At 71.1% G+C, this 228,986-nt stretch carries 208 protein-coding genes and 1 tRNA gene (2 of these 209 only partly in view); 142 read left to right on the plus strand and 67 right to left on the minus strand.

The features are described 5' to 3' along the window. Together QU602_RS07615 and QU602_RS07620 are read right to left on the minus strand one after the other, a co-directional pair. Positions 1-142: the beginning of a DUF4129 domain-containing protein gene (locus QU602_RS07615; protein WP_308799656.1), read on the minus strand. 530 nt of this gene lie to the left of the window's left edge; only the first 142 of its 672 coding nucleotides appear in the window; the start codon lies at positions 140-142; its stop codon lies beyond the left edge, outside the window. Beyond that, the gene (locus QU602_RS07620; protein ID WP_308799657.1) at positions 129-1,343 is read right to left on the minus strand and encodes a hypothetical protein; all 1,215 of its coding nucleotides are present in this window, start codon (positions 1,341-1,343) and stop codon (positions 129-131) included. Before QU602_RS07620 ends, QU602_RS07615 begins: the two co-directional genes overlap by 14 nt. Positions 1,344-1,533: 190 nt before the next feature. Between QU602_RS07620 and mtrA the strand changes: the two genes are divergently transcribed. The 6 genes from mtrA to secA all read left to right on the plus strand — a co-directional run bounded on the left by mtrA (position 1,534) and on the right by secA (position 10,240). After that, the gene (mtrA, locus tag QU602_RS07625) at positions 1,534-2,214 is read left to right on the plus strand and encodes an MtrAB system response regulator MtrA (RefSeq protein ID WP_308799658.1); all 681 of its coding nucleotides are present in this window, start codon (positions 1,534-1,536) and stop codon (positions 2,212-2,214) included. A gap of 8 nt (positions 2,215-2,222) precedes the next feature. Beyond that, the gene (gene mtrB, locus QU602_RS07630; RefSeq protein ID WP_308799659.1) at positions 2,223-3,899 is read left to right on the plus strand and encodes an MtrAB system histidine kinase MtrB; all 1,677 of its coding nucleotides are present in this window, start codon (positions 2,223-2,225) and stop codon (positions 3,897-3,899) included. Further along, the gene (locus tag QU602_RS07635) at positions 3,892-5,568 is read left to right on the plus strand and encodes a GerMN domain-containing protein (protein WP_308799661.1); all 1,677 of its coding nucleotides are present in this window, start codon (positions 3,892-3,894) and stop codon (positions 5,566-5,568) included. The genes mtrB and QU602_RS07635 overlap by 8 nt, the downstream gene beginning before the upstream one ends. Before the next feature lie 168 nt (positions 5,569-5,736). Continuing rightward, the gene (locus tag QU602_RS07640) at positions 5,737-6,441 is read left to right on the plus strand and encodes a ComF family protein (RefSeq protein WP_308799662.1); all 705 of its coding nucleotides are present in this window, start codon (positions 5,737-5,739) and stop codon (positions 6,439-6,441) included. Positions 6,442-6,534: 93 nt separating this feature from the next. Beyond that, complete coding sequence (gene hpf / locus QU602_RS07645; protein ID WP_308799663.1) at positions 6,535-7,242, plus strand: ribosome hibernation-promoting factor, HPF/YfiA family; 708 nt, start codon at positions 6,535-6,537, stop codon at positions 7,240-7,242. Positions 7,243-7,453: 211 nt separating this feature from the next. Continuing rightward, on the plus strand, positions 7,454-10,240 hold the full coding sequence (gene secA, locus QU602_RS07650; protein ID WP_308799664.1) for a preprotein translocase subunit SecA: 2,787 nt from the start codon (positions 7,454-7,456) through the stop codon (positions 10,238-10,240). Positions 10,241-10,455: 215 nt separating this feature from the next. On the opposite strand, the gene QU602_RS07655 is transcribed toward secA, so the two are convergent. After that, the gene (locus QU602_RS07655) at positions 10,456-10,905 is read right to left on the minus strand and encodes an Rv3235 family protein (RefSeq protein WP_308799666.1); all 450 of its coding nucleotides are present in this window, start codon (positions 10,903-10,905) and stop codon (positions 10,456-10,458) included. Positions 10,906-11,099: 194 nt separating this feature from the next. Between QU602_RS07655 and QU602_RS07660 the strand changes: the two genes are divergently transcribed. Continuing rightward, positions 11,100-11,693, plus strand: coding sequence for a hypothetical protein (locus QU602_RS07660; RefSeq protein WP_308799667.1), 594 nt, complete (start codon positions 11,100-11,102; stop codon positions 11,691-11,693). Between the two features lie 26 nt (positions 11,694-11,719). On the opposite strand, the gene QU602_RS07665 is transcribed toward QU602_RS07660, so the two are convergent. Continuing rightward, positions 11,720-12,028, minus strand: coding sequence for a helix-turn-helix domain-containing protein (locus tag QU602_RS07665; RefSeq protein WP_308799668.1), 309 nt, complete (start codon positions 12,026-12,028; stop codon positions 11,720-11,722). A gap of 119 nt (positions 12,029-12,147) precedes the next feature. On the opposite strand from QU602_RS07665, the gene QU602_RS07670 reads away from it, so the two are divergent. The 3 genes from QU602_RS07670 to QU602_RS07680 are packed head-to-tail and all read left to right on the plus strand — an operon-like array spanning position 12,148 to position 15,583. Further along, positions 12,148-12,777 carry a hypothetical protein gene (locus tag QU602_RS07670; protein ID WP_308799669.1) on the plus strand — a complete coding sequence of 210 codons (630 nt, stop codon included), beginning with the start codon at positions 12,148-12,150 and terminating at the stop codon, positions 12,775-12,777. Then, the gene (locus QU602_RS07675) at positions 12,777-14,069 is read left to right on the plus strand and encodes an AAA family ATPase (RefSeq protein WP_308799670.1); all 1,293 of its coding nucleotides are present in this window, start codon (positions 12,777-12,779) and stop codon (positions 14,067-14,069) included. The genes QU602_RS07670 and QU602_RS07675 overlap by 1 nt, the downstream gene beginning before the upstream one ends. Positions 14,070-14,092: 23 nt before the next feature. Beyond that, on the plus strand, positions 14,093-15,583 hold the full coding sequence (locus QU602_RS07680) for a sensor histidine kinase (protein WP_308799671.1): 1,491 nt from the start codon (positions 14,093-14,095) through the stop codon (positions 15,581-15,583). A 60-nt stretch (positions 15,584-15,643) separates the two neighbouring features. Here QU602_RS07680 and QU602_RS07685 read toward each other — a convergent pair whose 3' ends face one another. Next, the gene (locus tag QU602_RS07685) at positions 15,644-15,892 is read right to left on the minus strand and encodes a WhiB family transcriptional regulator (RefSeq protein ID WP_056730333.1); all 249 of its coding nucleotides are present in this window, start codon (positions 15,890-15,892) and stop codon (positions 15,644-15,646) included. Between the two features lie 206 nt (positions 15,893-16,098). Here QU602_RS07685 and QU602_RS07690 point away from each other — a divergent pair, with 206 nt between their 5' ends. Continuing rightward, complete coding sequence (locus tag QU602_RS07690) at positions 16,099-16,539, plus strand: hypothetical protein (protein ID WP_308799672.1); 441 nt, start codon at positions 16,099-16,101, stop codon at positions 16,537-16,539. 129 nt (positions 16,540-16,668) lie between these two features. Here QU602_RS07690 and bcp read toward each other — a convergent pair whose 3' ends face one another. From bcp to aroA, 3 genes are read right to left on the minus strand one after another with little or no spacing between them, the layout of a single operon-like run. After that, on the minus strand, positions 16,669-17,142 hold the full coding sequence (bcp, locus tag QU602_RS07695) for a thioredoxin-dependent thiol peroxidase (protein WP_308799673.1): 474 nt from the start codon (positions 17,140-17,142) through the stop codon (positions 16,669-16,671). Positions 17,143-17,171: 29 nt separating this feature from the next. Then, entirely contained in the window at positions 17,172-18,221 is a 1,050-nt protein-coding gene (gene rsgA, locus QU602_RS07700) for a ribosome small subunit-dependent GTPase A (protein WP_308799674.1), read from the minus strand. Then, complete coding sequence (gene aroA, locus QU602_RS07705; RefSeq protein WP_308799675.1) at positions 18,218-19,585, minus strand: 3-phosphoshikimate 1-carboxyvinyltransferase; 1,368 nt, start codon at positions 19,583-19,585, stop codon at positions 18,218-18,220. Before aroA ends, rsgA begins: the two co-directional genes overlap by 4 nt. A 134-nt stretch (positions 19,586-19,719) precedes the next feature. Between aroA and QU602_RS07710 the strand changes: the two genes are divergently transcribed. The 3 genes from QU602_RS07710 to QU602_RS07720 all read left to right on the plus strand — a co-directional run bounded on the left by QU602_RS07710 (position 19,720) and on the right by QU602_RS07720 (position 22,910). Continuing rightward, positions 19,720-20,343 carry a sigma-70 family RNA polymerase sigma factor gene (locus tag QU602_RS07710; RefSeq protein WP_308799676.1) on the plus strand — a complete coding sequence of 208 codons (624 nt, stop codon included), beginning with the start codon at positions 19,720-19,722 and terminating at the stop codon, positions 20,341-20,343. Continuing rightward, positions 20,340-20,597 (plus strand): mycothiol system anti-sigma-R factor, encoded by a 258-nt coding sequence (gene rsrA, locus QU602_RS07715; protein ID WP_308799677.1) that lies wholly within the window; start codon positions 20,340-20,342, stop codon positions 20,595-20,597. The genes QU602_RS07710 and rsrA overlap by 4 nt, the downstream gene beginning before the upstream one ends. 72 nt (positions 20,598-20,669) lie before the next feature. Next, positions 20,670-22,910 carry an MMPL family transporter gene (locus QU602_RS07720; protein ID WP_308799678.1) on the plus strand — a complete coding sequence of 747 codons (2,241 nt, stop codon included), beginning with the start codon at positions 20,670-20,672 and terminating at the stop codon, positions 22,908-22,910. A 198-nt stretch (positions 22,911-23,108) separates the two neighbouring features. On the opposite strand, the gene QU602_RS07725 is transcribed toward QU602_RS07720, so the two are convergent. Continuing rightward, entirely contained in the window at positions 23,109-26,954 is a 3,846-nt protein-coding gene (locus QU602_RS07725; protein WP_308799680.1) for a multifunctional oxoglutarate decarboxylase/oxoglutarate dehydrogenase thiamine pyrophosphate-binding subunit/dihydrolipoyllysine-residue succinyltransferase subunit, read from the minus strand. A gap of 169 nt (positions 26,955-27,123) precedes the next feature. On the opposite strand from QU602_RS07725, the gene guaB1 reads away from it, so the two are divergent. The 5 genes from guaB1 to QU602_RS07750 all read left to right on the plus strand — a co-directional run bounded on the left by guaB1 (position 27,124) and on the right by QU602_RS07750 (position 32,398). Then, entirely contained in the window at positions 27,124-28,563 is a 1,440-nt protein-coding gene (guaB1, locus tag QU602_RS07730; protein WP_308799681.1) for a GMP reductase, read from the plus strand. Between the two features lie 116 nt (positions 28,564-28,679). Then, positions 28,680-30,017 (plus strand): hemolysin family protein, encoded by a 1,338-nt coding sequence (locus QU602_RS07735; RefSeq protein ID WP_308799682.1) that lies wholly within the window; start codon positions 28,680-28,682, stop codon positions 30,015-30,017. Further along, on the plus strand, positions 30,014-31,051 hold the full coding sequence (locus tag QU602_RS07740) for a hemolysin family protein (RefSeq protein ID WP_308799683.1): 1,038 nt from the start codon (positions 30,014-30,016) through the stop codon (positions 31,049-31,051). The genes QU602_RS07735 and QU602_RS07740 overlap by 4 nt, the downstream gene beginning before the upstream one ends. A 59-nt stretch (positions 31,052-31,110) precedes the next feature. Continuing rightward, positions 31,111-31,494 (plus strand): VOC family protein, encoded by a 384-nt coding sequence (locus QU602_RS07745; protein WP_308799684.1) that lies wholly within the window; start codon positions 31,111-31,113, stop codon positions 31,492-31,494. A 46-nt stretch (positions 31,495-31,540) separates the two neighbouring features. Further along, on the plus strand, positions 31,541-32,398 hold the full coding sequence (locus QU602_RS07750; protein ID WP_308799685.1) for an ADP-dependent NAD(P)H-hydrate dehydratase: 858 nt from the start codon (positions 31,541-31,543) through the stop codon (positions 32,396-32,398). Between the two features lie 83 nt (positions 32,399-32,481). Here QU602_RS07750 and QU602_RS07755 read toward each other — a convergent pair whose 3' ends face one another. From QU602_RS07755 to QU602_RS07765, 3 genes are read right to left on the minus strand one after another with little or no spacing between them, the layout of a single operon-like run. Then, a complete protein-coding gene (locus tag QU602_RS07755; protein ID WP_308799686.1) occupies positions 32,482-33,231 on the minus strand; it encodes an amino acid ABC transporter ATP-binding protein in 750 nt (249 codons plus the stop codon). Then, positions 33,228-34,082, minus strand: a complete 855-nt coding sequence (locus QU602_RS07760) for an amino acid ABC transporter permease (protein WP_308799687.1) — start codon at positions 34,080-34,082, stop codon at positions 33,228-33,230. The genes QU602_RS07755 and QU602_RS07760 overlap by 4 nt, the downstream gene beginning before the upstream one ends. Before the next feature lie 38 nt (positions 34,083-34,120). Continuing rightward, on the minus strand, positions 34,121-34,966 hold the full coding sequence (locus tag QU602_RS07765) for an ABC transporter substrate-binding protein (RefSeq protein WP_308799688.1): 846 nt from the start codon (positions 34,964-34,966) through the stop codon (positions 34,121-34,123). Between the two features lie 131 nt (positions 34,967-35,097). On the opposite strand from QU602_RS07765, the gene QU602_RS07770 reads away from it, so the two are divergent. The 4 genes from QU602_RS07770 to QU602_RS07785 all read left to right on the plus strand — a co-directional run bounded on the left by QU602_RS07770 (position 35,098) and on the right by QU602_RS07785 (position 41,505). Further along, positions 35,098-36,402 (plus strand): glycosyltransferase 87 family protein, encoded by a 1,305-nt coding sequence (locus QU602_RS07770; RefSeq protein WP_308799689.1) that lies wholly within the window; start codon positions 35,098-35,100, stop codon positions 36,400-36,402. After that, complete coding sequence (locus QU602_RS07775; protein WP_308799690.1) at positions 36,402-36,713, plus strand: thiamine-binding protein; 312 nt, start codon at positions 36,402-36,404, stop codon at positions 36,711-36,713. Before QU602_RS07770 ends, QU602_RS07775 begins: the two co-directional genes overlap by 1 nt. A gap of 91 nt (positions 36,714-36,804) precedes the next feature. After that, positions 36,805-38,079, plus strand: a complete 1,275-nt coding sequence (locus QU602_RS07780) for an MFS transporter (RefSeq protein ID WP_308799691.1) — start codon at positions 36,805-36,807, stop codon at positions 38,077-38,079. A gap of 186 nt (positions 38,080-38,265) precedes the next feature. After that, positions 38,266-41,505 (plus strand): hypothetical protein, encoded by a 3,240-nt coding sequence (locus QU602_RS07785; RefSeq protein WP_308799692.1) that lies wholly within the window; start codon positions 38,266-38,268, stop codon positions 41,503-41,505. Between the two features lie 64 nt (positions 41,506-41,569). Here the strand turns inward: QU602_RS07785 and QU602_RS07790 are convergent, their stop codons facing one another. From QU602_RS07790 to QU602_RS07815, 6 genes are all read right to left on the minus strand, one after another. Then, a complete protein-coding gene (locus QU602_RS07790) occupies positions 41,570-42,220 on the minus strand; it encodes a response regulator transcription factor (protein WP_308799693.1) in 651 nt (216 codons plus the stop codon). Further along, positions 42,221-43,525 carry a hypothetical protein gene (locus QU602_RS07795; RefSeq protein ID WP_308799695.1) on the minus strand — a complete coding sequence of 435 codons (1,305 nt, stop codon included), beginning with the start codon at positions 43,523-43,525 and terminating at the stop codon, positions 42,221-42,223. Then, positions 43,522-44,679 (minus strand): sensor histidine kinase, encoded by a 1,158-nt coding sequence (locus QU602_RS07800; RefSeq protein WP_308799696.1) that lies wholly within the window; start codon positions 44,677-44,679, stop codon positions 43,522-43,524. Before QU602_RS07800 ends, QU602_RS07795 begins: the two co-directional genes overlap by 4 nt. Before the next feature lie 100 nt (positions 44,680-44,779). Next, positions 44,780-45,985 (minus strand): homoserine O-acetyltransferase MetX, encoded by a 1,206-nt coding sequence (gene metX, locus QU602_RS07805; protein WP_373692903.1) that lies wholly within the window; start codon positions 45,983-45,985, stop codon positions 44,780-44,782. Positions 45,986-46,153: 168 nt separating this feature from the next. Next, positions 46,154-47,479 carry a bifunctional o-acetylhomoserine/o-acetylserine sulfhydrylase gene (locus QU602_RS07810; RefSeq protein ID WP_308799697.1) on the minus strand — a complete coding sequence of 442 codons (1,326 nt, stop codon included), beginning with the start codon at positions 47,477-47,479 and terminating at the stop codon, positions 46,154-46,156. Between the two features lie 121 nt (positions 47,480-47,600). Continuing rightward, entirely contained in the window at positions 47,601-48,752 is a 1,152-nt protein-coding gene (locus tag QU602_RS07815; RefSeq protein WP_308799698.1) for an acyltransferase family protein, read from the minus strand. A 79-nt stretch (positions 48,753-48,831) separates the two neighbouring features. Between QU602_RS07815 and QU602_RS07820 the strand changes: the two genes are divergently transcribed. From QU602_RS07820 to QU602_RS07870, 11 genes are all read left to right on the plus strand, one after another. Continuing rightward, positions 48,832-49,620 carry an SDR family oxidoreductase gene (locus QU602_RS07820; RefSeq protein ID WP_308799699.1) on the plus strand — a complete coding sequence of 263 codons (789 nt, stop codon included), beginning with the start codon at positions 48,832-48,834 and terminating at the stop codon, positions 49,618-49,620. Between the two features lie 56 nt (positions 49,621-49,676). Beyond that, entirely contained in the window at positions 49,677-50,408 is a 732-nt protein-coding gene (locus tag QU602_RS07825; RefSeq protein ID WP_308799700.1) for a potassium channel family protein, read from the plus strand. 75 nt (positions 50,409-50,483) lie between these two features. Then, the gene (locus QU602_RS07830; protein WP_308799701.1) at positions 50,484-51,224 is read left to right on the plus strand and encodes a Type 1 glutamine amidotransferase-like domain-containing protein; all 741 of its coding nucleotides are present in this window, start codon (positions 50,484-50,486) and stop codon (positions 51,222-51,224) included. Between the two features lie 5 nt (positions 51,225-51,229). Continuing rightward, positions 51,230-51,934, plus strand: coding sequence for a uracil-DNA glycosylase (locus tag QU602_RS07835; RefSeq protein WP_308800117.1), 705 nt, complete (start codon positions 51,230-51,232; stop codon positions 51,932-51,934). 47 nt (positions 51,935-51,981) lie between these two features. Continuing rightward, positions 51,982-52,563, plus strand: coding sequence for a GNAT family N-acetyltransferase (locus tag QU602_RS07840; RefSeq protein WP_308799702.1), 582 nt, complete (start codon positions 51,982-51,984; stop codon positions 52,561-52,563). Positions 52,564-52,627: 64 nt separating this feature from the next. Then, a complete protein-coding gene (locus QU602_RS07845) occupies positions 52,628-54,067 on the plus strand; it encodes an amidase (RefSeq protein ID WP_308799704.1) in 1,440 nt (479 codons plus the stop codon). A 73-nt stretch (positions 54,068-54,140) separates the two neighbouring features. Next, a complete protein-coding gene (locus tag QU602_RS07850; protein WP_308799705.1) occupies positions 54,141-55,100 on the plus strand; it encodes a siderophore-interacting protein in 960 nt (319 codons plus the stop codon). 10 nt (positions 55,101-55,110) lie between these two features. After that, positions 55,111-56,175 carry a FecCD family ABC transporter permease gene (locus QU602_RS07855; protein WP_308799706.1) on the plus strand — a complete coding sequence of 355 codons (1,065 nt, stop codon included), beginning with the start codon at positions 55,111-55,113 and terminating at the stop codon, positions 56,173-56,175. Continuing rightward, positions 56,175-57,251, plus strand: coding sequence for a FecCD family ABC transporter permease (locus tag QU602_RS07860; RefSeq protein ID WP_308799707.1), 1,077 nt, complete (start codon positions 56,175-56,177; stop codon positions 57,249-57,251). Before QU602_RS07855 ends, QU602_RS07860 begins: the two co-directional genes overlap by 1 nt. After that, positions 57,248-58,096, plus strand: a complete 849-nt coding sequence (locus tag QU602_RS07865; RefSeq protein WP_308799708.1) for an ABC transporter ATP-binding protein — start codon at positions 57,248-57,250, stop codon at positions 58,094-58,096. The genes QU602_RS07860 and QU602_RS07865 overlap by 4 nt, the downstream gene beginning before the upstream one ends. A gap of 107 nt (positions 58,097-58,203) precedes the next feature. Next, the gene (locus QU602_RS07870; RefSeq protein ID WP_308799709.1) at positions 58,204-59,232 is read left to right on the plus strand and encodes an iron-siderophore ABC transporter substrate-binding protein; all 1,029 of its coding nucleotides are present in this window, start codon (positions 58,204-58,206) and stop codon (positions 59,230-59,232) included. 446 nt (positions 59,233-59,678) lie between these two features. Here QU602_RS07870 and QU602_RS07875 read toward each other — a convergent pair whose 3' ends face one another. The 7 genes from QU602_RS07875 to QU602_RS07905 all read right to left on the minus strand — a co-directional run bounded on the left by QU602_RS07875 (position 59,679) and on the right by QU602_RS07905 (position 67,006). Further along, positions 59,679-60,062 (minus strand): Fe-S oxidoreductase, encoded by a 384-nt coding sequence (locus QU602_RS07875; RefSeq protein ID WP_308800118.1) that lies wholly within the window; start codon positions 60,060-60,062, stop codon positions 59,679-59,681. 65 nt (positions 60,063-60,127) lie between these two features. Further along, complete coding sequence (locus QU602_RS07880) at positions 60,128-61,570, minus strand: dihydrolipoyl dehydrogenase family protein (RefSeq protein ID WP_308799710.1); 1,443 nt, start codon at positions 61,568-61,570, stop codon at positions 60,128-60,130. A 195-nt stretch (positions 61,571-61,765) separates the two neighbouring features. Next, on the minus strand, positions 61,766-62,611 hold the full coding sequence (locus tag QU602_RS07885) for an arginase family protein (RefSeq protein ID WP_308799711.1): 846 nt from the start codon (positions 62,609-62,611) through the stop codon (positions 61,766-61,768). A gap of 77 nt (positions 62,612-62,688) precedes the next feature. Next, positions 62,689-63,429, minus strand: a complete 741-nt coding sequence (locus tag QU602_RS07890; RefSeq protein ID WP_308799712.1) for a PspA/IM30 family protein — start codon at positions 63,427-63,429, stop codon at positions 62,689-62,691. A gap of 85 nt (positions 63,430-63,514) precedes the next feature. Beyond that, positions 63,515-65,557: a TPM domain-containing protein gene (locus QU602_RS07895; protein WP_308799713.1), complete on the minus strand. Its 2,043-nt coding sequence runs from the start codon at positions 65,555-65,557 to the stop codon at positions 63,515-63,517. 110 nt (positions 65,558-65,667) lie between these two features. Next, positions 65,668-66,486, minus strand: a complete 819-nt coding sequence (locus tag QU602_RS07900) for a hypothetical protein (protein ID WP_308799714.1) — start codon at positions 66,484-66,486, stop codon at positions 65,668-65,670. After that, a complete protein-coding gene (locus QU602_RS07905; RefSeq protein ID WP_308799715.1) occupies positions 66,473-67,006 on the minus strand; it encodes a sigma-70 family RNA polymerase sigma factor in 534 nt (177 codons plus the stop codon). The genes QU602_RS07900 and QU602_RS07905 overlap by 14 nt, the downstream gene beginning before the upstream one ends. 198 nt (positions 67,007-67,204) lie before the next feature. On the opposite strand from QU602_RS07905, the gene QU602_RS07910 reads away from it, so the two are divergent. The 3 genes from QU602_RS07910 (at position 67,205) to QU602_RS07920 (ending at position 71,299) form a co-directional block, all read left to right on the plus strand. After that, positions 67,205-68,407 (plus strand): serine hydrolase domain-containing protein, encoded by a 1,203-nt coding sequence (locus tag QU602_RS07910; protein WP_308799717.1) that lies wholly within the window; start codon positions 67,205-67,207, stop codon positions 68,405-68,407. Then, entirely contained in the window at positions 68,404-69,993 is a 1,590-nt protein-coding gene (gene dacB, locus QU602_RS07915; protein WP_308799718.1) for a D-alanyl-D-alanine carboxypeptidase/D-alanyl-D-alanine endopeptidase, read from the plus strand. Before QU602_RS07910 ends, dacB begins: the two co-directional genes overlap by 4 nt. A 70-nt stretch (positions 69,994-70,063) precedes the next feature. Next, a complete protein-coding gene (locus QU602_RS07920) occupies positions 70,064-71,299 on the plus strand; it encodes a serine hydrolase domain-containing protein (RefSeq protein WP_308799719.1) in 1,236 nt (411 codons plus the stop codon). 30 nt (positions 71,300-71,329) lie between these two features. Here QU602_RS07920 and QU602_RS07925 read toward each other — a convergent pair whose 3' ends face one another. The 4 genes from QU602_RS07925 to QU602_RS07940 all read right to left on the minus strand — a co-directional run bounded on the left by QU602_RS07925 (position 71,330) and on the right by QU602_RS07940 (position 74,732). Continuing rightward, the gene (locus QU602_RS07925) at positions 71,330-72,004 is read right to left on the minus strand and encodes a response regulator transcription factor (RefSeq protein ID WP_308799720.1); all 675 of its coding nucleotides are present in this window, start codon (positions 72,002-72,004) and stop codon (positions 71,330-71,332) included. Beyond that, entirely contained in the window at positions 71,992-73,689 is a 1,698-nt protein-coding gene (locus tag QU602_RS07930) for a sensor histidine kinase (RefSeq protein WP_308799721.1), read from the minus strand. Before QU602_RS07930 ends, QU602_RS07925 begins: the two co-directional genes overlap by 13 nt. 284 nt (positions 73,690-73,973) lie before the next feature. Further along, positions 73,974-74,046 (minus strand) — tRNA-Arg (locus QU602_RS07935). A 68-nt stretch (positions 74,047-74,114) separates the two neighbouring features. After that, positions 74,115-74,732: an iron ABC transporter ATP-binding protein gene (locus QU602_RS07940; protein WP_308799722.1), complete on the minus strand. Its 618-nt coding sequence runs from the start codon at positions 74,730-74,732 to the stop codon at positions 74,115-74,117. Positions 74,733-74,771: 39 nt separating this feature from the next. Between QU602_RS07940 and QU602_RS07945 the strand changes: the two genes are divergently transcribed. The 9 genes from QU602_RS07945 (at position 74,772) to QU602_RS07985 (ending at position 86,873) form a co-directional block, all read left to right on the plus strand. Next, on the plus strand, positions 74,772-76,445 hold the full coding sequence (locus QU602_RS07945; RefSeq protein ID WP_308799724.1) for an arginine--tRNA ligase: 1,674 nt from the start codon (positions 74,772-74,774) through the stop codon (positions 76,443-76,445). A gap of 16 nt (positions 76,446-76,461) precedes the next feature. After that, positions 76,462-77,262, plus strand: coding sequence for an LmeA family phospholipid-binding protein (locus QU602_RS07950; RefSeq protein WP_308799725.1), 801 nt, complete (start codon positions 76,462-76,464; stop codon positions 77,260-77,262). 170 nt (positions 77,263-77,432) lie between these two features. Further along, positions 77,433-78,869, plus strand: coding sequence for a diaminopimelate decarboxylase (lysA, locus tag QU602_RS07955; protein WP_308799726.1), 1,437 nt, complete (start codon positions 77,433-77,435; stop codon positions 78,867-78,869). Continuing rightward, on the plus strand, positions 78,866-80,173 hold the full coding sequence (locus QU602_RS07960) for a homoserine dehydrogenase (RefSeq protein ID WP_308799727.1): 1,308 nt from the start codon (positions 78,866-78,868) through the stop codon (positions 80,171-80,173). The genes lysA and QU602_RS07960 overlap by 4 nt, the downstream gene beginning before the upstream one ends. Beyond that, positions 80,170-81,267: a threonine synthase gene (thrC, locus tag QU602_RS07965; protein WP_308799728.1), complete on the plus strand. Its 1,098-nt coding sequence runs from the start codon at positions 80,170-80,172 to the stop codon at positions 81,265-81,267. Before QU602_RS07960 ends, thrC begins: the two co-directional genes overlap by 4 nt. Next, positions 81,264-82,190, plus strand: a complete 927-nt coding sequence (thrB, locus tag QU602_RS07970; RefSeq protein WP_308799729.1) for a homoserine kinase — start codon at positions 81,264-81,266, stop codon at positions 82,188-82,190. Before thrC ends, thrB begins: the two co-directional genes overlap by 4 nt. 277 nt (positions 82,191-82,467) lie before the next feature. Then, positions 82,468-84,663 carry a transcription termination factor Rho gene (gene rho / locus QU602_RS07975; protein WP_373692920.1) on the plus strand — a complete coding sequence of 732 codons (2,196 nt, stop codon included), beginning with the start codon at positions 82,468-82,470 and terminating at the stop codon, positions 84,661-84,663. An 8-nt stretch (positions 84,664-84,671) separates the two neighbouring features. Beyond that, positions 84,672-85,742, plus strand: a complete 1,071-nt coding sequence (prfA, locus tag QU602_RS07980) for a peptide chain release factor 1 (protein WP_308799732.1) — start codon at positions 84,672-84,674, stop codon at positions 85,740-85,742. 186 nt (positions 85,743-85,928) lie between these two features. Beyond that, the gene (locus tag QU602_RS07985) at positions 85,929-86,873 is read left to right on the plus strand and encodes a hypothetical protein (protein ID WP_308799733.1); all 945 of its coding nucleotides are present in this window, start codon (positions 85,929-85,931) and stop codon (positions 86,871-86,873) included. A 114-nt stretch (positions 86,874-86,987) separates the two neighbouring features. Here QU602_RS07985 and epsC read toward each other — a convergent pair whose 3' ends face one another. Next, positions 86,988-87,572, minus strand: a complete 585-nt coding sequence (epsC, locus tag QU602_RS07990; RefSeq protein WP_308799734.1) for a serine O-acetyltransferase EpsC — start codon at positions 87,570-87,572, stop codon at positions 86,988-86,990. A 36-nt stretch (positions 87,573-87,608) separates the two neighbouring features. Beyond that, positions 87,609-88,544, minus strand: coding sequence for a cysteine synthase A (gene cysK / locus QU602_RS07995; RefSeq protein WP_308799735.1), 936 nt, complete (start codon positions 88,542-88,544; stop codon positions 87,609-87,611). Positions 88,545-88,625: 81 nt separating this feature from the next. Here cysK and prmC point away from each other — a divergent pair, with 81 nt between their 5' ends. Further along, positions 88,626-89,507: a peptide chain release factor N(5)-glutamine methyltransferase gene (gene prmC / locus QU602_RS08000; RefSeq protein WP_308800119.1), complete on the plus strand. Its 882-nt coding sequence runs from the start codon at positions 88,626-88,628 to the stop codon at positions 89,505-89,507. Positions 89,508-89,542: 35 nt separating this feature from the next. Here the strand turns inward: prmC and QU602_RS08005 are convergent, their stop codons facing one another. Continuing rightward, positions 89,543-90,484: a TetR/AcrR family transcriptional regulator gene (locus QU602_RS08005; RefSeq protein WP_308799737.1), complete on the minus strand. Its 942-nt coding sequence runs from the start codon at positions 90,482-90,484 to the stop codon at positions 89,543-89,545. Positions 90,485-90,592: 108 nt separating this feature from the next. Here QU602_RS08005 and QU602_RS08010 point away from each other — a divergent pair, with 108 nt between their 5' ends. Continuing rightward, positions 90,593-91,528 (plus strand): ATP-binding cassette domain-containing protein, encoded by a 936-nt coding sequence (locus tag QU602_RS08010; protein WP_308799738.1) that lies wholly within the window; start codon positions 90,593-90,595, stop codon positions 91,526-91,528. After that, on the plus strand, positions 91,525-92,346 hold the full coding sequence (locus tag QU602_RS08015) for an ABC transporter permease (RefSeq protein WP_308799739.1): 822 nt from the start codon (positions 91,525-91,527) through the stop codon (positions 92,344-92,346). The genes QU602_RS08010 and QU602_RS08015 overlap by 4 nt, the downstream gene beginning before the upstream one ends. A gap of 58 nt (positions 92,347-92,404) precedes the next feature. Here QU602_RS08015 and QU602_RS08020 read toward each other — a convergent pair whose 3' ends face one another. Beyond that, positions 92,405-93,061 carry an HAD-IA family hydrolase gene (locus QU602_RS08020; protein ID WP_308799740.1) on the minus strand — a complete coding sequence of 219 codons (657 nt, stop codon included), beginning with the start codon at positions 93,059-93,061 and terminating at the stop codon, positions 92,405-92,407. Between the two features lie 53 nt (positions 93,062-93,114). Here QU602_RS08020 and QU602_RS08025 point away from each other — a divergent pair, with 53 nt between their 5' ends. The 14 genes from QU602_RS08025 (at position 93,115) to QU602_RS08090 (ending at position 104,869) form a co-directional block, all read left to right on the plus strand. Further along, positions 93,115-93,888, plus strand: a complete 774-nt coding sequence (locus QU602_RS08025; protein ID WP_308799742.1) for an L-threonylcarbamoyladenylate synthase — start codon at positions 93,115-93,117, stop codon at positions 93,886-93,888. Then, positions 93,885-95,186, plus strand: coding sequence for an MraY family glycosyltransferase (locus QU602_RS08030; protein ID WP_308799743.1), 1,302 nt, complete (start codon positions 93,885-93,887; stop codon positions 95,184-95,186). Before QU602_RS08025 ends, QU602_RS08030 begins: the two co-directional genes overlap by 4 nt. Next, positions 95,183-95,656: a hypothetical protein gene (locus tag QU602_RS08035; RefSeq protein ID WP_308799744.1), complete on the plus strand. Its 474-nt coding sequence runs from the start codon at positions 95,183-95,185 to the stop codon at positions 95,654-95,656. Before QU602_RS08030 ends, QU602_RS08035 begins: the two co-directional genes overlap by 4 nt. 173 nt (positions 95,657-95,829) lie before the next feature. Continuing rightward, positions 95,830-96,627, plus strand: a complete 798-nt coding sequence (gene atpB, locus QU602_RS08040; RefSeq protein WP_308799745.1) for a F0F1 ATP synthase subunit A — start codon at positions 95,830-95,832, stop codon at positions 96,625-96,627. A gap of 42 nt (positions 96,628-96,669) precedes the next feature. Beyond that, positions 96,670-96,903: an ATP synthase F0 subunit C gene (gene atpE / locus QU602_RS08045; RefSeq protein ID WP_022888426.1), complete on the plus strand. Its 234-nt coding sequence runs from the start codon at positions 96,670-96,672 to the stop codon at positions 96,901-96,903. A gap of 29 nt (positions 96,904-96,932) precedes the next feature. Next, positions 96,933-97,496 carry a F0F1 ATP synthase subunit B gene (locus tag QU602_RS08050; protein ID WP_308799747.1) on the plus strand — a complete coding sequence of 188 codons (564 nt, stop codon included), beginning with the start codon at positions 96,933-96,935 and terminating at the stop codon, positions 97,494-97,496. Between the two features lie 3 nt (positions 97,497-97,499). Beyond that, on the plus strand, positions 97,500-98,294 hold the full coding sequence (locus tag QU602_RS08055; RefSeq protein ID WP_308799748.1) for a F0F1 ATP synthase subunit delta: 795 nt from the start codon (positions 97,500-97,502) through the stop codon (positions 98,292-98,294). A 74-nt stretch (positions 98,295-98,368) separates the two neighbouring features. Then, complete coding sequence (gene atpA, locus QU602_RS08060) at positions 98,369-100,009, plus strand: F0F1 ATP synthase subunit alpha (RefSeq protein ID WP_308799749.1); 1,641 nt, start codon at positions 98,369-98,371, stop codon at positions 100,007-100,009. Positions 100,010-100,055: 46 nt separating this feature from the next. Beyond that, positions 100,056-100,955 carry a F0F1 ATP synthase subunit gamma gene (locus QU602_RS08065; protein WP_308799750.1) on the plus strand — a complete coding sequence of 300 codons (900 nt, stop codon included), beginning with the start codon at positions 100,056-100,058 and terminating at the stop codon, positions 100,953-100,955. A gap of 20 nt (positions 100,956-100,975) precedes the next feature. After that, positions 100,976-102,436: a F0F1 ATP synthase subunit beta gene (gene atpD, locus QU602_RS08070; protein ID WP_308799751.1), complete on the plus strand. Its 1,461-nt coding sequence runs from the start codon at positions 100,976-100,978 to the stop codon at positions 102,434-102,436. 2 nt (positions 102,437-102,438) lie between these two features. Further along, a complete protein-coding gene (locus QU602_RS08075) occupies positions 102,439-102,699 on the plus strand; it encodes a F0F1 ATP synthase subunit epsilon (RefSeq protein WP_308799752.1) in 261 nt (86 codons plus the stop codon). A gap of 10 nt (positions 102,700-102,709) precedes the next feature. Beyond that, complete coding sequence (locus QU602_RS08080) at positions 102,710-103,282, plus strand: AAA family ATPase (RefSeq protein WP_308799754.1); 573 nt, start codon at positions 102,710-102,712, stop codon at positions 103,280-103,282. A gap of 14 nt (positions 103,283-103,296) precedes the next feature. After that, positions 103,297-104,055 carry a YaaA family protein gene (locus QU602_RS08085; RefSeq protein ID WP_308799755.1) on the plus strand — a complete coding sequence of 253 codons (759 nt, stop codon included), beginning with the start codon at positions 103,297-103,299 and terminating at the stop codon, positions 104,053-104,055. A 109-nt stretch (positions 104,056-104,164) separates the two neighbouring features. After that, positions 104,165-104,869 (plus strand): DedA family protein, encoded by a 705-nt coding sequence (locus QU602_RS08090; protein WP_308799756.1) that lies wholly within the window; start codon positions 104,165-104,167, stop codon positions 104,867-104,869. Here QU602_RS08090 and QU602_RS08095 read toward each other — a convergent pair. Together QU602_RS08095 and QU602_RS08100 are read right to left on the minus strand one after the other, a co-directional pair. Beyond that, positions 104,821-105,414: a DNA-3-methyladenine glycosylase I gene (locus QU602_RS08095; protein WP_308800121.1), complete on the minus strand. Its 594-nt coding sequence runs from the start codon at positions 105,412-105,414 to the stop codon at positions 104,821-104,823. The two genes, QU602_RS08090 and QU602_RS08095, sit on opposite strands and share 49 nt — an antisense overlap. 5 nt (positions 105,415-105,419) lie before the next feature. Beyond that, positions 105,420-105,914: a methylated-DNA--[protein]-cysteine S-methyltransferase gene (locus tag QU602_RS08100; RefSeq protein WP_308799757.1), complete on the minus strand. Its 495-nt coding sequence runs from the start codon at positions 105,912-105,914 to the stop codon at positions 105,420-105,422. A gap of 114 nt (positions 105,915-106,028) precedes the next feature. Here QU602_RS08100 and QU602_RS08105 point away from each other — a divergent pair, with 114 nt between their 5' ends. Both QU602_RS08105 and QU602_RS08110 read left to right on the plus strand, forming a co-directional pair. Beyond that, positions 106,029-106,997, plus strand: a complete 969-nt coding sequence (locus QU602_RS08105; protein WP_308799758.1) for an aldo/keto reductase — start codon at positions 106,029-106,031, stop codon at positions 106,995-106,997. A gap of 142 nt (positions 106,998-107,139) precedes the next feature. Further along, on the plus strand, positions 107,140-108,405 hold the full coding sequence (locus QU602_RS08110) for a DUF4192 family protein (RefSeq protein ID WP_308799759.1): 1,266 nt from the start codon (positions 107,140-107,142) through the stop codon (positions 108,403-108,405). On the opposite strand, the gene QU602_RS08115 is transcribed toward QU602_RS08110, so the two are convergent. The 3 genes from QU602_RS08115 to QU602_RS08125 are packed head-to-tail and all read right to left on the minus strand — an operon-like array spanning position 108,375 to position 111,721. Then, positions 108,375-109,802 carry an NAD(P)/FAD-dependent oxidoreductase gene (locus tag QU602_RS08115; RefSeq protein ID WP_308799760.1) on the minus strand — a complete coding sequence of 476 codons (1,428 nt, stop codon included), beginning with the start codon at positions 109,800-109,802 and terminating at the stop codon, positions 108,375-108,377. The two genes, QU602_RS08110 and QU602_RS08115, sit on opposite strands and share 31 nt — an antisense overlap. Before the next feature lie 22 nt (positions 109,803-109,824). Next, positions 109,825-111,216 carry an aspartate aminotransferase family protein gene (locus tag QU602_RS08120; protein WP_308799761.1) on the minus strand — a complete coding sequence of 464 codons (1,392 nt, stop codon included), beginning with the start codon at positions 111,214-111,216 and terminating at the stop codon, positions 109,825-109,827. A 25-nt stretch (positions 111,217-111,241) separates the two neighbouring features. Then, the gene (locus QU602_RS08125; RefSeq protein ID WP_308799762.1) at positions 111,242-111,721 is read right to left on the minus strand and encodes an Lrp/AsnC family transcriptional regulator; all 480 of its coding nucleotides are present in this window, start codon (positions 111,719-111,721) and stop codon (positions 111,242-111,244) included. Between the two features lie 189 nt (positions 111,722-111,910). Here QU602_RS08125 and QU602_RS08130 point away from each other — a divergent pair, with 189 nt between their 5' ends. The 14 genes from QU602_RS08130 (at position 111,911) to QU602_RS08195 (ending at position 134,864) form a co-directional block, all read left to right on the plus strand. Beyond that, the gene (locus QU602_RS08130; protein ID WP_308799763.1) at positions 111,911-113,347 is read left to right on the plus strand and encodes an aminobutyraldehyde dehydrogenase; all 1,437 of its coding nucleotides are present in this window, start codon (positions 111,911-111,913) and stop codon (positions 113,345-113,347) included. Between the two features lie 36 nt (positions 113,348-113,383). After that, positions 113,384-114,313, plus strand: a complete 930-nt coding sequence (locus QU602_RS08135) for an FHA domain-containing protein (protein ID WP_308799764.1) — start codon at positions 113,384-113,386, stop codon at positions 114,311-114,313. Continuing rightward, the gene (locus tag QU602_RS08140; RefSeq protein ID WP_308799765.1) at positions 114,310-115,119 is read left to right on the plus strand and encodes a PP2C family protein-serine/threonine phosphatase; all 810 of its coding nucleotides are present in this window, start codon (positions 114,310-114,312) and stop codon (positions 115,117-115,119) included. Before QU602_RS08135 ends, QU602_RS08140 begins: the two co-directional genes overlap by 4 nt. Positions 115,120-115,271: 152 nt before the next feature. Continuing rightward, entirely contained in the window at positions 115,272-116,675 is a 1,404-nt protein-coding gene (locus tag QU602_RS08145; protein ID WP_308799766.1) for a serine/threonine-protein kinase, read from the plus strand. Beyond that, on the plus strand, positions 116,672-122,200 hold the full coding sequence (locus QU602_RS08150; RefSeq protein WP_308799767.1) for an Ig-like domain-containing protein: 5,529 nt from the start codon (positions 116,672-116,674) through the stop codon (positions 122,198-122,200). Before QU602_RS08145 ends, QU602_RS08150 begins: the two co-directional genes overlap by 4 nt. 35 nt (positions 122,201-122,235) lie before the next feature. Continuing rightward, positions 122,236-123,207 carry an AAA family ATPase gene (locus QU602_RS08155; protein WP_308799768.1) on the plus strand — a complete coding sequence of 324 codons (972 nt, stop codon included), beginning with the start codon at positions 122,236-122,238 and terminating at the stop codon, positions 123,205-123,207. Between the two features lie 4 nt (positions 123,208-123,211). Continuing rightward, positions 123,212-124,519 (plus strand): DUF58 domain-containing protein, encoded by a 1,308-nt coding sequence (locus QU602_RS08160; protein ID WP_308799770.1) that lies wholly within the window; start codon positions 123,212-123,214, stop codon positions 124,517-124,519. Further along, a complete protein-coding gene (locus QU602_RS08165; protein WP_308799771.1) occupies positions 124,516-126,864 on the plus strand; it encodes a transglutaminase family protein in 2,349 nt (782 codons plus the stop codon). The genes QU602_RS08160 and QU602_RS08165 overlap by 4 nt, the downstream gene beginning before the upstream one ends. Continuing rightward, the gene (locus QU602_RS08170) at positions 126,861-127,427 is read left to right on the plus strand and encodes a zinc-ribbon domain-containing protein (RefSeq protein ID WP_308799772.1); all 567 of its coding nucleotides are present in this window, start codon (positions 126,861-126,863) and stop codon (positions 127,425-127,427) included. Before QU602_RS08165 ends, QU602_RS08170 begins: the two co-directional genes overlap by 4 nt. Before the next feature lie 272 nt (positions 127,428-127,699). Next, a complete protein-coding gene (locus QU602_RS08175; RefSeq protein WP_308799773.1) occupies positions 127,700-130,519 on the plus strand; it encodes an FtsK/SpoIIIE domain-containing protein in 2,820 nt (939 codons plus the stop codon). Between the two features lie 102 nt (positions 130,520-130,621). Continuing rightward, entirely contained in the window at positions 130,622-131,839 is a 1,218-nt protein-coding gene (locus tag QU602_RS08180; protein WP_308799774.1) for an ABC transporter substrate-binding protein, read from the plus strand. A gap of 13 nt (positions 131,840-131,852) precedes the next feature. Further along, positions 131,853-133,055, plus strand: a complete 1,203-nt coding sequence (locus QU602_RS08185) for an ABC transporter ATP-binding protein (RefSeq protein WP_308800122.1) — start codon at positions 131,853-131,855, stop codon at positions 133,053-133,055. Between the two features lies 1 nt (position 133,056). Beyond that, positions 133,057-133,968, plus strand: a complete 912-nt coding sequence (locus QU602_RS08190) for an ABC transporter permease (RefSeq protein ID WP_308799775.1) — start codon at positions 133,057-133,059, stop codon at positions 133,966-133,968. A gap of 134 nt (positions 133,969-134,102) precedes the next feature. Continuing rightward, positions 134,103-134,864 (plus strand): ABC transporter permease, encoded by a 762-nt coding sequence (locus tag QU602_RS08195; protein WP_308800124.1) that lies wholly within the window; start codon positions 134,103-134,105, stop codon positions 134,862-134,864. 47 nt (positions 134,865-134,911) lie between these two features. On the opposite strand, the gene QU602_RS08200 is transcribed toward QU602_RS08195, so the two are convergent. Further along, positions 134,912-135,901, minus strand: a complete 990-nt coding sequence (locus tag QU602_RS08200) for an asparaginase (RefSeq protein WP_308799776.1) — start codon at positions 135,899-135,901, stop codon at positions 134,912-134,914. Between the two features lie 3 nt (positions 135,902-135,904). Beyond that, the gene (gene gabT, locus QU602_RS08205) at positions 135,905-137,284 is read right to left on the minus strand and encodes a 4-aminobutyrate--2-oxoglutarate transaminase (RefSeq protein ID WP_308799777.1); all 1,380 of its coding nucleotides are present in this window, start codon (positions 137,282-137,284) and stop codon (positions 135,905-135,907) included. Between the two features lie 103 nt (positions 137,285-137,387). Here gabT and QU602_RS08210 point away from each other — a divergent pair, with 103 nt between their 5' ends. Continuing rightward, positions 137,388-137,867 carry an OsmC family protein gene (locus tag QU602_RS08210; RefSeq protein WP_308799778.1) on the plus strand — a complete coding sequence of 160 codons (480 nt, stop codon included), beginning with the start codon at positions 137,388-137,390 and terminating at the stop codon, positions 137,865-137,867. Between the two features lie 22 nt (positions 137,868-137,889). Here QU602_RS08210 and QU602_RS08215 read toward each other — a convergent pair whose 3' ends face one another. Next, the gene (locus QU602_RS08215; protein ID WP_308799779.1) at positions 137,890-138,804 is read right to left on the minus strand and encodes a hypothetical protein; all 915 of its coding nucleotides are present in this window, start codon (positions 138,802-138,804) and stop codon (positions 137,890-137,892) included. Between the two features lie 83 nt (positions 138,805-138,887). Continuing rightward, complete coding sequence (locus QU602_RS08220) at positions 138,888-139,649, minus strand: lysophospholipid acyltransferase family protein (protein ID WP_373692906.1); 762 nt, start codon at positions 139,647-139,649, stop codon at positions 138,888-138,890. 79 nt (positions 139,650-139,728) lie between these two features. Here QU602_RS08220 and QU602_RS08225 point away from each other — a divergent pair, with 79 nt between their 5' ends. The 5 genes from QU602_RS08225 to QU602_RS08245 all read left to right on the plus strand — a co-directional run bounded on the left by QU602_RS08225 (position 139,729) and on the right by QU602_RS08245 (position 144,701). Continuing rightward, entirely contained in the window at positions 139,729-140,364 is a 636-nt protein-coding gene (locus tag QU602_RS08225; protein ID WP_308799780.1) for a hypothetical protein, read from the plus strand. Between the two features lie 17 nt (positions 140,365-140,381). Beyond that, positions 140,382-141,470 carry a 1-deoxy-D-xylulose-5-phosphate reductoisomerase gene (locus QU602_RS08230; RefSeq protein WP_308799781.1) on the plus strand — a complete coding sequence of 363 codons (1,089 nt, stop codon included), beginning with the start codon at positions 140,382-140,384 and terminating at the stop codon, positions 141,468-141,470. 80 nt (positions 141,471-141,550) lie between these two features. Continuing rightward, positions 141,551-142,876: a M50 family metallopeptidase gene (locus QU602_RS08235; protein ID WP_308799782.1), complete on the plus strand. Its 1,326-nt coding sequence runs from the start codon at positions 141,551-141,553 to the stop codon at positions 142,874-142,876. Then, on the plus strand, positions 142,876-144,024 hold the full coding sequence (locus QU602_RS08240) for a sensor histidine kinase (RefSeq protein WP_308799783.1): 1,149 nt from the start codon (positions 142,876-142,878) through the stop codon (positions 144,022-144,024). The genes QU602_RS08235 and QU602_RS08240 overlap by 1 nt, the downstream gene beginning before the upstream one ends. Positions 144,025-144,038: 14 nt before the next feature. After that, positions 144,039-144,701, plus strand: a complete 663-nt coding sequence (locus QU602_RS08245; RefSeq protein WP_308800126.1) for a response regulator transcription factor — start codon at positions 144,039-144,041, stop codon at positions 144,699-144,701. Between the two features lie 43 nt (positions 144,702-144,744). Here QU602_RS08245 and QU602_RS08250 read toward each other — a convergent pair whose 3' ends face one another. Further along, positions 144,745-145,170 carry a hypothetical protein gene (locus tag QU602_RS08250; protein ID WP_308799784.1) on the minus strand — a complete coding sequence of 142 codons (426 nt, stop codon included), beginning with the start codon at positions 145,168-145,170 and terminating at the stop codon, positions 144,745-144,747. A gap of 154 nt (positions 145,171-145,324) precedes the next feature. On the opposite strand from QU602_RS08250, the gene QU602_RS08255 reads away from it, so the two are divergent. Then, on the plus strand, positions 145,325-145,660 hold the full coding sequence (locus QU602_RS08255) for an SHOCT domain-containing protein (protein ID WP_308799786.1): 336 nt from the start codon (positions 145,325-145,327) through the stop codon (positions 145,658-145,660). Between the two features lie 9 nt (positions 145,661-145,669). Here the strand turns inward: QU602_RS08255 and QU602_RS08260 are convergent, their stop codons facing one another. Genes QU602_RS08260 through QU602_RS08270 form a run of 3 tightly spaced genes read right to left on the minus strand, consistent with a single transcriptional unit; the run spans position 145,670 to position 148,582 of the window. After that, the gene (locus QU602_RS08260) at positions 145,670-146,086 is read right to left on the minus strand and encodes a hypothetical protein (RefSeq protein ID WP_308799787.1); all 417 of its coding nucleotides are present in this window, start codon (positions 146,084-146,086) and stop codon (positions 145,670-145,672) included. 39 nt (positions 146,087-146,125) lie between these two features. Further along, positions 146,126-147,370: a low temperature requirement protein A gene (locus tag QU602_RS08265; protein WP_308799789.1), complete on the minus strand. Its 1,245-nt coding sequence runs from the start codon at positions 147,368-147,370 to the stop codon at positions 146,126-146,128. 27 nt (positions 147,371-147,397) lie between these two features. After that, on the minus strand, positions 147,398-148,582 hold the full coding sequence (locus tag QU602_RS08270) for an acetyl-CoA C-acetyltransferase (RefSeq protein WP_308799790.1): 1,185 nt from the start codon (positions 148,580-148,582) through the stop codon (positions 147,398-147,400). A gap of 209 nt (positions 148,583-148,791) precedes the next feature. On the opposite strand from QU602_RS08270, the gene QU602_RS08275 reads away from it, so the two are divergent. From QU602_RS08275 to rbfA, 8 genes are all read left to right on the plus strand, one after another. Further along, positions 148,792-149,901: a YihY/virulence factor BrkB family protein gene (locus QU602_RS08275; protein ID WP_308799791.1), complete on the plus strand. Its 1,110-nt coding sequence runs from the start codon at positions 148,792-148,794 to the stop codon at positions 149,899-149,901. A 225-nt stretch (positions 149,902-150,126) separates the two neighbouring features. Further along, positions 150,127-151,257 carry a flavodoxin-dependent (E)-4-hydroxy-3-methylbut-2-enyl-diphosphate synthase gene (gene ispG / locus QU602_RS08280; protein WP_308800127.1) on the plus strand — a complete coding sequence of 377 codons (1,131 nt, stop codon included), beginning with the start codon at positions 150,127-150,129 and terminating at the stop codon, positions 151,255-151,257. Positions 151,258-151,306: 49 nt separating this feature from the next. Next, positions 151,307-151,501, plus strand: a complete 195-nt coding sequence (locus QU602_RS08285) for a hypothetical protein (protein WP_308799792.1) — start codon at positions 151,307-151,309, stop codon at positions 151,499-151,501. Positions 151,502-151,564: 63 nt separating this feature from the next. Next, the gene (locus QU602_RS08290) at positions 151,565-153,331 is read left to right on the plus strand and encodes a proline--tRNA ligase (protein ID WP_308799793.1); all 1,767 of its coding nucleotides are present in this window, start codon (positions 151,565-151,567) and stop codon (positions 153,329-153,331) included. A gap of 66 nt (positions 153,332-153,397) precedes the next feature. Then, positions 153,398-154,396 carry a transcription termination factor NusA gene (nusA, locus tag QU602_RS08295; protein ID WP_308799794.1) on the plus strand — a complete coding sequence of 333 codons (999 nt, stop codon included), beginning with the start codon at positions 153,398-153,400 and terminating at the stop codon, positions 154,394-154,396. 99 nt (positions 154,397-154,495) lie between these two features. Continuing rightward, positions 154,496-154,741, plus strand: coding sequence for a YlxR family protein (locus QU602_RS08300; protein ID WP_308799795.1), 246 nt, complete (start codon positions 154,496-154,498; stop codon positions 154,739-154,741). An 84-nt stretch (positions 154,742-154,825) separates the two neighbouring features. Then, positions 154,826-157,657 carry a translation initiation factor IF-2 gene (infB, locus tag QU602_RS08305; RefSeq protein WP_308799796.1) on the plus strand — a complete coding sequence of 944 codons (2,832 nt, stop codon included), beginning with the start codon at positions 154,826-154,828 and terminating at the stop codon, positions 157,655-157,657. Between the two features lie 62 nt (positions 157,658-157,719). After that, positions 157,720-158,229 carry a 30S ribosome-binding factor RbfA gene (rbfA, locus tag QU602_RS08310; protein WP_308799797.1) on the plus strand — a complete coding sequence of 170 codons (510 nt, stop codon included), beginning with the start codon at positions 157,720-157,722 and terminating at the stop codon, positions 158,227-158,229. Positions 158,230-158,269: 40 nt separating this feature from the next. On the opposite strand, the gene QU602_RS08315 is transcribed toward rbfA, so the two are convergent. Continuing rightward, on the minus strand, positions 158,270-159,163 hold the full coding sequence (locus QU602_RS08315; RefSeq protein ID WP_308799798.1) for an HhH-GPD family protein: 894 nt from the start codon (positions 159,161-159,163) through the stop codon (positions 158,270-158,272). A gap of 133 nt (positions 159,164-159,296) precedes the next feature. On the opposite strand from QU602_RS08315, the gene QU602_RS08320 reads away from it, so the two are divergent. Continuing rightward, positions 159,297-159,884, plus strand: coding sequence for a nucleoside/nucleotide kinase family protein (locus QU602_RS08320; protein ID WP_308799799.1), 588 nt, complete (start codon positions 159,297-159,299; stop codon positions 159,882-159,884). Positions 159,885-159,887: 3 nt separating this feature from the next. On the opposite strand, the gene QU602_RS08325 is transcribed toward QU602_RS08320, so the two are convergent. Further along, a complete protein-coding gene (locus QU602_RS08325; protein ID WP_308799800.1) occupies positions 159,888-160,889 on the minus strand; it encodes a ketopantoate reductase family protein in 1,002 nt (333 codons plus the stop codon). Between the two features lie 98 nt (positions 160,890-160,987). On the opposite strand from QU602_RS08325, the gene truB reads away from it, so the two are divergent. The 5 genes from truB (at position 160,988) to QU602_RS08350 (ending at position 164,907) form a co-directional block, all read left to right on the plus strand. Then, on the plus strand, positions 160,988-161,842 hold the full coding sequence (truB, locus tag QU602_RS08330; protein WP_373692921.1) for a tRNA pseudouridine(55) synthase TruB: 855 nt from the start codon (positions 160,988-160,990) through the stop codon (positions 161,840-161,842). Next, positions 161,839-162,207: a hypothetical protein gene (locus tag QU602_RS08335; protein ID WP_308799802.1), complete on the plus strand. Its 369-nt coding sequence runs from the start codon at positions 161,839-161,841 to the stop codon at positions 162,205-162,207. Before truB ends, QU602_RS08335 begins: the two co-directional genes overlap by 4 nt. An 89-nt stretch (positions 162,208-162,296) precedes the next feature. Beyond that, positions 162,297-162,752, plus strand: a complete 456-nt coding sequence (locus QU602_RS08340; RefSeq protein ID WP_308799803.1) for a hypothetical protein — start codon at positions 162,297-162,299, stop codon at positions 162,750-162,752. Further along, positions 162,749-163,678, plus strand: coding sequence for a bifunctional riboflavin kinase/FAD synthetase (locus QU602_RS08345; RefSeq protein WP_308799804.1), 930 nt, complete (start codon positions 162,749-162,751; stop codon positions 163,676-163,678). Before QU602_RS08340 ends, QU602_RS08345 begins: the two co-directional genes overlap by 4 nt. Then, positions 163,675-164,907, plus strand: coding sequence for an MFS transporter (locus tag QU602_RS08350; RefSeq protein WP_308799805.1), 1,233 nt, complete (start codon positions 163,675-163,677; stop codon positions 164,905-164,907). The genes QU602_RS08345 and QU602_RS08350 overlap by 4 nt, the downstream gene beginning before the upstream one ends. 51 nt (positions 164,908-164,958) lie before the next feature. Here QU602_RS08350 and QU602_RS08355 read toward each other — a convergent pair whose 3' ends face one another. Then, positions 164,959-165,891 carry an ROK family protein gene (locus QU602_RS08355; protein WP_308799806.1) on the minus strand — a complete coding sequence of 311 codons (933 nt, stop codon included), beginning with the start codon at positions 165,889-165,891 and terminating at the stop codon, positions 164,959-164,961. Between the two features lie 117 nt (positions 165,892-166,008). Between QU602_RS08355 and QU602_RS08360 the strand changes: the two genes are divergently transcribed. The 6 genes from QU602_RS08360 to QU602_RS08385 all read left to right on the plus strand — a co-directional run bounded on the left by QU602_RS08360 (position 166,009) and on the right by QU602_RS08385 (position 173,069). Continuing rightward, on the plus strand, positions 166,009-166,953 hold the full coding sequence (locus tag QU602_RS08360; protein WP_308799807.1) for a sugar-binding transcriptional regulator: 945 nt from the start codon (positions 166,009-166,011) through the stop codon (positions 166,951-166,953). A 43-nt stretch (positions 166,954-166,996) separates the two neighbouring features. Beyond that, positions 166,997-168,004 (plus strand): deoxyribose-phosphate aldolase, encoded by a 1,008-nt coding sequence (gene deoC, locus QU602_RS08365; protein ID WP_308799809.1) that lies wholly within the window; start codon positions 166,997-166,999, stop codon positions 168,002-168,004. 20 nt (positions 168,005-168,024) lie between these two features. Then, a complete protein-coding gene (locus QU602_RS08370; protein WP_308799810.1) occupies positions 168,025-169,650 on the plus strand; it encodes an aldehyde dehydrogenase family protein in 1,626 nt (541 codons plus the stop codon). Beyond that, complete coding sequence (locus tag QU602_RS08375) at positions 169,647-170,522, plus strand: aldehyde dehydrogenase family protein (RefSeq protein WP_308799811.1); 876 nt, start codon at positions 169,647-169,649, stop codon at positions 170,520-170,522. Before QU602_RS08370 ends, QU602_RS08375 begins: the two co-directional genes overlap by 4 nt. A 94-nt stretch (positions 170,523-170,616) precedes the next feature. Next, positions 170,617-172,107, plus strand: coding sequence for an SDR family oxidoreductase (locus QU602_RS08380; protein WP_308799812.1), 1,491 nt, complete (start codon positions 170,617-170,619; stop codon positions 172,105-172,107). Positions 172,108-172,184: 77 nt separating this feature from the next. Further along, positions 172,185-173,069, plus strand: a complete 885-nt coding sequence (locus tag QU602_RS08385) for a glycerophosphodiester phosphodiesterase (protein WP_308799813.1) — start codon at positions 172,185-172,187, stop codon at positions 173,067-173,069. A 35-nt stretch (positions 173,070-173,104) separates the two neighbouring features. Here QU602_RS08385 and QU602_RS08390 read toward each other — a convergent pair whose 3' ends face one another. Continuing rightward, the gene (locus tag QU602_RS08390; RefSeq protein WP_308799814.1) at positions 173,105-173,383 is read right to left on the minus strand and encodes a metal-sensitive transcriptional regulator; all 279 of its coding nucleotides are present in this window, start codon (positions 173,381-173,383) and stop codon (positions 173,105-173,107) included. Between the two features lie 42 nt (positions 173,384-173,425). Between QU602_RS08390 and QU602_RS08395 the strand changes: the two genes are divergently transcribed. Next, positions 173,426-175,240 carry a DUF2207 domain-containing protein gene (locus QU602_RS08395; RefSeq protein ID WP_308799815.1) on the plus strand — a complete coding sequence of 605 codons (1,815 nt, stop codon included), beginning with the start codon at positions 173,426-173,428 and terminating at the stop codon, positions 175,238-175,240. Positions 175,241-175,278: 38 nt separating this feature from the next. Here the strand turns inward: QU602_RS08395 and QU602_RS08400 are convergent, their stop codons facing one another. Beyond that, complete coding sequence (locus QU602_RS08400; RefSeq protein ID WP_308799816.1) at positions 175,279-175,497, minus strand: hypothetical protein; 219 nt, start codon at positions 175,495-175,497, stop codon at positions 175,279-175,281. Between the two features lie 279 nt (positions 175,498-175,776). Here QU602_RS08400 and QU602_RS08405 point away from each other — a divergent pair, with 279 nt between their 5' ends. The 5 genes from QU602_RS08405 to QU602_RS08425 all read left to right on the plus strand — a co-directional run bounded on the left by QU602_RS08405 (position 175,777) and on the right by QU602_RS08425 (position 182,171). Then, a complete protein-coding gene (locus QU602_RS08405) occupies positions 175,777-177,900 on the plus strand; it encodes a DEAD/DEAH box helicase (RefSeq protein ID WP_308799817.1) in 2,124 nt (707 codons plus the stop codon). A gap of 102 nt (positions 177,901-178,002) precedes the next feature. Further along, complete coding sequence (locus QU602_RS08410) at positions 178,003-179,034, plus strand: 6-phosphofructokinase (RefSeq protein WP_308799818.1); 1,032 nt, start codon at positions 178,003-178,005, stop codon at positions 179,032-179,034. A gap of 131 nt (positions 179,035-179,165) precedes the next feature. Further along, positions 179,166-180,344 (plus strand): inorganic phosphate transporter, encoded by a 1,179-nt coding sequence (locus QU602_RS08415; RefSeq protein WP_308799819.1) that lies wholly within the window; start codon positions 179,166-179,168, stop codon positions 180,342-180,344. Continuing rightward, positions 180,341-180,676, plus strand: a complete 336-nt coding sequence (locus tag QU602_RS08420; RefSeq protein ID WP_308799820.1) for a peptidase — start codon at positions 180,341-180,343, stop codon at positions 180,674-180,676. Before QU602_RS08415 ends, QU602_RS08420 begins: the two co-directional genes overlap by 4 nt. 46 nt (positions 180,677-180,722) lie before the next feature. Continuing rightward, positions 180,723-182,171, plus strand: coding sequence for an NCS2 family permease (locus QU602_RS08425; RefSeq protein WP_308799821.1), 1,449 nt, complete (start codon positions 180,723-180,725; stop codon positions 182,169-182,171). Between the two features lie 78 nt (positions 182,172-182,249). Here the strand turns inward: QU602_RS08425 and QU602_RS08430 are convergent, their stop codons facing one another. Continuing rightward, positions 182,250-183,545, minus strand: coding sequence for a uracil-xanthine permease family protein (locus tag QU602_RS08430; RefSeq protein ID WP_308799822.1), 1,296 nt, complete (start codon positions 183,543-183,545; stop codon positions 182,250-182,252). Positions 183,546-183,743: 198 nt separating this feature from the next. Between QU602_RS08430 and QU602_RS08435 the strand changes: the two genes are divergently transcribed. Then, entirely contained in the window at positions 183,744-184,028 is a 285-nt protein-coding gene (locus QU602_RS08435; RefSeq protein ID WP_308799823.1) for a hypothetical protein, read from the plus strand. 251 nt (positions 184,029-184,279) lie between these two features. Then, on the plus strand, positions 184,280-185,743 hold the full coding sequence (locus tag QU602_RS08440) for an aspartate ammonia-lyase (protein ID WP_308800128.1): 1,464 nt from the start codon (positions 184,280-184,282) through the stop codon (positions 185,741-185,743). Between the two features lie 105 nt (positions 185,744-185,848). On the opposite strand, the gene QU602_RS08445 is transcribed toward QU602_RS08440, so the two are convergent. Beyond that, the gene (locus tag QU602_RS08445; protein ID WP_308799825.1) at positions 185,849-186,721 is read right to left on the minus strand and encodes a fumarylacetoacetate hydrolase family protein; all 873 of its coding nucleotides are present in this window, start codon (positions 186,719-186,721) and stop codon (positions 185,849-185,851) included. A 106-nt stretch (positions 186,722-186,827) separates the two neighbouring features. After that, positions 186,828-188,342: an AlkA N-terminal domain-containing protein gene (locus QU602_RS08450; protein ID WP_308799826.1), complete on the minus strand. Its 1,515-nt coding sequence runs from the start codon at positions 188,340-188,342 to the stop codon at positions 186,828-186,830. A gap of 74 nt (positions 188,343-188,416) precedes the next feature. Here QU602_RS08450 and QU602_RS08455 point away from each other — a divergent pair, with 74 nt between their 5' ends. The 3 genes from QU602_RS08455 to QU602_RS08465 all read left to right on the plus strand — a co-directional run bounded on the left by QU602_RS08455 (position 188,417) and on the right by QU602_RS08465 (position 191,573). After that, a complete protein-coding gene (locus tag QU602_RS08455) occupies positions 188,417-189,883 on the plus strand; it encodes an FAD-binding oxidoreductase (RefSeq protein WP_308799827.1) in 1,467 nt (488 codons plus the stop codon). Next, positions 189,880-190,977, plus strand: a complete 1,098-nt coding sequence (locus tag QU602_RS08460; RefSeq protein ID WP_308799828.1) for a PrsW family intramembrane metalloprotease — start codon at positions 189,880-189,882, stop codon at positions 190,975-190,977. Before QU602_RS08455 ends, QU602_RS08460 begins: the two co-directional genes overlap by 4 nt. A 224-nt stretch (positions 190,978-191,201) precedes the next feature. Then, a complete protein-coding gene (locus tag QU602_RS08465; protein WP_308799829.1) occupies positions 191,202-191,573 on the plus strand; it encodes an FKBP-type peptidyl-prolyl cis-trans isomerase in 372 nt (123 codons plus the stop codon). Between the two features lie 122 nt (positions 191,574-191,695). Here the strand turns inward: QU602_RS08465 and QU602_RS08470 are convergent, their stop codons facing one another. Together QU602_RS08470 and QU602_RS08475 are read right to left on the minus strand one after the other, a co-directional pair. Further along, entirely contained in the window at positions 191,696-191,989 is a 294-nt protein-coding gene (locus QU602_RS08470) for a protealysin inhibitor emfourin (RefSeq protein ID WP_308799830.1), read from the minus strand. Between the two features lie 37 nt (positions 191,990-192,026). Then, entirely contained in the window at positions 192,027-193,121 is a 1,095-nt protein-coding gene (locus QU602_RS08475; protein WP_308799831.1) for a M4 family metallopeptidase, read from the minus strand. Between the two features lie 89 nt (positions 193,122-193,210). Here QU602_RS08475 and QU602_RS08480 point away from each other — a divergent pair, with 89 nt between their 5' ends. Beyond that, on the plus strand, positions 193,211-194,053 hold the full coding sequence (locus tag QU602_RS08480) for a CPBP family glutamic-type intramembrane protease (protein ID WP_308799832.1): 843 nt from the start codon (positions 193,211-193,213) through the stop codon (positions 194,051-194,053). A gap of 80 nt (positions 194,054-194,133) precedes the next feature. Here the strand turns inward: QU602_RS08480 and QU602_RS08485 are convergent, their stop codons facing one another. Continuing rightward, positions 194,134-195,543 (minus strand): HNH endonuclease signature motif containing protein, encoded by a 1,410-nt coding sequence (locus tag QU602_RS08485; RefSeq protein WP_308799833.1) that lies wholly within the window; start codon positions 195,541-195,543, stop codon positions 194,134-194,136. A gap of 47 nt (positions 195,544-195,590) precedes the next feature. Between QU602_RS08485 and QU602_RS08490 the strand changes: the two genes are divergently transcribed. Further along, complete coding sequence (locus tag QU602_RS08490) at positions 195,591-195,761, plus strand: hypothetical protein (RefSeq protein ID WP_308799834.1); 171 nt, start codon at positions 195,591-195,593, stop codon at positions 195,759-195,761. A gap of 35 nt (positions 195,762-195,796) precedes the next feature. On the opposite strand, the gene QU602_RS08495 is transcribed toward QU602_RS08490, so the two are convergent. Continuing rightward, positions 195,797-196,177: a DUF488 domain-containing protein gene (locus QU602_RS08495; protein WP_308799836.1), complete on the minus strand. Its 381-nt coding sequence runs from the start codon at positions 196,175-196,177 to the stop codon at positions 195,797-195,799. Between the two features lie 126 nt (positions 196,178-196,303). On the opposite strand from QU602_RS08495, the gene QU602_RS08500 reads away from it, so the two are divergent. From QU602_RS08500 to QU602_RS08515, 4 genes are all read left to right on the plus strand, one after another. After that, positions 196,304-197,398, plus strand: coding sequence for a CPBP family intramembrane glutamic endopeptidase (locus QU602_RS08500; protein WP_308799837.1), 1,095 nt, complete (start codon positions 196,304-196,306; stop codon positions 197,396-197,398). A gap of 44 nt (positions 197,399-197,442) precedes the next feature. After that, positions 197,443-198,417, plus strand: a complete 975-nt coding sequence (locus QU602_RS08505; protein ID WP_308799838.1) for an NAD(P)-dependent alcohol dehydrogenase — start codon at positions 197,443-197,445, stop codon at positions 198,415-198,417. Between the two features lie 132 nt (positions 198,418-198,549). Then, positions 198,550-198,819 carry a 30S ribosomal protein S15 gene (gene rpsO / locus QU602_RS08510; RefSeq protein ID WP_308799839.1) on the plus strand — a complete coding sequence of 90 codons (270 nt, stop codon included), beginning with the start codon at positions 198,550-198,552 and terminating at the stop codon, positions 198,817-198,819. A 192-nt stretch (positions 198,820-199,011) separates the two neighbouring features. Next, positions 199,012-199,575 carry a type 1 glutamine amidotransferase domain-containing protein gene (locus tag QU602_RS08515; RefSeq protein WP_308799840.1) on the plus strand — a complete coding sequence of 188 codons (564 nt, stop codon included), beginning with the start codon at positions 199,012-199,014 and terminating at the stop codon, positions 199,573-199,575. 217 nt (positions 199,576-199,792) lie between these two features. On the opposite strand, the gene QU602_RS08520 is transcribed toward QU602_RS08515, so the two are convergent. Then, complete coding sequence (locus tag QU602_RS08520; RefSeq protein WP_308799841.1) at positions 199,793-200,341, minus strand: CGNR zinc finger domain-containing protein; 549 nt, start codon at positions 200,339-200,341, stop codon at positions 199,793-199,795. 142 nt (positions 200,342-200,483) lie between these two features. On the opposite strand from QU602_RS08520, the gene QU602_RS08525 reads away from it, so the two are divergent. From QU602_RS08525 to QU602_RS08560, 8 genes are all read left to right on the plus strand, one after another. Further along, positions 200,484-201,440 carry an EamA family transporter gene (locus tag QU602_RS08525; protein ID WP_308799843.1) on the plus strand — a complete coding sequence of 319 codons (957 nt, stop codon included), beginning with the start codon at positions 200,484-200,486 and terminating at the stop codon, positions 201,438-201,440. Positions 201,441-201,679: 239 nt separating this feature from the next. Then, a complete protein-coding gene (locus tag QU602_RS08530) occupies positions 201,680-202,924 on the plus strand; it encodes a hypothetical protein (protein WP_308799844.1) in 1,245 nt (414 codons plus the stop codon). Further along, positions 202,917-203,966: an aldose 1-epimerase family protein gene (locus QU602_RS08535; RefSeq protein ID WP_308799845.1), complete on the plus strand. Its 1,050-nt coding sequence runs from the start codon at positions 202,917-202,919 to the stop codon at positions 203,964-203,966. Before QU602_RS08530 ends, QU602_RS08535 begins: the two co-directional genes overlap by 8 nt. Then, entirely contained in the window at positions 203,963-205,501 is a 1,539-nt protein-coding gene (locus QU602_RS08540; protein WP_308799846.1) for a sugar ABC transporter ATP-binding protein, read from the plus strand. The genes QU602_RS08535 and QU602_RS08540 overlap by 4 nt, the downstream gene beginning before the upstream one ends. After that, the gene (locus QU602_RS08545) at positions 205,498-206,475 is read left to right on the plus strand and encodes an ABC transporter permease (protein ID WP_308799847.1); all 978 of its coding nucleotides are present in this window, start codon (positions 205,498-205,500) and stop codon (positions 206,473-206,475) included. Before QU602_RS08540 ends, QU602_RS08545 begins: the two co-directional genes overlap by 4 nt. Further along, positions 206,472-207,482, plus strand: a complete 1,011-nt coding sequence (locus QU602_RS08550; RefSeq protein WP_308799848.1) for an ABC transporter permease — start codon at positions 206,472-206,474, stop codon at positions 207,480-207,482. Before QU602_RS08545 ends, QU602_RS08550 begins: the two co-directional genes overlap by 4 nt. Before the next feature lie 9 nt (positions 207,483-207,491). Further along, on the plus strand, positions 207,492-208,481 hold the full coding sequence (locus tag QU602_RS08555; protein ID WP_308799849.1) for a sugar ABC transporter substrate-binding protein: 990 nt from the start codon (positions 207,492-207,494) through the stop codon (positions 208,479-208,481). Positions 208,482-208,591: 110 nt separating this feature from the next. Beyond that, positions 208,592-209,719 carry a Gfo/Idh/MocA family protein gene (locus QU602_RS08560; protein WP_308799851.1) on the plus strand — a complete coding sequence of 376 codons (1,128 nt, stop codon included), beginning with the start codon at positions 208,592-208,594 and terminating at the stop codon, positions 209,717-209,719. Between the two features lie 24 nt (positions 209,720-209,743). Here QU602_RS08560 and QU602_RS08565 read toward each other — a convergent pair whose 3' ends face one another. Further along, positions 209,744-210,763 (minus strand): LacI family DNA-binding transcriptional regulator, encoded by a 1,020-nt coding sequence (locus QU602_RS08565; protein WP_308799852.1) that lies wholly within the window; start codon positions 210,761-210,763, stop codon positions 209,744-209,746. 79 nt (positions 210,764-210,842) lie between these two features. On the opposite strand from QU602_RS08565, the gene QU602_RS08570 reads away from it, so the two are divergent. The 3 genes from QU602_RS08570 (at position 210,843) to QU602_RS08580 (ending at position 214,164) form a co-directional block, all read left to right on the plus strand. Beyond that, positions 210,843-211,757: an LLM class flavin-dependent oxidoreductase gene (locus QU602_RS08570; RefSeq protein WP_308799853.1), complete on the plus strand. Its 915-nt coding sequence runs from the start codon at positions 210,843-210,845 to the stop codon at positions 211,755-211,757. Positions 211,758-211,785: 28 nt separating this feature from the next. After that, positions 211,786-212,394 carry a hypothetical protein gene (locus QU602_RS08575; protein ID WP_308799855.1) on the plus strand — a complete coding sequence of 203 codons (609 nt, stop codon included), beginning with the start codon at positions 211,786-211,788 and terminating at the stop codon, positions 212,392-212,394. Positions 212,395-212,544: 150 nt separating this feature from the next. Beyond that, positions 212,545-214,164: a M28 family metallopeptidase gene (locus QU602_RS08580; RefSeq protein ID WP_308799856.1), complete on the plus strand. Its 1,620-nt coding sequence runs from the start codon at positions 212,545-212,547 to the stop codon at positions 214,162-214,164. 77 nt (positions 214,165-214,241) lie between these two features. Here QU602_RS08580 and QU602_RS08585 read toward each other — a convergent pair whose 3' ends face one another. Then, positions 214,242-214,667, minus strand: coding sequence for a thioredoxin family protein (locus QU602_RS08585; protein ID WP_308799857.1), 426 nt, complete (start codon positions 214,665-214,667; stop codon positions 214,242-214,244). Positions 214,668-214,891: 224 nt separating this feature from the next. Here QU602_RS08585 and QU602_RS08590 point away from each other — a divergent pair, with 224 nt between their 5' ends. Further along, a complete protein-coding gene (locus QU602_RS08590; RefSeq protein ID WP_373692922.1) occupies positions 214,892-215,815 on the plus strand; it encodes an alpha/beta fold hydrolase in 924 nt (307 codons plus the stop codon). 22 nt (positions 215,816-215,837) lie between these two features. On the opposite strand, the gene QU602_RS08595 is transcribed toward QU602_RS08590, so the two are convergent. Then, positions 215,838-216,620, minus strand: coding sequence for a glycosyltransferase family 2 protein (locus tag QU602_RS08595; protein WP_308799860.1), 783 nt, complete (start codon positions 216,618-216,620; stop codon positions 215,838-215,840). Positions 216,621-216,751: 131 nt separating this feature from the next. Here QU602_RS08595 and QU602_RS08600 point away from each other — a divergent pair, with 131 nt between their 5' ends. Further along, the gene (locus QU602_RS08600) at positions 216,752-217,975 is read left to right on the plus strand and encodes an LLM class flavin-dependent oxidoreductase (RefSeq protein ID WP_308799861.1); all 1,224 of its coding nucleotides are present in this window, start codon (positions 216,752-216,754) and stop codon (positions 217,973-217,975) included. Continuing rightward, positions 217,972-218,616: a CE1759 family FMN reductase gene (locus tag QU602_RS08605; protein ID WP_308799862.1), complete on the plus strand. Its 645-nt coding sequence runs from the start codon at positions 217,972-217,974 to the stop codon at positions 218,614-218,616. Before QU602_RS08600 ends, QU602_RS08605 begins: the two co-directional genes overlap by 4 nt. Positions 218,617-218,632: 16 nt before the next feature. Here QU602_RS08605 and QU602_RS08610 read toward each other — a convergent pair whose 3' ends face one another. Beyond that, a complete protein-coding gene (locus QU602_RS08610; protein ID WP_308799863.1) occupies positions 218,633-218,836 on the minus strand; it encodes a dodecin family protein in 204 nt (67 codons plus the stop codon). 175 nt (positions 218,837-219,011) lie between these two features. On the opposite strand from QU602_RS08610, the gene QU602_RS08615 reads away from it, so the two are divergent. Together QU602_RS08615 and QU602_RS08620 are read left to right on the plus strand one after the other, a co-directional pair. After that, positions 219,012-221,093 carry a glycosyltransferase gene (locus QU602_RS08615; protein WP_308799864.1) on the plus strand — a complete coding sequence of 694 codons (2,082 nt, stop codon included), beginning with the start codon at positions 219,012-219,014 and terminating at the stop codon, positions 221,091-221,093. A 269-nt stretch (positions 221,094-221,362) separates the two neighbouring features. Next, positions 221,363-223,645 (plus strand): polyribonucleotide nucleotidyltransferase, encoded by a 2,283-nt coding sequence (locus tag QU602_RS08620; RefSeq protein WP_308799865.1) that lies wholly within the window; start codon positions 221,363-221,365, stop codon positions 223,643-223,645. A gap of 227 nt (positions 223,646-223,872) precedes the next feature. Here QU602_RS08620 and QU602_RS08625 read toward each other — a convergent pair whose 3' ends face one another. The 4 genes from QU602_RS08625 to QU602_RS08640 are packed head-to-tail and all read right to left on the minus strand — an operon-like array spanning position 223,873 to position 226,203. Then, complete coding sequence (locus QU602_RS08625; RefSeq protein WP_308799866.1) at positions 223,873-224,109, minus strand: hypothetical protein; 237 nt, start codon at positions 224,107-224,109, stop codon at positions 223,873-223,875. A 2-nt stretch (positions 224,110-224,111) separates the two neighbouring features. Continuing rightward, positions 224,112-224,786, minus strand: a complete 675-nt coding sequence (locus QU602_RS08630; RefSeq protein ID WP_308799867.1) for an ArsR/SmtB family transcription factor — start codon at positions 224,784-224,786, stop codon at positions 224,112-224,114. A gap of 57 nt (positions 224,787-224,843) precedes the next feature. Beyond that, positions 224,844-225,731 carry an ATP-grasp domain-containing protein gene (locus tag QU602_RS08635; RefSeq protein WP_308799868.1) on the minus strand — a complete coding sequence of 296 codons (888 nt, stop codon included), beginning with the start codon at positions 225,729-225,731 and terminating at the stop codon, positions 224,844-224,846. Between the two features lie 7 nt (positions 225,732-225,738). Continuing rightward, positions 225,739-226,203 (minus strand): Lrp/AsnC family transcriptional regulator, encoded by a 465-nt coding sequence (locus QU602_RS08640; RefSeq protein WP_308799869.1) that lies wholly within the window; start codon positions 226,201-226,203, stop codon positions 225,739-225,741. 162 nt (positions 226,204-226,365) lie between these two features. On the opposite strand from QU602_RS08640, the gene pdhA reads away from it, so the two are divergent. The 3 genes in view from pdhA to QU602_RS08655 are tightly spaced (at most 5 nt apart) and all read left to right on the plus strand, a layout consistent with a single transcriptional unit that may run on beyond the window. Then, on the plus strand, positions 226,366-227,490 hold the full coding sequence (pdhA, locus tag QU602_RS08645; RefSeq protein WP_308799870.1) for a pyruvate dehydrogenase (acetyl-transferring) E1 component subunit alpha: 1,125 nt from the start codon (positions 226,366-226,368) through the stop codon (positions 227,488-227,490). Continuing rightward, positions 227,487-228,497, plus strand: a complete 1,011-nt coding sequence (locus tag QU602_RS08650; protein ID WP_308799871.1) for an alpha-ketoacid dehydrogenase subunit beta — start codon at positions 227,487-227,489, stop codon at positions 228,495-228,497. Before pdhA ends, QU602_RS08650 begins: the two co-directional genes overlap by 4 nt. A 5-nt stretch (positions 228,498-228,502) precedes the next feature. After that, on the plus strand, positions 228,503-228,986 hold the 5' portion of the coding sequence (locus tag QU602_RS08655; RefSeq protein WP_308799872.1) for a dihydrolipoamide acetyltransferase family protein. It continues 1,019 nt past the right edge of the window; the window shows 484 of its 1,503 coding nt (coding positions 1-484); the start codon lies at positions 228,503-228,505; its stop codon lies beyond the right edge, outside the window.

Raw genomic sequence — 228,986 nt, forward strand, 5'->3', positions numbered from 1 at the left:
TCAGCCAGTCCCGCACGGCCTGCGCTGCGAGGTCGAACGCGGTGGGTTCGGCCTCGCGGTATTCGGGGCGCGACAGTTCTTCGAGCAGCCACCGCCGCGCCTCGGGCGCGTCGGGGGCGACGGGGATGTCAGCCGGCTGCACGATGTTCCGGCTGCGCGGTCTGCTGCGGTGCCCGCGGCGGCGTGGTCAGGTACGGGTCCTCGACCGGGCCCCCGGCATCGCGGGTCTCGACGTGGCGCTGCAGCTCGAGGTCCAGCCCTTCTTTCCGCATGCGCAGGTCGATCGTGATCACCGCGACGAGCGCGGCCTGCACGACCGACGTGATGGCGCCGATCACGAGCGAGAGCAGGAAGGTGATGGCGGTCGTCACGATCGTGATCGTGAGGGCCGCGCCCGTCCCGGTCGGGTCGATGACGACCGCGAGCAGCGATCCCACGAGCGAGACCGGCTGCACGACCACCTGTGCGGCGACGTTCAGCATCAGCCCGACGAGCAGCAGTGTGCCGAGCGTGCGCCAGAAGTACCCGTCGGTGAGCCGCCAGGAGCGCCGGATCGCGGTGCCGATGCCTGCGTGCTCGAGCACGATCACGCTCGGGACCAGCGCGAGCTTCGTGCCGAGCCACGCCCAGAGGACCGCCACGCCGAGTGCCGCGAGGATGACCAGCAGCACCGTGATCAGCACACTCATCGGGTCGCCGATGACGGCCGCGACGATGATCGCCGTGAACGCGAGGATGGCGAACAGCATCACGGCGACGGCGATCAGGGCGGTCCAGCCGATCAGCGGCCAGATGCGCGTGGCGGCCCGCCGCCAGAGTGCGCCGAAGCCGAGTCGCTCACCGAGCGTCCCGGTCGCGACCTCGACGACCATGACGCCCTGCAGGAACGCGCCCGCGACGATCGAGACGGCGATCGGAATGAGCATCGTGAGCAGCAGGATCGAGATCGAGCCCGTGAGGACCGCATCCTGTTCGTCGATGGGGGCCTGGGTGACGCGGGTCGCGACGAACAGGAAGACCGGCACGAGCACCGCCGCGGCGATGAGCGCCGACGCCAGCTGCACCACCAGCCCGCTGCCGAACGTCGCCGCCGGGTTCCGCCGCAGCGTGCGGAACGGCGCCCAGAGCAGGGTGCCGAAGCTGAGCGGGCGGAGCGGGATGAGGCCGGGCTTCGGCGGAGGTGCCCAGCCTCCCGAACCGCCTGGGGCCGGGGCACCGGGAGGCGGAACGTTCGGTGGCGGGGGAGGCGGTGCACCCCAGCCAGGGGGCGGGGGCGCGCCGGGCGCGGTCCAACCGGGGTCGTCGCCGGCGCCGTTCTGAGCTTGCCAACCTCGATCGGACACGCGCCGCAACTCCTTCCACCGGTGCTGCCATGCTTTCACATCCCGGCGACACGGGGCGGCCGATTCCCACACCGGCGCACTCGAGGCCTTCTGCCGGGGAATCCCGGGTGTGAACGGCTACGCTGGGACGAATGGCACCGGCCGCACGCACGCGGTGCGGGCAACCGGCACCACGAGCGGGAACGAACCGATGACCTCACGCGTACTCGTCGTCGACGACGACACGGCCCTCGCCGAGATGATCGGCATCGTGCTGCGCACGGAAGGTTTCGAGCCCGCGTTCTGCGCCGACGGTGCCGCAGCGCTCCAGGCGTTCCGCGACAGCAAGCCCGACCTCGTGCTCCTCGACCTCATGCTCCCGGGAATCGACGGCATCGAGGTCTGCAGCCGGATCCGTGCCGAGTCCGGCACGCCGATCATCATGCTCACGGCGAAGACCGACACCGCCGACGTGGTGCGCGGGCTCGAGTCGGGTGCCGACGACTACATGGTCAAGCCGTTCAACCCGAAGGAGCTGATCGCCCGGATCCGTACGCGACTCCGGCCGGCCCCCGAGCCGGTCGTCGAGACGATCGCGATCGGCGACCTCGTGATCGACGCGGCGGGCCACGAGGTGCGCCGCGGGTCCGACCGCATCAATCTCACACCGCTCGAATTCGATCTCCTGCTCGCGCTCGCGTCCAAACCGCAGCAGGTGTTCACCCGCGAGATGCTGCTCGAGCAGGTCTGGGGTTACCACTACAAGGCCGACACCCGGCTGGTGAACGTGCATGTGCAGCGCCTCCGCGCAAAGGTCGAGCACGACCCCGACAACCCCCGCATCGTGCAGACCGTCCGAGGCGTCGGCTATCGGGCGGGCACGACCACGTAGGTGCGCGCATGACCGATGAGGCCCCTCCGTTGCCCGCAGGCGGAGCCTGGCGGGAGATCCGGCGGCGCAGCAGCGCGGCGGCCGGCCGGATCGGTTCACTGTGGCGGCACTCGCTGCAGTTCCGCACCGTGTTGATCACCATCGGGCTGTCGGGCCTCGCGATCCTCGTGATCGGCCTGTACATCACGTTCAGCATCGCGTCGAACCTGTTCGAGTCGCAACGCGACCGGGCACTCGACGCGTCGAACAGCGCGGCTGCGGCGGCGCAGACCCTGCTCGAGTCGTCGGCGGCCGCCGACCGCGGTGCCCTGCAATCCGTCCTCGACCAGGCGGTGCGGACGGTGCAGACGGTGTCGGGCAGCTCGGCCATCGCCGTGCTCCGCTCACCCGACCAGGAGACCAGCAGCATCGCCCCGCAGGACCGCATCACGCCGGCGCTCACGGGTCTGATCAGCGACGAGCTGCGTGCGAGCGTGCAGGAGAATCCCGACAACCAGTTCTGGCAGTCGGTCTCGCTCGGCGACGAGGCCGGGGAGGACCCCGGCGTCGTCGTGGGCACCGACCTGGCGGTGCCCGGTGCAGGCCTCTACGAGCTGTACATCGGGTACAGCTTCGCCAGCGCCGAGCAGACGCTCGCGTTCATGGAGGCGACCGGCATCATCGGCGCCATCGCGCTCCTCGTGCTGCTCGGCGCGATCACACTGCTGGTCGTGCGCTGGGTCATCGAGCCGGTGCGCACCGTCGCGGCGACGAGCCGGCGACTGGCCGCCGGCGACCTGGGCGTCCGTATGCCCGAGAAGGGCGAGGACGAGCTCGCGACGCTCGCCGCGTCGTTCAACGGCATGGCGGACACACTGCAGGCGCGCATCCGCGAACTCGCCGAGCTCTCGGTCATGCAACAGCGATTCGTGTCGGATGTCTCGCACGAGCTCCGCACTCCGCTCACCACGATCCGGCTCGCGGGCGACGTCCTGTACGGGCAGCGCTCGGAGTTCCCAGCGCCCACGTCGCGGACGGTCGAGCTCCTGCACACGCAGACCGAACGGTTCGAGCGTCTGCTCGCGGACCTCCTCGAGATCAGCCGGTACGACGCGGGATCGGTCGAGCTCGCGACCGAGCCGACGAACCTCGTGCATCTCGCGGGCGACGCCATCGAGTCGATGCACGACCTCGCGCTCGAGCACGGCAGCGAACTCAGGCTGGTGGCACCCGGGGGCCATCTCGACGCCGATGTCGATCCCCGGAGGGTCAATCGCATCGTGCGCAACCTGCTCGGCAATGCGATCGAGCACGGCGAAGGCCGTCCGATCGTCGTCGCGGTCGACAGCGACCAGAACGCGGTCGCGCTGAGTGTCCGGGACTACGGGCTCGGGATGACCGGGGAGGACGCCGCCCGGGTGTTCGACCGATTCTGGCGGGCCGACCCCAGTCGTATGCGCACGATCGGTGGCACGGGCCTCGGACTCGCCATCTCGCTGGAGGACGCGGTCGCGCACGGCGGCCGTCTCGACGTCTGGTCGAAACCTGATGCCGGGACGGTGTTCCGACTGACCCTCCCGCGCTCACCGGGCGCGCCCGTCGCCGACTCGCCGCTGCCCCTCGAACCCGACGACCCCGACGCGAGCGGACCCGCCGACCCGACGGGACCCGTCGACACCCACACGCTGGAGGTCCGTGATGCGTAGAGCGTTCACCGTGGCATCCGTCGCCCTCGTGGCCGCCCTGCTCGCCGGCTGCGCCGGCATCCCGAGCTCGGGGTCGGTGCATGCCGGGCGCCAACAGGCGCCGGCCGACTCGCTCGAGCTCGAGCTGCTCGCCTCCGGACCGCAGACGGGAGCTGATCAGGCGGCCATCCTGCGCGGGTTCATCGATGCCGCGACCGATGCGCGCAACAACTATCAGGTGGCCAGGGAGTTCCTCACTCCGGAGTTCGCCGACGAGTGGCGGCCGGACGCCGGCGCGACCATCGACGTGCTCGCCGAACGCGACTTCCGGGCCGTAGACGCGGACACCATGCGCGTCGACGTCGTGCCCACGGCTTCGCTCGGTGCCAATGGCGAGTACCAGCTCGCGGCGTCACAGACACCGATCCCGCTCGACTATCAGTTCGAGCAGGTCGACGACCAGTGGCGCATCTCCGAGGCGCCGACCGGCATCCTCATCGAGTCGTCGAACTTCACGAGGGTCTTCCGGTCGCACACCCTCGTCTTCCTCGACCCGACCGAGCAGTACGCGGTGCCCGACGTGCGCTGGTTCGCCGGGCGCGAGGTCGTGCAGACCAAGGTCGTCCGCGCCCTGCTCGAGGGGCCGGCGGAATGGCTCCGTCCCGGGGTCGTGTCCGCGTTCCCCGAGGAGGCGCGGCTCGAGGCGGACGCCGTGCCGGTGTCGGGTGGCGTCGCGACGGTCGAGCTCGCCGGTGTCTCCGCCGAAGGCACGCGCGATGTGCAGCTGATGGACTACCAATTGCGCACGAGCCTGCAGGGGGTTCGCAGCGTCACCTCGGTGGAGCTCTCCCTGAACGACGCCGTCCAGAACGTGCCCGACCTCGCCGCCGAACCGGTGCAGAACCCGCGGGTCTCATCGCGGCCGGTGGTGTTCGACGGCACGGCGCTCGGTCATCTGCAGGCCGGCGGCGGCCAGGTCGTCCCGCTCGCCGGCATCTCGCCGCAGGCCGTCGCGCTGGCCCCGACCGGGGCCGCGGTCGGGCCCGCCGGCGACGAGGTGGCCGTGCGGAACGCCGACGGCGTCTACCGCGTGCGCGAAGGGGAGGATCCGGTGCCGCTCGACCCCAGGGAGGGACTGATCGTCCCGGCCATGGACCTCTACGGCGCGGTCTGGTCGATACCCGGCTCGCGGCCCGACGAACTCATCGCCGTCGCGGCCGACGGAAGCACCGTACAGCTCGCCGTCCCCTGGACCGGCACGTCGATCGCCGCGCTCGAGGTGTCCCGCGACGGCACACGTCTGATCGCGATGCTCGCCGAGGGCGCGCGTACACGGTTCGTGGTCACCGCGGTCGAACGCGATGAGGCCGGCACGCCGGTCGCGGTGGGTCCCGAGATGCTCGAGCTCGCTCACGTCGACGGCACGCCCCTCGACGTGACGTGGCTGGACGATCACACCGTGGCCTCGCTGACGGCGACCGCGCAGGGCTCGCAGGTGATCACGCAGACCGTCGGCGGGCTCGACACGCCGCGAGCCGGGCCGGAGGGCGGGGTACAGATCCTGGGCGGCAACAGCATGCGCGATCTGCGGGTGCGTACCGAGGACGGCAATCTCGACACCCAGAGCGGACTCGGGTGGCAGGTGCAGGCGCAGGGCATCAGGTTCGTCTCCGTCCAACAGCCGGGATGAATGACCTGAGCTCGGTGGCAAGCGGGTCAGGGCCACGATGCACTGCACGAGCGGCCCGCAGCACGCCTGGCGGGGCTGACTGTCTTCTGAGGCATCGTCGGCACCACATCCATCCACCGATTCGCCCGCGGCCCGTCGGCGCGGTTCGCGGATTGGGATCATGTCCGGATGCCGCTTCGTTCGTCGCACCTCACTGCCGCGCTGTGCGCGACGCGAGCAGCCGTCGGCGACGCACTCGCCGTGCTCGTGCCGGTCACCTGCGCGGGGTGCGGGGCAGCCGACCGAGTCGTGTGCCCGGCCTGCAGATGCGATCTCACACCGGCCGTCCGCCGACTCGAGCGGGCCGGCGAGGAGGTCTGGGCGAGCCACGAGTACGGGGCCACCGTCGCCCGGCTGATCGGCGCGTTCAAAGACGGCGGGCGCACTGACGCGGGCGCTGCGCTCGCCGAGTCCCTGCTCGCGGCGACGCGGGCTGCGCTCGGCGCGGCCGAGCCCGGGCCGCCGGTCGAGATCTGCGCCATTCCCGGCACGTTCGCGGCGCGACGCGCCCGCGGCTACGATCCCGTGCCCAGGCTGCTCGCGGCCGCCGGTCTGCGGCCCGCACGCGCGCTCAGGATCGTCCGCCGACGAGACGATCAGGCGGCGCTGGGCGCCGAGGCGCGGCGAGCCAATGCGCACGGAACGCTCGCGGCGAAGGCCGGCGTGCTCGGGCGACGCTTCCTCGTCGTCGACGACGTCCTCACCACGGGAGCGACCATCGCCGAGGCGGTTCGGGCGCTGCGAGCCGGGGGAGCGGAGGTCGTCGGTGCGGCGGTCATAGCGGAAACCCCACGTCGTTCGCCACCCCCGGGTCACGTTGCCCGGCTCTCGTGACTTCTCGGGGGCGGCGGCGTACGGTGTCAGGACAGGCGTGGTCCGAGCCACCCTTCTTCAGACGGGTGACACGCCTGGCGGATGGAGGTCGTCATGGAACTGAACATCGTCGGACGCAGCCTGGGAATCACTGACCGATTCCGTGCCTACATCGAAGAGAAGGCGGAGAAGGTCACTCATCTCGCGGAGCGCGCGATCTCGTTGGATGTGCGCCTCACCAGGAACAGCGAGAAGAACGGCAACCCGGGTCCCGACCGCGTCGAGCTCACGCTCATCGGGCGCGGTCCCGTCGTACGTGCCGAGGCCGAAGGCTCCGACAAGTACGCCGCGTTCGATGTCGCGCTCGGTCGATTGCTGGAGCGCATACGACGGGCCAAGGACCGGCGCAAGGTTCACCGCGGCGGGCAGCGTCGTCCGACCTCCCTGCGCGAGGCGGCCGACGACGGGTTCGCCGGCGTGGGCGTGCAGGCCGCGGGTGCCGACGTGCTCGAGGCGGTGCGAACCGGCAGCATCCCGGTCGTGTCGGAGGATGCAGAGGCCGCGTCCGCAGACGAGGAGGCGTACAGCCCGGTCGTCATCCGCCGGAAGGTCTTCGCATCGACGCCGATGAGCGTGGACGATGCGCTGTATTACATGGAGCTCGTGGGCCATGACTTCTATCTGTTCGTCGACGCCGAGAGCGGACGCCCCAGCGTGGTATATCGGCGGAAGGGCTGGGATTACGGCCTGATCGGACTGGACGACGACGCTGACGCCGAGCAGACGGACGGCCTGCGGGATCGTCAGGCCGTCGCGGTCTAGCTCAATCGACGCCGTTCGGGGTACGTCGAGTCGCCCGATCGCCGTCCGTGACGACCGACCGGCGCGTCTTCCGAGGCGCGCCGGTCGGCCTATCTGGAGGTTCCTGTCAGGCCGCGGACCAGTAGCATGGCTACGATGACCGTCTGCCGACGGCATCCAGGCCTGCCCGGCCGCCCGAGCCGGCACGCCCGACGACGACAGGAGAGCATTCGTGGCTTCGATTCTGGAAAAGGTCCTCCGCGTCGGTGAGGGCCGAACCCTGAAACGGCTCGAGAACTACGCCAAGGCCATCAACGCCCTCGAGGACGACTTCCGCGACCTCAGCGACGATGAGCTGAAGCACGAGACCGTCGAGCTGCGCGAGCGGTACGCGAATGGCGAGTCCCTCGACGACCTGCTGCCCGAGGCCTTCGCGGCGGTCCGCGAGGCGTCGCGCCGCACGCTCGGCCTCCGGCACTTCGACGTCCAGCTGATGGGCGGGGCCGCCCTGCACCTCGGCAACATCGCCGAGATGAAGACCGGTGAGGGCAAGACGCTCGTCGCGACCACGGCCGCGTACCTCAACGCGCTCACGAGCCGCGGCGTGCACGTGATCACCGTCAACGACTTCCTCGCCAGCTACCAGTCCGAGCTGATGGGGCGTGTGTTCCGTGCGCTCGGCATGACCACCGGTTGCATCGTCGCGGGGCAGACCCCCGCGCAGCGCCGCGAACAGTACGCCGCGGACATCACGTACGGCACCAACAACGAATTCGGCTTCGACTACCTGCGCGACAACATGGCGTGGCAGTCGGCGGACATGGTGCAGCGTGGCCACTACTTCGCGATCGTCGACGAGGTCGACTCGATCCTCATCGACGAGGCGCGGACCCCGCTCATCATCTCGGGCCCTGCCTCGGGCGAAGCCAACCGCTGGTTCGCGGAGTTCGCGCGAATCGCGCAGCGGCTCGTCCCGGGCGAGGACTACGAGCTCGACGAGAAGAAGCGGACCGTCGGCGTGCTCGAGCCCGGTATCGAGAAGGTCGAGGACTATCTCGGCATCGAGAACCTCTACGAGTCGGCGAACACGCCGCTCATCTCGTTCCTCAACAACTCGATCAAGGCCCGCGCGCTGTTCAAGCGCGACAAGGACTACGTCGTCATGAACGGCGAGGTGCTCATCGTCGACGAGCACACCGGCCGTATCCTCGTCGGCCGGCGCTACAACGAGGGCATCCACCAGGCGATCGAGGCCAAAGAGGGGGTCCAGGTCAAGGCTGAGAACCAGACCTTGGCGACCGTCACGCTGCAGAACTACTTCCGGCTGTACGACAAGCTCTCGGGCATGACCGGCACCGCGGAGACCGAGGCGGCCGAGTTCATGTCGACATACAAGCTCGGCGTCGTGCCCATCCCGACCAATCGGCCCATGGTGCGCATCGACCAGCCCGACCTCGTCTACAAGAACGAGGAGTCGAAGTTCGCCCAGGTCGTCGAAGACATCGTCGAGCGGCACCAGAAGGGCCAGCCCGTCCTCGTCGGCACCACGAGCGTCGAGAAGAGCGAGTACCTCTCGCGGCTGCTCGCGAAGAAGGGCGTGCGGCACGAGGTGCTGAACGCGAAGAACCACGCTCGGGAGGCCGCGATCGTGGCCCAGGCCGGCCGCCTCGGCGCGGTGACGGTGGCGACGAACATGGCCGGGCGAGGCACGGACGTCATGTTGGGCGGCAACGCCGAGTTCATGGCGGTGCAGCGCATGCACGAGAAGGGGTTGTCGCCGGTCGACACCCCCGACCAGTACGAGGCCGAATGGGACGGCGTCTTCGACGCGCTCAAGGCCGAGGTCGCCCAGGAGGCCGAGAAGGTCCTCGAAGCCGGAGGGCTCTACGTGCTCGGCACCGAGCGTCACGAGTCGCGCCGCATCGACAACCAGCTCCGCGGTCGCTCGGGCCGTCAGGGCGACCCGGGTGAGAGCCGGTTCTACCTGTCGCTGACCGACGACCTCATGCGCCTGTTCAACGCGGGTGCCGCCGAGAGCCTGATGGCCCGAGGCGTGCCCGACGATGTCGCCATCGAATCGAAGGTCGTCACCCGGGCCATCCGCTCAGCGCAGTCGCAGGTCGAGGCGCGCAATGCCGAGATCCGCAAGAACGTGCTCAAGTACGACGACGTGCTGAATCGCCAGCGTGAGGCGATCTACTCGGATCGTCGCCACATCCTCGAGGGCGACGACCTGCACGAGCGCACGCAGCGCTTCCTCGACGACGTCATCGACGAGGTGCTCGATCAGCACACGGCTGAGGGCAACCCCGACGAGTGGGACTTCGACGCGCTCTGGACCGAGCTGAAGACCCTGTACCCGATCGGCATCACGATCGACGAGGTGCTCGCCGAGGCGGGTGACAAAGGCAAGGTCGACCGGGAGTTCATCAGGCGCGAGATCATCTCCGACGCTCACCTCGCCTACGAACGGCGCGAGGAGCAGCTCGGCAGCCCTGCGATGCGCGAGCTCGAGCGTCGCGTCGTGCTCTCGGTGATCGACCGCCGCTGGCGCGACCATCTGTACGAGATGGACTACCTGAAGGACGGCATCGGGCTCCGCGCGATGGCGCAACGCGATCCGCTGGTCGAGTACCAGCGCGAGGGTTACGCCATGTTCCAGCAGATGATGGGCTCCATTCGCGAAGAGACCGTCGGCTTCCTCTTCAATCTCGAGGTCGAGGTCGCGGCGCAGGGTGCCGACGGCGCGAAGATCGAGGCGAAGGGTCTCGGCCAGCCGGAGACGCCGGCGGCCAAGCTCAGTTACACCGCGCCCAGCGACTCGGGCGGCGTCGAGGTGCGCAACCAGCGCGGCCAGGTCCAGCAGGCCGCGACTGATCGTGCACGGCGCGCAGTCGCGGAGTCGCAGAGTCAGCCGGCTGCGCCGGCACCGCGAGGTGCGTTCGGGCAGGCGACGGGTGCCCCGGCTGAGGAGCCGCAGAACCGCGCTCAGCGGCGGGCACAGGGCCGCGGGCGCTGAGTCGGTCGCTGGGTTGGTGCCGCTGAAGTCGGTACCGCTGGGCCGGTGCCCGCTGGGTCAGTGCCCGCTGGGTCGGTGCCCGCTGGGTCGGTGCCCGCTGGGTCGGTGCCCGCTGGGTCGGTGTCGCTCGGCCGGTGCCGCTGAATCAGGCCGCAGAGTTGTCCGCGGGTCGACTCGTCGCCGAACCGGTGCGACGGCCGTCTGACCGAGTACAGCTAGAGGACGGCGATGACGCTGGCGCGCCAGCGCGTGTCGAAGCCCTCGAGTCGGATCGCGACGGATCGGACCCGGTGCCGCTGCTGCACGATCAGGACCGCCTCGACGACGCCGTCGGCCGGTTCACAGGAGTGGATGCGGCCGACCGAGAAGACGGGGCGTTGCGCGCTCACGCCGCGGGCGCGGCGTGAGCGTGCGGCCAGGATGACGCGCTTCTGCAGACGGCGGTAGACGTCGTCGGTGACCCATCGCGCCAGTTGTTCGAGGTCACGCGCACCCGCGAGCGCTTCGATCGCGCAGTGGGTGAGGTTCCGCAACAGGGGCTCGGGGTCGGGCAGCTCGCTCGTCTTCAAGCGCTGCGGTGCGAAGAAGTCGTCGTCTTCGTCGTCGCGGAATCGGGCGGAACGCGTGGTGGGATGCGTCGAAGTCGCGGCCGCTGAGCCGGTCATGGGCGTGCTCCTGTCGCCGTCGAGGGGATGGGAACGGGCCGCAAAGCCCGCAAGACCACCCCCGGAACGGGGGGAACGCCCGGGTGTCTCGAGAGGGTACGCTACGGGCGTCCGCCGCGGAGTGTCAAGGGAATTCGGTGAGCCTGTGGACAATACACAGGATGTCAGTGTGCGGTGACGCTAGCGTCGCAGCTATGCGGTGGGATCTGCTCTTCGACGATCTCGCCTCGCAGCTCGACCTCGAGCAGCGAGCCGAGGAGCGCGCGCTCGCGCTCGAAGAGGAGCGCCTCCGACTCAGCCGGCTCGGCCTTCGCGAACGACTCCAGGCCCTCAGTGGAACACTCGGCGAGGGTGGCGGTATCCGGGTGCATCTGCGGGGCGGTGCGGTGCTGAGCGTACGGCCGGCGGCGTTCGGTCGCGACTGGCTGAGCGCCGACCTCGTGGAACGTACGCCGGCGCGGAGCTGCATTCTGCCGTTGGCCGCCGTGGCGGCGATCGTCCCCGAACGTGCGCAGCTCGCCGCGCGCGGTGACGCGGATGCGGGACCGGCGGCGCCCGGACTCGTGGACCGTATCTCGCTGTCGTTCGTGCTGCGGGACCTGTGCCGTCGTCGCACGCCGATCGCGCTGACCACCGAGGACGGCGACCTGCACGGCACGCTCGACGGCGTCGCGCGCGACCACGTCGATCTCGCGTTGCACGAGCCCGGTCTGCCACGACGTGAGCACGATCTGCAGGGCTACCGGATCGTGCCGCTCGATCGCGTGAGATTGATCACCTTCCGATGACGTCCCGCCCGCCGGGTCGACACGGTTCAGTCGATGCGGCGCCCGTCCACGGGATGGAGCCGCGCCGGTGTCCCGGCCTGGGAGAGGTCGACGACCGCCGCGTACTCGCCCTGCTGCCACTGCGCGTGCCGGCGCGTGTCTTCGTACCGATCTTGGATCCAGAGGTGCAGCTGGGTCAGCTCGACCCGCCACGGACCGGTGTCGCCGACTCGGATGGCGGGCAGCTCGCCGGAGCGGATCAGTTCGTCGATGGTGGGGATATCGACCGAGAGTAGTTCGGCGGCATCGGCGACGGTGAGGAAACGCCCGATCTCGCCCGAACCGTGATTGGTCATGCGTCGATTATCGTCCCTGCCCTCTCGCTGACGTCCCGGTGTGGATAACTTGCGACGCGCGAGTTCGTCAGCCGTCACGATGGGGTCACCGATCGCTTGTCAGAACGGAGACCGCTGCCATGGCACGACCATCGAGAGGTGAGCGCGGCCGCCGCAGACTCGATCCGAGGCTCGCGATCGGGCTCGTCCTCGTGCTCGGGTCGACCGCGGGGGTCTGGGCGCTGGTGGACGGGCTCGACTCGGCCGCCGAGGTCTATGCGGTCCGGGCGACCGTCACCCCGGGGCACCGCCTCGACCCGTCCGACCTCGTACGGAGATCGGTGCAGCTGGGTGGTGCCCTCGATCGGTATGTGAGGCCGGGAACGGTGCCGGGCGACGGGGTCGTCGTGACCCGGACGATCGAGGCGGGCGAGCTCGTGCCCTGGTCGGCTGTGACCTCCGACGACACCGCGGAGGTCACGACCGTGGTTGTCACGACGCGCGGCGCGCTGCCGCGCGGACTCGGGCCCGGCTCGCTCGTCGACGTCTGGAGCGCCCCATCGACCGAGGAGGCGGAGCAGGGCGCGCCCGGCGTCCTGGTCGCCGGTGCCGAGATCGTCGCCGTCGTCGCGGCCGAGGGGTTGCTGGCCCGCGAGCAGTCCGCCGTCGAGCTCCGCGTCGGGCACGACGAGGTGGGGCTCGTGCTCACAGCGCTCGCTGCGGGCGACGCACTCGACCTGGTCGCCGCGCGGCTCGACGAGGAGGGCTGATGGCTCGGCTGATCTTCGCGCTGGATGCGAACACGGAGGATCGCCTGCTCGCCGATCTGGTCGAGGCCGGCCACCACGTGCTCGCCCGCGTCGTCGGCTGGCGCGATGTGCTCGAGCGGCTCGACGAGGGAGCACCAGACGTGGTCGTCGTCGGGGCGGGGCGGGGCACGCTCAGTGCCGAGCTGCTCGAGGGTTGCGATCGGCGCGGCATCAGGATCGTCGCCCTCGCCGCAGACGATCGAGAGCGAGCGCTCGCCGCTCAGGTCGGGTTGCACGAGGTGCTCGACGCGGAGGCCGACTGGCGCGACGTCGAGCGGCTCGTGCGGGGCGGGCTGCCCGCGCCCCCTGCCCGCGGCGCCGGAGCCAGCGCCGACGTCGGTCCATTCGCGGCGAGCTCGGGTGCCGGCGGGCCCGGGCGTTCACGGGCCGCGCGCGTGGTGGCCGTCTGGGGGCCGGCCGGCGCACCCGGCCGGACGACACTCGCCGTGAACCTCGCGGCCGAGCTCGCCGCCGCGGGCCATCAGGTCGCCCTGGTCGATGCCGACCCCTATGGCGGCGCGGTCGCGACCGCGCTCGGGTTGCTCGACGAGGCGCCCGGCTTCGCCGCCGCGTGCCGATTGGCCGGCGCGGGCGCGTTGGACCGCGCGGAGCTCGAACGCGTCGCGCGCCGGTACTCGTCCCCGCGTGGATCGTTCGACGTGTTCACCGGTCTCGTCGGGCCTGGCCGATGGCCGGAGCTCGCCGCCGATCGGGTGACGAGCGCGCTCACCGAGATGCGGGCGCGGTTCGATGTGGTCGTGGCCGACACGGGGTTCAGCCTCGAGCGCGATGAGGCGCTCACCAGCGATCAGTTCGCCCCGCGTCGCAATGCCGCGACGTTCAGTGCGCTCGGCGTCGCCGACCGTGTGGTCGCCGTCGGGCTCGCGGACCCGATCGGGCTCTCACGTCTGGTGCGCGGTCATGCCGAACTCGCCGAGCACCTCGAGACGGAGCGCGTCGAGGTCGTCGTGAACCGGGTCCGCAGCGCCACCCTCGGCATCGATGCGCACGTCCAGATCCGACATACGCTTCGCCGCTTCGCCGGCATCGCCGAGGTCACCCTGCTTCCGCACGACGGCCGGGCCGCCGACGCGGCGATCCTCGCCGCGAAGACCTTGCGCGATGTGGCACCGCGCTCCACCCTCCGGACGTCGATCCGGGAGTTCGCAGCGACACGACTCGCGGCGCCCGAGTCCGCGTCGCGACGCGCGGTGCCGCGCCGTGCGCGGTCGCCGCGACGTCCGACTCGGTGATCCGGCGGCACTACGCTGGATCCGTGTCGACCCTCAGTGAACTCGTCCTCGCCCAGGGCCGCAGCAGTCAGGCCGACGTCGACTGGCTGCACATGCTCGTCGGCGACCTGCAGCTGCTCGCCGACCTCGCGTTCGCCGATGTCGTGCTGTGGGTCCCGTCGGCAGACGACGACTTCGTCGCCGTCGCACACGCACGACCGTCGAGTGCGGCCACGCTGTTCTACCGCGACTTCGTCGGTCAGGCGATCAAGCCGCAGTGGCGCGACCTCGTCGTCGAAGCGTACGACACCGCCCGCATCGTGGACTCGTCCTCGCCCGACTGGTACGAGGAGATGCCGACCCGCATGCGCGCGGTGCCGGTCATGCGGCGCCTGACGACCACCGGCACCCAGCTCGCCCCGGAGCCGGTCGCGGTGATCACGCGGCACACGAATCTCGGAGCCACGCGCACGCCGAGCCGCCAGGAGCTCACCTTCAACGACTGCGCCACCGAGCTGTTCCAGATGATCGCGTCCGGTGACTTCCCCGACCTGGGTGCGCCGACCGGCCCACGTCGGGGCGCTCCGCGGGCGTCCGACGGCCTGATCCGCCTCGATGTCGACGGGGTCACGACGTTCGCGAGTCCGAACGCGCTGTCGGCGTTCAACCGCATGGGGTTCGACGACGAGCTCGAGGGGCAGACCCTCGCCGGGGTCACGACGCGGATTCTCAGCGGCAAGCTCGTCGTGGACGAGTCGTTGCCGCTCGTGGTGACCGGGCGCGCACCCTGGCGGACGGATGTGGAGTCGCGCGGGGTCACCGTATCGCTCCGGGCGATCCCGATCCGGCATCGAGGCGAGCGCATCGGCGCGATCGTGCTCACGCGTGACGTCACGGAGCTGCGGCACCAGGAGCAGGAGCTGATCACCAAGGACGCCACGATCCGCGAGATCCACCATCGGGTGAAGAACAACCTGCAGACGGTCGCCTCACTGCTGCGGATCCAGGCGCGCCGCACGCATTCCGACGAGGCGCGCGAGGCGCTCACACAGGCGATGCGACGCGTGGGCGCGATCGCGGTCGTGCACGACACGCTCTCCGAAGGTCTCACGCAGAACGTGGACTTCGACGAGGTCTTCGATCGTGCGCTGCTCCTCGTCGCCGAGGTGGCGGCCGCGCACAACACGACCGCCCACCCGAAGAAGTCGGGGACGTTCGGCGTGCTGCCCAGCGAGTACGCGACGCCGCTGGCGCTCGCGCTCACCGAGCTCGTGACGAACGCGGTCGAGCACGGGCTGGCCGGCCAAGAGGGTCACGTGATGGTGAACGCATCACGCTCGGAGACCATGCTCACGGTCCAGGTCCGTGACACCGGCTCCGGGTTGCCAGAGGGCAAGGTGGGCGAAGGACTCGGCACGCAGATCGTGCGCACCCTCATTCAGGGCGAGCTGGGCGGGACGATCGACTGGCACACGCTCGTCGGGAGCGGTACCGAGGTGACGATCGAGATCCCGCTGAGGTGGATCGCCGGTTGACCGGTGACATCCCGAGGCGGACTCGGGGGAGTGCCGGGGTGCCCCGGCACTCAGGCCGTGTCAGGACGCGCGACGGGCGCGAGCGGCGCGGCGCTTGAGTGCGCGTCGCTCGTCTTCGCTGAGCCCACCCCAGACGCCCGAGTCCTGGCCGGTCTCGAGGGCGTACTGCAGGCAGATCTCGGTGACGGTGCAACGAGCGCAGACGGCCTTCGCCTTCTCGATCTGGTCGACCGCCGGACCCGTGTTCCCGACCGGGAAGAAGAGTTCGGGGTCGGCCGTGAGGCAGGCGGCCTTGTCGCGCCAATCCATGCAGATGCTCCTTGCTTACTTCGGTTCGCAACCCCGGGCACGCATGCACGTGCCGCCCGGATTCCGGGGGTGCTGCGGGGGAAAGCCGAACCTCGGGAAGTAGGATCAGAGACTGATCGGCTCACGTCCCTGTGAGCATCGATTCGGCCTCATAAATGTTGGCATAGCGCGGAAGGCGAATCAATAGTCGTGCATGGGATATCGCTGTGAATGCGGCTGCGGACGACGCATCCGAGCGGACGACGGCGCGCGCCCGCGGGGCGCTCGCGGTCGTGCGCATACTCTTGTTCCTCGAGGCGGCGGCCGTCGTCGCGGTGGTCGGCTGGCTGGTGATCGACCTCTTCGCGTTGCGACCGTCGTCGTACGCGACGGCGATCGCGCTCATCGTGGTCGCGGCGCTCGGGGCCGTCTGGACCGTCGCGAACGCGGTGGGTGCGGTCCGCCTCGCCGGGTGGTCGAGGGCGTCGGCCATCGTCTGGCAGTTCCTGCAGCTGTCCGTGGCGATCGGGGCGTTCCAGGGGCTGTTCGCTCGCGCTGACATCGGCTGGCTGCTGCTCATTCCGGCCGTGGTGGTCGTGGGGCTGCTGCTCTGGCCGCCGGTGCGCCTCGCCTACTCGAACGAGGAGCGCGGCACGGCGGCGTCCTGACGGACGCACGCCGCCCCGCGCGGCCCGGCCCGAGCTCAGTCCGGCCGAGCTCAGTCCGGCCGAGCTCAGTCCGGCCCGAGCTCAGTCCGGCCCGAGCTCAGTCCGGCCGAGCTCAGTCCGGGCCCGAGCTCAGTCCAGCCCGAGCTCGCGGCGCAGCCGCGCGACGTGCCCGGTCGCCTTGACGTTGTACATGGCCTTCTCGACCCGGCCGTCCTCGTCGAGGATGAACGTCGAACGGATCGAGCCGACGACGGTCTTGCCGTAGAGCGACTTCTCGCCCCAGACGCCGTACGCCTGCTGCACGGCGAGGTCGGGGTCGGAGAGCAGCGTGAACGTCAGCCGGTCACGCTCGGCGAAACGCCGAAGCTTGTCGACGTCGTCCTTGGACACGCCGAGCACCGTGACGCCCGCTGCGGCGAACGAGTTCAGGTTGTCGCGGAAGTCGCACGCCTCGGTCGTGCACCCGGGCGTCATCGCCTCGGGGTAGAAATACAGGACGACTTTGGACCCACGCAGATCCGACAGCGTCACGGGCGAGCCCTGCTGGTCGGTGAGGGTGAAGTCGGGGGCGAGGTCGCCGGCGGCGAGTCGAGCTTCGGTCATGCCTCCATCGTAGGCACCGCAGGGCCCGGTCAGCGTCCCGGCGCGAAGGTGCCGAGCAGCCGCTGCAACGAATCCAGACGCGCGGCGCCCGTCTCGCCGAGCTCGCCGGCGTCGACCGCTTCCACGATCGCGCAGTCGGGCGCGTCGGGAAGGTGCGTGCAGCCACGGGGGCACTGCTCGGCGATCCGGGCGAGGTCGGTGAACGCGGCGAGGATGCTCGATAGGTCGACGTGTCCCAAGCCGAACGAACGGACCCCGGGGGTGTCGATCACCCAACCGTGCCGCTCGCCGGCCTCGACCCGCAGCGAGACGGTCGACGATGAGGTGTGACGTCCGCGCCCCGTGACGACGTTCACGCCGCCGGTGGCCCGGTGCGCGCTCGGGACGAGCGCGTTCACGAGCGTCGACTTGCCGACTCCCGAATGGCCTACGAACACCGTGCGATGTCCCATGAGGCGTTCAGCGATCGCCTCGAGCGGCATCCGCTCGCTCCCACTCAAAAACACGGGGATGTCGAGTCCGGCGAAGTTCTCGAGGAAGGTGGCGGGGTCGGCGAGATCGGTCTTCGTCACGCAGAGCAGCGGGGCGATGCCCGCGTCGTACGCGGCGACGAGATAGCGGTCGACGAGCCGGACTCTCGGCTCGGGATCGGCGGCGGCGATGACGATGAGCATCTGGTCGGCGTTGGCGACGATGATGCGCTCGACCTCGTCGGTGTCGTCGGCGCTCCGGCGCAGCAGCGTGCTGCGCTCGCCGATCCGCACGATGCGGGCCAGCGTTCCCGGTTCGCCCGTGGTGTCACCCACGAGGTCGACGAAGTCGCCTGTGACGACCGATTTCCGGCGCAGCTCGCTGGCCCGGGCCGCCGTCAGCTCGCGCTCGGTCGGACCGGCTTCGTCGACGAGCACCGAGTACCGGCCGCGATCGACGCCGAGCACGACGCCGCGTACCGCGTCGGCGTGCTCCGGACGCACCTTGCTGCGCGGCCTGCTGCCGCGCCGGTTGGGCCGTACGCGGACATCGGACTCGTCGAACTCGGGTTCGTCGTCCTCGTCGTCGTCCGCGTCCCACCAGCTCATGCCCGCAGTCGCTCCCACAGCTCGGTGAATTGGGGCAGCGTCTTCGACGTGGTGCCGATGTCGTCGACGACGAGACCGGGAACGGCCAGACCGACGATCGCGCCGGTGGTCGCCATGCGGTGGTCGGCGTACGCGCGCCACGGCCCGCCGGTGAGCGGGGCCGGCTCGATGTGCAGACCGTCGTCGAGCTCGGTCACGCGGCCGCCGAGCCCGTTGAGCTCGGTCGCGAGCGCGGCGAGGCGGTCGGTCTCGTGGTGCCGGATGTGCCCGATGCCGGTGAACGTGCTCGGCGTCTCGGCCAGTGCCGCGAGCGCGACGAGGTTCGGGACGAGCTCGCCGGCCTCCGACAGGTCGAGGCCGACCCCGAGGATGCCGCGACGCCCGTCGTCCCCTGCGGGCGCGTGCACCGTGAGGCGGTCGCCGTCGCGCTCGACGCGCGCGCCGAATCGCGGCAGCAGGTCGATGAGCTGGGCGCCGACCTGCGTCGTCTCGGCGGGCCAGCCCGTGATGGTCACGGAGCCGCCCGCGACGAGCGCGGCGATGAGGAACGGCGCGGCGTTCGACAGGTCGGGTTCGATCGCGACGTCGGCGGCACGGATCGGACCGGGTTCCACGACCCAGCGACCCGGCTCAGGGGTCGCGACGGCGACACCATGCCTCGCGAGGGTCGCGATGGTCATCTCGATGTGCGGCAGGCTCGGCACCCGCTCGCCGCGATGACGCAGATCGAGGCCGCGCTCGAACCGGGCGGCCGAGAGCAGCAGCGCGGACACGAACTGGCTCGATGCCGAGGCGTCGATCTCGAGCTCGCCGCCGCCGACGCTCCCGGTGCCGTGGACGGTGAACGGGAGTGTGCCGCGACGGTCGTCGGCGAGGTCGACGCCGAGCGACTGCAACCCGTCGATCACCCCGCTCATGGGGCGGCGTCTCGCGTATTCGTCGCCGTCGAACGTGGTCGGGCCGAGGGCGAGCGCGGCGACCGGCGGGAGGAAGCGCATGACGGTGCCCGCGAGCCCGCAGTCGATCGTGGTCGAGCCCGTGAGCTCGTCGGCGGGGGTGACGACGAGGTCGTCGCCGAACTCGCCAGCACCGGCGATCCGCTCGATGCGGGTCCCGAGCGCGCGCAGGCCCTCGATCATCAGCTCGCTGTCACGCGACCACAGCGGGGCGTGCAGCGTCGACGGCCCGTCGGACAGTGCGGCGAGCACGAGCTCGCGATTCGTCAGCGACTTCGACCCCGGTAGCGAGATGACGGCCTCGAGCGGCCCGGTGGCGACCGGCGCGAGCCATCCGTCATCGGACTCGGTCTGCCGGGCGTCGCCGTACGGATCGAACTCTGGTTCGGAATACCTCGAAATCTGCATCGGTTATCAACAGTAGCGCGAGGCGTACGAAGGGAACGGTGCCAGTGACGATCAGTGTGCTCGAGCGGCCGGCGGTCCCGCAGGTCACGTCGGTCAAGGGTGTTCTCCCGCCGGACGATCTAGGATGGCCGGTGATGACTGCCGACCAGATGGACGCCGCGGCGACCGAAGCGGAACGCCCCTTGGGGGAGCTCTTCGAGGAGCAGGCGCTGCCCTACCTCGATCAGCTCTACGCGGCGGCGCTGCGCATGACGAAGAACCCCGCCGACGCGCAAGACCTCGTGCAGGAGACGTTCGTCAAGGCGTATGCCGCGTTCGCCCAGTTCACGCAGGGGACGAATCTCAAAGCGTGGCTGTACCGGATCCTCACCAACACCTTCATCAATACGTACCGCAAGAAGCAGCGTGAGCCGTATCAGGGCACGATCGACGAGCTCGAGGACTGGCAGCTCGGTGGCGCCGAGTCGACGACCGCGACGTCCAGCCGCTCGGCGGAGGCCGAGGCGATCGACCACCTGCCCGACAGCGCGGTCAAAGATGCCCTGCAGGCGTTGCCGGAGGACTTCCGCCTCGCCGTGTACTTCGCCGACGTCGAAGGCTTCTCCTACCAGGAGATCGCCGATCTGATGAACACCCCCATCGGGACCGTGATGAGCCGCCTGCACCGTGGCCGGCGTCTGCTTCGCGAGTCCCTCGCCGACTACGCCCGCGGACAGGGCTTCGCCGTAGCCGACCGACCCACCAGGAGTGCGAAATGACCGACTGCGGTTGCGAGAAGGCCCGAGCCGAGCTCGAGGAGTATCTGCACAACGAGCTGCGTCGTGAGGACGCCGCGGATATCCGCGAGCACATGGAGAACTGCCCGGACTGCTCGGCCGAGCTGAAGGTGGGCATCACCATCACCGAGGTCGTGCAGCGCGCCTGCCGTGAGAGCGCACCCGACGAGCTGCGCACCGTCGTCCTCACCCGGATCCGTGAGATCCAGGCGCACGGTGTCCTCGTCGTCGACTGACGCGCCGAACCCCGCCGGATCAACCCTTCGGTGGAAGCGCCGACGTGATGGCGCCGCGTAGCGTCGTCCCCGATGGACACGACTGAGCACCACCCGCACCACGAGCACCACCCGCACCACCGTCATCGAGCGGGCCGCGTGCCCGTGTGGCTTCGCGTCACCATCCCGACGGTGCTCATCCTCGTCTGGTTGGCGCTGTTCGGCGCCGGCGGCGCCTCGTTCGGCTCACTGTCCGACGTCGTCGTGAACGACCAGGCGCAGTTCCTGCCCGCCTCGGCCGAGGCCACCGAGGTGAACGAGCTGCAGGAGGCGTTCCGCGACTCCGACGCGATCCCCGCGATCGTCGTGGTCGCGTCCGACGACGATCTCGACGAGGCGCAGCTCGACGCGGTCGCCGACCTGCGGGACGAGGTGCTCGAGCTCGAGGGCGTGGTGGCGGACGAGACGTCACCGGTCATCGTGAGCGATGACGGGCAGGCGGCGCAGTTCGTCGCCTCGATCGACTCCGGCGACGGGGAAGGCGGCCCGCGCGACGTCGTCGAGGAGATGCGCGGCCTGCTGGAGGCGTCGCCGATCCCGGGCGCCGACGCCGCCGTGACCGGTCCGGCGGGCTTCACCGCCGATCTCGCGGGAGCGTTCAGCGGCATCGACGGCCTGCTTCTGGCGGTCGCGCTCGCCGCGGTGTTCGTCATCCTGGTGGTCGTCTACCGGTCGCCGTTGCTGCCGATCATCGTGCTCCTCACCAGCCTCACCGCGCTCTGCGCGTCGGTGCTGGTCGTCGTCTCCCTCGCGGCGGCCGACGTGCTGCCCATCTCCGGGCAGACGCAGGGGATCCTGTTCATCCTCGTCATCGGCGCCGCGACCGACTACGCACTGCTTTACATCGCGCGGTATCGCGAGGCATTGGGCCAGTACGAGCGGAAGTGGGATGCCACCTGGGCGGCGCTCAAGGGCGCCTGGGAACCCATCGTCGCCTCCGGCGGCACGGTCATCGTCGGTCTGCTGATCCTGCTCGCGAGTGAGCTGAACTCGAACAAGATCCTCGGTCCGGTCGCCGCCATCGGCATCGTCTTCGCGTTGCTCGCCGCGCTCACGCTGCTCCCGGCGCTGCTGCTCTGGGCGGGTCGGGTCGCGTTCTGGCCGCGGAAGGTCAGGCGAGCGGATGCCTCGGCCGAGGCATCCGCGTCGGCCGGAGCGCCTGCACCGGCCCTCGGGCGCGAGCGCGGCCTGTGGGCCGCGATCGGGCGTCTCGTCTCCCGGCGGCCGCGCACGGTGTGGATCGCGTCCGTGGTCGTGCTGGCCGCGATGTGCCTCGGCCTGCCGCAGCTCAAGGCCGACGGGGTGGCGTCGAGCGAGTTCGTGCTCGGACAGTCGCAGGCGCGCGACGGTCAGCAGCTGCTCGGCGAGCACTTCCCGGCCGGGTCCGGCACGCCCGCGGTGGTCATCGGCCCTGAGGCTGAGCTTCAGGCGATCACCGACCTGGCGCTCGCCACCGACGGTGTCGAGTCGGTCGCGGTGCTCGCCTCGGACTCGCCGGCCGGTCAGGCACCGGTCACGGCGGACGGCGTGCAGGCGTTCGGGCCGCCAGGGACGCCGGCGCCAGCGCCGACCGTGGTCGACGGCGAGGTGCTGCTGCAGGTCACACTCGCCGACCCGGCCGATTCGCTCGAGGCCGAGGCGACGATCGCCGATCTGCGTCAGCGACTGGATGAGGTCGGCGACGACGTGCTGGTCGGCGGGCCGACCGCGGTCGCGCTCGACACGGTCGAGGCGTCGATCGCGGACCGGACGCTGATCATCCCGCTCGTGCTCGCCGCGATCCTGCTGATCCTCATGCTGCTGCTGCGCGCGATCGTCGCACCGGTGCTGCTCATCGCGAGCGTGGTGTTGTCGTACGCGGCGGCGCTCGGCATCTCGGCACTCGTGTTCAACGGGATCTTCGGGTTCCCGGGGGCCGACCCCTCGGTGCCGTTGTTCGCGTTCGTGTTCCTGGTCGCGCTGGGCGTGGACTACAACATCTTCCTGATGACCCGGGTCCGCGAGGAGTCGGCGCTCGTCGGGACGCGTCCCGGCATCGTGCGGGGCCTCCGCCTGACGGGTGGCGTGATCACGTCGGCCGGACTCGTGCTCGCGGCGACCTTCGCCGCGCTCGGGGTGCTGCCGATCCTGTTCCTCGCGCAGATCTCGTTCATCGTCGCGTTCGGCGTGCTGCTCGACACCTTCCTCGTGCGCACCCTGCTCGTGCCCGCCCTCTCCTACGACCTGGGCCGGGTCATCTGGTGGCCGTCGAAGCTGAGCCGCAGCGCGAAGTAACGCCTCACCCGGAACCCGGAACCCGGAACCCGGAACCCAGAACCCGGAACCGCCGAGCGGTCGCTGATGGTGTGTGTCTCGCGCTCATACCCGCCATCCGCGACCGCTCGATGAGGGAGACGCGGCGGCGAACGCGAAGAGCGGATGCCACGAGGCATCCGCTCTTCGCATGGTGGCCGGCGCCGCCGACGCTCGCGCTTACAGCGTGAGCGCGCGGCGCACGATGTCCTGCTGTTCGAGGGCGTGTCGCTTGGCCGACCCGGTGGCGGGCGACGCAGCGGCCGCGCGCGCCACGACCCGCACCTCGCGGGGCCCCAGCTTGTTCGTCTCGATGATGAAGTACGGCCACGCCCCCTGGTTCTCGGGCTCGTCCTGTGCCCACATCAGCTCGGCGTTCGGGTAGGAGTCGGCGATCGCCTTCAGCTCGGTCGCCGCGAGCGGATACAGCTGCTCGAGCCGGACCAGCGCGATCTCGGGGTTCGGATTCTTCTCGAGCTCCGCGAGCAGGTCGTAGTAGAGCTTGCCCGACAGGAACACGACCCGCTTCACGGCCGCCTTGTCGGTGATCCGTGCGTCGTCGATCACCGGTTCGAACTTGCCGCTCGTGAAGTCCGCGACCTCGCTCGTCGCTCCGCGCAGGCGCAGCATCGCCTTCGGCGTGAACACCACGAGGGGCCGCCGCGGCCGGGCGTACGCCTGGCGACGGAGCAGGTGGAAGTACGATGCGGGGGTCGACGGGCGCGCGACGGTCATGTTGTTCTCGGCGCACAGCTGCAGGTACCGCTCGATGCGCGCGCTGGAGTGGTCGGGGCCTTGCCCTTCGTAGCCGTGGGGGAGCAGCAGCACGACGCTCGAGCGCTGACCCCACTTCTGCTCGGCCGACGAGATGAACTCGTCGATGATGATCTGCGCGCCGTTCGCGAAGTCGCCGAACTGGGCCTCCCAGAGCACGAGCGCATCGGCTCGCTCGACCGAGTAGCCGTATTCGAAGCCCATCGCGGCGTACTCGCTGAGCAGCGAGTCGTAGATCCAGAACTTCGCCTGGTTCTCCGAGAGGTTCTGCAGGGGCAGCCACTCCTGGCCGTTCGCACGGTCGTGGAGCACCGCGTGCCGCTGCACGAACGTGCCGCGCCGGGCGTCCTGCCCGGCGAACCGCACGGGCGTGCCCTCGAGCAGCAGGGACCCGAGCCCGAGCAGCTCGCCGAAGCCCCAGTCGATCTTGCCGGTGCGGCTCATCTCGTAGCGCTTCGTCAGCAACTGCTGGATCTTCGGGTGGACCGTGAATCCGGCCGGCTTGTTGTTGAACGCATCGCCGATGGCGTGCACGACCTCGAGCGAGACACCGGTGGTCTCGAGCTCGCCCGCGGCGGGTTCGGCGCCGCCGTCGGTGTCCGTGCCCGACCCGCCGACGATCGGGATCGCCCCGGTCTGCGCCGCGTGCGTCTCGGCGAACGCGCGCTCCATGCGGTCCTGGAAGTCGCGGTGCGCCTCTTCGTACTCGTCCTCGGTGATGTCGCCGCGGCCGACGAGCGCCTCGGTGTAGAGCTTGCGCACCGAGCGCTTGGCCTCGATGAGGTTGTACATGAGCGGCTGGGTCATCGAGGGGTCGTCGCCCTCGTTGTGGCCCCGGCGACGGTAGCACACGAGGTCGATGACCACGTCGCGCTTGAACTCCTGCCGGTACCGGAAGGCGAGCTCGGCGACCCGCACGACGGCCTCGGGGTCGTCGCCGTTCACGTGGAAGATCGGCGCCTGGATCGTCTTCGCCACGTCCGTCGAGTAGATCGAGGAGCGCGCGTCGCCGGGGACGGTCGTGAAGCCGACCTGATTGTTGATGTTGACGTGGATCGTGCCGCCCGTGCGGTACCCGCGCAGCTGCGACATCTGCATCGTCTCGAGCACGACGCCCTGGCCGGCCATGGCGGCGTCGCCGTGCACGAGGATCGGCAGCGTCGAGAAGGTGCCGATGGGCTTGCGGTCCTGCTTGGCGCGGACGATGCCCTCGAGCACCCCGTCGACCGCCTCCAGATGCGACGGGTTCGCGGCGAGGGTGACGGTGATCTGCTCGCCCTCGTCCGCGGTGAAGGTGCCCTCGGTGCCGAGGTGGTACTTCACGTCGCCTGAGCCGTGCGCACTGGCGGTGCCCTCGAACTCTTGGAAGACCTGACCGTAGGTCTTGCCGGCGATGTTCGTCAGGACGTTCAGCCGGCCGCGGTGCGCCATGCCGATCGCGACCTCGTCGAGGCCTTCCTTCGCCGCGCCCTGGAGGATCTCGTCGAGCAGTGCGATGACGGACTCGCCGCCCTCGAGGCTGAAGCGCTTCTGCCCGACGTACTTCGTCTGCAGGAACGTCTCGAACGCCTCGGCCTCGTTCAGCTTGCGGAGGATCCGCATCTGCTCGTTGTGGTTGGGCTTCTCGTACTTGCGCTCGACCTGGTGCTGGATCCACTTTCGCTGCACGGGGTCTTGGATGTGCATGTACTCGATGCCGATCGTGCGGCAGTACGAGTCGCGGAGGATGCCGAGGATGTCGCGGAGCAGCGCGGTGCGGGTGTCGCCGAAGCCGCCCGTCACGAACTCGCGGTCGAGGTCCCAGAACGTGAGGCCGTGACTGTCGAGGTCGAGGTCGGGGTGCGAGCGCTGCACGTACTCGAGCGGGTCGATGTCGGCCATGAGGTGGCCCCGCACGCGGAACGCGTTGATGAGCTCTTGCACGCGCGAGGTCTTGTCGATCGCGCTGGCCAGATCGACGTTGATGTCGGGCGCCCACCGGATGGGCTCGTACGGCAGGCGGAGCGCGGCGAAGATGTCCTCGTAGAAGCCGCGCTGCCCGATGAGCAGCTCATGCACCTTCTTCAAGAACTCGCCGGAGCCCGCACCCTGGATCACGCGGTGGTCGTAGGTCGAGGTGAGCGTGATCGTCTTGCCGACGGCGAGGTTCGCCAGGGTCTTCTCGCTGGAGCCCTGGAACTCGGCGGGGTATTCGAGCGCACCTGCGCCGATGATGCACCCCTGCCCCTTCATGAGGCGCGGGACCGAGTGCACGGTGCCGATGCCGCCGGGGTTGGTCAGCGAGATGGTGGCGCCCTGGAAGTCGTCGGCCTTGAGCTTGTTCTGCCTGGCGCGGGACACGAGGTCCTCGTACGCGGCGAGGAACTCGTTGAAGGTCATCGTCTCGGCGCGCTTGATCGCGGGGACGAGCAGGGCGCGGGTGCCGTCGGGCTTGGGCAGATCGATGGCGATGCCGAGACCGATGTGCGCCGGGCGGACGAGCGACGGCTTGCCGTCGGGCTCGGAGTAGTAGACGTTCTGGCTCGGGAACTCCTTGAGTGCCTGGATGAGCGCCCAGCCGATGAGATGCGTGAACGAGATCTTGCCGCCGCGGGAGCGACGGAGGTGATTGTTGATCACGATGCGGTTGTCGATCATGAGCTTCGCCGGCACGGTGCGCACGCTCGTCGCCGTCGGCACGGTGAGCGAGGCGTCCATGTTCGCCGCGAGGGCCTTCGGCATGCCCTTCAGCGTCACGACCTCGTCGTGACGCTCCTCATCGGCCACGACCGGCTGCGGACTGGTGACGGGCACGTCGGCGGGCACCGGCTCGGGCCGCGGCGCCTGCGACGTGGTGCGTGCGGCGGGCGCCTGGCCGAGCACCGGCGCGGGCGCCGTGATGGGCGCCGGCTCCGCGGCGGCCGCCTCGCCGGGTGCCGAGGCTGCGGGCGCAGCCGCCTGGTCGGATGCCTCGGCGGGGGCGGATGCCTCGGTGGGGACGGATGCCTCGGTGGCGGCGGATGCCTCGGCGGGGGCGGATGCCTCGGTGGCGGCCGCATCGCCGGCCGGAGCTGCCGGCCCGTCGGTGTTCCCGTCGGGCGAGCCCTGCGTCTTGGACTGGTGGTACTGCTCGAGGACCGGCCACCAGCTTCGGTCCACCGTCGACGGATCAGCGACGTACTTCTCGTACATCTCGTCGACGAGCCATTCATTGGCTCCGAACTCCGCCGCCGTATGCTCCTCAGAACCCGACCCGGTCAATTGGCTCGACACAGCCTCTCGCCCACTCTCTCCGTTGACGCTGGTTGCCTTCACGGCGATGAGCCACGACACGCCATCGCGCTGGACCCGATCACCCAATGAACAAGCCTAACCCCCGGCCGGGCCGGGCCGGCACACCGGCCGGGCCGCGTCGCCTCCGCTGCGAGGTAGCGTGGAAGCCATGGAGTTCTATCGGACGGCGCCCACTCACGACCTGACGTACTCCGATGTGTTCCTCGTGCCGTCGCGATCCGGGGTGACCAGCCGGCTCGACGTCTCGCTGGCGACCGACGACGGCTCGGGCGCGAGCGTGCCGATCGTGTCCGCCAACATGAACTCGGTGACGGGCCCGCGACTCGCCGCGACGCTCGCCCGCCGGGGCGGCCTCAGCGTGCTCCCGCAGGACCTGCATCTCCAGGAGCTCGACCAGGCGATCCGCTGGGTGAAGTCCCAGCCGGTCGCCTACGACACCCCGCACGTGTTCTCGCCGGACGCCACGGCCGCCGATGCGCTGCTCGTCCCGCCCGCCGCGGCCGGCCACGGCGTGGTGCTCGAGGATGCCGACGGCGGCTTCGCCGGGTGCATCCCGGCCGAGCGGCTCGGCACCGCGCTGCCCGATGCCCGTCTCGGCGACCTGGTGCACGGCGACCTCGCGTCGATCGACGCGGACGAGGTGGACTCGCCGCGCCGCGCGTTCGACCTGATGGTCGACGCCGGGCTGGAGTTCGCGCCGGTGCTGCGCCACGGCCGGATCGTGGGCACGTTGAGTCGGCGCAGCGCGCTCCGCGGCACGATCTACGCGCCGAACGTCGACCGTGACGGCCGGCTTCGGGTCGCCGCGGCGGTGGGCATCAACGGCGACGTCGCCGCCAAGGCGAAGGCCCTCGCCGATGCGGGGGTGGACCTGCTGGTCGTGGACACCGCGCACGGCCACCAGGAGGGCATGCTCCGCGCGATCCGCGCGGTGCGTGAGCTCGGTCTCGACCTGCCGATCGCGGCCGGGAACATCGTCACCGCCGACGGCGTGGCCGACCTGGTCGACGCGGGCGCGAGCGTGCTCAAGGTCGGTGTGGGGCCTGGCGCGATGTGCACGACGCGGATGATGACGGCCGTCGGCCGGCCCCAGTTCTCGGCGGTGCTCGAGACCGCCGAAGCGGCGCGTGAGCACGGCGCGCACGTGTGGGCGGACGGCGGCGTGCGCTACCCGCGCGACGTCGCGCTCGCGCTGGCCGCCGGGGCGTCGGCGGTGATGATCGGCTCGTGGTTCGCGGGCACGATCGAGGCGCCTGGCACGCTCCGCGTCGACGACGCCGGCCGAGCGTTCAAAGAGAGCTGGGGGATGGCCTCGACCAAGGCGGTGCGCGAACGCTTCGACCGGCTCTCGCCCTACGAGCTCGCACGCCGCGAGCTGTTCGCCGAGGGCATCTCGTCGTCCTCGATCTACCTCGATCCGCTGCGGCCGTCCGTCGAAGACCTGCTGGACATGATCACCTCGGGCGTGCGCAGCTCGTTCACGTACGCCGGGGCGCGCAGTCTCGCCGAGTTCCGCGACCGGGCGAGGGTCGGCATCCAGTCGGCGGCCGGCTACGAGGAGGGGAAGGCGCTGCCCGTCAGCTGGTGATCGTCAGCGGCCACATTCCGCGCGATCTCGGTAGACTGAGGCGATCATGGACGAACCCCCTTCATCGACCTCACCCGGTCATAGACCCTCGCCCGTGACGTATCGGGCAGCGGCCGATGTCTGAGTGGATCCTCCTCGCCATCGGTCTCCTGCTCACGATCGGCACGGGCTTGTTCGTTGCGAGCGAGTTCGCGCTCGTGAACCTCGACCGTGCCGACCTCGAGGCACGCCGTGCGAAGGGTGAGACCAAGCTCGGTCTCACGATCGCCGCCCTGAAGATCACGTCCACGCACCTGTCGAGTGCGCAGCTCGGCATCACGCTGACCACGTTGCTGACCGGGTACACCATGGAGCCAGCGATCTCGTCGCTGCTCGCCGGCCCGCTCGCGGCGATCGGTGTCGCCGAGGCGCTCGTGCGGCCGCTCGGGGCGATCACGGCGATGGTCGTCGCCACGCTGCTGTCCATGCTGATCGGCGAGCTCGTGCCCAAGAACTTCGCGCTCGCGTTGCCGCGTGCCACGGCGAAGGTCGTCATCCCGTTCCAGACCGCCTTCACCTGGTTCTTCCGGCCCGCGATCGTGGTGCTCAACGGTTCCGCGAACGCACTGCTCCGTGCGATGGGCATCGAGCCTAAAGAGGAGCTCTCCGGCGCCCGCTCGGCCGAGGAGCTGTCGTCGTTGGTCCGGCGTTCGGCCAGCGCCGGCCTGCTCGAGCAGGACACGGCCACGCTGCTCGGCCGCACGCTGCGGTTCTCCGAGCACGACGCGTCGGACGTGATGACGCCGCGGCCTCGGGTGGCGGCCGTGCAGCGATCCGAGTCGACCGAGACGGTGCTGGACCTGGCGCGCCAGACGGGATACTCGCGCTTTCCGGTCTACGAGGAGGACCTCGACGACATCGTGGGCGTCGTGCACGTGAAGCAGGCCGTGTCGGTACCCCGCGAGCGCCGTCCCGACGTCCCCGCATCGGCGCTGCAGACCGAGGTGGTCCGCGTTCCCGAGACGATGACGCTCGACACGCTGCTCGGCGAGTTGCGCGGGCGCGGCTACCAGATGGCGGTCGTCGTCGACGAGTACGGTGGGACGGCCGGCGTCGTGACCCTCGAAGACCTCGTCGAAGAGCTCGTGGGCGAGGTCGCCGACGAGCACGATCGCGCGCGTGCCGGCATCGTTCGCCGGGGCGACGAGGTGAGCTTCCCCGGGAGCCTGCGGCCCGACGAGCTGCTCGATCGGACGCGGATCCGGGTGCCGGAAGACGGCGACTACGAGACCGTGGCCGGCTTCGTCGTGAGCCTGCTGGGGCGGCTGCCGGTCGTCGGTGACGAGGTGCCCGTCGAGGGCGGGCGATTGGTCGTCCAGCGGGTGGAGGGCCGCCGGATCGACCGACTCAGGTTCATCCCCGATCCGGATCCGGATCCGGACGACGAGGGCGCACGGCCGGAGGGGTCGCGATGAACGACTGGATCGGTCTCGCGTGGCTGGTCGTGCTGCTCGCGGGCAACGCGTTCTTCGTCGGCGCCGAGTTCGCCGTGATCTCGGCTCGCCGATCGCAGATCGAGCCGCTCGCCGAGCGCGGCAGCCGCAGGGCGAAGACGGCACTGTGGGCGATGGAGCATGCGACGCTCATGCTCGCGATGAGCCAGCTCGGCATCACCATCTGCTCGCTCCTCATCCTGAACGTGTCGGAGCCGGCGATCCACCACCTCCTCGAGATCCCGCTGCACCTGACGGGCTGGCCCGAGGAGGTCATCGGCACGATCGCGTTCGTGATCGCGCTCGTGCTCGTGTCGTACCTGCACGTGGTCTTCGGCGAGATGGTGCCGAAGAACCTGTCCTTCTCGCTGCCCGACAAGGCGGTCCTGCTGCTCGCACCGCCGCTCGTGTGGATCGCGCGCGTGTTCCGGCCGGCGATCGTGGCCCTGAACGCGACGGCGAACGGCGTGCTGCGACTCTTCGGCGTCGAGCCGAAGAGCGAGGCGAACTCGACGTTCACGCTCGAGGAGGTGCAGACCATCGTCGACCGCTCGCGCCGCGAAGGCGTGCTCGACGATGCCAGCGGCACGCTGACCGCGGCGTTCGAGTTCACGACGAAGCGCGTGAGCGACGTCGCGGTGCCGATGGCGCAGCTCGTGAGCCTGCCCCCGACGGCGACACCCGCCGACGTCGAGCGCGCGGTCGCGCGGCACGGCTTCTCGCGGTACGTGTTGCTCGGCGAGGACGGCGAGCCGGCCGGGTACGTGCACCTCAAGGATGTGATCGATCTCGAGAACGGCGAGTTCGACGACCCGCTGCCCGCCAAACGCGTGCGGCGCCTGGTCTCGATCTTCGACGAGACCGACCTCGAAGACGCGCTCGCGACCATGCGGCGCCTCGGCACCCACGTCGCGCGTGCGTTCGACCGGGAGGGTGCGACGACGGGTGTGATCTTCCTCGAGGACATCATCGAGGAGCTCGTCGGCGAGGTGCAGGACGCGACCAGACGTCACTGACACGGCCGGCGCGCAGGCGGCGTAGACTCCGGACCGACCCGAAGAATCGAGGGTTGATCATGTTCGAGTCTGCGTCCGCCTACGCCGTGCTGCCGGCGTCCGATCTCGACCGAGCGCGCCGCTACTGGACGGGTGTGCTGGAGAGCGAGCCCGAGATGAGCCTCGAGGACGAGGCCTTCTTCATCATGATCGGCGGGATCCGCGTGCTCGTGTACCGTACGCAGTTCGCGGGCACCGCGCAGAACACCGCGCTCGGCATCGAGAGCGACGACCTCGACCGCGATATGGAGCGGTTGCGGGAGCGCGGCGTCGAGTTCAACCAGTACGACCTGCCCGGGCTCACGACGGTCGACGGCGTGGCCGAGATCGACGGGTTGCGCACGGCCTGGTTCACCGACAGCGAGGGGAACATCGTCGCGATCGGCGATCGGGTGCAGGTCTGACCGCACGTCCGCGCACGCGTGAGTGTCTGGCCCGTAGGGTTGGGCCATGGACGAGGGTGCCTGGTCGGAGTGGGCGGCCGTCGACGCGGCGGCGTGGGTGCGGCGGCCTGCGGCCGGCGACGACAAGTACCGGCGCGGGGTGCTGGGCGTCATCACCGGCTCGACGGAGTTCCCGGGGGCCGCAGTACTCGGCGTCGAGGCGGCCCATCGCGCGGGCCTCGGCATGGTCCGCTACATCGGTCCGAGGCCGGTCCGGGCGGCCGTGCTGTCGCGTCGGCCCGAGACGGTGACGCAGTCGGGTCGCGTGCAGGCGTGGCTGCTGGGCTCCGGCATGGATGCCTCGCATCGCACCTTCGTCCTCTCAGGCGACCTGCAGCACGCGCTCGCCTCGGGCGTGCCGGTCGTGCTCGACGCCGGCGGACTCGATCTCGTCGGCACCCACAACGGCCCGACGGTGATCACGCCGCACGCGCGCGAGCTCGCGACCCTGCTGGTGTCGCGCGAGATCCGCACGACGCGCGACGCGGTGCTCGACAACCCCGCCGGGTGGGCGGCGCGCGCGGCCCACGAGCTCGGCGTGGTGGTGCTGTTGAAGGGCGCGGTGACCCACGTCGCGGATCCCTCGGGCCGGCGGCTGCGCGTGGCCGCGTCCACGCACTGGCTCGCCACGGCCGGCACCGGCGACGTCCTGGGCGGGGTGCTGGGTGCCCTCGTGGCGGGTCACCACGACGAGATCATGACGGATGCCACGGTGCTGACCTCGCTCGCGGCGTCGGCCGCGTTCGTGCACGCCGAGGCGGGCCGGCTCGCGAGCGAGCGGTTCGGCGGCGGTCCGATCGCGGCGCTCGACGTGGCCGAGGCGGTTCCGCACATCATCGGCCGGCTGCTCACGCTGGTCGAGTAGCACGCGACGGAGGAGCACGCGCATCGAGACCTGGCGCCGGGTCTCGAGACGCTGACGCCCGCTACCCGACCAGCGTGCGGGGCCTACAGGAACCGGGCCAGGAATTCCCTCGTGCGCGGCTCACGCGGGGCGCTGAGCAGCTCGGCCGCTGGCCCCTCCTCGAGGATGCGCCCGTGCTCCAGGAACACGACACGGTCGGCGACCTCGCGCGCGAACGCCATCTCATGCGTGGCCATCAGGATCGTCGTCCCGCGTTCGGCGAGCGAGCGCACGAGCGCGAGCACCTCGCCGACGAGCTCCGGGTCGAGCGCGCTCGTGATCTCATCGAGGAGGAGCAGCTCGGGCTCGGTCAGGATCGCGCGGACGATCGCGACGCGCTGCTGCTGACCGCCCGAGAGGCGGTCGGGGAACGACCGGGCGAAGTCTTCGAGTCCGATCGTCGCGAGCAACTCGGTGGCCCGGCGCTCGGCCTCGGCGCGAGGCATCCGGTGCACGAGGCGCGCCGCGAGCGTGACGTTGTCGAGCACGCTGAGATGCGGGAACAGGTTGTAGTGCTGGAAGACCGCGCCGATGCGGCCGCGCACGCGGTCCGCGTTCACCCGCGGATCGCTGATGTCGTCGCCCGTCAAGCGGATGACGCCGTCGTCGACGGGCTCGAGCAGGTTCACGGTGCGCAGCAGCGTGGACTTGCCGGACCCCGAGGCGCCGATCAGTGCGACGACCTCGTGCGCGGAGACGTCGAGGTCGATGCCCTGCAGCACGTGATGGTCGCCGTACGATCTGCGGATGCCTCGGAGGGAGAGCACCGGGCCGTCCGTGCGCGCTTCGGTCATACGATGCTCCCGGCCTGTTCGCGGGCGCGCATGCGCGCCGTGAGCCAATCGGTGAGCCGGATCGTCGGCCACGCGAGCAGCACGAAGAGCAGGCCCGCGACGACGTACGGCGTGAAGTTGAAGAAGTGCGCGGTCTCGATCTGTGCGGCACGCACGGCGTCGACCGCGCCGAGCACGGAGATCAGCCCGACGTCCTTCTGCATCGCCACGACGTCGTTCATGAGCGCCGGGGTGACTTTGCGCACGGCCTGGGGGAGGACGACGCGGCGCATCGTCTGACCGTGACTCAAGCCGAGCGCGCGGGCCGCGAGCCGCTGCGACGGGTGCACCGCCTCGATGCCCGCCCGGATCACCTCGGAGACGTAGGCGGAGTAGACGAGGATCAGTGCGATCGTGCCCCAGAACGCCGCGGGCATGCGGTCGAAGAACTGCAGGCCGGGCACCCCGTAGCCCACGAGGTAGAGCACGATGATCAGCGGCATGCCGCGGAACAGGTCGGTGTACCCGGCCGCGAGGGCGCGCACGGGGAAGAACACCGGTCCGCGGAGGGTGCGCAGGCTCGCCAGGAGCAGCCCGAGCAGCGCCACTCCGACGATCGCGAAGACGAGCACCTGCAGGTTCAGCAGCAGCCCCTCGAGCACCCTCGGCAGCGAGGCGATCGCGACCTCGGGATTGAAGAAGGACTCCTGCACCCGTGCCCATCCGGGCGAGCCGGCGACCGCCCACACGAGCAGTCCGGCGAACACGATCGTGCTGAGCACGCTGATCAGCACGGACCGTCGCGTCTGACGCGTGCGGAACGCGCGCCGATCGAGCTCGAGCGCGCTCGGCTGCCAGGCGGTGTCGGTCACAGGCACACGGTACTGGACACGGATGCTCCGGCGTGCGGCTACTGCAGGACCGGCGCGGTGTCGTCGCCGCCCAGCCACTCGGCGGCGAGCGCGTCGAGCGTGCCGTCCTCGCGGAGTGCGTCGACCGCGGCCGTCACGTCGGCCGTGAGCGCCGAGTCCTTCTCCAGCACCAGGCCGAACTGGTCGGCGCCCTCGGTGCCCGGGATCTGTCCGACGATGAGCCCGCCGTCGAGTTCGACGCCCGTGAGGTAGAACGCCGTGGGCAGGTCGACGACGATCGCGTCGACCTGGCCGTTCTGCAGCGCGAACTTCGCGTCGTCGTTGGTGTTGAAGACCTGTGCGCCCTGATCGGGCTGGATGACGTCCTCGATCGCGTCGAGGCTCGTCGTGCCGGTCTGTGCGCCGACGAGGAGCGGCTTGAGGTCGGCGAGGCTCGAGGCGTCGGCGGCAGGCGAGCCCTCGACGGTGATGACGACCTGCGTGGTCTCGTAGTACGGCGAGGAGAAGTCGACGGCCTCTTCGCGCTCGGGCGTGATCGAGAACTGCTGCAGGTTGATGTCGAAGTCCTTCGGACCCGGTGCGATCGCCTGGTCGAAGGTGGTCCGGACCCAGACGACGTCCTCGGCGTCGAAGCCGAGCTGCTCGGCGACGGCGTACGCCACCGCCGCTTCGAAGCCCTCGCCCGACTCGGGCGCGTCGTCGATCACCCAGGGGTAGTAGGCGGGCTCGCCGGTGCCGACCGTGAACACGCCCTCGGTGACATAGCCGCTTCCCGAGCCGGCCGTCTCGGTCGGGTCGCCCGCGTCCGATCCCGAAGCGCATCCGGCGAGGCCGAGTGCCGCGGCAGCGGCGAGGGCGGTTGCGGCGAACAGGCGGGTCTTCATGGCGGCCTCCGGACGGGTTCGGGCAGGGTGGGGTGCAGGTCCAGCATCGCCCATCCACCCGGTCGCCGTCCCTTGCGTGGCGATATATGACAGCGCGATCTCCGCAGGAGCGCTCGGTTAGGATCGCTGCCATGACGGCACGGGGCGGGCGCGAGGCATCCGTCGCTCCGAACCGGGGCGCGGTGCGCCGCGCGCTCGCCGGGCGCGCTGCGCTCTGGACCGCGTTCGCGGCCGTGCACGCGGCGCTCGCGTGGCTGAACCTGTTCGCGCCCGGCTGGCCGCTCGGCGACGTCGAGAGCGTCTACCTGATGTGGACGCAACAGGCGGCGAACGGATGGCTGCGGATCGGCATCGATGCGCCATGGGTGTATCCCATCCTCGCCTTCGCGCCGATGACGGCCTCGCTCGCGTTCGGCGCAGCCTGGTACCCGGTGACGTGGCTCGGGCTCATGACCGTGCTCGACGGGATCGCGTTCGCGATACTGATCGGGCAACGGCGGCTGTCGCGGACCCGCCGCGTCGCCGCGTGGTGGTGGCTCGCCTTCCTCGCCGCGCTCGGGCCGATCGCGCTCGGCCGCATCGACGCGGTCACCGTGCCGCTCGCGCTCGTCGGTCTGCTCCTCGCGGCCGGCCGGCCGCGCGTCGCGGCGGCGCTGCTCACCATCGCGACCTGGGTCAAGGTCTGGCCCGCCGCGCTGCTCGCCGCGCTCGTCATCGTGCACCGGCGGCGGGTCGAGGTGGTGACCGTGGCGGCCGCGCTCAGCGTCGGCATCGTCGGCGTCTGCCTGCTCGCCGGGTCGGGCCTGAACGTCTTCGGCTTCATCGGCCAGCAGGCCGGTCGCGGGCTGCAGGTCGAGGCGCCGATCGGCGTGCCGTGGCTCTGGCAGATCGTCTCCGGCGCGCCCGATGTCGCGGTCGAGTACGACCGCGACATCCTCACGTACCAGATCATCGGGCCGGGCGTCGAGACCGCCGCGTCGCTCACCACGCCCGCGATGGCGCTCGGCATCCTCGCGGTCGGCCTCGTGGGGGTTCGCGCCGCGCGGCGCGGAGCGCCCGTCGGACGCATCCTCGCGCCGCTCGCGCTCGCGCTGGTCGTCGTGCTCATGCTCGCCAACAAGGTCGGCTCGCCGCAGTTCGCGACGTGGCTCGCGGCGCCCGTGGTGCTCGGCCTCGCGACGGCGCCACGGCGGTTCACGGTGCCCGCCGTGCTCGCCGGGCTCGTCGCGGTGTTCACCCAGCTCATCTATCCGTACTGGTACGGCTGGCTGCTCGCGGCCAGCCCCGGCTCGGTCCTGCTCCTCACCGCCAAATCGGCGCTGCTCGTCGCGCTGCTCGTCTGGGGCATCCGCTCGCTGTGGCAGGCTGGAAGCGAGCGGGTCGATCGAGCCGCGCGCGGGCTACGCGCCGGCACGACCCGAATCCAGGAGGCATGATGCTGGTCGCATTCTCCGTCGCGCCGAGCGGCGCCGAGGGGCCCGAGGGGTCGGTGCACGACGCGGTCGCCGCGGCCGTGCGCATCGTCCGCGAGTCGGGCCTGCCGAATCGGACCACGTCGATGTTCACCGAGCTCGAGGGTGAGTGGGACGAGGTGTTCGACGTGATCAAGCGCGCGACCGAGGCGGTCGCCGAGTACGGCCCGCGGGTCTCGCTCGTGCTGAAGGCGGACATCCGGGCCGGGCGCACCGGCGAGCTCGACGGCAAGGTCGAGCGGCTGGAACAGGCGATCCGCGACCAGAACGCCTGAGCGGAGCGGTTCCCGACGTCGCGCGGTGTCATCGCCGAACGGGTGACGGTTCGACGCCTCGAATCGATTCGAATCGTGAGATGATCGACCGGTGACCCTCGCTGCAGACGGGCCGACGACCAGCTGGTCGCCGGCCCGCGTTCGTTTCGCCCTGCTCGCGCTCGCCCTCGGTGGCTTCGGCATCGGCGCGACCGAGTTCGTCGCGATGGGGCTGCTGCCGAACATCGCGGCCGACCTCATGCCGTCGCTGTACGCAGCCTCGCCGGAGGAGGCCAACGCGCGTGCAGGGTGGATCATCTCGGCCTATGCGGCCGGGGTCGTCGTCGGCGCACCGACCATTGCGGCGGCCGCCGCCAGGTGGCCGCGGAAGCGGCTGCTGCTGTGGTTGCTCACCGCGTTCACGCTCGGCACGGTCGCCTCGGCCGTGCTGCCGAGCTTCGAGCTGGTGCTCGTCGCCCGCTTCGTGTCGGCGCTCCCGCACGGGGCCTACTTCGGCATCGCCTCGCTGGTCGCGGCGAGCCTCATGGGGCCCGGCAAGCGGGCGCGCGGCGTCGCACTCGTGCTGTCGGGACTCACGATCGCCAATGTGATCGGGGTGCCGGCGATCACGTGGCTCGGGCAGGCCGCCGGGTGGCGCGTCGCCTATCTCGCGGTCGCGGCGATCTTCGCGCTCACGTTCGTCGCGGTGCTTGCGGCCGTGCCCTGGCAGCCCGGCGATGCGCGCGCGACCATGCGGCGCGAGCTCGCGGCGTTCGGGCGGGCGCAGGTCTGGTTCGCGGTCGGCATCGGCGCCGTGGGCTTCGGCGGGCTCTTCGCGGTGTACAGCTATGTCGCGCCGCTCGCGACCGAGGTCACCGGGCTCCGCGAAGCGCTCGTGCCGTTCGCGCTCGTCGCGATCGGTCTCGGTATGACGGTCGGGAACCTCGTCGGCGGCCGGCTCGCGGACTGGAGCGTGCGCCGCGCGATGTACCTGTTCTTCGTCGTGCTCGCGTTCGCGCTCGTGCTGCTCGCGCTCACGGCCGCGAACCCGGTCGGGCTGTTCACGGGGCTGTTCCTCGTCGGCGGCGCTTCCGCGGCGCTCTCGCCCACGATCCAGGCGCGGCTCATGGATGTCGCGCGCGACAGCCAGTCGCTCGCGGCCGCGCTCAATCATTCGGCGCTGAACATCGGCAACAGTCTGGGTGCATTCCTCGGCGGGCTCGCGATCGCGGGTGGACTCGGATACGTCGCGCCGGTGTGGATCGGCGTGCTGCTGACGCTCGTCGGGAGTGCGCTCGCCGTCGCGAGTTTCGGCCTTGACCGGTCGCGCCGCCGGCGAGGGGTCGTCGTTGCGGTGACGACCGCGGCGACACCCGCGCTCGACTGAGTTCGCCGGCGCGGCCCATGAATGCGCATCGGAGCTTTCGCCGTCCGGGGACACTGGATATATTAACATCCACTCATTGAGGGATGTGGTCGTATGCGGTGGTCGTCGGTGCGCCGGGGCAGGCGCGGAGATGGGTCGGGTCGTGGGGCCGGGCTCGGTCGGGGGGCCGTGACGGTGGGAGCGCTGGTGTGTGCGGCGCTGGTCGGCGGGCTGGTGTCGCCGGTGTGGGCTGCGTCGGCGGACGACGACGGTGATGCCCGAGGCGGGGTGGAGCTGGGGTCGTTCGCGTCGGGGGACGGGCTCGAGGGCGCGATCGGCGAGTTGGACGGGTCGCTCGGGTTCGGCTTGTCGGCCGGCGGGGTGAGCCTGGAGTGGGACTCACGTGGGGTGGGTGCCGATGCGGTGGGGCTCGGTGCGGGCTGGTCGTTCGGGTTGGCGACGGTGCGCGTGACGGGTGGCGTGTGGGTGTACCCCGCGTCGGGTGGTGCGTACGAGATGAACCTGTCCGCGCCGTCGGGATTGGCGGGGTATCCGGGTACGGATGTGCGGTTCGAGGCGGCCGTCCCCGGTGCAGTGGTTCCAGGGCGTGCGGATGGTTCGGTGCGGGAGACGGCGTACGCGTACGCGTTGCACGAGCTGGGCGGGGTGTCGACGTACTTCGACGCGGCCGGGCATCCCGTCGCGCGCGTGGTGCTCGGTGGCGAGCGGCTCGACTGGACGTGGGCGGGCGGCGGGGCGGGGCGCCTGACGTCGGTCGTGTCGCCTGATGGCTCGGTGACCGCATTGGACTGGTCGGACCCCGGCCGAGTGATGATCGTTCCCGGCAGCATGGTCACGGATCCGGTCGAAGGGGCGGGAGCCGGCGGTCGGTGGCTGGTGGAGCTGGACGGAGGCCGCGTGTCGGCGCTCATCGATCCGGTGGGCGGGCGCACGCAGGTGACGTACGACCGTCAGGGCATGGTCGAGCGGGTGACCGATCCGGCGGGAGCCATGACGGTGGTGCAGTGGCAGGCCTCGTCCGACGGCGTGCCGCGCGTCGAACGGGTGCGGGTGCTCGACGCGGCGACAGGTGCCGAGCTGAGTGCGCGGGAGTGGAGTGTGCAGGGCGACGTCTCACCGTCGGGGTGGCCGCTGAGCGCCGAGCCACACGTGCCGGGCGTCGCGCTGGGCCCGGGGTTCGAGACCTCGGTGTCGGACGGGAAGACCCGCGTGCGGTCGGGGGTGGATGCGCACGGCCGGTTGACCGAGCGGGCCGTAGTGGCCGGCTCGTCCTCGGGCGAGTGGGTCGTGCAGGAGCAGGAGATGGAGTATCCGGAGGTCGGCGGTCCGATGGGGCGGCCCGGCGAGGGCATGCAGCCCACGTCGGCGTCGACGACGCACCATGATCTGCGCGGTGGGACACGGGTGGCGACGGAGTCGTATGAGCGCGACGAGTTCGGGCGGATGGTCTCGCGAGTCGCCATCGATGGCTCGATCGTGCGATGGGTGTACGACGATGTGGTGCCGCGCGGGCGGGCGTTGCCGGTCGGGTTGGTGGTCGAGGAGACCACGACGGCGGCCGACGGGCTCGTGCGTTCGACGCGCTCGGCGCTGAGCGAGGATCGCGGCGCGGTGGTCGCTACGGAGCAGTGGTCGGAGCATGCGGGCGGCGAGCTGGTGCGGGTCGGGCGGGTCGAAGCCGACGTCGCGGACGGGTTCGTGACCGAGGAGCGTGTGTTCCCGGCCGGGGATCCGGCTGCGACGCCGGCGATCACGCGGTGGACGAAGCAGGTCGATGTGGCGCGTGGGACGAGGTCTGTCGTGGAGACGGTCGCGGCCGGGACCTCGATCGAGGCAGCCACGGTGTCGGTGTCGTCGTTGGTGCACGGGGGTGTGCTGTCGGAGACCGACGAGGTCGGCGCGGTCACGTCCGCCATGTACGACCAGGCGGGTCGACCGACGGCGGTCGAAGACACCGCGGGGAGGACCGTGGCGTACGCCTATCGTTCGCGGCAGGCCGACGGGATCAATGCGGTCATGACGACCGACACGATCGGCGTCACGGAGACCGAGGAGCGTGACGTGCTCGGTCGGGTCGTCGAGAAGACGCTGCGGTCGGACACCGAGACCGCGCCCGGGCAGCGGCGCGAGCTCGATGCTCTCGGGCGGGTGGTGTCGCAGACCGATCAGCGCGGGGTCGCCGAGCGCACCTCGTACACGCCGGACGGGTTGGTCGCCGAGATCGTGTCCGATACCGGCCGGGTCCTCACGAACGAGTACGACCCGGTCACGCGGGACCTGGTCACGACGCGGGTGCGCTCGGCGGACGGTGCCGAGGTCGTCTCCTCGTTCGAGAACGACCGGGCCGGCCGGGTGGTCGCGGTGTACGATCCGGCGGATGAGGCGGGCACGCGTATCTCGTACGAGCACGACGACTTCGGGAATGTGACGCGGACGGTCTACCCGGACGGTGCCGAGATCAGGCACGAGTACGACCAGAACGGCCGGAAGCGGGCCACGATCGACATCGACGGCAACCGAACCGAGTACACCTACGACGCGAAGGACGGCGCGATGGTGGCCGCGGTCCAGGTCGACCGCGACGGACAGCACGTGAGCGGGGTGCGGTACGGGTACGACGAGTACCGGCGGATGAACGTGCTCGAGCGCGACAATGGCGTACGGACCGAGGTGACGTTCACGAGCACCGCCGAGGTGGCATCCGAGATCACGACCGGCCCGGACGGCGTGCGGTCAGAACGCGCGTACGAGTACACGCCGGTTGGGGACCTCACCTCGCGGATCGACCGGGTCCGCGACGAGACGGGGCAGCTCGAGGTCACACGGACCGACTACGAGTACGACGGGTTCGACCGGCTGATGGGCGCACTGGCGAAACGCGGGATTGGCAAGTTCTCGAAGACGTGCATGGAGCTCATGGATCTCGCCTGTATTCCCAGCTATACAGCGGTCGGTCAGGACGCTCTTGGCAATCTGAGGGGTCGCGTGTCCGGAGACGATCTCCTCGCGAGACAGAAGGCTGTGTACGGATGGCGCGTGTCGTTGGAGAAGGCCGAGCCCGAGCGCCTTCCTCAGCTCGTTGGCGATTTCATGGATCCATATCTGACCGTGAACATGGATACGGCGATGGTGAGTCTTCAGAAAGCGCGACGCACAGCCACCGATGCATTGGATTCGAACCTGCAGGCGGTCAATGCGCTTGAGGCTCACGACCTGCTTGTCGCCGCCGAGAGCAGGATCAAGACCTTGGTCGAGACGGCAGATGAGCAGCTCGCCCTCGCGGAATCCCATATTGCGTCGTTCATCAAATCAGATTTCCCGGGCACGGGTGGACTGACATCCGTGCAGACGCAGATCACCCAGCTTCGGAACGACCTCGGGGTTCTCCTCGACCGGAAACCACCGGTCATCGTGGATCGATACTGACGCCCGACGCCGACGCCGACGCCGACGCACCGGACCGACTGGCATGCATCGCCGGTCGCGCCGCTCAGTCGCTCTGCAGCAGGATCCCATCGGCGATGGCCCGCTTGCGCAGCGCGACCTTGGTGCCCACGTCGTACCCCGCCACGCGATACTTCTCACGAATGCGCTTGAGGTAGCTCTTCGCGGTCTCCTCGGAGATGCCGAGCTGGAACGCCACGGCCTTGACCGGCTGCCCGGCGCCGTACAGTGCCATGACCCGGCGCTCCTGCGCCGAGAGCTTCGGCGACAGGCCGTCCTCGAGCAGGGTCGCCTGCAGCTCGGGCGTGAGATACGACTCGCCGAGCTTGGCGGCACGGATCGCCTCGACGATCGTCTCCACCGGCTCCGACTTCGGCAGGTAGCCGAGCGCGCCGGCGCTCAGCGCCTCGCGAACCACCGCGGGCTCCGAGTAGGTGCTGATCAGCATGGTCTGCACGCCCGCCGACTTCAGCATCGAGAGCTTGAGCGAGACCGGGATGTTGTCCTTCAGGTCCAGGTCGAGCAGCACGACGTCCACGGGGAACGCCGGGTGTGCGAGCAGCTCAGACCACGACGGGACCGCGGCCACGACCTCGATGTCGGGCGCGGCACCGCGCAGCCACTCGCTGAGTGCGCCGAGCAGCATGCGATGGTCGTCGACGATCGCCAGACGGATGGGGGTGATGGAATCGGGCATTCAGGTTTCCCTCGTTCGCGCGCCACGCTCCCGCGTGGAGGTCATGGGCCGCGGCGGCTGGTCGGTTCGACAGAGGATATCGACGCGGAGGTGCTCCGCGTTGCTGGTCGTGCGGTGGGTCCCGACACTCTCGACCGCATCCCACATCGCCGCGTCGAGATGACGCAGCGCGAGCCCCGAGATGGCGATGGCGATGGCGAGGTCCGCATACGGGTCGTCGCTCCCGGTGACGGTGTCGGCGAAGCCCGCTCCGGACCCGACGAGGCCGTCGACCTGGCCGACCAGCACGGTCGCGCGCGCCGAGTCCCGTCGCGACCGTTCGCCCACGATGAGCCAGAGCGCGAAGAGCAGACCCTCGCGCTGTGACGGCGCGAGCTTGCCGGCGAGCCCGTTCGGATCGGTGACCTCGACGCGACCCGACAGGTACGCCGATTCGGCGACCGCGTGCCGCAGCCAGGTGTCGGTCCGGCCCTCGATGAGCCGGACACGCAGCCGCGCGGCGAGCTGCCCGGCGAGCTCGGCCTTCTCGGGCGGCAGCGGGATCGCGACGCGCCCGGCCCCCACGTCCTCGAGCAGCGACTCGGCGTCGAAGTCGAGCTGTGCCAATTCCTCCGACGCGCGCATGCCGACGGCCGAGCGGGGCGTGGCCACGGTGGACTGCACGAGCGACAGGTCGACCTCGCGGCGAGCGAGCCGGCGGAAACCGCGCACGGTGATGACGGTGAGCGCCACGGGCAGCAGCGCAACGCCCGCGACTGCGAGGCCGAGCACGACGTTCCGGCCCGCGGTGGGCAGCTGCAGAAGCGCCTCGGCCGCGAGCACGGCCGCGAGCACCGAGGACGCGGCGAGCGGTGCGATGGTGCCGCGGAGCGCCGCGACCGGCATCAGGACCATGGCGGCTGCGGCCGCCGCCGTCGGCGTCACGCCCACGTGCAGCAGGCCGGCCGTGGCCGCCACATCGAGCGCGACCGGAACCGCGAGTGCGACGACGAGTGCCGCGAAGAGCCAGTCGGGCACGCGCTGCGAGAGCGCGGCCACCGCGGACACGCCGGCAACGAGGACCGCCGCGAGCCCGATCCAGGCCGGCCAAGGTCCGGGACCCGGCGGGAAGTACGGGGCGATCGAGATGGCGTGCACGAGTTGCGCCGCGATGAGGATTCCCGCGGCGACGGCGGCCCCGAGCGCGAGCCGGGTGCCGCCGTGGCTGCCGTACGCGTCGACCGCTGCGCGCGCCGAGCGCGCCGGACGCCGGAAGCTCTGCTCCCGGCCGGCCGTCACCGTGGCCTCGTCGAACCCACCCGTCATGGCTTCGGCACCTCGAGCATGACGGTGGTGCCGGCTCCTGGCGAGGAGAACACCCGCGCGCGGCCGCCGACCGCGCTGAGCCGGCCGACGACCGACTCGGCGAAGCCCAGACGGCCGGCGTCGATGAGTGCCGGCTCGAATCCGGTGCCCGCGTCCGACACCATCGCTCGGACCATGTGTTCGTCGTCGGTGACGGTGACGTCGGCCTCGTTCACCCCGGAGTGCCTGCGCACGTTCTCGAGACACTCGCCCAGCGCGCCGAGCAGGGCGTCGAGTGTGTCGCGGGGCAGGACGAGCTGACCGGCCCCGTGCCAGTTGACATCGAGCCCCATGCGGGCGAACCGCTGACGCACCGACTCGAACGTGGTTCCGAGCGCATCGTCGTCGCGGTCGGGGGAGAACATCGAGCTGGTGCCGCTGTCGAGCGGGGCGCCGAGCCGCAGCAGACGCAGGAGACGCGCGTCGTCGCCGGCCTGCTGACGGAGCGCGGCCGGCCCGACGCCGACGCCGGAGTGGGCGAGCAGGCTGAGCGTGGCGAGGACGGTGTCGTGCAGCACGCGCGCGTCCTGGCGCTGCTGCGACTCGAGCTCGCTCGCAAGCCGTTCGGCCTCGTGCGCCCGGCCGACCTCGGCGATGCGCTCAGCGGTGCGCGCGATGGCACGGTCGATCCAGACCCCCAGGGCGCCACTGGCCAACCAGCCGGCGATCGCGGTCAGGATGGGGGCCGCGACGGGTTCGCCCAGCAGCGCGAGCACCCACAGGGTCACGAGGACCGACGCGGCGAAGGTGATGGCGAGCGCGATGCCGTGCCGCTGCACGATGACCGGGATCGCGGCCGAGGGCGCGGCGACTCCGGCGATCGACGCGATGGCGGCGAGCGCCACCGGGTCGGCGCCGGCATCGGTGCCGATGATCGCGATCGCCGCGACCGAGGCGGCGACTGTGGCGCCGGACAGCAGCCGCGAACCGCGCTGCGTGGCGAGGAACACGAAGGTGCCGACGGCCGCGACGGCGGCGGCCGCCGCGAGCAGCAGCACCCCCGAGAGCGTTCCGGGCACGAGCAGGCAGGCGAGCGCGACCACGGCGCCGGTGAGCCCGGCGACCCTGGAGACGCGCCGGAGCAGGCGGTCGCGTTCCTTGTGGATGCGCTTCATACACCCCCCAGCATGGCGCTCGATCGTGACACCGGCGAGTGCCGTCTCTGGACTGAGCGTACAACCTCGCCGTCGGCAAGCGGAGAAGTACGTCCGCCCGTCACGCGGCGAGGAGAGCGGCGAGAGCGCGGCCGACGGCGGCGTCCTCGATGAGGAACGCATCGTGGCCGAAGTCCGACGTGATCACCACGGGGGAGTCGCCGTGCACGCTCCGCGGCAGCTGCGCCGCGATCTCGCGCTGACCTGCGAGCGGGAAGTACCGGTCACTGTCGATGCCGAGCACGAGGCTCTTCGCCTGGACCCGGGCCAGCGCACTCGCGACGCCGCCCCGGCCGCGACCGACGTCGTGCGAGTTCATCGCCTCGGTGAGAACCAGGTAGCTGTTCGCGTCGAAGCGCCGGGTGAAGCGGTTGCCGTGGAAGTCGAGATACGACTCGACGGCGAACCGCCCGCCGCCGCCCAGCGGATCGATGCTCGACTGCCAGCTCCTCGCGAAGCGCTCATCGAGCTCGCCGGCCGTGCGGTAGTTCAGCATCGCGAGCCGCCGGGCGAGCGCGAGGCCGCGGTTCGGGCCGTCGCCGTCGGCCGCGTCGTAGAACTCGCCGCCCCGGAACGCGGGGTCGACCCTGATCGCCTCGAGCTGCATGGCGTTGTGCGCGATCTGGTCGGCCGTGGTCGCGGCGGGGGCGGCGAGCACGGCGACGCGCTCGACCTGGTCGGGCGCCATGATGGCCCACTCGAGCACATGCATCGCGCCCATCGAGCCGCCCACCACCGCCGCGAAGCGATCGATGCCCAGCTCGGCCGCGAAGCGCTGCTGCGCCAGGACCTGGTCGCGGATCGTGAGGAACGGGAACCTCGGTCCCCACTCGACACCGTCGGGGGCCACAGAAGCCGGTCCGGTCGTGCCCTGGCAACCGCCGAGCACGTTGGGTGCGACCACGAACCAGCGGTCGGTGTCGATCGCGAGCCCGGGGCCCACGATGCCCGGCCACCAGCCGGCGGTCGGATGCCCGGGACCGGAGGGACCGCTGACGTGCGCGTCGCCGGTGAGCGCGTGCAACACCAGCACGGCATTGTCGCGTGCCGGCGACAACTCGCCCCAGGTCTCGTACGCCATCCGGACGTCGGGCAGCACCCCACCCGATTCGAGGGCGACGTCGCCGATGCGCACGAACCGGCGGTGGCCGACCGGGTCGCCCTCACGCCACGCGCCCGTCGCCGGGGCGCGCCCCGGCGCGACGGGTGTCGGCAGCACGGGCACGGGCCGGGCGGGCTCCGCTTCCGCCATCCGCTGCCAGTCCATGTGTTCGATTCTCCCCGACGCTGGAGGATCGGCCCGCTTTGTTACAGCACAGACGGGGTGTCACAGCGCAGGCCGGTTGTCACAGCGCAGACCGGTTGTCACAGCACAGACGAGCGGATGCCTCGGAGCGACGTGGCTCCGAGGCATCCGCTCATGGCGTGGCGACCGTCAGACGCGCGACGCCTCGACCGCGGCGCGCGCCGCCGCGAGTCCCGCGGCCAGGTCCGCCTTGAGGTCGTCGACGTGCTCGATGCCGACCGACAGCCGCACGAGGCCGGGCGTGACACCCGTCGTGAGCTGCTGCTCGGGCGTGAGCTGCGAGTGCGTCGTCGACGCCGGGTGGATGACCAGCGAACGCACGTCGCCGATGTTCGCGAGGTGGCTGAACAGCGTGAGGTTGTCCACCAGTGCACGGCCGGCGTCGACGCCGCCCTTGAGCTCGAACGACAGCACCGCGCCGACGCCCTTGGGCGCGTAGGTGTTCGCCGCGGCATACCAGGGGCTGGACGGCAGGCCCGAATAATTGACGCTCGCGATGTCGGGGTGGTTGTCGAGCCACTCGGCGATCTCCTGTGCGTTCTGCACGTGCCGTTCGATGCGCAGCGACAGCGTCTCGATGCCCTGCAGCAGCTGCCAGGCGTTGTTCGGGGAGATCGCGGAGCCGAGGTCGCGCAGCAGCTGCACGCGCGCCTTGATGATGTAGGCGAGGCCGTCGCCGACCGCGGCGGTGTAGCTCGCGCCGTGGTACGACGGGTCGGGCTCGGTGAGGCCGGGGAACTTCTCGACGTGCTTCGACCACTCGAACGTGCCACCGTCGACGATGACGCCGCCCACGACCGTGCCGTGACCGCCGAGGAACTTCGTCGCCGAGTGCAGCACGATGTCCGCGCCGTGCTGGAACGGCTTGATGAGGTACGGCGTCGCGATGGTGTTGTCGACGATGAGCGGGATGCCGTTGTCGTGCGCGATGTCCGCGACGAGGCGGATGTCGAGCACGTTGATCTTCGGATTGCCGATCGTCTCGGCGAAGAAGAGCTTGGTGTTCGGCCGCACGGCGCGGCGCCACTCGTCGGCGTCGTCCTGGTTCTCGACGAACGTGGTCTCGATGCCGAGCCGCGCGAGCGTGTACTTGAAGAGGTTGTAGGTGCCGCCGTAGATCGACGAGCTCGACACGATGTGGTCGCCGGCCTGCGCGAGGTTCAGGACCGCGAAGGTCTCGGCCGCCTGGCCCGAGGCCACGAGCAGGGCGCCGGTGCCCCCCTCGAGCGCGGCGAGGCGCTCTTCGACGACCGCCTGCGTCGGGTTCTGGATGCGGGTGTAGATGTTGCCGAACTCGGCCAGTGCGAAGAGGTTCTTCGCGTGGTCGGCATTGTCGAAGACGTAGGAGGTCGTCTGGTAGATCGGGGTCGCGCGGGCCTTGGTCACCGGGTCGGGTGCTGCGCCCGAGTGCACCTGCTTCGTCTCGAAGCGCCACTCGTCGGTGTGCTCGGTCATGGGTGTCTCCTTCATGGGGTCGTGCGGCATGGGTCCTGCGGGCCTGCCGCATCATGCGCACCACGGTATGAGCGGCCGGCCGACAGGGCAATGGCGGCCGACACATGCCGACACACGCCGGTTAGCCGCGGTCGGCACCACCCGGGTCGCGCGGCGGCCGCTCGGACCCGCGGTCGGCGGGCGGGATCGCGTCGGGCGGCAGCACGATCGTGCCCGTCGGGGTGGCGGGATCGGGCCGGAACAGCCACCGGGCGCGTGGCTCGACGAGCGGCCGGAACAGCCGGCGCACGGGCTTCAGCGAGAGCACGACCGAGACGCCGATGCAGAAGAGGATCATCGCGGGCAGCACCCAGAACGGCTGCGCCCCGCCGAGCACGCCGGACTCCCGCAAGGGGAACAGCACGAAGCTGTGCAGCAGATAGATGTACATCGTGGCCGCGCCGAAGGGCGTGAACCAGTGCCGGCCGCGCGGCATCAGGATGAGGAACGCGACCGCGAGCAGCATCGCGAGCACGAGCAGCACGAGCCTGATGGCGCCCGACCACGGCTCGTCGTAGCCGATCGCCACGTACGACTCGTCGTAGAGCATGAAGCGGCGCAGTCGCAGGTCGCGCCACGTCTCGATCGCGAGCGGCATGAGCACGAGCAGCGCGGCGAAGACGGCGATGGCGCCGGCCCGCCAGCGCCAGACGACGACGGGCGGCAGGGCGAGCCAGCGATCGGTGAGTCGCATCTGCCGCAGCTTCCATCCGAAGACGAAGAACGGGAACATGCCGAACGTGCGGGTCAGCGCGAACGTCGAATCGATCGCCTCGGTGTAGCCCGCCGCGATCGAGATGATCACGGCGATGGTCAGCGGGTACCGCAGCAGCACGAGGTAGGGCAGCGCGATGCGCCACGCCGCGAGCGCGATGAGGAACCAGAGCGTCCAGGACGCGGTCGAGTAGTCGAGGTTGAACTCGCCGCCGAGGGCGAACCTGATGACCGTCCAGATCGTCTCGAAGATGACGTACGGGAAGACGATGTCGGTCAGCACCTGCCTGAGCGACCGCGGCGTCGGCGGGCCCGACTTGGCGAAGTACCCCGACACGGTCACGAAGACCGCAACGTGGAACGAGTAGATGAAGAGGTACACGCTGTAGGCGGCATCGTCCTCGGCGATGAGCGGCAGGATGCCGTGCCCGATGACGACGAGCGTGATCGCGATCCAGCGCGCGTTGTCCCACAGTGGGACGCGCTTGCGCGAACGGGGCGCCGGGGGAGCCGTGTGCATCGGCCCATTCTCCCGTACGAGCCGGATCCGCCGCGGTGGTTGCGCTCGGCGGCGGCGGTGGTTCGGCAGAATGGTGCCCATGGTTCGGTTGCGTGCAGTGGTGACGGGTGCGAGTTCGGGGATCGGTGCGGCGACGGTCCGCGCGCTCCGCGAGGCGGGCTGGGACGTCGTGGGCGTGGCCCGCCGCGAGGATCGGCTTCGCGCGCTCGCCGAGGAGACCGGGGCATCCGTCTTCGTCGCGGATGTCTCGGACGAGGCCGACGTCGCCGCACTCGCCGACCATCTCGCGGAGACCGGACCGCTGCACGCGCTCGTGAACAACGCCGGCGGCGCGAAGGGGCTCGCCTCGGTCGAGGAGTCGGTCGCGGCCGACTGGGAGTGGATGTTCCGCGTCAACGTGCTCGGCACCAAGCTCGTCACCAGCGCGCTGCTGCCGCTCCTGCGCTCGGGTGCCGCGGAGCGCGGCGTCGCCGATCTCGTCAACCTGACGTCCATCGCGGGCCACATCGCGTACGTCGGCGGCGGTGGCTACAACGCCGCCAAGTTCGCCCAGCACGCGATGACCGAGGTGCTGCGGCTCGAGCTGTCCGGCGAGCCGATCCGCGTGATCGAGGTCGCGCCGGGCATGGTGCAGACCGAGGAGTTCTCGCTCGTCCGGTTCGACGGCGACCGGGAGAAGGCCGACCAGGTCTATGCGGACGTGCCTGAGCCGCTGGTCGCCGACGACGTCGCCGCCGTCATCGTCGACGCGGTCACGAAACCGCGGCACGTCGATCTGGACCTCATCGTCGTCAAGCCGGTCGCGCAGTCCGCACCGCACCTGGTCGCGAAGGGCCCGCTCGAGCTGCGCGGGAAGCGCCGGCCGTGAGCGACCGCCCGGTACCGCCGGCGCCCCGCCGCGACGCGTGGGAGCGTGTCACAGCGATGCCGCTCGCCGTACTGGGCCTCGCCTTCATCGTCGCCTACTCGGTCTACGTGCTGGCCATCGACGTCGATTCGTTCTGGCACCGGCCGCTGCTCATCGTCCTCGGGCTGAGCTGGGTCGTGTTCCTCGTCGACGTCATCGTGCGGATCGTGCTCACGCCGCGCGGCGGGCGCTGGCGTTTCATCGTGACCCACCCGATCGACGTGCTCTCGGGGCTGATCCCGCTGTTCCGCGCGCTCCGCGTCCTCGAGTTGTTCAACCAGATCCCGTACTTGCGCAGGCGCACCAGCGGCGCGGTGCGCGCCCAGTTCATCGTCTTCGCGGTCTCGTACGCGCTGGCCTTCATCTATTTCGTCTCGCTCGCCACGCTGCAGGTCGAACGCGATGCTCCGGGGGCGAACATCCTGACCTTCGGCGATGCGATCTGGTGGGCGTTCGTGACCATCGCGACCGTCGGCTACGGCGACGAGTACCCGGTCACCGCGGCAGGCCGGTTCTACGCCGTGCTGCTCATGATCGGCGGGGTCGCGATCGTCGGCACGGCGTCGGCGACGATCATCTCGGTGCTGAACGAGCGGATCGCGAAGCTGCGGCACCACGGCGGCCATGAGCCGGAGGCCTCCGCACCCGGCGATGAGCGCGAGCGGCCGCACGGGCTCGATCCGAGCCTGTTCGTCGAACGCCATCCACAGAAGCCGGCCGAGCCGCCCGGTGACGAGCGCGACGGCTAACCTTGCCTGCATGACTCTCGACGCCACGGCCTCGGCCAGACAGACAGCGGCAGCGGCACGCGAGGCGATCGCAGCATGAGCGTGCACCTGGCGGGCGGCGCCGAGCACGAGGGCGCGAGTCCCGAGTTCACAGGCTTCGTGGCCGAGGCCGCCGCACGCGCACGGTCGGTCGGCCGCGCCCGGCCTCGCGTCGCGATCGTGGCGATCGGCGACGATGCCGCCGGGCATGCGCACCGGCTCGCCGGCCAGCTCAGCCGCGAACTCGATGCGGATGGCTCGGCGGACGAGCCGGCACTCGACGCCCATGTGACCGCGGTCGGCGAATCCGGCGAGGTGCCCGCGACGGCCTTCGTCGACATCGACGGCATCGTGATCGGTGGCGGTCGGACCCCCGCCTATCGCGAGTTGCTCGAACCGCGGTTCGGCGAGCTTCGCCGCCAGGTCGCGGCGGGCGTGCCGTACCTCGGCTGTTCGGCCGGGGCGGCGATCGCGGCCGAGCGTGCGATCGTCGGCGGCTGGCGCATCGGCGGCGTCGCCGTCACCCCCGAGGCCACGTCAGAGGGGCTCGACGAGGTGACGGTCGCGCCGGGCATCGGGCTCGTCGACGTGGCGATCGACGCACACGCCGCGCAATGGGGCACCGTGTCCCGGCTCGTCGCAGCCGTCGAGGCCGGGCTGGTCGAGGGCGGGCTCGCGATCGACGAGCGGACCGCGCTCGTGGTCGGCGAAGGCGGGCTCGGCGTCGCGGGCGACGGCAGTGTGTGGCGGGTCCTGCCCGGCGAGACCGGTGTCGTGGTCTCGACGATGGGCGCGTGACCGCCATGGCGAAGCGACTCGACGAGCTCGCCGCCGAGGGGCTGATCGATCCGTCCTGGGCCGAGGCGCTCGAGCCCGTTGCGGCCGACATCGCCCGCATGGGCGACTTCCTGCGCGCCGAGGCGGCCGCCGGTCAGGGGTACCTGCCCGCCGGCGACCGGGTGCTTCGCGCGTTCTCCGCTCCACTCGATGAGGTGCGCGTGCTCATCGTCGGCCAAGATCCGTACCCCACACCGGGGCACCCGATCGGGTTGTCGTTCGCCGTCGAGGCGCATGTGCGGCCCCTGCCCAGGAGTCTGCAGAACATCTACCGCGAGCTGCGCGACGATCTCGGTGTCGAGCCGCCCGCGCACGGCGACCTCGGTGCCTGGAGCCGCAACGGCGTGATGCTGCTGAATCGCGTGCTCACCGTGCGCCCCGGCGCCCCGGCCTCGCACCGCGGCAAGGGGTGGGAGCGCGTGACCGACCACGCGATCCGCGTGCTCGTCGAGCGTGACGCACCGCTCGTGGCGATCCTGTGGGGGCGCGACGCGCAGTCGTTGCGCCCGATGCTCGGCGCGACCCCGGCGATCGAGTCGGTGCACCCGAGCCCGTTGTCGGCGTCGCGCGGCTTCTTCGGCTCCAAGCCGTTCAGCCGGGCGAACGTGCTGCTCGAACAGCAGGGTGGGGCCCCCGTCGACTGGCGCCTGGCACCGGCGGGCGGCGCCTGAGCCCGGTCCGACATCCGGCCGACACACGTGCGGGGTATCGTGACGGCATGCTCGAGGAGGAATACCAGCCGCGCCGGGTGCTGCCCCAGCACCTGAGGAAGCAGGCGGAGCCCGAACCCGCCTTCGACTTCACCATCCGCGAGGCCCGGGCCGCCGACCTCCCGGCCGTCCGCGAGATCTACAACCACTACGTGGCGAACTCAACCGTCACGTTCGACGAGGACGCGATGACGCTCCGCGAGTGGAAGCAGAAGTTCGCCTATCTCGAGAAGCAGGGCATGCCCTTCCTCGTCGCCGAGGCGCCGAGCGGCCAGCTGCTGGGCTACGCCCTGGTCAGCCCGTGGAAGCAGAAGCGCGCGTACCGGTTCACGGTCGAGAGCTCGATCTATCTCGGGCCGGCGGCCTCGGGCAAGGGGCTCGGCCGCGCGCTCCTCGGCGAGCTGATCGAGCGCTCGAAGGCGGCGGGGCTCAAAGAGATGATCGCGGTGATCGCCGACCAGGGCGCCGAGGCGTCGCTCGCGCTGCACGAGAAGTTCGGCTTCACCGAGATCGGCCGGATGGGCCGGGTCGGGTTCAAGTTCGACCGGTGGCTCGGCACGGTGCTCCTGCAACGCTCGCTGAAGAAGTGACGAGCTCGCCCGATCGGGGAGCGGCCGCCTGAACCGTGGCGCGGGGTGTGCCAGGCTCGGAGGTGTGACCGACGTCGACGACCTCCACGAGTACACCGCCCTCGAGTTGCATCAGCGCCTGCAGCGCGGCGAGGTCTCGCCGGTACAGGCCGCTGAGCACTTCCTCGCGCGGATCGACCGGATCGGTCCCGAGGTCGGCGCGTTCGCGCATGTCGACGCCGAACGCGCGATCGAGCGGGCCAGATTCGTCGAACGTCGCGTGCCGAAGGCGGCGCCGCTCTGGGGAATGCCGCTCGCCGACAAGGACCTGGACCGGCGGGCGGGCATGCCCGCCCGGTTCGGCTCCCGCGCCTTCGACGGGTTCGTGCCCGACGAGTCCGACGACCTGGTGCATGCCGTGGATGCGGCGGGCGCGGTGAGCCTCGGCAAGACCGCGACCCCCGAGTTCGGGCTGCCCTCGTACACCGAGGGCCTCGGCGTTCCGGCGGCCCGGGATCCTTGGGACCTGTCGAGAGGAGCCGGGGGATCGAGCGGCGGAGCCGCGGCCGCGGTCGCCGCCGGCCTGCTGCCGTTCGCGCCCGGGTCAGACGGTGGGGGTTCGGTGCGCATCCCGGCCGCCTCGTGCGGACTCGTCGGCGTGAAGCCGTCGCGAGGTCGCGTGCCCGCCGGTTCGGGTCTCGCCGGCCTCGCCGGGCTGGGGGTGGCCGGGCCGATCGCGCACACGGTCGCGGATGCCGCACTGCTGCTCGACGGCATGATCGCACCGAGCGGCTACCCGCCGGAGCATCCGTTCGCGGTCCGGGCGCCGGGCGACGATGGCCCCTATCTCGGCGCCGCCATCCGCGGCGAGGGACGATTCCAGCTGGGCGTGCTCAGCGACACCCCCTGGGACGAGTTCACGGAGATCTCCCTCGAGCCCGAAGCTCAACTGGCGCTCGACCGGGCCATCGAGCTGTTCGACCGTGCGGGGTACGGTCTCGACGCCGTGGCGCCCTCGCCCGAGCCCGGCTATCCGGGGGCGTTCCGTACGATCTGGCAGGCGGGCGCCGCGTCGATCCCGGTCGAGGGGGAGCGCGAGTCGCTCCTCGAACCGCTCACACGCTGGCTGGTCGAACGCGGCCGGTCTCTGCCCGCGCGCGCCCTCGTCGAGGCCCTCGCGTGGCTGTCCGACTACGAGCGGCGGACCATCCGCCGCTTCGCGACGTTCGACGCCGTGCTCACGCCCGCGCTCGCCATGACGCCGCGCCCGGTCGGCTGGTACGACCCGGAGGACGGCGAGCGCAACTTCGCGCAGCAGGTGGCGTTCACGCCCTATACGTCGTTCGTCAACGTCGTGGGGCTGCCGGCGATCACCGTGCCGACGGTGTTCACGGACGCCGGCCAGCCGATGGGCGTGCAGCTCATCGGCCGGCCCGGGGGTGAGGCGACGCTGTTCGCGATCGCGGCCCGCCTCGAGCGCGCCGCTCGACTCACCGCCGCGCGCCGTCGCCCGCCCGTCTGGTGAGGCTCGTCGCGACGGATCCTGCCTGATCGCGTCCGAGTTCGACGGATGCGGTCGGCTATGCGATGCTTAGGTAATGCTTACCTCACTCGTCGAAGCGGCGCCGCGCCCGCGGCCGGCCTACCGGAGCTTCCGGACGAGCGTGTCGCGCGTGGTCCGGATGTCACCGCACTTCACGCGGGTGACCTTCTCGGGCGATGAGCTCGCCGAGTTCGGCACCGCGGGGCTCGACCAGCGCGTGAAGGTCGTGCTGCCGATCGCCGGCCGCGGCTTCGTCGACTTCCCCGAGGGCGAGGAGTGGTACCAGGCCTGGCGTGAGCTGCCCGCCGAGCGGCGCAACGTCTTCCGCACGTACACGGTGCGCGCCGTCCGGCCCGCCGACCGCGAGGTCGACATCGACTTCGCGTTGCACGGCGACCTCGGCCCGGCCTCGGCGTGGGCGATGCAGGCGGCGCCCGGCGACGAGATTATCCTGATCGGCCCCGACGAGCTGAGCCCGGGTCGCGCACTCGGCATCGACTTCCGCCCCGGCACGGTCGACACCGTGTTGCTCGCCGGGGACGAGACCGCGGCGCCCGCGATCTGCGCCATCCTCGAACAGCTTCCGGCTGACGCCTCGGGCGTCGCCATGATCGAGGTGCCCACGGCCGAGGACGTGCTGTCCGTCCGCTCACCCGCCGGCGTCGAGGTGCGCTGGCTGGCCCGCGGCGGCGGGGTGCACGGTGAGCGCCTCGTGCCCGCGGTGCGCGACTGGGTCGTCCGCACGTGCTGCGCCCAGGGCTGCATCCCCGGCGCGCCGACCTCGTCGGCGGCCGTGCGCGACCTCGTCGCCGCCGAGAACGCCGACCTCGAGGATGCCCCGCTCTGGGACGTGCCCGAGGGGTCGAGCCTCGACGGCGACTGCTATGCCTGGCTCGCGGGCGAGGCATCCGTCATCAAGACCCTGCGACGCTTCCTCGTACGCGAGGCCGGCATGGACCGCCGTCAGGTGGCCTTCATGGGGTACTGGCGCCGGGGTCGCGCCGAACTCGACTGACCCGACCGTCATGTCCAGCACGAAGCCGGTGGGTCGCGCCGCCGTCTCGGCGACCGCCGCGCTGACGCCCGCGGACGCGCGCCGGCGGCCACCCGCCTGGCGCAAGCTCCTCGTCCTCGCCGTCTGCGCCCTCGCGCTCCTCGCCGCGGTCGCCGCGAGCCTCGCGCTCGGCGTCCGAGGTATGGACCCAGGGGCCGTATGGCAGGCGCTCGTCGCCCCCGACCTCACCGATCCCGACCAGGCGGTCGTGCTCCAACTGCGTGTGCCGAGGACGGTGATCGGCCTCGCCGCGGGCATCGCACTCGCGCTCGCCGGGACGCTCATCCAGGGCGTCACCCGCAACCCGATCGCCGACCCCGGGCTGCTCGGCGTCAACTCGGGCGCGTCGCTGGCGGTCGTGCTGTGCATCTCGATCCTCGGCGTGACGTCGCCGCTCGGCTACATCTGGTTCGCGTTCGCCGGCGCGGCCGCCGCCGCCCTGCTGGTGTTCGCGATCGGCGGCGCGCAGCCGGTGCGGCTGGCCCTCGTCGGAGCCGCATTGACCGCGCTGCTCACACCCCTCATCGCGCTCGTGCTGATCCGCGACACCGAGGCGTTCAACCAGTACCGGTTCTGGGCGGTCGGTTCGCTCACGGGTCGTGACCTCGACACCGTCGGCATGCTGTGGCCGTTCCTGCTCGTCGGCGCGATCCTCGCCGCGGCTCTCGCACACCGCCTCAACCTGCTCGCGCTCGGCGACGACGTCGCGAGTGCGCTCGGCCAGCGCGTCGGCGCGACGCGTGCGGTCGCCGGCGTCGCGATCGTGCTGCTGTGCGGCACGGCCACGGCGCTCGCCGGGCCCATCGCGCTCGTCGGACTCGTGGTGCCGCACGCGGCACGAAGGCTCGTCGGCAGCGACTACCGGTGGATCACCGCAGCCGCCTTCCTCCTCGGCCCCGTCATGCTGCTCGCGGCCGACGTGATCGGGAGGCTCATCGTGCCGAACTCCGAGCTCGAGGCCGGCGTGGTCGCGGCGTTCCTCGGCGCGCCCGTGCTCATCGCGATCGCCCGCAGCCGACGGGTGGCCGGGCTCTGATGACCGTCACGACGCACCACGCTCCGCAGCCGGCCGCCCCCGCCGCGCGTGCGGCCCTGGCGTCGATCGCCGCGGGCCGCGCACAGCGCCGGCGCCGGTACCTGCTCGTCGTCTCGGTCGCGCTCGTGCTGGCGATCGGGCTCGCGCTGACGGCGCTCTCGCTCGGCGCGGCCTCGGTCACCCCCGACCGGGTCCTCGGCGTGCTGTTCGGCGGCGGCGAGCGGGTCGACCGGTTCGTCGTGCTCAACCTGCGGCTGCCGCGCATCCTCGCCGCGCTGCTCGTCGGCGCCGCGTTCGCGCTCGCGGGCGCCGTGTTCCAGTCGACGCTGCGGAATCCGCTCGCGAGCCCCGACATCCTCGGCATCGCGCAGGGCGCGAGCCTCGGCGCGGTCTGGGCGATCCTCGGACTCGCGCTCGGGGGCGCCGCGGTCGCCGGGCTCGCGTTCGGTGGCGCACTGCTCGTCGCGATCGTGATCTGGCTCGCGGCATGGCGGCAGGGCCTGCACGGCATCAGGTTCGTGCTCGTCGGCGTCGGCATGAGCTACGTGTGCGGTTCGACGGTCGCCTGGCTCCTCGCGAGCTCCGACGTCCGCCAGGCGCAGACGGCCCTGCACTGGACCGTCGGCAGCGTCGCGGACGTGCGCGGGCCCGAGCTCGCGGTGCTCGCCGTCGGCGTCGCCGCAGGCGCAGGCGCCGTCGCGATCGCGTCGCGCGTGCTGCGGCCGCTCGCACTCGGCGACGACCACGCGGCCGCGCTCGGCGTGCGCGTGAACGCCGGGCGGGTGGTGCTCCTCCTCCTCGCGGTGGCGCTCGTCGCGACGGCGACCTCGGTGGCCGGACCGATCGCGTTCGTGGCGCTCATCGCCCCGGCGGTCGCGCGGAGTCTCGTCGGCGGGGGCGGCGCAGCACTCGTGGCGTCGACCTTCGTGGGCGCCCTGCTGGTGCTCGCCGCCGACGTCATCGGCCAGTTCGCGTTCCCCGGCTTCAGCGCGCCGGTGGGTATCGTCACCGGCGTGATCGGCGCTCCGTACCTGCTGTGGCTGCTCGCCCGCACCGAGAGGACCTCCCGCGCATGACCGCCGCCTCCGCGACCCCCGCCCCGGATGCCGCTCCCGGCGCATCGCCCGGACTGCGTGCCGAGGCGGTGAGCCTCGGCTACGACGGCCGCCGGGTGATCGACGGCCTCGATCTCGTGCTTCCGCAGGGCCGGATCACGGCCATCGTCGGGCCCAACGCCTGCGGAAAGTCGACGCTGCTCCGGGGCCTCGCACGGCTGCATCCGCTCGAGGCCGGACGAGTCACGCTCGAGGGCGAGGACCTCACGCGGATGCCGCGGCGGGACGTCGCGCGCCGGGTCGGCGTGCTGCCCCAATCCTCGATCGCGCCCGACGGCGTGCGGGTCGCCGACCTGGTCGGCCGCGGCCGCTATCCGCACCAGGGCTGGTTCGGCCGGCACTCGAGCGACGACGACGAGGTGGTCGCCGAGGCGCTGGCGGCGACGGGTGTCGCCGACCTCGCGGACCGGCCGATCGACGAGCTCTCGGGCGGCCAGCGCCAGCGTGTGTGGATCGCCATGGTGCTCGCGCAGAAGACCGATCTGGTGCTGCTCGACGAGCCCACGACGTTCCTCGACGTCACGCACCAGCTCGAGCTGCTCGACCTGCTGACCTCGCTCAACCGCGAGCGCGGGACCACGGTCGTCATGGTGCTGCACGAGCTCAACCTCGCGGCGCGGTACGCGGACCACCTGGTGGTGATGTCGGCCGGCCGCGTCGTGGCCGAGGGTGCGCCCGGCCAGGTGCTCACGAGCGAGATCGTGCAGCGGGCGTTCGGGCTCTCGGCCCGGGTCATCCCCGACCCCGTCTCGGGCAGTCCGATGATCGTGCCGATCGGCCGGTTCCATTCGGGCGAGCGGGGCTGAGCCGCCAACTGTCTCGGCATCGAGACGGATGGCCGCCGCCGTGATGCATCCGTATGCGTTTTAGGTTAGCCTTGCCTTCGTTCCCGCCCTCTCTTCAAGGAGTTCCCGTGCGTCTACGACGTTCCCTGCTCGCCGTGGCCGGCCTTGCCGTCACCACAATCGCCCTCAGCGCGTGCGCCTCCGGCAGCACCGACGAGTCGGGCGCCGAGCCCGCGACCGAGGCGAGCGGCAGCTTCCCCGTGACCATCGAGCACGCCTTCGGCGAGACCGTCATCGAATCCGACCCGCAGCGCGTGGCGACCTGGGGCTGGGGTTCCACCGAGGCGGCCGTGGCCGTGGGCGTCTACCCGGTGGCCATCGCCGAGCAGGTCTGGACCGTCGGCGAGGGCAACTACCTGCCCTGGGTCGAAGAGGCCTACGAGGCGGAGGGCGTCGAACTGCCCGCGCTGCTCAGCGACCCCGAGGGCGGCGCATCGGTGCCCTACGAGGAGTTCATCGAGGCCGAGCCCGACCTGATCCTCGCCCCGTACTCGGGGATGACCGAAGAGCAGTACGAGACGCTCTCCGAGATCGCGCCGGTCGTCGCATACCCCGAGGCCGCATGGACCACGCCGTGGGATGAGACGATCCGCATCACCGCCGAGGCACTCGGCCGTGACTCCGAGGGCGAAGCGGTGCTCGCCACGATCGACGAGCAGCTCGCCGCCGCGGCCGAGGCACACCCCGAGTTCGCGGGCAAGACCTTCGCCGGCATCTGGGACGCCGACGGGTCCATGTCGATCTACACGGGCGCCGACCCGCGCATCGCGATCCTCACCGAGCTCGGCCTCGAGGTCGCGCCGAGCGTCGCGGAGCTCGACACCTCCGACGGCGGCTTCTACTACGACCTGAGCTATGAGAAGCTCGACCAGCTCACGGCCGACTTCATCCTGAGCTACGCGAGCACCAAGGCCGACGCCGACGCGGTGCTCACGAAGCCCGCGCTGCAGGCGGTGCCCGCCATCGCGGCCGGCAAGGTCGCCTCGGTCTACGACCCCGTGACGGTGTCGTCGGTGTCGCCCCCGACCGCGCTCAGCTTCGACTGGGAGGGCGGCATGCCCGCGCTCATCGACACCATCGCCGCGGTCGTGCAGTAACCAGCGCCCGAGCCCCGTCTCGACGGCCCGGATGTCTCGCCCGAGGCATCCGGGCCGTCGGCGTCCGCGCTTCGTGCTGACCGCGCTGCTCGCGCTGTCCGCGCTTCGCGCTGTCGGCGCTCCGCGCTGTCCGCGCGCTCCGCGCCGTCCGCGCTCCGCGCCACTTCTGCAGGTGCGCGCCAGCACTGCTGGCGCGGCGGCGCAAAGGTGGCGCGGCGGTGGGGTGGTTGCGGGATCGTGTGCGGTGGCGCAGAGGCGTCGCCGCCTGCACGCCGGCTGCTTCGCCGTGGCCCGATGCTCGCGCTCCGCGCCACTTCTGCAGGTGTGCGCCAGCACTGCTGGCGCGGGCGGCGCAAAGGTGGCGCGGCGGTGCTGGGGTGGTGCGGCGGCGCAGGAGTGGTACGGCGGTGCTGCGTCGTTGCGCCGCCGTGGCCCGGGGCCCGCGGTCAGCGCGCGGCGCGGCGCCGCCGCGGCAGGTAGCCGCCGGCCTCGAGCCCGGCCTCGATCTCGAACCGGTTGCGCAGCGGATCGCGGCCGGCGATGAGGTACAGCAGCGGGAAGAGCATGCCGTATCTGCGCCACTGCCGCCGATGGATCGCCTCGTGGCCGAGCACCCGGTCGTGCACGTTCCGGTCGGTCAGGTAACAGCCGCCGACGCAGGCGCCGCCGCGGCCGAACGCCCACTTCGGCATGCCGCGGAAGACGATCAGCCCGCGGCGCCGCTCGACCGGGCCGGTGCTCAGCAGGAAGCCCCAGGTCGCGCCGACGGCCGTGGCGAACCAGTACCCGGCGAGGCTGACGGGGGAGTCGGTCAGGCGGATCCGGATGATTCGTGACGGCGGCTCAGTCGGGAAGCCCCTGCCGCCCGGGCGTTCCGCTCCTGGGTCGACGCCGGTCACGCCGCGGCCTCCGGCCGGCCGAGCGTCTCGAGCAGCCGCAGCCAGATCTCGCTCACCGACGGGAACGCGGGCACCGCGTGCCACAGCCGGCGCACCGGCACCTCGCCGACGACGGCGATCGTCGCGGCCTGCAGCAGCTCGCCCACATCCTGACCGACGAACGTCGCGCCGACGACGAGGTCGCGATCGGTGTCGATCACGAGCTTCGCGCGGCCCGCCTGCCCCTCGGAGTGGATGCCGGTGCCGCTCACCGCGTCGAGGCCGACCTCGACCGTGCGCACCGCCAGTCCGGCCTCACGCGCCGCGGCCTCGGTGCGGCCGATGCTCGCGACCTCGGGCTCGGCGTAGATGATGGCCGGCACCGCCGCATGGTCGGCGGTCGCGACGTGCACTCCCCACGGTGCGTCGTCGACGGCACCGCCGAGCGCGCGGGCCGCGATGACGTCGCCCGCGGCACGCGCCTGATACTTGCCCTGATGCGTGAGCAGCGCGCGGTGGGTGACGTCGCCGACCGCGTACAGCCAGTCGCCTTCGCCGTCGGCGCCCGGTACGAGCAGCGTGTCGTCGACCTCGATCCAGGAGCCCGGCTCGAGTCCGACGGTCTCGAGGCCGAGATCGCCCGTTCGCGGCGTCCGGCCGGTCGCGACGAGCACCTCGTCGGCGACGATGGTCTCGCCGCCGGGCAGCGTGATCACGACCTCGCCGTCGGCGTTCCGTTCGACGCGGTCGGGCGAGGTGTGCAGGCGCACCGTGGCGCCGAGCTCGCGGAGTCCGTCGGCGACGGCCTCGCCCGCGAACGGCTCCTGCGCGGAGAGCAGCCCGCTCCGGGCGAGCACCGTGACCTCGGAGCCGAACCCGGCGTACGCGGTCGCCATCTCGACCGCGACCGTGCCGCCGCCGATGACCGCCAGTCGCGCGGGCGCCTCCTGCGCCGAGGTGGCCTCACGGCTGGTCCAGGGCCGGGCCTCGGCGAGCCCGTCGATGGCCGGCATCGCCGCGTCGGATCCGGTGGCGACGGCGACCGCGTGCCGGGCGACGAGCGTGACGCTCGAACCGTCGGGGTGTTCGATCACGACGCGACGTGGCCCGTCGAGTCGGCCGTGGCCGCGCTCGAGGTCGATGCCGACGCTCGCCAGCCAGGTCGCACCGCCCTCGTCGGACCAGTCGGACACGAATGCGTTGCGCCGACGGAACACGGCGCCGACGTCGAGCCCGCCGGTCACGGCCTCGGCGGCGCCCGGCACGCGCTGCGCGGCGCGCAGCGCCGCCGCACTCCTGAGCAACGTCTTGGAAGGGACGCACGCCCAGTACGAGCACTCGCCGCCCACGAGCTCGCGTTCGACGATCACCACCTCGAGCCCGGCAGCACGTGCCCGGTCGGCGACGTTCTCACCGACGGGTCCGGCGCCGATCACCACGACATCGACTTCGAGCTGCATACTCGTCCCTTCCTCGTGCCCCTCGTGGGGACACAGTCCGTTCGTCAGCCTATGCAGCGCGCGCGCTCCAGGGAACGGCTTGCATCGGCGTGCGCGATGCAGCACGCACGCGAGCGCCTGCGGGCGTGTGACCGCACTCGGGCCGCGCCGCCTGCCCACGCCGCGGCGCCGCCAGCTCAGGCCGAGCCCCGCTGCTCAGGCCGAGGGCGACGACGCGAGCGCCCCCACCAGCCGGAGGATGGTCGGCAGGTCGTCGTTCGCGGCCTCGGGCGTGCCCGGGGCGAACCCGGCGATCGCGGCGCCCGCGAGTGGGAACCGGGCGGTGACCTCGCGCACGAGCGCGACGAGGGTCGTCGCATCGACCCCGAACGGCATCGGGTACGAGAGCCCCGCAAGCGCCGAAGGATCGAGCACGTCGAGATCGACATGCACGAACACCCGGCTCGCGCCGGTGGCCTCGAGGGCTGCGATCACCAGCGTCGGGTCGGAGAGGTCCTCGACCGTCAGCGTCTGGACGCCGTGCTCGTCGATGAAACGCCGCTCCTCGTCGTCGAACGCCCGCGCACCGCCGATGACGAGCCGCCCCGGTGCGACGCGCAGGTCGTCGACGAGCGTGAGCCCCTCGGCGCCGTCGCCGGCGATCGCACGCAGGGTCATGCCGCCGAAGCCGCCCGACGGCGACGATTCGGGCGTATTGAGATCCGGGTGCGCATCGAGCCAGAGCACGGCGAGGTCACCGCCCGTGCGGCGGGAGGCGTCGGCGACCGCGGCGACGCTCGCCCCGCAGTCGCCGCCGATCGTGATCGGCAGGCCCGAGACGGACGCGAGGGCCTGTTCCGTCCGCTCACGGACGCGGAGAATGGCGCTGTACCGCTGCACCCCGGTGCCGAGCGCGTCACCGGCCTCGACGGGGACGTCGACGACGATCGTGGCGGCCGATGGAAGGTCGCCCTGGATGGCGGCCGCCCCGTCGGCGTGGCTCATCGCGCGGGCCGAGACCGAACCTTGCCAGACGGGCACGACGACGAACGTGGCCGGCATGCGCGATCTCCTTCCGTGGGTTGGAGCGACCGGCTTCGGATGCCCCGGGCGATCGCCCGAGGCATCCGCCCGGATGGTCAGCTGCCGATGGCGCCCTGCGACGAGCCGCCCGCTTTGAGCGCCGCGAGACGCGCGTCGACCTCGGTGAGCTCACCGAGGTCGTCGAGCTCGGCGAACTGCGCGTCGAGGGTCGAGGCCGTGAGCTCGGCCTGGCCGCGGACGACGGCCTCTTCGCGCCGGATCTTCTGTTCGAAGCGTCCGAGCTCGCTCGTCGGGTCGAGGATGTCGATCGACTTGACCGCGTCGTGCACCTGGCGCTGCGCGGCGGCCGTCTTCGACCGCGCGACCAGCTCGTTGCGCTTGTTCTGCAGCTGGACGAGCTTCTCTTTCATGCCGTTCAAGCCGGTCTTCAGCTTGTTCACGACGTCGGTCTGCGCGGCGATCTGCGGCTCGGCGGCGCGCGCCTCGTTCTCGGACGAGATCTGGCGGCTGAGCGCGACCTTCGCGAGGTTGTCGAACTTGTCGGCACCGCTCGCATCGCCCGCCGTGCGGAGCTCGTCGCCCTTCCGGCTCGCCGCGACGGCCTTCTCGCCCCACTCGCGCGCCGCGTTGACGTCTTCGCGGTGGTCGTCTTCGAGCAGGCGCAGGTTGCCGATGGTCTCAGCGATCGCGGCCTCGGCGTCGGCGATGGAGCTGGTGTAGTCCCGCACCATCTGATCGAGCATCTTCTCGGGGTCTTCCGCCTCATCGAGGAGTGAGTTGATGTTCGCGCGGACCAGCTGCGAGATTCGGCCGAAGATGGACTGCTTGTTGCTCATGGGAGTTCCTTCCGTTCTGGTCGAGGTGCGGCGGGTGCCGCGTGAGGAGTGTGGGCCGGGTCGGGTGCCTCGGGGTGGCCTGGCGTCAGAATCGGCCTCCGCTTCCGCGGCGGCCGCGCGTGCCGCCGCCGCCGAAGCTGCCCGCGGAACGGCCGCCACCGAAGCTTCCGCCGAAGCCACCGGAGCGCCGCCCACCGCCGCCGCCACCGAAGCCACCGAAGCCCCCGCCGCCACCGCCGAACCCACCGCCCCGGCTCCGGCCGCCGCCGAGCACCTGGTCGATGAGGATGCCGCCGAGGACCGCGCCGAAGAGATCTCCGCCACTCGCACCGCGGCCGGTGCCGGGCATCATGCCGCCGGCAGGCGCTCCGCCACCCCAGCCGCCGTCGAACCCGCCGACATCCTGCTGCGCGAGCCGCATGGCTTCGGCCGCCAGGCGCTCGGCCTGCTGGGCATTGCCGAGGGCCGCGGCCGGGTCGCCCGCGCGGCCCTGCTCGGCGAGGGCGAGGACTCGGCCGGCTTCGGCGAGCCGGGTGCGCGCCTCGGCGCCCACCGCACCGCGACGTGCGACGAGGTAGTCTTCGGCGGCCTGCAGCTGCGCCCGCGCGGCGAGCAGGGACCGGTCGAGCTGGGCCGCGGCACGGATCGCGCGCTCTGCCGCCTCTCGCGCCGCTCCGATTGCGCCGTCGATGCCGGCGTTGGCCTGCTCGACCCGGGCCTGGAGCGCCAGCGGGTCGGGCCGCGGTTCGGCGAGTGCCGCCCGGAGGGACGCCGCCTCAGCGGCCGTGGTCTGCGCGATCTGCGCGAGCGAAGCGTCGGCCTGCGCGGTGCGTACGTCGCTCTCGAGGTCGGCCACCCCCGCGGCGACGGCCTGCTCGGCGGCCGCGAGGTCGGCGGCGAGCCGCTCGATCGCGCCCGTGAGCACGACCGCCTGGTCGGCCGCCTCCTCGGCGGCCCGGATCTCGACGGCGGCCTCACCCGGCCGGTTCTCGTCGAGTGCCGTGCCCGCACCGTCGGCGGCCTCACGCGCGAAGGCCAGCCGGGACTCGGCCTGCGCGACGTTGTCGGCGACGGGCGCCGTCGCGGTCTCGGCATACCGCTCGCGGAGCGCCGTGAGCCGGTCGCGCGCGGGAGCCACGCGCGCCGCGGCCTCGTCGATCTCGCGCCTGACGCGTTCGAGCTCGGCCGGTGCGTTCCGTTCGAGCGCGCGCAACTCGTCGAACCGCTCGGCCTGTGCGTCGAGCTCGGCATCGGCCTCGCCCGTGAGCCTGAGGATGCCGCCGTACCACTCGCGGCGCTGCGCCTCGGTGTCGGGCTCGGCGTCGTCGAGCCTTTGCTGGAGGGCGAACGCCTCGGCGATCTTCGCCTCCGCGGCCTGCACCGCCGCACGGAACGGCTGGGTCGCCTCGTCGCCGTAGGAGGCGATGGCGAAGCCGAGCTCCTCCTTGCTCGTTCGGATGGCGTCGTCGGCCGCGACGAGCGCGCCGCCCGCCTGGCGGCGCAGCTCCTCGAGCGGGACCTGCGGCACCTCGGGCGCCGCACCTGGACCGCCGCCCCGCCGCTTGCGGCGGGCGACCACGAGGACCACGACGACGACGATCGCGCCGGCGATCACGAGGAACCAGATCAGTCCCCACACCCAACCGGAGCCGCCAGTGTCGCCCGCGAGTGCCTCGGCCGCGGCGATCGCCGCGCCCGCCCAGTCCTCGGCACGGAGTCGCGGTTCGACGACCTCCTGCGCGATGCGCCGGACCTCGTCATCGGAGAGGGATGCCTGGTCGGCGACGGAGAAGTCGTAGGTGCGCCCGTCGACCGCGACGGCGAGCAGATAGTCCTCGTCGCCGAGCCCGTTCGCGATCGCGGTGTCGGCGGCCCACGCGTCAGCCGCCTCGGGGTTCGTGAACTCGTCGACGTACGCGACGAAGAGCTGCCGGCCGCTGCGGTCGGCCGCCTCGCCGATCGCCCGTTCGACCTCGGCGGTCTGCCCACCCAGCGCGCCGACCGTGTCGACGATGGGGGATTGACCGAAGGAGACGGGATCTTCCGCGAACGCTGGAGCGCCGATCGTGAGTCCTCCGGCGACCGCGGCTCCGGCGAGGGCGATCAACCAGCGTCGAGACGTGTGCACCTGCGCGATCCCCCATTCCAACGGACGATCCCGAGTCTAGGACCGGCCACCGACGGGCGTCCACGGACTCCAGGCGTTCTCCCGGGTGTGCTATCGGGCGCCGATGCCGGTCACTCCACCGTCAGCGGCGCGAGCGGGGAGAGCACCACGATGTCGGGCTGCTGCGGGTCGTCGGGCACCACGACGACGGACGCGGCCAGCGTGTATCCGCCTGGTGGCAGTGCCGTCGGGACGCGTGCGGTGAGGCAGCGCACCGCCTCGATCGCCGCTGGCAGCTCGACCGACTCACCGGGGGAGAGGTCGACCGGCTCGCTCGCACGCAACGGGTCCGCGTCCGGACGCATCGCCACGACCGTCCCGTCCGCATCGGCGATGGCGATGGCCGGGGCCATGCGGAGCGACCCCTCGATCCGGTCGGTGCCGGTGTTGGTGAGGGTGACGGTCGCCTCGCCCGTGCTCCCGCCGGTCACGGCGGCGTCAGGCCGCACCGTGGCGGTCAGCGCGCCGACCGACGCATCCGACGCATCCGACGCATCCGACCCCTCCGATGTGCCCGGCGCAGCGAGGATCGGGGCGCCGCACTGGTTCATCGCCGAGAGCCGGCCGAGCGCGACGTCGCCATGACTCGCCTCGTCGCGCGGCGCGACGGCCATCTCCTGCCCCTCGGTCGCCGGGACGAGACCGTTCGCGGCGACCGGTGCGTCCGCGGTCGTCGACGGGCCGACGACCCCGGCGAGGCCGCCGATCAGCCCGGCGGTGGCGACCAGCGCGGCGACCGCGGTCGTGCCGCCCAGGACGGCGTTGCGCCGGCGACGGCGCGATCGCCGGCTCGCCTCGATCACGGCGTCGGCATCGAGCTCACGCGTGCCCGAGGCATCCGCCGCCCGTCGCAGCGCCTCGCGCAGCCGGTCCTGCTCAGGTGCGGACATCCGCGCCCCCTCTCTCGGTCCGGCCCTCGCCGGACGCCTCGAGTGCGGAGGAGAGCGCCCGCAGCGCATCGGACAGGTACCGCTTGACCGCACCCGAGCTGATGCCGAGCGTCGTCGCGATCTGGTCGACGGTCAGGTCCTCGTAATAGCGCAGCACGATGCACGCCGACTGTCGCGGCGACAACGCGCGCACGCGGGTCGCGAGGTCGAGCCGGGCATCCGCGGCCTCGGTCGGCGCGTCGACCGCCGCGGGTGCGTCCACGAGGTGACGGATGCCTCGCCAGGTGCGCTCGCGCCGCGAACGGTCGATCACCGCGTTGAGGATCGCCCGCCGCACGTACGCCTCGGCCTTGGCCAGGGTGAGGGCCATGCGCGGTCGCCCGAACGTGCGCACGAGCGCATCCTGGACGAGGTCCGCCGCGTCCGCGTCGTTGCCCGTGAGCAGGTACGCGTACCGCACGAGCGCATCGCCGCGCTCGGCGACGAGTCTCGTCGCCACGGCATCCCATGCGCCGCTCACCGTGTCTCCTCCCGACGACGATGGACCCGCCGTCACCCACTAGAACGACTCAGCGTACGGAAACGTTGTGGCAGACCTCGCCGGTCGCGTTCCGCACCGTACTGGACTCAGGTCTATTGTCGCGCGCGGCGGCGTCCGCCAGCCTGTCGAACGAGGTGCGGGCCGCGGAGTTCCGATCGTCCGCAGGGGAGAGGAACCATGACGACCCATGATGCAGCCGTGCGCGCATCCCGGCGCGCCGGAGTGGCCGTGATCGCCGTAGCCGGCCTGCTGGTCAGCGGATGCGCCACCGGCGGAAGCGGCACTCCTGCCGCCACGCGCACCCCCGACGCGACGACCACCGTGACCCGGCCCGCGGCACCGGAGGGCGAGCTCCCCGCCGAGCTTCAGGAGCAGCTGCAGCGTGCGGTCGAGCAGGTCATGACCGAGTACGACGTGCCAGGTGCCGCTGCCGGCGTCTGGATCCCCGGTGAGGGCTCGTGGACGACCGCGGCCGGTCTTGCCGACGTCGAGGACGGGGTCGCCGCCACCACCGACATGGTCTGGCCGATCCGGAGCATCACCAAGTCGTACACGGTGACCATGCTCCTGCAGCTCGCCGACGAGGGAGCGCTGCGTCTCGACGACACCATCGACCAGTACGTCGACGGGATCACCGACGGCGACCGGATCACGCTGCTCCAGCTCGCGAACATGTCCAGCGGCAACGCCGACTACGTCACCCAGGAGTTCTTCGACGAGTGGCAGGCCGACCCCGCGAAGATCTGGACCCTGGACGAGCTCAACAGCTTCGTGATCGACCAGCCGGCGCAGTTCGCGCCCGGAACCGAGTACCTGTACACCAACGCCAACACGAACCTGCTCGGTGCCGTGATCGAGGAGGTCACCGGGCAGTCCTACGCCGAGGCGCTGGACGAACGCATCCTCGAGCCGCTCGGGCAGACCGGCACCGCCTACCTGACCGATGTCGACGACTGGGCCGCGCCGCACCCCGTCGGCTACTTCGTGGTCGACGGCACGCCCCTCGCCCAGAACGAGAACCCCTCCATCCTCGCCGCAGCGGGGTCGCTGTTCTCGACGCTCGACGACGGCCGGGTCTGGGCCGAGATCCTCGGCACCGGTGCGCTGCTGAAGCCTGAGACCCAGGAGCTGCGGCAGATCGGGCACCAGATCCCCAAGCCGCCGTACGACCGGTACGCCGTGGGCATGGGTGAGACCGACGGCTGGTGGGGGCACAACGGTGAGGGGATCGGCTTCACCGCCGCGACCTTCCACCACCCCGACACGGGCGCGAGCATCGTCGTCTACATGAACGAATCGGACACCCCCGACAAGACGCATCCGGCGGATACGACGTTCCGCGCGCTCGCCGAGGTCCTCGCGAACGGAGCGGCCGGGTGACCCGGCGGTTCCCGCGCGCCGCCGGCCTGCTCGCCGTCGTCGCTGCGGTCGCGCTCACCTCGGGATGCGTCGCGGATGCTCCGACCGGATCCGGAAGCGACCTCACCTCGGTCCCCGGCCTTCCGGACGAGGCGCTCGAGGTGATGAACCAGCCCCAGTTCGAGAGTGGCCGGTGGCTCATCTCCGTCGAGGACCTCGAGACCGGGGAGACCGTGATCGACCTCGACGGCGACAAGCTCGCCGAGCCCGGATCCTTCGTGAAGACCTACAGCGCGGGTGCCGCCTGGGTGAAATGGGGCCCTGATCACACCATCAGCACGCCGGTGAAGCAGTCGGGCACGGTCACCGACGGGACGCTCACGGGCAACCTCGTGCTCGTCGGCCAAGGCGATCTCACGATGGGCGGCCGCACGAAGGCCGACGGCACCGTCGACTTCACGAACCTCGACCACAACGACGCCAACCCGCTGCCGGGCGCGACGCTCACACCCGAGGATCCGCTCACGGGACTCGACGAGCTCGCCGAGCAGGTGCGGGCGTCGGGCATCACCGCGGTGCGCGGCGACGTCATCGTCGACGACCGGCTGTTCGTCGGAACGCTCGAGCGGAAACCGGTCACGCCCATCGTGATCAACCAGAACCTCCTCGACATCCTGATCACCCCCGGCGCCGAAGGTGAGCCGGCCACGGCGGCGCTCACCCCCGCCGTCGCCCCGTGGAAGCTCGACCTCCGCGTCGAGACCGTCGCTCCCGGCGCGAAGGCCGGGATCGAGCCCCCGAAGCTCTCGCCCGACGACCCGAACACGATCGTCGTCACCGGCACCATCGCCGCCGACAGCGATCCGTCGCTGAAGGTCTACGAGTTCGAGGATCCCGCGACCTTCGCGCGCACGGCGTTCATCGAGGCACTCGCCAGGGCCGGGGTCAGCGTCTCGGCCGACCCGGTGAAGCGCAACCCTGAGGAGTCGCTCGAAGACGCCGCCACGATCGCGGGCCTGCCCACCGTCGCCGAGCTGGAATCACTCCCGCTCGGCGAGGAGATCACCTACGTCATGAAGATCAGCTACAACCGCGGCGCACAGACCTTGATCTGCCGGCTCGCGGCCGATGCCGGGCAGACCGACTGCGACGCGGGTATGGCGGTGGCGCAGCAGATCTGGGCGGACGCCGGGCTCGACACCCTCGGCGCATCCCTCATCGACGGCTCGGGCCTCGACGGCAACCTCATCACCCCGGAGAACGCGGTGCAGATCCAGACGCTGATGGCCGAGCGGCCCGACGCCGAGGCCTGGCGCGCCACCATGCCGATCCTGGGCGTCGACGGATCGCTCGCCGACGTGCAGGCCGACAGCCCCGCAGCCGGCAAAGTGTTCGCGAAGACCGGAACGCTCGTCGGCGGTGACGCGTTCAACGGCCGGATCCGGCTCGCCACCAAGACCCTCGGCGGCGTCATGGAGACCGAGGACGGCCGCCATCTGGCGTTCACGATCATCGTGAACGACGGCTTCTACGACGGGATCGCAGGCGTCTTCGAGGCCAACGACGACGTCGGCAAGGTCGCCGCACTGATCCAGCAGGCCTACTGAGCCTGAGCTGGCCCCCCCGGATTGCCCCCGGATTGCCGTACTGAGGAGACGACGGATGCATACACGCGCGATGAGGACGACGGCGGGGGCGGCCGCCGTGGTCATCGCACTGACCTTCGCCGCCTGCACGGGGCCGGCCCCGTCGAGCCCGTCGGCGAGCCCCACGCCGACCGGCGACGCTGAGGCCGGCCCCACTCCGACCCTGAAGCCGTTCGACGAGGCCGCCATCACGGCGCTCTTCGAGGAGACGGCGGAGGAGCTCGGCCAGCCCGGAGCCGCCATGCTCATCCGCACACCGGACGGCGAGTTCACGATGACCTATGGCACCACGAGCCCGGGCGGGAGCACACCCGTCTCGCTCGACGACCACATCCGCGTCGGCTCGAACACGAAGACCTGGACCGGCACGGTCATCCTGCAGCTCGTGGAGGAGGGCAAGATCGCCCTCGACGACCCGGTCTCGACGTACCGCCCCGACGTCCCGAACGGGGAGAACATCACCATCGAGCAGATGCTCATGATGCGCAGCGGACTCGCCAACTACACCGAGACCCTCGAACTGAACGCCGCCCTCGACGCCGATCCGCAGCGGGTGTGGCAGCCCGAGGAACTCGTCGCGATGGCCCTGCCGCTTCCGGTCGACTTCGAACCGGGCACCGGCTATCACTACTCGAACACCAACACGATCCTGCTCGGCCTCATCGCCGAACAGCTCGACGGCAAGCCGCTCGCGCAGATCTACGCGGATCGCCTCTTCACACCCCTGGGGCTCAGTGAGACGTCGTTCCCCGCGATCGAGGACAGCAGTCTGCCCACACCGCACTCCGACGGCTACTACTGGTGGACCAATGTGAACACCATCGGCTCGTCGAAGCTCCCTCCCGACCTGATGGGCCAGGCGAACGCCGGCACCTTCCTGCCGAACGACGGCACCCTCGACAACCCGTCGTGGGCGTGGTCGGCCGGCTCCGGCATCTCCACCATCGGCGACCTGGCCGACTGGGTGGAGGCGCTGAACGGCAAGGGCGGCGATCTGCTCTCACCGGAGATGCAGGAGGCGCGCATGAACAGCCTCACGCCGACGTCGCCTGCGCCCAACGCCCCGAGGTACGGCTGGAACATCGGCCAGTTCGGCCAGTTCTACGGCCACAGCGGCGAGCTCCCCGGATTCAACTCGTTCATGGGCTACGACCCGGTGGCCGACGTCACCCTGGTGGTCTGGGCGAACCTCGCTCCGGCCGCGAACGGGACCGGGCCCGCCGCCTCGATCGCCCAGCTCGTGATCAAGGAGATGTACACCGAGTAGCTCGGCGCCGTCATCCGTGCGTGACGCGCGTCACAGCGACTCCCCGTCACCGCCACCTGACGCGGCCAGGTACTGGATGACCGCGAGCACCCGGCGGTGGTCGTCGGCCGCGACCGGCAGGCCGAAGGTGTCGTAGATCTTCGACGTGTGCTGCACCACAGCCTTCTCCGACGTGCCGAGTCGCGCGGCGATGTGTGCGTTGCTTCGACCCTCCGCCATCATGCCGAGGACCTCGCGCTGCCGAGGCGTGAGGTCGCCGACCGGGCCGTTCGTCTTGCTCGCGCGCGAGACCAGCACCGCCACCACGTCGGGGTCGAGCGCGGTGCCGCCGGCCTGCACCCGTCTCACGTCGGCCATGAAGGTGCGCACGTCGGCGATGCGCTGCTTGAGCAAGTACCCGACGCCGCCCTCGCCCCGGTCGAGGAGTTCGGTCGCGTAGCGGCGCTGGACGTACTGCGAGAGCACCATCACCGACATGCCCGGATAGGCCTCACGGATGCGGAGCGCCGCGATCAGGCCTTCATCGGTGTGCGTGGGCGGCATCCGGATGTCGGTGATCACCAGGTCGGGTTCGAGGCGCGCCACGGCGATCTCGAGTTCCACCGCCGTGCCGACCGCCGCCACCACTTCGATCCCGTCGTTCTGGAGCACGTGGCCGAGTCCCTCCCGCAGCAGCACCTCGTCCTCGCCGATCACGACCCGCATGGCAACTCCACGCGCACGGTGGTTCCCGCACCCTCGGGCGAGACCAGCTCGAACGAGCCGCCGAGCGCGTCGACCCGGTCGGCCATGCCTTTCAGCCCGGAGCTGTGCTCGACCAGGGCGCCCCCGCGTCCGTCGTCGCTCACGCGCATCCGCAGGATGTCGCCGGATCGGGTGAGCTCGACCGCCACGGCGCGGGCGCCCGAGTGCTTCACCGCGTTGGTGAGCGCCTCGGCCACGATGAGGTAGGCGGACTGCGCCGTGGCCGGGGCGAGCGTCCGGTCGTCGATGTCGCTGCGCAGCGTGGCCGGGATGTCGAGCCGGTCGACGAGGTCTTCGGCCGCGACGGTCAGCCCGCGCTCGACCAGGGAGGACGGCTGCACGGCGTGGACGAGCCGCCGCAGGTCAGCGGCCGCGGCGTCGATCCGTTCCCGGAGCGCGGTCGCCGCCGACGCGGTCGCCGGGTCGGCGGCGTCGGCGTTCGCGATCTGCTGCGCCTCGAGCGCGAGCAGCACCAGCTGGACCTGCAGCCCGTCGTGCAGGTCGCGTGCGATCCGGCTTCGCTCGGCGTCGGCGGCCTCGACGATGCGGAGCCGGGAGTGCAGCAACGCCTCGTTGCTCGCCACGAGTGCGGCGGTGAGCCGCTCGCGGTCGAGAGCGATAGCGAACACCCGGCCCGCGCGGCGCACCGATTCGGGATCCGCGATCATACGGCCGTCGTAGCTGATGGCGCCGACGAGCCGCGACTCCACGCGCACCTCCTGCCAGAGCCTCGGGGCGACCTGCTCGCGCACGCTCACCTCGAGCCCCTGCTCGTCGATGAACGCCTGCCGTTCCTCCGACCAGTACGCCACCCGCAGCGACTCGTCGCCGAGCGACCGGGCGAGAGCCTGCTCGACCGCGGTCCTCGTGGAGCCGGCGATGCTCAACCAGGCGCTCAACGCATCCGCTTCGGCCGTCCGCCCGAATCCGCCGAGCAGCACGCCGAGCAGGAAGGCGACCGGGATCCCGGCGAGGATCGCCAGCTGCACGCCGCCGATCAGGACGCCATCAGCGCCGACCAGCATCAGCACGTTCGCCGAGACCGGGATGAGCAGCACCGCCAGGATGCCGTACACGTAGAGCGGCAGCAGCACGCGGAGGTTCTTCGGCTCAGCCGAGCGGAGACGTCCGATCAGCACGACCACGGTGGCCACCATCACGCCGATGCCGACGACGCTCTGCACCCAGAGCGCGACGAGCCGAAGATCGGGCTGATCGGGCGGCAGGAGATACAGCGGCATCTGCAGGACGAACGCCACACCGTACCCCACCACGACGGTCACGACCGACAGCCGTCCCTGCAGCCGGCCCGAAGGGAAGGCGTGCAGCAGATGCACGGTGACGGCGAGGATGGCCGTGGCGGAGACGGTGCTCACCTCGACGAGCACCGGCAGGCCGAGGTTGCCGGCGCCGCCGAGGAACATCGCGACGGCGCCGACGAGGAGCAGGCCACCGGTGCCGCTCAGCGGACGCCGCCACCAGGCGATGATGCCGGCGGCGGTCCACACGAAGAACACCAGGGTGAACGCGGCCGGGATCCAGAACGGAACGGGTGCGCTCACCGCCACCGCGAGCTGCATGCCGCCGAGGGCGAGGGCGAACACCCCGACCAGGAGCAGCGCGGGCCGGAGCGCGTCGGCGCGCACGCGCCGCAAGCCTGCGGGAATCGGTGTGGAATCTGGGGGTCGGATCACGGCGTGGGGTCACCTCAGCGTGAGCCTAGACGTGAGTGGGGTTCGGGTTCAAGAGAAACGGGGTCACCACTCCGTGTGAGCCGCGTGGTGCCCGAGGCATCCGCCGCCGACACCGTCGACCCAGACCGGGGCGCCTGGCGCACCATGCAGAAAACCCCCGGCCGATGGCCGAGGGCTTCCAAAACGTGACCCATGTCGCGACTCAGATGTGACCTCGGTCGCGACTCATCACAACGTGCCCCCGGAGGGATTCGAACCCCCGACCTACGGTACCGGAAACCGGCGCTCTATCCCCTGAGCTACGGAGGCGCACAGCTAGCAAGACTAGCACCCCGGCGGGAGCGCGCTGAACCGCACGCACCCCGCGGAGCGTCGAGTCAGGCCGCCGGGAGGTTGCCGCGGACGTCGGTCACGAGCTGCTCGGCATCGCCCGGCTCGTACAGCAGCGACGACTCGATGACGACCCAGTACGGTCCGCTGAACACCTGGACCTGGCCCTCGTTCCCGGACTGCGCGAAGTACCCCTCGACCTCGGGCGGGGTGCCGTAGGTCGGGACGGGGGTGCTCTGCGAGGCCGCCGCTCCCGCCAGCGACTCGATCGCCGCCGGCGTCGGCGTCGCGACCGCGATCTGCAGGTGGTCGCCGCTCGTCTGGTTGAGGTAGCCGCACGCGGTGCCGCCCTGCGCGACGACCTCGCTGATGGTCGCGCTGTCGGGCTCGTACGACGGGTCGACCCCGAAGTTCGGGTTGAACACGTACAACTGGTCGAGCGTCAGCAGGGCGTCGCAGTCGATCGTGAACGGCGTGGCGTTCTCGTCGGGCTCCGTCGTCTCGGTGGGCTCCGGCGTCGGGGCACTGGTCGCGCTCGAGGTGGGCGACGGCGACGCAGTCGGTTCGGCCTCGCCGGGCGCGCAGCCGGCGAGCAGCGCGGCGGTGGATGCGCCCAGCGCGATCCAGATCAGGGCAGCACGTGAGGAGCGATCGGAGCGCAGCATGTGACGAACCCTATCAATCGGCGCGGGTAGGATTTCGGGGTGACTCCAGCCGATCTCTCGCACGCTCTGTTCGACCTCGTCGCCGCCGCCGTCGAGCGACGTCGGGCGGCCGGCGATGAGATCGCGTTCGACCTCTCGCCCGACCAGGTGACGCTCGAACGGCCCAAGCAGCGCGAGCACGGCGACTGGGCGTCGAACATCGCGATGCGGATCGCGAAGCCGCTCGGCCTGAACCCGCGCGAGCTCGCGACCGAGCTCGCCGCGGGCCTCTCCGGAGTCGACGGCGTGGCCAGCGCCGAGGTCGCCGGCCCGGGGTTCATCAACATCCGGCTCGACGCCGCCGCCGCCGGCGAGCTCGCGCGCACGATCGTCGAGGCCGGCGAGGCGTTCGGCCACACCACGACCCTCGCCGGGCGCCGCATCAACCTCGAGTTCGTGTCGGCGAACCCGACCGGCCCGTTGCACATCGGGCACACCCGGTGGGCGGCGCTCGGCGATGCGATCGGCCGCGTGCTCCGCGCTGCGGGCGCCCACGTCGCGAACGAGTACTACATCAATGACGCGGGCAACCAGATGGACACGTTCGGGGAGTCCGTGCTCGCGGCCGCCAAGGGCGAGCCGACACCCGAGAACGGCTACCCGGGCCGGTACATCGCCGACCTCGCGGTCCGTGTGCTCGAGCGGGAGCCCAACCTGCTCGCGCTCGACGACGAGGTGGCACTGCACACGGCGCGCGAGATCGCGTACGACCTCCAGCTCGCCGAGATCCGGGCGTCGCTCGAGCGCTTCAACGTGCACTTCGACGTGTGGACGAGCGAGCGGCTGCTGCACGCGAAGGACGATGAGGGCGTCTCGGCCGTCGACGCGGCCGTCGAGCGCCTGCGCGCCCAGGGGCACGTCTACGACCACGACGATGCGATCTGGGTGCGCACGACCGACTTCGGCGACGACAAGGACCGGGTGATCCGCCGCGGCAACGGCGTCTACACCTACTTCGCCGCCGACGCCGCCTACTATCTCGACAAGGGCGACCGCGGGTTCGAGCACAAGATCTACCTGCTCGGTGCCGACCACCACGGCTACGTGCACCGGCTGAAGGCGCTCGCGGGCGCCGCGGGCGACGACCCGCAGCGTGACATCGAGGTGCTCATCGGGCAGCTCGTGTCGATCAACGGCGCGAAGCTCAGTAAGCGAGCGGGCAACATCGTCGAGCTGGACGACCTGCAGGCCTGGCTCGGCACGGACGCGCTCAGGTACACGCTCGCGCGGTACCCGGCGGACTCCCCGCTCGCGATCGATCCCGAGCAGCTGCGCAAGCGCACCAACGACAACCCGGTGTTCTATGTGCAGTACGCGCATGCGCGCACCTCGGCGGTCGCGCGCAATGCGCTCGCATCGGGGGTCGACCGTTCCGAGTTCGCGCCCGGACTGCTCGACCACGAGACCGAGTCGGCCCTGCTCGGCGCGCTGCAGGAGTTCCCGAGGATCGTGGCGCAGGCCGCGGAGCTGCGCGAGCCGCACCGCGTCGCCCGCTACATCGAGGAGCTCGCGGGTCTCTACCACCGCTGGTACGACAGCTGCCGGGTCATCCCGCTCGGTGACGACCCCGTCACCGACCTGCACCGCACTCGCCTCTGGCTCAACGACGCGACCGGTCAGGTCCTGCGGAACGGGCTCGACCTGCTCGGCGTGTCGGCGCCCGAGCGCATGTGAGCGGGCGGGCCGAGGCATGACGGATCCGTTCGCGCAGACGCAGGCATTCGAGCAGACGGATGCCTCGGGGCGGCGCCGCGGCCTCAGCCGCGCCGCAAGGGGCTGGATCGTCGCGGGCGTCATCGTCGTGGTGCTCGCCCTGATCGTGATCGTGGCCGACCTCGTCGTGCGGTCGCTCGCGCAGACGGCGATCGAGCAGGGCGTCGAGCAGTCGCTGCCCGAGCAGGTGTCGGGCGACGTGACGGCGAGCATCGGCGGGTTCTCGGTGCTGGGTCAACTGCTCGCCGGCCGGGCCGATCAGGTCGAGCTGACCGCGCCCGAACTCGTCGTCGACGGCACCCCGATCGCCGCGCACGTGACCGCGACCGACGTCCCGCTCGATCTCAGCCAGCCGGTCGGCCGCGTCGAAGGCGAGCTGCGGCTCGACCAGCAGGCGCTCGACACGCTGACGCTCGCCCAGAGCGTCGTCGGCGACCTCACGCTCGGCGACGGGGTCGTCGGGTACACGGGCACCGTCGACGTGCTCGGGATCTCCGTCGGCTACTCGGCGACCGCCGAGCCCGAGGCCGCCGGCGACCGGGTGCTGCTCCGTCCGGTCGGTGCCGAGGTCACCGCGGGCGGGTTCGCGCTCGACGTCTCCGGCGTGGTGGACGCCGTGCTCGGCCGTGGGCCGGTCGAGATCTGCGTCGCCGACCGGCTGCCGGCGGGTGTGCAGGTCGAGGGCATCGACGTGTCGCAGGGGGAGGCCGTCGTGCGCCTCGGCGGCACGGGGCTCGTGCTCGACCAGGCGCATCTCACGCAGACTGGCACCTGCTGACCGGTCCGCGCCGCGTCGTGTCATCGATTCGGCTCATCCGGTTCGCCGTCGATAGACTCGGCGCGTCCCGCCGGATCGGCGGTTCGCGAAGGCTTCAGGAACCAATCCGGGTTCGCTCGCCGTACTCCAGCGAACGGTACCGGCAGCACCCGCACCCGTGAGGTTCTCAAGTGGCATCCACCGCATCCGCCGTGATCCCGGCTGCGCCCGACGACGCCAACGCGCTCGCGCCGACCGTGTGGCCCGCGGGCGCCGTCCGTGACGATGCGGGTCGCATCGTGGTCGGCGGCGTCGACGCGACGACCCTCGCCGAACGATACGGCACCCCCCTCTACGTACTCGACGAGCAGGTCGTGCGCGATCGCGCCGAGCGCACGCGCGTCGCATTCGAGACCGCGGCACGATCGATCGGCAGCGACGCGACCGTGTACTACGCCGGCAAGGCGTTCCTGTCGGGGGCGATCGTCAGGTGGGTCACCGAGGCCGGCCTCCGCGTCGACGTGTGCACGGGCGGCGAGCTCGCCGTCGCACTCGCGGCCGGCGCGCCGCCTGAGCGCATCGGCTTCCACGGCAACAACAAGTCGATCGCCGAGATCGAGCGCGCCGTCGAGGTGGGCCTCGGGTCGATCGTGCTCGACAGCGAGGCCGAGATCGAGCGGGTCGCCGAAGCGGCCGCGCGCGCGGGGCGCGTGCAGGCCGTCCGCCTGCGCGTCAACAGCGGCGTGCACGCCTCGACCCACGAGTTCCTCGCCACGGCTCACGAAGATCAGAAGTTCGGCGTCACGCTCGACCGCGCCGTCGAGCTCGGCGCCCGGATCCGCGCGCATGCGTCGCTCGAGTTCCTCGGCCTGCACTGCCACATCGGCTCGCAGATCTTCGACTCCGCCGGCTTCGCCGAATCCGCCGAGCGGCTGCTCGCCGCCCACGCCGCGCTGTCGGCGGTCGCGCCCGTCCCCGAGCTGAACCTCGGTGGTGGGTTCGGCATCGCCTACACCGAATCCGACGACCCCACGCCGATCGAGCGGATCGCCGACGGCATCGCGACCGCGATCGAGGCCGCCTGCCACGCGCACGGCGTCCCCGTGCCCCGCCTCGCGTTCGAGCCCGGCCGCACGATCGTCGGCCCCGCGGGAATCACGCTGTACACCGTCGGCACGATCAAGCCGGTGCCGATCGAGGGCGCCTGGCGGCACTACGTCTCGGTCGACGGCGGCATGAGCGACAACCTGCGCACCGCGCTCTACGGCGCGGACTACACCGTGCGCATCGCGTCGCGCGTCTCGACCGCCGAGCCGGCACTCGTGCGCGTCGTCGGCAAGCACTGCGAATCGGGCGACGTCGTCGTCGACACCGGCTACCTGCCGCACGACGTGCAGCCCGGCGATCTCGTGGCCGTCGCCGCGACCGGTGCGTACTGCCAGCCGCTGTCGAACAACTACAACCACGTGCCCCGGCCCCCGGTCGTCGCCGTCCGCGACGGCGAGGCGAGGGTCATCGTCCGCGGCGAGACGATCGAGGACCTGCTCGCGCGCGACGCCGGCCTCGAGGCATCCGCCCGCCCCGCTCCGACGACCGCCAAGTCCGCATCCGAAGGGACCACCGAATGATCGAGTACCGCTCCATCCGCGTCGCACTGCTGGGCGCGGGATCGGTCGGGTCCCAAGTCGCGCGGCTCCTGCTGGAGCACGGCGACGAGCTCGCCGCGCGCATCGGTGCGCGCATCGAGCTCGTCGGCATCGCCGTGCGCAACCTCGACGCCCGCCGCGATGCGGACCTGCCGAGGGAGCTGTACACGACCGACGCCGAGGAGCTCATCCTCGGCGCCGACATCGTGATCGAGCTCATGGGCGGCATCGAGCCGGCCAAGACCCTCGTGCTGCAGGCCATCGCCTCGGGCGCCGACGTCGTGACCGGCAACAAGGCGCTCCTCGCCGCACACGGTACCGAGCTGTTCGCGGCCGCCGAGCAGGTGGGCGCGCAGCTCTCGTACGAGGCGGCCGTCGCTGGAGCGATCCCCATCATCCGGCCGCTGCGGGAGAGTCTCGCGGGCGACCGCGTCGAGCGCATCCTCGGCATCGTCAACGGCACGACGAACTTCATCCTCGACCGGATGGACGCCACGGGCGCGAGCCTCGAGGACGCGCTCGCCACGGCGACCGAGCTCGGCTACGCCGAGGCCGATCCGACGGCCGACATCGGCGGATACGATGCGGCTCAGAAGGCGACCATCCTCGCGAGCCTCGCCTTTCACACGCGCGTGCCCGTCGAGGCGGTGCACCGCGAGGGCATCACGGGCGTCACGGCCGCCCAGGTCGAGTCGGCGCGTCGCGCGGGCTTCGTGGTGAAGCTGCTCGCGATCGCCGAACGGCTGACCGACCACGAGACGGGGGAGGAGGGCGTGTCGGTCCGGGTCTACCCGGCGCTCGTGCCGCGCGAGCATCCGCTCGCCGCCGTGCACGGCGCCAACAACGCCGTCTTCGTCGAGGCGTCGGCGGCCGGTCCGCTCATGTTCTACGGCGCGGGCGCCGGCGGCGTGCAGACCGCGTCGGCCGTGCTGGGCGACCTCGTCGCGATCGCGCGCCGTCACGTCATCGGCGGGCCGGGCACCAGCGAATCCACGCACTCCGACATCGATGTGCTGCCGATCGGGCAGATCATGACGAGGTACTCGATCATGCTCGAGGTCACCGACGAACCGGGTGTGCTCGCGGCGATCGCCCACGTGTTCGCCGACCACGGCGTCTCCGTCGAACAGCTCCAGCAGACGGTCGACGACTCGGGCAAGGCTACGCTGGTCATCGGCACCCATGAGGCGAAGGAGCAGGCGCTGGCCGACACCGTCGCCGCGCTCGCCGACAGCCCCCTCGTCGCATCCGTCGCGTCCGTCCTCCGAGTCGAAGGAGCAGTGTGAACCAGCCCACCCCCAAGCCAGGCTCGCGTCAGTGGCGCGGAGTCATCCGCGAGTACGCCGACCGGCTCGACGTCACGGATGCGACGCCCATCGTCACCCTCGGCGAGGGCGGTACTCCGCTCATCCCCGCTGCGGCGCTCTCGCGACGCACCGGTGCCGACGTCTGGGTCAAGTTCGAGGGCATGAACCCGACGGGCTCGTTCAAGGACCGCGGCATGACCATGGCCGTCACGAAGGCGGTCGAGGGCGGCGCGAAGGTCGTCATCTGCGCGTCGACCGGCAACACCTCGGCCTCGGCCGCCGCGTACGCGACCCACGCCGGCATCAAGGCCGCCGTGCTGGTGCCCGAGGGCAAGATCGCGATGGGCAAGCTGAGCCAGGCGATCGCGCACAACGGCGAGCTGCTGCAGGTGCAGGGCAACTTCGACGACTGTCTCGACATCGCCCGCGACCTCGCGGCGAACTACCCGGTGCACCTCGTGAACTCGGTCAACAACGACCGCATCGAGGGGCAGAAGACGGCGGCCTTCGAGGTCGTCGAGGTGCTCGGCGACGCACCCGACTTCCACTTCATCCCCGTCGGCAACGCCGGCAACTACACCGCGTACACGCGCGGCTACCGCGAAGACGTCGCGGTGGGCAACGCGACGCGGATGCCTCGCATGTTCGGGTTCCAGGCTGCCGGGTCCGCCCCGATCGTCCGCGGCGAGCCCGTCGTGAACCCCGACACCATCGCCAGCGCCATCCGCATCGGCAACCCGGCCTCGTGGGAGCAGGCGCTCGCCGCCCGCGACGAGACCGACGGCTACTTCGGCGCGATCGCCGACGAGCAGATCCTCGAGGCGCAGCGGATCCTCTCGGCCGAGGTCGGCATCTTCGTCGAGCCGGCCTCCGCCATCTCGGTCGCCGGGCTCCTCGAGCGTGCAGAGGCCGGCGCCGTGCCGGCGGGCGCACGCGTGGTGCTGACCGTGACCGGACACGGGCTGAAGGACCCGCAGTGGGCGCTGCGCACCGCCGACGGCGGCGAGGTGCAGCCGACCGTCGTGCCGGTCGACGTCGCCGAGGTGGCGTCGGTGCTCGGACTCCGGTCATGACGCAGCTCTCGGGCCGGCGCGTGCACGTGAAGGTCCCGGCGACGAGCGCGAACCTCGGTCCGGGGTTCGACACGCTCGGGCTCGCGCTCGCGCTCTACGACGAGCTCGACGTCGAGGTGCGGGATGCGCCCGGTCTCGAGATCGAGGTGCGGGGTGTCGGCGCCGGCGAGGTCCCGCTCGACGCATCGCACCTGGTCGTGCGGGCCATGGCGCACACGTTCGCCGACCGCGGACTCGAGCTGCCGCCGCTGCGTCTCGTCGCCGAGAACCGGATCCCGCACGGACGCGGCCTCGGCTCGTCCGGTGCGGCGATCGTGGCCGGGGTCATGGCCGCGAAGGGGCTCCTCGACGGCGTCGAGGAGTTCACCGCCGACGACCTGCTGGCACTCGCGACCGAGCTGGAGGGGCATCCCGACAATGTGGCGCCGGCGCTGTTCGGCGGGCTCACCATCGCGTGGACCACGTCCGAGGGACCGCGGCACAAGAAGCTCATCGTGCACCGCGGCGTCTCGCCGCTCGTGCTGGTGCCCGAGCACGAGATGTCCACGGCGCTCGCGCGGTCGCTGCAACCCGCGTCGGTGCCGCACGCGGACGCCGTGTTCAACGTCTCGCGGTCGGCGCTGCTGGTCGCCGCGCTGATCCAGAGCCCCGAGCTCCTGCTGCAGGCGACCGAGGACAAGCTGCACCAGGCATACCGCGCCGAGGCGATGCCCGAGACCGACCGACTCATCAAGGCGCTGCGCGACGCCGGGCACCCCGCAGTGGTCTCCGGTGCCGGCCCCTCGATCCTCGTGCTCGCGAGCGATCCGAGCGAGCGTGCCGACGCGGGTCGGGTCGTCGAGGCCACGGCCGAGACGGTCTGGCAGGCGCTCCCGCTGGCCGTGGACTTCAAGGGCGCGACGGTGACGCCCGCCGCGAGCTGACGCGCGGGCGACGATTCCGGAGGATCGCACACCGGGTGGTACGCTGGTTGCGCACCCGGCATCCGACGCAGTGAACGCGTCAGTGCCGCATCGTGCGATTCCCAGCAATTTTGCTCTCGCCACGCGCGGGTCCACGTCCTCGTGTATGTGCCCGTTCCGCATGGCGACCAGGTCTCCCGTCATGCGAATCCAGCAGCCGGGGGAAAGGATCACAGTCGAAGTGACGAACGTACCCGAACAGGTCGACGGCGCCGTGGACCGCGCCCGACTGAGCGCGATGAAGGTCGCCGAACTCGTCGAGCTCGCCGGCTCCCTCGGTATCACCGGAGCCACGAAGCGCCGCAAGGGCGAGCTCGTCGAGCTCATCGCCACGGCGCAGGGCGAGGTCGCGCCGGCCTCCGAAGCGCCGACCGTTGAGGCGCCCGCCGCCGAGGCGCCTGCCGTTGAGGCGTCTGCCGCCGAGGCGTCTGCCGTTGAGGCGTCTGCCGCCGAGGCGCCCGCTGCCGCGGCGGTCGCCGAGGCCCCTGCTGCCGAGGCTCCTCCCGCCGAGGCTGCGGTCGAGGCCCCCGCCGTCGAGGCTGCTACTGCCGAGGCTCCGGCTGCGGCTGACGAACCGGCGGCCGTCGAGGCATCCGCCGCCGCGCAGCCGCGCCGAGGCCGCCAGCCCCGCCGCGCGACCACCGCGACCGCCGCCGCCCTGCACGTCAACGGTGGCGGTGCCGGCGCGACGCTCGTGCCGCAGACCGAAGACGATGACGCGGCTCGCGAGGCCGCCCGCGCGGCGGTCCGCGAAGAGCTCGCCGCCGCGACCGGCGGCGCGAGCCGCGAGGGCAACGGCACCGAGCCGGCCGAGGGCGAGACGCCTGCCGAGCAGCCGCGCCAGGGCCGTGGCCGCAATCGCGGCCGTCGTGGCGGCGACCGTGAGCGTGGCGGCGAGCGCGACGGCCAGAAGGCCGGCGACGAGGGTCAGCGTCAGCAGAACGGTGACGGCGGCCGGAAGGCCGACGAGGCGCGCGGCGACCGCCAGGCCGACGCGGAGCGCGGTCAGCAGGACCGCCGCAACGGCGAGCGCGGCGACAAGTCGCAGGGCGACAAGGGTCAGGGCGACAAAGGTCAGGGCGACCGCGGCCAGGGCGAGCAGAGCCAGGGCGACAAGGGCCAGGGCGGCCGGCAGCAGCAGGGCCAGCAGGCTCAGCAGGGCGACGGCGAAGGCGGTCGTCGCAACCGCTACCGCGACCGCAAGCGCCGCGGACAGGGCGCCGGCGACGACGTCGAGCCCGAGATCCTCGACGACGACGTGCTGATCCCGATCGCGGGCATCCTCGACGTCCTCGACAACTACGCCTTCGTGCGCACCACGGGGTACCTGCCCGGTCCGAGCGACGTCTACGTCTCGCTCGGCCAGGTGAAGAAGTACCACCTGCGCAAGGGCGACGCCGTGGTGGGCGCCATCAAGCAGCCGCGCGAGGGCGACTCGAACAGCCGCCAGAAGTACAACGCGCTCGTGAAGGTCGACTCCGTCAACGGGCAGAACGCGGAAGAAGCGGCCGCACGCGTCGACTTCCAGAAGCTCACGCCGCTGTACCCTCAGGACCGCCTGCGCCTCGAGACCGAGCCGACGAAGCTCACGCAGCGCATCATCGACCTCGTGGCACCGATCGGCAAGGGCCAGCGCGGCCTCATCGTCGCGCCGCCGAAGGCGGGCAAGACGATCGTGCTGCAGCAGATCGCGAACGCGATCGCGACGAACAACCCCGAGGTCCACCTCATGGTCGTGCTCGTCGACGAGCGGCCCGAAGAGGTCACCGACATGGAGCGCACGGTGAAGGGCGAGGTCATCGCCTCGACGTTCGACCGTCCGGCCGAAGACCACACGACCGTCGCCGAGCTCGCCATCGAGCGGGCGAAGCGCCTGGTCGAGCTCGGCCACGACGTCGTCGTGCTGCTCGACTCGATCACCCGCCTCGGCCGCGCGTACAACCTCGCGGCGCCCGCCTCGGGCCGCATCCTGTCGGGCGGCGTGGACGCGTCGGCGCTGTACCCGCCGAAGCGCTTCTTCGGCGCCGCGCGGAACATCGAGAACGGCGGCTCGCTGACCATCCTCGCCACCGCGCTCGTGGAGACCGGTTCGAAGATGGACGAGGTGATCTTCGAGGAGTTCAAGGGCACCGGCAACTCCGAGCTCCGGCTCTCGCGTCAGCTCGCCGACAAGCGGATCTTCCCGGCGGTCGACGTGAACGCGTCGTCGACGCGTCGCGAAGAGATGCTGCTCTCGCCCGACGAGGTGAAGATCACGTGGAAGCTGCGCCGGGCGCTCGCGGGTCTCGAACCGCAGCAGGCGCTCGAGGCCGTGCTCGGCCGGCTCCGTGAGACGCAGTCCAACACCGAGTTCCTGCTGCTCATGCAGAAGTCGGCGCCGGTCGGTGGCAACGGGCACGGCACGTCGCACGGCCACGAGCCCGACCACCGCTGAGTCGAACGGTGTTCGAGTCGGTCCAGGCGCTCCTCACGGAGCACGGCGAGCTCCAGGAGGAGCTCGCCGACCCCGCCCTGCACGCCGATGCCGCGCGCGCGAAGCGTGTGAACCGGCGATACGCCGAGCTCTCACGCATCGTCGCCGCGCACACCGCGTGGCTGCAGGCGCAGGACGACCTCACTGCGGCGCGCGAGCTCGCGAAGGAGGACGAGGCGTTCGCCGAGGAGGTGCCCGCGCTCGAGGAGTCGGTAGCCTCGGCGCAGGAGAAGCTCCGGCGGCTGCTCATCCCGCGCGACCCCGACGACGGGCGTGACGTGATCATGGAGATCAAAGGTGGCGAGGGGGGCGCTGAGAGCGCCCTCTTCGCCGCGGATCTCCTGCGCATGTACATCCAGTACGCGCAGTCGAAGGGCTGGAAGACCGAGCTGCTCGAGCGCGACGAGTCCGACCTCGGCGGCTACAAGAACGTGCAGGTCGCGATCAAGTCGAACGCGACCGATCCGTCGCAGGGCGTGTGGGCGCATCTCAAGTACGAGGGTGGGGTGCACCGCGTGCAGCGCGTGCCCGTGACTGAGACGCAGGGGCGCATCCACACGTCGACCACCGGCGTGCTCGTCTTCCCCGAGGTCGACGCGCCCGAAGAGGTCGACATCAATCAGAACGATCTCAAGATCGACGTCTACCGGTCGAGCGGTCCTGGCGGTCAGTCGGTGAACACCACCGACTCGGCGGTGCGCATCACGCACCTGCCGACGGGCATCGTCGTGTCGATGCAGAACGAGAAGAGCCAGCTGCAGAACCGCGAGGCGGCGATGCGCGTGCTGCGGGCGCGCCTGCTCGCGCGTCAGCAGGAGGAGCTCGCGGCTGCCGCATCGGACGCGCGCAAGACGCAGATCCGGTCGATGGACCGGTCGGAACGCATCCGCACCTACAACTTCCCCGAGAACCGCATCGCCGACCACCGCACCGGCTACAAGGCGTACAACCTCGATGCCGTGATGGACGGCGCACTCGACCCGGTCATCGAGTCGGCGATCGCGGCCGATGAGGAGGCCCGCCTGGCCGACCTCGGCTAGCGCTCCGCGCCACCGCGGCGCTTCGCGCCAGTTCGCCGCGCGGCGCGCCAGGCCAGCTGGCGCGGAGGCGAACGAAGTGGCGCGGAGCGCGGTCGACGCGTCCTGCACAGCCGCCGGCCCGGGCTCGTTCTCCCGAGAACGCATGGGGCCGCGGGTGGCCGCGGCAGGTGCCGGGATCATGGGCGGATGTCTCTACACCCGCTGCCCATGGACGGCGATGGACTCATCGCGGCTGGAACCGCCAAAATCATGGGGGAGGGACGTGCGCTGCTCTCCGCTCACCGGTCGGGCGAGATCATCAGGCTGCGGCGAGGGGTCTATGTCGACGCCGAACGCCATGCCGCTCAGCGCGCGCTCGATCGGTACCGTTCTTCTGTGCTCGCGGCCGGCCGCCAGCGCCGGCGGCCGGTGTTCGCGGGGCAGACCGCGGCCCTGCTGCACGGCCTCCCGATCATCGGCGTCCCCGACGAAATCGTACTTCTGTCTCCGAGTGCATCCGGGCGACGCCGCAATGGCGTGATCGAGCTCGCCAGCCGAGGCGACGAGTCGATCGTGGAGCGTAACGGGCGGAGGCTGACGTCGATCGCCGAAACCGTGATCGATGTCGCTCGGACGACGACGCTGCTCGGAGCACTGGTCGTCGCAGACGCCGCCCTGCACACGCCGAGGTTCGGAGCGCGTGAGCCGAGATGCTCGGCGGCCGACCTGCACGAGGCGTATGTGCGCCGACGACCGTTTCCTCGGAGCCGACGCGTGGCCGCAGTGCTCGAACGCGCGAGTTCCGACGCCGACACCCCGCTCGAAACCCTCAGCCGGCTCCGGATCGAGGAGCTCGGCTTCCCGCCGCCCGAGCTCCAGTTCGCCGTGCTCCGGCCCGGCCGCGCAGCGCCGTCGTATCTCGACTTCGCGTGGCCGGAGCACGGCGTCTGGGGCGAGGCCGATGGGGCGATGAAGTACACCGGAACGGTCGGCGAAGGCTCGGGTGCACAGCGACTGTTCGCGGAGAAGCGGCGCGAGGACGAGCTCCGGGCGGTCACCGGATGGCGTTGTGCGCGGTGGACCTGGCAGGATGCCTGGGCCGGTCGGCCGCTCCGCGACATTCTCCGTCGCGCCGGCCTGCCCACACGATGAGCGCCTACTCCGCGCGCTTTCGCGCCACTTCACTCTCCGCTGCGCCAATCGAAGTGGCGCGAGAGCACGCGAAGTGGCGCGGAGGCTGCGGCAGACGGCCGGGCCGCGTACGCGCTAAATGTGCCAGTGCCAGTCGTGGACGCCGCGGGCGGCGTCGGCGGCGGCGTGCGTGAGCGGCTTCACGGTCGCCGGCACGCCGACCACGAGCGAGTGCGCCGGCGCGGGCTTCGTGACCACCGCGTTGGCGCCGACCGCGCTCCACGCGCCGACCGTGATGTCGCCGAGAATCTTCGCCCCGGCGCCGACCGTCACCCCGTCCTCGAGGGTCGGGTGCCGCTTGGTGCCCGGCGGCGTGTTGCGCGGCGCCTTTCCGCCGAGCGTCACGCCGTGGTAGAGCATGACGTCGTCGCCCACGATCGCAGTCTCGCCGATCACCACGCCCATGCCGTGGTCGATGAAGAACCGCCGCCCGATGCGCGCCCCGGGGTGGATCTCGATCCCGGTCAGGAACCGCACGAGCTGTGAGAGCAACCGGGCCGGCAACCGCAACCCCGCCTCCCAGAGGCGGTGGGTCAGGCGATACGTCCAGATGGCGTGCAGGCCCGAGTAGGCGAGAAAGACCTCGAGATCGCCTCGTGCGGCAGGGTCGTGCGCACGCGCGGTCGCGAGGTCTTCCTTCAGGGTACGGAGAATCGGCACCCGTTCAGTCAAGCAGACTCAGCCGGCCGGCACGCCTCAGCCGAGCAGTCCCTCGTAGAGCACCGTCGACAGATACCGCTCGCCGTAGCTCGCGACGATCACGACGATGGTCTTGCCGGCGTTCTCGGGGCGCTTCGCGAGCTCGAGCGCGGCGAACACGGTGGCACCGGAGGAGATGCCGCCGAGAATGCCCTCGTCCTGGCCGAGCCGGCGCGCTGTGGCGACCGCCTGGTCGATGTTCACGTCGATGATCTCGTCGTAGACGTCGCGGTCGAGGATGGCGGGAACGAAGTTCGCCCCGATGCCCTGGATCTTGTGCGGGCCGGGTGCGCCGCCGTTGAGGATCGGCGACTCCGCGGGCTCGACGCCCACGATCTTCACGTCCGGCTTGCGCGCCTTGAGGACCTGGCCGACGCCGGTGAGCGTGCCTCCGGTGCCGATGCCCGAGACGAAGATGTCGACGCCGCCGTCGGTGTCGTTCCAGACCTCCTCGGCCGTGGTGCGGCGGTGGATCTCGACGTTCGCCTCGTTCTCGAACTGCCGGGCGAGGATCGCGCCGGGCGTCCCAGCGGCGATCTGCTCGGCGCGGCCGACGGCACCCTTCATGCCTTCCGAGCCGGGCGTGAGCACGAGCTCGGCGCCGTACGCCTTGAGCAGCGACTTCCGCTCCTGCGACATGGTCTCGGGCATCGCGAGGATGACCCGGTAGCCGCGCGCGGCGCCGATCATCGCGAGCGCGATACCGGTGTTGCCGCTCGTCCCCTCGACGATGGTGCCCCCGGGCTGGAGCGCGCCGGACGCCTCGGCGGCGTCGACGATGCCGACCCCGAGCCGGTCCTTCACGCTCGCCGAGGGGTTGTAGAACTCGAGCTTGGCGAGCACGGTCGCCTCTGCCCCGTCGGTGATGCGGTTCAGGCGCACGAGGGGCGTGCCCCCGAAAGCCTGGGTGATGTCGTCGTAGACCTTCGCCATGCGGGAATCTCCTGTTCGGGTGGACTCGAGTGCCGTCCCAGCCTAGAACCGTGACGTGGGTGGGTTACATTCCATTGCGTGATGACGAGCGAGACGGATGCCCCGGGCCCGACCCTGCGCGAGGCGCGCGATGCGACGGTGGCCGCGCTGACGGCCGCGGGGATCCCTGATCCGGAGGTGGACGCCGAGCTGCTGCTCGCCCACGTGACCGGGGAGTCGCGCGGGGCCGTGCAGGCCCGGCTCATCGTCGGTGGTTCGCTGAGCGAGGCGGATGCCTCGGCGCTCGCCGAGCTCGTGCGGCGCCGTGCGGCGCGCGAGCCGCTGCAGCACATCACCGGCCGTGCCCCGTTCCGGTCGCTCGAGCTGGAGGTCGGGCCCGGCGTCTTCGTGCCGAGGCCGGAGACCGAGACGGTCGCTCAGCTCGCGATCGACGCGTTGCGTGCGGCGGCCGAGCCCGAGCCGGTCGGCGTCGACCTCGGCACGGGGAGCGGCGCCATCGCGCTCGCCCTCGCGACCGAGGTGCCGCATGCGCGGGTCTGGGCGGTCGAGAAGTCGCCCGATGCCCTCCCGTGGACCCGGCGGAACGTCGAGGCATCCGGCGCCGGGAATCTGACCCTCGTGGAGGGGGATCTGACCGACGCGCTCGCAGAGCTCGAGGGGCGGGTCGCGGTGCTGGTGTCGAACCCGCCGTACGTGCCGGCGGCGGAGGTCCCACGGGATCCCGAGGTGCACCTGCACGATCCTGCGATGGCGCTCTACGGCGGCGGTGACGGTCTTGACGTGATCCGTGTGATCTTGCACCGCGGTCTCGCGCTGCTGCGCCCCGGTGGCGCGCTCGTGATCGAGCACGCCGAGCACCAGTCGGCAGCGATCGCCGAGCTGCTCGCGACCGACGGCTGGCGCGCGATCGCGCACCACCGGGACCTCACGGGACGCGATCGGGCCACCACCGCCGTCCGCTGAGCCCGCCGCCGCCGTGCTTCGCCGGCTGCGGCGCGTCAGGAGCGGGCGAGCCTGGTGCGCGCCTCCTTGAGGGCGACACGTTCGAGCTTGCGAGCGTCGCGCAACCGCTTCTCGGCCTCGCGGCGGGCCTTGTGCGCCTCGCGGACCTTCTTGTCGGCGAGCACCGCGGGATCCTCGTGGATCGTGGGGGGCACGGCGACCGCCGGCTCGCCCGCGGCGCGCGCCTCGACGTAGACCTCGATGCTGTCCAGCACACGTTCGAGCCCGAACGCGAGGGGGTCGTCGTCGGCGCGGAAGACCCCGGCGTCGACGGCGCGGCGGAGCGCCGGGAACTCCTCAGCGGTGACGAGCGAGTCGAGCATCGCGTCGCGGGCGTCGTCGATCGTCTGCGGATCGACGCCGGCAGCGCTCGCCGACTCCACGTACGACCGTTCGACGATCGCCTGCCATCTCGTCTGGCCCGTGATGAGCAGCATCATTGCGACGCGTTCGTCTTCGGAGAGCGGGAGGTCGCCGAGGATCGCGAGTGCGGAGTCCATCCACGCGAGATTGTTGGGCGTGACGGGTGTTCCCTCGATGGGGATGTCGAGCATCCACGGGTGCTCACGGTAGCGCGAGAGCACGCCCGCGGCGTGGGCGCGGAGGCGCTCGCGCCAGGGCAGCTCCTCGTCGCCGGGCTCGGGCTCGGGCGGCACGCCCGTGCCGAACTCCTGCATGAGGGTCAGCAGGTCGTCCTTCGCGCTCACGTACCGGTAGAGCGACATGGTCGTGAATCCGAGGGCTTGTGCGACCCGGCTCATGGAGACCGCGGCGAGCCCCTCGGCGTCGGCGATCGCGGCGGCGACCTCGACGATCCGCTCGATGCTGAGCTCGCGCTTGGGTCCGCGCTGCGGGTTGGCCGCGACGCCCCACGCGAGCGCGACGCCGCGCGGCAGCTCGGGTTCGCTGGACGCGCGGGCGGGGGAGTCGGGACTCATCCGGATCCTTTCGGCGGTGGTGTTGCAATCCATCTTAGAACTGTGTAGTACTTAAACCGTGTGTTGATGCCATACACAGTTTACAACCTACACAGAAGGGCATGACCCATGACTCTCGCGATCGACGCTCGCGGGCTCGGCAAGCGGTTCGGACGGACGAGCGTGCTCGACGGCCTCGACCTCGCCGTGCCGCAGGGGACCGTGTTCGCCCTGCTCGGACCGAACGGGGCAGGCAAGACGACCACCATCAACATCCTCACCACGCTGGTGCGGCCCGATGCCGGAACCGCGATCGTGGCCGGGCACGACGTCGTCCGCGACCCCGACGCCGTTCGGGCCAGGATCAGCCTCACGGGCCAGCAGGCCGCGGTCGACGAGGTGCTCACCGGCCGCGAGAACCTGGTGATGGTCGGCCGGCTCTCGGGGCTCGCTCCGCGGGCGGCGAAGGCGCGCGCCGACGAACTCCTGCTCCGGTTCGACCTCGTGCAGGCCGCCGGGCGTGGCGTGAAGACCTACTCGGGCGGCATGCGACGCAGGCTCGACCTCGCCTGCAGCCTCGTGGTGCCGACGCCGGTGATCTTCCTCGACGAGCCGACCACCGGCCTCGACACCAGGAGCCGGCAGGAGCTGTGGCGGGTGATCTCCGAGATCGCCGAGGCGGGAGCCACGGTCTTCCTCACCACCCAGTACCTCGAGGAAGCCGATCGTCTCGCCGAGCGCATCGCCGTCCTCGACGGCGGGCGCGTCGTCGCCGAGGGCAGTGCGAGCCAGCTCAAGTCCCGGATCGGCGGCGACGTCGTCGAACTCCGCGGGTCGGACGACGAACTCCTCGCCGAGCTGCCGGCCGATGGCTCGGTGCACGGACTGCGCGCGGCGATCGACGAGCTCGACCGCCACGACGCGTCCACGCGCCCCGGCGTCCACGTCACCGTGCGGCGACCGAGCCTCGACGACGTGTTCCTCGCCATCACGGGCGGCCCGGCCGCCACCTCGGAGGATGCCGCCGAGGCATCCGCTCAGCTCATCACGGAAGGCCGATCATGACCACCGTCGCAGCATCGCGCCCGGCGCCGACGCCACCCGCGCTCGGCACCAGGAGGGCGCTCGGGCCGCTCACCGCCGAGGCGGTGTTCATCCGCCGCAGCCTCACGCACTCGCTCCGCGACGGCGAGGCGCTGCTCATGGCGATCCTGCTCCCCGTCATGCTCATGCTCTTGTTCACCTTCGTCTTCGGCGGCGCGCTCGACCCGTCCGGCGGCTACGTGGACTACGTGGTTCCCGGCATCATCCTGCTCTGCGCGGGCTTCGGCGCGAGCTCGACGGCGACGTATGTGGCCCGCGACATGTCGACCGGGGTCATCGACCGGTTCCGCACCATGCCCCTGCACGCGGGGGCGGTGCTCGCCGGGCACGTCGTGGCGAGCGTCGCCAGGAACCTGCTCGCGACCGCGGTGGTGGTCGGAGTGGCGCTCGCGGTGGGCTTCCGGCCGACCGCCGGCATCGTCGAGTGGCTCGGCGCGATCGGCATGATCACGCTGTACATCCTCGCGATCACGTGGCTGTTCGCGGCGATCGGCCTCGCGGCCGGCAGCCCGGACGCCGCCAACGGCTACGGGTTCATCCTGTTGTTCCTGCCCTACCTGTCGAGCGCCTTCGTGCCCGTCGACACCCTGCCCGGCTGGCTGCAATGGGTCGCCGAGAACCAGCCGATCACGCCGATCATCGAAACCATCCGCAGCCTGCTCATGGGGACGCCGATGGGCGACTCGGGCTGGTGGGCGCTCGGCTGGTGTGCAGCGATCATCCTGTTCGCAGCCTGGTGGGGCGCCTGGCTCTTCCGTCGCAAGGCGGGCCGGCGCTGACGTTCCGTGCACCAGGCGAGACGGATGCCACGGGCGCACGCCCGTGGCATCCGCCGCGTCAGCCGGGGATGCCGTGACGCGACCCGACCTGCGCGGCGAAGTCGCGGATGGCGCCCGCGAGGTCATGACTGTTCGCGTCGGGGCCGTGCAGCCGGAACTCGAACGCCGCGAGACCCGCATCGCGTGCGCCCGCGACGTTGGCGGGTGCGTCGTCGATGAGCATCGCGTCCGCGGCGTCGACGCCGAACCGGGCGAGGACGCGCGCGAAGATCAGCGCACCCGGCTTCCTGGCGCCCAGCTGAGCCGAGACCAGTCCGTCCCCGCCGAGGATCGACGCGGCCTCCGGCGCGAGCTCGGCGAAACAGTCGTGGAAGACGATCGGGTTGTTCGACAGCAGCGAGGCCGTGCCGAGCGAGGCCGCGAGCCGCAGCGCGTCGAGCGCGACCGGCACGGGTGTCATCGCCGCCAGCCGGGCCCGCAGCCACTGCTCACGCGTGAGCGGGGCGCCCGTGACCTCGCGGAACGCCGCGAGGTAGGCCTCGGTCGTCGCATACTCGCCGGCCTCGGCCGCGCGCTCGTGCCCACCGGCCCACCATCTCGAGGCCAGGTGGTACTGGCTCATGCCCGTCGCCGCCGCGAGCGCGGGCAGCCGCTTGCGGAAGTCGAACGCGGAGAGCGTCTGATCGAAGTCGAAGAGGAAGAGGGGAGAGCCCACACCCCGAGTATGGCAAGGTTGCGCGAAGGAGCCGGGACTAGAATCGACCGGTCATGACATCGATCTACGACTGCTCGGCCGAGGCCGACCTGCTCACCGGCATGCGTCTCGCCCGGGCGGCGATCGGGCGCGGCGAGCTCGTCGTCGTTCCGACCGACACGGTGTACGGGCTGGCAGCCGATGCCTTCTCGCCGAAGGCCGTGCAGCGACTCCTCGAGGCGAAGGGCCGTGGCCGCACGTCGCCGCCGCCGGTGCTGATCCCGGGGGTGCCGACGCTCGACGCGCTCGCGCGCGACGTTCCCGAGCCCGTCCGCAAGCTCGTCGAGGCGTTCTGGCCGGGCGGGTTGACGATCGTGCTGCACGCCCAGCCGTCGTTGCAGTGGGATCTCGGCGAGACGCGGGGGACGGTCGCGCTCCGGATGCCACGGCACCGGATCGCGCTCGAGCTGCTCTCGGAGACCGGCCCGCTCGCGGTGTCCTCGGCGAACCTCTCGGGCCGGCCTGCGGCCGGCACCGCGCAGGCGGCGGCGGACATGCTCGGCGACTCGGTCGCGGTGTATCTCGACGGCGGGGCCGCCGGCGACGAGTACGAGGCGGTGGGGGAGCGCCCGGGCGATCTCTCGTCAACGATCGTCGATGCGACCGGCGACGGGCTGCGCCTCGTCCGTGCCGGCGTCATCACCCGCGCCGAGCTGGTCGAGGTCGTCGGCGAGGAGGCGTTCGCCGCCGAGACATCCGATCGGCCCACGCCGGCCGACGAGGCATCCGGCGCCGGCGAGGCATCCGGAGCCGGCGAAACGTCCACCGACGAGGCATCCGCCCCATGACCCTGTTCGTCGCCCTCGCCGTGTTCGCGGCGCTCGTGTCCTTCGTCGGATCCCTCGTGGTCTGGAAGCTCGGGCTGAAGTACCGGCTGTACCCGAAGATCCGCGACCGCGACGTGCACACGACGCCCACTCCGCGGCTCGGCGGCATCGCGATCTTCATCGCGGTGCTCGCGGCGTTCGCCGCGGCGGGGGTCGTCTCAGCACTCGGCGGCAGCCGGTTCTCGCTCGTCGCGATCATCTTCGAGGACCCGGTCCAGGTGCTCTCGATCCTGGGTGCCGCGCTGCTCATCGTGCTGCTCGGCGTGGCCGACGATCTGTGGGACCTGGACTGGATGACCAAGCTCGCCGGGCAGTTCATCGCGGCCGGGCTCATCGCCTGGCAGGGCGTCTCGATCGTCTCGCTGCCCATCGGAGGCATCTCGGTCGGCTCCTCGTGGATGAGTGCCGTGATCACCGTCTTCGCGATCGTGCTCGTGATGAACGCGGTCAACTTCATCGACGGGCTCGACGGGCTGGTCGCGGGCGTCGCGCTCATCGCCAACGGCGTCTTCTTCATCTACAGCTACCTGCTGGTGCAGGAGACGTCGCCCTTCAACTACTTCAACCTGGCCTCGCTCATCGCCATCGTGCTGGTCGGAGCGCTCGCCGGATTCCTGCCGCTCAACTGGCATCGGGCGAAACTGTTCATGGGCGACGCCGGAGCCCTGCTCGTCGGGCTGCTGATGGCCACCTCGGCGATCGCGGTGACGGGGCAGATCAACCCCGGCGCGGTCGGCCTCGAAGAGCTCTTCGCCGCGTTCATCCCGATCATCCTGCCGTTCGCGGTGCTCGTGATCCCGCTGCTCGACTTCGGGCTGGCGGTCGTCAGGCGGCTCAGGGCGGGCAAATCGCCGTTCGCCGCAGACCGCAAGCACCTGCATCACCGGCTGCTCGACATGGGGCACTCGCACCTGCACGCGGTGCTCATCTTCTACGCCTGGACCGCGGTCATCGCGATCGGATGCCTCATGACCTATGTCTTCCCGGTCTACCTCGGCATCGACGCGAACTGGGCCTTCGTGCTGCTCGGCGTGGGCTTCGTGCTGTGCGCCGTGTTCACGCTCGCGCCGCTCGGTCGCCGCAAGCGGCTGACGGTCGCCGCCGAGGAGACGCCCGTCGCCGATCTGCCGGGGCTCGACGAGCTCGCCGGGCCCGCGACGCCCGGCCCGGCGCCGGTCGCCGCGGCGGGAGCCGCCGCACCGCCGACCGACGGCGCCTCGAACCACGCTCCCGAACCAGGAAACGGAACCCAACGATGACCGACGCGACAGATGCCGGCCGCACACCCACATCCAACCCCGTCCTGAAGCGAGCCCTCGTGTGGGGCGGTCTGCTCGCCGCCGTGATCCTCGTCGTCGCCGGGGTGCTCGGGCTCGTGTTCGCGGGCGTCGAAGGGCTCGTGAGCGCCGTCATCGGCACCGTCATGGCCGTGGTGTTCATGGCGATCACGGCCGCGAGCATCCTGCTCGCCAACCGGTTCGCCGGCAGCGACGTGTTCGTCGGGGCGTTCTTCGGCATCGTGCTCGGCGGATGGCTGCTGAAGTTCATCCTGTTCATCGTGCTGGTCGTGGTGCTGCGCGACGCCCCGTGGCTGAACACGACGGTGCTGTTCCTGAGCATCGTCGCGGGAGTCATCGCGTCGCTCGTCGTCGACGTGCTCGTGGTCGCGAAGTCGCGGCTGCCGTATGCGAGCGACGTCACGTTGCCGCGCCCGCCGAGCGAGGACTGAGCGTGCCCGGGTGGCCGAATTCGTCCTCGCGTAGAACTTGTTGCTAGAGTGATGTCGATCCCCACGGTTTCACTTCCCGCCTCCGGCGTGTGCGGAAACCGATCCGATGTTCGACGTCGCGAGAGCTTGCGCTCCACGCCCCGACACAGGAGATAGCGCTGCTAGCGAACGCTGTGAACCTGCTGGTTCCAACTGCAACCGACGATGGTGAGTTCCACGGGCCGTCGATCACCGAGTTCTTCCCTGGAGCGCTGCTCTTCGAGGGCACGATCTTCGAGATCAACCGCATCACGATCGTACGAATCGTGGCAGTCGTCGCACTGCTGCTCGTCTTCTGGCTGGGCACGCGCCGCATGCGGGTCGTGCCGGGCCGCTTCCAGAGCCTCATCGAGATGGGCCTCGACGTCGTCCGCGTGAACATCGCCGACGACCTGCTCGGCAAGAAGGACGGCAAGCGGTTCCTGCCGATCCTCACCACGATCTTCTTCATGGTGCTGTTCATGAACTTGACGGGTGTGATCCCGTTCTTGAACATCGCCGGCACCTCGGTCATCGGCGTGCCGCTGGTCCTCGCGATCGTCGCGTACATCACGTTCATCTACGCGGGCGTCAAGAAGAGCCCGAAGAACTTCTTCAAGAACTCGCTGTTCCCCTCCGGCGTGCCGTGGCCCGTGTACATCATCGTCACGCCGATCGAGCTCATCTCGACGTTCATCATCCGGCCGGTCACGCTGACCCTCCGACTCATGATGAACATGATCGTCGGGCACCTGCTGCTCGTGCTCTTCTTCGGAGCGACCTCGTTCTTCGTCACGCAGCTCGGCGGCTGGTACAGCCTGATCGGCGTCGGAACGCTGGCCTTCGGCCTCGCGTTCACGCTGTTCGAGATCCTCGTCGCCGTCCTGCAGGCCTACGTCTTCGCCCTCCTCACCGCGGTCTACATCCAGCTCGCGGTGGCGGAAGAGCACTGAGCCGGGCGCCCGCCCGAACATCCCTAAGAAAGGAAACCCAACGTGGACGCAACTACCGTTCTCGCTGAGATCAACGGCAACATCGCGACGGTCGGCTACGGCCTCGCAGCGATCGGCCCGGCCATCGGCGTCGGCATCGTCGTCGGTAAGACGATCGAGGGCGTCGCCCGCCAGCCCGAGCTCGCCGGCCGTCTTCAGGTCCTGATGTGGATCGGCATCGCCTTCACCGAGGCGCTCGCCTTCATCGGCATCGCGACGTACTTCATCTTCGTCTGATCCGCTTCGCCGCTAACTAGGAGGCCAATGTGCTCCACGCAGTTCTGAGCGCTGCGACCGAGGCTGAGGGGAACACGAGCCCGGTCATCCCCGAGTGGTATGACATCATCGGGTCGGCGATCTGCTTCGTCATCATCCTCGCCTTCTTCTGGAAGTACGTGCTCCCGCGCGTGCAGAAGCTGCTCGACGAGCGCGCCGAGGCCATCGAAGGCAACATCGCGAAGGCCGACGAGGCACAGCGCAAGGCCGAGGCGGCGCTCGAGGAATACACTGCTCAGCTCGCCGACGCGCGTGCCGAAGCCGGTCGTATCCGCGAGGTGGCTCGTGAAGACGGCAAGAAGATCGTCACCGAGGCCAAGGACCAGGCAGTGATCGAGGCCGCACGCGTGACCTCGAGCGCGCAGGCGCAGATCGAGGCCGAGCGTCAGCAGGCTCTCGTCTCGCTCCGCACCGAGGTCGGCACCATCGCGATCGACCTCGCGTCGGGAGTCGTCGGCGAGACGCTCTCCGACGATGCGAAGGCCAAGGCCGTCGTCGACCGGTTCCTCGCCGACCTCGAGGCCGAGCAGGCCTCCGCCGGAGGGAAGAAGTAACGCATGGGTAGCGCAACGAGGGAGGCCCTCGCGGGCACCCGCGCCGCGCTCGCCGGCCTCGGCCGTGCCGAGCTCCAGGCCGCAGACGACCTGCTCGCCGCGGCCCGTGTCATCGGCGCGACGCCGCACCTGCGGACCGCGCTGATCGATGCGGAGGCCGACGAGGCGCAGAAGCGCGCGCTCGTCGCGCAGGTCTTCGGCTCGCGGATCGCACCCGAGGCGGCCACGCTCCTCGTGAGCGCGGCGTCGCAGCGCTGGTCGAGTGGCAATGACTTCCTCGCGGGTCTCGAAGAGCTCGGCTTCCGCCTCGCCTCCGAGGCCGCGGGCAGGGATGTCCAGGTCGACGCCGAACTCTTCGCGTTCGAGCGCACGGTGGCCCACGACGCGGAGCTCGAGCTCGCGCTCGGCTCCAAGCTCGGCGCTGCCGCCGCCAAGTCGCAGCTCGTCGAACGGCTGCTCGCGACACGGGCGTCCGCAGCGACCGTCGCGATCGTCCGTCATCTCGTGCAGCAGCCGCGCGGACGGCGCATCGGCGAGATGCTTCGTCAGGCGGCCTCGATCGTCGCCGACCAGCGGGGCTTCGACGTGGCGACGATCACCACGGCGGTCCCGCTGACGGAAGAGCAGCGCGAACGCCTCGAGCGTTCGCTCGCCGCGACCGCCGGCCGGAGCATCCGCTTCGACACCATCGTCGACCCCGCCGTGCTCGGCGGGGTGCGCGTCCAGCTCGGCGATGACGTCATCGACGGCAGCGTCGCCAGCCGCCTCAGCGACCTGAGGCTGAAGCTCGCCGGCTGAGGCCGGCCCACCCGACCGGCTCGCGAGCCGCACCAGACCCTAGCTGTACAAGCGGTACAGAAAAGAGAAAGACAATGGCAGAACTCACCATCAGCCCCGACGAGATCCGTTCGGCTCTCTCGGAGTTCGCCGCGGCGTACGAGCCGGGCGCGGCCCAGAAGACCGAGGTCGGGTACGTCACCGACGCAGCAGACGGCATCGCGCACGTCGAGGGCCTGCCCTCGGTCATGGCGAACGAGCTCATCCGCTTCGCCGACGGCACCCTCGGCCTCGCGCTGAACCTCGAGGAGGACGAGATCGGTGTCGTCGTCCTCGGTGAGTTCACCGGTATCGAGGAGGGCATGGAGGTCACCCGCACGGGTGAGGTCCTCTCCGTCCCCGTCGGCTCAGGGTACCTCGGCCGGGTCGTCGACCCGCTCGGCAACCCGATCGACGGCCTCGGCGAGATCACGGGCATCGAGGGCCGTCGCGCGCTCGAGCTCCAGGCGCCCGGCGTCATGCAGCGCAAGTCGGTGCACGAGCCGCTGCAGACGGGCATCAAGGCCATCGACGCCATGATCCCGGTCGGCCGCGGTCAGCGTCAGCTCATCATCGGCGACCGTCAGACCGGCAAGACCGCGATCGCGATCGACACGATCATCAACCAGAAGGCCAACTGGGAGTCGGGCGACCCGACCAAGCAGGTCCGCTGCATCTACGTCGCGATCGGCCAGAAGGGCTCGACCATCGCCTCCGTGAAGGGCGCGCTGGAGGACGCCGGTGCGATGGAGTACACGACCATCGTCGCGGCGCCGGCCTCGGACCCCGCAGGCTTCAAGTACCTCGCGCCCTACACCGGCTCGGCCATCGGGCAGCACTGGATGTACGACTCGAAGCACGTCCTCATCATCTTCGACGACCTGTCGAAGCAGGCCGAGGCCTACCGCGCCGTGTCCCTGCTGCTCCGTCGCCCGCCGGGCCGCGAGGCCTACCCCGGCGATGTGTTCTACCTGCACTCGCGTCTGCTGGAGCGTTGCGCCAAGCTCTCCGACGAGCTCGGTGCCGGTTCGATGACCGGTCTGCCGATCATCGAGACGAAGGCGAACGACGTCTCGGCGTACATCCCGACGAACGTGATCTCGATCACCGACGGCCAGATCTTCCTGCAGTCCGACCTGTTCAACGCGAACCAGCGGCCGGCCGTCGACGTCGGTATCTCGGTCTCGCGAGTCGGTGGTGACGCCCAGGTCAAGTCGATCAAGAAGGTCTCGGGCACGCTGAAGCTCGAGCTCGCGCAGTACCGCTCGCTCGAGGCGTTCGCGATGTTCGCGTCCGACCTCGACGCGGCGAGCCGTCGCCAGCTCGCGCGAGGCGCCCGCCTCACCGAGCTGCTCAAGCAGCCGCAGTACTCGCCGTACCCCGTCGAGGAGCAGGTCGTCTCGATCTGGGCCGGCACGAAGGGCAAGCTCGACGAGGTGCCGGTCGAGGACATCCTGCGGTTCGAGCGTGAGCTGCTCGACTACCTCGGCCGCAACACCGACGTGCTGACGGTCCTCCGCGACACCAACGTGCTCGACGACGACACGGTCGCCAAGCTCGACTCCGCCGTGGACGCCTTCAAGCTCGAGTTCCAGACCGGTGAGGGCAAGCCGCTCGCCTCGGTCGGCAGCGAGCAGTTCGAGGCCATCGCCGAAGAGGACGTCAACCAGGAGAAGATCGTCAAGGGTCGCCGCTAGGCGGTCCTGACGGGACGTCCTCGGAAGCTAGGGATACAGGAGAGACATGGGAGCGCAACTTCGGGTCTACCGGCAGAAGATCAAGTCTGCCCAGACGACGAAGAAGATCACCAAGGCGATGGAGCTCATCGCCGCCTCGCGCATCCAGAAGGCGCAGGCGCGTGTGGCCGCTTCGACGCCGTACTCGCGCGCGATCACGCGCGCGGTGTCGGCGGTGGCGACCTACTCGAACGTCGAGCACGTGCTGACGACGGAGCCCGAGAAGATCGAGCGCGCCGCCGTCGTGATCCTCACCTCCGACCGCGGACTCGCCGGTGCGTTCAACTCGCAGGTCCTGCGTGAGGCGGAGGAGCTCTCGGAGCTCCTCCGCTCGCAGGGCAAGGAGGTCGTGTACTTCCTGGTCGGGCGTAAGGCGGTCGGGTACTTCCAGTTCCGGCGCCGTGCCTTCGAGCAGCAGTGGATCGGCAGCTCCGAGAGCCCCGAGTTCGAGCTCGCGAAAGAGATCTCTGACGCGGTGCTCGAGTCCTTCCTCCGCGATGCGGGAGACGGCGGCGTCGATGAGATCCACCTCGTCTACAACCGCTTCGTGAGCATGATGACGCAGGAGCCCTCGGTCGTGCGGCTGCTGCCGCTCGAGGTCGTCGAAGGCGTCGAAGAGCCCACGTCGACCGTTCAGCCGCTGTACGAGTTCGAGCCCGACGTCGAAACCGTGCTCGACGCGCTGCTCCCGGTGTACATCGAGAGCCGGATCTTCAACGCCCTCCTGCAGTCGGCGGCCGCGAAGCACGCGGCGACCCAGAAGGCGATGAAGTCGGCGAGCGACAATGCCGACAAGCTCATCACCGACTACACCCGCCTCGCGAACAACGCTCGCCAGGCCGAGATCACGCAGCAGATCTCCGAGATCGTGGGCGGCGCGGACGCGCTCGTCGTCGCCAAGAAGTAATCCAGAAAAGGAAGAGCAGAATGACTGACATCGCTACCGCGCCGGTCACCGAACAGGCCGCCGGGGCTGTCGGCCGGATCGCCCGGGTCACGGGCCCCGTCGTCGACATCGAGTTCCCGCACGACTCGATCCCTGAGATCTACAACGCTCTCCAGACCGAGATCAGCATCGGCGACCAGACGTCGACGCTGACCCTCGAGGTCGCCCAGCACCTCGGCGACGACCTGGTCCGCGCCATCGCGCTGAAGCCGACCGACGGTCTCGTCCGCGGTCAGGAGGTCACCGACACCGGCGCGCCCATCTCGGTGCCGGTCGGCGACGTGACCAAGGGCAAGGTCTTCAACGTCATCGGCGAGGTGCTGAACGGCGAGCCCGGCGAGACGATCGAGATCACCGAGCGCTGGCCGATCCACCGGAAGCCCCCGGCCTTCGACCAGCTCGAGTCGAAGACGCAGCTCTTCGAGACCGGTATCAAGGTCATCGACCTGCTCACCCCGTACGTGCAGGGCGGCAAGATCGGCCTGTTCGGTGGTGCGGGCGTCGGCAAGACCGTCCTCATCCAGGAGATGATCCAGCGCGTCGCGCAGGACCACGGCGGTGTGTCGGTGTTCGCCGGCGTCGGCGAGCGTACCCGTGAGGGCAACGACCTGATCCACGAGATGGAGGAGGCGGGCGTCTTCGACAAGACCGCCCTCGTCTTCGGCCAGATGGACGAGCCGCCCGGGACGCGTCTGCGCGTCGCGCTGTCGGCGCTGACCATGGCCGAGTACTTCCGTGACGTGCAGAAGCAGGACGTGCTGCTCTTCATCGACAACATCTTCCGGTTCACGCAGGCCGGTTCCGAGGTGTCCACGCTGCTCGGCCGTATGCCGTCCGCGGTGGGCTATCAGCCGAACCTCGCCGACGAGATGGGCGTCCTGCAGGAGCGCATCACGTCGACCCGTGGTCACTCGATCACCTCGCTGCAGGCGATCTACGTGCCCGCCGACGACTACACCGACCCGGCGCCGGCGACCACGTTCGCGCACCTCGATGCGACGACCGAGCTCTCCCGTGCGATCGCGTCGAAGGGTCTGTACCCTGCGGTCGACCCGCTGACGTCGACCTCGCGCATCCTCGACCCGCGGTACCTGGGCGAGGACCACTACCGGGTGGCCACGACGGTCAAGCAGATCCTGCAGAAGAACAAGGAACTGCAGGAGATCATCGCGATCCTCGGTGTCGACGAGCTCTCCGAGGAAGACAAGATCACCGTCTCGCGCGCGCGTCGCATCGAGCAGTTCCTGTCGCAGAACACCTACATGGCGAAGAAGTTCACGGGTGTCGAGGGTTCGACGGTGCCGCTGAAGGACACGATCGAGTCGTTCGACGCCATCGCCAAGGGTGACTTCGACCACGTGGCCGAGCAGGCCTTCTTCAACGTCGGATCCATCTCCGACGTCGAAGAGAAGTGGGCGCAGATCCAGAAGGAGAACGGCTGAACATGGCCGCACTCAACGTGAGCGTCGTCTCGGCCGACCAGGAAGTCTGGTCGGGCGAGGCGACCATGGTGGTGGCGCGCACCGTCGAAGGCGAGATCGGCATCCTGCCGGGTCACGAGCCGATGCTCGCGATCCTCGCCGGCGGCGAGGTGCGGGTGACCCTCGCCGGCGGCGAGAAGCTCACCGCGAACGCCGAGGAGGGCTTCCTCTCGGTGCAGTCCAACGCCGTGCAGGTCGTGGCGTCGAGGGCTGCGCTCGTCTGAGGAGGATCGGATGCCCGGGGAGCAGACGATGGACCGTCAGTTCGGTGATCTCACGGTCACGCAGCTCATCGTGATGGCGGGCTTGCCGGGGGCCGGCAAGTCCACCATCGGCGAGATCATGGGTGCCCGTCTCGGCGCCACCGTGGTCTCGGTGGACCCGATCGAGTCTGCGATTCTCCGCGCGGGTATCGCCGCCGATCAGCCGACGGGGCTCGCGGCGTATCTCGTCGCCGAAGAGATCGCCCGCAAAGAGCTCCTCGCCGGCCGCACGGTGATCGTCGACGCGGTGAACGCGGGCGAGGCGGCGAGGTTGCAGTGGCGAGATCTCGCGAATGAGACCGAGGCACGCCTCCGCGTGGTCGAGGTCGTGTGCTCCGACGAGTCGGTGCATCGCGAGCGTCTCGAGAAGCGGGAGCGCGGGCTGCCGCATCTCGAGGAGACGACGTGGCGCGCGGTCGAGCAGAGTCTCGAGGGCTACGCGCCCTGGGTCGGGCCGTGTGCGGCGCTGCCGCGCGTGACGATCGACAGCGTGGGTACCCTCGGGGTCAACGTCGACGCGGCGCTCGCGTTCGTCGCCTCGTAGTCCGGTTCGGCCGCGTGCTGGTCCTGCTGCCTCCCTCCGAGACGAAGCGTGACGGGGGTGAAGGTGGCGCGCTCGATCTGGGTGCGCTCTCGTTCCCCTCGCTCCACGCGGTGCGTTCGCGGCTAGTTCGCGACGTCGTCGGGCTCGCGTCAGACCCCGAGGCGATGATGCGTGCGCTCAAGCTCGGGCCGCGCCAGGCCGGTGAGGTCGACCGGAACGCCGCGCTGCGCGGGTCGCCGACCATGGCGGCGATCGATCGCTACACGGGCGTGTTGTACGACGCGCTCGACGCGCACTCCCTCGACGATTCGGCGCGGGCGTATGCGGCGGAGCACATCGCGGTGCATTCGGCGCTGTTCGGTCTCGTGGGGGCGCTCGATCCGATTCCGGCCTATCGGCTCTCGCACGACTCCCGGGTGCCCGGCGAACGGCTGAAGGCCCGCTGGCGCGCCTCGATCGGGGACGCGCTCGCGGCGACCGACGGGCTGCTGCTCGATCTTCGCTCGGAGGGTTATGCCGAGCTGGGCCCGGTGCCGGCTCGACCGGGTTCGGTGTTCGTCCGGGTCGTGGCGGAGGACGGCGTCGGCCGCCGCCGGGCGCTGAACCACTTCAACAAGCAGGCGAAGGGGCGTTTCGCCCGCGCGCTGCTCGAGCATCGGCCCGAACCGGCGACGGTCAGCGACCTCGTCGACTGGGCCGCATCCGCCGGCTTCGTGCTCGACGCCGGGGAGGGTGGGCCCGGCACGGCCCGCGAAGTCCAGCTCGTCGCTTGAGCAGCTCTGAAGCCAGGGCGGCGATCAGGGGCGTCGAGTCGAAACGTCAGGGTCGGAATGGGGCGTCGCCCGGATGTGATGCCGGGGGTGCACTCCATAGCGTCGACGTGTGGACCTTCTGCACGTCTTGACCGAACTCGTGAACGACCTGGCCGCCTCGCCGTGGATCTTCGTCGTGGTGTTCGCCCTGTGCCTGATCGACGGCTTCTTCCCGCCCGTGCCGAGCGAGACCGTGGTCGTCGCCGCCGCGACGATCGCGGCGGCGACCGGCTCGCCGAACCTCGCGCTGCTCATCGCGGCGGCGGCCGCGGGGGCGATCGCCGGGGATGCGATCGCCTTCGGCATCGGGCGCAAGATCGGCGTCACCCGGTTCCGCTGGATGCGCGCTCCACGCGTGGCGGCGGTCTTCGAGTGGGCGCGTCGCGGGCTGGATCGGCGCGGTGCGCTGCTCATCTTCGTCGCGCGGTACATTCCGGTCGGGCGCATCGCCGTCAACATGTCGGCGGGGGCCACGGGCTACCCGGTCGCGCGGTTCGTGCCGATCTCGATCGCGGCCGGCGCCGCCTGGGCCGGGTACTCGTCGGTGTTCGGGCTCGTCGCGGGGCGATGGTTGCACGAGCAGCCGCTCCTCGCGGTCGTGCTCGCTGTGGTGACGGCGATGGTCGTCGGCGCACTCGTCGACCTCGTGATGAGACGGGTGCTCGAGCGTGACCGTGGCCGTGGCGCCCACGCGGAGACGACGCTGACGGACGGCGCGGAGGACGCTCAGGCCGCCGATCGACCGGACGCGGCGCGGAAGCAGCCCGCGAGGTGATCATCGACCAGGCCGCACGCCTGCATGAGCGCGTACATCGTCGTCGGACCTACGAACCGGAAGCCACGACGCCGAAGCTCTGCGCTCATCGCGGTGGATTCGGGTGTCACCGCGGGCACCTCGCCGAAGGAACGGGGCCGAGGCCGGGGCGTGACGGGGGCGAAGCCCCAGATCAGCTGGTCGATCGGATGGTCGAGCTCGAGTGTCGCTCGCGCGTTCTGGATCGTCGCCTCGATCTTGCCGCGGTGCCGGATGATCCGGGCGTCGCCGAGCAACCGTTCGACATCGGCCTCGGTCATCTCGGCGACGAGCGCGGCGTCGAATCCATGGAACACCTCTCGGAAGGCGGCCCGGCGCTTGAGGATCGTGATCCAGGCGAGCCCGGCCTGGAATCCCTCGAGGCAGAGCTTCTCGAAGAGCCGCACAGGGTCGCGTTGCGGCCTGCCCCATTCGTCGTCGTGGTAGCGGCGGTACTCGGGATCGGACGCGCCCCAGCCGCAGCGGGTGAGCCCGTCGTCACCGAGGATGAGCTCGGGCTTTGGGATGACGCTCACGCCGCGAACCCGATGCCCTCGTGCTGCAGGAGCCACAGCTTCGTCGAGACGCCCTCGCCGCCCGAGTAGCCGGTGATTCGACCGTCGCTGCCGAGCACGCGGTGACAGCCGACGATGATCGGCACCGGATTCGCGCCGACGGCGCCGCCGATCGCCCGCGACGACCCGTGTTTGCCGATCGCGGCGGCGAGCGCACCGTAGGAGACCGCCTCGCCCCAGCCGAGCCGTCCGAGTTCGGTCCAGACCGCGCGCTGGAACGCCGTGCCGCCCGCGGCTCTGACGGGCACGTCGAACACGGTGCGCTTCGCGGCGAAGTACTCGCGAAGCTGCGTCGCGGCGCCGTCGAGTACGGGGTTCGAGCGTTCGGGCTCGCCGTCGTGGGGGAGTACGCCGCCGCGTTCGATGTGCAATGCGGAGACGGCCTCACCGTCGCCGATGATCTCGAGGCGGCCGATCGGGCTGTCGATGCGGGTGAGGAACAGGTCGTTCATGTGCTCGAGCGTAGCCCGGCCCACCGACGTCGGCTCGCGGGAATCGGACACGTGTGGATCGGGTGCTGCGGGTGCCGCCTGGGGAGGGAACGTCCGAGCCCATAGGCTGGCGCCATGAGCGACCTCGAATACCGTTCTCTCGGGCGCAGCGGCCTCCGTGTCTCCGCGGTCGGCCTCGGCGGCAACAACTTCGGGCGTGCCGGCACGCGCACCGAGTCGCAGGAGGGCACGGATGCCGTCGTGCACGCCGCGCTCGACGCGGGCGTCACGCTGATCGACACGGCGGATGTCTACGGTCGGGAGTACGGCCTCAGTGAGACGCTGCTCGGCAACGCGTTGCGCGGCCACCGCGACGAGGTCGTCATCGCCACGAAGTTCGGGCACGAGAGCATCGACTCGCCGATCAGCTCGTGGGGCGCACGCGGCTCGCGTCGATACATCCGTCTTGCCGTAGAGGGATCGCTCCGCCGGCTCCGAACCGACTGGATCGACCTCTATCAGTTGCACACGCCCGATCGCTCGACGCCGATCGACGAGACGCTGACGGCGCTCGGCGACCTCGTGCGCGAGGGCAAGGTGCGCTACCTCGGCCACTCCAACCTGCCGGGGTGGCAGATCGCAGAGGCCGAGCTGATCGCGAAAGAGCTCGGCACGCCGCGGTTCGTCTCAGCACAGAACGAGTACAACCTCCTTCGCCGACACGTCGAGACCGAGGTGCTGCCGGCGGTGCAGCACTTCGGGCTCGGGTTCCTGCCGTACTTCCCGCTGCAGAACGGCCTGCTCACCGGAAAGTTCACGCGCGAGCACCGGCCGGCCGACAGCCGCATCGCGAGGCAGCGGCCGCACGTCGCCGACGACGCGCCGTGGGACGTCCTCGAGCGGTATCGCGCATTCGCGGAGCAGCGCGGCGTCAGCATGCTCGAAGCGACCTTCGGCTGGCTGCTGGCGCAGCAGGGGCTCTCGAGCGTCATCGCCGGGGCGACGAGGCCCGAGCAGATCCGTGAGAACGCGGCGGCCGGGACCGGCTGGCGCCCCTCGGCTGACGAGGCCGAGGAGATCTCGAACCTCTTCGCGAGCGGCTGAGGGCTCCCGGACTCGGCCGGCAGCCAGTCCGATTCGCCGTCATCGTTCCCAGGCCTCCTCCCCAGGATCTCTGCGCTCCGAGAAGTTCACGCCTGACCGCGCCGGCCGACTCGGACCACCGCTGATCGTCGACGCTGGGGACATGACCTCCACGATCCGCGTCACCTCCCCGCAAGACCTGCTCGCGCTGATCCCGGTGCTCGCCGGCTATCGTCCCGAACGTTCGCTCGTGTGCCTCGTCTTCCGAGAGGACCGCGTCGTCGGCGTGCTCCGGTACGACCTTCCGCGTTGCGCGGCCGACCGTGAGCCGCTCGTGAATGCGGCGGTCGGTGTGCTGTGCCGAATCCCCGACGCCGATGGCCTCGTGCTCGCGAGCTTCTCGGCGGCGCGGTTCCGATCGAGAGCGGGCGGCGGTGAGCGCGCGCTGCTCCGCCTCCTCATGCGGCGAGCACGCGACGCGGGATTCGCGATCAGGGACGTGTTGCGCGTCGCGGCCGACGGCTGGGGCTCGATGCTCGACGCCGGGACCCCGGCGGATGGCCACGACCTCGAACTCGTCCGTGGCGCCGGGGTGACCAGTCATCCGGCGATCGCCGCCCAGGTCCCCGGCGACCTCCACGCGTGCGCGACCGTGCCCGACGTGACCGACGGCGAGCTCGAGCGCGTGCGTCTCGCACTCCGAGTGCTCGACGCCGAGTTCGGGGCAGGTGCCGACGCCGACGACGATCGACGAGCTGCGTCAGGGCATGGCGGGCATGCCCCGGCGCCGGGTCTCGCCCCGGCGGATCCGGTCGACCTGGTCGAGCTCCTGCTCGCGCGCCCGCCCGACGCCGAGCCGACGAACGACGATGTGGCTCGGATCGCGTGGCTCGCAAGACTTGCGGCGGTTCCCGTCGCTCGTGACGCGATGATGCTGCAGATCGCGTTCGGTGCCGTCGCGGGCCGGGCCGCGCTCGCGGAGTTCGGCGATGGCGATGGCGATGGCGATGGCGATGGCGATGAGCGAACCGATCATGACGGCCGAACGCCGCAAGGCGGGCCGTTCCGCGCCGGCGACCTGCACGTGCCGCTGGGCCGGTTGCTGCTGGGTGAGACGAGCACACGTCCTGACGTCCGCCGAATCGAAGACGGAACGGCCGTGATCCTTCGCGCTGCGGCCTCGGCGCGGTCGCGCGAGCGGGCCGGTCTGTGCTGCATGGCCGCCTGGCTGATGTGGGGGCTCGGCCGCGGTTCGGCGGCGGCACGCCTGCTCGAGACAAGCCTCGAGGCGGAACCCGGCCACCGGATGGCCTCGCTCCTCGCTCGGTACTTCGCCACCGGGGCATTGCCCGACTGGGTGTTCCGGCGAACGGACGCCGAGCGCTCGGCGACGCAGGTTCAGTGTCCGACGAGCGGGGCGATGAGTTGAGCGATTCGCGACGGCCGCCCCGTGACCCGCTCCTCGACGTCGGCGAGGCCCATGCCCACGACGCCGAGGTTCGCGCCGGCGAAGCGGAGCGGCTCCGGCTCCCAGAGCGGCGATCGATGGTTCGCCCACGGCAGACGGGTCAGCGCGGTGTCGCGGCCGAGCATGAGATCGGTGAGGGTGCGTCCGGCGAGATTGGTCGTCGAAAGCCCGTCACCGACATAGCCGCCCGCGAACCCCACGCCCGTCTTCGGGTTATAGCTCGCGGTGGCGTGCCAATCGCGAGCGATCCCGAGCGGTCCACCCCAGCGGTGGGTGACCCGGGCATCGCCGATCGCGGGGAAGAGCTCGCCGAGCGTCTCGCGAAGGTGCTCGAACACGCGGTCGACCCGCTCGAAGTCCGGCGAAACCGCGCTGCCCCAGTGATATCTGGCACCGCGACCGCCGAAGGCGATCCGATCGTCGTGGGTGCGCTGGCCGTAGACCAGCAGGTGACGGTAGTCGCTGAAGGTCTGGCCATGTGCGATACCGATCTCGTCCCAGACGTCCGCCGGCAGCGGCTCGGTCGCGATCATGAGCGAGTAGATCGGCAGGATCCTTCGCCGCACCCGGGGCAGCTCGGGGCCGTAGCCTTCGGTGGCGACGACGATGTGCCGGGCCGACACCGTGCCCTCGACGCCCTCGTCGAGCGCGCGGAACCGCACTCGGCCTGCCGTCCAGTCGAGTACCTCGGTGCGTTCGAAGATGTGCACACCGAGCGCCTCCACGACATCGGCGAGGCCGCGCGAGAGCTTGGCCGGGTGCACCCGGGCGCATGCCGGGTCGATGACCGCGGTGGGCGAGGTGCGGTCGCCGCTCGTGACGCCGTAGCGTTCGGCGACCGCCGCCGCGTCGAGCGGCTCCAGGGCGTCGACGCCGAACCGTCGCGCCTCCGTGAGGTCAGCGTGCGCCGCGCGCCGCTGCGCCGCGGAACGCGCGAAGAGCACCGTGCCGCCGTGTGCGAAGTCGCACTCGATGCCCTCGGCCGCGACCACGCGCCCGACCTCGTCGACGGTGCCGACCATGGCGCGCCGCATGGCGATCGCCGCCTCGCGCCCGTGCTGTCGCTCGAGCGAGTGCGCCGAACGCGGGAACAGGGCCGAGCACCACCCGCCGTTCCGGCCGGAGGCGCCGAACCCTGCGATCTCACGTTCGAGGATCGCGATCCGCAGACCAGGCTCGGCTTTGGCGAGTGAGTACGCCGTCCAGAGCGCCGTGAGGCCGCCGCCGACGAGACAGACGTCGAAGACGGCGTCGGCGGTGAGCGCCCTCCGCGGTCGCAACGGATCGCGACCCGAGACGACGAGGTCGTCGAGCCAGAAGCTCGCACGACGATAGGCGTCGGGAGTGCCGTCCGTCACGGACCGCGGAGGGCGTGCCATCTCAGAGCCGGTTCGAGGCCTCGGTGAGCACGCTGCGCAGGATCTGCTCGATCTCCTGGAACTCGCTCGGACCGATCGTGAGCGGCGGCGCGAGCTGGATGACGGGGTCGCCCCGGTCGTCGGCACGGCAGTACAGGCCCGCGTCGAAGAGCGCCTTCGACAGGAACCCGCGCAGCAGCCGCTCCGACTCGTCGTCGTCGAACGTCTCGCGCGTCGTCTTGTCCTTCACGAGCTCGATGCCGAAGAAGTACCCGGCACCGCGCACGTCGCCGACGATCGGCAGGTCGAGCAGCTTCTCGAGCTCAGCGCGGAAAAGCGGCGAGTTCTCGCGCACGCGCTCGTTCAAGCCCTCCTCCTCGAAGATGTCGAGGTTCTCGAGGGCCACGGCCGCAGACACCGGGTGCCCGCCGAACGTGTAGCCGTGGTAGAAGCTCGTCGTGCCCTTCGAGAACGGCTCGTACAGCTTGTCGGAGACGATCGTCGCACCGATGGGGGAGTAGCCCGAGGTCATGGCCTTCGCGCACGTGATCATGTCGGGCTCGTAGCCGAACGCATCGGCCGCGAACATGTGCCCGATGCGGCCGAACGCGCAGATGACCTCGTCGGAGACCAGCAGCACGTCGTACTTGTCGCAGATCTCGCGCACGCGCTGGAAGTAGCCGGGAGGCGGGGGGAAGCATCCGCCGGAGTTCTGAACCGGCTCGAGGAAGACGGCCGCGACCGTCTCGGGGCCCTCGAAGAGGATCATCTCCTCGATGCGGTCAGCCGCCCAGCGGCCGAACGCCTCGAGGTCGTCCGCCGGTGCGCCCATCTCGGCTGCGCGGTAGAAGTTCGTGTTCGGCACTCGGAAGCCGCCGGGTGTCACCGGCTCGAACATCTCCTTCATCGCGGGGATGCCCGTGATCGCGAGCGCGCCCTGCGGCGTGCCGTGATACGCCACCGAGCGTGAGATCACCTTGTGCTTGGTGGGCCGGCCCTGCAACTTCCAGTAGTACTTCGCGAGCTTGAACGCGGTCTCGACCGCCTCGCCGCCGCCGGTGGAGAAGAAGACGTGGTTCAGGTCGCCGGGCGCGTGCTCGGCGAGCCGATCGGCGAGCTGGATGGCCGCGGGATGCGCGTACGACCAGATCGGGAAGAACGCCAGCTGCTCGGCCTGCCGGGCCGCGGCCTCGGCGAGCCGCTTGCGGCCGTGGCCGGCATTGACGACGAACAGGCCGGACAGGCCGTCGAAGTACTTGCGACCCTCGATGTCGTAGATGTGGTGGCCCTCGCCCCTGGTGATGATCGGCACGCCGGTCTCCATCGTGGACTGGCGCGCGAAGTGCATCCAGAGGTGGTCCTTCGCCTGCTGCTGCAGCAGCGCGCTGTCCAGGGCCTGGTCGGTGATGGTCATCTTCTTCCCTTCGCCGGGCACGCGCTCATCGCGTGCCCCAGTTGTAGAACTGCTTCTGCAGTTTCAGGTAGACGAACGTCTCGGTCGTCTGCACACCGTCGAGGCCGCGGATCCTGGCGTTGAGGAGCGAGACCAGCTGATCGTCGTCCTCGCACACGACCTCCGCCATGGCGTCGAAACTGCCGGCCGTGAGCACGACGTACGAGATCTCGGGGATCTCGGCCAGTTGCTCCGCGAGGCGCCGCGTGTCGCCCGACGCGCGGATCCCGATCATGGCCTGACGGGTGAAGCCGAGCTGCATGGGGTCGGTCACGGCGACGATCTGCATCACGCCCGACTCGGTCAGCCGCTGGACGCGCTGGCGGACGGCCGCCTCGGACAACCCGACCGCCTTGCCGATGTCCGCATACGACCGACGCCCGTCGGCCTGCAGCTGCTCGATGATCGCCTTGGACACGTCATCGAGGTGAGCCGGCCGTGCGGCCGATCGCCCATTCCCCGTCATGGCACCGATTCTGACAGTGCGAGTCCGTAATCGCAAGGGAATCCGTTGCGTAACTGGATTTCCACAACGAATTCCACGCAATTCGTGGATTCGCGCGGTGAAGCCATCTAGCATGGGCCGCGGCGCCCACGGCGCCGCCGCCTGTCACCGCGCTCGCGACCGCGGCGCGTCCCATGAGGAGAGCTTCGCATGACGATCCCCACCCTTCGCAATGTGATCGACGGGGCACCGGCCGATGCCCGCGGCGACGACGCGATCCCGCTCATCGACCCGGCGACCGAGGAGGTCTACGGCGCCGCGCCGATCTCGAACGCCGCCGACGTCGACGCGGCGTATCGAAGTGCCGCGGACGCGTTCGAACGATGGGGGAGGACGACCCCGGCCGAACGCCAGCTCGCGATGTTCCGTCTCGCCGACGCCGTCGCCGAGCGGGCCGAGGAGTTCGCGGACCTCGAATCCCAGGACACCGGCAAGCCGCGCGCGACGCTCGTCGCCGATGAGATCGATCAGTCGGTCGACCAGCTCCGGTTCTTCGCCGGTGCGGCCCGCAACCTCGAAGGGCTCGCCGCCGCGGAGTATCTCGCCGGGCACACCTCATACGTCCGTCGCGAGCCCGTCGGGGTCATCGGCCAGGTGACGCCGTGGAACTACCCGCTCAACATGGCGGTGTGGAAGATCGCTCCGGCGATCGCCGCGGGGAACACGGTCGTCCTGAAGCCTGCCGAGTCGACGCCGCTCGCCACGCTGAAGCTCGCCGAGGTCGCAGCCGAGGTGCTGCCGCCCGGGGTGCTCAACGTGATCACGGGTGATCGCAGCACCGGCAGTGCGCTGCTGGGCCATGCCACGCCGCAGATGGTCGCCATCACCGGTTCGGTCCGGGCCGGCATGGAGGTCGCTCGCGCCGCCGCCGCCGACCTCAAGCGCGTCCACCTGGAACTCGGCGGCAAGGCCCCGGCGGTCGTCTTCGACGACATCGACCCCGAGCGCGCCGCGGAGGGCATCGTCTCGGCGGCCTACTTCAACGCCGGGCAGGACTGCACGGCGGCCACGCGGGTCCTGGTCCACGAGCGCGCCCACGACGCGCTGGTCGCCGCACTCACCGCACGAATCCGCAGCCACGCTCGCGCGGCGGGCCCGCGCGATCCCGGTGCCTTCTTCGGCCCCCTGAACAATGCCGACCAGCTGGCGAGGGTAGCGGGCTTCATCGACCGTCTGCCCGATCACGCCGAGGTCGTCGCGGGCGGCGCCCGCCAGGGTGACCGCGGCTACTTCTTCCCGGCGACCCTGGTCACGGGCGTCCGGCAGCAGGACGAGGTCGTCCAGTCGGAGATCTTCGGGCCGGTGCTCACCGTGCAGGCCTTCCGCGACGAACACGAGGCCGTCCAGATGGCGAACGGCGTGGACTACGCGCTCGCCGCATCGGTCTGGACGAAAGATCACGGACGGGCGATGCGCTTCGCGCGCGACCTCGACTTCGGCTGCGTGTGGATCAACACGCACATCCCCTTCGTCTCGGACATGCCGCACGGCGGGTTCAAGCACTCGGGGTACGGCAAGGACCTCTCGACGTACGGCTTCGAGGACTACACGCGCATCAAACATGTGATGAGCGCGCTCGACGTGTAGACGCGGCCGGGTGCGTTCGGTGTCAGACTGGACGGCATGGTCTCGGGCGAACTTCGCGTCGCGCTCGACGCGGGTGAGCCCGCGTGGGACGTCGCCGTCGGCGACCGCTTCCTGCTCGCGGTGCCCGCCGGTCCCGGTTCGGCGGCGGTGCTGGCCGCCGCGCGCGTACCGGTGCAGCGGCTCGAAGACCTGATCGCTCGGATCCGGATCGGCGAGGGCGGGGTGGAGGAGTTCGCCCTGGTCTGGTGGCCCATCGACGACGGCCGGCTCACCGTGGTCGCACGCGGCGGAGCCGCGGTCGAGCTGACCACGGCCGCCGGTCGGCGTCGCCTCGATGCGGTGGGCGTGCGGCCGTGGCATCTCGCCGAGTTCCACGACGTCCGCAGGATCCGCTTCGGTTCGGTGGTCGCGGGCGAGGCGCGTTGGGCGGATGCCTCGGCGTCGGTGCACGACGCGCCGCTCCGGGTCACGACCCTCGAGTGGCGTTCGACCGGCGAGGCATCCGTGACGGAGCCGATCGCCACCCGATCGGCGGTCCAGGCTGAGGCCTGGCAGCCCGAATCCCACGAGGAGTCCGAACCCGCCTCGGCACAGGCGGCCTGGTTCCGTGTCCCGGGCGGCGAACCGCGAGAGGTCACGGGGGTCGTGCTCATCGGACGCCGGCCGGCGCAGCCGCGGATCGCCCACGAACACCCGGTCGAGCTCGTCCGGGTCGACCCGTCGGCCGGTGCGGTGTCCGCGACCCATCTCGAGCTCCGCCGGGCGGGGACGAGACTCGTCGCGACCGACCTCCGGTCGACGAACGGGACCGTCGTGCGTTCCCCGACGGGCACGAGGCGCATGCGCGCCGGCGAGTCGATCGTGGTCGCCGCGGGGTCGGTCGTCGAGCTGGGAGGCGATACCATCGTCGAGATCCTCCCGCCTCCACAGGATCAGGCGCACCCCGACAGGCAGGTCCCCGCGTGACGCAGATCGGCAACGGCAACACCAGGTACCGGACGATGCTGCCCGGCGGCACGCAGATCGGGCTCTCGTGGGCGGCGGTGACGCACACTGGCCTCCGCCGGGAAGCGAACGAAGACAGCTTCGTGGCGCAGCCGCCCGTGTTCGCGGTGGCCGACGGAATGGGCGGCCACGCGGCGGGCGACTTCGCGAGCGCCGCGGTCGTCACCCGCCTCGCCGAGTACGGCGGTCGCGATGTCGTCGGCACGCCCGAGCTCGATCGGTCACTGCGCATGGCGGTGCAGGACATGGGCCGTGGAGCGGGCGTCACCGACGAGGGCAGCGGCACCACCGTCACCGGTGCCGCGCTCGGCGAGATCGCCGGGCAGCCCGCCTGGCTCGTCTTCAACATCGGTGACTCCCGGGTGTACCGGCTCGTGGGCGGGGTGCTGGAGCAACTCACCGTCGACCACTCGGTCGTGCAGGAACTCGTCGATGCCGGGCAGATCACGCGTGAGGAGGCCGACACCCACCCGCACTCGAACGTGATCACGCGAGCGGTCGGCTTCCATGAGGCACCGGTGCCTGACTACCGGGCGATCGCCGTCGAGCCGGGCATGCGCCTGCTCATCTGCTCGGACGGGCTCACGAAGGAACTCACCTCATACGGGATCCGGCACTTCCTGCTCGCCAACCCGAAGAGCGAGCCGGCTGCCCGGGCTCTGCTCGACGCCGCCCTCGGCAACGGTGGCCGCGACAACGTGACGGCCATCGTGGTCGACGTGCACGACGTGGTGCCTGCAGGCGACGACGAGGCCGCGCCGGCCTGAGCCGGGGCGCGGGCCGATTCGGCGGGCGGTGACCAATCCGTGACCGATCCGGCGAAAGACGACCTGCCCTCAGGTATCTAGAATGTGGGGACCGGGGCGCGACCGGCGACGACGCCGGCCGCGTGGACACGGACCCGACCGCCTGGAGGAACGTGACGAGGCGCCTACCGTCCAACCCGCCCAACCTTCCGGGATTCGCGTTCGTCCGTGTCCTGGGATCGGGCGGCTTCGCCGACGTGTTCCTGTACGAGCAGAACATGCCGCGTCGCCTCGTCGCGGTCAAAGTGCTGCTCGCCGAGGTCGTGAACGACGAGGTCCGGCAGATGTTCCAGGCCGAGGCGAACCTGATGGCGCAGCTGTCGAGCCATCCGTCGATCCTGACCGTGTACCAGGCGAGCGTGGCCGCCGACGGCCGGCCTTACCTGGTCATGGAGTTCTGCTCGTCCTCCCTCGCGCAGCGGTACCGGGCGCAGCCGGTCCCCGTCAGCGAGGCGCTGGCCATCGGGGTCAGGATCGCGAGCGCCGTCGAGACGGCGCACCGGCAGGGCGTGCTGCACCGGGACATCAAGCCGTCGAACATCCTGACCACCGCGTACGGCCATCCCGTGCTCGCCGACTTCGGCATCGCCGCGACGCTCGGCCAACTCGAGCACGCCGATTCCGTCGGTGTCTCGGTGCCGTGGTCGGCGCCCGAGATCCTGCGGGAGCAGGTGCCCGGCTCGGTCGCGAGCGAAGTGTGGTCGCTCGGTGCGACGGTGTACTCCTTCCTCGCCGGCCGGAGTCCGTTCGAGCTGCCGGGCGGCGACAACAGCTCGTCGGCCCTGATGGCACGCATCGGCCGGGCCAGGGTGCCCGCCTCGGGGCGCGTCGACGTCCCACGGAGCCTCGAACAGGTGCTCCTCAGATCCATGCACCGACGGCCCGAATCGCGGCAGGGCAGCGCGCTCGAGTTCGCACGTGACCTCCAGGCCGTCGAGGATGAGCTGGGGCTCGCGCAGACGGCCGTCGAGATCGCGGTCGACGACTGGGCCGCCACGCATGGGATCGACCTCGACGAACGCACGCTGGTCACCGGCACCCACGCGATTCCCGGTGCCGCGACGCCACGGCGTTCGCGGAGGCGGTCGACGCCCGCCGGCTCGTCGACGGTCGTGCGGTCGGCTGACGCGGGCGTGCACACGGGGACAGGGTCATCAGGCTCGCGGCGCCGCCTCTGGATCGTCTCGGTCGCGGCGCTGGTGATCGTGATCGTGCTGGCCGGTGTCGCCGTGCTCCTGATCCAGGGGAGCGCCGGGTCGCCGTCGGTCGCCGAGCTGCGATCCACCCAGGCCGACGGCACGCTGACGTTCGACTGGGACGACCCGGGCCTCGGGGCGGGCGACGCGTATCTCGTCACGATCGACGGGGTCGCGGCCCCCGCACAGCGCAGCACGTCGATCGTCCTGGAGGTCGCCGACCGCGATCGGGTCTGCGCGACCGTGCGCGTCGTGCACGACGGGCGTGCCGGGGCGCCGAGCCCCGAGACGTGCGTCGACGTCGAGGAGCCGGCCGGATGAGGGCCGCGCGACGACCCGAGGACCGGCGGTCGGTGGCCGCGACGACGGCCGTGATCACCCTCGTCGTCGGACTCGTCGCGGGTGTCGCGATCGCGTCGGGCGGGTATCAGGCCGAGCAGGTGGATCTCGGCGACGGCTCGGTCTGGGTCACCAACGACCGCCGGCAGTCGGTCGGCCGCGCGAACACCGAGGTGCACGAGCTCAACGCGGTCGTCGAGACGGGTGCGAGCCGCGTGGAGCTGACGCAGCGCGGCTCGACCGTGCTCGCACTGGATCGGTCGAACGCGAGCGTGAGCATCCTCGACCCCGTGACCTCGACGGTCGTCGACACCGTGGCCGTGCCTCCGCAGAGCCCCGTCGTCTCGATGGCGGGATCGCGCGTGGTCGTCGCGGCCGATGGGAAGGTCTGGACGGTCCCGGCCGAAGAGTTCTCGACGTTCGACGCCAGCGCGGAGCCGGCCCTCGAGTTCGGAGCGGGCACCGTCGTCACGGTGGACGATGACGGCACGCTGTTCGCCTACACGCCGACCACCGGGGCGATAGCTCGGGTGGATGCCGCGGCCGCGGTCACCGTGTCCGAACGTTGGGCGGTGCCACCGAACTCGGGACCCGGCACGCCGCAGCTCACGTCCATCGCGGGTCGATGGGTCGTGTTCGAGCCCGAGTCCGCGATGCTCCGCACGGAGGACCGCGAGATCGACCTCAGCGGGTTCCTCGGCGATGCGAACGGAGCCGTGCTGCAAGCGCCGTCCACGACCGGCGATGCCGCGGCGCTCGCGACGCGCAGCGGGCTGCTCGTCGTGCCGCTCGACGGCGCCGTGCCTCGGACCGCGGTCGACGGCCGGTCGGGCGTGCCCGCCCGGCCGGTCGTGCATGGCGGATGTCTCAATGCCGCGTGGTCGGAGGGCACCGCGTGGCGTTCCTGCGCCGACGACGAGACGATCGTCGAGCTCGAGGGCTGGTCGGGTTCGTCCGCCCTGACGTTCCGCGGCAACGGTGACGCGCTCGTGTTGAACGACCCGCGAAGCGGGGTGAGCTGGGCCGCGTCCGACGACTACGGCCTCATCGACAACTGGGACGAGCTGCTCGCAGACACGCGTGACGACGACCGGATCGAGCGGAACGACCCGGCGACCCCGCCCACGCTCGAGAAGGCGCAGGCGCCGCCGGTCGCGGTCGAAGACGCACTGGGGGCCCGCGCGGGCCGGGCCGCGATCCTGCCCGTGCTGTTGAACGACTACGACCCGAACGGCGACGTCCTCGTCATCGAACGGGTCGACGGTGTCCTGCCCGACGGCGCGACCATCGACATCGTCGCCGATCGCCAGCAGCTTCAGCTCACGCTCGCCGCCGGAACGGGCGGCACCATCTCATTCGGGTACACCATCAGCGACGGCCGCGGCGGCACCGCGAGCGCGCGGGTCGTCGTCGCGGTGCGCGAACCGGACCAGAACGGTCCGCCGACGCAGATGCGCGCGACCGGTGCCGCCCTCGCCACCGGCGGGCGGGTCAGTGTGCCGGTACTCGGCGAGTGGATCGACCCGGACGGCGACCCGTTCTTCCTGCGCTCCGCGGGCGAGTCGGAGGCGGCGGCGGTCAGCTCGACCGCAGACGGCGTCGTGGTGGTCGATGAGCTGGGTGGAGTGGCCGGCACGAGGACGATCGGGTTGGTCGTGTCCGACGGAAGGGCGGACGGCGCCGGGGTGCTCGAGGTGGACGTGCGCGCCCCGGGCGACGTGCCGCTGGTCGCGGAACCCTTCGTCGCGCTCGCGACGGCTGGTGAGGAGATCCGCCTCGAGCCCGTCCGGCACGTCCGGGGCGGGAACGGCGACATCCGGCTCACTGCGGTGCCGGCCAAGCCCGACGCGCAGCTGGCCGCCGACTTCGACGGCGGCACGTTCCGGTTCCAGAGCCAGGCGGTCCGCACGCACTACCTCGAGTACACCGTGACCGACGGCACGCAGACGGCGACCGGTCAGGTGCGGGTCGAAGTGCAGGAGCCGCCAGAACGCGACACGACGCCGATCACCGTGCCGCACACGGCCTTCGTCCGGTCCCAGCACCCCGTCGAGCTCGATGTGCTCGCGACCGACATCGATCCCCGCGGCGGCGTCCTGCTCATCACCGGGTTGACCCGTGACGCGGCGGAACTCGGCGTCCGGGTCGAGGTGGTCGAGCACCGGATCCTCCGGGTGACGCTGGATCGCCCGCTCGAGCTCGGTTCGACCGAGATCCGGTACCGGGCGAGCAACGGCCTCGCCGACGCCGAAGGCGTCGTGACGCTGGTCGAGGTGCCTGCGCCGCCGATCGCGCAGCCACCGGTCGCCGCACCCGACCGGGCCTCGGCCAGGACCGGCGACGTCGTCGACCTCGCGGTGCTCGAGAACGACGAGCACCCCGATGGGGAGGGGCTCACCCTCGACGCCGCGCTCGTGAGCGGCCCCGAGCGTGGACTGATGTTCGTCTCAGGTGACCGGCTCCGCTTCTTCGCGCCGGACGAGCCGGGCGTCTACCGCGCCGTCTATCGTGTCGATGCGCCGGACGGGCAGTTCGCGACCGCGACGGCTGAGGTCGCGGTGCGTGCGGTCGATCCGGAGACGAACTCGCCTCCGGTCCCGGTGACGGTCACCGCACGCGCGATCGCGGGCGAGACGATCCGGATTCCGATCGCGCTCGGGGGAACCGACCCGGACGGCGACTCGGTGCAGCTGCTCGGCGAGGAATCTGCGCCAGAGCTCGGCCTCGTCTCCGACCGCGGCGCGGACTGGCTCGAGTATCGCGCGGGGGAGTACTCGGCCGGAACGGACACCTTCAGGTACGCCGTGGTCGATGCACTCGGCGCGAAGTCGACGGGCACGGTACGCGTCGGCATCGCCGCGCGGCTCGACGGCGCCAGAGTCCCGGTCGCGACGCCCGACGAGGTGCTCGTGCGCCCGGATCGGACCATTGCGATCCGGGTGCTGGCGAACGATTCAGATCCTGACGGCGGCGCATTGTCGATCCTCGACGTCGAACCGACCGCGGGCGATCTCGAGGCCGAGGTCGACGACGACCTGATCCGGGTCGATGTCCCCGATACCGAGGGCACGTATGGATTCCTGTACACGATCCAGAACGAGCAGCTCGCGACGGCGGGCAGCTATCTGAAGATCGAGGCACGTGCCGACGCGCCGCTCGCCCGGCCGGAGGCGGCCGACGCCGTGCTCAGCCTCAGCGACATCGCGGACCGGGATCAGGTGGACGTCGATGTCCTCGAGCACGTCTTCATCGCGGACGCTGCCGTCTCGCGCGCGACGGTCGGCCTCGTGCCCGGGTACGACACCGCGGCGCGGGTGCGTGCGGACGGCCGGATCCGGGTCGACGTCGGCGACCGCCGGCGGATCATCCCGTTCACGGTCGCCCATCCGGACGATCCGTCGCTCACCGCGACCGCCTTCATCTGGGTGCCCGGCCGCGCCGATGCCGTCCCGCAGTTGCGCTCGGACGCCCCGCGGGTGCGAGTCGACAGCGGAGAAGAGGTCATCCTGCAGCTCTCCGAGTTCGTGATCGCCGCCTCAGGGCGTCCGGTCCGGATCACGGATGCGGCGTCGGTGCGCGCCTCGAACAGCGACGGGTCGGAGCTCGTCGTCGACTCGGACACGCTCCGATTCCGGTCGGCGCCCGGATACTTCGGGCCGGCCTCGATCTCGTTCGTCGCGACCGATGGCGAGTCGGCGGACGACCCGGCCGGACGGACCGGCACCGTCGTCATCCCGATCGAGGTGCGTCCCACCGAGGGGCAGCCGCCCGCGTTCACCGGCGGCGTGATCGACTTCGAGCCCGGGCAGTCGAAGCGCATCGATCTCACCCGGCTGACGACGAGGCCGGACTCCGGCGACGATTCGGCATTGACCTTCACGACCGGTGACGTGCCCGACGGCTTCCGGGCCGAGCTGCAGGGGGAGACACTCGCCATTCAGGCGGACGACGACGCCACGCTCGGACAGCGCGCGGCGCTCGTCGTCGAGGTCGCCGACGGCGACACCGAGGGTACGCCGGGGGTCATCGAGCTGCGCGTCATCCCGTCGACCCGGCCGCTCGCCGCTCCCGTGGCGGACCGGTCCGTCGCGGCCAGGGGACAGACCAGCAGCATCGACGTCCTGGCCAACGACCAGCCGGGGAATCCCTTCCCCGGCACGCCGTTGCGGGTCGTGGGGGTCAGGGGGATCGACGACGGCTCGTTGCCGCCGGGGGTGCGGATCGCGCCCAGCGACGACCGGTCGACGGTCACGGTCACGGTCGCCCCGAACGCCGACACGGTCGACACGGTCGTGCAGTACCAGGTCGCCGACGCGACGGGCGATCCCAGCCGCTTCGCCTGGGGCACCGCGACCATCTCGGTGCAGGATCGGCCCGCGCCGGTCACCGGACCCCGGGTCACCGGCTTCGCCGACGGCTCGATCGACCTGAGCTTCGGCGCGGGGGCCGCCAACAACGCTCCGATCGAGGGGTATGAGGTCACGCTCGTGGACGCGGTCGACGGCGGGGTGGTCGGCGGCGGCGTGTGCGCCGCCACGACCTGTACGGTCCGAACGCCCGGGAACGGCCAGGACGACGCGGTACGGGTCCTCATCCAGGCCCGCAACGCGGTCGGCGTGTCCGATCCCGTGGAACTGGCGGACACGGTCTGGTCCGACGTGGTCCCGCCCCCGCCGACGGGCCTCGAGGCTCGCCCGCTCGACGGCGGGCTGCGCATCCAGTGGCAGCCCGTCGGCACCGCTGCCGGCAGCGGTGTGCGGGCCTACGTCGTGGACGTCGGCGGAGCATCGGCGGAGGTCTCGGCCGCCTCGGCCTGCACGGTCACCGTCTGCACGTTCGAGTCGCACGGCCTGGCCAACGGCAGCCGCGTCCCGGTCTCCGTGAGCGCCCGGAACGAGGCGTATCCCGCGCTCGCCGCATGGACGGCGGCGACGGCCGCCGGAACGCCGTTCGGCTCGCCCGTGGCCGGCATGATCCAGGTGGCCGGCGACGCGGTGTCGGGGGTCGTCACCGTCTCCTGGTCGCCGTTCGACGGCAATGGCGACCCCATCGCCGGGTACTTCGTGCAACGGCTCATCCCCGGCGATGCGACCGTGCCCGGGGGGCCGCAGGCCTGCCAGGTATCGGCGCCCGCACCGGGACAGGTGGTGCCGCCGGCGAACGGCGGCAACGTCGCCGTCACCGTCGCCACGGGCCCCGAGGCCACCTCGGTCCAGTTCTCCGACCCGCCGGCGGAGGGCGTGACCTACTCGTTCATCGTCTGGGGATTCAACCGCGCGGGCTGCGCCCACACCGAGGTGGCCGGGACGGTCGTGCGTCCCGCACCCGCGCCGGTCTCGGAGGTCGCCGGCAGCATGGCGATGCAGGCTGGGCCCGACGCCCAGGGCGACCCCGCACCGGCGGCCGATGGGCGGTACTCGTGGGAGCCGGTCGCCGGGGCACCGGCGAGCCGGGCCTGGCTGGATGTCCACCTGGCCGGGATCACCACGCGATTCTGGAACCGGTGAACGCCATGCCGAGCGTGCACGATGGAGGAGCTGCCATGACGATGACCCCGGAGGATGCGACCCGGTTCGCCGCGAACCTCGATCGGCTCGTGGGCGCGGTCGAAGAGGTGCTGCTCGGCAAGAACCGGATCGTGCGGCTCGCGTTCACTGCACTGCTGAGCGAAGGACATCTGCTGCTCGAGGACGTACCGGGCACCGGGAAGACCTCGCTGGCACGCGCGATGGCGCAGTCCGTGTCAGGGACGAGCAATCGCGTGCAGTTCACCCCCGACCTGCTTCCGAGCGACATCACCGGCGTCACGGTGTACGACCAGCGGTCGGGCCGATTCGACTTCCACCCGGGTCCGGTGTTCGCGAGCATCGTCCTCGCCGACGAGATCAACCGGGCGAGCCCGAAGACCCAGTCCGCATTGCTCGAGGTCATGGAGGAGGGCCAGGTCACCGTCGACGGGCAGACGCACCCGGTGGGGCATCCGTTCATGGTCATCGCGACGCAGAACCCGATCGAACAGGCGGGCACCTACCGGCTGCCCGAGGCGCAGCTGGACCGATTCCTGATGCGCAGCTCGATCGGGTATCCCGACCACGCCTCGACGATCAGGATCCTCGAAGGCGCGGACCAGCGGGCGCACGAACATGTCGTCGAACCGCAGCTCGACCCGGCGGAGATCGCCGAGATGGCCGCGCTTGCGCGGACCGTCTACGTCGACCCCACGATCCACGACTACGTGTCGCGGCTCGTGGAGGCCACCCGCACGGCACGCGAGGTGCGCTTGGGCGTGAGCGTCCGAGGGGCGCTCGCGCTCATCCGCACCGCGAAGTCGCACGCGGCCGGGCGCGGCCGTCACTACGTCGTGCCCGACGACGTGAAGGCGCTTGCCGAACCGGTGCTCGCGCACCGGCTCATCCTCGACGCGGAAGCGGAGTTCGACGGCGTGACCGCATCGAACCTCATCGCGCAGGTGCTCATCGAGACACCGCCGCCGTCATCGAGGCAGGCCGGGTGACCAGGTGACGTCGCAGACCCGCACCGTTCGACCCGCGGACGCCGCGAGCCAGGGTGTCCTCGCCGTCCTCATCGCGCGAACCGTCCGCGGTGTGCACCGGATCGGCCGCGCGGCGCGCGACGCGGGCTCGGCGCTGCCGAAGGTCGTCACCCCGGTCGGCTGGGGAGTGATCGTGGCGACGGGGTCCGCGCTCGCCGCGGGCTACGTCTGGGGTTGGGCGGAGCTCGTCGCGGTCGGCTGGGGACTCGCGATCGCGACCGGCGTCGCGGCGCTGTGGCTGATCGGGACCGGTGCGTCGAAGGTGGAGCTCACGCTGCCGACGCCGCGGGTCGCGGTCGGTGAGCTCGCCGAGGCCCGGCTCGTCGCCGAGAACCCGGGGCATCGCCGCTTCGGCGGTGTGCAACTGGAGCTCCCGGTCGGCGATCGGGTGCTCGAGCGCGTGCTCCCGGCTCTGCCGCGCGGGGGTGTCGTCGACGAGCGGCTCCGCATTCCCACCGCGCGTCGCGGGGTGGTGCCGATCGGTCCGGCGCGCACCGTCCGCGCCGACCCGATCGGGATCGTCCGACGCGAGGTCGTGTGGTCGGGGACGGTGTTGCTGCACGTGCACCCCCGCACGATCTCGATGGGCGCGCTCAGCACCGGATTCGTGCGTGATCTGGAAGGCTCGCCGACGCGAGACCTCACCGCCAGCGACATCGCCTTCCACGCCCTGCGCGAGTACGTGCCCGGTGACGACCGCCGTCACATCCACTGGCGCAGCTCGGCGAAGACGGGCACGTTCATGGTCCGTCAGTACGAGGAGACGAGGCGGAGCCGGCTCATCGTCCTGCTCGATCTCGATCCGTCAGCCTACGCCGGCGACGACGAGTTCGAGCTCGCGGTGAGCGCCGCCGCCTCACTCGGAGCCAGGGCCATCCGCGATGCGCGCTCGCTCGCGTTCGTCGCCTCGGGCGCCGCGGGAGCGAGGTCGCCCGTCCGCCAGCTCCCGACCGTCTCACGCGATCGGCTCCTCGACGCCCTGAGCCTCGTCCAGCTCGAGTCGCGCGCGGCCGCGCTCCCGGATGTGGCTCGAGCGGCCGGCGAGACGCAGCCCGGCGTCTCACTCGCGTTCCTGATCACCGGGACCGCCCACGGGGTCTCCCACCTGCGCATGGCCGCGAGTCGGCTGCCGGTCGGCGTGGAGACCGTCGGCGTGCGATGCTCGCCTGCGGGCGAAGCGAGCGCCCGGCAGTCCTCGAGGCTCACCGTCTTCGGCATCGGCTACCTGGAAGACCTGCAGGCGATGCTCGCCAGGGCGGCGGCGAACGCATGACCACCGTGCCGCCTCGGGTCTCCGGTCGCCGTCGCGCGGCGACCCAGGCTCCGGATCGCGTCGCGATCGCGACGGGCGCGGCGTTGCTCGCCGGGCTGTTCGCCGCGGCGATGATCCCCTGGTGGCCCGTGTACGAGAGCCCGGCGGTCGTCGTGTGCGCCACCGTGGCCGTGCTCGCCGGACTCGGACTCGGCATCGCGGGTGCGCTCCTGCGGTGGCCGGCCTGGCTCGTCGCCGCGGCCGTCGCCGCCGCGTACCTGCTGCTCGGCGTGCCGGTGGCCGTCCCGAGTCAGGCGTGGCTCGTCGTCCTCCCGACCCCGGCCGGCCTGGTCGACCTCGTGGCGGGCGCAGCCCTGTCGTGGAAGCAGCTGCTGACGGTCGCCGCTCCCGTCGGCTCCTATCAGGCCCTGCTCGTGCCGGTCTTCCTGCTCGGCCTCGTGGGGGCGACCGTCGCCGCAACGATCGCGTTCCGTTCGAGGCATCCGGTCGCCGCCGCGATCCCACCCGCGATCGTGTTCGTCGCGGGCATCGCCCTCGGCGTCGTCGACGACCGGCTGGCCGCCTCGGCCGGGCTCGCGTTCCTCGTCGCGGTGGTCGCGTGGCTCGTCCGCGCCGCGATCGTGCGGCGCCGTGCACTCGGTGGCTCGGCGCGCATGGAGGCGGCGCTCGCGGACACACGCCGGGTGCTCGGCGCGACCGCGATCCTGTCGTTCGCGCTGGCCGGCGCGGCCGTCGCCGCCGTCGCACTGCCGATCCCGCAGCGCACGGTGGCGCGATCCGAGCTGCAACCGCCCTTCGAACCTCGCGACGAACGCAGCCCGCTGATCGGCTTCAGGGCCGCGTTCCAGCCGGGGTCGCGCGAACAGCCCATGCTCGAGGTGCGTGGCCTGCCCGACGGCGCCGGTCTGCGGATCGCCGCGCTCGATTCGTATGACGGGGTCGTCTATCGGGTCGGCGGAGACGACGGCCAGGGAGTCTCGGGCCGCTTCGCGCGCCTGCCGTACCGGCTCGACCAGTCCGCGGCCGTCGGCAGCGAGGTGCGGCTCGACGTCAGGGTGCTCGGTTACTCCGACGTGTGGGTCCCGGGTGCAGGACAGCTCGAACGCATCGAGTTCGCGGGGCCGCGCCAGGACGCGCTCGCCGATGGATTCGTGTACAACGACGTGACGGGAACCGCTGCGGTGCGTGACGGATTCGATCCCGGCGACGCGTACACCGCGTGGTCGATCGTCCCGTCGGTCCCCGGCGACCTGGCGGAGCTGCAGCCGGGCACCGCGGTGCTGCCGCCTTCGCCCGTGCTCCCCGACGAACTCGCGGCGCTGCTCGTGCAGTGGGCGCCAGCCGAGGACGAGCCGGGCGAACGCCTCGCGGCGATGATCGGCGGTCTGCACCGCGACGGGTATGTCAGTCACGGGCAGGAGGGCGAGGAGCCGAGCCGGTCTGGACACGCCCACGACCGGATCGCCGAGCTCGCCGTGGGACGCCCGATGCTCGGCGACGGCGAGCAGTACGCCGTCGCCGCGGCACTGATGGCGCGCGAGATCGGATTCCCCTCGCGGGTCGTGGTCGGCTACCTCCCATCGGCCGCCGCCGACAGCACGGGCACCGACAGTGCCGGCAGCGAGAGCACGCGCAGCGGCGGGGTGGTGCTCAGCAACAGCGATCTCCAGGCCTGGATCGAAGTGCAGACCGCCGATGGGGCCTGGCGTCAGGTCGATCCGAACCCGGAGGTCCGCGAGATTCCCGAACGGCAACCCGATGAACCGGTCGTGGTCTCCCGGCCCCAGTCCGCCCTGCCGCCGCCTGAACCGCGCACGCCGGTCGACGACCTGGCCGATGAGCCGGAGGAGGCCGGCGATGACGGGTCGGCCGATGACCAGGCCTGGCTCGGCACCCTGTTCAACGTCCTGTCCGGCGTCGGCATCACGCTGCTCATCCTCAGCCTGATCGCGAGCCCGTTCCTCGCGATCATCGCCGCGAAGCTCCGGCGACGGCGCATCCGTCGCCGGGCGGGAACCGTGGAGCAGCGCATCGAGGGCGGCTGGCAGGAGTTCGCCGACACCGCGGCCGACTTCGGGCTCCCGGTGGCGGGTGCGGGCACGCGGGCCGAGCAGGCCGCATCCGTCGGCGGGCTCGACTCGCTCGTGCTCGCGGGCGTCGTCGATCGAGCGCTGTACGCACCCGATGCTCCGGTCGAGGGAGACGACGAGCGGGTCTGGACCGCCGTCGCGGAGCTGCGGAGACGCCTCGCCAGCGAGGCCGGGACCCGCCGCAGCCTGCTCGCCGCGATCTCACTGGGGTCGCTCGGGGGGTACGCTAACTCGCGGAGGGGAGGCCGTTCGTGAGGTGCCGGATCTGCGGGGCCGAGTTGCCCGACGGAGCGATGTTCTGCGGGGAATGCGGCAGTTCGACGAGCGCGACGCCCGAGTCGCGCCGCCGACCCGATCCTCGCCCCGGCGACACGACCATCCTCGAACGCTCGAAACTCGCGACCGGCGTGGTGAGCGTGCCGGTCGACGGGTTCCGCCCGGTTGAGCCGGAACCGAGCGTCTCTGCCGCGGGTGCCGCCCGGGCGGCGGAACCGGTGTCGTTCACCCTGCGCTTCAGCACCGGAGAGACGCTGCACGTCTCGGGGACGGGGTTGATCGGCCGGAAGCCGCTGCCGCAGCCGGGCGAGTCGTTCGATCAGCTGGTGCAGATCGCCGACCGCACGCTGTCGGTCTCGAAGTCCCATCTCGAGTTCGGGCAGCACGACGGCATGCTCTGGATCTCCGACCGCTTCTCCGGCAACGGCACCGTGGTCCGCCGGCCCGACGACGGTGCGCTGCGCTGCGAGCCGGGCCGCCGATACCTGGTCCCGCGTGGCAGCCGTGTCGAGCTCGCCGACCAGCACTTCGTGGTGGACTGAGGTCCTGCACAGCCGACCGCGACCGGCGTTCATCCACCGAGTCGGCTGCGCACGTGGCCGTCGGCGATCGCATCTGATCTGCTGAGGCCGTGTCTGATCCGCCGAGGGACGTGGCCGGAGCCGCGTGGAGTGCTCGCGAACCGCTCGAGTCGCCGGGTCGGCGACCCGATGCGTCGCTCCACTTGCCGTCGGCGGCTCGAGACGAGTCGCGGCCCGGATTTCCCTGGCTCGCCTCCTGCGCGCCCGTGGTCGGGGCGGTCCTGCTCTGGACGATGACCGGCTCGCCACTCGCACTCGCCTTCGCGGCGCTCGGCCCGGTCGTCGCACTGGCCTCGATGATCGACGGCCGCCGTCACGCCGCCGCCGGTCGTCGCCGATGGAGCGCCGAACGGCGCGCCGCGCTCGATGAGCTGCGGCGGGAGGTCGGCCGGCGGCATGCCGGAGAACGCGCGGCCGCGTGGCGAACCACGCCGCCCGCCTCAGCGATGCTCGAGCACGCCCCTGGAGTGGGCTGGCGCGGGAGCGGGCCGGGCCTCGTCGTGATCGGGCGCGGCGACGTGCCGAGCGCGGTACGGGTCGGCGGAACGCCGTTCGACGAGTGCGATCGCGTGCTGCTCCGCGAGGCGGCGGTCGTCAGCGACGCGCCGGTCCACGCCGATCCGCGGGGCGGGCTCGGCTTCGTGGGGCCGCCGCCGCTCGCACGGGCGGCCGCGCGGTCCGCGCTCATCCAGCTCGCGCACCTCGCGATGCCCGGTGCCATCGCGGTGCACGTGCCCGACGGTCCGGAGTGGGCCTGGGCGAGCGAGCTTCCGCACCGGACCGGCTCGGAGTCCATCGTCATCGACGAGGGCGCGGCGCCCGGCGAGACGGTCGATGCACCGGCGCGGCCGGCGAAGGACGCACGGCCCGGTGCCGGCTGGCACGTGGCGACCGCATCCACGGCCGCCGGGCTTCCGCCGGGCCTCGCCACGGTCGTGCGGGTGGTGCATCCGGCGCACGCGATCGTCGAGCGCGAGGCGGCCCGGCCCGGGCATCGAGTGATCGTTCCCGAGCTGGTGTCGATGGCAGATGCCGCGTCCTGGGCGGCTGCCGCCCGGGCGGCTGCCGCCCGAGCCGGACTCGCCGACGGCGGTTCGACCGTCCCGGCCGATGTCCCGATCGCCACCCTCGTGCAGCCGGCGCGCCGGCACTCCGAGCGGTCGACGCTCGCGGTCGTCGTCGGAGTGGGCGCGGGCGGTCCGGTCGAGCTCGACCTCGTGCGCGAGGGGCCGCACGCCCTCGTCGCCGGAACGAGCGGGAGCGGCAAGAGCGAGTTCCTCGTGACCTGGCTGGCGGCACTCGCCGCGGTGCATCCGCCCGAGCTCGTCGCGTTCCTCCTGGTGGACTTCAAGGGCGGTGCGGCGTTCGAGCCCCTGCGCGGACTCCCGCACGTCGCCGGGCTCGTGACCGACCTCGACGAAGCCGAGGCGGTCCGCGCGGTCCAGAGTCTGCGTGCCGAGCTCCGGCATCGTGAGGAGGTGCTTCGAGCTGCCGGGTGCCGTGCCATCGCCGAGCTGCCGGATGAGACGGTGCTGCCCCGGCTCATCATCGTCGTCGACGAGTTCCAGGCGATGGTGGAACGGTTCCCGGACCTCGCTCCGCTCATCGGCGACATCGCGTCGCGCGGGCGGTCGCTCGGCGTGCACCTGGTGCTCGCCGCGCAGCGGCCGAACGGCGTGGTCCGCGAGAATGTGACGGCGAACTGCGGTCTCCGGGTCTCGCTCCGGGTGCTGCACCGCGCCGACAGCCTCGCCGTGCTCGGTGTGGAACACGCGGCCGCGCTCGATCCCTCGTCCCCGGGGCGTGCGCTGGTCGCGCGCGACGGCGTCGCGATCGAGTTCCAGTCGGCGCTCGCGTCGCCCGCGTCCATCGAGCGCGTGCGGCTCGGCGCGACGGGGGCTCCGGCGCGGCGCCCGTGGCTCGACCCGCTCCCGCGACGGCTCACCCTCGCCACGCTGGATGCGGAGCCACTCGAACCCGCTGCCCAGGGCGACGAGCTGACGTTCGGGCTCGCGGACGATCCCGATCGGCAGCGGCGCGAGCGCGCGGCGTGGCACCCGCACCGGGACGGTCCGTTCCTCGTCGTGGGTTCCGCGGGCAGCGGTCGTTCGACCGTCCTCGGCGCGATCGCCGCGGCGTTCGCCGATCGGCACGGCGCCGGGTCGGTCGTCGTGCTCGGTGGGCCGCCCAGCACCGAGTGGGATGTCGTGCACGACGCGCTCCTCCGGGTCGGGGGCGGCGCGCGGGAACCCCGCCTGCTGATCGCAGACGATCTCGACGTGCGCTACCGGTCGTGGCCGGAGGACCACCGACTCGCGGTGCTCGACGCGATCGCGGCGCTCGGCCGCGAGGGGCGCTCGGGCGGCCTGCACCTCGCGGCCTCGGCCATGACGGCGCGCTCGCTTCCCGGACCCATGCGGGACACGTTCGGCGCGGCCGTGCTGCTCCGTCATGCCGGTCGAACCGACGTGGTGCAGGCGGGCGGTGTCGGCGAGCTCTGGCGCGCCGACGATCCGCCCGGCGCGGGGCAATGGCACGGGCGGCGCATCCAGGTCGTCGACCGCGGGCGGCCCGGTCCTCCCTCGACCCGCCCCGTGCCGTCGCTGCGACTGGCCGCCGACGTGCCGATCGCCGTCGTGAGCGCGTCACCCGCACGTGACGCCGAGGCGCTCGTCGCCGCGGTCGGGCGCGATCTGATCCTGCTGCGACACGGCACGGACGGCGCGGCTCGGGCGCTCTCGGCCCTCCAGGACGCGGCGCCGGTCGTCGTGGGGGACGCCGAGGCGTGGTCGGCGAACTGGATGCTGCTCGCCACGATCCGGGAGCGCGGCGCGCTCGTGGTGCACGCGAGCGCCGCAGAACTGCGCAGCATCACCCGCGACCGCGTGCCGCCCCCGATGCTCGATCCCGGCCTGACCCAGTGCTGGGTGATCCTGCCGGGCGAGGCCCCGGCCAGGTTCGGCTGGCCGCTGACCCGTATCGAGGGTCCGCATCGGACCGAACCTGCGGAATCCTCGGTCGTTTGGCCCGCACGAAACGGAATTCGCGGGTGATGTTCCCAGAAATTAACGATTCCGAGACCGAACCGTGAATTCGACCCCTCAGTGTGTAAGTATCTTCCCACCCGCAATGAGGCGTTCTCGATTGGAGCCCATGTGTCCGCACGTCGCCCCCTCCCCGAAGACCCGATCGTCCGTTCGCTCGTCGTGCAGGCCCGGCGCGCCCAGCTGAACCGCCGCACCCTGCTCACCGGCGCCGGGGTCGGTGCCTCGGCGCTCGCGCTCGCGGCCTGCTCGACGGGCGGCGGGCAGGCGAAGCCCAGCGCCGCCGCGGACGAGTCGGCCACCGACAAGACCCTCAACTGGGCCAACTGGGCGGCGTACATCGACGAGGACGACAGCGGGGACTACCCGACGCTCACCCGGTTCACCGAAGAGACCGGCATCGAGGTGAACTACGAGGTCGCCGTCGACGACAACAACACCTACTACGGCAAGGTCAAGGACCAGCTCGCGCTCGGCCAGGACATCGGTGCCGACACCGTGTGTCTCACCGACTGGATGGTGAGCCGCTGGATCCGTCTCGGGTATACGCAGAAGCTCGATCACTCGAACATCCCGAACCTCGCCAACCTCGCGCCGGCACTCGAGGATCCCGACTTCGATCCCGGCCGCGAGATGTCCGTGCCGTGGCAGGGCGGCTTCGCCGGCATCTGCTGGAACAAGGCGGCGATCCCCGGCGGGCTCGAGTCGGTGGAAGATCTCTGGAACCCGGACTTCAAGGGACGCGTCGGCGTGCTCTCCGAGATGCGCGACACGATCGGGCTGCTCATGCTGCAGAACGGCGTCGACATCTCGGGGGAGTGGGGCGACGCCGAGTTCGAGGCGGCGAACGACCTGCTGCGGGAGCAGGTCGAGTCGGGCCAGGTCCGCAACATCAAGGGCAACTCCTACCTCGAGGACCTCAAGAGCGGCGACACCCTGGCCGCGATCTGCTGGTCAGGGGACATCACCGTCATCAATGCCGAGGCGGGCGACCAGTGGGAGTTCGCCATCCCGTCGGCGGGAGCGACGCTCTGGAACGACAACTTCCTCGTGCCGATCGGTTCGAGCCGCAAGACCAACGCCGAGACGCTCATCAACTACTACTACGAGCCCGAGGTCGCGGCCGAGGTCGCCGCGTGGGTGAACTACATCACGCCGGTCGTCGGCGCGAAGGAGGCCGCGGCAGCGATCGATCCCGAGCTCGCCGAGAACCAGCTCATCTTCCCCGACGAAGAGACGCTCTCGCGGGCGCACATCTTCCGTTCCCTCACGGGTGCCGAGGAGCAGAAGTACCAGGCCGAGTTCCAGAGCATCCTGCTCGGTTCGTGACCGGGGGCAGATGATGGCGTCAGTACGCGAGTTCTCCGAGCGGGGCGCCGACCTCGAACTCTCGGGCATCCAGAAGCGCTTCCCCGGGTTCACGGCGATCGAGGACCTCGATCTCACGATCCCGGCCGGTTCGTTCTTCGCCCTCCTCGGCCCGTCAGGCTGCGGCAAGACCACGACTCTGCGACTCGTGGCGGGCCTTGAAGAACCCACGAAGGGTCGCATCCTGATCGGCGGGCGCGACGTGACCGACACCAAGGCGCATGAGCGTCCGGTGAACACGGTGTTCCAGAGCTATGCGCTGTTTCCGCACATGACGATCGTCGAGAACGTCGCCTTCGGGCTCAAGCGCCGTCGCATCGGCGATGCGATGACCAGGGCGCACGACGCGCTGAAGCTCGTCGAGCTCGATCACCTCGCCCAGCGCCGGCCGCAGCAGCTCTCGGGCGGCCAGCAGCAGCGGGTCGCGCTCGCCCGAGCCATCGTGAACCGGCCGGCACTGCTGCTCCTCGACGAACCGCTGGGCGCGCTCGACCTCAAGCTGCGCCGTCAGATGCAACTCGAGCTCAAGGGCATCCAAGAAGAGGTGGGGCTGACCTTCCTGCACGTCACGCACGACCAGGAGGAGGCTATGACCATGGCCGACACGGTCGCCGTGATGAACAAGGGCGCGATCGAGCAGATGGGTGCGCCGGAAGAGCTGTACGATCTGCCGCGCACCGTATTCGTGGCCAACTTCCTGGGCCAGTCGAACCTGTTCACCGGGCCCGTCAGCGGAAGCAGCGAGCTCGCCGTCACGGTCGACGCGGGCGGCCACGCGATCACGGTGCCGGCGAATCGCGCGCAACGCCATCGCGGCACGATCACCGTCGGCGTGCGCCCCGAGAAGGTCGTGCTGCACGTCCAGGATCCCGGTGCAGCATCCGACCGGAACACGCTCGGGCCCGGCCGTGTGGTCGACGTCTCGTTCTCCGGTGTGAGCACGCAGTATCTCGTCGAGGTGACCGGCGTGGGAACGGTGACGGTGTTCGCCCAGAACGTCGGGCACGGACCGGTCGCAGCGCTCGGTGCCGAGGTCTGGGTGAGCTGGGAGATCGCGCACGGGTTCGGCCTCGCCGACGAGCCGGGTCACGGCGAGCGGTTCGCCGCGGACGATTCGACGAGCTCGATCGCGGTGCAGCATCGCGAGGACCTGCTCGCGGAGCTCGGAGACCGCTGACATGGCCTTCGCAGCATTCGCGACGGCAGAGGCGCAGCCGCAGGCGCCCAAGAAGCGGAGTCGCATCGCGCTGCTCCTGCTGCTGCCGGGCATTGCCTATCTGGTGCTGTTCTTCCTCACGCCGCTCGTCTCTCTCCTCCTCACGAGCCTCCAGGCGCCGAGCGAGTTCGGCGACATCGGGGTGTACGACTACGCGTTCAACTGGCAGAACTACGTCACGGTCATCAGCGACTACTGGCCGCACATCCTGCGTTCGTTCGGCTACGCGCTCGCCGCCACCGTGCTCGCCCTGCTGTTCAGCTATCCGCTGGCGTACTTCATCGGCGTGAAGGCAAGGCGGTGGCCCCTGCTGCAGAGCCTCATGCTGGTACTCGTCATCGCCCCGTTCTTCATCAGCTTCCTGCTCCGCACGCTGGCATGGAAGCAGATCCTCTCGGATGAGTCCTTCATCATCACGTCGCTCAAGGCGCTGTCGCTGCTCGCACCCGACGCGCACTTCACGGGCACGCCGTTCGCGGTCATCTTCGGCTTGACGTACAACTTCATCCCGTTCATGACCCTGCCGCTGTACACGACGCTCGAACGCCTCGATGTGCGGTACCTCGAGGCGGGGTCCGATCTCTACGCGAGCCCGTTCCAGGTCTTCCGCAAGGTGACGGTTCCGCTGTCGATGCCGGGGATCGTGGCGGGCACGCTGCTCACGTTCATCCCCGCCGCCGGTGACTACATCAACGCCAGCCGCGACTTCCTCGGCGGGCCGGACACCCAGATGATGGGCAACGTGATCGAGGCGAACTTCCTCGTGCTGCTGAACTATCCGGCGGCCGCGGCGCTGTCGATCGTCCTCATGGCCGCGATCCTGGTGCTCGTCGGCGTCTACGTGAAACGCTCCGGAACGGAGGACCTGCTGTGAGTGGTGAGGTCCAGGCGGCCGCCGTGCTCGGCGGACTCGCCGAGAACGAACAACTCGACGATCGCCGGCCGCCCCGGCGGGTGCGGGCCGGCCGGATCGGGCTCGGCGACTGGCTGCTCCCGGCCTACGCTGTGATGGCCTTCGTGTTCCTGCTCATCCCGATCGTGTACACCTTCGTGTTCTCGTTCAACGATTCGATCAAGTCGAACATCGCATGGCGCGGCTTCACCTTCGACAAGTGGTTGAACGTCTGCAACGTCGAGGGCGGCGCGGTCTGTCAGGCCTTCGGCAACAGCATCGTCATCGGATTGACGGCGACCCTGATCGCCACCGTACTCGGCACCATGATCGCGATCGCGCTCGTGCGGTACCGATTCCGGGCTCGCTCGTCGATCAGCCTGCTGCTGTTCCTGCCGATGGCGACACCCGAGGTCGTGCTCGGCGCCGGTCTCGCCGCGCAGTTCCTCGCCGTCGGCGTGCCGAAGGACATGACGACGATCATCCTCGCGCACACCATGTTCTGCATCAGCTTCGTCGTCGTCACGGTCAAGGCACGCGTGGCGAGCCTCGATCCGGCGCTCGAGGAAGCGGGCCGCGATCTCTACGGATCGCCCGCGCAGGTGTTCTGGCGGGTCACCTTCCCGTTGCTGCTGCCGGGCGTGCTCGCGGCCGCACTGCTCGCGTTCGCGCTCAGTTTCGATGACTTCATCATCACGAACTTCAACTCGGGGTCGGTGACCACGTTCCCGAAGTACGTGTACATCTCGGCGTCGCGCGGCATTCCGGCCGAGGCGAACGTGATCGCGTCGGCGGTGTTCCTGTTCGCCATCGTGCTGGTGGTCGTCGCGCAGGTCTCGCGCGCCGCGCGCGCGAAACGCCTCGCCAAGCTGGGCTGAGCGACACCGGCCGGATGCCTCGGGCGGGGCCCGCCCGAGGCAGACGGTCACACCGTGGCGCGGATCTCGCCGACCGGCCGGTCGCCGCCCATGACCCAGAGGTCGAGCTCGGCCTGCACGGCGTCGATGGCCGCCTGCTCGAGCGCCCCCTCACGGGCCAGAAGGCGCAGCGCCACGATGGCCGTCGCACGTGCGCTGCCGTCGAGCACCTTCACCGCCACGGTGGTGCCGTTCGGGGCGGTCATCACCATGACCCCCTCGGCGCCGATCTTCGCGAACACGCCCAGCCGTTCGACGGCGACGGTGTCGGGACGGCCGGGCCCGCCCGCTGCCCAGGCGTGCGTGCGGACCGCGTCGGCGAGGGCTGCGGCCTCGCGGTACAGCGCGAACGGCGACGAAGACTGTGCGGTGGTGATCTTGTGGATGCCGCGGGCGAGACCAGCGAGGCTGATGGCGTGCACCGGGGCACCGCACCCGTCGACGCCGCTCGCGACGGGTCGCTCACCCGTGAAGCGCTCGAGCACGTCGAGCACCTTGCGCTGCATCGGATGCTCCGGGTCGAGGTAGTCCTGCAGCGGCCAGCCGTTCGCGGCGCACGCGACGAGCATGGCTGCGTGCTTGCCGGAGCACTCCATGTACACGGGTTCCGCGGTCTGACCCGCCCGGATGATCTGTTCGCGGGCTGCGCGATCGAGCGGCATCGCCGGCGGGCAGCCGAGCGCGTCGATCGGCACCGAGGCTCGTGCGAGCAGTCCGCGCACGAGCGCGACGTGTGCGGCGGTGCCGGAGTGGCTCGCGGTGGCGATGGCGGCGTCCTCGCCGCGGAGCGGCGCGCCCGATGTCATGGACGCGAGCGCCTGGAACGGCTTCAGGGTCGAGCGCGGGAAGATCGGCGATCGGACGTCGCCGAGCTCACGCACGAGCTCACCCTCGGAGGAGAGGACCACGGCCGAGCCCGCATGGCGGGACTCGACGAATCCGTTGCGTTCGACCACGGCGAGTTCGACGGCGTTGCTGACGGTGAAGGTCTCGGCCACGGCTCAGCCGAGGGCCGCGAAACCGTCGTCGAGCACCTGGAGGGCGTCGTCGATGAGGGCGTCGGAGACGGCGAGGCTCGGCAGGAAGCGCAGGACGTTCCCGTATGTGCCGGCGTTGAGGAAGAGGACGCCGCGCTCGGCGGCGAACGCGATCAGCGAACCCACGGCCTCGGGATACGGCTGCTTCGACGAGCGCCCGGTGCCGGGCTGGACCAGTTCGATCGCGATCATCGCACCCTTGCCGCGGATGTCGCCGATGACGTCGTAGCGCTCGGCGAGCCGCGCCAGGCCCGCGAGCAGCGTGCGTTCGATGCGCTGCGCTTCGGCGAGCAGACGATTCCGGTCGATGGACTCGAACACGGCGACGGCTGCGGCGCAGGCCACGGGGTTGCCGCCGAAGGTGCCGCCGAGTCCGCCCGGCTGCGCCGCGTCCATGATCTCGGCGCGCCCGGTGACGGCGGCGAGGGGGAGGCCGCCGGCGATGCCCTTGGCGGTGAGCACGAGGTCGGGCTCCCACTCGAAGTGCTCGCTCGCGAAGAAGGCGCCGGTGCGCGCCATGCCCGATTGGATCTCGTCGGCGATCATGACGACGCCCTGCTCGGTGCACCAGTTCTGCAGGATGCCGAGGAAGCCGTCGGCGGGGACGATGAAGCCGCCCTCACCCTGGATCGGCTCGACGACGAGGCACGCGAGGTCGGTGGCCCCGACGACCTTCTCGAGGTAGGCGATCGTCCGGGCCGCGGCGTCCGCGCCGCTCAGGCCGTCGCGGTACGGGTACGAGTTGGGGGCGTGGTAGACATCGCCGGCGAACGGACCGAACCCGGTCGCATACGGGTGCGCCTTGTAGTTCATCGCCATCGTGAGGTTCGTGCGCCCGTGGTAGGCGTGGTCGAGTACCGCGACGGCGCGCCGGCCCGTGTACTTCCGAGCGATCTTCACGCCGTTCTCGACGGCCTCCGCGCCCGAGTTCACGAGCACGGACTTCTTCGACCAATTGCCGGGGGTACGCTCCGCGAGCAGCTCGGCCACGCGCACGTACTCCTCGTACGGCGTGATGGTGAAGAGCGTGTGGATCACGTCTTGCAGCTGCGATGCGGCGGCCTCGACGACCCGCTCCTCGGTGTGGCCGACCGTCGTGACGCCGATGCCGGCGCCGAAATCCACGAACTGGTTGCCGTCGACGTCGACGAGGATGGCCCCGTTCGCACGTTCGATGTACACGGGGAGGGCGCTGGCGACGCCCTCGGAGACCACGGCCGTGCGTCGCGCCTGGAGCTCCTGCGAGCGCGGGCCGGGAATGGCGGTCACGATCTTGCGCTCCTGCGTCACGGTGTAGACCGGGGCGGACGCGGCGTTGGCGTCGGCGTCGATGGTGTCAGTCATGGTCGTCCCAGCTTAGCTTTCCGGTCGGATCCCTCCGAGCTTGACCGGTGGAGCCGCCGGACGCGGCAGAATCGAGGCACAGACCGACCGGAGGGACGGGTGTATGCGACTCAATGAGCATGAGTATGCGATCGAGCTGGAATGGACGGGCGATCAGGGTGCGGGAACGGCCGGGCCGCGAGCGTATCGCCGGACGCACATCGTGCGCGCCCGCGGCAAGCTGCACGACCTGCACGGCAGTGCCGATCGCGCCTTCCACGGCGACCGCGACCGGTGGAATCCCGAAGAGCTGCTGCTCGCGGCGCTCGCCGACTGCCACATGATGTCCTACCTCTACGCGGCCGCCCGGCGCGGCGTGATCGTGCGCGGCTACGCCGATTCGCCGACGGCCCTGCTCCGCCAGAACGGCCAAGGCGGCGGCGCGATCGTCGAGGCGGTGCTGAGGCCGCGAGTGGTGATGGCGGACGCCTCGATGCTCGAACACGCGGAGGCGTTGCACGAGGAGGCGGCCGAGACCTGCTTCATCAACGCGTCCGTGGCGTTCCCGGTGCGGCACGAGCCGACCGTGTCACTGCTCACGTAGCGGGTATCGGGCTCGTCGCTCGCTACTCGACCCGCGCGGCCGGCGCGGTCGGAATGCTCACCGGGGCGTCCGTGCACGGGTCGCCGCCGATCAGCCGCGTGCAGGCGGGCAGGAACCCGGGATACCGCTCGGCGGTCGGGTCGCCGAACCAGCGGTGCCAGATCCGCCAGAAGTTGAGATTGCCGAAGGCGGAGCATCCGTCGCCCGTGTCCGGGTTCTCGAGCGTCGCCGGATTCGGCTGGTACGGCGTGTAGTTGTACAGATTCGCCGTGGCCTGATTCCTGATGGTCACGGGCGCCGCGCCGCAGGCCGCGTCGGGGTTGAACTGCACGTCCACGGTGCCGATCTTGTAGGTGCGTTCGGGCACTTCGGAGTACTGCCGGAACTGCCAGGCCGCGTGGTACACCTGGTTGAAGAAGCCGAAGTAGTCCTCGTCGCAGTCGGCCGTGTCGGGACAGCCATACCCGGTGGCGCGTAGGTAGCCGCGCTCGGTCGGGCGGGAGAGCAGCGACTGCTCCTTCTGCAGCAGCACGATCAGCGTGCGCGGGCTCACGCCGCACGCCTCGGCGACGCGCTCGACGATCCGGCTCGCGGGCTCCCTGGGGGCGCCCCGGTACTCCGTGCAGTGGCCCGCGCCGGCCGCCGGCTGCGTCTCGGTCGTCTCCCGATAGTCGGCGAGGCACGGCACGCCGTCGTCGGGCCGGCACGAGACCCCCTCGAAGAAGGCCTGGATCTCGGCCTCGCTCATGGCGGTGCGGTCGTAGAAGCTGTCATCGCTGACGACGTACCCGGGGTCGAACCCCGAGGTGGCCGGCTCCGTCCCCGTGCCGGCGTCCTCCGCGCTCACGGGCGCGGAGGGCGTGGGCGCGGTCGCCGACGCGCACCCGGCGAGGAGCAGGGCGGCGATCGCCAACAGGGGGAGCAGCGGGGATCTCATCGCGACCGACGCTATCGCGCCGGGCCCGGCCTCCGCTGGGAATCGCGATGGCGCCGGTGCCACACGTGGATCAGCAGCCCGACTCAGACCCGCTCGTGCGGAGCGATCCGGTCGGCGATCCGGGCGAGCGTGCCCTGCGGGGGCGCCTCGTTGTACACGCCCGCGAGCTCCTGGCCGGTCAGCTCGTGGATCGCCGCCATGATCTCATCGGTGGCTGCGCGACGCGCGCGCCCGGACGACGCCGGACCGTGGTGCTGAAGGTCGAGTGCGGCACCGAACCGCACGGTCACGGGCCGGACGCGCGGCCGGCTCGAGCCGACCGGCTGGATCTCCTGGGTGCCGACGAGTCCGACGGGGACGACGGTCGCGCCGGTGGTCAGAGCAAGCCAGGCCACGCCGGTCCGGCCGCGGTAGAGGCGGCCGTCGAGCGAGCGGGTGCCCTCCGGGTAGAGGGCGAACGCATTGCCCGCCTCGAGGATGCGCCGCCCCTGATCGAGCGCCTCCTGCGCCTGCGATCCTGCGCCGCGCTCGACAGACACGGCCCCGATCGCACCGAAGAACGTGCGCGACACCCAGCCCTTCAGCCCGCGGCCCGTGAAGTAGTGGGACTTGGCGAGGAACTGCACCGGACGTGGCGCGGCGAGCGGGATCACGATGCTGTCGACGAACGACAGGTGATTCGATGCGAAGATCACGGCCCCGTGCTTCGGGACGAGGTCGGAGCCGATGATCTTCGGACGGTAGACGAGCAGCACGAGTGGCCGGAGGATCCCGCGGATGATGCGGTAGACCGGGCCGGCGGTGCCCGGTTCGGCGGGGATGGCATCCGCCTTGATCTCACTCACGCTCCGACGCTACGACCCGGGATATGCGGCCTAGGGCATATCAGCGGGCACGGCGCATCGCCGGTGGCAGGATGGGGCCATGGAGGCCACTGCGGGCGAGCAGTCGTGGACCGTCGACGAGATCGGCGTGACCATCGTCCGCGTGCACGACGAACGACATGCCAAGGGCGCGGAGCAGGTGCTCCGGCGGCTCATCGCCCGGCTGTCGGGCGTGCCGGCCGACGACGTCGAGCTCGACCGGCGGTGCGGGCAGTGCGGCGCGCGGCACGGAGCGCCGACGGTGGAGTATCCGACGCCGCCGTCGGGCGGGCGCTGGCATGCCGACGTCGCGTCGGCCGACGGCATCGTGGTCGCGGCGACCGGCACGAGGCATCCGCTCGGCGTCGCGGTCGAAGCGGCAGGCCCCCTGGGACGCACCATCGACGAGGCCGCGTTCCATGCGTCGGAGCTCGCGCGGCTCGACACCGTGGTGGAGGCCGAGCGCGCCGCGCTGCGCACCACGATGTGGGCGAGGAAGGCCGCGCTCGCGCGGGCGCTCGGCCATCGCTCCTTCCTCGAGCCCGCGCGGATCGAGCTGACCTCACCGCTCGAGGACGACGGTGCCGCGCGGCTGGTCCGTGCCGTACCGGAGCTCGGCGCGGCGTGGCGGCGCGTGGTGGTGCACGACGTGCCGGGCGCCGACGGGCTCGCCGCAGCCGTCGCCGTGCTCGGCTGAGCCGTACAGTGGGTCGGGTGAAGCGCGTCATCATCCTCGGCTCGACCGGTTCAATCGGCACGCAGGCCCTCGACGTCATCAGGGCGAACCCACGGCGGTTCGAGGTCGTCGGCCTCGCGGTCGGCCGCAACCGCGACCAGCTCGAGGCCCAGGCTGCGGAGTTCGGGGTGGACGACGTCGCGGTCGGCGTGGCCGAGGCTGAACAGCTCGTGCGCGACGTCGACGCCGACGTCGTACTGAACGGCATCACGGGTTCGGTCGGGCTCGGCCCGACGCTCGCCACCCTCGAACGCGGCATCACGCTCGCACTCGCCAACAAGGAGTCGCTCATCGTCGGCGGCGATCTCGTGACCCGGCTCGCGCAGCCGGGGCAGATCGTGCCCGTCGACTCCGAGCATTCCGCGATCGCGCAGGCCCTGCGCGCCGGGACCGACGCCGAGGTGCGCCGTCTCGTGCTCACCGCGTCGGGCGGCCCGTTCCGAGGCCGGCGTCGCGACGAGCTCACGGACGTCACCCCGGCCGAGGCGCTCGCGCATCCCACCTGGGACATGGGCCTCGTCGTCACGACGAACTCGGCGACGCTCGTGAACAAAGGGCTCGAGGTGATCGAGGCGCACCTGCTCTTCGGCGTCGACTACGACCGGATCGAGGTCGTCGTGCACCCGCAGTCGATCGTGCACTCGATGGTCGAGTTCATCGACGGGTCCACGATCGCGCAAGCCTCGCCGCCCGACATGCGACTGCCGATCTCGCTCGGACTCGACTGGCCGAACCGGGTCGGCGGCGTGGGCCGCCCGCTCGATTGGACGCGCGCACAGGAGTGGACGTTCGAGCCCCTCGACGACGCCGCATTCCCCGCGGTCGCGCTGGCGAAGCAGGTCGGCCGGGCGGGCGGCGAGTACCCGGCGGTGTTCAACGCCGCGAACGAGGAGGCGGTCGCGGCCTTCCACGAGGGCCGGGTCGGCTTCACCGGCATCGTCGACACGGTCCGAGCCGTGGTCGAGGCGCACGAGGCCACGCCGGGCGACCTCACGACCGAGACGCTCGCGGCGGCCGAGGCATCCGCCCGCCGCGCCGCCCAGGCGCGGATCGCCGCACCGGCGTAGGCAGCGGCGAAGGCCTCGGGACCGGCGAGCTCCCAGCCCACGGAAAGGCTGCGCCAAGGCATCGGCAGTACAGTCATCTGGTGGAATCCGTGCTCGCCTTCGTGATCGGCGTCGTCGTCATCGCTCTCGGTATCGCGATCTCGATCGCCCTGCACGAGATCGGGCACCTGGTCCCCGCGAAGCTGTTCGGCGTCAAGGTCACGCAGTACATGATCGGCTTCGGCACGACGATCTGGTCGTGGCGCCGGGGCGAGACGGAGTACGGCATCAAGGCGCTGCCGCTCGGCGGCTACATCGCGATGATCGGCATGTTCCCGCCCGCCAAGGGCGAGGGCGTCAAAGAGGACAGCACCGGGTTCTTCCGCGGACTCGTGCAAGACGCGCGCGACTCGAGCGCGGAGTCGGTCGCACCGGGCGACGAGGCCCGGGCGTTCTACCGGCTCCCGGTCTGGAAGCGCATCGTCGTGATGTTCGGCGGGCCGTTCATGAACCTCGTGCTCGGTGTCGTGTTCTTCGCCATCCTCATCATGGGCATCGGCATGCCGCAGGCGACCACGACCGTCGGCGCGGTGTCCGAGTGCGCCCTGCCCGCGACGAGTCAGCGTCAGACCTGCGAGCCGGGCGACCCGGCCGCGCCCGGCGCGGCGGCGGGCGTCGAGCCCGGTGACCGCATCGTGTCGATCGACGGCGCCCCGGTCGAGTCATGGACGCAGTCGACCGCGATCATCCGCGAGCACCCCGGTGACGAGCTCGCGCTCGTCGTCGAACGCGACGGTGCCGAGGTCGACCTGACCGTCACCCCGATGGTCAGCGAGCGCTATGCGCTCGACGCCGACGGCGAGGTGATGACGGATGCCTCGGGCGATCCGCTCACGGTCGACGCGGGATTCGTGGGCATCGAGGCCATGATCGCGCGCGTGCCGCAACCGGTCACGGCCGTGCTGCCCGCGGTGGGCGAGCAGACCGCGGCCGTCGCCGGCATCATCGTCAACCTTCCGCAGCGAATGATCGATGTCGCGAACGCGGCCTTCGGGCCGGGAGAGCGAGACCCGAGCGGTCCGCTGAGCATGGTCGGCGTCGGCCGTGCCGCGGGCGAGGTCGCCGCGACATCCGAGCTGCCGGTCGTGGACAAGGCGGCGTTCATGATCGGCATCCTCGGGGCCGTGAACATCGCGCTGTTCGTCTTCAACCTCATCCCGCTCCTGCCGCTCGACGGCGGCCACATTGCGAGCGCGCTGTTCGAGGCGGTGCGCCGAGGGTTCGCGAAGCTGTTCCGCCGCCCCGACCCCGGCCCGGTCGACCTCGCGAAGTTCATGCCGGTCACGTTCGGCGTGGTCATCCTGCTCGGCGCGATGAGCGCGCTGCTCATCTACGCCGACATCGTGAAGCCGGTGAACCTGTTCTGATGTCGTCCGGCCAGCAGTCGCGGTGGGGCGGACGGCAGGGTCCGCCACCCGGGGTCGTGCTGGTCGCGCCGGTGCTCGTGAGCCTCGCCGTGCAGGTCCCGGCGACGGTCCTCATCTCGGTCTGGCTCGCGATGCCCGCGGTGACGGTCGCGCTTCAGCTCGCGCTCGCCGTGGCTGGGCCGCTCGCGCTGCTCGCCTCGCGTCGTTGGCCTGGCCCGACGGTCGCGGCCGTGACCGTGCTCGCACTCGCCGACCTGCTGCTCTCGCCCGACGTCGGCCCGCCGTATGTCGCGCTCGCGTTCGCGGTCGTGCTGGCCGTGGCCCGCGGAGCGCTGATCTGGACCGGGGTCTCGCTCGGGGTCGGCTGGATCTCCGCCCTCGTGCTCGGCAGCCTCGCGGGTCTGGAGTGGCATCCGTTCCGGATCGCGCTGACGACCGCCGCGCTCGCCATCTGCGTGAGCATCGGCTGGTTCGTGCGGGTCCGCCGCGCCCGCATCGCCGCGTACCGGGTCGAGGCGCTGCAACGCCGACAGAGCGCCGAGCAGCGGGAGCGCGTGCGCATCGCACGCGAGCTGCACGACGTGATCGGCCACGCGCTGTCGCAGATCCACGTGCAGGCGAGCGTCGGCCTGCACCTCATGGACCGGGACCCCGAGCAGGCGCGCACGGCGCTCTCCACCATCAAGGACTCCTCGAAGGAGGCGCTCGACGAGGTACGCAGCGTGCTCGGGGTGATCCGCGAGGGCGAGGCGCCGCTCGCACCGCAGGCCGAGCTCGCGCAGGTGGGGCGGCTTGTAGCTGGCGCCCGCGCTCCGGGACTCGCGCTCGAGCTCGACGACCGCCTCACCGAGCGTCCGTCGCGCGCGGTGCAGTTCGCCGCGTACCGCATCGCCCAGGAAGCGCTGACGAACCTCGTGCGCCACGCGCACGCGACGCACGGCGTCGTGCGCCTCGAACGTGACGCGGACGCGCTCGTGCTCACGGTCGAGGACGACGGTCGCGGGGTCGCCGCCGAGGACGCCGCGGCGGGCACCGGCGTGCTCGGCATGCGCGAACGCGCGGCACTCCTCGGCGGTGAGGTCGGGCTGGGCGAACGACCCGGCGGCGGTACGCGCCTCATCGCCCGGCTGCCATGGGACCACGTATGAGCCGCGCGCCGCGCGTGATCCGGGTCGCGCTCGCCGACGATCAGCACCTCGTGCGCGCAGGGTTCCGGGCGCTGCTCGACGCCGAGCCCGATGTCGAGGTCGTCGCCGAGGCGGGCGCCGGCACCGAGCTGCTCGAGCGCCTCCGTGAGACGCCGGTCGACGTCGTGCTCATGGACATCAGGATGCCCGACGGCGACGGGCTCTGGGCGACCGAGCAGATCGCCGCCGACCCGGCGCTCGCCGGGGTGGGCGTCGTGGTGGTGACCACGTTCGAGCTGGACGAGTACGTCGCGCGCGCGGTGCGCGCGGGCGCGAGCGGCTTCCTCGTGAAGGACACCGAGCCCGAAGACCTCGTACGCGCGGTGCGCGCGGTCGCCGAGGGCGAGGGGTTGCTGTCGCCCGGGGTCACCCGCCGGCTGCTCGACCGACTCGCAGACGGCCTCCGTGAGGCGCCGGACACGGGGGTGCTCGACGCGCTCACCGAGCGTGAGCGCGAGGTGCTGCGACTCGTGGGGCTGGCCCACTCGAACGACGAGATCGCGCGTGAGCTCGTGCTGAGCCCGCTCACGGCCAAGACCCACGTCTCGCGCATCATGACCAAGCTCGGCGCGCGCGACCGGGTGCGCCTCGTGGTGCTCGCGTACGAGACCGGGCTGGTCGCGCCGGGCTGGCACTAGCGCCCGCCCTGCAGACTTGCTCGCGACAGGCCGCGGGCCCGCATCACGACACGGGGTACCGGCTCTTCTGGCTCTGGCTCGCGTCGGAGGTGCACTTCAACTGGATCGACACCCTTTTTTCCGTGAACGGGTCCCAGTTCAGCATGGCGCCCCAGACCGTCCGCATTCCGTAGCCGATCTCGGGATCGCCGTACATGTCGCCGAAGGTGACGCCGGACGGCAGAGTACCGATCCAACGATCCTTGTGGACGTAGGGGTGCGTGTCGGGGCATGTCTTGTCGACCCAGTGCGTCACCGCGGGGCCGAGGACCAGATGCACGAGGGGCACGAGCGTGGTCGTCGGATCTTGCTCGACGGTCGCCCAGTCGGAGGACGCGCCGCCCACTGGCGTAGAGTCCGGCCCGGTCAGAGATGCGGCGCCGGACAGCGTCGAAGCGACCAGCACCGCGGCAAATGTTGATGTCAGCATACTACTACTCTACCAAACCGATGTGGCGGTCGGTCAGCGCTGCTCCCGTGGGAGCAGGCGAGGTGTCTCCTGCGGGAGGATTCGCCGTCGACCGCGGACCGGAAGGCTGTGAGGCGACGGCCGGATCGGCCGCACGGACCGAAGGACACCGAGCATGCTCACCGCACTGACCACCTCCGCCCCGACCGCCCTGGCCGCCATCGCCGCCGCGCATGCCGCGGGAGGCCCGTGGGCCGCCGGTTGGGGTTGGCTGTTCTTCCTGATCCCGCTGTTCTGGATCGCGCTGTTCGCGCTGCTGTTCGCGTTCGTCGGCCGCCGCTGGCGCCGCGCCGCGTGGGCCGCGGACGGATCCTACGGGCCGCCGTGGGCTCGCGGTGCCGGCCCCAGCGCCGAGCAGACGCTCGCCGAGCGGTTCGCGAAGGGCGACATCGACGAGGTCGAGTACCGCGCCCGCCTCGAGGTGCTCCGCGCGAACCGCCCGAACGCGTGACCGATCGGGTCAGTCCATCCCGTGGAAGATGGTCTTCTTGGCCTGGGCGAGATCCGTGGTGCATTTCAGTCCGATCGACACCTGCTTCGGCCAGATGCTCCCGTTGGTCATGAGACCCGAGACGTTCGTCTTCGCACCGCGCCGCTCCACGGTGTACAACGCGCCGAACGTCACGAGCTCTGGCAGGGCGCCGACCCAACCGTCGCGATGCACCCAGTAGCCCTCTGGGCAATCCTGGTTCACCACGACCGTGAACCCGATGCCGAGCGTCTCGCCGACGAGCGGGATCGTCTTCGTGGTCTCGGCGGCCGTCGCCGGAGCCGAGGACGCCGCGGGCGACTCATGTGTGGACGGCGTATCGGCGAGGGACGTGGGTCCGGCGAGGGTGGAGGCGACGATGGTACCGATGAGGAGAGATTGCAACATATCGGTACATTAGCGTCCTGCGTGCGCTTCGTCCACCATTTATGCGAGCGCACGCTCCAGCATGGCCTCCCGTCGCCGCCGGCCCACGGTCTCGAACCCGACGATCACCACGACGGGCGCGAGCGCGGCGACCACGATGCCGACCCCCATACTCGCGCCCGCCGCGACCGCGAGCACGGCGGCCGCGAGCACGACCAACGCGCCAACGAACAGCCCGAGGTCCACGATGTCGAACCGCAGCACCAGCAGCGAGGTCAGGGTGAACAGCGCCGCAAGGAACACCGCGACCGGCGCTACGACGGTCACGAGCGCCGCGGTGTCGCCGAGGTGCGCGACGCCCTCGATCACGAACGCGGCCACGTGCAGTCCGGCGCCGGTCCCGGCGAGCGCGGCGAAGAGCACGATGTGCCCGTACCCCCACACGAAGCCGCGACGGGGATGGCGCGCGAGCACGTCGCCCGACGGCACCGTGAAGTACACCCACCACAACCCGAACGCGAGCGCCGTCCCGCCGAACGCGACGAGACCCGTCTCGAACGTCCAGCCCTGTTCCTCGACGACCGCCGAGATGGCGAGGATCGTACCGAGCACGATCTCGCCGAGGGTGATGATGACGAGGAGGCCGTAGCGTTCGGCGATGTGGTGCGGATGCCACGGGGTGAAGCCGAACCGGTACTCGGCGAACAGCGGCGTCGCGAGCTCGAAGAGCGAGAGCGTCGTCGTGATGACGAGCGTGACGCCGAGCGGAGGGTTGACGAAGATCTGCACGATCCAGCCGAGCTGGGCGACGCCGATGAGGGTGGCATAGGCGAGCGCGGTCCGCCGCAGCGCCGGATCGTGTCGTGCGACGCGCAGCCACAGCGCGACCGTCGACACGCGCATGATCACGTATCCGGCGATCACGATCCCGTTGTCGAGGTGCTCGCCCTCATCGAGCGAGTGGAAGAGCGGCGGCAGTCCGAGCGCGAGGACGAGCACGCCGACCATCTGCACGAGCGTCGCCAACCGGAAGAACACATCGTCGTTGCCGAAGGCGGAGGCGAGCCAGGAGTAATTGATCCAGGCCCAGCAGATCGCGAAGACGGAGAAGGCGAACGCGCCGATCGCGGGACCGATGTGACCGACCTCGAGCAGGTGCGCGGTCTGGGTGCCGGCCTGGCTGAACGCGACCACGAACGTGAGATCGAAGAGGAGCTCGAGCGGGGTCGCGGCTCGGTGCGATTCGCGCGGATCGCGACCGGTCATGCGGCGCAGGCCGTGACCGAGTGCGGTGCCCTCGTTCATGTCATGAACACTGGCACCGAACCGTCCTCAGCGCGAGAGCAGCAGTGCCTCACCCTGGCCGCCGCCGCCGCACAGGGCCACGGCCGCTCGCCCCTCGCCGCGGCGGGCGAGCTCGAGCGCGGCGTGCAGCGCGAGCCGGGCGCCGGAGGCGCCGATCGGGTGGCCGAGCGCGATCGCGCCGCCGTGCACGTTCACGCGGTCGGGCGAGAGGTCGAGGTCCCGCATGGACTGCAACGACACGGCGGCGAACGCCTCATTGATCTCGACGAGATCGAGGTCGGCGGCGGTCAGGCCCTCGCGGGCGAGGGCCGCGGCGATCGCGTTGGACGGCTGGGAGTGCAGCGAGTTGTCGGGTCCGGCGACCTGACCGGATGCCCCGATGCGCGCGAGCCACGGCAGACCCCGTTCCTCGGCCCAGGCGCGGCTCGCGACGACGACCGCCGCGGCGCCGTCGGAGAGCGGTGAGGAGTTGCCCGCCGTGATCGTGCCGTCGGTCGCGAACGCGGGCCGGAGCTTCGCGAGCACCTCGACGGTGGAGTCGGGCCGGACGCCCTGGTCGGCGTCGACGACGACCGGGTCGCCCTTGCGCTGGGGGATCTCGACGGCGACGATCTCGTCGGCGAACAGGTCGGCGGCCTGCGCGTGACCGGCGCGAACGTGCGAGGCGGCCGCGATCTCGTCCTGTTCGGCGCGCTCGATGCCGTAGCGCCCGTTGAACCGTTCGGTCGACGCGCCCATGGAATCGTGGTCGAAGGCGTCGGTGAGGCCGTCGTGTGCGGCATGATCGACGAGCTCGGCCGAGCCGTACGGGTAGCCGCGTCGCGAGCCGGGCATGAGGTGCGGAGCGTTGGTCATCGACTCCTGACCGCCGGCGATCACGACGTCGGCCTCGCCGAGCCGGATCAGCCGTGCGGCGTCCGTGATCGCGACGAGCCCCGAGAGGCACACCTTGTTGACCGTCGTGGCGGGCACCCGCCACGGGATGCCAGCGGCGACCGCCGCCTGCTTGGCCGGGTTCTGGCCGGCGCCCGCCTGCAGCACCTGGCCCATGAGCACGACGTCGACGTCGTCGGGGGAGATGCCGGCGCGTTCGATGGCGCCGCGGATCGCGACCGTGCCGAGCTCGACCGCCGTGCGCGCGGCGAGATTGCCACTGATCCGCGCGAACGGGGTGCGGGCACCGGCGATGATGACGACATCGGTGGTGGGCATGGCGAGACTCCTTCGTCGGGGCGCGGCGCGGCACCCGCGCACACACGATCAGTCTACGGTTCGGTTAAGGCGGATTCACCGACGGCCCGGGATCCGGATGTCTCGGCCGTGACGCGCACACTGTACGACTCGAGACACCGCAGCGCCAGTCCCTGCCGAGGCCCGTTTCCGCGACCCAGGATGGTGCCTCCCCAGTTGAGAGGCGAATCATGGCCGAGACACGGCACGGCGAGGCATCCGCTGGGAAGCGGGACCGGAAGGTGGGCGCACCCGACCCCGACGACGCGCGGAAGCCCGACAGTCCGCCGCAGCTCACCAAGCGGTCCTGGATGTACGTCGCCAAGAAGAGCTTTCGGGAGTTCATCGACGATCAGTGCACGGACTCGGCGGCCGCGCTCACCTATTTCGGTGTACTCGCTCTGTTCCCGGGGCTGCTCGCGTTCGCGTCGCTGCTCGCGCTCGTGGGCCAGGGCGGGCGTGCAATCGATGCGCTGCTCGACCTGCTCGGGCAGGTGGCACCGGCCGAGACCGTGGACACCATCCGCGAGCCGCTCGAGCAGTTCAGCTCGTCGCCCGCGGCCGGCCTCGGGTTCTTCACCGGACTCATCATCGCGATCTGGTCGGCGTCGGGGTACGTCGGTGCCTTCAGCCGCGCGATGAACCGCATCTACGAGATCGAGGAGGGCCGTCCGTTCTACAAGCTCCGGCCGGTGCAGCTCCTGGTGACGGTCATCGCCCTCATCCTGCTCGTGCTCATCGCGGTGCTCCTCGTCATCTCGGGTCCCGTGACGGATGCGATCGGCTCGGCGCTCGGCCTCGGCGAGGCGTTCACGCTCGTCTGGGAAGTGGCGAAGTGGCCGGTGCTCGCGCTCGCCGTCGTAGCGATCATCGCCATCCTGTACCACGCGACGCCCAACGCGAAGCAGCCGAAGTTCCGCTGGATCAGTGTGGGTGCGCTGATCGCGATCGTGGTGCTTATCATCGCGTCGGCCGGATTCGCGCTCTACGTCGCGAACTTCTCGAACTACGACCGCACCTACGGCTCGTTCGCCGGGGTCATCGTGTTCCTGCTGTGGCTCTGGATCGCGAACTGCGCCCTGCTGTTCGGCGCCGAGTTCGAGGCCGAGCTCGAGCGCGGGCGCGAGTTGCAAGCGGGGATCGCGGCTGAGGAGCAGATCCAGCTACCACCCCGTGATACGAAGAAGATCGACAAGGCCGCAGAGCAGGAACGCGAAGACATCGAGCAGGGCCGCCGGATCCGCGAGGAGCACGCCGATAACTCGCAGAAGCGGGGCTCATCATCCGATACGAAGTCGTGATCCGACGCGGGACGAATCGAGGCGCGAAGAGTCGCGTAGGAGTCGGGATCTCGCAGTACGGCGCAGGATTCGAGGTCTCGAACGAGGTCACGCGCGTGATCGCACCGGTACCCGTGACGGAGGGGTGCGCCTGAGCGCCGGCGCACGCCCGAGGCATCCGCCGGTCGCAGCCGCCACCCAGCGGCGCGGAAGTAGACTCGTGACGTGCCTGCAGTGAATCTCGGAATGCCCAAAGTCCCTGAGGTCCTGGCGCCCCGACGCAAGTCGCGCCAGATCAAGGTGGGCAAGGTGCTCGTCGGCGGTGACGCGCCGGTGAGCGTGCAGTCGATGACCACGACGCCCACGACGAACATCAATGCGACGTTGCAGCAGATCGCCGAGCTCACCGCCTCGGGCTGCGACATCGTGCGGGTGGCCGTGCCGAGCCGCGACGATGCCGAAGCGCTGCCGATCATCGCGAAGAAGAGCCAGATCCCGGTCATCGCCGACATCCACTTCCAGCCGAACTACGTGTTCCAGGCGATCGACGCGGGCTGCGCCGCGGTGCGCGTGAACCCGGGCAACATCCGGAAGTTCGACGACAAGGTGGGCGAGATCGCGGCGGCCGCGAAGGCCGCGGGCGTGAGCCTGCGGATCGGCGTCAACGCCGGCTCGCTCGACCCGCGCCTGCTGCAGAAGTACGGCAAGGCGACGCCCGAGGCGCTCGTCGAGTCGGCCGTCTGGGAGGCGAGCCTGTTCGAGGAGCACGACTTCCACGACTTCAAGATCTCGGTCAAGCACAACGACCCGATCGTCATGGTCAAGGCGTACCGGCTGCTCGCCGAGCGCGGCGACTGGCCGCTGCACCTCGGCGTGACCGAGGCGGGGCCCGAGTTCCAGGGCACCATCAAGAGCGCGACCGCGTTCGGGATCCTGCTCGGCGAGGGTATCGGCGACACCATCCGCGTCTCGCTCTCGGCGCCGCCCGCGCAGGAGGTGAAGGTCGGCCTGCAGATCCTGCAGTCGCTGAACCTGCGGGAGCGCAAGCTCGAGATCGTGTCGTGCCCGTCGTGCGGTCGCGCGCAGGTCGACGTCTACAAGCTCGCGAACGATGTGACCGACGGCCTCGAAGGCATGACCGTACCGCTGCGTGTCGCCGTCATGGGCTGTGTCGTGAACGGCCCCGGCGAGGCGCGCGAAGCGGACCTCGGCGTCGCGTCCGGCAACGGCAAGGGCCAGATCTTCGTCAAGGGCGAGGTCATCAAGACGGTGCCCGAGGCCGAGATCGTCGAGACTCTCATCGCTGAGGCGAACCGCATCGCCGATGAGATGGGTGCCGACGCGCCGGTCGGGAGCCCGCAGGTGCTCACCCCCTGATCAGACGATCTGATCAGCACGATCCGATCAGCACGTCGAAGGAGACGTCATGAGCGACGAGAAGTATGAGTACCCCGACGAGGCGGGCTACCCGGATGGCAGGGGCACACTCGACGAAGGCACCGCCCGCGAGGGCATCGCGCGTCAAGGGACGCCCGGCGGCGACGACGCCGAGGCCGATGCAGCCGAGGCTGAGCTGGGCGAGTTCGCGATGCAGGACGAAGAGGACGTCGAAGGCGTCTGAGTCGCTCGTCAGCATCGAGGCATCCGTTCGACCCCTCGGGTGGAGCACTCATACAATCATCTGGTGCCCACACGCCTGACGAACTTCTTCCTCCGCACGCTCCGTGAAGACCCCGCCGACGCCGAGGTGGTGAGCCACAAGCTGCTCGTGCGCGCCGGCTACATCCGGCGCCAGGCGCCGGGCATCTTCGCGTGGCTGCCGCTCGGTCTCCGGGTGAAGGGCAAGATCGAGCGCATCATCCGTGAGGAGATGGAGGCCGCGGGCGCCCACGAGGTGCACTTCCCGGCGCTGTTGCCGCGCGAGCCGTACGAGGTGACGAACCGCTGGACCGAGTACGGCGACGCGCTCTTCCGGCTGCAGGACCGTCGCGAGACCGACTACCTGCTCGCCCCCACACACGAAGAGGTGTTCACGCTCCTGGTGAAGGATCTGTACTCCTCGTACAAGGACCTGCCGCTCACGATCTACCAGATCCAGGACAAGTACCGCGACGAGGCGCGCCCGCGTGCGGGGCTGCTCCGCGGGCGTGAGTTCACGATGAAGGACGCGTACTCGTTCGACGTCTCGGACGAGGGGCTGGATGCCTCGTACCAGGCGCAGCGCGACGCGTACGAGCGGATCTTCTCGCGGCTCGGCCTCGAGTACGTCATCGTGCAGGCCGACGCCGGCGCCATGGGCGGCTCCAAGTCGGAGGAGTTCCTGCACCCCACGCCTGTCGGCGAGGACACCTTCGTGCGATCGGCGGGTGGCTATGCGGCGAACGTGGAGGCGTTCACGACGGTCGCGCCCGATCCGATCCCGTTCGACGGGCTGCCCGCAGCGGTGGTGCTCGATTCGCCGAACACGCCGACCATCGCGACCCTCGTCGATCTCGCGAACGCCGAGTACCCGCGTCCTGACGGCCGCGACTGGACCGCGGCCGACACGCTCAAGAACGTCGTGCTCGCGCTCACCCACGTCGACGGCGCGCGCGAGATCGTCGTCGTCGGACTGCCCGGTGACCGCGACGTGGACATGAAGCGGGTCGAGGTCGCCTTCTCGCCGGCCGAGGTGGAGGCGGCGACCGAGGCCGACTTCGCCCGCAACCCCGGCCTCGTGAAGGGCTACATCGGGCCGTGGTCGCCCGACGGCGCAGTGCTCGGTGCCGAGTCGTCGACCGGCATCCGCTACCTCGTCGACCCGCGCGTGGTCGACGGCACCGAGTGGATCACGGGCGCCAACCTCGACGAGAAGCACGTGTTCGGGCTCGTCGCGGGTCGAGATTTCGTCGCCGACGGCACCATCGAGGCGGCCGACGTGCGCGCGGGGGACCCCGCGCCCGACGGCTCGGGCCCGGTCGAGCTCGCCCGCGGCATGGAGATCGGGCACGTCTTCCAGCTCGGCCGCAAGTACGCCGAGGCGCTGGGTTTGAAGGTGCTCGACGAGAACGGCAAGCTCGCGACCGTCACGATGGGCTCGTACGGCATCGGTGTCACGCGCATCCTCGCGATCATCGCGGAGTTGCACAATGACGACAAGGGCCTCATCTGGCCCCCGTCGGTCGCGCCGTTCGACGTGCACGTGCTCGCGACGGGCAAGGACCCGGCCGTGTTCGACGCCGCCGACCGGATCGTCGGCGAGCTGGAGACGGCCGGGTTCGACGTGCTCTACGACGACCGCCCGAAGCTGTCGCCCGGGGTGAAGTTCGCCGACGCCGAGCTCATCGGTGTGCCGAAGATCGTGATCGCGGGCCGCGGGGTCGCCGAAGGCGTCGTCGAGGTCTGGGATCGCGCGACCGGCGAACGCACGCAGGTGGCGATCGGCGAGGTGCGGTCCGCGCTCGGTGCGTGATCGGCTACCGTAGACATCTGCCGCACGATCGACTGCGGCACGAGAGCTGAATAGAGGAGGCCGGGGATGGATATCGACCTCAGCGTGCTGCGGATGATGGAGCGCGAGAAGGAGATCCCCTTCGACGAGTTGGTGCAGATCATCGAGCAGGCGATCCTCATGGCCTACCTCAAGCACACCAACCCCGGCCAGCACGGGCACGCCAACCCCGACGGCGCGCGCGCCCACCTCGACCGCAAGACCGGCCATGTGTCCGTGTACGTGCCGGAGCGCGACGAGGACGGCGAGGTCATCGGGGAGGTCGAGGACAGCCCGAGCGACTTCGGCAGGATCGCGGCGTTCGCCGCCAAGCAGGTCATCAATCAGCGCCTCCGGGATCTCGCGGACGACGCGGTGCTCGGCGAGTTCCGCGGCCGTGAGGGCGACATCGTGGCGGGTGTCATCCAGCAGGGGCCGAACCCGCGCATGGTGCACATCGACCTCGGCACCGTCGAGGCGATCCTGCCCCCTGAGGAGCAGATCCCCGGCGAGGAGTACCCGCACGGTCAGCGCATCCGCGTGTACGTCACGAGCGTGGCCAAGGGCCCCAAAGGCCCCTCGATCACCGTCTCCAGGACGCATCCTGCGCTGGTCCGAAAGCTGTTCGCGCTCGAGGTCCCCGAGATCGCCTCCGGGGTGGTCGAGATCGTGTCCCTCGCCCGTGAGGCCGGTCACCGAACCAAGATCGCGGTGCGGGCCAACCAGCCGGGCGTGAATGCCAAGGGCGCGTGCATCGGCGAGCTCGGCCAGCGAGTGCGGGCGGTCACGTCCGAGCTCGGCAGCGAGAAGATCGACATCGTCGACTGGAACGAGGACCTCGCGACCTTCGTCGCCTCTGCGCTCTCACCCGCGAAGGTGACCAGCGCGTTCGTGATCGACGAGTCCATGAAAGCCGTCCGCGCGCTGGTGCCGGACTACCAGCTGTCGCTCGCGATCGGCAAGGAAGGGCAGAACGCCCGTCTCGCCGCGAAGCTCACGGGCGCGAAGATCGACATCCAGCCCGACTCGGTGCTCGACGAGGCGTGATCGGCGAGGCGTGATCGGCGCCGGCGCGGCCGGACGACGGCGTGTGCCGAGGCCGGGCGTCGCGGCGGCGTCCCTGAGCGCTCGTGCCGGAGGTGTAAGATGGAACCCGTCAGAACGTGCATCGGTTGCCGAGCACGCGCCCCACGATCCTCTCTTCTGAGGGTCGTGCTCCGAGAATCCCAGGTCGTCACCGATGTGTCGGCCGTGCTTCCCGGGCGGGGTGCGTGGCTGCATCCGACGCTCGAGTGCTACCGGCTCGCCGAGCGGAGACGTGCCTTCGGGCGCGCACTCCGTACGCATGGCGCGCTGGACATCCATGAAGTAGAGAACAGGCTGAACGGCTAATGGATTACTCATGAGCGGCTCGAAATGAGACCCGTTTAACTACGGTCTGCCCCTGTCCGGGCGCAGACCCGGAACAGGAGAGAAGTGGCTGCCAAACCACGCGTACACGAGATCGCGTCAGAGCTCGGGGTCGACAGCAAGATCGCCCTTGAGAAGCTCAAAGAGATGGGCGAATACGTCAAGGGCCCGTCGTCCTCGATCGAGCCCCCCGTCGCCCGCCGGCTGAAGGCCGCGCTCGAGGCATCCGGGGTGAAGACCCAGGCCGCGCCCGCGGCCGGTGGTGCGAGCAAGCCGGGCGCGTCCCGCCCCGCCGCACCGAAGCCCGGCCCGAAGCCGGGCCCGCAGGCCCCGGTCGCCGAGACCGCGCCCGAAGCGCCGACGCCCGCGCCGATGTCGGTCGCAGAGCGCCAGGCCCAGGCCGAGAAGGCGCGCGCCGAGAAGGCCGAGCAGGCGCAGGCTGAGCAGGCCCAGGCCGGGCAGGCCGAGCAGGCACCGGCCTCGGAGAGCGGTGAGGGTGGCGCCTCGGCGTCCGACGCCGTGAAGCCCGCCGCGCCGAAGCCAGCGGGCGCTGCGTCGCGTCCCGGCCCCAAGCCCGGCGGCGCCCGCCCCGGCAACAACCCGTTCGCGAGCTCGCAGGGCATGGGCCAGCGCCCGGCGCAGCCGCGCCCCGGCAACAACCCGTTCGCCAGCTCGCAGGGCATGGGCCAGCGCCCGTCGCCCGGCAACATCCCGCGCCCCCAGGCGCCGCGTCCCGGCGCCCCGCGTCCGGGTGCGCCACGTCCCGGCGGCGCCGGTCGCCCCGGTGGCGGCGCTCCGCGTCCCGGCGCCCCGCGTCCGGGCGGCTTCCGTCCGGGTGCTCCGGGCGGCGCGGGTCGTCCCGGTGGTCCCGGTGGCGCCGGCGGCGGCTTCCAGCGTCCCGGTGGCGGCTTCGGCGGCCCGCGTCCCGCGGGCGGCGGCGGTCGTGGCCGCGGCCCCGGCGGCGGTACGGCCGGTGCGTTCGGTCGTGGCGGCGGCAAGAGCAAGTCGCGCAAGTCGAAGCGGACGAAGCGGGCAGAGTTCGAGATGCGGGAGGCTCCGTCGCTCGGTGGCGTGAGCGTGCCCCGCGGCGACGGCGACACCGTCATCCGGCTGCGTCGCGGATCCTCGATCTCCGACTTCGCCGACAAGATCGACGCGAACCCCGGCTCGCTCGTCACGGTGCTGTTCCACCTCGGTGAGATGGCGACCGCGACGGAGTCGCTCGACGAGGCCACCTTCCAGGTGCTCGGCGAGGAGCTCGGCTACAAGATCCAGGTCGTCTCGCCCGAAGACGAGGACCGCGAGCTGCTCGAGGGCTTCGACATCGACCTCGACCAGGAGCTCGAGGACGAGGGCGACGACGTGCTCGTGGCGCGTCCGCCGGTCGTGACCGTGATGGGCCACGTCGACCACGGTAAGACGCGCCTGCTCGACGCGATCCGCAATGCCAACGTCGTCGCGGGCGAGGCCGGCGGCATCACCCAGCACATCGGTGCGTACCAGGTGCACACCGAGCACGACGGCGTCGACCGGGCGATCACCTTCATCGACACCCCGGGCCACGAGGCGTTCACCGCCATGCGTGCCCGTGGTGCCCAGGTGACCGACATCGCGATCCTCGTGGTCGCGGCGGACGACGGCATCATGCCGCAGACGATCGAGGCGCTGAACCACGCGCAGTCGGCGAACGTGCCGATCGTGGTCGCGGTGAACAAGATCGACAAGCCCGACGCCAACCCGGCGAAGGTGCGCCAGCAGCTCACCGAGTTCGGGCTCGTGGCCGAGGAATACGGCGGCGACGTCCTGTTCGTCGACGTCTCGGCCCGTGAGAACATCGGCATCCAGGAACTGCTCGACGCGGTGCTGCTCACCGCCGACGCCGGCCTCGACCTCCGCGCGAACCCCGACAAGGACGCACGTGGTGTGGCCATCGAGGCGAAGCTCGACAAGGGCCGCGGTGCCGTGGCGACCGTGCTCATCCAGTCGGGCACGCTGAAGGTCGGCGACGCGATCGTCGCGGGCACGGCCTACGGGCGCGTCCGGGCGATGACCGACGAGAACGGCGACCCGGTGCCGGCGGCGACGCCGTCGCGGCCGGTGCAGGTGCAGGGTCTCTCGAGCGTCCCGCGCGCCGGTGACACCTTCCTCGTCACCGAGGAAGACCGCACCGCGCGTCAGATCGCCGAGAAGCGCGAGGCCGCCGAGCGCAACGCGCAGCTGGCGAAGGCCCGGAAGCGCATCTCGCTCGAGGACTTCACGCGTGCACTCGAAGAGGGCAAGGTCGAGGCGCTCAACCTCATCATCAAGGGTGACGTGTCGGGTGCCGTCGAGGCGCTCGAGGAGTCGCTCATGAAGATCGAGGTCGACGACTCGGTGCAGCTGCGCATCCTGCACCGCGGTGTGGGCGCCGTGACCGAGTCGGACATCGACCTGGCCACGATCGACAATGCGATCGTGATCGGCTTCAATGTGCGACCCGATGTGAAGGCGCGCGAGCGTGCCGCCCGCGAGGGCGTCGACGTGCGCTTCTACAACGTCATCTACAACGCGATCGATGACATCGAGGCGTCGCTCAAGGGCATGCTCAAGCCCGAGTACGAAGAGGTCCAGTCGGGTGTCGCCGAGATCCGCGAGGTGTTCCGCTCCTCGAAGTTCGGCAACATCGCCGGTGTCGTCGTGCGATCGGGAACGATCACGCGCAACGCCAAGGCCCGCGTCATCCGCGACGGTGTCGTGGTCGGCGACGGCCTCGCGATCGAGTCGCTCCGCCGGTTCAAGGACGACGTCACCGAGGTCCGTACGGACTTCGAGGCAGGTATCGGCCTCGGCAAGTACAACGACATCCAGGTCGGCGACGAGATCGAGACCATCGAGATGCGCGAGAAGCCTCGCGCGTAACCGGAGCGGCCGGGGGCGGCGAAGCCGCCCCCGGCCTCGCCCCGGAAGGAGCACAGCACAAGATGGCAGACCCACAGCGGGCCAGGAAGATGGCCGACCGCATCAAAGAGATCGTGGCGCGACGGCTCGACAAGGGGCTGCGCGACCCGCGGCTCGGGTTCGTGACGATCACCGATGTCCGGGTGACCGGCGACCTCCAGCACGCCTCGGTGTTCTACACCGTGTACGGCAGCGAGGAGGAACGTCGCGACTCGGCCCTCGCGTTGAAGGCCGCGACCGGGATGCTCCGCACCGAGGTGGGCCGCAACCTCACGTCGCGGCTGACGCCGTCGCTCGAGTTCATCGCCGACGCGATCCCCGAGAACGCCGAGCACATCGAGGCGCTGCTGCGCGAGGCGCGCACACGCGACGCGGAGAGCGCCGGTCTGGCGCAGTCCGCGCAATACGCCGGCGACCCCGACCCCTACGTCAAGCCGCGCGATCTCGACGAGGACGACGACGAGGACGCGGACGAGCTCGACGACGAGGCATCCGACCTCTCAGACGACGCGGAGGCGGGCGGCGCCCGCTGACCTGCCTCGCTGGTCGAGCATCGCCGGGCGCTCCTCGGGCCTACGAGTGGGGCAGCGCGTAGCCGTCGTCCTCGGCGACCGCGACGGCGAGCCCGTCGGCGACCAGCCCCGCGATCGCCCGCTCGAGCTGCTCGGCATCGGCCCAGAGCGACGCGAGTTCGGCGCGCGAGACCGGGCCGTGCGCGGCTCGCAGCTCGCGCATGACCAGACCGCGCACCTGGCGGTCGCTGCCCTCGAACCTCGCCGGCCGGCGCGGGGCAGGGCCGGATGCCTCGGGGTAGCCCGCGGCTCGCCAGGCGCACATCCGTGCCACGGGGCACACCTCGCACTTCGGCGCCCGCGCCGTGCACACGGTCGCGCCGAGCTCCATGGCGCCGGCGTTGAACGCGTGCGCCGCATCACGGTCCGCGGGGAGCAGTGCCTCCATGGCGGCCAGATCGCGCGCCGCCGACGGCGCATCGGCCCGCGCCCGGCCCTCGATCGCCCGCGCGATCACGCGCCGGGTGTTGGTGTCGACGACCGGGTGACGGTCGCCGAACGCAAAGGCGGCGATCGCCCGCGCCGTGTACGGGCCGACGCCCTGCAGCGCGAGCAGCGCGTCGAGATCGCGCGGCACCTCGCCGCCGTGCCGTTCGACCAGCTCGGTCGCGGCGCGATGCAGCCAGAGCGCCCGCCGCGGGTAGCCGAGCCGATCCCACGCACGTACGGCCTCAGCGGCCGGTTCGGCCGCGAGCGCGGCGGGCGTCGGCCAGCGTGCCATCCACGCCTCCCACTTCGGCAGCACGCGTGAGACCTGCGTCTGCTGGAGCATGAACTCGCTCACCAGCACCGCCCACGCCGAGCGGTCGGCCGCACGCCAGGGCAGTGGGCGCGCAGCGCCCGCGAACCACCCGACGACGGCGTCGGCGAACCGGGCGGGGGAGGAACGAGGCATCCGTCTCAGCGTACGCATCGAACTCCCGCCTGCGCGCCAGTTCTGCGAGACCGCGCCACCACAGTTGGCGCGGCGGTGCAGAAGTGGCGCGGAGCGGCGGTGCGGCGTGCGCCGACCCGGGTAGCGTGGACGCATGGAGCTGGTGACGACGCCGAGGGTGCGCTTCCTGCGTGCGGTTGCCGATGTGGTGCTCGAGCGGTACGGCCGCGGGCGCATGATCGTGGCCGTCACGGGACCGGCCGGGGCCGAGGCATCCCGATTCGCCGACGACCTGCGCGACGTGCTCGCCGAACGCGACCACACGGTGTTCCGCGCGCACCTCGACGACTTCCACCGCTCGCGCGAAGCGCAGTCCGCGTTCGGCCCGGACACGCCCGAGCGCTATGTGCGCTACGGGTTCGACGAGTCCGCGCTCCTCAGGTCGCTCGTGGAGCCGTTCCGCATGGGCGGGTCCGCCGCGTTCGTCACGCGAGTGCTCGACGCCGCGCGGGACGCCTGGGTCGAGCCCAAGTGGATCACCGGGCCCGAGGACGCCATCCTCGTCATCGACGGCCGCTTCCTGCTGCGCGACCGGCTGGCGCGCCTCTGGGACTACCGGATCGCCATCGACGGCGAGCCCACCGATCCGGCCGACGTGATCGCGTACGCCGAACGCGACCCGAGGACCGTCGCCGATCTCGTGCTCGATCTCTCGGACCCGGGGCATCCGCGCGCCGTGTGACCGTCAGCGCGCGAGCACCGCGAGCACCGCGTGCACCCGCTCATCCGGCAGGAACCCGTCGCGTTCGACCTCGTGCACGAGCGACGCCAGCGCCGCATTGACGGGCGCGGCGACGCCCGCGAGCCGGGACTCGGCGACGACCGCCCCGTTCAGGTGATCGACCTCGGTCGGCTGCCGACGCCGGATGCTCTGCTGCGTCGACCCGAGGTTCGGAACGCGCCCCATGCGTCGCGCCATCAGCCAGGGCAGCACCTGGCCCACGGCGAGCGGCAGCCGAGCGAAGACCCGGAGGCGGAGGTCGCTGAGACCCTGCAGCGCACCGAAGGTGACGCCCCGCGCCACACCGACCCGCACGCACTCGCGCATGGAGGCGGTCACCACGCGCCGGAGGCGCGCGTCGGCGATGACCTCTTGTACGCTGCGGCCGACGATGGCGGGCACGGCGTTCAGCATGTTCACCACGAGCTTCGTCCATTGCGCACCGCGGAATCCCGGGATCGCGATGACAGGTACGGCCTCCGAGAGCATGGCGGCGATGCGCAGGGCCTCGGCGTCGGGAGGGCCGTCGCCGGCCCCCAGATAGCTCGTCGCGCGCGCCGTGACGCGCACCACGCCGGGCTCGGTGTGGTTGGCGGCGATGATCGAGAGGAGACCGAAGCAGCGGGACGCGGGCAGGAGCCGGGCGGCGGTGTCGACGCCCGCGAGGCCGTTCTGCACGACGACGACGGTCGCGCCGTCGGCGAGGTCCCGGTTGGCGGCGATCGCGGCTTCCGCGTCGTGCGCCTTCGTGCACACGAGCACGAGGTCGGCAGGACGCGTGAGCCGGTCGGCCACGGCCACCCTCGCGTGCACGTCGCCGTATCCGCCGCTCAACCGGATGCCGTGCTCGCGGATCGCCTCGAGACCACGACCGCGTGCGGTCACCTCGACGTCGTGGCCCGCGCGGGTCAGCAGCGCCGCGAACATGCCGCCGAGCGCGCCCGAGCCGATGATCCCGATGCGCATCGTCTCAGCGTAGGCCAGCGCGCGACGGCGGCCCGCCGTCCGGGGTATAGCCTGGATCGGTGATCAGCGGCATCCTCCTCGTCGACAAGCCGCAGGGGATGACCAGCCACGACGTCGTCAGCCGCGTGCGGCGCCTCGCCGGCACCCGCAAGGTGGGCCATGCCGGCACCCTCGACCCGATGGCCACCGGCCTGCTCCTGCTCGGCGTCAACGATGCGACCAGGCTCTTGCACTACCTCGTCGGACTCGACAAGGAGTACACGGCGACGATCCGGCTCGGGTGGGGCACGACGACCGACGACGCCGAGGGCGAGCCGCTCACGCCCGCGTCTGCCGAGACCGTCGCGGGCGTCGACGACACCGCCATCTCGAACGGCATTCGCGACCTCACGGGTGACCTCGAGCAGGTGCCGAGCTCGGTGAGCGCGATCAAGGTCGACGGAAAGCGCGCCTACCACCGCGTGCGGGGCGGCGAGACCGTCGAGCTCGCGGCGCGGTCCGTGCGGGTCAGCGAGTTCGAGCAGCTCGCCGTGCGGCGCGACGGGGCCTCGATCGACGTCGACGTGCGGGTCGCGGTCTCCTCGGGCACCTACGTGCGGGCGCTCGCGCGCGATCTCGGTGCAGCGCTCGGCGTCGGCGGGCACCTGACGGCGCTGCGGCGCACGCGGGTGGGCCGGTTCCCGGTGACGGATGCCTCGGCGCTCGAGCCGCTCGACGTCGCCGCGACGATCGTCGGCGCAGCCGACGCGGCGCGGTCGGCGCTGCCGGTCGTCGAGCTCGACCCTGCGGCAGCGATCGACCTCGGCCACGGCAAACGCATCGCAGCCCCGGCGGACGCCCCCGCGGCGACACCGATCGCGGCGATCGTCGGCGACCGGCTCGTCGCCGTCGTCGAGCGTCGCGGCGACCAGTTCCGGGTGCTCACGGGCTTCCCGGACGGAGGCGCCGCATGATCGACTGGTTCACCTGGGTCCAGATCGGCGTGGCGGTGATCGCCGGCCTCGTGTGCCTCGGGCTCGGGTTCGCCGGGCGCGTACCGAGCGACGTCTCGATCGGCGCCCTCGCGGTGGTCGAGGCGCTGCTCCTCGTCCAGGCGGTGATCGCGATCGCGGCGCCCGCGTTCGGCAACGTGCCGACCGGCAGTGTGCTCGAGTTCGTCGTCTACCTCGTCGGCGCGCTGTTGCTGCCGCCGGCCGCCGGCTTCTGGGCGCTCCTCGAACGCAACCGATGGTCGACCGTCGTCCTCGGCGTCGCGGCACTCGCCGTCGCCGTCATGGTCTACCGGATGATGCAGATCTGGACCGTGCAGCAGGCGTGACCCGCCGGAAACCCCGCCACCGTTGATGCGTGACGCCCGGGCCACCGAAATGCCGAGCCCGGGCCACGTGAATGAGAGAATCGAACGTCATGACCTCCGCACGCCCGTCCACCGCGAACGAGACCCGCCGACCCCGCCGCATGAGCGGCGTCGGACGCGTCCTCATCGCCGTGTACGGCGTGCTCGCGCTCGCGGCCGTGGGGCGCTCGCTCGTGCAGATCGTCGAGAAGTTCGACGAGGCGCCGCTCGCGTATGCGCTGTCGGGGCTCGCCGCGGTGGTCTACGTCGTCGCCACGATCGCACTCATCGCCCCGGGCCGCGCGTGGTATCGCGTCGCCTGGGCGACCATCGTCTTCGAGTTCGCCGGGGTGCTCGTGATCGGCACGTTGAGCGTCGTGCTGCCCGAGCTCTTCCCGCACGACACCGTGTGGTCGTGGTACGGCCGCGGCTACCTGTTCATCCCGCTGGTGCTCCCGGTGCTCGGCATGTGGTGGCTCGCGAAGCACCGCCCAGGAGTCTCCGACACCGCGGGCGGCGCCCGGTGAGGACCTTCGAAGGGCTGGCTTCGGTGCCGGCCGGATTCGGGCCGTCGGCGGTCACGATCGGCAAGTTCGACGGGGTCCACCAGGGCCACCGGGCGGTCATCTCGGAGCTCCGCGCCGTCGCCGAGGCGCGCGACCTCCGCTCCGTGGTCGTGACGTTCGATCGCAACCCGCTCGCGCTGCTCGCGCCCGACCGCTGCCCCGACGCCCTTGTGAGCGTCCGGCAGAAGCTGGGGCTGCTCGCGACGACGGGACTCGACGCCGCGCTCGTGCTGCCCTTCGACCGGGCGCTCGCGAGTCTCGCACCCGAGGAGTTCGTGCGGCGCGTGCTCGTCGACACGCTCGGCGCGCGCGCGGTGCTCGTGGGCGCCGACTTCCGGTTCGGCGCGCGAGGGGCCGGCGACGTCGCCCTCCTCGAGCGGCTGGGCGGCGAGCTCGGCTTCGCGGTCGAGCTCATCGGGGATGTGCGACCCGAGGGGGAGCGGCGGGTGTCGTCCACCTGGGTCCGCGAGCTCCTGGCGGAGGGTGACGTCCGGCACGCCGCTCGTCTGCTCGGGCACGCGCCGACGGTGTCGGGCATCGTCGTGCACGGCGCCGCGCGCGGCCGTGAGCTCGGATTTCCGACGGCCAACCTCTCGCCCGACTCGGAGGGGCTCATCCCCGCCGACGGCGTGTACGCGGGCTGGCTCAGCGACGCGGGCACGCGGTACCCGGCCGCGATCTCGGTGGGCAACAACCCGACGTTCGAGGGTGTGCCGCGCAAGCAGGTCGAGGCGTACGTGCTCGACCGCGAGCTCGACCTCTACGACCGGCTGGTCGAGGTCGAGTTCGTGGACCGGATCCGCGGCATGATCGCGTTCGACAGCATCGATGCGCTGATCGCACGCATGCGTGACGACGTCGACGTCGCGCGAGAGCTCCTCGAGTGAGGCGACCGGGTCGGCCCGTCGACGCACGCAATCCGGCCCCGCTCTGGGCGGGGCGTACGCTCGCGCTCATCGGCATCGTGCTCGTCGCGTTCAACCTGCGCTCGGCGGTCGCGTCGCTCTCGCCGATCCTCGCCGAGCTCGAGGCCGATCTCGAGCTGAACTCGGTCGTGGTCGGCGTGCTCGGCATGCTGCCCCCGCTCTGCTACGCGGTGTTCGGCATCAGCACGCCGCTGCTCGCGAAGCGATTCGGGTTGGAGGCGACGCTCGTCGTGGCCCTCGCCGCGCTCACCGTCGGGCTCGCGGGCCGCGGGCTCGCGCCCGATGCCGTGATGCTGGTGCTTGCGAGCGCGGTGACGTTCGCGGCGATCGGCGTCGGCAACGTGCTGCTGCCGCCGCTGGTCAAGCGGTACTTCCCGGACCGCATCGGCCTCATGACCACGGTCTACGCGACGGCGATGTCGATCAGCACCTTCGTGCCTCCGCTCGTGGCGGTGCCCGTGGCGGAGGCGACGCACTGGCGGGTGTCGCTCGGTGAGTGGGCGGCGATCGCGGCACTCAGCCTGATCCCGTGGATCGCGCTGCTCGTGCATCCGTCACGCCGGGGCGGCCGGGCGGCGCCCGAGGAGGCGGCGCCGTCGCAGCTGGGGCGCGCGGCGCGCTCCCCGCTCGCCTGGGCGCTCACGACGATCTTCGCGGTGTCGGCGCTGAACGCGTACACGCTCTTCGCGTGGCTGCCGACGCTGCTGCACGACACGGCGGGGACGAGTCATGCCGAGGGCGGAGCGCTGCTCTCGCTCTACGCCGCGATGGGCCTGCCGACGAGCATCCTCGTCCCGCTGCTCGCGGCACGGTACGGCCGGATCGGGGTGCTCATCGTGGCCTCCGTCGTGTCGCTGGTGCTCGGCAATGCGGGCCTGCTGTTCGTCCCCGGCGTCGCGACGTGGCTCTGGGTGGCGCTAGCCGGCCTCGGGCCGTTGCTCTTCCCGCTCGCGCTGGTGCTCATCAATCTGCGAACCCGTACCCATTCGGGCTCGGTGGCGCTGAGCGGGTTCGTGCAGTCGGCGGGGTACCTCCTGGTGGCCGCCGGCCCGCTGGTGATCGGCGCCGTGCACGAGTGGACCGGGGGCTGGACCTGGCCACTCGTGATCCTGCTCGTCTCGGCGGTGCCGGCGGCGGTGGCCGGGTTCGTCGTCGCGCGGCCGCGTTACCTGGAAGACGAGCGCGCCTGACGACGGCCGACTCGCGCCGGCTCGCGCCGACTCGCGCCGGCTCGCGCCCGGTCAGCCCGTCGGCTGCGGGCGGTGCACGAGCGCGCCCGCGCCGATGAGCGGGCCCTCGTCCGAGAGTCCCGAGGGCTCGATCCGCGTGCGCTGCACGAAGTCGAACTCCGTGCGCTCCGCGAGGGCGGCGCGGGCGTGGTCGAAGAGCGCGGGGGAGACGCGGGAGAAGCCGCCGCCGATGGCGACGAGGTCGAGGTCGACGAGGTTCGTCGCGGACGCGATCGCGCGACCGATCGCGGTCCCGGATCGTTCGACGGCGGCGATCGCGATCGGGTCGCCGGCCGCGTGCGCGGCTGCGAGGTCCTCGCCGGTCTCGCCGGTGAAGCCCTGACGTCTGGCCCAGGCGACCGTGCGCGGGCCCGAGGCGATGGCTTCGAGGCATCCGCGCCCGCCACAGGCGCAGGGGTCGTCGAATCCGCCGACCTCGACGTGGCCGATGTGCCCGCCGTTGCCCGACGGGCTGGGCGCGGCAGCGCCGCCGAGCAGCAGGCCGCCGCCGACCCCGGTCGACACGACCATGCCGAGCAGGTTGCGGCTGCCCTGCCCGACGCCGACCCATGACTCGGCGAGCACGATGCAGAGGCCGTCGATGCGCAGGTCGACCGGCACACCCGGGATCAGCGCGGCGACGTCGGCCGCGAGCGGGTGCCCGCGCCAGACCGGCACGTTGAGCGGCGAGATCGTCCGTTCGCGGAGGTCGACGGGCCCGGCCGAACCGATGCCGGCGCCGATCAGGGACCCGCCTTCGGGCAGTGCGTCGCGCGCGCCCGCGACGACCTCGGCGACCGCGAGCCGCAGTTCGTCGGAGGAGGCGTTCGGTCCGGTGGGCCGGCGGTGCCGGCTGCCGGGGAGCAGGGTGCCGCGGTCGTCGACGAGCGCGGCTTCGACTTTGGTGCCGCCGAAGTCGACGGCGAGCGCGATGGGGCTGGGCATACGCACCAGCTTAGGTGCGTGCGCGTTCGCCATGATTGCTCATATGCGCATGAATGGCAGCGAGTGTTGCTGATCGTGGCTCGGCTGCCTACCCTGGTGAGAGCGGAAGGGAGGCGCATGGACGAGATCGACGAGCTGCTCTCGATTCGGGCCGCCGAGCTCTACTACGAAGAGAACAAGACTCAGGACGAGATCGGCCAGGCACTGCGGCTGACCCGCTGGAAGGTCGGTCGTCTGCTCGCCCAGGCCAAGCAGCGCGGCTTCATCCGCATCGAGATCCTGCATCCGCGCGCCCGACGGCTCCCCATCGAGCGCCGCCTCCGCGACGAGCGCGGACTGGTCGAGGCCGTCGTGGTCTCCTCGGCCGGCGTCTCCTCGCCGGAGGAGCTGCAGGCGCGCACCGCCCAGGCGGCGGCCGACTACCTGACCGCGCTCCGGCCCGTCCCGCGCACGCTCGGCGTCAGCTGGGGGCGCACCCTCTTCGAGATCTCGCAGCACCTCCGCAACGGCTGGGCGACAGGCGTCGGCGTCGTGCAGATCAATGGCGGCGTGAGTCTGAACCGCCGGCCGGGTACCGCCGCGGCCACCGCGGTCGGCATCGCGCAGAAGGGCGGCGGCAGCGCGACGCTGCTGCCGAGTCCGGCCATCCTCGAGCAGCTCGCGACGAAACAGGCGATCGAGTCCGACCGCGTCGTCGCCGGGGTCATCGAGCTCGCGCGCTCGGCCGACGCCTACCTCTTCAGCGCAGGAGCCGCCGATCACAGCTCCGTGCACGTCGAGAGCGGATATCTCTCGGCGGCCGACGTCGACCTGCTCGTGCAGAAGGGCGCCGTGGGCGACGTCGTCGGCCGGTACATCGACTCCGACGGCAACATCGTCGACCCGGCTCTCGACGCCAGGACCGTGGGCCTCACGCTCGACGAGCTGCGCGCCGCGCCGCTCTCGGTCGCGGTCATCGCCGGCCCCAGCAAACATCCCGTCGCCGACGCCGTCGTGCGCAGTGGGCTGTGCACGGTCCTCGTCACCGACGAGGCGACCGCACTCCACCTCCTCGACGACTGACCGCGTCGCCACGAACCACCCTCCTCAGAATCGGCAGGCACCAATGACCGGCACCTCACTCGTCACCGCCCGCGAGCGCGCGCTCGCGGTGCTCGGCGGCGAACCCGACGACGCGACGCTCCGTCGCTATCTGCACGGCATCGCGGGCGTCGACGCCGTCGGTCTCGAGCAGCGCGCCGCGGCGCTCGGCACGCGATCGATCAAGACCTCCTCGAAGGCGTGGGCGCTCGATCGCATCATCTCGCTCATCGACCTCACGACACTCGAGGGTGCTGACACGCCGGGCAAGGTGCGCTCGCTCGTCAGCAAGGCGGTCACGCCCGACCCCGCCGACCCGTCGACGCCCCGCGTCGCGGCCGTCTGCGTCTACGGCGATCTCGTCGCGACGGCGGTCGACGCCCTCGGCGGCGCGCACGGCGACCCCGACGACGGCGGCATCGCCGTCGCGGCGGTCGCGACCGCCTTCCCGTCGGGGCGCGCCTCGCTCGACATCAAGCTCGCCGACACGGCCGAGGCGGTCGCCGCGGGGGCCGACGAGATCGACATGGTGATCGACCGGGGGGCGTTCCTCGCGGGCCGGTACAGCCTCGTGTTCGATCAGATCGCGGCGGTCAAAGAGGCGTGCCGCCGCGACGACGGCACGAGCGCGAGCCTCAAGGTCATCCTCGAGACGGGCGAGCTCGTCACGTACGACAACGTCCGCCGCGCGTCATGGCTGTCCATCCTCGCGGGCGGCGACTTCATCAAGACCTCGACCGGCAAAGTCCCGTCGGCGGCCACCTTGCCGGTGACGCTGCTCATGCTCGAGGTCGTGCGCGACTGGCACCTCGCGACCGGCCAGCGCATCGGCGTGAAGCCCGCCGGCGGCATTCGCACGTCGAAGGACGCGATCAAGTACCTCGTCACCGTCGCCGAGACCGCGGGCGAAGAGTGGCTGCAGCCGCACCTGTTCCGTTTCGGCGCCTCGAGCCTCCTGAACGACGTGCTGCTGCAGCGCCAGAAGATCCGCACCGGGCACTACTCGGGCGCCGACTACGTGACGATCGACTGATCGGAAAAGAAGGCAGATCCATGAGCTTCCTCGAATACGCGCCGGCGCCCGAGTCGCGCAGCATCCTCTCGCTCCGCGACCAGTACGGCCTCTTCATCGACGGCGAGTTCGTCGATGGCCGGGGCACCCCGTTCCAGACCATCTCGCCGGCGAACGAGGAGCGCATCGCCACCGTCGCGAACGCGAACGCCGCCGACGTCGACGACGCGGTCGCGGCCGCGCGCCGGGCCTACGACGGCGTGTGGTCGCGTCTCAGCGGCCGCGACCGCGGCAAGTACCTCTTCCGCATCGCGCGGCTCGTGCAGGAGCGCGCGCGCGAGCTCGCGGTCGCGGAGTCCCTCGACAACGGCAAGCCCATCAAGGAGTCGCGCGACGTCGACGTTCCGCTCGTCGCCGCCTGGTTCTTCTACTACGCGGGCTGGGCCGACAAGCTCGACTACGCCGGGCTCGGGCAGCACCCGCGGGCGCTCGGTGTCGCCGCGCAGGTCATCCCGTGGAACTTCCCGCTGCTCATGCTCGCGTGGAAGATCGCGCCCGCGCTGGCCGCGGGCAACACGGTCGTGCTGAAGCCGGCCGAGACGACGCCGCTCAGCGCGCTGCTCTTCGCCGAGATCGTGCAGCAGGCCGACCTGCCGCCCGGTGTGGTGAACATCATCACGGGCGCCGGCGACACCGGTGCAGCGCTCGTCGGGCACGAGGGCGTCGACAAGGTCGCCTTCACGGGCTCGACGGCTGTGGGCCGGCAGATCGCGAAGACGGTGGCGGGCTCGTCGAAGAAGCTGACGCTCGAGCTCGGCGGCAAGGCCGCGAACATCGTGTTCGACGACGCGCCGATCGATCAGGCGATCGAGGGCATCGTGAACGGCATCTTCTTCAACCAGGGCCACGTCTGCTGCGCCGGGTCGCGCCTGCTCGTGCAGGAGTCGATCCACGACGAGGTCGTCGACCGGCTGAAGGCGCGACTGTCGACGCTGCGTCTCGGCGACCCGCTCGACAAGAACACCGACATCGGCGCGATCAACTCGCGCGCGCAGCTCGACCGCATCCGCGAGCTCTCCGACGCGGGCGTCGCGGAGGGCGCCGAGCGCTGGACCGCGCCGTGCGAGCTCCCGGCGAACGGCTTCTGGTACGCGCCGACCGTGTTCACGAACGTGCAGACCAGCCACCGCATCGCGCGCGAGGAGATCTTCGGCCCGGTGCTCTCGGTGCTGAGCTTCCGCACCCCGCAGGAGGCGATCGCGAAGGCGAACAACACGCCGTACGGACTCTCGGCGGGCATCTGGACCGACAAGGGCAGTCGCATCCTCGCGGTCGCCGACGGCTTGAAGGCCGGGGTCGTGTGGGCGAACACCTTCAATCGCTTCGATCCGGCGAGCCCGTTCGGCGGCTACAAGGAGTCGGGCTACGGCCGCGAGGGCGGCCGGCACGGTCTCGGGGCGTACCTCGCGCCGGCCGGTGTCGGCCGGGGCGCGGCCGGCTCGCCCGCGGCGATCGCGGCCGAGGTCGCCGGCGGCACGATCGAGCCGGCATCGGGTGCGGCAGCCGCTCAGCCCGAGGCATCCGCTCGGCCCGCACCGAAGACCACGCGCTCGCGCACGACGACGAAGAACGCGCGCACGACGACGAAGAAGGGGGCCGCCAAGTGACCGCAGCGGACGCCGGCCGGCTGGCCGTGCCCAAGACCTACAAGCTCTACATCGGCGGCGCGTTCCCGCGCAGCGAGTCCGGTCGCACCTATGAGGTCCGCGCCGCCGACGGCGGCTTCCTCGCGAACGCGTCGAAGGCCTCGCGCAAGGATGCCCGCGATGCGGTCGTCGCCGCGCGCGGGGCGGTCGCGGGCTGGTCGGGTGCGACCGCGTACAACCGCGGCCAGGTGCTCTACCGCATCGCCGAGCTGCTCGAGGGACGGCGGGCGCAGTTCGTCGCGGAGATCGAGCAGGGCGAAGGGGTGGGCCGCGACGCGGCCGTCGCGCAGGTCGATGAGGCGATCGATCGCTGGGTCTGGTACGCCGGGTGGGCCGACAAGTTCGCGCAGGTCACGGGCAATGCCAACCCCGTCGCGGGCCCGTACTTCAACATCTCGGTGCCGGAACCGACCGGTGTGGTCGCGATGGTCGCGCCCCAGGACTCATCGCTCGTCGGCCTGGTGTCGGCGATGGCGCCCGCGCTCGTCGCCGGCAATGCCGTCGTCGTGGTCGCGAGCGAGCGATTCCCGCTGTCGGCCATCAGCCTCGCCGAGGTGCTCGCGACGAGTGATGTGCCGAAGGGCGTCGTGAACGTGCTCACGGGCTCACCCGCCGAGATCGCGCCGTGGCTCGCATCGCACGCCGACGTGAACGCCCTCGACCTCGTGGGCGCCGGCGCGCTCGACTGGGTCGACCTCGAGATCGCCGCGGCCGACACGCTCAAGCGGGTCCTGCGACCCGAGTCCGGCCCGGATGCCGCGGCGCCCGCGCTCGACCGCATCGCGGCGTTCACCGAGACGAAGACGGTCTGGCACACGAAGAGCCTGCGTTAGGCCTAGCGCCTCAGCCGCGCCGGCGCCAGCCGTTCCGGGGACGAGCCGGATCGCCTAGGGTCGATCGCCTGAGCCGGAAGAGGCGAGGGACGACATGCGCGTGCTCGTGACCGGCGCGACCGGGTACATCGGTGGCCGGCTCGTCCCGCGCCTCGTCGCGGCCGGGCACGACGTGCGCGTGCTCGTACGGCGCCCCGAGCGCTTGCGGGACGTGCCGTGGTCGGCCGACGTCGAGGTCGTCGAGGGCGACCTGGTGGATTCGGCCGCGGTCGGACGGGCCGTCGCCGGCGTCGACGCCGTGTACTACCTCGTGCACGGCATGGCCGCGGGCGGCGACTTCGAGGCGGTCGAACGCACGGCCGCCCGGAACGTCGCCGAAGCCTCGGCGGCCGCCGGCGTGCGGCGCATCGTCTACCTCGGCGGCCTGCACCCTGATGGTGCGGAGCTCTCCCGCCACCTGCGGTCCCGCGTCGAGGTCGGGCGGCTCCTGCTCGCGTCGGGCGTGCCGACGATCGTGCTGCAGGCGGGCGTCGTGATCGGTTCGGGGTCGACGTCGTTCGAGATGATCCGGCACCTCACCGAGGTGCTGCCGTACATGCCGGCACCGCGCTGGGTGCGGTCGTCGATCCAGCCGATCGCGATCCGCGATGTGCTGCACTACCTGCTCGCCGCGGTCGATGTGCCGTCCGAGGTGAACCGGGCGTTCGACATCGGTGGACCCGACGTGTACCGCTACGGCCAGCTGATGAACGGCTATGCGGTCGAGGCCGGACTGCGGCAGCGCCCCATCGCCGCGCTGCCGGTGCTCACGCCGTGGCTCGCCGGGCAGTGGGTGAATCTCGTGACGCCGATTCCACGGCGGCTCGCCGTGCCGATCATCGAGTCGCTGCAGTTCGACTGCGTGGTGCACGACCGCGACATCGATGCGGTGATCCCCCCGCCGGCCGAGGGGCTCCTGCCGTATCGGCGGGCGGTCCGGCTCGCGCTCGCGCGCGAGCGCGCCGGCGAGGTGGAGACCAGCTGGCGCGACGCGGGGGTGCCGGGAGCGCCGAGCGATCCGCTGCCCAGCGATCCGGACTGGGCGGGCCACTCGGTGTTCGTCGATGAACGCGAGCGGCGCTCGCCGGCGACGCCCGCGGCGCTCTGGGCGGTCATCGAGGGCGTGGGCGGCCAACGCGGGTGGTACTCGTTCCCGCTGGCGTGGGCGCTGCGCGGCTGGATCGACCAGATGACCGGTGGGGTCGGGCTGCGGCGCGGGCGCCGGCACCCGGATCGATTGCACGAGGGCGACGCCCTGGACTTCTGGCGGGTCGAGCGGCTCGATCGTGGCCGTCTGCTGCGGTTGCGGGCGGAGATGCGCGTGCCCGGGCGTGCCTGGCTGGAGCTGCGGGCGGAGCCCGACGGGTCGGGCGAGCGGGTCGGTTCGCGATATCTGCAGCGTGCGGTGTTCTTCCCGAGGGGACTCGCCGGCCGGCTGTACTGGTGGGCGATCCTGCCGTTCCACGGGATCATCTTCTCGGGGATGGCCAACCGGATCACCGCGGAGGCGGAGGCCTCCAGCGGCACGCAGACCACCGGCGTATAACGATCAGGTAACGCCGTGTGCTAGCGTGACGGCACCCGGCAGGCAACGGTGCGTGGCGGGTGGGAAGGCCCGTGCCCGTGTCTCACGCCTCAGTCGCCGTCGTGCTCCGTCGTACCGGCCTCGTGGTCGCCGCCGCGCTGCTCACCGGAGTGCTGATCGCGGCGCAGGTGCCGCCGCGGGTCCAGGCGGGCGATCTGTTCGGGCAGTTGCGGGCACCGGGCGAGGCGGCGTTCACCGTCGGGCATCGTGGCGACCGCGCCTCGGCGCCGGAGAACACCATGCCCTCGCTCGAGCTCGCGATGGACGAGCTCGCGTATGTCGAGACCGATGTGCGTCTCACGCGGGACGGCGTGCCCGTGCTCTTCCACGACGTCACGCTCGAGCGCATCGCCGGGGTCGACGGTCGTATCGAGGAGCTCACGCTCGACGAGGCGCGGCGACTCGACGTCGGCGCCTGGTACGACGACGAGTTCGCGGGCGCCACGATCCCCACGCTGGACGAGTTCCTGGCCGCGCTGGCCGAGCGGCCGGGCGCACGGGCGCTGGTCGAGTTGAAGGCCGGGTGGGATCGCGCCGGTGTCCGCACCGTCGCCGGCCTCATCGATCGGCATAACCTGCGGACCCGGGTGGTGCTGCAGAGCTTCAGCATCGACACGCTGCTCGCCATCCGCGCGGCGTCGCCCAGTACGCCGCGGATCATGCTCACGCGCGAGTTGCCGGCGGATCCGCGACCGCTGGCCGACCAGCTCGACGTGATCGGGTTCGGCACGCCGCTCGCCTCGGTCCGACGCGAGCCGGGAGCCGTCGAACGAGCACACGCGGCGGGGCTCGCGGTGCTCTGTTACACCTTGAACTCCGACACCGACTGGGCCGAGGTGCACCGGCTCGGCATCGACGGCATCATCACCGACGAACCGAGCGATCTCGATGCATGGCTCGCGGTGACGGCGCCGGGCACCTGAGCGTCGAGGAATCGGATCGCCGCGCTCGGCACGCGTCAGCCGCGGTTGTTCGACAGCTCGAAGAGTCGCACGAGCTCGGCGACCGCGGCCTCGCGCTGATCGCCGCCCGCCTCGTACTGGTGCGAGACGTGTGTGCGCAGATGGTTCTCGACGAGCAGTTTGTTCAGCGAGGCGAGCGACTTCTGCACCGCGAGCGACAGCGTGATGATGTCGACGCAGTAGTCCTCGTTCTCGATCATCTTCTCGATGCCACGCAACTGGCCCTCGATGATCTTCGTGCGGTGCAGCGCGCGCTTCTTGATGTCGTCGATCACGAAGAGCAAGGCTACTCCGGCGCGCCTCGATAGCGTTGAGACATGGTGCTCACGCGAACCGTCCGTGCTCTCATCGCGCTCCTGCTCGGCCTCGCGGGCGTACTCGCGCCGGCCGGCGCCGCGCTCGCCGCGCCGGCGGCGCGCGCCGACACCTCGGACTTCAGCTTCGCGTCCTTCGACGCGGTCTACGACCTGTCCGCGGACGAGGACGGCCGGTCGGTGCTGCGCACGACCGAGACGCTCGTGGCGGAGTTCCCGGACGTGGATCAGAACCGAGGCATCCGCCGTGCGATCCCGCTCGACTACGACGGTCACCCGACCGAGCTGCGCCTGATCTCGGTGACCGACGAGACCGGCGCGGCGCGCGAGTACGAGACCGACGAGGACGACGGATACCTCGTGGTGACCATCGCGGACGACGAGTACGTGCACGGCGCGCAGACCTACGTCTTGTCGTACGAGCAGCAGCACGTCACCCATGTCCCGGACGACGCCGAGATCGACGAGTTCGCCTGGGACGTCAACGGGGTCGGCTGGGATCAGCCCTTCGGTGTGGTGACCGCCGAGCTCCGCGTCGATCCCGCGCTCTCCGATCGGTTCGCGGGCCAGGCGGCGTGCTACCGGGGGCCTGCGGGGTCGACGGAGTCCTGCGACGCCATTGAGGCCGGCGGCACGCCGCTCGTCGTCCGCGCGGAGGCCGCTGACCTCGGGCCGCGCGAGAACCTGACGATCGCCGTGGCCTTCGAGCCGGGCACCTTCACGCCGCGCGACGATCGCTTCCTCTCGTCGCCGGCCGCGATCCTCGGCGCGATCGGCGCGCTGCTCGCGGTGGCAGCAGCGGCGGTCGGGCTCGCCCTGCGGTTCACGAGATGGCGCTCCCACCCCGGCAGGGGCATCGTGGTGGCGCAGTACGAGCCACCGCGCGGCGTCACCGTGATGGAGGCCGCCGAGCTCACGGGGCACCCCGACCGCGCCGTCACCGCGACCCTGCTCGGCTTGGCGGTGGACGGCGAACTGCGCGTCATCGAGACCGCGTCGAAGAAGTCGGGCTCGACGTTCGCGGTGGAGTCGACGCCGGCCGGCCCCGATGCGAACGGCCGGGTGGATGCCGACGGTCGCGAACTCGCCCGTCTGCTGTTCCCGGACGGCACGGCGGGGGAGCGGCGTGACCTCGCCACGCGCGATACGGCGCTGGCGCGCAAACTGTACGCGCTGCGGACGGGTGTCCCGAAGCGCGTCGTCGCGAAAGGCTGGCGCACGACGCCCGATGGGGGACTCCGCGCCGTGCTCGCGATCGTCGCGGTCGCCGGCGGTGTGGCGAGCCTCGTGTTCGGGATCTTCGCACTCACCGCCGCCATGGGCGGTGCGTGGCCGCTCGTCGCGCTCATCGTCGGCCTGATCGCGGCGGTCGTGGGCGTCGGCGCGGTCGCCGTGGTCCGACCGTTCACCGAGTCGGGCCGCGCAGTGCGCGACCACCTCGAGGGCCTCCGCGAGTACATCGGGCTCGCCGAGGCCGACCGGCTCAGGATGCTGCAGAGCCCGAGTGGTGCGCTGCGGACGGACACGGCGGTCCTCAGGCTCACCGAGCGGCTGCTCCCGTACGCGGTGCTGTTCGGTCTCGAACGCGAATGGTCGGGCGTGCTCGCCGCGCTGTACGACGAGCGCGGCGAGACGCCGGGGTGGTACGCAGGAACCGACGGGTTCAGCGCCGTCGCGTTCGTGAGCGGTGTGCACAGCTTCAGCTCGTCGGCGACCGCGAGCTGGTCGGGTTCGTCCTCCAGCTCGTCGTCGAGCTCATCGGGCGGCGGCGGCGCGTCCGGCGGTGGCGGTGGCGGCGGTGGCGGCGGCGGCGTGTGACGCCTGAGGCCGGCGCCTGGCACCTGGCGCCTGAGCCGCTAGTCGCTCGCGGGAGGGGCCGCAATCGGGTCGTCGGCGAGGTCGACCCGTCGTTCGGCGTCGATGCCGGCCTGTTCGTCGACGGCGCCGTCATCGATGGGGCGTTCTTCATCGACCTCGGCCGGCTCGGTCTCGTCGAACTCGGTGTCCTGCGCCACCGTGAACTCGTCGTCCTCTTCTGGGGAGCTCTCTCCGCCCGCACGCGCCCGATCGTCCATGGCGCCCATGCTAGGCCTGCGCCGCCACGACCGCACGGATGCGCGGATCGGCGTCGCGGACCGCTAGTATGGAAGGTGCGCCTGACGAATCCGTTCACGGCCCGACGGCGCGGGCTCCGCCCGCGTCATGCTCGGCTTGCCGGCTCTTGATGAGTGAATGCCTGGTGGCTTGGGATTCGCGTACTGCACCTCGTTTCGACGACGCGGGGTGTGCGGTCTCGATCGGCGATCGAGCGTTCGGGCGCACTCGGATCTACCCCGACGACACGGGAGGACTGTGTGGCCCAGACGAGGCAGCGGCAGCGCGCGCGCTCGCGCGACGATGACGCGCCCATCATTCCGATCCTCGCGCGCAAGGTGCGCGAGGTCGAGCAGAAGGCGCAGAAGAACAAACTCGGGCCGACGAACCGGACGAAGTTCCAGGTCATCGCCCTCCTGATGCGCGAGGAGCGGGCGCGAGTGAAGGCCGACCCCGAGATCGGCGACGCCACTCGGGTCGAGCTGCTGAAGCGGCTCGACGGCATCGCCCAGATCCTCGCGAAGACGGCCGCCCGCGACACCAGCCTGATCGCGCTGCTCGAGCCCGACGCCTCCGTCGGGCAGGTCGCGCAGCGCTTCCGTCGTGACTGGCTCATCGAGTCGGGCGCCGAGCTCAGCGCCGACGAGCTCATCATCACGCGCGAGCCCGAACCGGCAGCGGTGCTCGCGGAGAATCAGGTGATCCCCGACTCGGTGCGCGCGTTCCAGCTCGCGAACCCGTTCCGGGCACCCGACTTCGCGGCGGCGCCCGCACCGGCGGTGCCCGTACGACGCCTGGCGAACTGGGAACTGCTCGGCCCGCTGTTCAAGTCCTTCGAGCAGGGTGCGGGTGGCCGGGCGGCCAGCATGGAGCTTCCGGAGGCGCCCGAGGTCGACCGGTTCGCGCCTCGCGGCCTCGAGCTCATGCCCCATCAGGCGAGGTTCGTCGAGGCCGCGCGCCTGGGCCACCGCCGGTTCCTGCTCGCCGACGAGCCAGGACTCGGGAAGACCGCCCAGTCGGTGCTCGCCGCCTCGGTCACCGGCTCGTACCCGCTGCTCGCGGTCGTGCCGAACGTGGTGAAGATGAACTGGGCGCGCGAGGTCGAGCGGTGGACCCCGCACCGGCGCGCGACCGTCATCCACGGCGACGGCGACGACCTCGACGCCTTCGCCGACGTGGTGGTCGTCAACTACGACGTCCTCGACCGGCACATGGCGTGGTTGTCGACGATGGGCTTCCGAGGCATGGTCGTCGACGAGGCGCACTTCATCAAGAACCTCTCGTCGCAGCGTTCGCGAAACGTGCTCGCACTCGCGGAGCGGATCCGCTCGAACGCGCCGGGCGGCGACCCGCTGCTGCTCGCGCTCACCGGCACCCCGCTCATCAACGACGTCGACGACTTCCGCGCCATCTGGCAGTTCCTCGGCTGGATCACGGGGGACAAGCCCTCGCCCGAACTCCTCGGCCGGCTCGAGGCGAACGGTCTGACCCCGGCTGAGCACGGGTTCTACGCCGCGGCACGGCAGACCGTGATCGATCTCGGCATCGTGCGCCGGCGGAAGGTCGACGTCGCGGCGGACCTGCCCGACAAGCGGATCGCCGATCTGCCCGTCGAACTCGACGACGACCTCGGCCGGTCGGTGCGTGCCGCCGAACGCGAGCTCGGACACCGTCTCGCCTCGCGCTTCCGCGCGCTGGTGGAGGCGCGTGGCCTCCGGGTCGGCGACCTCGACGAGGACCAGCGTGACCAGTACGTCCGCGCGGTCGCGCACGCCGAGCTCGAGGAGTCGAAGTCGGCGAAGTCGGGTGAGAACGTGTTCACGATGGTGCGCCGCATCGGGCAGGCGAAGGCCGGCCTCGCGGCCGACTACGCGGCCCAGCTCGCGCGCTCGGCCGGCAAGGTCGTGTTCTTCGCCAAGCACATCGATGTCATGGACCAGGCCGAGGCGGCCTTCGCAGCGCGCGAGCTCCGTACGGTGTCGCTCCGCGGCGATCAGACCGCCGTCGCCCGTCAGGCCGCGATCGACGCGTTCAACACGGACCCCGACGTGCACGTCGCGGTCTGCTCGCTCACCGCGGCGGGCGTCGGCGTGAACCTGCAGGCCGCGTCGAACGTGGTGCTGGCCGAGCTGAGCTGGACGAGCGCCGAGCAGACCCAGGCCATCGACCGCGTGCACCGGATCGGGCAGGACGAGCCCGTGACGGCCTGGCGCATCATCGCTGCGCACACGGTCGACGCGCGCATCGCCGAACTGATCGACGCCAAGCAGGGCCTCGCGGCCAGAGCCCTCGACGGCAGCGACGTCGAGCCGGGCTCGGCGGATTCGGTGCAGCTCGACGCCCTGCAGCACCTCTTGCGGGCGGCGCTCGACGGCGCGCTGTGAGCTGATCGACCGGGTCGGGGCGCACGCTAGACTGCCGCAGGTCGGCGTGCCCCGAGGATGCGGCCAAGCGACGATCCCCATACCCGAGGAGCGACACCACGCATGAAGATCGGCATTCTCACGAGCGGCGGCGACTGCCCAGGCCTGAACGCGGTCATCCGCGGGGCCGTGCTGAACGGCGTCATCACCCACGACACCGAGTTCGTGGGCTTCCGATGGGGCTGGCGAGGCGTGGTCGAGAACGACGTCGTGCCGATCACCCGCCACGATGTGCGCGGACTCGCGCGGCAGGGCGGCACGATCCTCGGCTCGAGCCGGACCAATCCGTTCGAGGGTGAGCGAGGCGGCCCGGAGAACATCCAGCGCACGCTCGACGAGCACGGCATCGACGCGATCATCGCGATCGGCGGCGAGGGCACCCTGACGGCCGCCCGTCGGCTGCACGAGGAGGGCGGCATCAACGTCGTCGGCGTGCCGAAGACCATCGACAACGACCTCGCGGCGACGGACTACTCGTTCGGCTTCGACACCGCGGTCGAGATCGCGACCGAGGCGATCGACCGGCTGCGCACGACCGCCGACTCGCACGGGCGTTGCATGGTGCTCGAGGTCATGGGGCGCCACGTCGGCTGGATCGCGTTGCACTCGGGCATGGCGGGCGGCGCGCACGCCATCCTCATTCCCGAGCAGCCGCAGTCGATCGAGCAGATCACGGAGTGGGTCGAGTCGGTCCGCGATCGCGGCCGTGCGCCGCTCGTCGTCGTCGCGGAGGGCTTCCACCTCGACTCGATGGACGAGGCCCACTCGCACAAGGGTCTCGACGCGTTCAACCGGCCACGGCTCGGCGGCATCGCCGAACTGCTGGCGCCCGAGATCGAGGCGCGCACCGGCATCGAGTCCCGCGCGACCGTGCTCGGCCATATCCAGCGCGGCGGGGCGCCGAGCGCGTACGACCGCGTGCTCGCCACGCGTCTCGGCATGGCGGTCGTCGACGCCGTCTATGAGCGGGCCTGGGGCTCGATGGTGACGCTGCGCGGCACCGACATCGAGACGGTCACGATCGCCGAGGCGGTGGGCAGCCTGAACCGGGTGCCGCAGGCACGGTACGACGAGGCACGGATTCTTTTCGGCTGACCCAGCCTGTCCGGCTGACACAGCCTGTCCTGCGAGCGCGTAGTATCTATCCGGCGCACGCCGTCTCACGCGAACTCCGCAAGGCTCACCGCATGTCCTGTCGGAGAACTTCTTCTCAGAGAAAGACGCCGGTGGATCTCACCCTCATCGTCGTGCTGGTCATCGCACTGGCGCTCTTCTTCGACTTCACGAACGGTTTCCACGACACCGCGAACGCGATGGCGACGCCGATCGCGACCGGTGCGCTGCGCCCGAAGGTCGCGGTCGCCCTGGCAGCCGTCCTGAACCTGATCGGTGCGTTCCTTTCGACCGAGGTGGCGAAGACCATCTCGGGCGGCATCATCCGGGAGGGCGACGACGGGGTGCTCATCACCCCGGAGCTGATCTTCGCCGGGCTGATCGGCGCGATCGTCTGGAACATGATCACCTGGCTCCTGGGCCTGCCCTCCTCGTCGAGCCACGCGCTCTTCGGCGGGCTCATCGGCGCCGCCCTCGTCGGCTTCGGCGTGCAGGCGATCGACTTCTCGGTCGTGCTGTCGAAGGTGATCCTGCCCGCGATCCTCGCGCCGCTCACCGCCGGACTCATCGCATTCACCGCGACGAAGCTCGCCTACGGGATCACCCGCCGGTACGACGGCAAGCCCGACGGCCGCTCGGGATTCCGTCACGCGCAGATCTTCTCGAGCTCGCTCGTCGCCCTCGCGCACGGCACGAACGACGCGCAGAAGACCATGGGCGTCATCACGCTCACACTCATCTCCGTCGGCCTGCAGCCCGCCGGCTCCGGTCCGGAGTTCTGGGTCGTCGTGGTGTGTGCGGTGGCGATCGCGCTCGGCACCTACATGGGCGGTTGGCGCATCATCAAGACGCTCGGCACGGGGCTCACCGACGTCAAGCCCGCGCAGGGGTTCGCCGCCGAGACCTCCACCGCCGCGACGATCCTCGCCTCGAGCCACCTGGGCTTCGCGCTCTCGACGACGCAGGTCGCGTCGGGCTCGGTCATCGGGTCGGGCCTCGGCCGTCGTGGCTCGAAGGTGCGCTGGCGCACTGCCGGCCGCATCGGCATCGGCTGGCTGCTGACGCTGCCCGCCGCGGGCGGCGTCGGTGCGCTCGCGGCCCTGGTGGCGCACCTCGGTCCCGCGGGCATCCTCATCGACACGGTCGTCGGCGTGATCGTCATCGTCGGCATCTTCCTCTGGTCCAAGCGCAGCGAGGTGTCCTCGGGCAACGTCGTGAGCGAGGTCGCCGCGTCGGGCACGGCCGTCAAGATCAAGAAGAACCCGAAGCCGAAGCGGAAGGTCGCACCGTGATCGACTGGATGGCGTTCCTCGTCGTACTCGTGTCCGCGCTCGTCGGCGCGGCGGTCGTGGTGAGCGCGTACTCGCTGGGCGTCCGGCTGCTGACGGTGTCGGGGCGCACCCCGATCGTCACGCCGGCCGAGTTCACCGATGCGATCACGATCATGTCGCCCACCGAGGCCGCACACGCCGCGAAGCGGGCGGCGAAGGCCGCGAAGAAGAGCCCGCTGAGCGCCGGCCAGAAGCAGGCGGCGTTCGTGGGGGCGATCGCGTGCTTCGTGCTCTCGGGGTTCGCGGTGCTGTTCGGCATCTACCTCATCGTGCCGGCGTTGCACGGCGGCTGACCGGCGGCTGACCACCGGCCCCCGAGAGCACGGATACGCTCGAATCATGACCACTCCCACGCCGACCGAGGCTCCGCCCTCACGCGGCTTCCGCAGCACCGTCGACCGCTTCTTCGAGATCTCCGCCCGGGGTTCGTCGTTCGGTGCCGAAGTCCGCGGCGGTCTCGTGACGTTCGTCACGATGGCCTACATCGTCATCTTGAACCCGATCATCCTGTCGTCCGGCGTGGACGTGGACGGCGACCAGCTGGCGTTCGGCCAGGTGGCGGCCGTCACGGGGTTGACCGCGGGCGTCATGACGATCCTGTTCGGGCTCGTCGCCCGGCTGCCGTTCGGGTTCGCGGCCGGTCTCGGCATCAACTCGTTCCTCGCGGTCTCGGTCGTCGGCGAGGTGACCTGGCCCGAGGCGATGGGTCTGGTGGTCATCAACGGGCTCATCATCGTGCTGCTGGCCGCGACCGGCCTGCGCCGGCTCATCTTCAACGCGGTCCCCATCCAGCTGAAGCTGGCGATCACGGTCGGCATCGGCCTCTTCATCGCGTTCATCGGCTTCGTGAACGCCGGCTTCGTGACCTCGACCGGGCTCGGCTCGCCCCCCGTGGGGCTCGGCGCCGAGGGATCCATCGCGACGGTGCCCACGCTGGTGTTCATCGTGACCCTGCTCATCACGGGCATCCTCGTGGCGCGCAAGGTCAAGGGCGGAATCCTCATCGGCCTGCTGTCCGGCACCGTGCTCGCGATCGTCGTCGAGGCGATCTGGAACCTCGGTCCGTCCACCGACGACCCCAACGGCTGGGGCCTCTCGGTGCCCGATCTGCCCGCCCAGTGGGTGAGCCTGCCCGACCTCTCGCTCGTCGGCCAGGTGAGCTTCGGTTCGTTCGAGCGCATCGGCGTCCTCGCGGCGCTCATGCTCGTCTTCACGCTCGTGTTCACGAATTTCTTCGACGCCATGGGCACCATGACGGGGCTCTCGAAAGAGGCCGGTCTGGCGGATGCGAAGGGCGACTTCCCGCGGTTGCGTTCGGCGCTCATCGTCGAGGGTGTCGGCGCGGTGGCGGGCGGTGCGACGTCGGCGTCGTCGAACACGGTCTTCATCGAGTCGGGCGCCGGCATCGGCGAGGGTGCGCGCACGGGCTTCGCGAACCTCGTGACCGGTGTCCTGTTCCTCGCGGCGATGTTCGTGACGCCGCTGGTCTCGATCGTGCCGAGCGAGGTGGCGTCGGCGGCCCTCGTCATCGTGGGCGCGCTCATGATGAGCCAGATCGCGTCGATCGACTTCCGGGACTTCTCGGTGCTGCTGCCGGTGTTCCTCACGGTCACCGTCATGCCGCTGACCTATTCGATCGCGAACGGCATCGGGGCGGGGTTCGTCGGCTGGGTCATCGTGCGCGCCCTGTCGGGCAAAGCGCGTGAGATCAGCCCGCTGCTCTGGATCGTCGCGGCCGGCTTTCTGGTCTTCTTCGCGCGCGGGCCGATCGAGGCGCTCTTCGCCTGATCCGCCCATCATGAACGACGGATGCCTCGTGCCACGGCTGTGGCACGAGGCATCCGCCGTCTGGGGACCCAGCCGGGGTCAGACCGCCCCGGTGCCGCGCACCCGCGCGATGCCGTTCATGACGTGGAAGATCACGATGGCCGCGACGGTGCCGAGGGCGATGCCGTTGAACGAGATGCCGGCACCGACATCGAACGTGAAGTTCGCAATGCCGATGATGAGCGCGGTGGCTGCCGTGAACTGGTTGACCGGCTTCGTGAAGTCGACCCGGTTGTCGAGCCAGATCTTCACGCCGATGATGCCGATGAGGCCGTACAGCGCCGTGGTCACGCCGCCGAGCACTCCGGGCGGGATCGTGTTGATCACGGCGCCGAACTTCGGCGAGAGGCCGAGCAGCACGGCGATGAGGCCGGCGACCCAGTACGCCGCGGTCGAGTAGACGCGCGTCGCGGCCATGACGCCGATGTTCTCGCCGTAGGTCGTGGTGCCCGAGCCGCCGAAGAAGCCCGCGATCGTCGTGGCGAAGCCGTCAGCGAACAGTGCGCGGCCGGTCGACGCGTTGACCGCGGGATCGGTCATCTGGGCGACGCCGCGGATGTGTCCGACGTTCTCGGCGACGAGCACGAGCACGACGGGGAGGAACGCGGGCAGCAGGCCCCAGACCGCGGCGTCGGTGAAGGGGTTGGCCGGCAGGTGGAACGTGGGCAGGCCGATCCAGGCGGCCTCGCCGACCGCGGCGAAGTCCACCTCCTGCTGCAGGATCGCCGCGACGTAGCCGACCACCACGCCGACGAGGATCGACATCCGGCCGAGGAGCCCCCGGAAGAGCACCGAGCAGATCAGCACCGCGGCGAGCGTGATGGTCGCCGTGAGCGGCGCGAGCACGAAGTTGTCGCGCGCGGCCGGAGCCAGGTTGAACCCGATCAGCGCGACGATCGCACCGGCGACGACGGGCGGCATGAGCCAGTCGATCCAGCCCGTGCCCGCCCACTGCACGATGAGGCCGACGAGCGCGAGCAGCACGCCCACCGCGACGATGCCGAAGAGCGCCGCGCCCATCGGATCCTGGACCTGCGAGGCCGCGGTCGCGGCCGTGATCGGTGCGATGAACGCGAACGACGAGCCGAGGTAGCTCGGCACCCGGTTGCGGGTGATCGCGAGGAAGAGCAGCGTGCCGATGCCCGAGAAGAAGATGGTCGTCGCGGGCGGGAAGCCCGTCAGGATCGGCACCAGGAAGGTCGCACCGAACATGGCGACGACGTGCTGGGCGCCGAGCCCGATCGTGCGGGGCCAGGAGAGGCGCTCACCGGGGGCGACGACGGCGTCGGGCGCGACGGTGGCGCCGTCGCCGTGCACGGTCCAGGGCAGGGGCATTGCAGGGTCCGTTCGGAGGAGGGAGGTGTCGGGAGGTGGATCGATGCGATGGTATCGGGTCGGCAGGCTGCCGCCGCGCCGATCGGGGCCGCCGCGCCGATCGGGGCTGCCGCCGCGCCGATCGGGGGGATAGCCCCATGTCGAGTCGGCCCGAGGCTCCGTAGCGTGGAGACATCCACTCAGGAAGGAAGCATCACCATGAGCACCGCCACCGGGATCCCCGTCCAGCCCCTCGTCGAGACGAAAGGCTTCAGCATCGCCAGCCTGGTGCTGGGCGTGGTCTCGATCGTCGCCGGCTTCACCTTCGTCGTGCCGGTCGCCGGCCTCGTCCTCGGCATCCTCGCGCTGAAGCGCGAGCCGGCGTCGCGCACCATGGCGATCTGGGGCATCGTGCTGAACGCCCTGATGCTGGCCGGTGCCGTGCTGGTCACGTTCGCCGCGATCGCGTTCGGGCTCGCACTGCTGCCGTTCGCGTTCATCTGATCGTCGCTCGGCTGATCGTCGCTCGGCTGCTCGACACGCAGCGGAGTCGACGCCAGCGCCGGGCCGATCACGGGCCGGGACCGGATGCCGGTCCCGGCCCGCTCGGCTAGGCTCGGAGGCGAGCGGCGGCAACCCCGCCGGAAGAGATCCACCGAGCCGCGCGGCGATCCCGCCCGGCCTCATGGCAACGGAGCCCAATCGTGTCGATCCGCACCACGCACCCGTCCATCGAACGACGACTGGAGGCCAGTGTGCAGCAGCCGGCACCCGAGGTTCCGACCCGGACCGAGACCGACTCCCTCGGCTCGGTGGAGGTGCCGGCCGACGCATACTGGGGCGTGCATACGATGCGCGCGCTGGAGAACTTCCCGATCTCGAAGCGCCCGATCTCGGTCTATCCCGACCTCGTCGTCGCACTCGCGCAGGTGAAGCAGGCGGCGGCGCGCGCGAATCGCGAGGTGGGCGTGCTCGACGCCCAGAAGCAGGCCTGGATCGACGAGGCCTGCCAACGCATCATCGACGGCGAGCTGCACGACCAGTTCGTCGTCGGGGTCATCCAGGGCGGCGCCGGCACGTCGACGAACATGAACGCGAACGAGGTCATCGCGAACCTCGCACTCGAGATCGCCGGGTACGAGAAGGCGCGATACGACGTCATCCACCCGATCGACGACGTGAACCGCAGCCAGTCGACGAACGACACCTACCCGACGGCGATCAAGCTCGCGATGACGAGCTCGCTCACGACAATGCTGGCCGAGCTCGATCTGCTGCGCATCTCGTTCGGCCGAAAGGGCCGCGAGTTCCATGACGTGCTGAAGGTCGGCCGCACGCAGCTGCAGGACGCCGTGCCCATGACGCTCGGGCAGGAGTTCCACGGGTTCGCCACGACGCTCGGCGAGGACATCGCGCGACTGCGTGAGACCATCAAGCTGCTCTCCGAGGTGAACCTCGGGGCCACGGCGATCGGCACGGGCATCACGGCCGATCCGGGGTACGCGGCCGCGGCGATCCGGCACCTCGAGGAGATCACCGGGCTGCGGCTCGAGGCGGCGCCCGATCTCATCGAGGCCACGAGCGACACGGGCGTCTTCATGACGTTCTCGAGTGCGCTGAAGCGCAGCGCGATCAAGCTCTCGAAGATCTGCAACGACCTACGCCTGCTGTCCTCGGGTCCCCAGGCGGGCTTCGGCGAGATCAATCTGCCGCCCCGCCAGGCGGGTTCGAGCATCATGCCGGGCAAGGTCAACCCGGTCATCCCCGAGGCGGTCAGCCAGGTCGCCTACGCGGTCGCTGGGGCGGATGTCACGGTCATGATGGCGGCGGAGAACGGGCAGCTGCAGCTCAATGCCTTCGAGCCGGTCATCGCGCACTCGCTGCTGCAGTCGATCACGTGGATGCGCCAGGCGTGCTGGACCCTCCGGGTGAACTGCGTCGACGGCATCACCGCGAACGTCGAGCGCCTCGACGCGATGGTCGCGTCGAGCGTCGGCGTGATCACGGCGCTCATCCCGTTCATCGGCTACGCCGAGGCGTCGAAGCTCGCGAAGGCCGCACTGCTCACCGGCCGGCCCGTCGCGGACCTGGTCGTCGAGGCGGGGCTGATGACCCGGGCCGACGTCGAACGTCAGCTGCTGCCGGCGCGGCTGTCCGGGGTGGCGCCCATCACGCAGGCGGTGCCGGTGATCGAGCGTCAGGGCGAGCCGAGCGAATAGCGAGCGCAGGAGCCGCGTGACGCGGATGCTTCGTCACGAGGCATCCGGCCGAGGCATCCGGCCGAGGCATCCGCCCGAGGCATCCGCCCGAGTGACCGGTTCCCGCTAGACCACCCGGCAGTGGGTGGTGAGCGAGCCGATGCCCTCGATCGTGACCGTCACGGTCGCGCCGTCGTGCAGGAAGACCTGGGGCGATCGCGAGTACCCGGCGCCGCCGGGGCTCCCGGTCGAGATGAGCGTGCCGGGAGGGATGGTCGCCGAGCGCGAGAGGTAGGCGATGATCTCGGCGACGCCGCGCACCATCTCGTTCGTCGACGCGTCCTGGAGGATCCGCCCGTCGAGGTTGGTGGTGAGCCAGAGGTCTTGCGGGTCGGCGATCTCGTCGGCCGTGACGACGACGGGACCGGTCGGCGTGAAGCCGTCGAACGACTTGCAGCGCGACCACTGCGCCTCGCTGAACTGGATGTTCCGTGCCGTGATGTCGTTGACCACGGTGTAGCCCCAGACGTAGTCGAGCGCGTCGGCCACGGCGACGTCCCGTGCCGGCCGACCGATGATGACGCCGAGCTCGGCCTCGTAGTCGACCTCCTCGGAGAGGTCCTCCGGCCAGGCCGTGGTCTGCCCGTGGCCGGTGAGCGAGTTCGGCCAGAGCGAGAAGATCGTCATGGCCGACTCGGAGCGCAGCTTCAGCTCGCTCGAGTGGGCGGCGTAGTTCGCGCCGATGGCGAGCACCTGCGGCGGGCGCAGCACCGCTGAGGCGTGCCGCAGCTCGGTGAGTGGGACGAGCCCGTCGCGCTCGACGGTGCGCTCGACGGCGGCGCGTACGGCGTCGAGGGCCTCGGGGCCGCGTTCGATGAGGGCTTGGAGGTCGCGTGGCGCGTCGGCCATGGCCTCGTCGAGGAATGCGGCGGACTCGCCGATCACCACCGCGAGCCGGGGGACGGACTGGCCTTCGGCTCTCAGATGGGCGAATCTCACTCGTCCAGGCTAACCGGAGGCCGTCGTTCATGACGCCGACGCGGCGTACAGCGCGGGCATCGCGCCGCGACGCCGTGGCGAACCGGTCGCGCCGCCGTGTCCGCGGTCATCGTTCGGCCGCCGCGCGCCAGAGGTGCATCGAGGCGTAGCTGCGCCAGGGAGCCCAGCCGCGGCCTGCTTCGGCGAGGGCGGATGCCTCGCGCGGAAGTCCGAGTCGTTCGGCGCCGTTGCGCAGCGCGAGGTCGCTGACGAGCAGCACGTCGGGCGCCCGGGTCACCCGCATCGCGAGGTACCCGGCCGTCCACGGGCCGATGCCCGGGATCGCGAGGAGATCGGCGTGCAACTCGTCGCGGCTGCGTTCGGCGGCGACGACGAGCTCACCGGACGCGAGCCGGCCGGCGACGTCCACGATCGTGCGGATACGCGCGACGGGGCCGCGGAGCACGCGCTCGCCGTGGGCGGCGATCGCGTCGGCGGTGGGGAAGAGCAGCCGACCGGAGGTCCCGGCCGTCGGCTCGCCGAGCTCGGCGGTGAGCCGGGAGAGTGCCGTCCTGGCCGCGGCCACCGAGATCTGTTGGCCGACGAGCGCGCGGACGACGAGCTCGTGGGCATCGAGCGCTCCCGGAAGCCGGACTCCGGGGGTCGCCGCGACCGATGGCGCGAGCCGTGGGTCGGCACTGAGCGCCGCGTCGATCGCGACGGCGTCCGCATCGAGGTCGAAGAGCCGGCGCACCCGGGCGACGAGCGGGGGCAGGTCCGCGAGACTCGTGAGCTGCGCCTCGACCTCGACGCCGTCTCCGTCGTCGGCGATGGCGACGAGCGCCGGGCCGGTCGGCAGGCGCAGCGTGCGTTCGTAGCGCCGGGCGCCGGCGACCTCGACACGATCGACCGCGCGGGCGGCGAGCCAGGCGAAGACGCCGGCGGCGTCGAACGGCGGCCGGGCCGGCAGGCGGAGTCGCACGGTGCCCGGTTCGTGCGCGGCGTCGCCGGCGGCGGCGTGCGGGTCGTGATCGGCGGGGCGGCGCCCTCGGGCGGTGGCGCGGAGCTCGAGCGGGCTGCGTTCGTAGACGGCACGGATCGTGTCGTTGAACTGCCGGATGCTGCCGAACCCGGACGCGTACGCGACCTCGGAGGCCGGGAGCTCGGTCGCGGTGAGCAGGTTGCGCGCCACCTGGGCGCGGTGTGCGCGGGCGAGCGCGAGCGGCCCGGCGCCGAGCTCGGCCGTGAGGACCCGGGTCAGGTGCCGCGGGGTGTAGCCCAGGCGTGCCGCGAGCCCCGGAACGCCTTCGCGTTCGACGACGCCGTCGCCGATGAGTCGCATCGCACGCGCGGCGAGGTCGTCGCGCAGGTCCCAGTCAGGCGACCCCGGCACCGCATCGGGCAGGCAGCGCTTGCACGCCCTCAGTCCGGCCTCGTGGGCCGCAGCAGCCGTCAGGTAGAAGCTCACGTTGCGCGGTTTCGGGGCGACCGCCGGGCAGCTCGGCCGGCAATAGATGCCGGTCGAGTGCACGCCCGTGATGAACTGACCGTCGAAGCGCGCATCGCGCGCCTGCATGGCGCGGTAGCGCTCGGCGAAGACCGGGTCGTCGAGCGGATCGGCGGTCAGCTGGCGTGCGGGCATGGCCTCAGCCTCGCACGTCATCGCGACGTCGACCAGCGGAAATCGGACCTCGCCCGGACGCCTAAGCTGACCCCATGCCGAACGACGTCCTCGACCGGCTCCGCCGTGAGCTCGGAGCATCCGTCTCGACCGACCCGGCCGCGCTCCGCGCCGTCCGAGAGGACCGATCGGGGCTGATCAGCCCGGCGACCGCGATCGCGGTCGTGCACGCGGGCGCCGTCGACGACGTGCAGGCGACGCTTCGGCTCGCATCCGAGACCGGAACGCCGGTCGTGCCGCGGGGCGCGGGCACCGGACTCGCGGGCGGCGGCGTCGCGAGCGAGGGTGCGATCGTGCTCGACGTGTCGCGGATGAACCGGATCCTCGAGATCGACGAGGTGAACGAACTCGCCGTCGTCGAGCCAGGCGTGCTGAACGGCGACCTGAACGACGCCGTCCGGCCCCGCGGGCTCTGGTTCGCACCGGACCCGGCGAGCCGGGCCATCTCCTCGATCGGCGGCAACATCGCCACGAACGCGGGCGGGCTGTTGTGTGCGAAGTACGGCGTGACGCGTGAGGCGGTGCTGGGGCTCGCGGTCGTGCTCGCCGACGGCCGGCTGCTGCGCACGGGTCACCGTACGGTCAAGGGGGTCACGGGGTACGACCTCACGGCGCTGTTCACGGGGAGCGAGGGCACCCTCGGGGTGATCGTCGAGGCGACGGTCCGGCTGCGACCGATCACGCCCGGTGAGCCGGTGACGCTCGCGGCGGCGTTCACCGACGTCGAGGCTGCAGCGGCCGCCTGCGCGGGCGTCGCCGCGGCGCGCGTGCGACCCGCGATCCTCGAGCTCATCGATCCGGCGGGCGTCGCGCGCGTCGCCGAGTACCTCGGGCCGGAGGCGCTCGCGGGAACGCCGCCCGAGTCGCTCGCGGCGGGGGAGACCTTCGTGCTCGCGCAGGCCGACGGGGAGGGCGCGACCGCCGATGCGGAGCGGATCGCCGCGGTGTTCACCGCGGCCGGCGGACGGGTCACCAGGTCGACGGATGCCGCGACCGGCGAGCGGCTCCTCGCGATTCGCCGCTCGATGCACGCCGCCCTCGCCTCACGCGGCCAGGTGCTCATCGAAGACGTCGCGGTGCCGCGTTCGCGGCTGCCGGAGATGTTCCGCGTGATCGAGCAGATCGGCGCGCGCCACGGGCTCGAGATCCCGACGCTCGCACACGCCGGCGACGGCAACCTGCACCCGAACTTCGTGTTCGAGGGCGACGAGGTGCCCGCGCGCGTGTGGACGGCCGCCGACGAGCTGTTCCGAGCCGCCATGTCGCTCGGCGGCACGTTGACCGGCGAGCACGGGGTCGGCCTGCTCAAGCGGCGCTGGATGCGCGACGAGCTGGGCGACGCGCAGTGGGATCTGCAGCGCCAGCTGAAGCGGGTGTTCGATCCGGCCGGCATCCTGAACCCCGCGGTCATGTTCGAGCCGGTCCCGCCGACTGCGGCCGCGACGTCTCCGGTCGCGCCGGGCGCGACCGGTGCGGCCCCCGAGCACGGCGCTGCCGGATGAGCCGGGCCGGGGCGGGTCGCGGCCGGGTGGCCGTGTTCGCGGTGCTCGGCATCGCGCTGGGCGGTCTCGCGGCGTTGCTGGTCGTGGCGTATCTCGCGGTCGCACTCGGCGTGTCGACGGTGGCCGTGGGTTCGTTGCTCGCGCTCGTCCCGCTCGCCGCGGTGCTGTTCGCGATCGCGTGGGTGGACCGGTGGGAGCCGGAACCGCGCTGGGCGCTCTGGTTCGCGTTCCTGTGGGGTGCCGCGGTGTCTGTCGCGATCGCCCTGATCGTCGATCTCGGCGTGCAGCTCGCGATGTCGTCCGTCGCGCCGGGCGTCGCACCGGATGCGGCACTTCAGGCGGTCGTGCAGGCGCCCGTCGTCGAAGAGGTCGCGAAGGGCCTGGGCATCCTGCTGCTGTTCGCGTTCGCGCGGGCGCACTTCGACGGTCCGGTCGACGGCCTGGTGTACGCGGCGACCGTGGCTGCGGGGTTCGCGTTCACCGAGAACGTGCTGTACTTCGGTGCGGCGCTCGCCGAGGGCGGTGCCGGCGAGCTGGGCGCCACGTTCGTCGTGCGGGGGATCTTCTCGCCGTTCGCGCACGTGCTGTTCACGGCCTGCATCGGGATCGCGCTCGGGGTCGCGTCGCGGCGGGGCGCGTCGGTCGGCGTCGCAGGCTGGTTCGGGCTCGGGCTCGCGGCGGCGATCGCGCTCCATGCGCTGTGGAACGGCTCACTCGCGTTCTCGAGCGATGCCGTCATCCTGTACGTCACGGTGCAGGTGCCGATCTTCCTCGGCGCGATCCTGCTCGTCGTGTGGCTCCGCCGGCAGGAGATGCGGATCACGCGCGCGGCGCTCACCGAGTACGCGGCGGCCGGCTGGTTCCACGCCGCCGAGGTGGAGATGCTGTCGACGCCGCGCGGGCGGCGTGCTGCGCTGCGCTGGGCGCGCAGCGTGCGGCCGGTGCAGACCGTCGCGATGCGTCGCATGATCAGGGATGCCACGGACCTCGCGTTCGACCGGCATGCGGTCGTGACCGGCCGACAGCGACGGGCGGACGAATCCGCCCTGCTCGCGCGGATCTCGGCCGATCGGTCGGCGCTGTCGACGCGCTGATCCGCGGTGGGGACGTGTGCCCGGCTCGGATGCGCCCGGCTGGGATGTGGAATCACCCGGAACATGCGAAACTCGCCGCCCCCGGGGTGTGGCACTGCCGACAGCCGGCGGGGGGCGGCGAGTCCGTGGATTCCAGATTGCATGCCGTGCGTGCCGAGCGCAAGGCCCTGATGGACATCCGTCCTCGCGTGGACAGCGGCCGGGGCATCCGATTGGATGGAGGCATGACCGACACCAACAGCAAGCCCGAGATCGAAGCGCCCGAGGGGCCGGCACCCACTGAGCTCGTGATCGAGGACATCGTCGTGGGCGACGGCGCGGAGGCGTCCGCCGGTTCGACGGTCGACGTGCACTACCTCGGTGTGGAGTACGACTCCGGTGAGGAGTTCGACTCGTCGTGGAGTCGCGGGCAGTCCATCAACTTCCCGCTCGCGGCGCTCATCGCCGGCTGGCAGGAGGGCATTCCCGGGATGAAGGTCGGCGGCCGCCGCAAGCTGACGGTGCCGCCGAACAAGGCCTATGGCCCGGCCGGCGGCGGCCACCGCTTGAGCGGCCAGACGCTCATCTTCGTGATCGACCTGCGCGGCGTGAGCTGAGCGCGACCGTACGCAACAGGCGAGGCCGTCGGAGTGTTCCGGCGGCCTTCGCCATGTCCGGGGCAGCCCGGTTGTCCAGGGCAGCCCCGGTCAGTGCCGGGCCGGGTCAGTGCCGGGTCGGGTCAGTGTTCGGAGCCTGGGCGTGCGCGACGCGGCTCTGCCGCCTCACGGACCCGGTCGACGAGGTCACGCCACGGTCCCGTGAGCTGTCGCTCCTGCAGGGTGGCGTCGTGCGGTGCGCAGCGGATCCGGTAGACGTATCGATCGGGTTCGCCGGGCGCGGGCCGGGCCTCCCGCCAGGGGAGTCGCGAGATGAGGCCGACCCAGGCGTCGCGGTCGGGTTGGTCGTCGACGTCCACCTCCCACACGAGGAGGAGTCCGGCGAGCCCGCCCGATCTCGACACCGACAGCAGCATGTGCACGATGGTACGCCTGAGCTGCGCCCGGTGCTGCTCAGCGCTGCGCCGGCGTGACCCCGACGGTCGTCCAGGCGTTCGCGACCGCGCGGTGCTCGGCCGAGTCGTCACCGAAGAGCGCGCGGGCGACGCGCAGCGTCTCGCCGGCGAACTCGGCGAAGTCGGCCGTGGTCGCGAGTCGGCCGCTGGTCATGACGTCGTACCAGATGCGGCCGGTGTGCTCCCAGGCGAATCCGCCGAGCTCGCGGGACGCGAGCGCGAAGGCTCGGTTGGGGATGCCGGAGTTCAGGTGCACCCCGCCGTGGTCTTCGGAGGTCTCGACGTAGCGGCTCATGTGGTCGGGTTGCGGGTCGCGCCCGAGCAGGTCGTCGTCGTAGGCGGTGCCGGGTTCGAGCATCGATCGCAGGGCGCGGCCTTCGACGGCGTCGGTGAACACGCCTTCGCCGATGAGCCAGGTGGCGGCTTCGGCGTCTTGGCCGTTGGCGTACTGTTCGACGAGTGCGCCGAACACATCGGCGAGATGTTCGTTGAGCGCACCGGACTGGCCCTCGTACCGGAGCTGCGCGGTGTGCTCGATGACGCCGTGCGTGAGTTCGTGCCCCACGACGGAACGCGAATCGGCGAACCCCCGGAAGATCTCGCCGTCACCGTCGCCGAACACCATGCGCTCGCCGTCCCAGAACGCGTTGTCGTATCGCTCGCCGAAGTGCACGGTCGCTTCGAGCGGCCGGCCGGCGCCGTCGATCGAGTCGCGGCTGAACACGCGGGCGAACAGCTCGAACGTCTCGCCGAGCCCGTCGTAGGCCTCGTCGACGGCCGCATCACCGACGGGCGGCTGGCCCTCGCGCCGCACGAGGCGCCCGGGGAGCGTCTCGGTCTGTTCGGCGTCGGAGATGCGCCGGTCGGGCCGGGGTGCGGTGCCCGGTGCCGCGGCCGGCCGTTCATCGCGCGCTTCGCGCTCGGCGCGGAGGAATGGCGGCACCGTGGTCGTGGAACGCAGCTCACGGATGGGTTCGTCGCGCCGGAGCGAGCGCTGCGCGGCGTCGCTCGCGATGCGGTACTGCGGGTCATCGAGCGTGGCGAGTCGGCTCAGCAGGTAGGGCGGGACGATCCCCCGATGCATCCGTGTCATGCGTCGATGCTGTCATGCGCCGCCGACAGCGAGCGCAACCGCCCCGCACCGATTTGGCGGAACCCGGTCGGGCCAGCGAAGCTGGGGACGTGCCCACCGCGATCGAGTCGCCTCCAGCGGTGCGGACGCATCCGATCGGGCTGATTCCGGCGGGACTCGTCTGCGCCGCCGCCGTGCTGCTCTTCGGCCTCATGATCCCGCTCGCGGGATACGCGGTGCTCGCACTCGGGCTCGTCGGTGCATGGCTCACCGATCGCTCGGGGCGCACGAGCCGGCTGCTCGCCGACCTCGCGCTCATCGCGATCGGTCAGGTCATCATCTCGACCATCTCGCTCGAGGCCGACATCAGTTATCCGAACATGGCGCTCATGGGTGCGGTGCTCGGTCTCGCCGTCGCCGTGCCGTACGTGATCTCGCGGTTCGTGTACAAGGAGCACGTGATCCGGTTCCCGTGGCGCACGGGGCAGCGGTGGACGCGTGTGCAGTGGACGTATCTGCTGCTCGTGACCTTCCTCGGCTGGTTGATCCTGCCGTTCTACTTCATCAGCTCCGGGGTCTACACCAACTGGCCGACGGTGATCGCGCCGGATGAGATCGCGCGCCTCTTCGTCGGGGTCAACGCGGTCGGCACGTGGGATGAGCTGTTCTTCATCTGCACGGTCTTCGCGTTGCTGCGCCGGCATTTCCCGGACTGGCAGGCGAATCTGCTGCAGTCGGTGGTGTTCGTGTCGTTCCTGTGGGAGCTCGGCTACCAGTCGTGGGGCCCGCTGCTCACGATCCCGTTCGCCCTGATCCAGGGCTACACGTTCAAGCTCACCAAATCGCTCACGTACGTGCTCATCGTGCACCTCATCTTCGATGCGGTCGTGTTCGCGGTCATCGTCTACGCGCACAATGGCTGGCCCGCGATCTTCCCGTTCGCGCCGGCGTGAGCTCAGGCGAGACATTCGCCACTCGGGGTTTGCGCGCCAGGCAGCTCCCCGGCTTGTGCATCGTTTCGCGGGCCGGCCCCTCAAAAGGGTGCCGGCGGCCCGTGGGAGTTGATGAGGGATCGCCACTCCTCCTCGAGCGTGTCGCTCGGATCCGGCGGTATCGACGACGAGCGAGCCTTCGCTGCTGAGTTCGGCGGACCGACTCCGTCGCTCTCGTCCGTCGATGGCGGCGGGCCGATCGGCACGAACGGCCGCTCCGGGAGGGTGCGCAGCACATGACCCGCGGGGGAGGTCCACCGCATGATGCCGCCCGGCTCGTGCTCGACCCGCCAGCCGCTCTCGTGTTTGACGCGGTGATGATGCCGGCAGAGCGCCGCGAGATTCGACGCGTCGGTGCGGCCGCCGCGCTCCCACGCGACCGTGTGATCGAGATCGGCTCGCTCGGCGCGGCGCGTGCAGCCGGGGAATCGGCACTGTCCGTCGCGGACTCGCACGAACCCGGCGAGGTCGGCCGGCGCGCGGTAGGACTCGCGACCGTAGCTCAGGGCCGCGCCCGACTCGGGATGAACGAGGATGCGCCGCAACGAGGGTGCATGCCCCGCGAGGCGGCGAGCGGTCTCGGCGTCGATCGGGCCGTAACCCTCCAGCTCGGCGGGCTCATCGTCGAGGCCGAGCAGCGTGAGCGCCGGTACTGTCACGCTGATGCGGGGTTGCACGGCGCCCGTCGCACCCGCGCCGTCCCGGGTGCGCTCGTCGTCCGGAAGCACGCCACCGAGGAGGAGCTCGGCCGCGATGTCCGCCGCGCGCTGCGCTACAGTGCGTGGGTCGCTCGAGCGGTCTCGTGCCGCGATCGCTCCGACGCGGGCCTGGATCGCGACCGCACGCTCGGCCTCGACGAACAGGCTCAGCCACGCCATGCCGTCGGGAGCGGGGTCGACGCAGACCCGGCGCTCCTCGGCGGCACGGGCACGCCGCACCGTCAACGGCTCGGGGTGGAGTCGCTCGCGCAGTCGCCGCATGCGTCGCCGGACCTCGGCGTTCGTGGACACGACGCCCCGCTGCACCGCGGCCGCACCCGCCTCGACTGCGACCCGCTCGACGGCATCCGCGACCTCGACGGGCAGATCCTGCGTGAGCTCGAGCACCGACCGGACCTGCGCGAGCCCGAGCGTGCCCGCCTCGAGTGCGTCGAGCGTCGCGGTGCGCGGCCCGGTCAGCCGGTGGGCCTCGGTCACGAGCCGCGATGCGGATGCCTCGTGCTGGCCGAGCGTCGTCGCGAGCTCCGCGACGAACGACCGCGTCGACATGTCCCGCTCACGCGACGTGCTCGCCGGCGACACCCCGTCGAGCTCGTCCGCGAGCTCACGCGCACGCTGGATGCGACGGTACTGATCGGCCTGGATCTGCCGGATCATGCCGTCGAACGCCGAGATCGCCGCGAGCTCCCATTCCAGGGCAGTCGCAGGCTGCGTCTCGATCGCTGATTGCATACTGACATCCAACCAGCACCCACCGACATCCGTGATTCGAACCACCCTTGAGTGCGTATGCCTTCCCGCACTTCCATGTGCTGCTGGCCGCGAGAGCCCCGGACCTCGCGCCAGAGCTCCGCGGCCCTGCGATCCTCGCGCTCCGTGCCGACCGTCGGGACCTCGGCGCCTCGCTCATCGTGGCATCCGAGGTGCGCGCCGCGCTCGGCGCCGCCTGAGGCACCCGGCGTCACGGCGTATCGCGCGCGGCGCGTCAGCGCTCGACCGCCGCCCCGTGCTCGGCGAGCCAGTCCAGCAGCACCACGGCGTGGTTCACGCGTTCGTCGTGCGCGCCGAACAGCAGCGTCACGCGGTCGTGCGCTGTGCCGAGCTTCAGCAGTGCCGAGGGCGCCCCGTGCGCATCGCGCTCGGCTTCGTCGAGCTCGGCGCGGTAGCGCGCCGCGAACTCGTCGAACCGCTCCCGGTGGTGATGCCACTCGCTGCGTAGCTCTGGTGAGGGCGCGACCTCCTTCGCCCATTCGTCGAGGGCCGCACGCGCCTTGCTGACGCCTCGAGGCCACAGTCGGTCGACGAGCACGCGGTAGCCGTCCGCCGCCACGGCCGGGTCGTACACCCGCTTGATCACGAAGCCCACGCGCTCAGTCTGCACCCTGCGACGACGCCAGGGCGAGCACGCCATCATCCGCCCGCCGGAGAACGGAGGGTGATATCCGTCGCGCGGGGGAGGTGCCGGCCTGTTCGCCCCTGGTCGACTGGAGCCATGTCCGAGACACACGCCCCCGCCCCGCAGACCGTGCTGCCGCCGGACCCCGCCGTCCGCAGGCGCGAGCGGGCCGACGCCCATCGAGTGAAGAACACCGAGCGCGGGCCGATCTTCCCCGCCACGGTTCCCTGGCTCGCCGTCGTCGTCTTCGTCGTCATCTCGATCGGCGGCGCCTGGCTCGTCGCACTGCCGCTGTGGACGTCGGGCGAGGGGCTGATGCATCCGCTGTTCACGCTCATCGCGCTCGCGATGATGTACACACCCGCGCTCGCGACCCTCGTCGTCGTGCTCTGGGTGCGACGCCCCGCCAACATCCCGCGCTATCTCGGACTCACGCCCATGCGGCCGGCCGGCCGCACCTGGCTCTTCATCGCGATCGGCGCGGTGGGGTTCTGGGTGCTGGCCTACGCCTCGATGCTGCTCGGCCAGGCCATGGGCCTCATCCGCCTCGACCTGTCCGGCGTGAGTGCCATCACCGCGACGATCGAGGCGACGGGCGGCCAGGCGGCGGCGATGGACGTCTCCGTCATCGTCGCGGTCAACCTCGCCACCCTTCCGCTCATCACCATCGTGAACAGCGTCGCCGCGTTCGGCGAGGAGATCGGATGGCGCGGCTGGCTGCTGCCCTCGCTCCGACCGCTCGGCACCATGCCCGCCCTGCTCATCTCCGGGGTGATCTGGGGTGTCTGGCATGCCCCGCTCATCCTGCTCGGCTACAACTACCAGCGCACCGACCTCGCGGGCGTCGGCTTCATGGTCGTCTTCTGTGTGCTCGTCGGCATCCTGATCGGCTGGCTGCGGCTGCGCAGCGCCTCCGTCTGGCCGGCGGTCATCGCGCATGGGGCGCTCAACACCGCGGTCTCGGCGTTCCTCATCTTCGTCGATGTCCGCGACCTGCCGGCGGGGCCATGGGGGAGCCTGCTCGGCTGGCCCGGCTGGATCCTGCTCGCGCTCGCCGCCGTCGTGCTGCTGGTCACCGGTCAGTTCCGGAAGCAGCCAGAGCCGGGGCTGACCCTCGCCGAAGCGGCACAGCGCGCACCGGGTGCGCCGGGCGCGCCGGGCGAGCACACCGCACCGCACGGTCGAGCCTGACGCTGACGGATGCGGCGCCCCGCCGCTCCGGATAGGGTCGGGCCATGGTCCCCGATCGCATGCGCGCGGTCATCCAGACCGGCTACGGCCAGCCCGAGCAGGTGCTGCGCCTCGCGCGCGGCCCGGTGCCGGTGCCGCGACGCGATCAGGTGCTGATCCGGGTCGATGCGGTGTCGATCAACTCCTGGGACGTCGACCTCGTCACCGGTCCCATGATCACGCGCATCACCGCGCCGTTCCGCACGCGGCAGCGCGTCATCGGGTCGGATGTCGCGGGCGAGGTCGTCGCCGCCGGCGAGGATGCCGCGCGATTCAGCGTCGGCGACCGGGTCGTGGGGGACCTGTCGGTGAGCGGATGGGGCGGCTTCGCCGAGTACGCGACGGCCCGTGAGCGGGCGCTCACGCCGGTGCCCGACGGCGTCGGCGACGTGGCGGCGTGCGCGCTGCCGCAGGCCGGCAGCATGGCGCTCCAGTCGCTCGGCGACCGGTCCGTGCTCGACGGGCGCCGCGTCCTCATTGTCGGAGCCGGCGGCGGCGTCGGCACGTTCGCCATCCAGCTCGCACGCGCGGCGGGCGCCCACGTCACGGTCGTCGATTGGGCTCCCAAGCTCGCGGCGCTCCGGCGCCTCGGCGCCGACGAGGCGATCGAGGCCGGCCGCCTGGCCGAGGTGTCGCATCCGAGCTTCGACCGCGTCGTCGACGTCGTGGGCGCACTGGCCCCGGCGGCGGCGCGTGGACTGTTGGCCCCCGGCGGCGAGGCCGTCGTGGTCGGCGGCCGACCAGGGTTGCTCCTGCGGATCGTGTTCGGCGGCCTCCGCGGCGCCGATCGGCAGGGGCGCCGCGTGCGTCTGCTCATCGCCCGCCCGAACCGCGACGTGGCCGAGCTGCTCTCGCTCGTGGCATCCGGAGCGCTCCGCCCCGTGATCGACGGACCGCACCCACTGACCGACGTGCCCTACGAGGTCGAGCGGCTCCGCGCGGGCGCGGTGACCGGCAAGGTCGTCATCGTCCCGGCGTGAGCCGGCACCGCGGGAGAGGCACACCCTCGCGCTCTGCTAGACTCTTGAGGTTGCCGTGAACCGGCCGCGCATCAAGAGAGCCCAGGCATCAGGCCACGGGCAGCGCGCAACGAAGAGAAAGGGGATCCCTCTATGGCACTGGATGCAGATACCAAGAAGGCGATCATCGAAGAGTACGCGACGCACCCCGGTGACACCGGGTCCCCCGAGGTCCAGATCGCGATTCTCACGAAGCGCATCAAGGATCTCACCGAGCACCTGAAGGAGCACAAGCACGACCACCACTCGCGTCGTGGCCTGCTGCTCCTCGTGGGTCAGCGTCGTCGTCTGCTCGGCTACCTCGCCGACGTCGACATCACGCGCTACCGCTCGCTGATCGAGCGTCTCGGGCTGCGCCGCTGAGCGGACTGTCCTGCGGCTCTCGATGACACCGCGAACTTCTTCGGAACGGGCCGTCACCTTCGGGTGGCGGCCCGTTTCGCGTGCGGGGCCGGGCGCTGATCGCGGCCCCTGGGAAGTCAACCCGTTGGCGACCTGGCGCTCGCTTCCTAGCGTGGAACGCGTACTGACCGCGACGGAAGGAGCACCATCACCATGGCCGAACGACTGGACGGCAAGCGCGTCGCATTCCTGCTGACCGACGGCGTCGAGCAGGTCGAGTTCACCGATCCCTGGAACGCCCTCACGCGGGCCGGGGCCGAAGTCACGCTCGTCTCACCCACCGAGGGCACCGTGCTCGGCATGCACGGTGACGACAAGGCCGACACCTTCGACGTCGACCGCGCGGTCGCGACCGCATCCGCGTCGGACTACGACGCGCTCGTGCTGCCGGGCGGCGTCGTGAACGCCGACCACCTCCGCATGGACGCGGACGCCGTGCGCTTCGTGCGCGAGTTCTTCGAACAGCACAAGCCGGTCTCCGCGATCTGTCACGCCCCGTGGATCCTCGCCGAGGCGGGCGTCGCGCGCGGCCGCAGCCTCACGTCCTACCCGAGCCTGAAGACCGACCTCGTGAACGCCGGCGCCGACTGGAGCGACGAGGAGGTCGTCGTCGACCAGGGGCTCGTCACGAGCCGCAATCCCGACGATCTGCCCGCGTTCATCGACAAGACCATCGAAGAGATCGCGGAGGGCGAGCACGCGGGCCAGACGGCCTGAGCTGCCAGACCGGGCTGGGCTGTCAGGCGGCCTGGGCTGTCGGACGGCCTGGGGCTGTCAGACGGCCTGAGTTCTCAGACGGCCTGGGCTTGTCAGACGGCCTGAGCCGAACAGGCCGGCCCGGTCGGTGGATCCGACCTGAACACGAGCGGATGTCCCGGTGGGGCATCCGCTCGTCGTGTGTCGTCGCCCGTGGCCGGGGCGTGGTGGCGCGAGGTCAGTCCGCGGCCCGCGCACGGTGCGCGCGCGCCGCCATGCGGTTGCCGCATCGGGTGCTGCAGAAGCGCCGTGACGCGTTCTTGGACAGGTCGAGGTAGATCCCGGAGCAGTCGTCGGCCGCGCAGGTCTGCAGGCGATCCATCTGGTCGGCACGGATGACGTCGACGAGGGCCATTGCCGCCTCCACCAGGATGCGCTGGGCGAGCGGCGCATCCAGCGACGTCGCATGGACATGCCAGTCGAGGACGTCGTGGCGGACGAGCCGGGGAAGCGCGTTCGCCTCGGCGAGGATCGCATTGACCTCGACGACGGCCTCGTCGCGTCCGAGCGACCACAGGTCACGCAGTCGGACGCGCGCGTCGCGGACCTCGCCGAGTTCGCGGCGGTCGCCGTCGCGCCGGCCCGAGTAGCCCCATTCGTCGAGGATGTCGCGCAGTTGCGCGGTCGACGCGAGCTCGTCGTCGCCGGATTCCGACGCCTCGGGGACCGTGTCGGCGAGGGCTGCGACGAAGGCGAGCGCCGACACGGTGTCATCGGTGAAAATCATTTGACTCCTGACATCTCCATCGAGTACCGTCACGAGCATAACGGTGTTCGCTCATGACGCCGCGGATCGTGGCCATCGAGATGTGGCGTGGGGCGGAGCCCCGGGATACAGGGGAGGGCGCGGCATGCGGGGAGTGCGTGGCATGGCGGGCATCGCCCTGGGGCTCGCGAGCGGGCTGGCCTTCGGTGCGGGCGGCGCGGTCGTGAAACCGCTGCTCGAGGCCGGGTGGACGCCCGGCGCCGCGGTGTTCGCGCGCATCGCGACCGCGGCGCTGGTGGTCGCCGTCCCGGCGCTCTGGGTGTTGCGCTTCGACCTGCGGCTGCTGTGGCGCGCGCGATGGACCGTCCTCGCCTATGCCCTGATCGCGATCGCCGGGACCCAGGTCGCCTTCTACGCCGCGATCGCCACGATCCCCGTGAGCACCGCGCTGCTCATCGAATATCTCGCACCCGTCGCGCTCGTGCTCGCGGCCTGGGCGCGGCGGCGGCACGCGCCGCAGCTGGTCGTGCTCGCCGGCTCCGCCCTCGCGATCACCGGGCTCGTGCTCGTGATCGGTCCCGGCGGTGGCGCGCTCGACCCGGCCGGTCTGATCTTCGCCGGCATCGCGATGCTCGGCGTCTGCGTCTACTACGTCATGGGGGAGCGGGCGGATGCCTCGCTGCCGCCGATGGCGCTCGCAGGTGCCGGGTTCGTCATCGGCGCGCTCGCGCTCGGCGCCGTCGGTCTCACCGGCCTCGTCCCGTTCGCGGCCGTGTTCACCGATGTGGCGTTCTTCGGAGCCGTGGCACCGTGGTGGGTCCCGGTGCTCACGGTGGGCGTGGTCTCGACCGCGTTCGCGTACGTCGCCGGCATCACCGCGATCCGGATGCTCGGCACCAGGCTGGCGTCGTTCCTCGGGCTGAGCGAGGTCGTCTTCGCGGCCATCGTGGCCTGGCTGGTCCTCGGCGAGGCGATCGGGCCCGTGCAGGTTCTCGGCGGGCTCGCGATCCTCGCGGGCATCGTGCTCGTGCGGCTCGAGAAGCCCGCGAGCGATCCGGCCGCTCGCGCCCTCGACATCGACGTCGTGCCGGTCCCGCCCACGCCGGCGCCGCGCGCGTAGCACGCGGGTCGCGGTCGGGGCGGCCGCCGGGTGGCCGCGCGCTGCGCGCTCTGCGCTGTCGCGGGGCGCAGCGATCGCGCGTGCCGCCCAGCCCGCCATCGAGGTCCGACGCCGCTGCCTGCGCGGCCTCGTTGACACGCCTTCCGCTCGATGATAGGTTCACTGAACACAAGGTTCAATGAACCAAGTCGGCAACGCGGCCGCCGGCCGCCGCAGCCTCGATGATGAGAGCAGGAGACATGCCCAACGGCGCGTACGACAATGTGGCGGCAACGGCCTCGGCCATGGACCGGGCGCTCGATGCGGGACGCGGGATCGTCCGCTTCGCGCCGGCCTGGGTGCCGCGCGCCTTCTGCACACCGGGGCGTCGGATCCGCCTGCACCCGGACGACTACTTCCCGTTCGAGCAGGGTCGCGGGGGTGTCGACGAGCGGTGGCTCGCATCGGCGGTACGGGCCGACAACGGTCCGAAGACCGGCCCGTACGAGGGCCTGAGCCTGGTGGTCGACCCCGACGGCGACACGCTCCTGCCGTTCGACGAGTTCGTCGGCCACCACCGGGCCGAGGTCATCGGCGCGCGGCTCTGGGACCGTCACGGGGCGTGGCCGATGTACTCGAAGTTCTTCGACAACCAGCAGGCGCTGCCCTTCCACGTGCACCACACCGACGAGAAGGCCGCACTGGTCGACAAGCCCGGCAAGCCCGAGGCCTATTACTACTCGCCGCACATGAACAACCACCTCGGTGACCAGCCGATCTCGTTCTTCGGATTCCAGCCCGACGTCACCAAGGAGCAGGTCAAGGAGCGCCTCGAGCGCTTCAGCCACGGCGGCGACAACCGCATCACCGACCTCGCCCTCGGCTACCGGACGCAGCTCGGCACCGGCTGGGACATCCCGTCCGGCGTGCTGCACGCCCCGGCCAGCATCGCGACGTACGAGCCGCAGGCCGCGTGCGACGTGTTCTGCATGTGCGAGTCGTGGAGCAACAACCGCGAGGTGCCCGAAGAGCTGCTGTGGAAGGACGTGCCGGCCGACAAGCAGGGCGACCTCGACTTCATCATCAGCCTGCTGGAGTGGGAGCTCAACGTGGACCCGCACTTCGTGCAGAACCGGTTCATGGTGCCGTACTCCACGGAGCACTCCCTGGCCGACGGCGAGGCCGCGTACCGCGAGAAGTGGATCGTGTTCCGGTCGCCGCACTTCAGCGCGAAGGAACTCACGGTGCGGCCCGGCCAGACGGTCACGATCACAGACCGCGACGCCTACGGCACGATCGTGGTCCAGGGCCACGGCACCATGGGCACCCACGAGATCGCCGCCGCGACCCTCATCCGGTTCGGGCAGCTGAGCCAGGACGAGTTCTTCGTCACGGAGGCCGCCGCCCGCGCCGGCGTGCAGATCACGAACCGGTCGAGCACCGACGACTTGGTCATCCTCAAGCACTTCGGCCCCGAGAACGAGGAGCTGGGGCTTCGTGTCTGATCGGAACGCCGCGCGAGACCAGGTCGCTCCGCGAGACCGGATCGGATCGCTCGCGCAGGTGGCGCGCGTCGACTCCTTCATCGAGGCCGAGGGTGCCGCCTGCGGCGCGAGGCGGCTCCGGCTCGTGAACGGCGGCGGCCTCGAGATCGAGGTGCACCCCGATCGGGCGCTCGATCTCGGCCAGGTGACCGTCGGCGGCGTGCCCGTGGCCTGGATCTCCCCGACCGGGATCACCGGCCCCGAGGCGGCCGAGCCGTTCGGATCGGGATGGCTCCGCACGTTCGGCGGCGGCATGCTGGCGACGTGCGGTCTCGACACGTTCGGCCCGCCGGCCGAGGACGACGGCGAGGTCTTCGGTCAACACGGCCGCATCGGCACGCAGCGGGCCACGATCGTGCGTGCCGAAGCCGACGAGGCGGGCGTCGTCGTCGAAGGCGTCGTGCGCCAGGCCTCCGTCTTCGGTGAGCACCTCGTCCTGCGGCGCCGCATCAGCTCGGCGCTCGGCTCCGACACCGTGCGCATCGACGACGTGGTCACCAATGAGGCGTTCCACGCGCAGCCGCACATGGTGCTCTACCACTTCAACCTCGGCTGGCCGCTCCTTGGCGACCGCACCACCATCGACATCCCCGCCGAGCGGGTGACCCCGCGCGATGCGGACGCCGCGGCCGGGCTCGGCGAGCACACGGTCTTCGGTGCGCCGACCCCCGGGTTCCGGGAGCAGGTGTTCATCCACCGTCTCGGCACCGCGGAACCCGTGCAGGTGGTCGTGGCCAATCCCGACAACGGGCTCGAATGGACCCTCAGCGTCGACGGCGCACAACTGCCGACGGTGTTCCAGTGGAAGATGGCCGGGCAGGGCCACTACGCGCTCGGCATCGAACCCGCCAACACGCACCACATGGCCGGCCGTGCGGCGGCCCGGGCGGCGGGGGAGCTGCCCATGCTCGCCGCCGGCGAGAGCGCGCGCTATTCGGTGGAGTTCCGCCTGCGTCGCGTCGACACCGTCGGCGAGGCATCCGTCACGGAGGAGGCAGTATGAGTTCGCAGCACCCGCCCACCGGCGATCCATCGATGCCGGTCCGGCACCCCGTCGCGTTGCGCATGACGCGCATCTCCAAGTCATTCCCCGGGGTCAAGGCGCTCGAGGCCGTCGATCTCGAGGTCCGCGCGGGCGAGGTGCACGCGATCGTGGGTGAGAACGGCGCAGGCAAGTCGACCCTGATGAAGATCCTCGCCGGCTTCTACCAGCCCGACGAGGGCGAGATCGAGGTCGGCGGCGAGCCCGTCGGACACTGGAGTCCCCGTGAGGCGCTCGATCGCGGCATCGGCATGATCTACCAGGAGCTCAACCTGATCCCCGACCTCAGCGTCGCCGAGAACATCAGTCTGGGCGGGATGCCGCGGCGCGGACCCTTCGTCGACCATCGTGCGCTGACCCGGCGCGCCACGACCGTGCTCGACGAGCTGCAGACCGACCTCGACCCGGGGGCCCGGCTCGGCACGCTGTCCATCAGTCAGCAGCAGCTGGTCGAGATCGCCAAGGTCATGGCGGACAAGCCGTCCATCGTCGTGTTCGACGAACCGACCTCCTCGCTCGGCGAGAAGGAGACCCGCGTGCTCTTCGATGTGATCGGACGCATGCGGGCAGCCGGGATCGCCGTCATCTACATCAGCCACCGACTGCAGGAGGTGATGGAGATCGGCGACCGGGTGACCGTCCTCCGCGACGGCCGTCACATCGAGACCCGCGAGGTCGAGGGCATCACGCCCGACCACATGGTCCGGCTCATGGTGGGTCGCGACCTGAGCGAGATGTTCCCCAAGCTGGACCTCGTGCCGGGCGAACAGGTGCTGGCGGTACGCGGGATCTCACGCGAGGGCCAGTTCGCGGACATCACCCTGGACGTGCGGGCGCACGAGATCGTCGGACTCGCCGGGCTGGTCGGGTCGGGTCGCACCGAGGTCGCACGCGCGCTGTTCGGCCTCGACCCCGTGGACTCGGGCGAGATCGAACTGCGCGGGAAGGTGGTGCAGGTACGGAGCCCGCGCAAGGGGATGGCCTCGGGCATCGCGCTGGTGCCGGAGGATCGCAAAGGCCAGGGCATCATCCCGATGCTCTCGGTCCGCGAGAACTTCACCTTGCCCGTCATCCAGCGGATCGCAGACGCGCTGCTCATCTTCGCCCGGAAGGAACGGGGGATCGTCCGCACGCTTGTGGATCGCCTGAAGGTGAACCCGCCGCAGATCGAGCGTCCGCTGAACGCCTTCAGCGGCGGCAATCAGCAGAAGGTCGTGCTGGGCAAATGGCTGCTCTCGGAGCCGGCGCTGCTGATCCTCGACGAACCCACGCGCGGGGTGGACGTGGGCGCGAAAGCGGACATCCACGAGATCATCGGCGAGTTCGCGAAGGACGGCGGCGCGGTGCTCATGATCAGCTCGGAGCTGCCAGAGCTCCTCGCCGTCTGCGACCGCATCTTCGTGCTGCACGAGGGGCTGCTGGTCGCGGAGATCCCGCGGGATGCCGCGACCGAGGAATCGGTCATGCGCGCCGCGACCGGGCAGGTGGCCGCATGAGCGCCACGACCACCGCGCTCAGTGCGCGCACCTCGACTCCCGGCACGCTCTTCACACGGATCTCGATCCCGCTGGCCATCATCGCCCTCCTGGTGATCGGGGCGCTCATCTCGCCCTCCTTCCTCACCGTCTCCAACCTCGTCAACGTGCTCAACGCCAACGCCGCCGTCGGACTGGTCGCGCTCGGCATGACGTTCGTCGCGGTCTGCGGTGGGCTGGCCGACCTGTCGGTCCCCGCGAACGTCGCCATGGGCGCCCTCGTCACCCTTGGCGCGCAGCCCGCCGTCGGCCCGTTCGGGGCCGCCCTGCTCGGGCTGGTCGTCGCCACGGTCGGCGGCATCATCAACGGGATCCTGATCGGCTACCTGCGGATCAACCCGATCATCGCCACGCTCGGGACCGGCTCGGTCCTGCTCGGCCTCAGCCAGCTGCTGATCGGCGGCGGCATCGTCTACGGCGAGCCCAGCGCGCTGTCGGACTTCGTCAAGGGCAGCTTCCTCGGTCTGCCGATCTTCGTCTGGATCTTCGTCATCGTGGCCCTGATCCTCACGCCGCTGCTCTCACGGACCGCATTCGGCCGGTGGAACTTCGCGGTCGGCGGCAACTACCAGGCCGCGGAGGCGAGCGCGGTGCCCGTGCGGTTCACGAAGGCGAGCGCATTCGTGCTCACCGGATTCCTCGCCGGGCTCTGCGGCGTGCTGCTGGCCCTCAGCAACGGCCAGGCACGGCCCATCATCGGCACGGGGTACGAGTTCGTGGCCATCACGGCGGTGGTCATCGGCGGGACCAGCCTCTTCGGCGGCAGCGGCAGCGTGCTCCGCACGATCGGCGGCGTCGTGATCACCGCACTCATCGGCAACCTGATCATCCTCGGCGGTCTGCCCACGCAGTCGACGGGGCTCGTGACCGGTGCCATCGTCCTCGTCGCGGTCGGCGTCGATGTGTACTTCAGACGGAAGGCGGGCCGGGAATGACGCGCTTCGACGCTCGCACGATCGGCGGCACGGCCGTCCGATACCGCCTCCTGATCCTGCTGATCGCCGTCGCGATCCTCGGCAGCATCACGATCGGGGACTTCTTCACCCTCGACACGTTCCAATCGATCCTGAACCGGGCGACGGTGGTCGGCTTCCTGGCCCTCGCCCTGACCCCGGTGCTCATCGCCGGGCAGATCGACCTGTCGATCGGGTCGATCCTGTCGATGGCCGGCATCACCACCATCGGGCTGCAGCCGGTCATCGGCAATGTGCCGGCGGCACTCGCCGGGCTCGGGGTCGGCGTGCTGATCGGGGCGATCAACGCCACGATCGTCGTCGTCTTCAAGATCAGCTCGCTCGTGGCGACGCTCGCCACCCTCCTGATCTTCGCCTCGCTCGCGCTGCTGCTGACGAACTCGCAGCCCGTCAGCTCGCCCGACCCGGTCTTCGGCATCGGCCTCACGAGCGACCTGCTCGGCATCTTCACGCCGAGATCTGCGCTCTTCGTGGCCGCGGCCCTCCTGATGTTCGTCTGGCTGCGATTCACGCCGAGCGGCCGGAACCTCTACGCGGTGGGCAGCAATGCGCCGGCCGCACGATCGGCGGGCATCCGCGCGAACGGGTACCTGGTCGCGACGTTCCTGATCTCGGGGTTCTTCGCCGGAGCGGCGGGCGTGCTGCAATCGCTCAGCACCGCGACCGGATCCCCGGTCGCCGGCGCGGTCATGCTCATCCCGGCGATCACGGCCGTCGTCATCGGCGGCACCCGGCTCGAGGGGGGCCGCGGCTCGTCGCTCGCGACGCTCGGCGGCGTCCTCGCCCTCGGCGCGCTGACGATGATGCTCGAGTTCAATGGCGTGCCCTCGTACACGCAGGCCATCTACACGGGAGTGCTGCTCATCATCCTGATCACCCTCGATCGGCTGGTGAGCAACGATTCCCGCCCGACTTCCCGCACGCTCAGGCGCGAGCGGGTCGCCCCCACCACACCAAGTGAAACCTAGGAGCATCGCATGACCGTTCGTCGGAACATCGTTGTTGTCGCGTCGGCTGCCGCAGCCATCGCACTGGCCCTGACCGGCTGTTCATCGGGCGGCGGGGGCGACACCGCCGCCGCCGGTGGCGACGGCAGCGTCGAAGGCAAGGAGATCTGCTACATCACGGCAGCGAACTCCCACCCGTATGTCACGCCAGCCAACGAGGGTGCGCAGGCCGCAGCCGATGCCGCAGGCGTCAAGCTCACCATCGTCAGTGAAGAGTTCTCGCCGCAGACCGGTGCCGAACAGCTCGACAGCTGCGTCGCACGCGGCGTCGACGGCATCCTGTTGTGGCCGCTCGACGACAACAGCTACCTGCCCGGTCTGCTCAAGGCCGAGCAGGAGGGCATCCCGGTCGTGGCGATCGACACCACGACCGGTGACGAGTCGATGGCGCTCATCGAGTCGTTCGTCGGAGCGGACAAGTACGACCAGGGCAAGATCAGCTTCGAGCAGCTCGACGAGGCGCTGGGCGGCGAAGGCGGCGTGGTCGTCCTCGCCGGCCAGGCCGGCAACGGCACCGAGATCGCCCGCTCGGGCGGGTTCATGGACGCGCTCGAAGAGAGCGACTCCGGCATCGAGGTGCTCGCGACGGTGAACGCCGACTTCGACCAGCAGAAGGCGCTCGTCGCCTCACGCGACCTGCTCACGAAGTACGGCGACCAGATCAAGGGCGTCTACGCGCAGGACGACACCATGGCCAAGGGCTTCGCGCAGGCCCTCTCCGAGAGCGGGCTCACGATCACGCCGTTCGTCGTGGGCATCAACGGTGAGAAGGGCGCGTTCGAGGCCATCAAGGCCGGCACGCAGTACAGCACGATCATCCAGCCGCCGTTCCGCAACGGCGAGCTCGCGATCGAGACGCTGATCGCCGTCATGCAGGGCGAGACGGTCGACGAGATGGTGCCGCTCGAGAACACGGTCGTCGACAGCAGCAACGTCGACTCGCTCGAGCCCGCCATGTAGTCGCGCCCCTCGGTGTCTGCGGCGGCACCACGGCCTCGAGCTGTGGTGCCGCCGCGGATCACTCCCATCGGGCCCCGTGACTGACTCGGCCCCTGTGAAAGGAGCTCCGGATGACCCGCTCCTCGCTCGGCGTCGCCATCATCGGTGACGGGCTCATGGCGAAAGAGCACTCGATGGCGCTGCGGAACGTGCGGCCGGTCTTCGGTGCCGGACTGCCCGAACCCCGGCTCGTCGTGATCGTGCACCCCGACGAGGCGAGAGCACGCGCGGCGGCCGAGCAGTACGGCGTCGAGCGCTGGACGACCTCATGGCAGGACGCCGTGGCCGACCCCGAGGTCGACCTCGTCGACATCGTGACGCCGAATCTGCACCATCGCGACGTCGCGGTGGCGGCCGCACGGGCGGGCAAGCACATCTGGTGCGAGAAGCCGCTCGCGGTCACCGCGGACGACGCGCAACGCATGACCGAGGCGGCCGAGGCGGCCGGGGTGGTCACGCTCGTCGGCTTCACGTACCTGCAGAACCCCGGGCTCGCGCTCGCGCGCGAACTCGTCCGCCGCGGCGAGCTCGGCGATCTCTTCTCGTTCACCGGGTTCTTCAGCGCAGACACGATGATCGACCCCGACGTGCCCTTCACCTGGCGCACCGATCGTTCGCGTGCCGGCGGCGGTGCGGTCGGCGACCTCGGGTCGCATCTGATCTCGCTGGCCAGGCATCTCGTCGGCGGGGTCTCCCGCGTCGCGGGCCTCTCACGGACCGTGGTGCCGGAGCGCGTCGACGCGGATGGCGTCCGGCACCGGGTCGACAACGACGACCACACGCTGGCGCTGCTCGAGTTCTCGAACGGCGTGATCGGCACGATGCAGGCGAGCCGGGTCCAGACCGGGCGTGCATTCGAGGTGTCGTTCGTGCTGACCGGCACCAGGGGAGCCATCCGCTTCAGCCAGCAGGACAGCCATGTGCTCGAGGTGTCGCTCGCCTCGGACGGGCTCGACGGCCACGGCTTCCGGACGATCGAGCTCGGCCCGGGCCACGGCCGATTCGGCGATCTGTGGCCCATGGCGGGCATCAACGTGGGGCTGCACGAGCTGAAGATCTTCGAGGCGCACGAGCTGCTGTCCGCGATCGCGTCGGCGCGCGCCGCCTCGCCGGACTTCCGTGAGGCGCTCGCGGTCGAGCGGACGATCGAGGCCATCGAGCGTTCGGCCGCGCAGAACGGCGCGTGGCAGCTGGTCTGACCCGCGCGATCGGCGTGGTCCGGCCTACTCGGAGCGGTCGACGTCGCTCGAGTCGCGGATGACGAGCTCCGGCGGGAAGATCACGTGCTCGTGCACGTGCGACGCACCCTGCTCGATCTCGTCGAGGATCATGCGCACGGCGGTGCGTCCGAGCAGGTCGCGCGGCTGCCGCACCGAGGTCAGCGGAACCGTGGAGATGCCCGCCCAATCGAGGTCGTCGAACCCGACGATCGCGATGTCGTCCGGCACGCGGACGCCGTGCAGCACGAGCTCTTGGAGCACCCCGAGCGCGAGCATGTCGTTCGCGCAGAACAGCGCGGTCGGGCGGTCCTCCGGCGCGCGCGCGATCAGGGCGAGCCCGACCTCTCGGCCGTCCTTGACCTTCCAGGACGAGGCCGGCAGCAGCTCGACGGTCTCGGGCGGGAGCCCGGCCGCGGCGACCGCTTCCCGCAATCCCTCGCAGCGGTGCTCGACCTGGCGCGAGATGTCGGTGTCGCCGACGAAGGCGATGCGCCGATGCCCCCGGCCGAGCAGATGCTCACCGGCCATGCGGCCACCGGCCAGGTCGTCGGTCGCCAGCCAGCAGCAGGGACGGTCGCCCGAGATGCGGTCGACGTAGACGACGGGCACCCCGCGTTCGACCAGCTGCTCGAGGCGTGGATTGCGCTCGTCGACCGGCGTGATCATGATGCCGTGCACGCGCTGCTGCACCAGCAGGTCGAGGTTCTGTTCCTCGCGGGCGACGTCCTCTCCGTTGTGCACGATGACGACGCCGACGCCCAGCTCCTTGGCGGCGGACTCGGCGCCGAGCGCGACGTCGACGAAGAACGGATTGCCCATGTCGGCGAGGGCGAGCCCGAGCGTGCGCTCGCGGCCGGGGCGGAACTGACGCGACGCCTTGTGCGGGGAGAAGTCGAGGGCCTCGATCGCGTCGAGCACACGCTGGCGCGTCTCCGCGTTGACGTAGCTCGGCCGGTTGAGCACATTGCTGACGGTGCCCGCGGACACGCCGGCATGGCGCGCGACGTCGCGAATGTTCGCCACGGACACCTCCTGCATCAGAGAGACGTTCAATGAACCCATTCAGCATACAGGGAAGGTCGCGTTCGCATAGGCTCGCGCCATGCGCTTCGGCATCGTCATCCTCCCGCAACACGACTGGCCAGAGGCCGCCCGGTACTGGCGGGACGCCGATGCGCTCGGCTTCGACCACGCCTGGACGTACGACCATCTCGCGTGGCGCGGGCTCGCCGGGGAGCGATGGCACGCGACCGTGCCCACGCTGACCGCCGCGGCCACCGTCACCACCCGCATCGGGCTGGGCACGTTCGTGGCGTCGCCGAACTATCGGCATCCGGTGCCCTTCGCGAAGGACATCGCGACCGTCGACCAGATCGCCGGTGGCCGGGTGCGGCTCGGCGTCGGCTCCGGCGGCACCGGCTTCGACGCGTTCGTGCTGGGGCAGGCCGAGCTGACGCCGCGCGAGCGGCACGAGCGGTTCGCCGAGTTCGCGCAGGCGCTCGACACGCTGCTGCGCTTCGAACGCCCGGGCGACGACGGCATCTCGTTCGAGGGCACCTGGTACACCGCCGACGGCGCGCGGATGGTCGGCGAGCCGGCGCAGCTGCCGCGCATGCCGCTGCACCTCGCGGCGAACGGCCCGCGCGGCCTCGAGCTCACCGTGCGAATCGCCGACGGTTGGATCACCACGGGCGGCGACCCGTCCGACCCCGAGGCCTGGTGGCGCGGCGTCGGCGAGCTCAGCCATCGCCTCGACGAGACGTGCGCCGCCGCCGGGCGTGAGCCGGGTTCGCTCGCGCGCACCCTGTCGCTCGACTCCGCGGGGCAGTACTCGCTCTCGAGCGTCGACACGTTCGAAGAGGCCGTCGGCCGGGCGGACGCGCTCGGCTTCACCGACGTCGTCGCGCACTGGCCGCGACCTGACGGGATCTACGCCGGTCGCGAGGCCGTGCTCGAGGAGGTCGCGTCGCGCTTCGCCGGGCTCCGCGACGGTACGGCGCCTCCCGTGTCCGGGTGATGCCGGCGCTCGGCGTAGCCTGGTGGGCGTGCCGCGTTTCAAGCCGCTCCTGTCCTGGGAGCCGTTCCCGTACCTCGTCGTGCTCGCCCTGCTGCTCCTCACCGGATTCGTGCGGCCCGACGCGCCAGGTTGGGTGTTCTGGCCGTTCGTGGTGCTCCTCGTCGCCGCCGTCGGCTGGCTCGGCGTGCGCGTCCTGCGCGAGCGGCGGCCGGCGAACCCCGATCGTTGGGGTGATTTGGCCACGCTCGAGGGGCTGACCGTGCTCGACGCGGCGGGTGCCGAGCGCACCGTGCGGACCGTCGCCCCGGTCGACGACGCCCGCAGGCACCAGTCCGCGATCGAGCTCGCACGCGCGCACGGCGGGGCCGAGCACACCGCGGTGCTCGTGCCGCGCGCAAGCCGCTGGCTCTCACCCCGCTACCGGGTCGGGGTGCAACTGACGGCCGGCGACCGGCCGCGACACGCCGGATTCCTGCGCGCCGACGCCGAAGCCAGATGGGCGTCCGTGCTCGACGATCTGCGCTCCCGGGGCGAGTATGTCCGCGTGCCGGCGTCCATCACCGGAGCTGCGCGTCCGTTCGGCGTCGAACTCGATCTCAGCGGTCTCACCCGGTTCGAGTCGGCGATCCCGAGCTGAGCTCCCGGCGAGGCATCCGTCGGCCATCTGCGCCCTGAACAGGGCCATTCGTCCCATATCTGCCGCCTTGGGGTGTCCCTCGAACGAGGGTCACGGTTATCGTCGCCCGCGGGCGTGTCGACGAGGACGCGCCGAACGAATGGAGCACCGATGTCTCGATCCACAAGGTCATCCAGACGAATCCTCAGCGTCGCGGTCACCGCTGTCGCCGCGACCGCGCTCGTGCTGGCGCCCATGAGCGCCGCGAATGCCGGCCCGCCCGATCGCGGCGGACATCCGGGCAAAGGGTGTGACGAGCGCAACAACAACTCGGTCTCGAAGCTGCTGGAGTGCGTGAAGAAGGGCGGCGTGCTCGAACACCTCGACGCGTTCCAGGCCATCGCCGACCAGCACGACGGCACCCGTGCCGCGGGCCTGCCCGGGTACGACGCGAGCGTCGACTACGTGGCCGAGCGGCTCGAGCGCGCCGGCTGGGAGGTCTCGTTCGACGAGTTCCCCTACGACTACTTCGGGCCGTCGACGCTGCGCCAGCTCACGCCGACCGAGACCGAGCACGAGACCGGCGCCTTCACCGGATCCGCCTCGGCCGACGTCACGGGCACCATCGTGCCGGTCGACATCAACCTCGATGTGCCCGCCGATGCGACGAGCGGCTGCGAACCCGAGGACTTCACCGGGCTCGACTTCAGCGGCCCGGCCGATATCGCGCTCATCCAGCGCGGGGTATGCGACTTCAGCGTCAAGGTGACCAACGCCACGACGGCCGGGGCCGAAGCCGTGATCATCTTCAACCAGGGCAACGACCCGACCCGCGAAGGGCTCATCGTCGGCACGCTCGATCCGTTGCAGGCGACCGTCCCGGTCGTCGGTGCGAGCTTCGCCGCGGGGGCCGCGCTCGCGGCGGAAGGCTCGACGGCGTTCATCTCCGTGCCGGAGCCCGAGTCCCGGCCGCAGCGGAACGTCATCGCCGAGCTGCCTGGCCGCAACGACGACAATGTCGTGATGGCGGGTGCGCACCTCGACTCGGTGCAGGCGGGCCCGGGGATCAACGACAACGGCAGCGGCTCGGCTGCGCTCCTCGAGATCGCCGAGAACCTCGGCAAGTGGAAGCCGCAGAACACGGTCCGCTTCGCCTGGTGGGGTGCCGAGGAGGACGGCCTGCTGGGCTCCGAGGCCTACGTGACCGAACTCGACCAGGCCGCACGCGACCGCATCGCGCTGTACCTGAACTTCGACATGGTCGCCTCGCCGAACTACATCTCGATGGTCTACGACAGCGACCAGTCGACCTTCCCGGCCGGTGAGATCCCGATCCCCGAGGGCTCGGTCGCGATCGAGGACCTCTTCGAGAGCTACTACACCGCCCTCCGCCAGCCGTACGACGACACCGCGTTCGACGGCCGCAGCGACTACGAGGCCTTCATCCTCGCCGGCATCCCGGCCGGCGGACTCTTCACCGGGGCCGAAGAGGTCAAGACCGAGGAGCAGGCCGCGATCTGGGGCGGCACGGCCGGGGAGCAGTTCGATCCCTGCTACCACCTCGCCTGCGACACCCGGGCGAACATCAATGAGAAGGCGCTCTACCTGAACGTCGGCGCGATCGCGACCGCGGTGCTCACCTACGGGCAGTCGACCGAATCGGTCAACGGCGTGCGCGGCGCCAGGTGGACGATCGCCGACCTGCTGCCCGATCCCGCGGGCCCGCAGGGCACGTTCCCCGAGGGCGGCGGCGGACTCGCCCACGACCACGGGAACCGCGAGGCGGCCTGATCCGAAGCCGCGGCTCGCACGCGCACGAGGGGGCCCGCCGCCAGGCGGGCCCCCTCGTCATGCACGGGTCGGGCGGCTCAGCGCTCCGCGCGGGCGGGGGAGTCGAGGTCTTCGGTGCGCGCCGAGGAGTCGATGGCCTGCTCGGTCTCCTGCTTGGCCAGCTGCGCACGCACGTCGTCCATGTCGAGCGCGCGCACCTGTGCGACGAGATCGTCGAGGACCGGACGCGGCAGCGCTCCGGCCTGGGCGAACACGCCGATGCCGTCCTTGAACGCCATGATCGTCGGGATGGAGGTGATGTTCATGGCCGCGGCGAGCTGCTGCTGCGCCTCGGTGTCGACCTTCGCGAACACCAGATCGGGATTCGCCTCCGCGGCGGCCTGGTAGTGCGGCGCGAACTGCAGGCAGGGCCCGCACCAGCTCGCCCAGAAGTCGACGAAGACGGTCCCGCCCTCGAGGATCGTGGATTCGAAGGACTCGAGGGTCAGATCGACGGTCGCCATGCAGACCACTCTACGGACGGTGTCTGAACGGTCGCCGCACGTTCGCTGACTGCGGGCTCGTGACGTGCGCGGCGTCGTGACGTGCGCGGCGTGTACCGTCGGCGCGGGGTTCGCTGTCGGGGACGGCCGTTCTCGCTAGGGTGAGAATCGTGTCAGAGCGTGCGAGCCGAGACCCATTCCGCCGACGGGCCACGGATGCCTCGATCCGCGCCACGCCCGCGGGCGTGCTCGCGCCGCCGCCGTCGGGCTGGCAGGCCGAGGCAGCTGCGCTCGACCACGCGATCCCGGACTTCGACTGGCGTACGCTGCCCGAGGGCACTGAGCAGGACCTCTTCGACGCGCCGAGCGGCCCGCTCGCCCGCATCTCGTTCGGGCCCGAGCACGGCGCCCGGGTCGTCCTCATCCCGGGAGCGACGGGCTCGAAGGAGGACTTCGTGCTCATGCTGCCGCTGCTCGCGGCCGCGGGCTACCGCGTGGAGGCGTTCGACCTCGCGGGGCAGTACGAGTCGTACCGCGCGGGGCCGTGGCGACTCCGGCCGCCTCGGGCGCGGTACGACACCGGCCTCTTCCTCGACGACCTCGTGGCCGTGCTGGACTCGGGCCGGGCACCCGCGCACGTGCTCGGCTACAGCTTCGCCGGGACGCTCGCCCAACTCGCGCTGGTCAGCCGCCCGGCGCTCTTCGCAAGTCTCACACTGCTCAGCAGCCCGCCCGAACCCGGTCAGGCCTTCCGCGGCATCAAACGCATCGGCCCGCTGTCCGCCTACACGAACGCGCACCAGGGCGCCGCGCTCATGCTGTGGGGCATCCGAAACAATCTCAATCGGGTGCCGCCCGGCCGCCTCGCGTTCGTGCGCGAACGCTTCCGGCTCACGCGACGCGACAGCGTCGACGACATCATCGCGGAGATGATGCGGACGCCCGATGTGCGCGACGCCGTCGCGGCTTCGACCGTGCCGAAGCTGGTTGCGGTCGGCGCGCACGATCTCTGGCCGATCGAGCTCCACGAGCGCTCCGCGCGAGAGCTCGGCGCGCGGCTCACCGTCTACGAGACCGGGCACAGCCCGTGCGAGACCGCGCCGCACCAGCTCGTCCGCGATCTGCTCGAGCTGTACGCGGGCTCGGCGGCGCCCCCGCAGGTCGACTGACGAGCGCCGGCGAGTCGAGGGTTCACGCGGCGAGCGGTGACTCGCTGTCGGGATCGGCGTCGGGCACGGGCTCTGCCGCCCGCCCACGTCGCCGGTCGGCCAGGCGCTCGAGCAGCGGCCAGGCGCGCCACCCGACGGCGAGCGTGTGGAAGCCCATCGCGACGCGGCGACCGAGGCCGCGCCAGGTGTCGAACGGTCGCGCTGAGACCCCCACGACGAGCGTGTGCTCGTACACGACCGACATGCCGGGGCGCAGAGCCCAGCTCAGGTCGAGGTCGTCGTGCACGTCGGCGCGGTCGCGGTGCACGAACTCGCGGACCTCGAGCCAGGCGCTTCGCCGGATGGCGTAGTTCGATCCGAAGAGCGGCGCGTGGCCGAGGAGCAGCCCGATCACGTGGGTGTACGCATTGATGTAGACGTACCGGGCGATCCATCGGGTCACGGCGTTGCCGCCGTAGAACCGGCCAGGGCCGGTCACCGCCGTCGGCCGGTCGCTGTCGTGCAGGATGCGATCGATGCGCGCGAGCCAGTCGGCGGGCGGCAGCGAATCGGCATCCAGCCGCGCGAGCAGCTCGCCGCTCGCCGCGTCGAATCCGGCGGCGGTGGCCGGCCAGATGCCGCGGTGCGGCTCGTGCATCACCCGGGCGCCTGCGGCGAGCGCGACGGCGACCGAGTCGTCGGTCGAGCCGTTGTCGACGACGATCACCTCGTCGGCCGCGCGGGTCTGGGCCGCGACCGCTGCGAGACACGCGGAAAGCAGTCGTGCGTCGTTCAGGCACGGGATGATGACCGAGATCGTGCTCATCGATGAAGGATTCTAGTCCGGTGCGGCACACTGGGCCGGGAGGGAATAGTGCAGGCGGGGCATCCGTTGGACCCGCTGTATGCAAATGCATATAAAGGCAACGATCAGTGAACACAGCCCAGGAGGGCGACATGCAGTTCGGAATCTTCACCGTCAGCGACATCACGCAGGACCCGACGACGGGGCACACCCCGAGCGAGGCCGAGCGCATCCAAGCGACGCTGACGATCGCCAAGCACGCCGAAGAGGTCGGACTCGACGTCTTCGCCCTCGGTGAGCACCACAACCCGCCGTTCTGGTCGAGCTCGCCCACCACGACCCTGGCCTACATCGCGGGCCAGACCTCGACCCTGCAGCTGTCGACCGCGACGACGCTCATCACGACCAACGACCCGGTGAAGATCGCCGAGGACTACGCGATGCTGCAGCACGTCTCAGGTGGCCGTGCCGACCTCATGCTCGGCCGCGGCAACACCGGACCCGTGTACCCGTGGTTCGGCAAGGACATCCGGCAGGGCCTGCCCATCTCGATCGAGAGCTACGAGCTGCTGCACCGCCTCTGGCGCGAAGACGTCGTCGACTGGGATGGGAAGTTCCGCACGCCGCTGCAGGGCTTCACGTCGACGCCGCGCCCGCTCGACGGCGTTCCGCCGTTCGTCTGGCACGGCTCGATCCGCACCCCCGAGGTCGCCGAGCAGGCCGCGTACTACGGTGACGGCTTCTTCGCGAACCACATCTTCTGGCCTGCCTCGCACACGCAGCGCATGATCGCCCTCTACCGCCAGCGGTACGAGCACCACGGGCACGGCACCGCCGCGCAGGCGATCGTCGGCCTCGGCGGTCAGGTGTTCATGCGCAAGAACTCGCAGGATGCGATCACCGAGTTCCGGCCCTACTTCGACAATGCGCCCGTGTACGGACACGGCCCGAGTCTCGAGGAGTTCTCGGCGCAGACCCCGCTCACCGTGGGCAGCCCGCAGGAGGTCATCGACCGCACCCTCGGCTTCCGCGACTACGTCGGCGACTACCAGCGTCAGCTGTGGCTGCTCGACCACGCCGGCCTGCCGCTGAAGACCGTCCTCGAGCAGCTCGACCTGCTCGGCGCCGAGGTCGTGCCGGTGCTCCGCCGCGAGTTCGCGAAAGACCGTCCGGCCGACGTGCCCGACGCGCCCACGCACGCGTCGCTCGTGAAGGCGACCTACGGCGACGCCGCCCCGCGCCAGGCCACGCCGAACGCCAACCGTGGCGACAACCTCGCGCTCGGCGCGCCGTACCAGGACACGGCGCAGGTCGCGGCCGCGAAGCCCGGCGCCGCGTTCGGCGCCGCCGCGACCCGCCAGGCGGGTGCACGATGACCGCGAACGAGCCGACGACCAAGAAGCTCGTCGTCGTCTCGGCGGGCCTCAGCACCCCCAGCTCGTCACGGCAGCTCGCGGACCGGCTGACAGCGGACTCCGCCGCGATGCTCCGCGAACGCGGCATCGAGGTCGAGGCGCGCACGTTCGAGCTCCGCGACCTCGCGCACGACATCACGAACCATCTGCTCATGGGCTTCGCGCCACCGAAGCTGCAGGATGCGCTCGACGCGGTCGGATCGGCCGACGGCCTCATCGCCGTCACGCCGATCTTCACCACGAGCTACGCCGGGCTGTTCAAGTCGTTCGTCGACGTGATCGACCCGCAGGCCCTCACCGGCCTGCCCGTGCTCATCGGCGCGACCGGCGGGACGCCCCGCCACTCGCTCGCGATCGACTACGCGATCCGGCCGCTGTTCACGTATCTGCACGCGAACCCGGTCACGACCGGGGTCTTCGCGGCCACGGGCGACTGGGGCGGCGGCGGTGACGGCGTGCGCTCGCTGCCGGACCGCATCGCGCGCGGCGCGAGCGAGTTCGCCGAGCTCGTCGCGCGCACCGACCGGTCGGACCTGATCATCGACCCGTTCGCGCTCGACCGGCCGATGGGCCACCTGCTCGGCGGTCTCGCGGGGGAGTGACCGCGGTCGATGCTCCTCAGTCGAGGACGAACGTGACCTCGAGGACGACCTGCCATGCGGTGATCTGACCCTCCGAGATCTCGACCTCCTGTTCCTTGACCCAGGCGCCGCTCACGTGACGCAGCGTCTCGGACGCGCGAGCGATGCCGTTCCTGACCGCATCCTCGAAGCTCGTGTCCGAGCGCGAGGTGATGGTGGTGACTCTGGCGACGGATCCCATGATCCCCTCCTCACGACCGCCTCCTCGTCGAGGCGATCCTGTCGACATTCTCCGCCGTCCCGGATCCGCCGCCACCCCCTTGCGCGCGGGAACACCGCGCGAAGGACCGATGAACGCTCGGTGCCGCGTGCGCGTGCCGCTCGCGCCGGGTCACGGCAGCCCGCACGCTGGACGCGTGAAGGTCGCTCTGATCGCAGAATCGTTCCTCCCACACATGAACGGCGTGACCCGCTCGGTCGTGCAGACGCTCAGGCATCTCGAGCGCGGCGGTCACGACGCCCTCGTCATCGCCCCGCAGGCCGACCGCCTCCCCGAGGTCGTCCACGGCGCCCGGGTCGTCGCCGCGGCCGGACTGCCGCTGCCGGGCTACCCGCAGGTGCGCGTGTCGACGACGGGCGCGCGGCGCCTCGCGGGCACGCTCGCCGACTTCGAGCCCGACATCGTGCATCTCGCCTCGCCCTTCGTGCTGGGCTGGCGCGGGCTGATCGCCGCCTCCGGGCTCGGCGTGCCGACGGTCGCGATCTACCAGACGGATGTCCCCGGCTACGCCGCGAAGTACGGCGTGCCCGGTCTCGAGCCCGGGCTGTCGGTGCACCTCGCCCGGTTGCATCGCCGTGCCACGCTCACGCTCGCGCCGTCGTCCGCGGCCGAGGCGCAGCTCGCCGCGCTCGGCGTGCCGAGGGTCTCGCGCTGGGCACGCGGCGTCGACACGGCCGGGTTCCATCCGCGATGGCGCGACGACGCCTGGCGCCGACGTGTCGCGCCCGGCGGGCACACGATCGTCGGCTACGTCGGCCGGCTCGCCCCCGAGAAGCAGGTCGAAGACCTCCGCGCGATCGCCGATCTGCCGGGGACGCGGCTCGTGATCGTGGGCGACGGGCCCGACCGGGCCCGGCTCGAGCGGCTCCTCCCCGACGCCCACTTCACCGGGTTCCTCGAAGGCTCGGCGCTCGCGGGAGTGCTCGCGAGCCTCGACGTGTTCGTGCACCCCGGTGAGCATGAGACGTTCGGGCAGACGATCCAGGAGGCGCACGCGAGTGGCGTGCCGGTGGTCGCGACCGGCCGCGGCGGCCCGCTCGATCTCGTCCGCAACAGCCTGGACGGCTGGCTGTACCCGCCCGGCGACCTGGCCGCGCTGCGCGCGCGGGTCCAGGACCTCGTCGGCGACGAGGCGAAGCGCCGCGCCTTCGGCGATGCGGCGCGCGCGGCGGTCGCCGGCCGTTCGTGGTCCGCGCTCGGCGACCAGCTCATCGAGCACTACCGGCACGCGATGGCCGATGCGGCGCATGCGAGGCCGGCGACGGATGCCTCGGTGCGGCGAGCCGATCCGGCATCGCCGCACGTGCCGCCCGAGGCGTCCGCCGGGCGCGGGGCGTCCGCGGGGCGCGAGGCGTCCGCCGGGCACGAGGTATCCGCGCCGACCCCGGCGAGCCGACCCGCCAGGCTGACGTGGCGCCGGTTCGTCGCGCTCGGGGACTCGGTCACCGAGGGCATCGGCGACACGTCGCGCATGCCTGAGGGGGAGTACCGCGGCTGGGCGGACCGGCTCGCCGAGCTCGTCGCCGCCGCTGGTCGTGCGCCGATCGGGTATGCGAACCTCGCGGTGCGCAGCCGACGGGTCGCCGACCTCGCCGACGATCAGGCACCGCTCGCACTCGCGCTCGGGGCCGACCTCGTGAGCGTGCTCATCGGCGGCAACGATCTCGTACGGGCGGGGGCTCGTCCCCTCCTGCTCGCCGACCGGGTCGGCGCGACCATCGCCCGGCTGCGTGCGGCCGGCTGCGACGTGCTCGTCGTCACGGCGTTCATGCCGGCCCGGCCGCCGCTCCGCGCGATGCGGGCGCGGTTCCGGGTCTTCAACGAGCGACTCGCCGTGCACGCGGTGCGCCACGGCGCCATGCTGCTCGACGTCGGCGCCGACGACGCGCTCGTCGGCGTCGACCGGTGGTCGCAGGACCGCGTGCACCTGAACTCCGCCGGGCACCGTGCACTCGCCTACGCCGCCGCCGACGTGCTCGGCGTGCCGGACGCAGCCGAGCTCGCCGCGCTCGACGCGGCGCTGCACGCCGAGGACGAGCCCGACCGTCCGCCGCTCGGCACGGCCGCGTGGATGCGGCTGCACGCGGCCCCCTGGGTCATCCGTCGCCTGCGTGGCCGCACCGCCGGTGACGGCCGCGCTCCCAAGCATCAGACCCTCGTCGCGGTGGGCGGCGGTGGGGGATCCGCGCGTCAGCGGGCCGGAATCGCGGGCGACTGATACTCTGGACCAGGTGGCCCGTACGGCAGCCGTCCTCCTCGCGAGGGCAGATGTCACCATCGGGCACCGAATCGGAAGCATGTTCCGGCAGACAGCTGGTCCCCTGTGGTGGATCACCAATCGCGCATCCAGGCGTCGAATGGTGGACTTCTACTGGTGGCCAGCGCGGGCGAGACACCCCGTCGTCGCTCAATCTGCGGTTTCGTCCTGCTTCCTTGTACGAGTCGTGCCCACACGGGGTGCGACGGTAAACAAAGGAGAGAGACCTCTTGGAAGGTCCTGAGATCACGTTCGCGGAAACGGTCATCGACAACGGCCGCTTCGGCACCCGCACCATCCGCTTCGAGACCGGACGCCTCGCCCAGCAGGCGCAGGGCTCGGCCGTCGCCTACATCGACGAAGAGACCATGCTGCTCTCGGCGACGTCGGTGTCGAAGCAGCCGAAGGAGCACTTCGACTTCTTCCCGCTCACGATCGACGTCGAAGAGCGCATGTACGCCGCCGGCCGCATCCCCGGCTCGTTCTTCCGTCGTGAGGGGCGCCCCTCGACCGAGGCGATCCTCACCTGCCGCCTGATCGACCGCCCCCTGCGCCCCTCGTTCGTCGAGGGCCTCCGCAACGAGGTCCAGGTCGTCGTCACGGTGCTCGCCATCGAGCCCGACGAGCTCTATGACGTGCTCGCCATCAACGCGGCGTCGCTCTCGACGCAGCTGTCCGGACTGCCGTTCTCCGGCCCCGTCGGCGGCGTGCGCGTCGCCCTCATCGACGGCCAGTGGGTCGCCTTCCCGAAGCACACGCAGCTCGAGGAGGCCGTGTTCAGCATGGTCGTCGCCGGCCGCGTCGTGACCGAGGCCGACGGCTCGCAGGACGTCGCGATCATGATGATCGAGGCCGAGGCGACCGACAACGCGTGGAACCTCATCCAGGCCGGCGGCGTCAAGCCCGACGAGACCGTCATCGCGCAGGGCATCGAGGCGTCGAAGCCGTTCATCAAGCAGCTCGTCGAGGCGCAGCAGCAGGTCGCCGCCACGGCGGCCAAGCCGACCGCCGACTACCCGACGTTCCCGCCCTACCAGCCGTCGACCAAGGAGGCCGTCGAGGCCATCGCGCTCGACGAGCTCAAGCGCATCTACCAGATCGCCGGCAAGGTCGAGCGTCAGGACGCCGACGACGCGCTCAAGGCACGCGTCAAGGAGCAGGTCGCGGCCAAGGTCGAGGCGGGCGAGCTGCCCGCGTCCGCGAACGCCGAGGTCTCGGCGGCGTACAAGTCGGTGACCAAGCACGTCGTGCGTTCGCGCGTGCTCGAAGAGGGCGTCCGCATCGACGGCCGCGGCCTCGCCGACATCCGCCCGCTCGACGCCGAGGTGCAGGTCGTGCCCCGCGTGCACGGCTCGGCCATCTTCCAGCGCGGTGAGACCCAGATCCTGGGTGTCACGACGCTGAACATGCTGAAGCTCGAGCAGCAGATCGACTCGCTGAGCCCGGTCACCAAGAAGCGCTACATGCACAACTACAACTTCCCGCCCTACTCGACCGGTGAGACCGGCCGCGTCGGGTCGCCGAAGCGTCGCGAGATCGGGCACGGCGCACTCGCCGAGCGCGCGCTCGTGCCGGTGCTGCCCACGCGCGACGAGTTCCCGTACGCGATCCGTCAGGTCTCCGAGGCGCTCGGCTCCAACGGCTCGACCTCCATGGGTTCGGTCTGCGCGTCGACGCTCTCGCTGCTGAACGCGGGTGTGCCGCTGCGCGCCCCCGTCGCCGGTATCGCGATGGGCCTCATCTCCGACACCGTGAACGGCGAGACCCGCTACGCGGCGCTCACCGACATCCTCGGCGCCGAAGACGCGCTCGGCGACATGGACTTCAAGGTCGCCGGCACGTCCGAGTTCGTCACCGCGATCCAGCTCGACACCAAGCTCGACGGCATCCCCGCGTCGGTGCTGGCCGGCGCGCTGACGCAGGCGAAGGACGCCCGCACGACGATCCTCGCCGTGCTGAACGCCGCGATCGACGGCCCCGACGAGATGGCCCCGACCGCGCCCCGCGTGATCTCGGTGCAGATCCCCGTCGACAAGATCGGCGAGCTGATCGGCCCGAAGGGCAAGACGATCAACGCGATCCAGGACGAGACCGGCGCCGACATCTCCATCGAGGAGGACGGCACCGTCTACATCGGTGCGACCGACGGCCCCTCGGCCGAGGCCGCACGCGCCCAGGTCAACGCGATCGCCAACCCGACGAACCCCGAGGTCGGCGAGCAGTTCCTCGGCACGGTCGTGAAGATCGCGACGTTCGGGGCGTTCATCTCCCTGCTCCCCGGCAAAGACGGCCTGCTGCACATCTCCGAGGTGCGCAAGCTCGCCGGCGGCAAGCGCGTCGAGAACGTCGAGGACGTGCTCGGCGTCGGCCAGAAGATCCTCGTCGAGATCACCAAGATCGACGACCGCGGCAAGCTGTCGCTCGCCCCGGTGCTGGCCGAGGAGGCCGACACCGACGGCCGCGAGGCGGAGTCGGTGCACGCCGACGCGCCGGCCGAGGGCGCCGACGCGTAAGCAGCGCTCGCGCACACGGATGCCCCGCCCGAACTCGTTCGGGCGGGGCATCCGTCGTCTCCGGCCTCCGCTGTCCTCTCCGCCTCCACGCATGACGCGTTGGAGGTCATTTCTCGCATATGAGGTCGGAATGGTTGGACCTCCCACGCGGAATATGACCTCCAACGTGAGCGGCGGGCGGGCGCGGGGCGGGCGCGGCCGGAGCGGGCGCGGGGCGGGTCGGCGGGTCAGCGCAGCGGGATCGCCGCGGAGCGGTGCAGCGCGTCGCGTTCGGCGACGGCGACGCGGACCGCGTGCGTCGCGCGCAGGTGAGCGGATGCCTCGGCGCGCAGGTATGCCCGGCGGGCGGCGCGCGTACGGCCCCAGTGTTCGAGGGCTCGGCCCGAACGGATGGCCCACGCGGCGATGCCGGTCGCGCGGACGGGACCGGTGGTCAGGATCTGGGGGAGCGCTGCGGTGTGCATGGTCAGTCCTCCGTGTCGGTCGGTGTACTCGGTGCGGGATCGACCGCGCCCCGGATGAGCGGGAAGGCGGCGACCTGGATCTGCACGGGAAGCGCGCCCGCGGTGGGTTCGGCGCGGTGGGCCTCGATGGCCCGGTCGATCACGGCCGCGAGGTCGGCCACCAGGGCCGCGAGCTCCTCGGTCGTGAGCCGCAGGTTCGTGGTGTCGGTGGTCGCCGCGTCGACCCAGGCCGAGCCGAACACCGTCTCGCCCTCGGACAGGAACTCGTGGTGGTTGCGCTCTCGAGCACGGATCCACTCGTCGGAGACCAGCTGGGTCGCGAGCCGCTCGGCGCTGCCCGGCGCCAACCGGCTCGGGTCGGGCGTGGCGATAGGCGACGGCGTGCGCTCCCACCAGCGTTCTCGGGCCGTGCCGCGACCCTCGATCTCTTGCACGAGGTCGTGCTTGGCGAGCTGACGCAGGTGGTAGCTCGTCGCACCGCTGGACTCGCCGAGCCGCTCGCCGAGACCGCTGGCCGTGAGCGGGCCGAACATCGCGAGCTCGTCGAGGATGCGGATGCGCAGCGGGTGGGCGAGTGCCTTGATCGTCGCCGCCGAGAGTACGCGGTCGCGCCAGTGCGGCGCGGCAGCGTCATGCATCACGTCGTCCGGGGCGAGGTGATCTTCATGCTCGGTCATGATGCAAAGATACCGCTGCAAAGGAACTGTTGCAAGGATTTCTTTGCACACCGCGGATCAGCGAGCGAGCCGGGCCAGTGTCGCCTCCGCGAGCCGATCGGCGCTCCCCGGCGCGAGATCGAGGTAGAGCATGGGCTCGATGAGCTCCAGCTCGAGCACCGCGAGCCGCCCGCCGAAGCGCACCACATCGAACCGGGCGTACAGCAGATCGAAGGGCAGTCGCGCGCGCATCGCGTCGACCTCGGCCGTATCTGCGGCGGCGGGCTCCACGAGCTCGATCGTGCCGCCGTAGATGCCGTGCGCCCGGAAGTCGCCCGACGCCGGCCGCTTGCGCAGGGCGTGGCTGAGCCCGTCGCCGACGAACGCGAACGAGAGCTCGCCCTCGCCGAGGATCGACTCGGCGAACGGCTGCACCATCAGCTCGATGCCGGAAGCGAGCGCCTCGAGTGCAGCGGTCAGCCCCGAGGCATCCGTTCTGACCACGCCGGACCCGCCGACCCCAACCGCGGGCTTGAGCACCAGGTCGTCCCAGCCGGCCTCGACGGCGGCGGCGCGGAGCCGGGGTGCCTCAGCGGCCGTACCCCGCACCAGCGGCACGATCGGGACCCCCCTGCGGTCGAGGTCGTCGAGGTAGTGCTTGTCGGCGTTCCAGCGCACCGCGTCGACGGGATTGAGCAGGACGCATCGCGACGCGTCGATCGCGGCGGTGACCTCGAGGAACTCGTCGAGATGGTCGACGTAGTCCCAGGTGCTGCGCAGCACGGCCGCGTCGTAGGCATCCCAGTCGACGCCGTCGCGGGACCAGACGACGGGCTCGGCGTCGACGCCGAGTCGGGCGAGCGCCTCGAGGAGCCGGCGATCGTCCGCGAACAGCGCCTCGATGTCGGGGACCTCCCAGGTCACGAAGCCCGGGAGTCGCTCGCAGCGGAGCACCGCGACCCGCATGCGCCGTTCACGTCCTCCGGTCGAGGAGCGGCCCGAGCCGGTACGGGATGAGCTCGCCCATCGCGAGTGACGTCTCGGTGCGCTCGACGCCCTCGATGGCGAGGATGGCGCCGTCGATGCGGAAGAGGTCCTCGGCGTCGCGGCTCACCACCCGCACGAGCAGGTCGACCGAGCCGGAGAGGCCGTGGGCCTGGATGACCTCCGGGATCTCGGCGATGCGCGTGACGACCTCGGCGAGCAGCTTCTGCCGGACGTGGACGCTCACGAACGCCTCGAGCGGGTAGCCGAGCGGGACCGGATCGATGGCCCGTTCGAAGGACCGGAAGGCGCCGGATGCCTCGAGGCGCGCCATGCGCGCCTGCACCGTGTTGCGGCTGAGACCCAGTCGGTCCGCGAGCGCGACGACGGTCGCGCGAGGATCGGGCGTGAGTGCGCCGAGCAGTGCCCGGTCGACGGGGTCGTAAGCGGCCATATCGCGCAATGTAGCAGTCTCCGGCGTGATGAAGGTTGGCATGCTGCTCAATTGTCCCGAGTGCGCTTGAGCTGTCTGACCGCTCGACGTACGCTCACGGTATCCGGCGATGGGGCCGGATGCGTGTGCTCACGAGGCGCGCGCCGACGCGGAGGTTCACCGATGACCCCAGCCGAGCAGGCCGTGCTGACCAAGCCGGAGCCGATGATCCAGCTGATTGACGAGACCGGCCGCCGGCGGTCCGATCCAGAGTTCGACCCGTGGGTCGCCGACATCGGGGTCGACGAGCTCACCGCACTCCACCGCGACCTGGTGCTCGCGCGCCGGCTCGACGCCGAGGGCACCGCGCTGCAACGCCAGGGCGAGCTCGGGCTGTGGCCGCCACTGGCCGGACAGGAGGCCGCCCAGATCGGGTCGGCGCGAGCGCTCCGCGACGACGACTTCGTCTTCTCGAGCTACCGGGAGCACGCGGTGGCCTGGTGCCGCGGCGTCACGCCCGCGGAGCTCATGCAGGTCTGGCGCGGCACGGCCCTGAGCGGCTGGGATCCGTTCGAGCGGCACATGGCGGTGCCGCAGATCATCATCGGCGCGCAGGCGCTGCACGCCACGGGCTACGCGATGGGGCTCGCCTGGGACGGGTCCGACGCCGCATCGATCGCCTACTTCGGCGACGGCGCGACGAGCGAGGGGGACGTGAACGAGGCGCTCGTGTTCGCGGCGAGCTTCGACGCGCCCGTCGTCTTCTTCTGCCAGAACAACCAGTGGGCGATCTCGGAACCGGTGGGGCTGCAGTCCAAGCAGCCGCTCGCCCGCCGCGCCGACGGCTTCGGCATGCCGGGAGTCCGCGTCGACGGCAACGACGTGCTCGCGGTCATGGCCGCGACCCGGCGTGCGCTCGACCGCGCCCGTCACGGCGGCGGGCCGACCCTCATCGAGGCGGTCACCTACCGGCTCGGCCCGCACACCACCGCCGACGACCCCACGCGCTACCGGGCCGACGACGAGCTCGAGGCCTGGCGCGGTCGTGATCCGATCGCGCGGGTCGAGGCACTGCTCGCCGCGGGCGGCGCCGACGCGGAGGCGCTCGCGCGCGAGGCCGGTGAGGCGGCGGCGCGCGCGGCCGCCGAGCTGCGTGCCGGCGTCACGAGCCTGACCGACCCACCGGCGCTCAGCGTGTTCGACCACGTCTACGCCGAGCCCAACAGCCAACTCGAGCGGCAGCGCTCGCGCTACGCGCGCTACCTCGGCCAGTTCGAGGACGCCGAGACCGAAGGGGGCACCCGATGACGACCATGACGCTGGCCAAGGCCATCAACGGCGGACTCCGCCGCGCGCTCGCCGGCGACGACCGGGTCGTGCTCATGGGCGAGGACATCGGCCGCCTCGGCGGCGTCTTCCGCGTCACCGACGGGCTGCAGGCCGAGTTCGGCGCCCACCGGGTCGTGGACACCCCGCTCTCGGAGGCCGGCATCCTCGGCACCGCTGTCGGACTCGCCTACCGCGGCTACCGCCCGGTCGTCGAGATCCAGTTCGACGGGTTCATCTATCCGGCGTTCGATCAGATCGTCGCGCAGGTGGCGAAGCTGCACTATCGCTCGCGCGGGCACGTGCGCATGCCGATCACGATCCGCGTGCCGTTCGGCGGCGGCATCGGTGCCGCCGAGCACCACTCGGAGTCGCCCGAGGCGTATTTCGCCCACACCGCGGGCCTGCGCGTCGTCGCCTGCTCGAACCCGGCCGACGCGTTCGTCATGGTGCAGCAGGCGATCGCGAGCGACGACCCCGTGCTGTTCTTCGAGCCCAAGCGCCGCTATCACGTGAAGGGCGAGGTCGCCGAGCAGGCGAGCCTCGCGGACGCGCGCCCGATGGGCGTGGCCTCCGTGCTCGCCGAGGGGCGCGACGCCACCCTCGTCACCTACGGCCCGCTCGTGCAGACCGCCCTCGACGCGGCACGCGCAGCCGCCGACGAGGGCGTCGCGCTCGAGGTCATCGACCTGCGCTCGCTCGCGCCCGTCGACTATCCGACGATCGAGGCCTCGGTGCGCCGAACCGGACGGCTGGTCGTCGTGCATGAGGCCGTCGAACAGGGCGGTGTGGGCGGCGAGATCGTCGCACGCCTCACGGAGTCCTGCTTCGAGTTCCTCGAGGCGGCGCCCGTGCGGGTGACCGGGCACGACATCCCCTACCCGGCCGCGAAGCAGGAGCGGCACCATCTGCCCGACCTGGACCGCATCCTCGACGGCGTCGACCGTGTGCTCGGCCGGCCCAACTCGCTCTCGGGCGTGGAGGCGTGAGCGCCATGATCCGCGACTTCGCGCTGCCCGACCTCGGCGAGGGCCTGACCGAGTCCGAGCTCATCGCCTGGCGGGTCGCCGTCGGCGAGCGCGTCGAGCTGAACCAGATCATCGCCGACGTCGAGACCGCGAAGGCGGTCGTCGAGCTTCCGTCGCCGTTCGCGGGCGTGGTCACCGCGCTGCACGCCGAGCCTGGCGAGACGGTGAACGTGGGCGAACGGCTGTTCTCGTGCGACACGGCACCCGCCGACGGTGCGCCTGACGCTGAGGGTCCGGGTGGGGCGGATGCCTCGGGTGGGGCGGATGTCTCGGGTGGGGCGGATGCCTCGGGTGGGGCGGATGTCTCGGGTGGGGCGGATGCCTCGGGTGCCGGTGAGACGCCCGAGCCCACGCTGGTCGGCTACGGTGCCGCCGCCGAACGCGGCCCGAAACGGCGGGCGCGCCGCGTCGCGCTGACCGACGACCTCGTCCCGACGCCGACGGCGCTCG

Source organism: Agromyces protaetiae (assembly GCF_030866785.1).
Lineage (GTDB): Bacteria > Actinomycetota > Actinomycetes > Actinomycetales > Microbacteriaceae > Agromyces > Agromyces silvae.

What these genes read in the sequence shown, in the direction of transcription:
- mtrA (WP_308799658.1), top strand. Translation starts at nt 1,534, where the DNA reads ATGACCTCACGCGTACTCGTCGTCGACGACGACACGGCCCTCGCCGAG.
- mtrB (WP_308799659.1), top strand. Translation starts at nt 2,223, where the DNA reads ATGACCGATGAGGCCCCTCCGTTGCCCGCAGGCGGAGCCTGGCGGGAG.
- QU602_RS07635 (WP_308799661.1), top strand. Translation starts at nt 3,892, where the DNA reads ATGCGTAGAGCGTTCACCGTGGCATCCGTCGCCCTCGTGGCCGCCCTG.
- QU602_RS07640 (WP_308799662.1), top strand. Translation starts at nt 5,737, where the DNA reads ATGCCGCTTCGTTCGTCGCACCTCACTGCCGCGCTGTGCGCGACGCGA.
- hpf (WP_308799663.1), top strand. Translation starts at nt 6,535, where the DNA reads ATGGAACTGAACATCGTCGGACGCAGCCTGGGAATCACTGACCGATTC.
- QU602_RS07655 (WP_308799666.1), bottom strand. Translation starts at nt 10,905, where the DNA reads ATGACCGGCTCAGCGGCCGCGACTTCGACGCATCCCACCACGCGTTCC.
- QU602_RS07660 (WP_308799667.1), top strand. Translation starts at nt 11,100, where the DNA reads ATGCGGTGGGATCTGCTCTTCGACGATCTCGCCTCGCAGCTCGACCTC.
- QU602_RS07665 (WP_308799668.1), bottom strand. Translation starts at nt 12,028, where the DNA reads ATGACCAATCACGGTTCGGGCGAGATCGGGCGTTTCCTCACCGTCGCC.
- QU602_RS07670 (WP_308799669.1), top strand. Translation starts at nt 12,148, where the DNA reads ATGGCACGACCATCGAGAGGTGAGCGCGGCCGCCGCAGACTCGATCCG.
- QU602_RS07675 (WP_308799670.1), top strand. Translation starts at nt 12,777, where the DNA reads ATGGCTCGGCTGATCTTCGCGCTGGATGCGAACACGGAGGATCGCCTG.
- QU602_RS07685 (WP_056730333.1), bottom strand. Translation starts at nt 15,892, where the DNA reads ATGGATTGGCGCGACAAGGCCGCCTGCCTCACGGCCGACCCCGAACTC.
- bcp (WP_308799673.1), bottom strand. Translation starts at nt 17,142, where the DNA reads ATGACCGAAGCTCGACTCGCCGCCGGCGACCTCGCCCCCGACTTCACC.
- rsgA (WP_308799674.1), bottom strand. Translation starts at nt 18,221, where the DNA reads ATGAGCTGGTGGGACGCGGACGACGACGAGGACGACGAACCCGAGTTC.
- aroA (WP_308799675.1), bottom strand. Translation starts at nt 19,585, where the DNA reads ATGCAGATTTCGAGGTATTCCGAACCAGAGTTCGATCCGTACGGCGAC.
- QU602_RS07710 (WP_308799676.1), top strand. Translation starts at nt 19,720, where the DNA reads ATGACTGCCGACCAGATGGACGCCGCGGCGACCGAAGCGGAACGCCCC.
- rsrA (WP_308799677.1), top strand. Translation starts at nt 20,340, where the DNA reads ATGACCGACTGCGGTTGCGAGAAGGCCCGAGCCGAGCTCGAGGAGTAT.
- QU602_RS07720 (WP_308799678.1), top strand. Translation starts at nt 20,670, where the DNA reads ATGGACACGACTGAGCACCACCCGCACCACGAGCACCACCCGCACCAC.
- guaB1 (WP_308799681.1), top strand. Translation starts at nt 27,124, where the DNA reads ATGGAGTTCTATCGGACGGCGCCCACTCACGACCTGACGTACTCCGAT.
- QU602_RS07735 (WP_308799682.1), top strand. Translation starts at nt 28,680, where the DNA reads ATGTCTGAGTGGATCCTCCTCGCCATCGGTCTCCTGCTCACGATCGGC.
- QU602_RS07740 (WP_308799683.1), top strand. Translation starts at nt 30,014, where the DNA reads ATGAACGACTGGATCGGTCTCGCGTGGCTGGTCGTGCTGCTCGCGGGC.
- QU602_RS07745 (WP_308799684.1), top strand. Translation starts at nt 31,111, where the DNA reads ATGTTCGAGTCTGCGTCCGCCTACGCCGTGCTGCCGGCGTCCGATCTC.
- QU602_RS07750 (WP_308799685.1), top strand. Translation starts at nt 31,541, where the DNA reads ATGGACGAGGGTGCCTGGTCGGAGTGGGCGGCCGTCGACGCGGCGGCG.
- QU602_RS07755 (WP_308799686.1), bottom strand. Translation starts at nt 33,231, where the DNA reads ATGACCGAAGCGCGCACGGACGGCCCGGTGCTCTCCCTCCGAGGCATC.
- QU602_RS07765 (WP_308799688.1), bottom strand. Translation starts at nt 34,966, where the DNA reads ATGAAGACCCGCCTGTTCGCCGCAACCGCCCTCGCCGCTGCCGCGGCA.
- QU602_RS07770 (WP_308799689.1), top strand. Translation starts at nt 35,098, where the DNA reads ATGACGGCACGGGGCGGGCGCGAGGCATCCGTCGCTCCGAACCGGGGC.
- QU602_RS07775 (WP_308799690.1), top strand. Translation starts at nt 36,402, where the DNA reads ATGCTGGTCGCATTCTCCGTCGCGCCGAGCGGCGCCGAGGGGCCCGAG.
- QU602_RS07790 (WP_308799693.1), bottom strand. Translation starts at nt 42,220, where the DNA reads ATGCCCGATTCCATCACCCCCATCCGTCTGGCGATCGTCGACGACCAT.
- QU602_RS07795 (WP_308799695.1), bottom strand. Translation starts at nt 43,525, where the DNA reads ATGACGGGTGGGTTCGACGAGGCCACGGTGACGGCCGGCCGGGAGCAG.
- QU602_RS07800 (WP_308799696.1), bottom strand. Translation starts at nt 44,679, where the DNA reads ATGAAGCGCATCCACAAGGAACGCGACCGCCTGCTCCGGCGCGTCTCC.
- metX (WP_373692903.1), bottom strand. Translation starts at nt 45,985, where the DNA reads ATGGACTGGCAGCGGATGGCGGAAGCGGAGCCCGCCCGGCCCGTGCCC.
- QU602_RS07810 (WP_308799697.1), bottom strand. Translation starts at nt 47,479, where the DNA reads ATGACCGAGCACACCGACGAGTGGCGCTTCGAGACGAAGCAGGTGCAC.
- QU602_RS07815 (WP_308799698.1), bottom strand. Translation starts at nt 48,752, where the DNA reads ATGCACACGGCTCCCCCGGCGCCCCGTTCGCGCAAGCGCGTCCCACTG.
- QU602_RS07820 (WP_308799699.1), top strand. Translation starts at nt 48,832, where the DNA reads ATGGTTCGGTTGCGTGCAGTGGTGACGGGTGCGAGTTCGGGGATCGGT.
- QU602_RS07825 (WP_308799700.1), top strand. Translation starts at nt 49,677, where the DNA reads ATGCCGCTCGCCGTACTGGGCCTCGCCTTCATCGTCGCCTACTCGGTC.
- QU602_RS07830 (WP_308799701.1), top strand. Translation starts at nt 50,484, where the DNA reads ATGAGCGTGCACCTGGCGGGCGGCGCCGAGCACGAGGGCGCGAGTCCC.
- QU602_RS07835 (WP_308800117.1), top strand. Translation starts at nt 51,230, where the DNA reads ATGGCGAAGCGACTCGACGAGCTCGCCGCCGAGGGGCTGATCGATCCG.
- QU602_RS07840 (WP_308799702.1), top strand. Translation starts at nt 51,982, where the DNA reads ATGCTCGAGGAGGAATACCAGCCGCGCCGGGTGCTGCCCCAGCACCTG.
- QU602_RS07850 (WP_308799705.1), top strand. Translation starts at nt 54,141, where the DNA reads ATGCTTACCTCACTCGTCGAAGCGGCGCCGCGCCCGCGGCCGGCCTAC.
- QU602_RS07855 (WP_308799706.1), top strand. Translation starts at nt 55,111, where the DNA reads ATGTCCAGCACGAAGCCGGTGGGTCGCGCCGCCGTCTCGGCGACCGCC.
- QU602_RS07860 (WP_308799707.1), top strand. Translation starts at nt 56,175, where the DNA reads ATGACCGTCACGACGCACCACGCTCCGCAGCCGGCCGCCCCCGCCGCG.
- QU602_RS07865 (WP_308799708.1), top strand. Translation starts at nt 57,248, where the DNA reads ATGACCGCCGCCTCCGCGACCCCCGCCCCGGATGCCGCTCCCGGCGCA.
- QU602_RS07880 (WP_308799710.1), bottom strand. Translation starts at nt 61,570, where the DNA reads ATGCAGCTCGAAGTCGATGTCGTGGTGATCGGCGCCGGACCCGTCGGT.
- QU602_RS07885 (WP_308799711.1), bottom strand. Translation starts at nt 62,611, where the DNA reads ATGCCGGCCACGTTCGTCGTCGTGCCCGTCTGGCAAGGTTCGGTCTCG.
- QU602_RS07890 (WP_308799712.1), bottom strand. Translation starts at nt 63,429, where the DNA reads ATGAGCAACAAGCAGTCCATCTTCGGCCGAATCTCGCAGCTGGTCCGC.
- QU602_RS07900 (WP_308799714.1), bottom strand. Translation starts at nt 66,486, where the DNA reads ATGTCCGCACCTGAGCAGGACCGGCTGCGCGAGGCGCTGCGACGGGCG.
- QU602_RS07910 (WP_308799717.1), top strand. Translation starts at nt 67,205, where the DNA reads ATGACGACCCATGATGCAGCCGTGCGCGCATCCCGGCGCGCCGGAGTG.
- QU602_RS07920 (WP_308799719.1), top strand. Translation starts at nt 70,064, where the DNA reads ATGAGGACGACGGCGGGGGCGGCCGCCGTGGTCATCGCACTGACCTTC.
- QU602_RS07925 (WP_308799720.1), bottom strand. Translation starts at nt 72,004, where the DNA reads ATGCGGGTCGTGATCGGCGAGGACGAGGTGCTGCTGCGGGAGGGACTC.
- QU602_RS07940 (WP_308799722.1), bottom strand. Translation starts at nt 74,732, where the DNA reads ATGCTGCGCTCCGATCGCTCCTCACGTGCTGCCCTGATCTGGATCGCG.
- QU602_RS07950 (WP_308799725.1), top strand. Translation starts at nt 76,462, where the DNA reads ATGACGGATCCGTTCGCGCAGACGCAGGCATTCGAGCAGACGGATGCC.
- QU602_RS07960 (WP_308799727.1), top strand. Translation starts at nt 78,866, where the DNA reads ATGATCGAGTACCGCTCCATCCGCGTCGCACTGCTGGGCGCGGGATCG.
- thrB (WP_308799729.1), top strand. Translation starts at nt 81,264, where the DNA reads ATGACGCAGCTCTCGGGCCGGCGCGTGCACGTGAAGGTCCCGGCGACG.
- rho (WP_373692920.1), top strand. Translation starts at nt 82,468, where the DNA reads ATGAAGGTCGCCGAACTCGTCGAGCTCGCCGGCTCCCTCGGTATCACC.
- QU602_RS07985 (WP_308799733.1), top strand. Translation starts at nt 85,929, where the DNA reads ATGTCTCTACACCCGCTGCCCATGGACGGCGATGGACTCATCGCGGCT.
- cysK (WP_308799735.1), bottom strand. Translation starts at nt 88,544, where the DNA reads ATGGCGAAGGTCTACGACGACATCACCCAGGCTTTCGGGGGCACGCCC.
- prmC (WP_308800119.1), top strand. Translation starts at nt 88,626, where the DNA reads ATGACGAGCGAGACGGATGCCCCGGGCCCGACCCTGCGCGAGGCGCGC.
- QU602_RS08005 (WP_308799737.1), bottom strand. Translation starts at nt 90,484, where the DNA reads ATGAGTCCCGACTCCCCCGCCCGCGCGTCCAGCGAACCCGAGCTGCCG.
- QU602_RS08010 (WP_308799738.1), top strand. Translation starts at nt 90,593, where the DNA reads ATGACTCTCGCGATCGACGCTCGCGGGCTCGGCAAGCGGTTCGGACGG.
- QU602_RS08015 (WP_308799739.1), top strand. Translation starts at nt 91,525, where the DNA reads ATGACCACCGTCGCAGCATCGCGCCCGGCGCCGACGCCACCCGCGCTC.
- QU602_RS08025 (WP_308799742.1), top strand. Translation starts at nt 93,115, where the DNA reads ATGACATCGATCTACGACTGCTCGGCCGAGGCCGACCTGCTCACCGGC.
- QU602_RS08030 (WP_308799743.1), top strand. Translation starts at nt 93,885, where the DNA reads ATGACCCTGTTCGTCGCCCTCGCCGTGTTCGCGGCGCTCGTGTCCTTC.
- QU602_RS08035 (WP_308799744.1), top strand. Translation starts at nt 95,183, where the DNA reads ATGACCGACGCGACAGATGCCGGCCGCACACCCACATCCAACCCCGTC.
- QU602_RS08055 (WP_308799748.1), top strand. Translation starts at nt 97,500, where the DNA reads ATGGGTAGCGCAACGAGGGAGGCCCTCGCGGGCACCCGCGCCGCGCTC.
- atpA (WP_308799749.1), top strand. Translation starts at nt 98,369, where the DNA reads ATGGCAGAACTCACCATCAGCCCCGACGAGATCCGTTCGGCTCTCTCG.
- QU602_RS08065 (WP_308799750.1), top strand. Translation starts at nt 100,056, where the DNA reads ATGGGAGCGCAACTTCGGGTCTACCGGCAGAAGATCAAGTCTGCCCAG.
- atpD (WP_308799751.1), top strand. Translation starts at nt 100,976, where the DNA reads ATGACTGACATCGCTACCGCGCCGGTCACCGAACAGGCCGCCGGGGCT.
- QU602_RS08075 (WP_308799752.1), top strand. Translation starts at nt 102,439, where the DNA reads ATGGCCGCACTCAACGTGAGCGTCGTCTCGGCCGACCAGGAAGTCTGG.
- QU602_RS08080 (WP_308799754.1), top strand. Translation starts at nt 102,710, where the DNA reads ATGCCCGGGGAGCAGACGATGGACCGTCAGTTCGGTGATCTCACGGTC.
- QU602_RS08100 (WP_308799757.1), bottom strand. Translation starts at nt 105,914, where the DNA reads ATGAACGACCTGTTCCTCACCCGCATCGACAGCCCGATCGGCCGCCTC.
- QU602_RS08105 (WP_308799758.1), top strand. Translation starts at nt 106,029, where the DNA reads ATGAGCGACCTCGAATACCGTTCTCTCGGGCGCAGCGGCCTCCGTGTC.
- QU602_RS08110 (WP_308799759.1), top strand. Translation starts at nt 107,140, where the DNA reads ATGACCTCCACGATCCGCGTCACCTCCCCGCAAGACCTGCTCGCGCTG.
- QU602_RS08120 (WP_308799761.1), bottom strand. Translation starts at nt 111,216, where the DNA reads ATGACCATCACCGACCAGGCCCTGGACAGCGCGCTGCTGCAGCAGCAG.
- QU602_RS08125 (WP_308799762.1), bottom strand. Translation starts at nt 111,721, where the DNA reads ATGACGGGGAATGGGCGATCGGCCGCACGGCCGGCTCACCTCGATGAC.
- QU602_RS08130 (WP_308799763.1), top strand. Translation starts at nt 111,911, where the DNA reads ATGACGATCCCCACCCTTCGCAATGTGATCGACGGGGCACCGGCCGAT.
- QU602_RS08135 (WP_308799764.1), top strand. Translation starts at nt 113,384, where the DNA reads ATGGTCTCGGGCGAACTTCGCGTCGCGCTCGACGCGGGTGAGCCCGCG.
- QU602_RS08150 (WP_308799767.1), top strand. Translation starts at nt 116,672, where the DNA reads ATGAGGGCCGCGCGACGACCCGAGGACCGGCGGTCGGTGGCCGCGACG.
- QU602_RS08155 (WP_308799768.1), top strand. Translation starts at nt 122,236, where the DNA reads ATGACGATGACCCCGGAGGATGCGACCCGGTTCGCCGCGAACCTCGAT.
- QU602_RS08165 (WP_308799771.1), top strand. Translation starts at nt 124,516, where the DNA reads ATGACCACCGTGCCGCCTCGGGTCTCCGGTCGCCGTCGCGCGGCGACC.
- QU602_RS08175 (WP_308799773.1), top strand. Translation starts at nt 127,700, where the DNA reads ATGACCGGCTCGCCACTCGCACTCGCCTTCGCGGCGCTCGGCCCGGTC.
- QU602_RS08185 (WP_308800122.1), top strand. Translation starts at nt 131,853, where the DNA reads ATGGCGTCAGTACGCGAGTTCTCCGAGCGGGGCGCCGACCTCGAACTC.
- QU602_RS08190 (WP_308799775.1), top strand. Translation starts at nt 133,057, where the DNA reads ATGGCCTTCGCAGCATTCGCGACGGCAGAGGCGCAGCCGCAGGCGCCC.
- QU602_RS08195 (WP_308800124.1), top strand. Translation starts at nt 134,103, where the DNA reads ATGGCCTTCGTGTTCCTGCTCATCCCGATCGTGTACACCTTCGTGTTC.
- gabT (WP_308799777.1), bottom strand. Translation starts at nt 137,284, where the DNA reads ATGACTGACACCATCGACGCCGACGCCAACGCCGCGTCCGCCCCGGTC.
- QU602_RS08210 (WP_308799778.1), top strand. Translation starts at nt 137,388, where the DNA reads ATGCGACTCAATGAGCATGAGTATGCGATCGAGCTGGAATGGACGGGC.
- QU602_RS08215 (WP_308799779.1), bottom strand. Translation starts at nt 138,804, where the DNA reads ATGAGATCCCCGCTGCTCCCCCTGTTGGCGATCGCCGCCCTGCTCCTC.
- QU602_RS08225 (WP_308799780.1), top strand. Translation starts at nt 139,729, where the DNA reads ATGGAGGCCACTGCGGGCGAGCAGTCGTGGACCGTCGACGAGATCGGC.
- QU602_RS08240 (WP_308799783.1), top strand. Translation starts at nt 142,876, where the DNA reads ATGTCGTCCGGCCAGCAGTCGCGGTGGGGCGGACGGCAGGGTCCGCCA.
- QU602_RS08250 (WP_308799784.1), bottom strand. Translation starts at nt 145,170, where the DNA reads ATGCTGACATCAACATTTGCCGCGGTGCTGGTCGCTTCGACGCTGTCC.
- QU602_RS08255 (WP_308799786.1), top strand. Translation starts at nt 145,325, where the DNA reads ATGCTCACCGCACTGACCACCTCCGCCCCGACCGCCCTGGCCGCCATC.
- QU602_RS08260 (WP_308799787.1), bottom strand. Translation starts at nt 146,086, where the DNA reads ATGTTGCAATCTCTCCTCATCGGTACCATCGTCGCCTCCACCCTCGCC.
- QU602_RS08265 (WP_308799789.1), bottom strand. Translation starts at nt 147,370, where the DNA reads ATGAACGAGGGCACCGCACTCGGTCACGGCCTGCGCCGCATGACCGGT.
- QU602_RS08270 (WP_308799790.1), bottom strand. Translation starts at nt 148,582, where the DNA reads ATGCCCACCACCGATGTCGTCATCATCGCCGGTGCCCGCACCCCGTTC.
- QU602_RS08275 (WP_308799791.1), top strand. Translation starts at nt 148,792, where the DNA reads ATGGCCGAGACACGGCACGGCGAGGCATCCGCTGGGAAGCGGGACCGG.
- ispG (WP_308800127.1), top strand. Translation starts at nt 150,127, where the DNA reads ATGCCCAAAGTCCCTGAGGTCCTGGCGCCCCGACGCAAGTCGCGCCAG.
- QU602_RS08285 (WP_308799792.1), top strand. Translation starts at nt 151,307, where the DNA reads ATGAGCGACGAGAAGTATGAGTACCCCGACGAGGCGGGCTACCCGGAT.
- nusA (WP_308799794.1), top strand. Translation starts at nt 153,398, where the DNA reads ATGGATATCGACCTCAGCGTGCTGCGGATGATGGAGCGCGAGAAGGAG.
- QU602_RS08300 (WP_308799795.1), top strand. Translation starts at nt 154,496, where the DNA reads ATGGAACCCGTCAGAACGTGCATCGGTTGCCGAGCACGCGCCCCACGA.
- rbfA (WP_308799797.1), top strand. Translation starts at nt 157,720, where the DNA reads ATGGCAGACCCACAGCGGGCCAGGAAGATGGCCGACCGCATCAAAGAG.
- QU602_RS08315 (WP_308799798.1), bottom strand. Translation starts at nt 159,163, where the DNA reads ATGCCTCGTTCCTCCCCCGCCCGGTTCGCCGACGCCGTCGTCGGGTGG.
- QU602_RS08320 (WP_308799799.1), top strand. Translation starts at nt 159,297, where the DNA reads ATGGAGCTGGTGACGACGCCGAGGGTGCGCTTCCTGCGTGCGGTTGCC.
- QU602_RS08325 (WP_308799800.1), bottom strand. Translation starts at nt 160,889, where the DNA reads ATGCGCATCGGGATCATCGGCTCGGGCGCGCTCGGCGGCATGTTCGCG.
- truB (WP_373692921.1), top strand. Translation starts at nt 160,988, where the DNA reads ATGACCAGCCACGACGTCGTCAGCCGCGTGCGGCGCCTCGCCGGCACC.
- QU602_RS08335 (WP_308799802.1), top strand. Translation starts at nt 161,839, where the DNA reads ATGATCGACTGGTTCACCTGGGTCCAGATCGGCGTGGCGGTGATCGCC.
- QU602_RS08340 (WP_308799803.1), top strand. Translation starts at nt 162,297, where the DNA reads ATGACCTCCGCACGCCCGTCCACCGCGAACGAGACCCGCCGACCCCGC.
- QU602_RS08355 (WP_308799806.1), bottom strand. Translation starts at nt 165,891, where the DNA reads ATGCCCAGCCCCATCGCGCTCGCCGTCGACTTCGGCGGCACCAAAGTC.
- QU602_RS08360 (WP_308799807.1), top strand. Translation starts at nt 166,009, where the DNA reads ATGGACGAGATCGACGAGCTGCTCTCGATTCGGGCCGCCGAGCTCTAC.
- deoC (WP_308799809.1), top strand. Translation starts at nt 166,997, where the DNA reads ATGACCGGCACCTCACTCGTCACCGCCCGCGAGCGCGCGCTCGCGGTG.
- QU602_RS08370 (WP_308799810.1), top strand. Translation starts at nt 168,025, where the DNA reads ATGAGCTTCCTCGAATACGCGCCGGCGCCCGAGTCGCGCAGCATCCTC.
- QU602_RS08380 (WP_308799812.1), top strand. Translation starts at nt 170,617, where the DNA reads ATGCGCGTGCTCGTGACCGGCGCGACCGGGTACATCGGTGGCCGGCTC.
- QU602_RS08395 (WP_308799815.1), top strand. Translation starts at nt 173,426, where the DNA reads ATGGTGCTCACGCGAACCGTCCGTGCTCTCATCGCGCTCCTGCTCGGC.
- QU602_RS08400 (WP_308799816.1), bottom strand. Translation starts at nt 175,497, where the DNA reads ATGGACGATCGGGCGCGTGCGGGCGGAGAGAGCTCCCCAGAAGAGGAC.
- QU602_RS08410 (WP_308799818.1), top strand. Translation starts at nt 178,003, where the DNA reads ATGAAGATCGGCATTCTCACGAGCGGCGGCGACTGCCCAGGCCTGAAC.
- QU602_RS08425 (WP_308799821.1), top strand. Translation starts at nt 180,723, where the DNA reads ATGACCACTCCCACGCCGACCGAGGCTCCGCCCTCACGCGGCTTCCGC.
- QU602_RS08430 (WP_308799822.1), bottom strand. Translation starts at nt 183,545, where the DNA reads ATGCCCCTGCCCTGGACCGTGCACGGCGACGGCGCCACCGTCGCGCCC.
- QU602_RS08435 (WP_308799823.1), top strand. Translation starts at nt 183,744, where the DNA reads ATGAGCACCGCCACCGGGATCCCCGTCCAGCCCCTCGTCGAGACGAAA.
- QU602_RS08450 (WP_308799826.1), bottom strand. Translation starts at nt 188,342, where the DNA reads ATGCCCGCACGCCAGCTGACCGCCGATCCGCTCGACGACCCGGTCTTC.
- QU602_RS08455 (WP_308799827.1), top strand. Translation starts at nt 188,417, where the DNA reads ATGCCGAACGACGTCCTCGACCGGCTCCGCCGTGAGCTCGGAGCATCC.
- QU602_RS08460 (WP_308799828.1), top strand. Translation starts at nt 189,880, where the DNA reads ATGAGCCGGGCCGGGGCGGGTCGCGGCCGGGTGGCCGTGTTCGCGGTG.
- QU602_RS08465 (WP_308799829.1), top strand. Translation starts at nt 191,202, where the DNA reads ATGACCGACACCAACAGCAAGCCCGAGATCGAAGCGCCCGAGGGGCCG.
- QU602_RS08470 (WP_308799830.1), bottom strand. Translation starts at nt 191,989, where the DNA reads ATGCTGCTGTCGGTGTCGAGATCGGGCGGGCTCGCCGGACTCCTCCTC.
- QU602_RS08475 (WP_308799831.1), bottom strand. Translation starts at nt 193,121, where the DNA reads ATGACACGGATGCATCGGGGGATCGTCCCGCCCTACCTGCTGAGCCGA.
- QU602_RS08485 (WP_308799833.1), bottom strand. Translation starts at nt 195,543, where the DNA reads ATGCAATCAGCGATCGAGACGCAGCCTGCGACTGCCCTGGAATGGGAG.
- QU602_RS08500 (WP_308799837.1), top strand. Translation starts at nt 196,304, where the DNA reads ATGTCCGAGACACACGCCCCCGCCCCGCAGACCGTGCTGCCGCCGGAC.
- QU602_RS08505 (WP_308799838.1), top strand. Translation starts at nt 197,443, where the DNA reads ATGGTCCCCGATCGCATGCGCGCGGTCATCCAGACCGGCTACGGCCAG.
- rpsO (WP_308799839.1), top strand. Translation starts at nt 198,550, where the DNA reads ATGGCACTGGATGCAGATACCAAGAAGGCGATCATCGAAGAGTACGCG.
- QU602_RS08515 (WP_308799840.1), top strand. Translation starts at nt 199,012, where the DNA reads ATGGCCGAACGACTGGACGGCAAGCGCGTCGCATTCCTGCTGACCGAC.
- QU602_RS08520 (WP_308799841.1), bottom strand. Translation starts at nt 200,341, where the DNA reads ATGATTTTCACCGATGACACCGTGTCGGCGCTCGCCTTCGTCGCAGCC.
- QU602_RS08525 (WP_308799843.1), top strand. Translation starts at nt 200,484, where the DNA reads ATGGCGGGCATCGCCCTGGGGCTCGCGAGCGGGCTGGCCTTCGGTGCG.
- QU602_RS08530 (WP_308799844.1), top strand. Translation starts at nt 201,680, where the DNA reads ATGCCCAACGGCGCGTACGACAATGTGGCGGCAACGGCCTCGGCCATG.
- QU602_RS08540 (WP_308799846.1), top strand. Translation starts at nt 203,963, where the DNA reads ATGAGTTCGCAGCACCCGCCCACCGGCGATCCATCGATGCCGGTCCGG.
- QU602_RS08545 (WP_308799847.1), top strand. Translation starts at nt 205,498, where the DNA reads ATGAGCGCCACGACCACCGCGCTCAGTGCGCGCACCTCGACTCCCGGC.
- QU602_RS08550 (WP_308799848.1), top strand. Translation starts at nt 206,472, where the DNA reads ATGACGCGCTTCGACGCTCGCACGATCGGCGGCACGGCCGTCCGATAC.
- QU602_RS08555 (WP_308799849.1), top strand. Translation starts at nt 207,492, where the DNA reads ATGACCGTTCGTCGGAACATCGTTGTTGTCGCGTCGGCTGCCGCAGCC.
- QU602_RS08560 (WP_308799851.1), top strand. Translation starts at nt 208,592, where the DNA reads ATGACCCGCTCCTCGCTCGGCGTCGCCATCATCGGTGACGGGCTCATG.
- QU602_RS08570 (WP_308799853.1), top strand. Translation starts at nt 210,843, where the DNA reads ATGCGCTTCGGCATCGTCATCCTCCCGCAACACGACTGGCCAGAGGCC.
- QU602_RS08580 (WP_308799856.1), top strand. Translation starts at nt 212,545, where the DNA reads ATGTCTCGATCCACAAGGTCATCCAGACGAATCCTCAGCGTCGCGGTC.
- QU602_RS08585 (WP_308799857.1), bottom strand. Translation starts at nt 214,667, where the DNA reads ATGGCGACCGTCGATCTGACCCTCGAGTCCTTCGAATCCACGATCCTC.
- QU602_RS08595 (WP_308799860.1), bottom strand. Translation starts at nt 216,620, where the DNA reads ATGAGCACGATCTCGGTCATCATCCCGTGCCTGAACGACGCACGACTG.
- QU602_RS08600 (WP_308799861.1), top strand. Translation starts at nt 216,752, where the DNA reads ATGCAGTTCGGAATCTTCACCGTCAGCGACATCACGCAGGACCCGACG.
- QU602_RS08605 (WP_308799862.1), top strand. Translation starts at nt 217,972, where the DNA reads ATGACCGCGAACGAGCCGACGACCAAGAAGCTCGTCGTCGTCTCGGCG.
- QU602_RS08610 (WP_308799863.1), bottom strand. Translation starts at nt 218,836, where the DNA reads ATGGGATCCGTCGCCAGAGTCACCACCATCACCTCGCGCTCGGACACG.
- QU602_RS08625 (WP_308799866.1), bottom strand. Translation starts at nt 224,109, where the DNA reads ATGCACACCGCAGCGCTCCCCCAGATCCTGACCACCGGTCCCGTCCGC.
- QU602_RS08630 (WP_308799867.1), bottom strand. Translation starts at nt 224,786, where the DNA reads ATGACCGAGCATGAAGATCACCTCGCCCCGGACGACGTGATGCATGAC.
- QU602_RS08635 (WP_308799868.1), bottom strand. Translation starts at nt 225,731, where the DNA reads ATGCGGGTCGCGGTGCTCCGCTGCGAGCGACTCCCGGGCTTCGTGACC.
- QU602_RS08640 (WP_308799869.1), bottom strand. Translation starts at nt 226,203, where the DNA reads ATGGCCGCTTACGACCCCGTCGACCGGGCACTGCTCGGCGCACTCACG.
- pdhA (WP_308799870.1), top strand. Translation starts at nt 226,366, where the DNA reads ATGACCCCAGCCGAGCAGGCCGTGCTGACCAAGCCGGAGCCGATGATC.
- QU602_RS08650 (WP_308799871.1), top strand. Translation starts at nt 227,487, where the DNA reads ATGACGACCATGACGCTGGCCAAGGCCATCAACGGCGGACTCCGCCGC.